Source organism: Arthrobacter sp. KN11-1C, from assembly GCF_052180225.1.
GTDB lineage: Bacteria > Actinomycetota > Actinomycetes > Actinomycetales > Micrococcaceae > Arthrobacter.
The window spans coordinates 1,191,538-1,422,223 of record NZ_CP197467.1 but is presented as its reverse complement, the minus strand read 5'-3'; the positions used below and the strand labels follow the sequence as shown (position 1 = coordinate 1,422,223).

Below are 230,686 nucleotides of genomic sequence, written 5' to 3'. Positions count from 1 at the left end.
CAAAGAAGAAGTCGTTCGGATCCACTGACGTCTTGCTGGCCATCGCCACGGACGACGGTAAGGTGAACATCACCCGCGGGCCCGGCAGCAAGATCACCGACTCCCAGCGTGACGACATCCTCAAGAACGCCGTCCTGGCGAACCTTGTCCAGGGCAAGAAAAACTACGACCAAGCCGTGATCGATGCCGCCAAGGCCATCGGAGACACCCAGAATTCCGGCGCGGGCACGGGCGTACTCGTGGGTGCCGCCGTGGTTGCGGCCGGAGGCGTAGGAACGTACTTGTACTTCCGCAACCGTCGCAAGAAGAGCCCGGCCTCCGCTGCGGGTTACGGACCGCAGGGAGAACAGCTCGATCCCCTGGCCTCCTTGAGCATCGCGGACCTGCGGCGCAAAGCCGGATCCCTGCTCATCGAAGCGGATGACACCATCAAGTCCAGCGAGCAGGAACTCGGATTCGCCCAGGCGCAATACGGCGATGCCGCCGTCGGGAACTTCACCAAGGCGTTGCTGGAAGCAAAGAACCACATGACCGAATCCTTCAAGCTGCAGCAACAGCTCGATGACCACATCCCGGACACCGAGGAGCAGCAGCGCAGTTGGCTTGGCGAAATCATCCGACGCTCCGAGGCTGCCCTCGAGTCGCTGCGCGAGCAGAAGGCCGATTTCGATTCCCTGCGCGAACTTGAGAAGAACGCGCCTCAGGCTTTGGCCACGGTTGCTGCCGGCGCCGACGACGCCGAGGCAAAGATCAGCAGCGCGGAGCAATCGCTCAACGGCTTGCGCGAGAAGTACGCAGACAGCGCGCTGGGGCACGTGAGCGACAACATCACCCAGGCCAAGGACCGGCTCGCCTTCGTACGGCACGCGACCACCACCGCACAGGAAAAGCTCGCCACAGGTGAGAGCAGCCTTGCCGCGGTAGCGGTCCGCGCCGCGGAAGAAGGCCTGCACCAGACCAACGTGCTGATCGACGCCATCGCCAAGGTTGCGGGCAGCCTCGACGAAGCCCGGAATTCGCTGGAAGGCGCCGTGGCGGACACCAGCCAGGACCTGGCCCAGGCCAAAGCGATGATCCAGTCCGGCGAACACCCGGAGCTGGCTGGCCCGGTGGCTGGAGTCGAAGCCGCGCTGGCGCAAGTCAAGATTGAAATCCAGGGCGGGAAGATTGATCCCATTGCCACCCTGGACCGAGTGGAGAAGGCGCACCAGGCCTTGGACCAGTCCCTGTCGGGCATCCGTGACCAGCAGGAACAGGCAAGGCGTGCACAGGCCGCGCTCCAGCAGACCATCATGGCTGCCCAGTCCCAGATCAGCGCAACCTCGGACTACATTGCGGCGCGACGCGGCGGGGTCGGCACGGAAGCCCGTACCCGCTTGGCCGAAGCCCAGCGGAATCTCGACTACGCCCTGTCCATTTCCCGCAATGACCCGGTGACGGCGCTGACGTACGCCCAGCAGGCCCAGGCACTGGCGGCACAAGCCGCTCAACTGGCCCAGTCCGACGTCGATCAGTTCGGCGGCTTCGCCAACCAAGGCTACGGCCGTGGCGGCATGTTCGGTGGCGGAGGCAACGGTGGCGGCCTCGGTGGAGCGATCCTCGGCGGCATCCTCATCAACTCCATCCTCCACGGCGGCGGAGGCGGCTGGGGCGGCGGAAACAACGACGGCGGTGGAGGCGGCGGAGGCTTCTTCGGCGGCGACGGCGGTGGAGGCGGCGGTTTCTTCGGCGGCGACGGCGGTGGAGGCGGCTGGGGCGGCGACTCCGGCGGTGACGGGAGCTTCTAGCTCGTGAAGACTAGGTGGGGGCCGGTCCCCCACGTAGAAGCGGTACAAGAACTGATCACTGGATTCAGTGGGCACCACTGAGCAGGACGAAAGGCAACACCATGGTTAAGCAGTCCATTTTCGGGCGGATCGCACAGCTCGCCAAGGCGAACATCAATGCCTTGCTCGACCAGGCTGAGGACCCCCAGAAGATGCTGGACCAGATGGTCCGCGACTACTCGAACAACATCGCCGAGGCCGAATCCGCCGTGGCGCAGACCATCGGCAACCTCCGCATGCTCCAGGCCGACTACAACGAGGACATCAAGAACTCCCAGGACTGGGGCAACAAGGCCCTCGCAGCCTCCCGCAAGGCGGACGAGTACCGTGCGGCCGGCAACGCTACCGACGCCGTGAAGTTCGACAACCTTGCCAAGGTGGCCATCCAGCGCCAGATGTCGGCCGAGAACGAGGCCAAAGCGGCTGAGCCCAACATCGCCTCCCAGTCGGAGGTCGTGGACAAGCTCAAGAGCGGCCTCGACCAGATGAAGGGCAAACTCAACGAGCTCACCAGCAAGCGCAACGAACTGGTTGCCCGCTCCAAGACGGTCGCTGCCCAAACCCAGGTGCACGACGCCCTGAAGAGCATCGACATCATGGATCCCACCAGCGAGGTGGGCCGCTTCGAAGAGAAGATCCGCCGCGAAGAGGCCAAGGTGCTCGGCCAGCAGGAGCTGGCGGCCTCCAGCCTGGACGCACAGTTCAACCAGCTTGAGGATCTCGGAGAGCAGACGGAGATCGAGGCCCGGTTGGCCGCTTTGAAGTCGGGTGGTTCAAAGGCCGCGATCGGCGCCGGCGCTGCTGCTCCGGAAGATGACACTGTGGACGAAGCAGACTTCGACAAGCTTTAGTCCAGCCAAACGAATGGCCGGGCCTCCAGTGTGTGAACTGGGGCCCGGCCATTCGTGCTTGTAGCGCTTTATGCTCCGACAGCGAGCCGTCCAACGATGAGTCGCATGATCTCGTTGCTGCCTTCCAGGATCTGGTGGACGCGCAGGTCCCTGGCGATCTTCTCAAGGCCGTATTCGGACAAGTAGCCGTAGCCGCCATGCAGCTGGATGGCCTTGTTGGCGACGTTGAAACCGGCGTCCGTAGCGACGCGCTTGGCCATGGCACACAACCTGACCGTGTCCGGAGCGCCGCGATCCAAGGCGTCAGCGGCCCGCAGGACCAAGGTTCTGGCGGTTTCAAGTTCCGTATCCATGTCGGCGATGTCAAACAGCAGGGATTGCTGGTTGATGAGCGGGCCGCCAAAAGCCGAGCGGGACTTGAGGTAGGCGATGGACTTCTCCAGGGCCGCCTGGCCACCTCCCAGGGAACAAGCGCCCATGTTGACCCGGCCTCCGTTGAGGCCTTTCATGGCTATGCCGAATCCGGTGCCTTCCTCGCCAAGCCTGTTCGCCACGGGGACGCGTACGTTTTCGAAGATGACCTGCCGGGTGGGCTGGGCGTTCCATCCCATTTTCTTTTCGTTCGGACCGAAGGACAGTCCCGGCGCATCCGCAGGCACGACGATAGCGGTGATGCCCTGGCTGCCCGTGTCCGCAGTCCGTGCCATGACCACGTAGACGCTGGAAACTCCTGCCCCCGAAATGAACTGTTTGGTGCCGTTGAGAACGTAGCTGTCGCCGTCGAGCACTGCTTTGGTGCTCAGCGCGGCGGCGTCCGAGCCGGCCCCCGGCTCCGTGAGGCAGTAACTGCCCAGCGCCTCCATGGACGCAAGCTGCGGCACCCATTGCGCCCGTTGCTCATCGTTGCCGAAGGCGTCGATCATCCACACCACCATGTTGTGGATCGAAATGTAGGCCGCGATGGTGGGGTCTGCCTTGGACAACTCCTCGAAGATCAGCGCCGCATCCGTGCGGGAAAGCCCCGAGCCGCCGAACTCTTCCCGCACATAGATGCCGCCCATGCCGAGTGTGCCCGCTTCACGCAGGACATCCACCGGGAAATGCTTGGTCTCGTCCCACTCCGCGGCGTGCGGGGCAATCGCCGTTGTGGCGAAATCGCGCACCATCTCGACCACCGCGTGCTGGTCCTCCGTGAGCTCAAACATTGGCACTCCTTTTCCCGGGTTGTCCGGTGTTTTTCTAGCTATTCGATGCTTTTACTTGCTGACTTTGCCCATCAGCGAAGCGACAGGGCGGAGGAAAAGCGGCCGCGCGAGGAACCACGCGCCCACAATCACCAGGAGGGATACGGCGAAAATGCCGAAACCAACCCAGTTGATATCGTCGCTCCCGCCGTACATGTGGTTCAGGTTGCGCAGTGCCCCGGTAGCGAGGACCAAGGTGACGTGCACGATGGTGAAGAGCACGAAGTACACCATCACCGGGAAATGCACCGCGCGGGCCAGCTCGATGGGATAGATCTTGTTGACCATGCCGGCTTTCTTGGGCCAGGCAGAGGAGGTGCGCAGGCCAGTGATGATGGCAAGCGGGGCGGCGATGAAGACCGTGACGAAGTAGGTCAGCAACTGCAGGGCGTTGTAGTTCACCCAGCCGTCCTCAGTGGGCCAGTTCAACGAAGCGTACTGAAGGGCGGCGGAGATGGCATTCGGGAAGACATCCCAGCTGGTGGGGATGATCCGCATCCACTGCCCGGTAGCAAAAATCACGATGATGAAGACGATGCCGTTCAGCACCCACAGGGCATCCAGGGTCAGGTGGAACCACAGGTCCAGGCTGATCTTGGTCGGCGCATTCTTGGTCCGGATGAATCCCTTGTTGTTGCGAGTCCATTGGGCAGGCGGCCTCTTGGCCGTGCGGACCTGCCAACCGGATCGAACGATGAGCACCATGAAGAAGACATTCAGGAAGTGCTGCCATCCGAGCCATGCCGGGAAACCCACAGGAGCGTTCTCGGGGAGGCTGGAGGCGCCCGGGAAGTCGTGCAAGAACGACTGCACACCCGACAGGCCCGTCAACCATTTGGCCAACAAGACGATGAGCAAAAGGACGAGCAGCACGCCTGGAACCACCCAGAGGGGTTGGGACCATTTGCTCTTGGCTGCTGTCGACTTTTTGGCGGGGGTGGACATCTTCTCAGACACCTCTCGGAAGAACTTCGCAATCAGGGACGCATCAAGCTAACAGGCTTTGGACCGAAGCGGCCAAAGCCTGTTACGCCGTCAGTTGGAACGGGCTTTGACGGCCTCGATGAGTTTCGGAACCACCGTGAAGATATCGCCCACGATTCCGAAGTCGGCCACCTCGAAAATGGGCGCGTCCTCGTCTTTATTGATGGCCACGATGGTCTTTGCAGTCTGCATGCCTGCGCGGTGCTGGATGGCCCCGGAAATTCCCAGGGCGATGTACAGCTGCGGGGACACGCTCACGCCGGTCTGGCCCACCTGGGCCGTCTGGGCTATGTACCCGGCGTCGACGGCGGCGCGTGACGCACCGACCGCCGCCCCCAGGGCGTCGGCGAGCTGTTCGACCAGCACAAAGTTCTCGGACGAGCCCAGGCCCCGTCCGCCGGAGACAACCGTGGCGGCGCTTCGCAGCTCGGGTCGGACGGAGACGGCGACGTCGTCGTTGAACTGGTCAATGACAGCGGCGGCGTCTGTCTTGGCTTCGAGGGGCACCGTGTCCACGTCTGCCGTGGCAGCGGGAGCCTCGCCTTCGATCGCCCCCTGCCGGATGGTGAGGACGGGCAGTCCGCCTTCCACCACGGACTCGACGGTGTAGGCCCCGCCAAACACGGAATGTTGGGCGACGACGGTTCCGTTGTCGCTGCGCACCCGCACGACGTCGGCCAGCACGCTTCCGCCGACCCGCACGGCAAGCCGTGCGGCTGCTTCGCGGCCGTCCACCGAGTTCGCGGTGAGGACGGCAGCCGGCCCATAGGCGTCGACGGCCCCGATCAGGGCGTCCACTGCGGGTGCCACCAGGACGGTGCCGGCGGCAGCGGTCACAGCCGAGTAGACCTTGACCGCGCCCAGTTCGCCGAGGCGCGCGACGTCGTCGTCCGCCAAGGGAGCAGACGAGACGACGACGGCGACCGGCGAGCCCAGCGTGGCTGCGGCGGCCAGCAGCCCGCGTGCGGAAGCAGCAATGCCGCCGCGGTGGGAAATTTCAATGAGTGCCAGGATGTTCGACATTTTCTTGTCCTCCCTCAGACCAGTCGGTTGGCGACGAGGAACTCGGCCAGTTCGCTGGCTGCGGTCCCGTCATCGATGAGTTTCCGTCCGGCTGCGCGCGGCGGGCGTTCTGCGGTGGAGATCACCACGCTGCGGCTGGGGCCCGTCGGGACGCCGAGTTCGGCGACGGACAAGGTGGTGACGGGTTTGCGCTTGGCCGTCAGGATCCCCTTGAAGTTGGGAAACCTGGCCTCCGGGAAACGTTCAGTCACGGTGAGGATGGCGGGCAGTCCGGCGCGGACATTGAGGGTCCCGCCCTCGCCTTGGCGAACGCCACGTACGCCGTCGTCGGCGATTTCCGCGGAGATCAGCGATCCCAGCAGCGGCAACTGGAGATGTTCGGCAATCATGGCGGGCACGACGCCGGCGCGGCCATCCGTTGATTCGTTCCCGGCCACCACCACGTCAAATCCCGTAGACCTCAACGCCGCAGCCAGGGTTGCGGCCGTTCTCCCGGTGTCGGCGCCCCTGAGGGAATCATCCACGATATGGACACCCGAATCGGCTCCCATGGAAAGGGCCTTGCGCAGGGACTGGGTGGCTTCATCGGGCCCCATGGTCATGGCCACCACTTCGGTGCCCTTGTTCGCATCTTTGATGCGCAACGCGGCTTCGAGGGCGCGCTCGTTGATCTCATCGACGACGGAGTCCGTGGCCTCACGGTCGAGCTGCCCGGTTGCCGGGTCGAGCTTCCGTTCCTCGGCCGTATCCGGCACTTGTTTGACGAGCACGACGATCTTCATTCAACAGCTCCCTCGATGCAAATGGCTGACGCTTGGAATCGAGAATACTAGGAACTCCTAGTATTTACCATGGAGCGAAGACAGGAATGCTTGGAACTCCTATTGATTCTGCCGCGAGCCCGGGTTTTCCGCATCGGACTTGGTATGCGCCCCAAGCGTCGTCCCCAAGCGTGGCGGCTCCAGGGGGCTGGATCGTCAGCGCGGAGCGGGAGCCTCAGCGTCCCGGCGTCGGGCGAACTGGATCATCCTGGCCAACATCGTCAAGACAACGACAACGGCGAATCCGGCAAACGTGGGCCGGGCTTCCAGGGCCAGCGCGCCGTTTTCACTTCCAGCGACGACCGCCAGGAATCCGGGCAAGCTGGCCGGCGAACCTGTCAAGATGGCGATCAAGCCGATCGCAATACACAGGATGAAAACCAGCGCGACGCCCGCAGCCGCTCCATCCGCCACCGCGCCAACGACCTTCAAAAGCTTCGTCATTGAAAGATCCTCCCCCGAGCGGGCCAATGGAGCGCCGCCTGTGGTTGTCCCCGGCGCTCCGCCTGGAACTCGCCGAGTTACGTTGCCGAGGGAACACTGCCTCAATCCCCGACCCAAAGAAACTAGCCCGTAAATTCGCCCCTCAGGGGTCGAAGTGGCCAAAATCCGTGCAAAATTGCCCAAAATCAGTGTGCTATCCGGCAATCTCAGTGTGGACCTCGACGCTTCTACGTGTGAAAAAACGTTTCACCCGGATTGGCCCGCATAGCCGTCCAAGACCGCTGCCAGGACCTCCTGGGAAGTAGCAGCGGTGTCTCCACTGCGCCTACTTCATGATCGACAAGGCTGCAAATAGGGGCTGGATGAAGGCACCGTCGGATTCTGCTGGATCATTCTCTTCGCCGACGTTGCCGGTCCCGTGATTCCGCAGGCCCGGAATTTGTCCATTCGAATGATTGCGCAGAATCCGACATCCGAGCCAGGACGATCCCGGGCCGGACATGACGCGCCCGGGATTTACGCACGTTTTGGGGTTATAGGACAAAACGTGTGTATGGATTGCGCCTGCTTCCCAGTGGCGGCGGGGAAAATCAGGGGTAGCTAAGCTTTGAAAGCTTAGTGTGGCTGGGGTGCTTGCATATCTCGGGAATGTTTGATTTGTGGCCGGCTGCTGGTTCGGAACGGGAAGACGGCTGCGGGCAAGCAGCGGTACCGGTGTCTGGATTGCGGGGCGAGCCGCTCGGGGGAACGCCCGGATGTGAGCCGGCGTGCGGAGCTGGATGCGTTTCTGGGCTGGCTGCTAGGTACCGGCAGCCAAGCGCTGGCTGACTCGTTCGGCACGGCCCGGTCGTTCCGGCGTCGCACGGCGTGGTGTTGGAATATCGCCCCCACCATTCCGGCCACGGGCGAGATCCATGACCAGGTCCAGATCGACGGGATCTATGTCGGCTCGTGGTGCTGCCTGATCGCGATCGCCGGAGAGCATGTGATCGGCTGGCAGTGGTGCGACACCGAGAAGAAGGCCGCGTGGGCCGCCCTGCTGGGACCGTTCCCGGCCCCGCGGGTCGTGATCACCGACGGTGGTTCCGGGATCGCCGCCGCGCTCTCTGACTGCTGGTCCGACACCGCCGTTCAGCGCTGCCTGGTCCATGTCCAGCGCAACGTGCGCACCTACCTGACCAGCAGGCCCAGGACCGAGGCCGGCAAAGCTCTCCTGCGCCTTGGCCGGGCCCTGACCCGGATCAGCACAGCCGCGCAGGCCGCGGCGTGGCTCGGCCACCTCAACGACTGGTACCGGAACCACGGGCAACTGGTCCGGGCCCGGACCTACCCCACCGCAGCCTCCCCGGCACCGGCGTGGGTGCGGGCGAATCAGGCCTGGTGGTTTACCCATGACCGGCTCCGGAAGGCCTACCGCCTCCTGGAGCGGCTCAGCCAGGCAGGGACACTGTTCACCTACTTGCGCACCGAGTTCACCGGACTCGATATCGCGGCCACGACAAACCGGATCGAAGGCGGCACGAACGCGCAACTGCGCCTGATTCTGCGGGCCCACCGCGGGATGAGCGAAGAACACCAGAAGCGCGCCATCGAGTGGTACCTCTACCTCCACAGCGAAACCCCGGACCAGCCCGCCCGGCTCATCCGCCCCGAACACTACACACCCACACGCCCGCAGACCCAAACCGCCGTCGAGCAGCCACATGGACCCGAGGAATACGGCAACACAGCCACCGCCGAGGAAGGCCTCTGGGCCCGCAAAGGCTGGGCAGGACGCACGTGACACACCCGGGATTTACACACGTTTTGTCCTATAACCCCCCGTTGTGTCCCATGACCCGGGAAGGTTGAAGAAACAGGAGTTAAACGAAAGAGTCCGCCCAGACGGGCGGACTCTTTTCGTTATTTGGTTGCGGGGACAGGATTTGAACCTGTGACCTCTGGGTTATGAGCCCAGCGAGCTACCGAACTGCTCCACCCCGCGTCGCAAGATCAACTCTACCGCACATTCGAGGACGCCCCTGACCACCCGGGTGTGGGCTGCGGCACGTTGGGACTCGGCGCCGTCCTGACCCTCTTTGATTCGGGAAAGCGCTTTCGACACGGCGAGTCGTGTCATTTGGGCGTCGAGACGGCTCAAAGAAGGTCAGGACGGCGCTAGCACAGCCGCACCGGGCACGTGCTCTACCCATTCCGCACTCCCCACCCACAAATCGGCGGAAAACAAAAGATCCGGCACAGTGTTTCCACTGTGCCGGATCTTTTCTCCAGTTGCGGGGACAGGATTTGAACCTGTGACCTCTGGGTTATGAGCCCAGCGAGCTACCGAACTGCTCCACCCCGCGTCGCAAGAACTACTTTACCTGCAGGTGAATGTCAGGCCAAATCCAAACGACGTGACCTCCGTCTCCCTCACACCCGCCTCCCGATCAAAAGAAGGACCGGGCCAACCCGCTATGGGCTGGCCCGGTCCTTCAAACCCCGGCCGTGGTGAAATCAGCCGGCTGGAGAATTGCCTACTTGCTCGGCGAAGCGGACGGCGTCGGCAACGGGCTCGCCGACGGGCTTGCACTCGGCAACGGGCTCGCCGACGGGCTTGCACTCGCCGACGGAGCCGGGGCGACGCCAAGCCGCGACTCGGCGTCGAGGGCTTTCTGAATTGCCGCGGACAGAAGGTTCTGCTGGGCGCCGTATCCCGCGAAGTCACCCTTGGCCAGTGCGGCCTGTCCATCCTGGATGGCCTTGTTTGCCTGATCCAACGCAGCCTTCAGCTGAGCCTGGGCATCCGCTGCGGCAGGGGGCGTAGTACTCCCTGGCGGAGTGGTGGTGGTCTGACCGTTGTTGGCCGAGTCTCCTGCCGAGGCACCGGAATCGCCGCCGAACAAAACCTTCAGCGCCGCATCCAAGGTGGACGCGAAACCTACTTTGTCACCAAAGGCTACGAGCACTCGCTGAAGCGTCGGGTAGGACGTTTCGCCAGTTGACTTCACGTAAACCGGCTGCACGTACAGCAAGCCACCACCCACCGGCAATGTCAGAAGGTTGCCGTTGAGCACATCGGAAGCTCCCTGCCTGAGCAGGTTAAGTTGCTGCGACACCTCAGGATCAGAGTTGAACTTGTTCTGGGCCTGGCCGGGACCTGGAACCTGGGTATCCGTGGGCAATTGGAGCAATCGCAGCTGGCCATACGAGTCCGCCTTCACCCCCTTCTGGTTACCGGCGTCGGAGTCGGCAGCCAGGAAGCCATACAGGATGTTCCGGGCGTTTCCGTTGACTACCTGTGGAATGAACGAGGAGGTCAGCTGGAACGCCGGCTTGGTCTGGCCGGGCATTTGCAGGGACAGGTAGTACGGAGGCTGCCGGACGGGATCAGTGACTGTGGGATCGTTCGGCACGCTCCACGCGTCGTTGTTCTGGTAGAAGCTGTCCGCGTTGGTCACGTGGTACCGGCCAAGCAGTTCCTGCTGGACTTTGAAGAGATCCTCCGGGTACCGCACGTGGCTCATCAGCTGTCCGGACATCTCCGAGATCGGTTTGATGGTGCTGGGGAAGATCTTCTGCCAGGACTTCAGGATGGGGTCCTGGTCATCCCAGGCATACAGCGTCACCGAGCCGTCATAGGCATCAACAGTCGCCTTGACCGAGTTCCTGATGTAGTTGACGGAGTTGTTCGGCAAGACCGCAGTGCGCCCGGAGGTCGTTTGCGAGTCAGCGGTAGCGGTTTGCAGTTGCTGCTGCTGCGAGTAGGGGAAGTACTGGCTGGTGGTGTAACCGTCCACAATCCACTTCACCCGGCCATCAATAACCGCGGGATAGGCGCTGCCATCCACGGTCAGGTACGGAGCGACCTTTTCAACTCGATCTCGTGGAGAGCGGTCGTAGAGGATCTGGGACTTCGCATTGACGCCGTCAGACAGCAGCAGATCCGAGGACTGGAACTTGATGGAGTACAGGAGGCGGTTGAACCAGTTGCCCACACTGGGGCCACCATTGCCGGTGAAGGTGTACTGCGTCTCGGTGGTGCTGTCCGTGGCGGCAGGACGGTCCTGCTCGCGCTGAGGAGCACCGTCCGGTGCGCCGACAACCGAGTAATCAGGCGAATCTTCGCCGAAGTAGATGCGGGGTTGGTAGCTCGTATCGCTGCCGAGGGTACCCATGGACGGAATCCCGGACAACAGGAAGTCCGGCTTGCCGTCCACGGTGACCGTGTTGCCCTTGGCCGCCACGACGCCGTAACCGTGCGTGTAGACGATGTGCCGGTTCACCCAGGTCTGCTGGCTTGCGTTGAGCCCGTCCTGGTTCAACTCACGGACAGCGATCACGGTGTCCTGGGTCTTGCCGTCCACGGTGTAACGGTCGACGTTCAGGGACTTGGGGAACTGGTAATACGGACGGTACTGCTCCAACTGGGAGAACGCAGAAGAGACAAGGTTCGGGTCCAAGAGCCGAATGTTGGCGGTGGTCTGCGCATCCTTGGCAAGCGCCCCGGTCTTGGCGTCCGTGGTGGCGTTGTACGGGGATACCTGGATCTTGTCCAAACCGTACGCGGACCGGGTCATCGAAATATTGCGATCGATGTACTTGTTTTCCAACGTCTGCTCAGAGGGGCGGACCTGGAACTGTTGGATGACCCAGGGGTAGACGCCGCCCGCGAGGATGGACGTGATGATCAGCATGGCCGTGCCGATGACCGGCAGGCGCCAACGCCCGATCACGGCGGCCACAATGAAGAGGATAGCCACCAGACCCGCGGCAACGGCCAGGATTGTCTGCGTGGGGATCACTGCGTTGACGTCGGTGTAAAGGGCACCAGCCCAGTGTCCGCCTTGGTTTTGAACGGTGTCGTAGACGTTGAGCCAGAAGTTGGCTCCAAGCAGCAGCAGGAAAACGGCTCCGGTCACGGCGAGGTGGATCTGGGCTGCACGGCTGGTGAAGATGCCGCGCTCCATGAGCCGGATGCTTCCGTAGAGATAGTGGGTGAGGATTCCGGCGATTCCTGCGATCACCACAACGCTCATGAGGAAGCCTGTGGCGAATCCGAGGAACGGCAAAGTCATGAGATAGAAACTGATGTCCAGGCCAAATTGCGGATCGCTCTGCCCGAATGGCATCTGGTTGAAGAACAAGAGCACCGCTTGCCACTGGCTCGCGGCCGCGCTGCCGGCGAAGAGGCCGAACAGCACGGGGATGCCGATCATGACCACGCGCCGCACAGGTTCGAGTTGAGCCTGGTACCGGTTCAGGTTGTCCCTGACCTCGGCGTCCGGCGCGTAGACAGGCCGTGCGTGATAAGCGACGCGGATTGCGTAGAAGATCGGCACGGCCATCAGGACGAAGCCCGCGAGGAAGATCAGGATCCGGGCAAGGTTCTCCCGGAAATAGACTTCGAAGAAGCCCAACTGCTGATACCACAGGACGTCTGTCCACACATTGGCGAAGAAAATGAATCCCACCACCACGACGGCGACGATGATCAAAGTTGGAGTGAGGGCACCCCGTCTCCGCTGCGGTCTTCCGGGCGGGCTGGTGCTGGCTGGACGGGACAAACTCGATACCTCATCGCTGGTCGTCAGTTAACGGTCATCAGTGCGTGTGTGTTCGTCGGCCCCGGTGCCGGGAGCTAATGGCGGAGGCCGTCATTAGTGCCACGAGTGGCAGTGGAGCTAAGTTCCATCATCAGTCTAGTTGTTGGAGCATGCCGGGAGGCGGGACATGTCCTGGCCCGAGGCGAGTCGTTCAACGGCTGATTTTGCGTCCGCCAGAGTGTCCACTTTGACTACCTGAAGCCCGTCCGGAATGTGCCCTACGACCTCGTCGCAGTTGGCGGCGGGCGCCAGGAAAAGGGTGGCGCCGCCATTGCGGGCCCCGCGCATCTTCTGGGCGATTCCACCAATCGGGCCCACGGTGCCGTCCGGCGAAATGGTGCCCGTGCCGGCAACATGCTTGCCACCCGTGAGGTCGCCGGGGGTGATGCTGTCGATGATGCCCAGTGCGAACATCATGCCGGCACTCGGTCCGCCCACCTGGTCCAGGGAGATCTTGACGTCGAACGGGAAGGTGAACTTGTACTGCAGCAGCACGCCCAAAATGTACTTGCCGTTTGAGCCCTTGCCCGGGGTGATGCTCACCGTGACGGGCTTGCCGTTCCGGTCGACGACGACGGCGGCCGGCGCCCCCGCGCCGTCGGCCAGTGCGGTTTGGACGACGTTCAGGGACGTGATCGCCTTGCCGTTGATCGACGTAAAGACATCCCCCGTTTGGAGTTTGCCCGCGGAGGCCGAGCCGTCGGACAATCCCGCCACTTCAAGCTTCTGCCCGTACGGAATGTTCTCCTCCTGGAGGGCCGAGGCAACGGCGTTCTCCTGGGAGGTGGTCATGGCGACCGCGCTTTCCTGTTCGGATTGCTGCTTGGTGGTGCCCTTGGGATAGAGAAGTTCTTCGGGATATACGGCCTTTGAACCGTCCAGCCACGCTTGGAACGCCTCGAAAATGTTGACGGGTCCGTTGGGGCCGCCGTTGATGTAGACGGTGGTCAGGTCCAGGTTGCCCTTGGCGGGATACGTCGCGTGTCCCGTAATGCTGATCACCGGTTTGTTGTGGTCGGTGCCCAGGGTGTTGAACGTGGGCCCGGGAGATTCCACGACGTAGGGAACAGGGAGAACGGCCGCGGCGATTCCCAACACGATGGTCAGCGCGCCGGAGACGAGCATCGCGATGTACCGCCCGTCCCGGCGACGTGGCGGTCGGGGCGGTTCCTGCCCTGGTTCCTGCGATTGTGCGGCCTCCCCCGCCGCGAAACGGGCGTCCGACGTCGGGACGCCCTGGGGGTTGGAGGGGCCGAGAGGCTGTCCCGGTTCCCCGGCAGCTCCGGGGCTCGGCAAACTAGTCAATGAAAGGCCTCTCCGCGCCGGGAACCATGTGCCCAACGCTACCGTTTCGACCCCTCATGATGGAGGCCGGTAAACATACCAACGATCCACCCTACTTGCTGTGCCTGCCAGACGTGCTTTGCCTAGAGCGAACGACGCGTTCCTGAGGCAGACAGCCCCCGGGCATCGCGGTACCTTGAAAGTGATCACCAGTCACACCGACGATCGGCGGCACCATGACTTCCAACCCCAATACCCCCTCCAATGGAGACGATTCACCCGTGGATCCCTTGGCAGAAATGCTGAAGAACCTGATGGGCGGGCAAGGCATGGGCAATATCGACCCCGCCGAATTGGCGAAGGCCGCGGGTCTGCCGAACGACCCCAATATGCTCCAGCAAATGTTCGCCCAGGTGCAGGCCATGATGAGCTCCACTTCCGAGGGCCCTGTCAATTGGCAGCTCGCCCACGAGAACGCCCGCCGCGTTGCCGCTGCCGGCACTGATCCCTCGGTGAACGCCGTGCAGGCGCGCGAGGTGGACGAAGCGCTCCGGCTCGCGGAACTCTGGTTGGATCCTGTCACCGACCTTCAAGCGACCGGGCTGATCGGCCGCGCTTGGTCCCGCGCGGAATGGGTCGAAGCCACCCTCGCTACCTGGAAGCGGCTGACGGAGCCGGTGGCCAACAGCATCGCGAATGCCCTGTCGGACGCGCTGACCCAGCAGATGCCGGAAGAAATGAAGGCCATGATGGGTGGTACCTCGTCCATGTTGCAGAACATGGGCGGAGCCATCTTCGGGATGCAACTGGGCCAGGCAATCGGCGCACTGTCCGCCGAGGTGGTCAGCTCCACCGACATCGGCGTTCCCCTCGCCGATCTCGAAATGGCGTTGCTGCCCGCCAACGTGGCGAAATTCGGCGAAGGCCTGAGCATCCCGGAGAACGACGTCCGGCTGTTCCTCGCCGTCCGGGAAGCCGCGCATGCCCGGCTCTTCGTGCAGGTTCCCTGGCTGCGAGGCCACCTCCTCGGAGCCATCGAAGCGTACGCCCGAGGCATCCACATCGATATTTCCCGCGTCGAGGACCTTGCCCGAGACCTGGACCCTGGTAACCCCGAGGGCATTCAAGAAGCCCTCTCCCAAGGAGTGTTCACCCCCGAACGCACTCCCGAACAATCGGCCGCCCTCGAGAAACTCGAAACGGCCCTGGCGCTGGTCGAGGGCTGGGTGGACGAACTCACCGCCGCCGCCACCGAGAACGTGCTGCCATCCGCCGTCGCACTCCGGGAGACCGTGCGCAGGCGCCGCGCCACGGGTGGACCCGCTGAACACGCGTTCTCCTCGCTGGTGGGACTTGAGCTGCGCCCGAAGCGCCTGCGCGAAGCCGCGACCCTCTGGGCCGCGTTGAAGGACGAACGTGGGATCGCCGGCCGCGACGCCATTTGGCAGCACCCCGACCTGCTCCCCACGGCACACGACCTCGACGACCCGGCGGGCTTCACGGAACGGCGCCGCCTGGCTGAAGCCAGCGACACCGAGGTGGACGATGCATTGCAGAAGCTCCTTGAAGGCGGCTACGACACTCCGAAGGATGAGGAGAACACAGAGGACAGCCCGGAGGCTCCGAAGCCTGAAGACGGAGATTCCCCCGACAACACGGGACCCGAAGAGCCCAAAGGGTAGCCACTCCTCAAACGCCTAGTCGGCGTCGGCGTCGCAGCCTGCTGGTGCGCCGGCGCCTTCTTCATCCGGTCCAAGCCCCCGCGACGTCGCAAAGGCGACGCCCTCCAGGAAGGCCTTCGCCCGCTGAGTTTCGGGGTACGCCTCCAGCAGGCGCCAAAACGCGGCATTGTGCCCGGCCACCAGCAGGTGCGCGAGTTCGTGAAGCAGCACGTAGTCGATCACCCATTGCGGCATGGCCCGGAGCTTGTCCGAAAGCCGGATGGTCCCGTCCGCCGGAGTAGCCGATCCCCACCGTGACTTCTGGTTGCTGACCCAGCGGACCGACGTCGGGGCCGCGCGCCCGCCGAGGTACCTGGACGACAGTTCCGCCGCGTGAGCGGCAAGTGCCGCGTCGCTCGCGGGCCGTCTCCTGCCAACCCCCTGGGCGCCCCGCTCCCCCTGCCGCTTGAGCTTGTCCAGCATCCGCCGGACCCATTCATTCTCCTGTGCCTTCGTGAAGTGGGCAGGGATCGCAATAACGGCGTTCCCGTCCTCCCAGAAGGCCGCCACGGTACGACGACGGCGGGCGGAGCGACGAACGACGACGGGCGTGCCGTCGTCGGTGGTCAGCGGCAAAGCCGGCTGGCGCGCGGCCGGAGGCATTAGGCCGACCCGTTCTCGACCAGAACCGCCAGCACGGCTTCGCCGTACTTTTCCAGCTTGGACGGTCCGACGCCGGCGAGTTTCGCAAGCTCCTCAAGCGAAGTGGGCCGGGCTTCGGCGATGGCCGTCAACGTCGCGTCCGTGAAGACCACGTAGGCGGGGACATCGTTGCTCAAGGCCTCTTCCTTGCGCCATTGCCGCAAGGCCTCGAAGGTCTGTTCTTCGTACGTGGGCGGGCACTGGCTGCAGCGACCCACCTTGCGTTCGGCGCCAGTGGCGAGCATCGTGCCACAGACCCTGCACGACGCCGGTGCGGCCGCCTTGCGCCGTGGCGTGGCGCGGCTGCGCGCGCTGGCTCCGAGCACCGAATCGGGACGGAGCCCGTCGAGGAAGCGCGAAGGCTTGCGGTTGGCACGACCGCCGGGCGTGCGGGCCGTGGACCAGGACAGGTTCAGGTGCTCGCGTGCCCGCGTGATCCCGACGTAGAGAAGGCGGCGTTCCTCGTCCACGCTCTCGGGAGTGTCGGCAAAGGAAATAGGCATGAGGCCCTCGCTCAAACCCACCAGGAACACGGCATCCCATTCGAGGCCCTTCGCGGCGTGCAGCGATGCGAGGGTGACGCCTTGGACCGTCGGCGCGTGCTGCGCAACCGAACGTTCCTGGAGTTCATTGACGAATTCCATCAACGTGAATTCCGGCCCGCGGCTGACAACAAGTTCATCCGCGAGTGCCACCAGTGCTGCCAGCGACTCCCAGCGTTCGCGGAGGGCACCGCCGCTATGTGGGGCGGCATCCGTGTAGCCGAGCGAAGCCACGATGTCGCGGACCAGTTGGCCGAGCGGCTCCTTGCCGGAATCCTCGGCAACGGCACGCGTGGCCGCCCGCAGCTGCAGGATGGCGTCGCGGACTTCCTTGCGGGCGAAGAAACGATCACCGCCCCGCAGCTGGTAGCCGATACCCGCAGAGGCAAGTGCTTGTTCGTACGCTTCCGATTGGCCGTTGGTGCGGAAAAGCACGGCAATCTCGCTCGCCTTGGTGCCGGCGTCGATCAGTTCCCGGATCCGGCCCGCGACCACCGCCGCCTCGGCCTCGTCGTCGGGGCATTCCATGAACCGGGGCTCCGGTCCGGCCGGGCGCTGGGCCACCAACTGCAGGGGTTTGGCCCAAGCGGCGTCGGCAACCGTCCCACCGCTGCGGCGGGACCCCAGGAGATCGTTGGCTAGCTTCACCACTTGCGGCGTGGAACGGTAGTCGCGAACGAGTTTGACGATCGTCGCGGAAGGGTAATGGCCCTTGAATCCGAGGAGATGCTTGGGAGAGGCGCCAGTGAAGGAGTAGATGGTCTGGCTGGAGTCACCCACGACGCAGAGTTCGTCGCGGCCGCCGAGCCACAGCTCCAGAAGCCTCTGCTGCAGCGGGGAAACGTCCTGGTACTCGTCAACCACAAAGTGCCGGTACTGCTCGCGGACCGTGGCTGCCACTTTCGGGTCTTCCTGGAGGATGCCCACCGTGATCAACAGGACGTCCTCGAAGTCGATCACATTGCGGTCCGTCTTCACGTCCTCGTAAGACTGGAAAACCCGTGCGACGGCGGTGAGGTCGAAGCCTCCCGGAGTGCCGCGGCCGTGCGCGTTCTCAAGGTAGTTGGCCGGCGTCAGCATGGAAACCTTGGCCCACTCGATCTCGGCAGCAAGGTCACGGATGGAAGCCCGATCGGTACTCAACCGGAGCCGCCGCGCCGCTTCGGCGATCATGTTCGCCTTGTGGTCCAGCAAGTTCGGCAGGACGCCGCCGATTGCCTGCGGCCAGAAGAACTGGAGCTGCCTCAGCGCCGCGGCGTGAAAGGTACGTGCCTGGACATTTCCGACCCCGAGATCCCGCAGCCGGCTGCGCATCTCGGCGGCGGCCCGGGAGGTGAAGGTGACAGCCAGGAGTCGCTGCGGACTGTAGACCCCGGAGTGCACCCCGTAGGCAATGCGGTGCGTAATGGCCCGGGTTTTTCCCGTACCCGCTCCGGCCAGGACGCACATCGGCCCGTTGAGGTTGCTGGCGACTTCCCGCTGCTCGGCGTCAAGGCCGCCGAGAATCCGGTCCTCGAGTGAAACGGTGTCGCTGAAAATGCCCTCGGTCACTGCAGGAGGTCCTCGATGACGCCGCCGTACCAGTGCTCGATCAGGGAACGCGCTATCGAAAGCCTCGTGGAGATCGTGATTTCACCGCTGAGCACGGCTGCCTGCAGTTCCGCCCGGCTGAACCAGCGCGCCCGGGTGACCTCGACGCCGTCGGGCCGGGCCTCGACGTCGTCCGTTGTTGCGGTGAACCCGAGCATAAGCGAGGCCGGAAACGGCCACGACTGCGAGCCGAGGTACTGGCAAGCGGTGACCCGAACGCCCACTTCTTCGCCGATTTCGCGGACCACGGCCTGCTCAAGCGATTCCCCCGGCTCCACGAAGCCGGCCAGCGTGGAGTAGTTCTTGGCGTCAAGCGGCCCTCCTCCACCCAGGAGCAGCCTGCCGTCGGAACCGACCACGGTGACGATGATGGCCGGATCGGTCCTCGGATAGTGTTCCGATTTGTCCCGCGGGCACCGCCGGACCCAGCCGCCGGCTTCGATTTCCGTCGGAGTTCCACACTGCGGGCAATGGGTGTGGGTGGCATGCCAATTGGATATGGCGCTGGCCTCAACAAACAAGGCCGTGTCCATGGCGCCTAGACGGGCAGCGACTTCCCGGAATCCTGCCCAGGAGCCGTCGGCTGGAAGGCCCGCGACTCCGGGCGAAAGCGGCTCAGCTGGCACAAAGAGGACGATGGGCGTTTTCTCGGGGACCGATGAAGCAGCGAGGGTCCGGCCGAGATAGATGGCAGTGAGCGGTCCGCCGGCCGCTTGAAGGGCCTCGAAGAGCGGCGCGGCGTCACCCAGCCACAGCTGGTCGCCCACTACGAGGGCTTGGCGCTGGGACAACACCATGGCCTTGGCCTCTCCCGAGGAGATCACTTCGTCCAGCATGCCTGGCTTCAGGCGTTCGGCAGATCCGCGGTCAACCATGGCAGGGCGCACCGGAAGAACGGTATCGATAAGGTGGTTTGCCGGCGCCTGGAACTCGGTGAAACTCATGTACCTACCGTACTGACTCGCACCGACAATTGACATTTGGATCTTTCAGCGATGCACGCCCTTGAATGCTGTTTTCCAGCGGATCTCAAGACTCGCCGCACTGCATCGCTGCCAGAGGCGCTTGTCAATCTACCGTGGAAGACGTGAGAAGAACACCGTTCGAACTGGCCGCTGTAGCTACTGCGGCGGTGCCCGGCCTGACGCCGATGGCTGCCGCCTCCGCCCCGGATGATGCTGCCGATTTCGATTCGGCGCTCCTGCTGGACTCGGAGGGCAAGCGTTGGCGCGTCCGGTCGCCGCGCCATCCGGAAGCCAGTGCCCGGTTGGAAACCGAATTCATGATTCTGCGGGCTTTCGCACCGGCAATCCGGGCCGAGCTGCCTTTTCTGATGCCCACTGTGGCAGGCACGGTGCGCCAAGGTGCGCTGAGCACCTTTGTCTACGCCCACTTGGCCGGGGCCACGCGCAGCATCGAAGAGCTGTCCACCTGCAGTGATGCCTTGGCCAAGGAGATCGGCGCAGCGCTGGCGGCCGTCCACGACCTCCCCCAATCGCTCGTGAACAACGCCGATCTCCCCAGCTACACGGCCAACGAATTCCGCCAGCGTAAGTTGAACGAGCTGGACCAGGCAGCCACCACCGGCAAGATTCCGCCCGCCCTGCTGCGTCGCTGGGAGCACGCACTCGAGGATGTGGCGTTGTGGCGTTTCAACCCGTGCGTCGTCCACGGCGATCTCCATGAAGACAATCTGCTGGTCGACGGCGACAACGTCACGGCCGTGACGGGATGGACCGATCTGCGCATCGGCGATCCCGCCGATGACTTTGCGTGGCTCGTGGCGTCAAACGAACAGAGATTCGTGGAATCCGTCATGCGGCACTACACGGAAGCCCGACGCGACACGCCTGACGGCCACCTGCTGCGCCGCTCGGCGCTCCTTGCCGAATTCGCCCTGGCCCAATATCTCGTCAAGGCCTTGGCAGCCGGCCACGGCGAAATGACGGCAGAAGCCGAAGCGATGCTCAAGTCCCTCGCCGACGACATCGAAGAGCAAAACGCGTTGGCTGCCGAGGAGGCCGAGACCGCCGCCGCGGAACTTGCAGCCGCTCACGCTCTTGCGGCACCCGCGGTTGTCATGGCTTCGGAAGCCACGGCCGCTGAGGGCGACTCAGCAAAGCCCACGGTGAGTGTCACGGCGATCCCGGAGCCTGTTCAAGGGCCTGCTCCCGAGGCCCGTCCGGAAACTGCCGCGGCAACGCGGTCGGTCACGGTTGCACCCCTTACGGATGCTGCCGCGGACGAAGCCGCCGAGGACGGTTCGGGAGAAGTGGCAAACGGGACAGCCCCGGCCCCCGAGGCGCCGTCCGAATCAGACGACACCTCGACGACGGCCCTCCAGGTAGTGGAGCCCGCACCGTTGCAGGACGCCAAGGACCATTAGTCCGTCCCGGCTTGGCTGCGGTGGTTTCGGCTGCCCAGCGGTGTTAGCTGCCAGTGGTTTCGGCTGCCCAGTGGTTTCAGTTGCCAGCGTTTTCAGTTGCCCAGTGCGGAAGCGATGATGTTCTCCAGTTCATCGGCGGTGCCCAGGTCGTGGGGCCTCACGACAGCGTCATCGGCAACGTAGTAGAACGCTGCGCTGACGTGCTCCAACGGCACATCCTTGAGGCGCGCCCATGCCAGCCGGTAGACGGCCAGTTGCACGGCGCGGGTCTTGAGTTGCCTGCCGGACGGACGCTTGCCCGTTTTCCAGTCCACCAGTTCCCACGTGCCGTCCGCCCCGCGGAACACAGCGTCAATCCGTCCGCGCACCACGACGTCCCCGATCCTCGTTTCCACGGGAACTTCGACGAAGGCCGGGGACCGGTGTGCCCATTCTGAATGACTGAACGTCGCCACCATCTCATCGAGACCATAGGCTTCGTCGATGTGGGAGTCAGAGCCGGGCGCTTCGTCGAGATCCAGCATTCCCGTGGTTCCGAAGTATTCCTCGACCCAGGAGTGGAAGGCTGTGCCTTTGCGTGCCGAGATCCCGGGTTGCCGGGGCACCGGACGCCGGAGCTGGGCAAGGACAGCGGCCGGATCGTCTCCCAGGTCGACGAACATGGATGCCGAGATGTGTCCGGGCAAATGGACGTCTTGGACCGGTTTCCGCCGCAGTTGCCGTTCCAACAACATCTCGGCTTCGGCTGCCCAACCGGCCGCCGCTCCGCGGAGCGGGGTCATCGAGGCATCCATGACCAGCGGCGAATCCGTCCGCATTGCGTCGACGGCGTTCCTCACCCTGGCCGCCGCCGCCTCCATGGCGGCCCGCCGGCCGGGTACCAGGCGGAGCCGTTCCCCCGTGCGAGGGTCGCTCGGGCCCTCGAGCGGATCATAGGGGAAGATCGCCACCTCGGTGCCGACAGTCAGGGGGCTCTCTGTGGGCAGCGCGTCTTCACTGAGGGACTGGGGGTGGATCGATGCGGCCGATGCTCCACCGGAATCGCTGCCTGCCTTGCCGGCAAGGCAGGCCAGCTCGGCAAGGAAGGGCGATGTCTCGGCAATGCCGGCCCGGGAACCATTCCACGCGGCGCTCGATGCCCACAGGACGAACTTTGCCCGGGTGTAGGCAACGTAGGCGAGTCTCCGCTCTTCGGCCTCGCCGTGGTGCTGGACTTCCGATTTGAAGTCCTTTTCGGCGTCCAGCCAGCCCTTTTGGTCCGGCTGGTCCAGATCCCATTGGGGGAGATCCGCCCGGTCGCCTCGGAGCGGCCATGGCAGGGCCGCGGTACCGCTGCTCCACCGGGAGTCCCGGTTGCTCGGGAAGGCTCCGGCGTTAAGGCCGGGAACAAAGACAACGTCCCATTCCAAACCTTTGGAGGCATGGACGGTCAGCAATTGCACGGCCTCGTGGTTCACCTCGGCGTCGGCGATGTCCAGTCCGCCTTCTTCTGTTGCGGCCGCTTCAAGCCACCCCAGGAAAGCCAACAGGTCCACGCGCTGAGAAGTCTGCAGGAAACCCGCCGCGGCATCATGGAATGCGTCCAGGTTCCGGCGGGCCTGATGGATGCTCGTCCCGGGCTTCGCAGCGACCTCAATGTCCAGCAGCATGGCGCGCTCCACCTCGCCGATCAACGTGGTCAGATCGTCTCCGATGAACCCCCGCAGGTTCCGAAGCTCCGCAGACAAGCGCCCAAGGCGGTCCAAGGCCACTGTGCTGAGGGAGCGCCCATGGCCGGAAGTCCATCCTGGACGCGGCAGGAAGTCCAGCGCCTCCACAAGGCTGGCCGCATCCGTAATGTCGCTTTCGACAACCGTCTCCATCGGGCTTTCGTCCGCACCTGACGCATCGTCCGCTGCGCTGTTTCCTTCGGCACCGCCGTCTCCCGCACCGCCGTGTGATCGCCGCCTGGCCAGGAACTGGGACCAGTCACGGAAAGCCATCAGATCCGCAGTTCCGATCCTCCACCGGGCGCCGGCCAGCAAACGCATGAGCGCATCTGAACGGCCGGGATCCGCGAGGACCCGGAGCGCAGCCACGAGATCCACCACTTCAGGGGTGTCGAGGAGCCCGCCGAGGCCGACTATTTCATACGGAATCCCTTGGACCTCGAATTCACGCCGCAAGCATTCCATCTGTGCCCGACGGCGGCAAAGTACTGCCATGGTGGGGGAAACCGGGATACCGTCGGCCGCGGTTTCAAAGACGGTGCGCCGGTAGCGGCGGACATCCCGCCCAATCGCTGCGGCTTCGTCTTCGTCCGTGCCAAAACGTCCGAGTACTACGTTGCCGTCCACGGCCGCCGGGCTCGGTTGCAGCGGTGGCACGGCCACAGCAGTGTCTTCGGTCCTGGAGCCGGGGGCTCCTTCAGTCGCGGCGGCTTTGTTGAGCGGCGCGGAGATGACATTGGCGGCGGCCAGGATGTTGCGCCCGTTCCGCCAGGCAGTGGTCAGGTACGAGGTGGGTGCCGTCGCAAGGGATGCCGTTCCAAAGCTGTCTTCCACCCGGACGGGAAATTCCTGGACAAAGTGGAATAGTTGGCCGGCCGAAGCACCCCTGAATCCGTAGATGGACTGGTTGGGATCCCCCACCGCCGTCACGGCATGCCCTTCCCCGAACAAGCGGGAGAACAGGACAAGTTGTGCGTGCGAGGTGTCCTGGAATTCATCCAGCAACACCACCTTGTAGCGGGCCCGCTCGGTGGCAGCTGCCAGTGGGATGTCCTGGGCAATCTTCGCAGCGAGCGCCACGAGGTCGCCGAAGTCGAGGACTCCGCGGTTCCTCTTGGCCTCTTGGTAACGCCCCACCATGTCCGCGACGCTGGCCCTGGTCCGCAACATGGCACCGAGATCGCCCGCAGCCTGGGACGGGTTCTTTTTCGCCGCGGACGTATAAGGCAACTGGACGAATTCTGACACGCGGTCCATCAACCAGCGCTGAACCTCGGCGGGTTCGCGCAAGTGTTCGGCGCATTCGCCGGCCAACTGCATCACGGCGTTGACCAACGTGGACTTGGCAGCGCTGAAGTGCTCATAGTCGCCGTCGTACGCTTCAACCACTTCGCTCGCAAGCTGCCAGGCCTGGGCGCCGCCGAGCAGCACCACATCGCGCTCGATACCCAGGCGCAAGCCGTAGTCGGACACGATCCCGCTGGCGTACGAGTGGTAGGTGGACACTTTGGGTTCAAGCTCATCGGAACCCGCGACTCCCTCCGGGAAACCGTACTGCCCGTTGTCCGACGACGCGATGCGTTGCAGGGTGGCCAACTTGGCGCGGATACGGCTGGCCAGCTCCCCCGCCGCTTTACGGGTGAAGGTGACACCGAGGACCTCTTCGGGGCGAACCCATCCGTTCGCCACGAGCCACACCACACGGTCTGCCATGGTTGCGGTTTTTCCGGATCCGGCGCCGGCGATGACCAACCGGGGAGTCAACGGTGACGCAATGATGGCAGATTGCTCTTCCGTGGGACGGTTCCGTTCGCCGAGGATATCGGCCAATTCGCCGGGCGAAAACCGGGGTTCCGGCAAGGCCGCGTCAGCTGCGGCGGACTCTTCCGCCCCGATTCCTGCAAGTGTGTGGACGCTCATTCAGTGACCTGCTTTCCCCTGGCGCACAACGGGCAAATATCGGGCAGCCGGCAGCCGTGGCCACCGTGGCTGCCTTTTGAGGGATCGTGACGTGCTTCGAAGCTTGCTCCGGCCATGAGCACGGCGGCCTCGCTGACCAGGTCCTGTGCCCAGTTATCTCCCGGATCCAAGGGCTCCTGCACCTGGACCGCAGGAGTCTTCGTCTTGGTCCCCAGCTGTGCGAGGACGGCACCGCCAGGAACGGATCCCGGAACAGTTTCCTGGAACGCCCCGTGCAACACCGCAGCTTGATACGCGCCCAACTGGGGGTGCCTGGCGAGTTCGGCTTTGCCCGGCTGCCGTTTGCCCGTCTTGAGGTCGACAATCACCAGCCTGCCCTCTGCGTCTATCTCCAGCCGGTCCACTTGTCCCCGGAGCACTGCGTTCCGGACAGCTTCCGGATCCTCTGCGGCGTGGCCCAAGCGCACCTCCTGCAGGGGAACTTCGAAGTCCGTTTCGACGCCCGCGAGGCTGCGGCCTTCGCTCCGCATGACCAGGACGTATTGGGCGAGTTTCTTGACCATCTGCTCTGCCCGTTGGAAGTCCAGCCTGCCCTCCCAGTTGTCCTTCATGCCCAGCGTCGGCCAGCGAAGCACCAGCTCCGCGACATACTCGGCGCCGGAAGCATCCGGCAGTTCCTGGGCAATTGCGTGGACCAAGGTGCCCAGGCTTCGGGCAAAGTCGGTGGCGGCTTCTCCCCCGGCCGCCTGGACGAACCAATCCAACGGCGATTTGTGCACCGTTTCCACCTTCGACGGAGAAACGAACACAGTACCCTCGGCCGGGACCACCGGTTCCTCGCTGCTGAGCGGCGCAAGTCCCCACCAGGAATCCGGATGCGCGCCCGGCACCGCGGGCTCCGCGGTGGCAAGGTGTGCCAGGACGCGCGCAGCTTCAGCGGCATCCTCGCCCACGCCCGGGCGGGCAAGCGCAACGTCGTCCGGCTGAACGCGCTGCCGCAGCTCGGCCACCAGGGCGCGCAGCGTCATGGGCCGGCCCACCGGCGTGTACTCACGTAAGTACTGTCCCGGTTCCAAAGGCGCCACGTAATCGAGGAAGGCAGATTGCTGCTCGTCTTCGGAAGAGACCGCCGTGCAGATGAGGACTTCCCGGGCACGTGAAACGGCTGTGGAGAAGCTACGCAGTTCGTCGTAGCGGATATCCCGAAGCCTGCTGAGGGGACCCCGTTGCAAGGCATGTTCAACCCCATGCTCCACCGCATCGGCAAACAAAGTGCTCGCGAGGAGTTCACCCCGGAGCCTGGTGTTGGGCCAAACGCCTTCCTGCAGGCCCGCCACGATGACCACGGCCCATTCCCGCCCGGCTGCGCTGGCCGGTGTCATGAGCTCCACCGCTTCCTCCACCTGCGCCCTGGCGGCAAGGGTGTCCATGGGGAGTTCCTGGCTGAGCAGATACTCCAGGAACTGTTCGGGACCGGAGCCGGGAAGCTGGTCGACATAGCGCTCGGCCGTGTGGAACAGGGCCATCATGGCGTCGAGGTCCCGGTCCGCGCGGGCGCCGGCCGCGCCGCCGTCGAGCGCCATTTCCGTCCAGCGCGAAGCCAACCCCGTGGCTTGCCACAAAGCCCACAACACCGTCTCCGCGTTGGCTCCGGGTTCGGCGGCCGCAGAACGTCCTGCCGCGATCATGCGGGCCAAACGCCGTGCCGAACTGCCCTCGATACCCAAGGACCCCAGCGCTCCGGGCTCCAGCAACGCTTCAACGAGGAGCGCATCGCTGGACCGACCGCCTCCGCCCAACAGCTCCTCCCGGCGCAAGGATTGCCGGAGGCGGCGCAACTCGATGGCTGTAGCCCCGCCGATCCTCGATGTGAGAAGGGAGACCGCGGACTCAGGCGTCAGCTTGGCGGTATCCAACACCACTCCGTACACCTCAAGCAGGGGGCGAACAGCCACTTCATCGCGGACCGCGGAATCCGCGACCGGGACGCGGACCGGGATTCCTTGGCCGCTCAAATAGCGTTGCAATTGCGCCAATTGCCCACCGTTGCGCACGATCACGGCGATGTCGCCGAACTCGTGGTTCTCGCGCAGCTGTGCTTCGAGGATGCGTTGAGCCACGTAGCGCAATTCGTGGACGGTGGAGGGAAGGACATGAGCTTCCACCCGGCCTGCGGCCCGCGCGCTGCCCGAAGGCGCCTCCTCCGCCGGTGCAGGCAGCGGATCCAGACGCCGGGCCAACTGGCCCCCGGCCCGCTGCGAGATACGCGCTGCCACGCCGGTCCACGCTTTCGCGACGTCGGGGAGGTGGCGGTGGGTGTGCCATAGCGGAAGCTCCCGCACGGCGCCCTCAAGGCCGCCGAGAAGCCGCGGCAGTTCGGACACAAGGTCGGGGCGCGCACCGCGGAACCCTTGGACCACGGTATCCGGAGAGGACGCCACCAAGACGTCCTTTCCTTCCGCGATGTCCGCGAGCAGTTCAAACACGGCGGGATTTGCCTCTTGCACGTCATCCACCAGGATCAACTGCAACCGTTCGCGCTCAGCCGCCAGGAATCCGGGCGAGTCCTGGAAGATCTGGCGCGCCGCGGTAATGATTCCGGCGGGGTCAAAGGCTTCCGGCATGCGCAGGTCCAGAACGTCGCGGTACTCCGAATAGAGGTCCGCTGCGGCAATCCAGTCCGGCCTGCCGCATTCGTAGGCAAGCGACGTCAGATCTTCCGCAGTGCGTCCGGATTCGATGATCCGGTCGAAGAGCTGCCGGATCTCCTGCCGGAAACCGCGCGTGGGCAGCGCGGCGGACAAGTCGTGCGGCCACGGGAGTTCAAAGCCCGGCCGGGCGTGCCCTTCCAACAGCTCCTTGATGATGAGGTCCTGTTCCGGTCCCGAGAGCAGTTTGGGGGGCCGCTGCAGCGGCAGTACGCCCTCGGCTTTGGCTCGCCGGATCAGGTCGAAAGCGTATGACGCCCAAGTGCGCGCCGGCGTCGTACTCAGGCTGCGGTCCAGCCGCCCCGTAAAGGTGTCCCGCAGCGCCGACGCCGCATGCCGGCCGGGTGCGAGAATCAGGATCCGTTCCGGATCCACGCCGTCACGCTGGACCCGCCGGACGGCCGTTTCCACCAGCACCGTGGACTTCCCGGTGCCCGGCGCCCCCGGCACCAGGACCGGCCCGGATCCGTGCGGGAGCCCGACGACGGCAGCTTGGTCGGCGGACAACTCCGGGGCTGCGTAGCGGACCTCGCGCGGGGGAAGCAGGCGCAAGCGGGCAGGCGCGTGCCGGGATTGTGCCTGCCGCGGCGATGTTGTTGCTTGCTGCGTTGCTGCGTGGGGTGTCGGTGTTGGACTCACACGGTCATTTCATCATCGGGCACCGACAATTTATGGAGCTGACGCTCGAGTTGGACTGAGATCGCATCGATACTGTCGAAGTCCCGGTCCGTCGGAGCCCACCGGGCACGCGCCAAGTCAACCCGCCAGCGGCCCTCGCCAGTCCGCAGGTATTCCGCGTAGGCGCCGTGTAGCGGTGTTCCCTCGTCCATGTAGTGGTGAAGCGCTTCGGACTCGAGCCCCGGAGGCGCCTCGCCGCTTGCACGCAGTACCCGCCACCAAGCCACCGCGCTCCCATGGTGGCTCATGACGGATCCGATCTGGCGGGGACCGCCTGAACCCAGGAGCTCGGCAACATCCCCGTACGACACGGCAACGCCGGGCGGCATGAGATCCACGACGGCCAGCACCGCCGTCACAAACTCCATCCGCATGCCACCAGCCTATCGGCATGGACCGCCGGATCGGCGCAGAAGGAGTGTCGGTCCGGTTCTTGTCGTAGGGCGCCGGTAGCGTTGAAGCATGAGCTCTTGGAACACCCTCCCCCGCGCCGCGTTCGACCTCGAGACCACGGGGCGGAATTCCCGTTCGGCCAGGATCGTCACCGCTTCGGTCACCGTAGTGGACGACGACGGCGGCGTCGTCAAGGAGCTCGAATGGTTGGCGGATCCCGGTGTGGAGATTCCCTTGGAGGCCAGCGAGATCCACGGGATCACCACGGAAAAGGCGAGGGCCGAAGGCCGTCCGGCGGCAGACGTGACGCGCGAAGTTGCTGCCGCGCTCCAGGAACTGTTCGACGACGGCGTGCCGGTCATTGCGTTCAATGCCAGCTATGACTTCACGGTCCTGGCCGCCGAATCAGCACGATACGGCGTGCCGCAATTGACCCGTTTCCCGGTCCTTGACCCCTACGTCATGAACAAGCAGGTTGACCGGTACCGCAAGGGCAAGCGGACCCTGACCGCGCTGTGCGAGGAGTACGGCGTGAACCTGGACAACGCCCACACTTCCGCCGCGGACGCCCTTGCCACCCTGCGTGTCCTTGACGCCATGGCCGGCAAGTTCCCGAAGCTGCACATGCCCGCTTCCAAGCTCCACCACCTGCAGGTTGATTGGGCCGCTGCCCAGGCCGCCGATTTCCAGAGCTACCTGCGCAAGACCAAACCGACAGCCGTCATCGAAGGCAATTGGCCGGTTCTCCCCCCGGAAGATGCCAGCCGAGGAGACTTCTAAAGCTTCCGGTCCACGGACCGGACGCTTTCCCGTCGTCCGCATGGTGGGATGCACGTCACACTGCACTTGCTGCCTGAAAGCCAGCTGGACGTCAGTCACGAATTCCCCCTCAATGCCGGAGGGTGCGGCACTTCAAAGGCAATCCGCATAGTGCGCTGAATTTAATTCGGATTTTCCGGGAATCACACGTCTTATCGCCGTCAATTTTCCGCTGAATAGGCGGATGACATAATTAAGTTTGGCGGGTCGAGTTCTGATATTGCGGCCCAAACCTGCTTTTGGCCGCGTTCCCCGCCCGTCTCGATACGAACGCGTGTTCCCCGATGAAAGTGATTTGCTTGATGAAAATCAAAGCCCTGAAGTGGTTCTCTGCTGTCCCCGTGGCTGCAGTTCTCGCCGTCTCGCTCGCCGCTTGCGGTGGCGGAGCCGGTAGCGCAGGCAGCGCCTCGCCGACCGACGCCCTCCAGGGCAGCGACCAGAAGACGCTGGACAAGTACACCACCAAGGACGTCACCCCGCTGGACAAGATCGACAAGTCCAAGCTGGGCCTGATCACCGACGGCACACTGCGCGTCGGCACGCTCTCGGACGCCCCGCCGAACATCTTCATCGATCCCTCGGGCAAGTTCACCGGGTACGACAACGAGCTGCTGCGTGCCGTTGGCGCCAAGCTTGGCCTCAAGGTCGAGTTCGCTTCCACTGACTTCTCCGCGCTGCTTTCCCAGGTCAAGAACAAGCAGTTCGACGTCGGCTCCTCCTCGATCTCCACCACGGACAAGCGCCGCGAAACGGTCGGATTCACCAATGGCTACGACTTCGGCTACATGGCCGTCGTGACCAAGACCGACTCCAAGGTCAAGGGCTTCGCGGACCTCAAGTCCGACGTCCGCATCGGCGTCGTCCAGGGCACCGTCCAGGACGACTACGTCACGAACACGCTCAAGCTTGAGCCCGTCCGTTTCCCCGACTACAACACGGTTTACGCGAACGTGAAGAGCGGCCAGGTCGATGCCTGGGTCGCCCCGTCGCAGCAGGCCACGGGCCAGGTGAAGGACGGCGACAACACGAAGATCGCCGAAAAGGTCGTCAACACCCAGAACTTCACCGCCTGGGCAGTGAACAAGGACAACCAGCCCCTGATCGACGCCCTCAACTCGGGCCTTGACGCTGTAATCGCGGACGGTACCTGGACCAAGCTGACGGCCGAGTGGTACAAGGACCGCCCGACCAAGGCGGAGCAGACTCCCCAGGGCTGGAAGCCGGGCAGCAAGGCCGTCCAGATCCCGGCCAAGTAACCCAAGGCTTCCATGGATATCTTCAAACTGCTCTCTGAGACCTTCCTCGACTGGAAGGCGATGGGCGAAGTCATCCCCAAGATGTTCGCCGTCGGCCTGCCGAACACGCTCGTCCTGGCCGTCACCTCCGGTGTCATCGGAACGGTGCTCGGCATGCTGCTCGCCCTCATGGGGATATCCCGGAATCCGGTGGCCCGGTGGATCGCCCGCGTCTATACGGATATCCTCCGCGGGCTGCCGCCCGTGCTCACCATCCTCGTGATCGGTCTCGGCTTCGGCCCGGTCATCCGCCAACTGACGGGGTCCACGAGCCCGTACCCCATGGCCATCGCGGCGCTGTCGCTGATGTCGGGGGCGTACATCGGCGAGATCTTCCGATCCGGTATCCAGAGCGTGGACAAGGGCCAGCTCGAGGCCACTCGTGCTTTGGGATTCGGCTACGGCCCTGCCATGCGGCTTGTGGTGGTTCCCCAGGGCGTCCGGCGGGTCTTGCCGGCGTTGGTCAACCAATTCATTGCGTTGATCAAGGAGTCGTCGCTGGTCTTCCTCCTGGGCCTGTTGGCCTCGGAGCGCGAGATCTTCCAGATCGGCAAGGATGCGGCCTCCACCAGCGGAAACCTGTCGCCCTATGTGGCGGCAGCCATCTTCTACCTGGCGCTGACCATTCCATTGACGCATTTCGTGAACTGGATTGACCGCCGGCTGCGTTCGGGCCGGCCGGAAAAGAAGGAACCGGACGAGGCAGCCGCCGTCGTCGGGAAGGGAGCCCAGGCATGAGCGAGTTCGCGTCAGGAACACTGACGGCAAAAAACATCCATTTGTCCTTCGGGTCCAACCATGTCCTGCGCGGCATCGACCTGCACGTCGAGAAGGGCACCACGGCTTCCGTGATCGGCCCTTCCGGCTCGGGTAAATCCACGCTCCTGCGCGTCATGAACCGGCTGATCGAACCCGAGCAGGGTGACATTCTGCTCGATGGCCGTTCGGTGCTCAAGGACAACCCGGACGAACTGCGCCGGAGAATCGGCATGGTCTTCCAGCAGTTCAACCTGTTTCCGCACAAGACCGTGGCGGAAAACATCTCCCTCGCCCTCCGGAAGCTTCGCGGAATGTCCAAGGAGCAGGCACGGGAAGATGCCTTGGCCCAACTGGACCTCGTGGGGCTCAAGCACAAAGCCGACGCCCGGCCAGCCAACCTCTCCGGTGGGCAGCAGCAGCGCGTTGCCATTGCGCGGGCTCTGGCCATGAAGCCCGAGGTCATGTTCTTCGACGAGGCAACGTCGGCCCTGGACCCTGAACTGGTCAAAGGCGTGCTCGCGCTCATGACCGATCTGGCCAAGGGAGGCATGACCATGGTGGTGGTAACCCACGAGATGGGCTTCTCGAAGAACGTGTCGGATACCGTCACGTTCATGGATGCAGGCGTCGTCGTGGAGTCCGGATCGCCGGAACAACTCTTCACCGAACCGCGGACCGATCGCCTGAAGGGCTTCCTTTCGGACGTGCTCTAGGACTGACCGGAGAATCCCCGGATTGCGGACTGGACACCCATAGTGGGGAGCCCGTCCGCAGCCGGGGATTTTTCGCGTCCGGCCTACTTCCCGGCCTTGACTTGAAGGACAGTCAAGGCCGCGGCATCCACTGATTTACGGAAGTCGGGATCTGCCTGCGCCCGCTGCAGGACCTGGGCATACATCGCCGGTACTGAAGCGGTATCCGCGCACAGGACCATGGTGCCGCCGGCGCTGATGAAATTCGTTGCCCTGTCCCCCACGCTCCAGGGCGACAGCTGCACGGCGTTGCACAAATCGTCGGAGACAATGATTCCGGTGAACCCTGCGTCCGTCCGCAACATGGTGCGCATGATCTCGGACGAAAACGGCGCCGCGTGATCGGGATCGATCTTGTCGTAGTAGGCGTTCGAAATCATGACCCACCGCAGTCCGCCGTCGATCGCAGCCTTGAACGGCATCAAGTAGGGATCCGTCCGGCTTGTTTCGGTGTCGTGCACGTTCGTGCTGACATCGGTGTTCAGGCTGACACGGCCCATTCCCGGAAAGTGCTTTGCCACTGGCGCCACCCCTGCGTCCCGCAATCCGGCCGCCATCGCGTTCCCATGTTCGGACACCCCGGCCGGGGTGAAGCCGTATTCGCGTTTGAACGCGCCAATGGGCTTATTCGAGGGCGCGAAGTCGGGGCTGGGTACCGTATCCAGCACGGGCGCCAGATCGACGTTCACTCCGGCCTGCAGGAGTTCCGACCCCCATTTCCGGGCGTCGGCGCGTAGCTGTTCGGGGCTTGAGTTGCCTTGGTCCAGGGCTGCCGGAAGAGGCGCGAATCCGGGTCCCCTGAGGACTTGAACAGAGCCGCCTTCCTGGTCCGTCGCGACGGACAGCGGCAACCCTCGGCTCGACGCGGGCGAAATGGCCGCCTTCAGCTTTGCCACCACAGATGCCGTAGCCGCAAGGCCTGCCTGGCTGCGTCCGGCCAAATACATGTTGCCCACGTGGTTGTTCAGGAGATCTGCCACGGTGCCCGCATCGCTGCCGTCCGCCTTGGCTGCCACCATGAAAAGCTGCCCAACCCTTTGCTCCAGGGTCAAGCCCGCGAGCCGCTGTTCCGGCGTCGGATGCGGAGGAAGCGGGGGCTCGGAAGGCCCGGCCGGCGTCGCAGGGGCCTGCGGCGATCCCCCTGGAGAGGTCAAAAACCCGGGCGTGGGGGCGGCCTGTGGAGTAGTTGGCGTCGGGGGCGGGTCTCCGACGGCCCTGACCCCCGGTTCAGGAGTGTCGGCGTGCGCTATTCCGGCAAACGCCCCGGCCATCAGCGCGAAGAGAATGAGCAGTGAAATTCTGGACGGTTTGAGCAGATGAATCATCGCCTTGTCGATTCGATCGTTGCCCACAGCCTGCTCCCGGCCGAGCATTACGGGCAAGGAGCAAGCTGCAAAACAAGGGAAAGCGCCGTTTACAAGGCAGTGGCTTCTGCGGCCGCCTTGGCTGCGGCCGGGAGGGCGTCGAAGATCCGGTTCATGGCGGTGTCGTCATGGGCAGCGGACAGGAACCACGCTTCGAAGACCGACGGCGGCAGGTAGACGCCGGAGTCCAGCATGGAGTGGAAGAACGGCGCGTAGCGGAAGACGTCCTGGGCCTGGGCGTCGGCGTAGTTGTGGACGCCGTTGGCCGAGGTGCCGAAGGCCACGGAGAAGAGGTTCCCGGCGCGCTGGATCGAGTGGTCCACGCCGGCGGTGTCCAGCGCCGATGAGAGTGCCGCGGAGAGTTCCAGCGAGCGGGCGTCCACGAAGTCGTAGACCTCCGGAGTCGCGTGTGTCAGGGTGGCGACGCCGGCGGCCATCGCCACCGGGTTCCCGGACAGCGTTCCTGCCTGGTACACCGGGCCAAGGGGCGCAAGGTAATCCATGACGTCGGCTCGCCCGCCGAGCGCCGCCGTCGGCATGCCGCCGCCAATGACCTTGCCGAAGGTCAGCAGGTCCGGCATCCAACCTTCTTGGCGGCCGGTGAGGCCCCAGTAACCCGCGTAGCCGGTGCGGAAACCGGTGAGCACCTCGTCCAGGATCAACAGTGCACCGTGCTCGCGGGTGATGCGCGACAGCCCCGCGTTGAAGCCTTCGCCCGGCGTCACGACGCCCATGTTGGCGGGAGCGGCTTCCGTGATGACGGCGGCGATGTTGTTGCCGTGCGCAGCGAAAGCGGCTTCCACCGCGCCGAGGTCGTTGTACGGCAGGACAAGGGTTTCAGCGGCGGCGGCTTCAGTGACGCCGGCCGAACCGGGCAACGCCATGGTCGCAAGGCCCGATCCGGCCGCTGCGAGCAGTCCATCGAGGTGGCCGTGGTAGCAGCCGGCGAACTTCACGATCAGGTTGCGGCCAGTGAAGCCACGGGCCAGGCGTACGGCCGTCATGGTGGCCTCGGTGCCCGTGGACACCATGCGGATGCGTTCGACGGCGGAGACGCGCTCCTTGACGATCGCGGCGAGGTTTGCCTCATCGGGCGTGGACGCGCCAAAGGACAAACCGCGGTCGACGGCGGCGTGGACGGCATCGAGGACGGCCGGGTGTGCGTGACCCAGCAGCGCCGGGCCCCACGAGCACACGAGGTCGACGTATTCGCGGCCATCAGCATCCGTCAGGTACGGACCCCGCGCGGAAACCATGAACTTCGGGGTGCCGCCGACGGATCCGAAGGCGCGCACCGGAGAGTTGACGCCGCCGGGCATCAAGGAGCGGGCGCGGTCGAACAGCTGGTCGGAGACAGGGGTGTTTGAAGTCATGGTGTCCATTCTTTCAGGGATGAGGGGCGGTTCAGGCGCCGGCAAGCTGCTCGGCCACCAGTGGGGCCACCACGGTGCCGAAAAGTTCGATGCAGCGCATCATGGATTCGTGGGGCAGCGTCCCGTTGCTGTATTTGAGGTCGAAACGGTCCACATCAAGGTTCTGCTTCAGCAAGACGATCTTCCGGGCAACCGTTTCCGGCGAGCCGACATACAGGGCGCCCTCGGGGCCGCACATGGCGTCGAACTCGCCCCTGCTCGCCGGTCCCCAGCCACGTTCGGCGCCGATGCGGTTGCGCTGGGCCAGCCAATGCGGGAACAACTCCTCCCGGGCTTCCTCGTCGGTCGGAGCCACATGGCCGGGCGAATGCGTCGCAATCTGCTGCATGGAGTGGCCATATTTCCCCATGGCCTCGCGGTACAAATTCACCAGCGGGGCAAAACGGCGCGGTTCCCCGCCGATGATGGCGAAAATGATCGGGTAGCCGTATTGGGCGCAGCGCAACACCGATTCAGGAGTACCGCCCACGCCGATCCACGTCGGCAACAAGTGGTGTTCCAGCGGCGGAAAGACGCTCATTCCACTCACGTTCGGCCGGGTGCGGCCTTCCCAATGCACCGGCTTCTGCGCCCGGACCTTGTCGAAAAGTTCCAGCTTCTCCTCGAACAGGACTTCGTAGTCGGCCAGGTCCAGGCCGAACAGCGGGAACGATTCCACGAACGAGCCGCGGCCCAGCATCACCTCCGCACGACCATTGGAGAGAGCGTCAACCGTGGAGAAGCGCTGGAAGACCCTGATGGGATCGTCGGAGCTGAGCACGGTGACGGCCGAGCCGAGCCTGATCTGCGATGTCCGGGCGGCTGCGGCGGCGAGGAACACTTCGGGCGCCGAGACAGCGAAGTCGCGCCGGTGGTGCTCCCCCACTCCGAAGGCATGAAGCCCGACGGCGTCCGCCAGTTCCGCTTCCGCCAGCAGCTCCCGCAAAACCCGGGCGTGCGGTTTCGGGTTGCCTTCGGCGTCCACCCCGGCGTCACCGAAAGTGTTCAGTCCGAGGAGGATTTCCGTGGCTCCGACCGGGGCCGTGGGAGTGGAAGCGGTATCGGTCATCAGGACTCCTTAAGCCAGCCGGCAAGCTCGGAGGCCCAGTACGTCAGCACCATGTCGGCGCCGGCCCGCTTGATGCCGAGCACGGATTCTGTGATGGCGCCGCGGCGATCGATCCAGCCGTTCGCGGCAGCCGCTTCGATCATGGCGTACTCACCGGAGATTTGGTAGGCCGCCACGGGAACCGGGCTCATGGCGGCGACGTCGGCGAGGATGTCGAGGTAGCTCATGGCCGGCTTGACCATCACCATGTCGGCGCCTTCTTCGAGGTCGAGTTCCACCTCGATGATGGCTTCCCGGCGGTTGGCGGCATCCATCTGGTAGGTTCTCCGGTCACCCTTGAGCTGCGAGTCCACGGCTTCGCGGAAGGGGCCGTAGAAGGCGGAGGCGTACTTCGCCGCGTAGGCCAGGAGCGCGGTGTTCTGGTGTCCGGCTTCTTCAAGGGCCTGGCGAATCACGGCGATCTGGCCATCCATCATTCCGGACGGCCCCAGGACGTGGGCACCGGCGTCGGCCTGTGCTACTGCCATTTGGGCATAGATTTCGAGGGTGGCGTCGTTGTCCACGTAGCCGTTGGCGTCCAGGACACCGCAGTGGCCGTGGTCGGTGAATTCGTCGAGGCACACGTCGCCCATGACCACCAGGTCATCGCCGACTTCTGCCCGGACGTCGCGGATGGCTTTGTTCAGCACGCCGTCGGGATCCAGGGACGCTGTGCCGCGGGCATCGCGGACGGCGGGAACACCGAACAGCATGATGCCGCTGACACCCAGTTCCACGGCCTCGGCAGCGGCCCGCTTGAGTGAGTCGGTGGTGTGCTGGACGACGCCGGGCATGGAGCTGATCGGAGCGGGTTCGCTGAGTCCTTCGCGGATGAAGGCGGGCAGGATCAGGTCCGCGGGCGCCAAGCGGTGTTCGGCGGTCATCCGGCGCATGGCGGGGGTGGTGCGGAGCCGGCGGGGCCGGTGGTTTGGAAAGCTCAACTTTCGTTCCCTTCGGTGTCGAATACGGTGCGTAGGGCGGCCACGATGCCGGCGGGTGTGGGTTCCTTGGCGGTTGCCGCCACCGGAATGCCGAGAGCGGCAGCCTCTGCCGCCGTCGAGCGCCCGATCGCAATGAAGCGGCAATCCCGGAGCGGTGCCAACGAGTCGTGGATACGGCGTGCCGCGCTGGGCGAAGCGGCGACGACGGCGTGGAGCCGGCCGCCTGAAAGTTCGGCTTTGGCGTCTTCGGGGGTGAGCTCCGGCGCCGGGGAGGCGTCTCCCGCGTGCCAGCCGTTCGCCGCCACCAAAGCGGCAGTCAGCCGGCGTTCCGGGGCCGCCGGGTAGTCCACGGTGTGGTAAGCCGTCACCGCCTGGACCGAGGCCCCCTTGGCTTCGATTCCCTCCGCCAACATCGCATCTGCGATGTCCGCCTGTGGCAACAGCACGTTGGCCGGGCCTGTCGGCCAGACGGAGACGAGTCCTGCGGCCGACTGGACGTCCTCCGGCGCGAGGTCCACGGGAAGGCCTTCCGCTTCGAGGACCCGCCGGCTCGACGGTCCAATCGTCGCGATCCGGACGAAATCCGGAATCAGCTCCTTCAGCTCCATGCGCCGCTCGGCCGCCTTTTCCTTCAGGGCACGCACCGTGGTGATGCTGCTGACCACCAACCAGCCGTACGCTCCGGCGCGGAGGGCGTCCAAAGCGACCTCGAGTGAGTGCTGGTCCCGGGCTCGTTCGAAGTCGATCAAGGGCAACAGGAGCGGCTCCGCGCCGGCCTCGCGCAGGGCGCTGACGAGGGGGGCGGCACGATCCGGGCTGCGCGTCACAAGGACCCGGGCGCCTTCAAGGACCCGGGCCTCCCCCGACTTCACTGCACTGTGCCGTCCCATGGTCTCCTGTTGGCTCCGGTTATCGGGAAGCTGCAAGATCTGTGATGTCCGCGGCGCCCGCGGCGAGCAGGAGTTCGGCGACTTCGATGCCCAGCAACGTGGCACCCACCTCAGTGAGACCGTCCGTGGCCTTTTTCTCGCGCACGGACGTGCTCCCGTCCACGGCGCAGACAACTGCCTCCAAGTACAGCATGCTGCCCTTGCGGTAAGCGTAGGCGCCCACGGGCGCAGCACAGCCGGCTTCGAGGCGGGCCAGGACGGCCCGCTCCGCGGTCACGGCGAGCATGGTGTCTTCATCATTGAGTGCGGCCAGGGCCTGTGCGAGTGCGCCTTGGGAACCTTCGGCGTTGCCGGGCTGTCCGGGCGCGTCGGCCGTGCGGCACTCGATCGCGAGCGAGCCTTGTCCGGGCGCTGGAAGCATGACGCCGGTCTCGAAGAACTCCGTCACGACGTCGAGCCTGCCGATCCGTTCCAGTCCCGCCGCGGCGAGGACGACGGCGTCGAGGTCGCCACTCTTTCCGGGAACCAGCGCGTCTTCGGCGTTGCCGGGGAGCCCCGGAACGCGGCCCAGCCGGGTGTCCACGTTGCCGCGGATGTCCACGACGTCGAGATCCGGGCGGGCGGCGCGGAGCTGGGCGGCGCGGCGCGGCGATCCGGTGCCGACCTTGGCGCCTGCCGGAAGGTCCGCCAGCTTGAGGCCGTCACGGGCGCACAAGGCGTCCCGGACATCGACGCGTTTGGGAGTTGCCGCGATGATGAGTCCCGGCGCCGCACCCGTCGGGAGATCCTTCAGGGAGTGGACAGCGACGTCGCATGCGTTCTCCAACAGCGCGTCGCGAAGCGCGGCGACGAACACTCCGGTGCCGCCCATCTGGGACAGGGACCCCGTCCGGACATCGCCTTCGGTCTTGATGCGCACCAGTTCCACGGGGAAGCCACCGACGGCGGCCAGCTGGTCCGCGGCCTGCTGGCTTTGGGTGAGCGCGAGCTTGCTCGCGCGGGTACCGATCCGAACGGTCATTTCGCGCTTTCTCCTGCGGGGTAGGCATCATGTCCCGTGCCGACAGTGGTGTCCGCACCCGCAATCGTGGGCTTCTCCCCACGGAAGTTGGCGCAGCAGCCCGGACGGCAGATGTCGTACCACGGCCCCAGCCCGGTCATCGCAGGGCGATCGCCGATGTTGTTGGCTACCGTCCGCTCGCAAATGAGGTCCACCAGGCCGGAAACGAACGTGCGATGGGTTCCCGGGGTGGGAACGCGGGTCGCGGCGATCCCGAGGTTCTTGCAGGTTTCCAAGGCCTCGGTGTCCAAGTCCCAGGCCACTTCCATGTGGTCGGAGACGAAGCCGAGGGGGACGATCACGACGCCCTTGATTCCCTGGCCGGCCAGTTCCTCGATGGCATCGTTGATGTCGGGCTCAAGCCACGGAACGCTCGGTGCGCCCGAACGGGACTGGTACACCAAGGACCACGGAGCGGTGAGACCGGATTCGGCCTCAACGCGACGAACCACCTCGGCGCCGGAGGCCAAGTGCTGGGCCACGTAGGCGGAGTCCTGCTCGAACTCGCGGGGCTCTGCGTCCGAACGCCCGGCGGCTTCGGCGTCACGGGTCGGAATGGAGTGCGTCGCAAACAGGATGTGCACCGGAGCGTCCTGGAGACCGGCCGCAGCCAGTTTCTCCTTGACCTCCGCAAGTCCTGCAGCCGTTCCTTCCACGAAGGGTTCGACGAAGCCCGGGTGGTCGAAGTACTGGCGTACCTTGTCCACTTCGAGTTTGCCGTCGAGGCCGGTCTCCGTCAGGGCAATGCCGATGTCCTCGCGGTACTGGCGGCAGCTGGAGTAACAGGAGTATGCGCTCGTGGTGACCATCAGCAGCTTGCGGTGGCCGGCGTCGTAGGCTTCCTGAAGGGTTTGCGGAATGTAAGGATCCCAGTTGCGGTTGCCCCACAGCACGGGCAGGCTGATGCCGCGTGAGGCCAACTCCGCTTCGAGGGCGGCCTTGAGGTTCCTGTTTTGCTGGTTGATGGGGCTGATCCCACCAAACGCGCGGTAGTGGTGCGAAACCTCTTCAAGGCGCTCATCCGGGATGCCGCGGCCGCGGGTCACATTGCGCAGGAAGGGAATGACGTCGTCCTGGCCTTCTGGCCCGCCGAAGGAGGCGAGGAGGACGGCGTCGTACTCTTTGGGACCCATGCGTCCGGCCTCGGTGACGTCATTGACCTCCGTGAGGCTGGCCGGGCCAGTGGAGTGGCGGCCGCTCACGCGAGGACCTCGGCGATCTCCGCGGCGGTGATGCGGCGGCCGGTGTAGAACGGGATTTCCTCGCGGACGTGGTTGCGGGCGTCGGTGGCACGCAGGTGGCGCATGAGGTCCACTAGGTCAACGAGTTCGGGTGCTTCGAGGCCCAGGATCCACTCCCAGTCGCCCAGGGCGAAGGAGGACACGGTGTTGGAGATGACCTGGGGGAAGTCGCGGCCGAGCATGCCGTGATCGCGCAGCATCTTTCCACGCTCGTCGGCCGGCAGGATGTACCACTCGTAGGAGCGGACGAACGGGTAAACGCATAGCCACGTGCTGGGCTCGACGCCGCGCGCATAGGCAGGAACGTGGTTCTTGGCGAATTCGGCTTCGCGGTGGACGCCCATGGCGGACCAGACGATCTCAGTGCCGGCGAACAGCGCGCTGCGGCGGATATCACGCACGGCCTGCTGCAGGGCCTCGGGCTTGGCGCCGTGGAGCCACACCATGATGTCGGCGTCGGAGCGCATGGCGGAGACGTCGTAGCTTCCGCGAAGGACCACGCCGTCCTCGGCGAGCTTGGCAGCCAGCTGCTCGAAATCCTGAACAGCGTCGGCGCTGCGCAGGACATCGCCCGACCGCTTGAAGACGGTCCACAGCGTAAAGAACTGCTCTTCGGATTCGGCAGTTTTAGTGACAGATTCGGCAGAAGTGTGGCTCATGGTACAAGTCTGCCCCGTGGATGCCGCTAAGTCGAAATGCACCACTTCTACAAGGCGTAGAAGTGGTGTATTTCACAAGACTGCGTCGATTTGTGCGGAAGTGTCGGCAACCACGGCGGCCAGGCCGTTTCCGGCGAGCCAGCCGCCCACTACGGACAAACCGTCGGCTTCGGCGCAGATGCGGCGCACCTCGGCAACGCGCTGTTTGTGACCGACTGCCGCGAACGGCAAAGCGCCCGCCCAACGGACAACATCCCAATCGAGCACGTCTTCCCGGACAATCGGCACGGTCAGCAAAGTCGAGGCGTCGCGGAGCGCAGCGTCGAGCAGAGCATCGTCATTGAGTGAGGCGACGGATTGTGCTGCCGCCGGTTCAGGGGCGTCCGCCCCCTCGCCGCGCCCATAGGACAGGCGCAGCACGTGCGTTCCGGGGCCTGCTTCTTCCGCCAGCCAGTCCCACTTTGCCGTGGCATGCGTGAGCGCTTTCGCCTCGATCCCCTCGGTCTGCGGAGCGACGAGAATGCCGGTGCCGCGCGGACGACGGTCCAGTTCGGGCACGTCCACCACCAAGGTCACCAAGCTCACCAACGGGCCAGCGGCGGGGCGCAGCGCGGACAATTCGGGAAGCGCCTTCTCCAGCAGCCCGACGGCGGCCGGACCGTCGAGCGCCACCACGAGCCGGCCGGCGTCGTACGTTGTGCCCGCAGCGGTAGCCTGCCAACCGCTTTCGGTGCGGGAGATCGAATCCACCCGGGCTCCGGAAACCAAGGCGACACCCTGAGCTTGAAGCTCCGCCACGAGGGCGGCAACCAGGGTGTTCATTCCGCCTTTCAAGCCGCCGACGGCGGATCCCGCCTTCGCCGCCCCGGTTCCGTGTTGCTTTGAACCGGCTGCGCGCTGGCTGGCCACCGCCGCGGCCAACGAACCGTGCTGGCGCAATGCCGCACGCAGGCCGGGAGCGACCATGTCGACGTCGAGCAGCCCGGGGTCGGCGGAGTGCACTCCCCCTACCACGGGTGCCACAAGCCGTTCGAGCACCCGCTTGCCCATCCGCGCCCGGACCAAGGAGGAGACACTCGTGACCTCGGCGGAGGTACCGACCGATGCGGGCAAGTAGCGGTCAAGCGAGGCCCGCAAGGAGCCGGCAAAGCCCAAGGAACGCCGGACTTCCGGGTCCCAGGGATTCGCCGGGATTCCGAGCACTCCGGTCTTGGGCAGTTCCTGCGGGCCGTCGGGCAACTGCACCCAGGCACCTCCAGGATGGGGCGCCACGATGTTGCCGCCGAGCCCGAGATCGCGGGCGAGATCGGCCACAGCGGTGGAGCGCGTGGCGAAGGACTCGGCGCCGCTGTCCAGCACAAGGCCGCCGACAGTGTGCCGTCCCACGCAACCGCCCCACGCCTCGCCCGCTTCGAGCACCGTGACGGTGATCCCGGCCTTGGCCAGGCCACGGGCGGCGAGCAGGCCGGATATTCCGCCGCCCACGACGACGGCGGTCAAGCCGGCTGCTGAATCTGCGGAAGGTGCGTGTCCGGGCTGTGTTTGTGCCCCGCGCATGCCCGCTACCCTGCCGGGATCGAGTGGATGAGTTCCACTACCCGGGTCAGGACGGCCGGATCTGTCTCCGGGGGCACGCCGTGGCCGAGGTTCAAGACGTGGCCCGGGGCTGCGGAGCCGGCGGCGATCACCTCGCGGACATGGGCTTCGAGGACCTCCCACGGCGCGGAAAGCAGCGCCGGGTCAATGTTGCCCTGCAAGGGCACCGTGCCGCCCAGTCGACGGTTTGCCTCGTCAAGCGGCAGCCGGTAGTCCACGCCGACGACATCCACGCCGACGTCGCGCATCGCGACGAGCAACTCGGACGTTCCCGTACCGAAGTGGACCAGCGGCGCGCCGAGGTGACGGACGTGGTCAAGGGCGCGGGTCGAAGCGGGAGCTACGTACTTGGCGTAGTCGGCGAGCCCAAGGGACCCGGCCCAGGAGTCGAACAGTTGACCTGCCGAGGCGCCGGCTTCCAGTTGCGCCCGCAGGAACATGCCGGAGGCGTCGGCCGCCCAATTGGCCAGGGCGGTCCAGGTCTCAGGATCGGCGTGCATCATGGTGCGCGGACCGAGGTGGTCGCGGGAGGGCTTGCCTTCCACCATGTACGCGGCAAGCGTGAACGGCGCGCCGGCGAAGCCGATCAGGGGTGTTGTGCCGAGCTCCGCGACCGTCAAGCGGACGGCCTCGCGGATCGGTTCGAGGGCTTCCCACGTCAGCTGCGGCAAGGCGGCGACGTCAGCTGCCGTGCGGACGGGCTTGTCCAGCACGGGCCCGACGCCGGGGACGATGTCCACGCCGACGCCGGCCAGCTTGAGGGGGATGACGATGTCGGAGAAGAAGATCGCCGCATCAACGTCGTGACGGCGTACCGGCTGCAAGGTGATCTCGGAGGCAAGCTCGGGGCGCAGGCAGGAGTCCAGCATTGCCACGCCTTCACGGACTTTGAGGTATTCCGGCAACGAGCGGCCGGCCTGCCGCATGAACCACACAGGACGGCGGGACGGCTTGCCTCCGCGGTAAGCCTGGATCAGCGGGGAGTCTGCGGTGCGGCCATCCATTAGCGGGTGGCTTGCATCAAGGCCTGAAGCGGCTGTGCCGGAAATGTCGGTGGCCGACACAGAATGAGGCAGTGCGGAACTGGAAGTCATGCCTTCGATTGTGCCGAAGATCGGGGTCAAAAGATAACGACAGCCTGTCCCGCACTTTGCGGGGTGACGGGCATCACTGCGGGCAGTGCGGAGAACCACTGGCGCGCGTTGTTCTACATGGCGCCGAAAAAGCTATGATTGCTTTGCTGTGGTTCTTTTCTCATTGGTGGCTACACACGCCGACATCGATCTTGAGACCGTCGCTCAGTTGAGCAACGGTTCATCCGAGGTTGCCTCGTCCGCTTTGGCCGATTCCCAACTTGTCTCCGGCGCCGTGGTCCTGGCCACCTGCAACCGCTACGAAATCTACGGCGAAACCCAGCACGTCGAGAACCTTGAAGCCGCCCGTTCGGCGCTCGTCACCCAAATCAGTGACTTGAGCGGACTCAATGAGCAACTCGTCTCGCGCGCCTTCAGCACCCGTACCGGCCCCGAGGTCAGCAGGCACCTCTTCGCCGTCAGCGCAGGGCTGGACTCCGCCGTCGTCGGCGAACGCGAAATCGCCGGCCAAGTGCGCCGCGCCCTCATCACTGCCCAGCACGAAGGAACAGCCAGTTCCGGGCTGGTCCGCTTGTTCCAGGCCGCTTCCAAGACGGCCAAGGACGTAGGGGCCCAGACCGCCCTCGGTTCGCGGGGCCTGTCCATCGTTTCAGTTGCTCTGGACCTTGCCACCGACCTCTCGGAGAACGCCGACTGGAGCTCCAAGAAGGTTGTTGTCTTCGGGACCGGGGCCTACGCCGGAGCCACCATGTCGCTGCTGCGCGACCGGGGCTGCACCGACGTCTCCGTGTACTCGTCTTCCGGCCGGGCCGGCACTTTCGTGGCGACCCGCGGCGGAACCGCGCTCGACGCCGAAACCCTCCCTGCCGCCGTCGCTGCCGCCGATGTCATGATCGGTTGCAGCGGATCGGACACCCGTGTGGAGGCCGCAGAGCTTGCCAAGGTCCGCGCCCAGTCCACCCAGACGCTCATCGCGATCGACCTCGCGCTCACCCACGACTTTGACCCCGCAGTGGGCGAGCTCGACGGCGTCGAGCTCCTGACGCTCGAATCCGTGCGGCTCGCGGCACCCCAGGAACAAGCAGAGTCGCTGGCGCAAGCGAGCACCATTGTGTCCGGGGCGGCCGAGGCCTTCGAGCAGGAACGTGAAGCCCGGTCCGTCGATTCGGCCATTGTGGCCCTGCGCCGGCACACCATGAATGTGCTGGACGCGGAGATGGAGAAAGTCCGGGCCCGGCATGGCTGCACTGCCGCGGCCGAAGAGGTGGAGTTCGCCCTCCGCCGCATGGTCAAGCAGTTGCTCCACATCCCCACCGTCCGTGCACGGGAACTCGCCGCCAACGGCCAGCAAGACGATTACGTGGCAGCCCTCGAGGCCTTGTACGGCATCCAGGTGGAACAGCCTGCCGCGTCACCTGCGCCCTCGTGCCCTGTCGACCACCAACAGGCATCCCAGCAGGCTGAAAGCGCCTAGCCCACGCGACCCCGCACGCCCTGGGCGCCCTGCTCGAGGCCACTCTGAGCATGCCCTCCCCTGATCGCCCACGCAGAGCATGCCCTCCCCTGATCACCAGGACCGGACATAACAGGAATATGTCCAGCTGCAATCACCAAAAATGAGCATGTCCCTTGGTGCTGGTTCGCAAAGCCCCGTGCAGCTTCAATCCACGCAGAGCATGCCCTCCCCCGATCACCCCCGCAGAGCATGCCCTCCCCTGATCACCAGCACTGGACATAACAGGAATATATCCAGCTGCAATCACCAAAAATGAGCATGTCCCTCGGTGCCGGTTCGCGAAGCGCTGCCCGGGTTGCCGCCCACGCAGAGCATGCCCTCCCCTGATCACCAGCACTGGACATAACAGGAATATGTCCAGCTGCAATCACCAAGAATGAGCATGTCCCTTGGTGCTGGTTCGCGAAGCGCTGCGCGGGTTGCACCAAATGCTGATCACCCACGCAGAGCATGCCCTCCGCTGATCACCAGCACTGGACATAACAGGAATATATCCAGCTGCAATCACCAAGAATGAGCATGTCCCTTGGTGCTGATTCGCGAATCTGGTGCTGGTTCAAAACCCCAGGCCCCTAGGCGAACGCGTTGACTCCCGTCATTTCCGCAGACACGGCCCACAGCCTCGTCGCGGCTTCCGGGTCCACTGCGTGTGCATCCACTCCTTGGTACCGCGCGAGCGGCGAGGCAGGGTCCGTGGGCTTGGCGATGTCGCAGTCCTCGCAATACACCCCGCCCATGCCTGCCAGTGCCGGCGACGTGGCTGCCCAAGTGGACGTGGCGGCTCCCTGCTCCGGAGTCTTGAAGCCCTCCCTGATGTTGCCCGCATCGTCCATCCAACCCGCCGCGACCATCTCTTCGCGGGGCAGGTAGCGCTGGAGCTCGGTCATGATGCCACCGGGATGAACCGCGAAGGCCCGAACCCCGGCGGAGCGGCCCAGGCGGTCAAGCTCCACGGCGAACAGCGCGTTGGCAGTCTTGGCCTGGCCGTAGGCCTTCCACTTGTCGTAGCCGTTCTCGAAGTTGATGTCCTCGAAACGGATGGGCGAGAGTTTGTGCCCTGTGGAGGACAAGGACACTACCCGGGCCGAAGGGGCAGCCGTCAGTGCGGGCCACAAAGTGTTGAGAAGCGTGAAGTGGCCCAAGTGGTTGGTCGCGAACTGGGATTCCCAGCCCGGACCCACGCGTTGCTCCGGGCTGGCCATGATGGCCGCGTTGTTGACCAGGATGTCCAGGGTTTCGTTCGATGAGAGGAAGCGTGCCCCGAAATCCTTCACAGCCTGCTGATCGGCAAGGTCCAAAGGCTCTACGTTCACTTGTGACAGGCCGGCGGCGGCGAGGACTTCCTTCGCGTGTTCCGGACGGCGGGCGGGAACGGTGACCGCGGCCCCGGCGGAGGACAAGGCCCGCACCGTTTCCAGGCCGAGCCCGGAATAGCCGCCCGTCACAATTGCGGTCTTGCCGCGGAGGTCCACTCCCGCCACAACGTCCGATGCCGTGGAGCCGTGGCCGAAACCCGATCCGATGGGGTGTTGCGGTGTGGTCATGGATTCCTCGCTCATATCGGGACCTTTCATGTTCACCAGCGCTTGTCGGTTCAGTAAACGGGTTTGCCGGGCTCGACGTCGTGCACCCAAGCGAGGATCCCGCCGTCGAGGTGGCTGACGCGGGTGTAGCCGGCGCGCTGCGCCGCCGCGAGCACCGCCGCGGAACGAGTGCCGCCCTTGCAGTGGAACACGATCTCTTTGTCCTGCGGCAGTTCCGTCCAGGCCTCCCCCGCCAGGATGCGTCCCTGCGGGATGAGCACCGAACCGTCGATGCTCACGATCTCGTGTTCACCGATCTCGCGGACATCCACCAGTTCGAAGTCGCGTTCCCCCGCCGCACGTGCCTCGAGCATCCCGGAAAGTTCGGTGGCCGTGACCGTCGGAACCGAATCGCCGGCGGGCGCCGGGGTGATGCCGCAGAAGGCTTCGTAGTCGGTCAATTCGGTGATCGGTTCGGCCTCCGGGTCTTTCGAAACCTTGATTTCGCGCCAGCTGCCGCCAAGGGCGTCAAAGAGCGCCACCCGTCCCAGCATGGAGCGCCCGACGCCGGTGATCAGCTTGACTGCCTCAGTCACCATGAGCGAGCCGACAGCAGCGCACAGCATGCCGAACACACCGCCCTCGCCGCAGGATGGGACCGAGCCGGCAGGAGGGGCCTCGGGGTAGAGATCGCGGTAGCTGGGCCCGTGCTTCTCCCAGAACACGCTGACCTGGCCGTCGAAGCGGAAAATCGATCCCCAGACGTACGGTTTGCCGAGAATCGCCGCGGCATCGTTGACCAGGTACCGGGTGGCGAAATTGTCCGCGCCGTCCAGGATGAGATCGTAGCCGGAGAAAATCTCCAAGGCATTGGAAGAGTCCAGGCGGACGTTGTGCAGTTGCACGTTGACGAGGGGATTGAGTTCCTTGATGGCGTCCCGCGCCGATTCGATCTTCGGCCGTCCCACATCGCCTACGCCGTGGATGATCTGGCGTTGCAGGTTGCTGAGGTCGACCTCGTCGTCGTCCACGATTCCGAGCGTCCCCACTCCGGCTGCGGCGAGGTACAGCAGCGCCGGGGAGCCCAGTCCACCGGCCCCGATCACGAGGACTTTCGCATTCTTGAGCCGACGCTGACCGGCCGCACCGATTTCGGGAATAATGAGGTGGCGCGAATACCGTTCCACCTCTTCGGTGGTCAGTTCCGCCGCCGGTTCCACGAGGGGCGGCAGTGTTGAAGAAGGAGAGGGCGGCAACGTTTGGGCAGCAAAAATAGTGGCCATACTCCAAAGTATGCCTGCCGCTGCCGCCCGGTCATATTACTGCGCAGTATTGTGGTCATAACTGCAAAGGAAAGGCGGCAGACAAGTGGCTGAGAGTGCACGTATCAAACAGGAGGCACAGGTCAGGCAGGATCGGACCGGTTCGCCACGTTCGGCCAGGTTGCCACGCGATGAGCGCCGGGCCCAGCTCTTGAACGCCGCCTTGGAAGTCTTCGTTGCCAACGGGTTCCATGGTGCTGCGATGGACGAAATCGCCGATACCGCCCATGTCAGCAAACCGGTGCTGTACCAACACTTCCCGTCCAAGCGGGAGCTCTACATGGCACTCCTCGACAGCCACCTGGCCATGCTCACGGACCAGATGCTCACGGCGCTGAATTCGACGTCGGACAACAAGGAACGCGTCCAGGCCGTCATGCGCGCTTACTACCGTTTCATCGCGGGCGATGACCAAGCGCACAGGCTCGTCTTCGAATCCGATCTCATCAATGACCCGGACGTCAGTTCCCGTTTGGAGACGTTCAACCGCACCTTCGCCGACGCCGTCGCCAAGGTTATCGCCGAAGACACCAAGCTGCCCCCGCTGGAAGCCCAGCTGCTCGGCCGGGGCCTGGCTGGAATGGCGCAGGTCAGTGCCCGGTATTGGCTCGAGACCGACGGCGATTTGGACCTCGATGTCGCCAGCGATTTGATCTACCGTTTAGCTTGGCGCGGAATCAGTCGCTTCCCCAAAGAGTCCTAGGCTACAAATAGAGGACTGAGTAAATTCTTGATTGGCTGGGAGGCCCTGCTGTGGAAGTAAAGATCGGCATTCAGAACGTTGGCCGTGAGATCGTGCTGGAGTCCGCTCTGGATGCCGAGGCTGTTGCCAAGATCGTGGGCGACGCCATTGCCAATGGAACGGACCTGCGCCTGACCGACGAAAAAGGCCGCCAGGTCATCGTTCCCGGCAACGTCCTCGGATACGTGGAAATCGGCGCCGAGGAAGTACGCCGGGTCGGCTTCGGCGCGCTCTAAGCTTTTACACAAGAACACCAGAACACCAGCGAGCCAGGAGTCCGCATGCTCTCACTTGTCATCGTGGCGCTAGCCACCATCGCCTCGGGCTTCGTTGTCTGGGGAACTGACAAACGCCGTGGCACGTACGGAATCACCCTGCCCGCCGGCGTTTCGGTGGCCGTCGCCATGCTGAGTTGGATGATCTTCATCCAACTTGGCTTTGGCTACCAGCCTGGCGTGACGTGGATCCCCTGGGTCCTGCCCATCATTCTGGGTACCGTGGCGGCAGCGGCGGCCTCGTACTTCCTGGGCCACCACCGGGCCCGGCACGACACCGCCCAGCTGACCGCGGCGCTGCGACTCTAACCGGCGCTGCCCAAACGGGCCGGCGACACTCAAAGAGAACGGCGACTCCCGTATCCGGGCGTCGCCGTTCTGTTTGCGTGTCGCGGACAAATGTGGCTCAGGGTAGAGCTTCAGGTTTGGCAACCGCCCCGGCTTCCTTGGCTGCTCCGCTGACGCTCTGAGCTGCCCGGACGTCGCGTTGCGTCACCTCGCTCCCGGCGTCGTGGGAGGTGTAGCGGATGGACACCCGGTTGTACCGCCAGTCAAGGTCCGGGTGGTGGTTCTGCTGCTCGGCGATGCGCCCGACGGCGGCAATCAGCTTGAGTGCGGCAGCCGACGTCGGGCATTTATAGACCGTGACGAGGCCGCCCAGGCGGTACCGCCAGTCCGGCAATTCCGCCAAGGCATCGTCGATCGCGGACTTGGTGAGGATGTCATCCTTGCCGGCCATGGGAGCTCCTTCGCTGACACTGGATTCACAGGAATCCGCCAATGGCCGGCAGAAACCCGCTAGAGGAACTCTGCCCGGCCCTCCATGGCCGAGGACGCCAGCGCATGTTCCCGGCGCGGGATCCGGCCCGCCTGCTTCGCCAGCCTACCGGCGATGACCGCGTGTTTGAAGGCCTCGCCCATCTGCACCGGGTTCTGCGCACGGGTCACCGCCGTGGCGAGCAGCACGGCGTCGCAACCGAGCTCCATCGCCAGGGCGGCGTCGGACGCAGTGCCGATGCCGGCGTCGAGCACTACCGGCACCGAAGCGCGGGACACAATCAACTCGATGTTGTGGGGATTCAGGATGCCCAAGCCGGTGCCGATAGGCGCGCCCAAGGGCATCACCGCTGTTGCTCCGAGGTTTTCCAGTCGGAGCGCCAGCACGGGGTCGTCGTTGGTGTAGGCGAAGACCTTGAAGCCGCGGTCCACGAGTTTCTCCGTTGCATCCACCAATTCCACGGCGTCGGGCAGCAGCGTCTGCTCGTCGGCGATGACCTCGAGCTTGACCCAATCCGTTTCCAAGGCCTCCCGGGCAAGTTCAGCTGTCATGACAGCATCCTTGGCGGTAAAACAACCGGCCGTGTTGGGCAGGACCCGGATACCGTGGTCCACGAGCAACTGGAACAGCGAACCTGTTTCCGTCGGTGAGTACCTCCGCATGGCAACGGTGGTGAGTTCCGTGCCGGAGGCCAGCAAGGCCGCGCCCAGGCCGTCCAGGCTCGGGGCTCCGCCGGTCCCCATGATGAGGCGCGAGCCGAACTCAACCCCGTCGATCACCAGGGCGTCTGTCCGGGTGCTTGCTGCTTGCGTGCTTGATGCGGTCATGGTTCAGCCTCCCTGTACTGCGGTAACGATTTCGAGTTCGTCGCCCTCTGCGAGCGCGGTGGCAGCCCATTGGCTGCGCGGCACCACTTCGGAATTGCGTGCGACGGCGACTCCGATCTTGCGTCCGTCGGCCGCCTGGCCGCTGGGGTCCACAAGCCGTCCGGTGATGTGGCTGACGAGTGTGGTCACGGACGCGCCGTCGCCCAGCGTGTGGTCTGTGCCGTTCAATTTGATGTTCATGCGTGGTCCTTCGGAAGGGGATTTGGGGTGTCGGCCGAGGGGCCGCCTGTGGATGCCCTCGCTGCTGAGAGCGGGCGGGAGAAGCGGTCCGGGCGGAATTTGTTCCACCGCGGATCGGCGTTGCCATCCATGAGTCCGACGCAGATTTTCGCCGCTGCCGGGGTGAGGAGCACGCCGTGCCGGAAAAAGCCGCTGGCCACGATGAGGCCCGGCACGGTTCCTTCGCGACCTTCGACGCGGCCCAGCAGCGGTGCGTTGTCCGGTGTGCCGGGGCGGGCACGGGCGGTCGCCTCGAGGAGTTCCAGTTCGGCAACAGCCGGAACCAGTACCTGGGCGTCGCGGAGCAATTGGTACACGCCGCCGGCTGACACCGGGTTGGATCCTCCCCCGGACGCCGACAAACCGTCTTCGCGTTGCGTTGCGCCGATCACCACGGTCCCGTCGCCGCGGGGAACGATATACACGGGCACTCCGCGCACCATCCCACGGACGGTGGCGGTGACAAGGGGTTGCAGGTGCTCCGGGACGCGCAGCCTCAGTATGTCGCCGTACACGGGACGCAGTGGCAGCGACAATCCATCCGGCAGGCCGTTCAAGCGGGCAGCATCCAGTCCGTTGGCCACCACTGTTTCGGCTGCGAGGATTTTGGCGCCCGAACCGAGCACCGCCCCGACGACGCGCCCTTCCTCCCATAGGAGGCCCGCCGCTGTGTCGTGGACCGCAAACCCGTCCCCGGCCCCCGCGATCCAGCTCGAATCGCCGGGCTGGTGGTCTGCCAAGGCACCGAGAATCGCGGCCGAGAGCCGGCGCGGATCCACTTGGTGATCGCCCGGGATATCGAAAGCACAGGAAATCTGCGGGCTCAAGAGCGGCTCGCGCTCCCGCGCCTCGCGCAACGGGACGGATTCCACCACCAGGCCATGGGCGAGCTGGACGTCACGAAGGTCGGCGAGCGCCCGGCGGTCCGCGGCGTCCGCACCGACGGCGAGGGTCGGCGTCGTGCGGTAACCCGTGCCGCGTCCGGCACTGGAGGCGGTCACATTGCGTTCGAAGTCCGGCCACAGCGCCGAGGATTCGAGCATGAGCTCCAGGAGGTCCTCTTCCTGGTAGTGGAGTTCACTGACGGGCGCCAACATGCCGGCCGCCGCAAAGGTGGCACCGCTCGCCGGTGCGGGATCGATCAGGGCAACCGAGCGGCCGGAGCTGCGGGCTTCCCACGCGATGCCCAGGCCGATGACGCCGCCCCCGATCACCGCCACATCCGCGTGCAGGGGCCCGTTCCGGGTGTTTGCTTTTTCCATGGAGTCCTTCCCTACGCCGGTACTAGCCGGATCAGGTCAAGCGGTCGGCGCTGAAGCCCTCTCAGCCGCGCGGCGATTGTGACCGCCGCCGCGGCTCCCGCGGTACCAGCCCAGTTTAGAGGAACTACTCTGTTTCCATGACCCAGCACGATGTCCACACCACCGCCCGCCTGTACCTCTGCACCGACGCCCGCAAGCAACAGGGTGATTTTGAGCAATTCGTCGATGCCGCGTTCGAGGGCGGCGTGGACATCATCCAGCTGCGTGACAAGACCATCGAAGCCGCCGAGGAACTGGAACTCCTGGAGATCCTGCAGGCCGTCGCGCACCGTCACGGCCGTCTCTGGGCAGTCAACGACCGCGCGGACATAGCTTCCCTCTCCGGCGCACCGGTGTTCCATATCGGCCAAAAGGACATCCCGCTGCGCTCGGCCCGGAAGCTGCTCCACGACCCCGCCATCATCGGCCTCTCCACGCACACTCCGGAACAGATTGACGCAGCCATCGCCGCGTCTCCCGGCCGCAGCGGACTGGACTACTTCTGCGTCGGGCCAGTGTGGGCCACTCCCACCAAGCCGGGACGCTCCGCCGTCGGGCTCGATTTGGTGAAGTATGCCGCCAACGCGGTGAAGCAGGCAGACGCCGAGACAGTCGGCGGCGTGGTGCTCCCCTGGTTCGCGATCGGGGGCATCGATCTGGGCAACGTCGAAGAGGTGGTGGAGGCCGGGGCAAGCCGCATCGTGGTGGTCCGCGCCATCACCGAGGCAGAGGATCCGACGGCGGCAGCCCAGGCACTCCTGGCCGCCCTCGACGCCGCGGCGGCCTAGCGAGACGCCGAAAGATTTTGGAGTTACCCTGACTTTCGTGTCACATCAGCGGATAGCCCCGAATGTCAGTGAAACGTCGAACCAGCTTGCGGAAGCACTGGCTGCGCTTCGGACTGAACTCGAGCTGCCTGCAGGCTATCCCGCTGAAGCGCTGCGCGACGCCGAAGCGGCGGTTTCCGGACACACCCTGCCGGTGCAGGACCTCACCGACGTTCCGTTCATCACGATCGACCCGGCCTCTTCCACGGATCTCGACCAGGCGCTCTTCATAGACCGCTCCGGCGATGGTTACAGGGTCCTCTACGCCATCTCCGATGTGCCCTCCTTCGTGCCCCCGGGAGGCGCGCTCGACGCCGAAACCCGCCACCGCGGTCAAACGTTCTATGCCCCGGACGGCCGCATACCGCTGCACCCCGAGATCATCAGCGAACACGCCGGAAGCCTGTTGGCCGGGCAGACGTGCGGCGCGTTCGTGTGGGACTTCGAACTCGACGCCGAAGCGGAGTTCCGTACCGTCTCCGTGCGTCGGGCAAGCGTACGCAGCCGCGCCAAGCTCAACTACAAGGGCGTGCAGGCGGAGATCGATTCCGGCGCGGCCGATCCCGTCCTCCAGCTCCTCAAGGAGGTCGGGCTCAAACGGGTGGAACTCGAACGCCGCCGCGGCGGAGCCAGCCTGAACATGCCTGAGCAGGAAATCGTGCAGCTGCCCGACGGCGAGGGGTACAGGATCGTCGCAGCGCCCTCGCTGCCGGTGGAGGACTGGAACGCCCAGATTTCGCTCATGACCGGGATGGCAGCCGCCCAGCTGATGCTCGACGGCAAAGTAGGAATCCTGCGGACCATGCCCGCCCCCGACGAGCGTTCGTTGCTCCATTTCAAACGGCAAACCGGGGCACTTGGCAAACCCTGGACCGAGGGGACCAGCTATGGCGAGTACCTGCGGAGCCTCGACGCCAAGGACCCCCGGCAACTGGCCATCCTCCATTCGGCGGGGCTGCTTTTCCGTGGTGCCGGCTACACGCCTTTCGACGGCGAGGTCCCGGACAGCGTGATGCAGTCCGCCATCGGCGCACCGTATGCCCACACCACCGCGCCGTTGCGCCGGCTGGTCGATCGGTTTGTCCTGGTCATCTGCGAAGCGCTCAGCAATGGAACCGAGATACCAGCATGGGCCCGGGATGCTTTGCCGAGCCTGCCCGAGATCATGGCGTCATCCGACCAGCTGGCCGCGAAGATGGAGCACTTGGCCTTGGACACGGTGGAGGCAGCGCTCCTGGTCAACCACATCGGACAGGAATTCGACGCCGTGGTGATTTCCGGATCGAAGCCCGCCAAAAACAACGGGAACGGCAACGGGAACAGCCACAACGGCAACAACGAGAACGGCAACGGGAACGGAGCCCAGCACGGCCCCTACGGCGTCGTGCAGATCGCCGAGCCCGCGGTCACCGCTCGTTGCGACGGCGAAATGGAGTCCGGAACGAAGGTCCGCGTGAAACTGCTCGACGCGGACATTGCCACCCGCCAAATCACCTTCGAGCTGCTCCCGTAGCGCACTTCGTCCGCGGGGCCGGGACCGTGATCCGGGGTTTATTGTCCCCAGACGCTAGACTGTGTAAGTAGTAATGGATGCCCGGTCGTTGATTCAGTTCATTTTTTGACATCAACAAGCCCGCCCCTACGCGATCTTGAGATACACCAGCTGGTCCCCAGTGCCAGTATTTAGATAGCCCGCGATCGGCTTCCACTGGATTTGCTTGCGCCCATCCGTGCTCCGGAACGGCCCTGCCACAACCGTTGAGCACGCAGCGCAGCCCAAATGAATAAGGAAACTCCACTGTGAGTGAATTGCACACCCATGAAGTTCTGACCGACGGAACCGAAACGATCGAACCCGAGGAAACCATTTCCTCGGACGAAACACCCCACGAGATCGCGGAAAAGACGTTCGCCGACTACAACGTCCGCGCCGACATCGTCGAATCCCTCGCCGACGCCGGAATCACCCACCCATTCCCCATCCAGGCCATGACCCTCCCGGTCGCCCTGGGCGGCCACGACATCATCGGCCAAGCCAAGACCGGTACCGGAAAGACCCTCGGCTTCGGCATTCCGGCGCTGCAGCGCGTCGTCGGACCGGGCGACGCCGGCCACGAGAAGCTCGCAGTCCCGGGTGCGCCCCAGGCCCTCGTGATTGTTCCCACCCGCGAACTCGCCGTCCAGGTGGCAAACGACCTCCAGACGGCATCCCGGAAACGAAACGCCCGCATCGCCACCATCTATGGCGGCCGCGCTTACGAGCCCCAGATCGAAGCCCTGCAAAAGGGCGTGGAGGTTGTTGTCGGCACTCCCGGCCGCCTGATCGACCTGTACAAGCAGAAGCACCTGAACCTGAAGAACGTTCGCATGGTGATTCTCGACGAAGCAGACGAGATGCTCGACCTCGGCTTCCTTCCCGACGTCGAGACCCTCATTGCCGGCACACCCGCGGTCCGCCAGACCCTCCTCTTCTCGGCCACCATGCCTGGCCCGGTCATCGCCATGGCCCGCCGCTACATGACGCAGCCCACGCACATCCGTGCCGCCGACCCGGACGACGAAGGCCTGACGAAGCGCGACATCCGGCAGCTCATCTACCGTGCCCACAGCATGGACAAGGTCGAGGTCGTCGCCCGCATCCTGCAGGCCCGCGGCCGCGGCCGGACCATCATCTTCACCAAGACCAAGCGCACCGCGGCCAAGGTTGCCGAGGAACTCGTGGACCGCGGCTTCGCGGCCGCCGCCATTCACGGTGACTTGGGCCAGGGCGCCCGCGAGCAGGCACTCCGCGCCTTCCGCAACAACAAAGTGGACGTCCTCGTAGCCACCGACGTCGCCGCCCGCGGCATCGACGTCGATGACGTCACGCACGTGATCAACTACCAGTGCGTCGAAGACGAAAAAATCTACTTGCACCGCGTTGGCCGCACCGGCCGCGCAGGCAACAAGGGCACGGCCGTGACGTTCGTCGATTGGGACGACATGCCTCGCTGGGGCCTGATCAACAAGGCGCTGGGACTGAGCTACCCGGAGCCCGTGGAAACCTACTCTTCGTCGCCGCACCTTTTCGAGGAACTGGACATCCCCGCGGGCACCAAGGGCCGCCTGCCCCGCGACAAGCGCACCCTCGCCGGGGTCGACGCCGAAGTCCTGGAAGACCTGGGCGAGACCGGCAAGAAGAACTCCCGTTCCGGCGGCGATTCCGGGCGTGGACGCTCCGGCCGCGACGGCGGGCGTGATGGTGGCCGTGAAGGTGCACGCCGCGGTCCCAAGTCCGGCGACGCTCCGGCCCGCGAAGGAGACGGTGAGGGCGGCCGCAACCGCACCCGCCGCCGTCGTACGTCCGAAGGCGAAGCAGCCCCCGCTGAGGCAACGGCCCAGTCTGCCGAGCCGCAGTCCGGCGAAGGCGCTGACAAGCCTGCCCGCGCACGCCGCTCCCGCACCCGCCGCCGCAACGGCGAAGTGGTCTCCGCTTCCGGTGCATCCGGCGAGAGCACCGAGGCTTAACGGCCTCAATGATTGACACTGTTTGGGCGCCGGACGGCAGCAACTTGGTGGTTCACGCGGACAACGCGGTTTTCCTCCCGACGTTGCCGGACGGCGCCTTCACACTGATTTACGTGGACCCGCCGTTCAACACGGGCCGGGTCCAGAGCCGCCAGGAAACCCGCATGGTCCGCAACGCCGACGGCGACGGCGACCGCGTAGGTTTCAAGGGCCGCTCCTATGACACCATCAAGGGCGCCCTTCACCGCTACGACGACGCCTTCAGCGACTACTGGTCCTTCCTGGAACCCCGGCTCGTGGAGGCCTGGCGTCTGCTCGCCGAGGACGGCACCCTGTACCTGCATCTGGACTACCGCGAGGTGCACTACGCCAAGGTCATGCTGGACTCGATCTTCGGCCGGGAGTGTTTCCTGAACGAGATCATCTGGGCCTACGACTACGGTGCACGCGCCAAGAACCGCTGGCCCACCAAGCACGACAACATCCTCGTGTACGTCAAGAACCCCGCCAAGTACCATTTCGACAACGCCGAGGTCGACCGTGAGCCGTACATGGCGCCGGGCCTCGTGACGCCGGCCAAGCGCGAACTGGGGAAGCTTCCTACGGACGTCTGGTGGCACACCATCGTTTCCCCGACCGGCAAGGAAAAGACCGGCTACCCGACGCAAAAGCCGGAGGGCCTCGTCCGGAGGATCGTCACCGCGTCCAGCCGGCCAGGAGACTGGTGCCTCGATTTCTTCGCCGGCTCAGGCACGCTCGGCTCGGTCGCGTCGAAGCTCGAGCGCAGGTTCGTGTGCGTGGACCAGAATGCCCCGGCTATCGACGTGATGCGGAAACGCCTGGACGGCAAGGCCACCTTCTACCCCGTCTAGCGGACCACTGAACTTCCCGTGCCGAGTTCCTCGATGCGGGCCAGGACGTCGGGGGACGTCAGGTTCTCCCCGAGCAGATTGGGTTTGCCGGTTCCGTGGTAGTCGGACGAACCGGTCATGAACAAGCCGTGTTCGGCAGCCAGGCGCCGCAGGAATACGCGGCCTTCCTCGGGATTGTCGCGGTGTTCCACTTCCAGCCCCAGGAGGCCGGCGTCGATCATTTCGCGGTAAGTCCGCTCCCCGACCACCCGGCCACGGGCCGAGGCCACCGGATGCGCGAAGACGGGAACTCCGCCCGCCGACCGGACGAGCTCGACGGCGAGCGCCGGGTCCGGTGCGTAGTGCTGCACGAAGTAGCGCGAGTGCGACGTCAGAATAGCGGTGAACGCCTCGGAGCGGCTCGCCACGGCACCGGCCGCCACGAGGGCGTCCGCGATGTGCGGCCGGCCCACAGTCGCACCAGGAGCCACATGGTGGATGACATCGTCCCAGCTCAAGGGGTAGTCTTCCGCCAGAAGCGTTACCATCCGCTTGGCGCGGGTGAGCCTCGCGTCTTTCGCCTTGGTGATTTCCTCGAGCAAGCCGGGGTGTGCGGGATCGTGGAGGTAGCTCAGCAGATGGACGCTGATCCCTTCCCGCGTACGGCACGAGACCTCCATCCCCGGCACGAAAGCCACCCCGAATTCGAGGGCCGCGACGGAGGCCTGGTCCCATCCGTCAGTCGAGTCGTGGTCGGTCAGGGCCACCACATCCAGACCCGCAGCAGACGCGGAAGCGATCACTCCCGCGGGAGCCTCGGTCCCGTCGGAAACATTGGAGTGCGCATGCAGGTCGATCTTCACTTTCCAAGCGTATTTGATTACGGACGGCTTGGACCGTTGCGCCGCTGGCCTAGTATCGGCCTTGATGGGACGATTGGACGGTGAACGATGCAGATAACACCCAAAACGGTGAAACCACAGCCTCCCAGCCCCTGGAGGAGCGCGTCAACAACCGCTCCCAGCGGCCCACATCCGATGCCTTCAAGGCGTTCATGGCCAGCAATTGGGCGCCCGCGCCGCAGGTGACCCCTGCGCGTGACGCCGTCGCAGACCACGCCGCCACGCGTCGTCGGGCGATCTCCGGCAAGTTCGCGGGCCTGCGCCTCGTCGTACCTGCCGGCCCGCTCAAGGTCCGCTCCAACGATACCGACTACCGCTTCCGCCCCCACTCCGGCTTTGCCCACCTCACGGGCCTGGGCCTGGACCACGAGCCGGACGCCGTGCTGGTCCTGGAACCTGTCGAGGAAGGAACCGGCGACGACGGCGGCAACCACCTCGCGACGCTTTACTTCCGTCCGCTGGCCGGCCGGGACACGGAACAGTTCTACGCCGACTCGCGTTCCGGTGAGTTCTGGATCGGCGCACGCCCGACGCTCGCCGAATTCGAAGCTCGCCTCGGACTCAGGACGGCGCATCTCGACGAACTCGAGATGGCCATCACCAAGAACGTGGGTGCCCCCGAAATCGGCGGCATCGCCATCCGCCTGGTCCGCAAAGTCGACGAGAACATCGATGCCCTCGTGGACACCGCGCGCTACAACACGGCCAAGGATCCGGAGAACCTGGACCTCGGCGAGCTCGATGCCCTGGACGAACTGCTCAGCGAGGCGCTCTCCGAGTTGCGCTTGCTCAAGGACTCCTGGGAAATCGAGCAGATGAAAATCGCCGTGGACGCGACCGTGGAGGGTTTCGCCGACGTCGTCCGCGCCCTCCCCCGCGCCATGACCCACCACCGCGGCGAACGCGTCATCGAAGGCGCTTTCTTCGCGCGTGCCCGCGAGGAAGGGAACGAGCTCGGCTACGACACCATCGCCGCCGCCGGAAACAACGCCACGGTGCTGCACTGGACCCGGAACACGGGCAAGGTCAACGCCGGGGAACTCGTGCTGCTGGATGCCGGCGTGGAGGCGGACTCGCTCTACACGGCCGACGTCACCCGCACCATTCCGGCCAACGGGAAGTTCTCGGACGTCCAGCGCAAAGTCTATGAAGCCGTTCTTGACGCAGCCGACGCCGGATTCGCCGCAGCCCAGCCGGGCGTGAAGTTCCGCGACATCCACACGGCCGCCACCACGGTCCTCGCAGAACGCCTTGCCGAGTGGGGCCTGCTGCCGGTCTCCGTCGAGGAAGCCATCAGCAACGAAGGCCAACAGCACCGCCGCTGGATGCCGCACGGTACCAGCCACCACCTCGGCCTGGACGTCCACGACTGCGCGCAGGCCAAGCGCGATCTCTACCTCGACGGCGTGCTCACCGAGGGCATGGTGTTCACCATCGAGCCCGGGCTCTACTTCAAGAACGAGGACCTCGCCATTCCGGAGGAATACCGTGGAATCGGCGTCCGGATCGAGGACGACATCCTGATGACGGCAGACGGTCCGGTCAACCTCAGCGCCGCGCTCCCCCGCAAAGCCGACGACGTCGAGTCCTGGATGGCGGGCATCTACCAGGACGCCGAAGCGTAACAACTGAGGCAAAACGCACGAGGAGGGCTACCGGATATCGATCCGGTAGCCCTCCTCTTTTGTTTTGGGGCGCTAGTAGTGGTGGCGGGCCGCGATGATGACGAGTTGTCTATTCGACCATCATCCGTCCAGCCGCTGCGCCCGCTCGATGCTGCGCAACCCTTTGGAGCGAGCGTGCCGCGTTTGCCGGGGTTCGCAGTAGATAGGCAGTCTCCTCCAAAGCTTCATACTCAGCGAAGGAAATCAGAACTGCGTTTCCCTTCTTGGACACTATTTCAATGGCTGTGCGGTCGGAATTGACCCGCTCAATGAGGGAAGTCAGATCCGCTTTGGCCCTCGAGGCAGTGATTGCCACGGCTTCCTCCTCGTCTACTAGTTTGAAAAGTTGTACGTGCGAGTCATCTGGTCATGCACTCAACACAGCACCGGAGAACATGCTGCCCCTCATCATGAGGAGCTCGACCAAACACGGAGACGCCGGCATCCGTCCACTTAATTTCGGGTTTTTTACACTGAGATTTGCGGTTTTGACCACTGAGATTGACGAAATCCACACGGAGACGCCCCTCGGCACTTGTACCTTTCTCCTAGGCGCAGCACTGATAGACGATCCCCCGTTTGGTGCTGTTGCCATGCTGCGAGGTGGCATTTCTTCATCTTCGAATCGGTCAAAGCGAGGAGGTGAACACGCATGGAGATGATCTCAGAAAACGTGCTGGAGGCAGGAGCAACCCTGGCCTGTAGCGGAGGGTGTATGTGCACCTGACCTAGCACGGCGCGGTTCGTTGGTGGCGAGGCTTGTGCTTCGCCACCAACGAACGAAGCGAGATAGCAACGATACGACCAACACTGAATTTGGGGGACAGCGTGCGCTTGCCACTCTTCAATATTTTCGACTTTCCAAAGCACCAGAATTTGTATGAGGCTATCCATGCTGCAGGGCCAGTTGGCGCGTGGAACCTTATGAAGGAGCTAGACGCCCTCGATCGGCCCATCTACCGGGCAAACCAACCAGACGTAGACAATTTCGAGGTCTTGAAGGGTCGGGCCCTGGATTTCATGAATACTGTCCCTGGGCTTGATGGCTTTGACAAGGAATTGCACGCCACGAGCTTTGCTGAGTACGGACCGAAGCTGCAGTTTGAATCGACTTACATCAATCTGTGGATGAAAGACACTGAGGCCCTGTTCCGCGACGTTGTGGACGTCGATGGACGCGAGCACCTTCACGAGGCGGCATCCAGTGGCCGAGGAGTAATCGCGCTCCCGCTACATCTTGGACCTTCATATGCAGCCATTCCCATGCTCGCTTATGAAATGCCGACGACGACGCTGTACAACCGGATGAATTTTGACGAGATCCATGCGGCGTCCTTTCCTGATTTGGACTTCCGCGGGATTCAGCTCGGGAGCACATCGGCGATGCGCTCTGGCCTGACGGCCCTGCGTGAGGGCAGGATCTTTTCCATGTTCCCTGAACTGGACCCTCGTGGAGTGGATGAACACCATGCCCGAATTCCCTTCTTGGAGACGACCATCATGGTTCCCACGGGTCCGATTATCCTGAGCCATGTTTCCGGCGCCCCCATGGTCCCCCTCACGCTCAGGGCGGTCGGAAACGGCCGCTTTCGACTCAAATACCATCCTGCTATTCCACCGCCGGAATCTTCCGATCAACGTCGCCGCTCCCTTCTGGCCGTTTGGGATGTCATTGAGACGGAGCTACTCGCCGGAGACGTCGGAGAATGGGAAATGTGGTTCGAATTTGACCGGATGCTCCCTCAAGTCGGGGCCGTCGAGACGTGACCGTTGTCGAGCTTCCCGTCATTTCCCTCAAAAGCGTTCGTCGCCACTATGACGACGGTGCCGGAAACGAGAAAACTGCGCTGGACATTGCTGAACTGGAGATCCAGCCAGGTGAACTGGTTGCCGTCATTGGCCCATCTGGATCCGGCAAGTCAACCCTGCTCCAATTGGTCGGGGGAATCGATTCTCCGACGGCAGGGAGTATCGACGTAGCAGGCCTCCGGGTCTCGGGCATGGACGAAAAACAGAAGACAATTTTCCGGCGAGAGAATGTTGGATTCATTTTCCAGGCATTTCATCTTGTTCCCAGCATGACGGTGGTGGAGAACGTCGCGTTGTCATCGATAGTTTCCGGTGAAAAGAGTTTTCGGTGGCGAGCAGATGCTCTGGTCCTGCTCGATCAGCTGGGACTGTTTGAATATGCCGATAGATTTCCCGACCAGTTGTCAGGCGGGCAACGCCAGCGGGTCGCCGTAGCTCGAGCGCTATTCGGGACTCCAAGCGTCATCCTCGCCGACGAGCCGACAGGAAGCCTCGACTCAAGGAATAGGGATGTTGTCCTCCGCCTGATTCGCGACGCGATTGGAGACGATCTTCGCACCAGCGGGCTGTTAGTCACCCATGACCTACATGCTGCGAGTTATGCCGACAGGATCATTGCGCTGCGCGACGGAAAAATCATTGATCACCTTGACCTGCCCCTCAACGGACCACATCAGGAGGGAGATTCTCACCATGATGAGCGCGTTCGGTCTTGGTTTGCGGCAACTTCGCTTTGATTTCCCCCGATATGGAGTCGCAGCGGTCGCGCTGACATTCGGCGTCGCGCTGATTTTCGGCACTCTGCTCACATCGAAAAGCATCAACGACCAGCTCTCGCAAGGCGTTGGCTCGCTTTCAGGCATAGGCGACGTCGCGGTGGTGCCTGCTATTCCCGGGACAACGGCTCCCGAGAGCGAAGTGAGCGCAATCGCGGATCTCCCTGGCGTCGCCACGACGATCCCTACTCTGGCGCGGAATTCGAGCGTCCGTCGCGCGGGAACCATTGGGACAGCCCACCCGCTGACGGTTACGGGTTACCCCACCACGTTGAACACAGAGCTTCAGCTCATGCGGCTGGAGCTTCGGGGCGGGCTCCCTGCCTTCAACAAGCCAGAGGCCCTAGTTCCGGCTGACGTCGCTTCGCGCTTAGGTGTTGACCTAGGCGATTCGCTGGTGGTCGCGTCGAGCGACGCGACCACGCAACTGCGCGTCGTAGGCGTGTTCAATGGCAGGGTTCTTGGTCCGTTGGCATACGACAACATTTTTGTCGATTTGTCCTATGCCCAGACGGTATTCAACCAACCGGGACAAGTATCTAGAGTTGACATCCAGCTGGGGGCCGGGAACGCCGCAGAACGCTGGCAGAGCGAGTATTCGTCCATCCTGCCTCCGCAGTTCAAAGTGCAGGACACTTCTGCCCTCAATTCGACCCTCGGTCCCCTCATCGCAATTGTTTCAGTCATCTTGATGATCGCTTCCGGCACCGTACTGGGCATCTCGATCCTGCTTTCATTGACGGCCTTCCAGTCCGTCGTGAATGCCCGCCGGCTAACTTATGGTCTCATGAGAGCTGTCGGCGCGCGCGGTTCCTGGCTGGCGGGCACCGTCTTGTGCGAGGCAATGATGCTCTCGTTCGCGTGCTCGGTGGTCGGGGTGGGGCTTGGGTTTGGCGTGAGCTGGATCCTGAACCAGGGCCTCTCTTCGATCGGCAACATACCCCCGGCACCCGTGGCGGTGGAACTTTGGCAAGGTCTGCTTGCCATCCTGAGTGGGGTCGCTGCGGGCTGCGCCGGGGCGACCCGGGCCATAATGAGGGTGCTACGCCAGGACCCTCTTACGGCCATCTCGCCTGACGGCGCGGATCGCAGGTCTTCAAGGAGATTCCGCGCCGCCCTCGGCATAATGCTCCTCGTATTGGGGCTCGGCAGCTACTGGATCGACTCCGTCGTAGCGAAGCTCGTTGGCTTCGTTGTATCGATGGCCGCCGCGGGCTTCCTTGCTCCGCTAATTCTCGTGGCCGCCACCAGGCTACAGATCTTCAAGGGGTGGACAGGCAAGGCTGCTGCTCAGCGTCTGCGCAAACACGCATCATTCGACTCTACGACGGCCATCATGGGCACTGTCGTCTGCCTAGGTGCGGCCCTTGTGATCGGTGTCGGCTCTGTACGGAGTGCCATGATGGAGCAGATTGGTCGTCAATTCGGGGCCGACATTCAAATATCGTCCACGACGCCCATCTCTGGAAAATTAGACGAACGCCTTGCGTCAATTCAAATGATCAACAGCGTTTCAGACACAGTCTGGGATCACGCAGCACTGCAGTTCCAAGGCACCACGAGCCAGGTTGCAATCCTGGCCGTCGATCCAAAAAGCTACTTCGACACAGCTCAACTTCCGTGGCGCCAGGGAAGTGACGGGTCTGCACCGCTTGCCTTGAAAAAGGGAGGCGCGGTCATCATTCCTGAAGCTCTCGCCGCTAGCCGGGGCGTTTCCCTGGGCGACACCGTCAGACTAAATCGGGCGGGCAAGTCCCTCTCGCTTCGCCTTGTCGGGACATACGCGTCCTTGGCAACAGGGAACCAGGTGGTGATGAGTCGCGACACGGCGGCCGAGATCGGAGTTACCGGATCCAACGGCTGGAATGTGGAAGCGAAGCCGGGCGTCGACGTCACAGCGCTCCGGGACGCGATCGCTGATTCAGTTGCCGACATCCCTGGGGTCTCGGTAATCACGGCCGCCAAAATGAAGGAGCGCGCAGAATCAGAGCTGGGTTCGTACGCCGGTGCCGCCTTCGGCATCGTGGTGCTTGCGCTCATTCTCGGCGCGGTCGGCGCCGCCGGCCTGCTCGCAGTCGGCGTCGCTCGTCGCGAGAAAGAGTTCGGGATGCTGCGCGCGATTGGTGCCACCCGCGGCGACATAACGAGGCTGGTTGTCGCTGACGCGATCTTGATCGGAATCGCGGCGTTAGCCGCGGGACTTCTCCTTGGCCAGCTGGCTGGGCGGGTATTAGCCCAGCTTGTCGCAGGGGCACTCGGCGTGACGCTGAGTCCCACTGTTTCCGTCTTGGCGTTCAGTGGAATCGCACTTGTCACCTTGACCGCGTTGTGCCTGGCCGCGATAGGACCGAGCCGTAGGGCGGGTCGAATAGAGCCGACAGCGGCGCTGAGGGCCGAGTAATGGCAGATAGAGAAGGAGCGAAGATGGGTTCCCGGTCATTGAGATTGCGAGACAGTGTGCTCGTATTCAACCGCGGTTGTCGACTGCAGTTCATTTGCACCATGGAACTCCGGGTCCTTGAATTCGACGTTTCCCCGTTTGTGATCGAATTGATCCCCTTGCTTGACGGGTCGAATTCCGTCGAAAGGATCGAATCGATCCTGGAAGGTAGTGCCGGATTCACTCGCACGTCGCTTGAAAACGTCCTGGCAATCATGGAAACCGAGCGATTCCTTGATCTATACCCGCAGCCGGAGCATTCAGAGACAAACAGATTCGAACGCCAAGAGAGGCTGTTTCAGGAGTTCGCATCCACGTTTTCCCTTGCCAACTCACCAACTCAACTGCAGGAGAAAATTCGTACTTCAAAAGTGGTGGTCGTGGGAGTCGGTGGGACCGGGACATGGCTATTGCAATCCCTCGTCGCCGCAGGGATAGGCAGAATTGAGATTTTCGATCCGGACATTGTAGAACTTACCAATTTGAACCGGCAGATCCTCTTTCAGCCGGGTGACCTAGGCATGGCTAAGGTGGACGCCGCCGCCGAACGGTTCAAGTCGATCGACGAGGACCTTCAGGTCATCACAAACCGTCGTCGAGTGGTTGCCGCAGCGGATCTCAAATCAGCCATAAGCGACGCCAGCTTGGTGGTCGGATGCGCCGATGAGCCGGATGTTGTGGTGATCTCAGACATCATCGCCGAAGCCGCGACCCAAGCGCGCGTTCCACATATCGTTGGTGGCGCGTATGGCGGGAACCTGGGCGTGCCAGGCACCAGCATCGTTCCCGGTCAGACAGTGTGCTGGCAATGCATCCGTTCACAGACCATGAACGATCACAACTGCGCCGACTTCCTTCCGCTCAAGGGACGAACGAGGAGCGGGGGAAGTACCGCAGCCATTTCGGGCTTGGTGGCGAATCTGGCCGCTTGGGAGGCCATGAGGATCCTGCTCGGGTTGCCTCTTGCCTTGTCCGGGCAGGTACGGGAACTCGACCTGTTCACTTTGGAATGGCGCGTCCGAAAGCTCCCACGCCTTCCAGATTGCAGCTGTGTGGCCCTGCCCTAACTACTGCTTGGCCGCATCCTCACCGTTGGCAGCCTGCTCGCCGTTTCCGGGTTCGTTCACCCGTACACCGTACTGAGGCCGGCCGTCGGGAAGGTCCGGGTAGCGAACGCCGGCGGTTGGCCGCGCGGCCGCGACCGGGGCATCTGCGACGGGCTGGGCTGGCTCGCCGGCCGTTCCCTGTCCGGCTTCGGGTCCACGCTGGCCGTAGGGGTCCTGCCAGGTCGCCGGGCGTTCGGGCGCCGGGCCCTGGGGTGCGCTTGGATGGACAGGAGGGTTCCGGTAGTCCTGCGGCGTGTAGGCCTGAGGTGGCCGGCCGAAAGCCGCCTCGGAAGGATTCATCGGCAACTGGTGCAGGAGACGGCGGGCTTCCTGCGATGCTTCCAAGGCGACAATGACGTCATAGTTCGTCGCCACTACCTGGCTGGTGGAGGTGAAGTCCCGCTTCCCGCGCTGCGCGGCGTAGGTGACGATCCCGAAGAGCATGAAGAACGCCGCACCCATGAGCACTGACGTCACAATCGAGAAGGGACCGCCGGCAGGGGTGAAGAACGAAAGCATGACGCCCACGAACAGGCCGAACCACATACCGCTCAACGCGCCGGACAAAGCGACGCGCGGGTAGCTGAGCCGTCCCGTTACCCGCTCCACCATTTTGAGGTCGTTTCCGACAATGGAGACATGCTGGACGGGGAACTGCTGGTCGGCAAGATAATCCACCGCCTTCTGGGCATCGAGATAGGAAGTGTAAGAGCCCACGGTGTCGCCCTTGGGGACGCTGCGGGATTCCTCCGTGGCCTTGGGGGCACCGAAAATGTTCGCCATACCCCCATTCTGTCCCATACACATGTGAACCGGCTGAAATTCAGCTAAAAGAGAGCAGACTCGGTAGCCTGTAAGGGTGAGCACAAATCCTTCACGCATCTTTGTTGCGCGTTTGCTCGGCCTCGACGTTTTCGACCCCCTGGGCGATCGCCTGGGCCGGCTGCGCGATGTCGTGGTGCTTTCGCGCGGCTTGCGCGGGGCCCCGCACGCAGTGGGTATCGTCGTCGAGGTTCCGGGCAAGAAGCGCGTCTTCGTTCCCATGACCAGGCTGACGTCGATGGACCAGGCCCAGATCATCTGCACCGGCTTGGTCAATCTCCGGCGCTTCCAGCAACGCGGTGCCGAGCAGTTGGTGGTCGGCGAGCTCTTTGACCGCAAGGTGACGCTCAAGGACGGCAGCGGCGACGCCATCATCGAAGACATCGCCATGGACCAGCAGCGCAACGGCGACTGGCTGGTCTCCAAGCTTTTCGTTCGACGCGGCACGTCTACCTCCAGGCTTCGGGGGCTGCGCCGCGGCCACACGCTGCTGGTGGACTGGGCGGAGACTCTGCAGGGCTCCGAGAACGATCCCCAGGGTGCCAGCCAGTTCGTTGCCACCCACGAGGACCTTAAGCCGGCCGACTTCGCCGACGCACTCCAGGAAATGTCGGACAAGCGACGGATCGAAGTGGCCAGCGAGTTGCAGGACGAACGCCTCGCCGACGTGCTCCAGGAATTGCCGGAAGAAGACCAGGTCACGCTCTTGTCCGCTTTGGACAGCGAACGCGCGGCCGACGTGCTGGAAGAAATGGACCCGGACGACGCAGCGGACCTGTTGGCGGACTTGCCTTCCGCGAAGGCCGAAGAACTGCTGCTCCTGATGGAGCCCGACGAGGCTGACGACGTCCGCAGGCTCCTGCAGTATGACGAAGACACTGCCGGCGGCCTCATGACCCCGGTGCCCGTGATCCTGCCCCCGGAAGCCACGGTCGCTGAAGCGTTGGCCCATGTGCGCAGCGAAGAGCTCTCCCCCGCTTTGGCTTCGGCCATCTTTATCTGCCGGCCGCCGCTGGAGACACCCACGGGACGATTCCTCGGCGTCGTGCATATCCAGCAATTGCTCCGCAGCGCCCCGCCCGAACAGCTGGGCAGCATCGTGGACAAGAATCTCGAGCCGGTTTCCGATCATGCCAGCGTCAGCGAGGTCAGCCACACCATGGCCTCCTACAACCTGAACTCCCTCCCGGTCGTGAACAGCGCCGGTCGCCTGGTAGGGGCGGTGACTGTTGATGACCTCTTGGACCATTTGCTCCCGGACGACTGGCGAACCCATGAAGACGGAGCCCCGATCAGGAAACTAGGAGGTCGAATTGGCTGAGAAGCCCACCAGCGGAGGACTGGACACCCCGCTCGAGCTGCGCTCCCGCATGCTGCCGAACTTCGGCAGCGATCCCGATGCCTTCGGCCGGTTCGCCGAGCGCTTCGCCCGCTACATGGGTACGGCGAACTTCCTGTTCTACATGACGATCTTCGTGGTCATCTGGATCGCGTTCAACGTTATTGGCTTGTTCGGCTTCCAATGGGATCCCTATCCGTTCATCCTCCTCAACCTTTTCTTCTCGACGCAGGCCTCCTACGCGGCGCCCCTGATCCTGTTGGCCCAGAACCGCCAGGACGACAGGGACCGCGTGACCATCGAGCAGGACCGCGCCCGGGACGAGCGCAACCTGGCTGATACCGAATACCTGACCCGTGAGGTCGCCGCCCTTCGCATCGCCCTGCGCGAGGTCGCTACCAGGGACTACGTGCGTGCCGAACTCCGCTCGCTGCTGTCCGATCTGCTCGAAGCGCAGGACGAGTTGGGACCGAACAGTTCCGGCGGCTCCAACAACGGCGAAAAGGCCAAGGACAAAATCAAGGACAAGCGCAACAAACAGCGCAATCCCCCCACGCAGCAGATCCCCAAGATCCACCCGGCGCACTCCAGCGCTGACCAGACCGCACCCGACCTGTCGTCCGTCGGCACCTCGCCGGCCAGGCAGTCAGGTCCTCCCGACCAGCCCGAAAGCTGAACATCCACTCCATGAGCACACCTTCTGTCGAGGCCCTCAACGCTGCCTTGGCAACCGTCATCGATCCAGAACTCCGCCGTCCCATTACTGAATTGGGGATGCTGGATTCGGTAGAGGCCAGTCCGGACGGAACCGTCCGGGTTGTGGTGCTGCTGACCATCGCCGGCTGCCCCCTGCGAGAGACCATCACGGCCGACGCCACCGCTGCCCTTGGCCGCGTTGCGGGAGTGACGGGCGTCGACGTCGAACTCAAGGTCATGACGCAGCCGCAACGGGACGCACTGAAGGAACGGCTGCGCGGCGCTGGCGGTCAACGCGGAATCCCCTTCAACGAACCAGGCTCCCTGACGAAGGTCTTCGCCGTCGCGAGCGGCAAGGGCGGTGTGGGGAAGTCCTCGGTGACGGTCAACCTTGCCTGCGCCCTTGCGGCGCAGGGGCTGCGCGTGGGAATCGTCGACGCCGATGTCCACGGCTTCTCCGTCCCGGCCCTCATGGGAATCACACAGCAGCCCACGCGCGTGGACGACATGATCCTCCCGCCCGTGGCCTTCGGCGTGAAGGTGATCTCGATCGGCATGTTTGTTTCCGGGAACAAGGCAGTCGCCTGGCGCGGGCCGATGCTGCACCGTGCCTTGGAGCAATTCCTCACGGACGTGTATTTCGGCGATCTGGATGCCCTGTTCCTGGATCTCCCGCCCGGCACGGGCGACATCGCCATCTCCGTGGCGCAGTTGCTTCCCAACGCCGAAATCCTCGTGGTGACCACCCCGCAGGCAGCAGCGGCGGATGTTGCCGAAAGGGCCGGAACCATCGCCACGCAGACAGGCCAGACGCTTGCCGGAGTCGTGGAGAACATGTCCTTCCTGGAGATGCCCGACGGCGGCCGGATGGAATTGTTCGGAAGCGGCGGCGGGCGGGTGCTGGCTGAGCGGCTGAGTGCCGCCGTCGGAAGCGACGTCCCGCTGTTGGGACAGATCCCCTTGGACATCCGCCTGCGCGAAGGCGGGGATGCGGGACGCCCCGTGGTGTTGGCGGCCCCGGAGACGGCTGCCGCGCAGGCGCTTCAGGGCATCGCGGGCAAGCTCAACGCCAAGCCGCGGGGCCTGGCCGGAATGTCCCTCGGGATCCAGCCGAAATAGTTTCTAGGTGGCCTCGGCGTCGAAAGGCGCCTTTTCACCGACGGAAAGCCGTTCGACAACCCGCTCGGGAGCTTTCGCCACGGCGTCCACAGCGACAGGCGCACCGTCGCTGACAGGCTTCGTGTCGTCGTCGAGCAGTGCTTCCTTGATGATCCGGCGCGGATCGTACTGGCGCGGGTCATACTTCTTCCAGTCGACGTCATCTATGTCGATGCCGACTTCTTCCTTGATCTGCTCACGGGCACCGGACGCCATGCGCCGCAGTTCCTTGACCAGATTCGTCAACTTCCGCGTGTATTCAGGCAAACGGCTGGGACCGATCACGATGACGCCGATGATCAGCAGGACGACGAACTCCGAGCCATTGATTCCAAACACGTATCGAAGGTTACCTTGTCCGTTGGTCCGCTCAGAAACCTGCGAGGCCCGCCAGGGCATGGAGGCCCCGCTGCAACCGTTCGTTCCAGGTCTCTGCACTGTTTTCGGCCGGCCGGGCGACCATGAGCGAGTCGCCAGCCTTCACAAGCTCCGGAACGGCTCCCGCAGCCTGGTTGGAAGGCATGTCGGACGAGTAACGCAGCACGGCCACCGGTGAGGAGTAGACGGCCTGCCACGGGGCGCCCTGGGCGATCGACAGTTGGGTTCCCGAAGCGCCGCTGCCCTCCAAGTGCTGCTCCACCAGGGTGGCGTGGTGGTCACCGTCGCTGAGGCGCAGCTCAACGGCGGGGTGCCCGTCCTGCATCAGGGCCCGGGCGGAAACCATGTGGTATCCCATGCTGGCCATCTCGGGGCATGCCCAGCCGTCTTTCCGCAGTTCGGACAATTGCTGCTCGTCCAGGCTCACCGTTCCTGCCACGCTGACGGGCAGACTCAGCTGCGAACCCGTCACGGGGAGTTCCTCTCCCGTACTTCCGGGCACGGTTGAACTGACAAGGGTCCGGACTTCCTGTTCTCCGCGGTTGGACGCCTGGGGCGCAACTTCACCGCCGAGCGCGTAGGCTGCGACCGCCAGGATTCCGGCGCTCACGGCGAGTCCGCCCGCCGCGGCGCTGGCAAGCCGGATACCGTGCCACACGCTCCGCTGCGGTTCAGGGCGCTCAGGAAAATCGGATTGCGCCAGCCGCTGGGTGTGTTCGATCAACCGGTTGGTGAAATCCTCGCTGGCTTCAGGGACAGCGGCACGGCGGAGCCGTTCGAGGTACTGGCGTTCCCGCAGGACCGCGGCATGGCATTCAGAGCATTCCTGCAGATGGCCGGGGGCGCGGCTGTGCCGGATAGTTCCCCGAGCCAAACTGCCGCGTCGTCCTTTCAGCAGACCCATCGGCGACTAAAGGAGGCCGGCGATGCGCGGCATCTTGAGCCGCGGCTTGCGGGCCTGGACCGGACGTGGATCCCGATGGGCGAGCTTTTCACGGAGCATTGTCCGTCCGCGGTGGATGCGGGACCTGACGGTCCCCAGCTTCACGTCAAGCGCTTCGGCAACCTCGTCGTAGGACAGGCCTTCAAGATCGCAAAGCACGACGGCGGCGCGGAAGTCCGGCGGGAGTTCTTCCAGGGCGCGCTGGACGTCCAGGTCGAGGTTGTTCAGCTCGAAGCTCTGCTCGGGACCGGGTTCACGCCCGGGCAACCGGGATTCGGCGTCTTCGGCCAAGGCATCGAAGCGAATGCGGCTCTTGCGACGGGCCTGGTCGAGGAAGAGGTTGGTGGTGATGCGGTGCAGCCAGCCGTCAAGGGTGCCTGGCTTGAAGTTTTCGAGCGAACGGAACACCCTGACGAAGACTTCCTGGGTGAGGTCCTCGGCGTCGAACTTGTTTCCAGTGAGCCGATAGGCAAGGCGGAAGACCTTGGCGGAGTGGTTCTCCACCACTTCCTCCCAGCTCGGCCTGACCCACTCCTCGGCCGGCGGGGCCGTGTCGGTGGAACCCAGGACTGCTGCCGTTGTCTGGACTGGCGCAGCACTTGATGCCCGCATCGTCCGCTCCCCTCAAACTGTTTGTCATCCTGCCGGTCACTCAGGAGTTCGTTGCCAGCCCTCGCTTGGATGGCTGGATATACATCATCCCAGTGTTGGCTGAGATTTTGCTGATCACTGGCATGCTTTTCCCGCAGAGCGAACATTGTCCGGAAGGCACTCCGAAGACACAGAATTGCGGGCAGCGGGCGTCCGGGCTGGGCGGCGCGTAGCCAGTAGTCTGGAAGCAATACCCCTCTGCCTGGAAAGCGAACCCCCATGAGTGCCGACAAGTCAACCAGCTGGTCCTATGCAGAAGATCTGCCTGCCGAGGACGACGTGTTGCTTCGCGCCCGTGAACGCTCCTACGATTTGGGCGTGACCCCGGTCAGCCCCGGAGTCGGGGCAGTCCTGACCGTCCTGGCCGCGGCATCGAAGGCGCAGACCGTTGTGGAGGTCGGATCCGGGGCAGGCGTCTCAGGCGTGTGCCTGCTGCGCGGCCTCAGCCCGCAGGCTGTCCTGACCACTATCGACGTCGACGTCGAGCACCTCAAGGCCGCCCGCGAGGCGTTCCTGGAATCCGGCAGTCCGGCGAACCGGACCCGGACCATCTCAGGCCGTGCCGCCGATGTCTTGCCGCGCCTGACGGACTCCGCGTACGACCTCGTGTTCATCGATGCGGACAAACCCAATTTTCCCGGTTACGTCGAGCAAGCAATCCGGCTCCTCAAGCCGGGCGGAACGCTGGTCATCAACGACGCGCTGGACAAGGACAAGGTTTCCAACCCGGCTGCCCGGGACAGCACCACCGTGGTGCTCCGCCAGATCGGCAAGGCCATCCGCGACGACGAGCGGCTCTCCTCGGCGATGCTTCCGACAGGTGACGGCTTGCTGGTCGCAGTCAAGAAGTAGCCGGCCGCCGTTCGCTTTCAGGCTTAAACATGAAAGCAGGGCGCCGGCTCTTACGCCGGGCCCTGCCCAGTGAATCTATTCGGTAACGCCTACGAGGCATTCCTTGAGGTTCGCCGCCTCTGCTGCGTTGAGCTCGACCACCAGCCGTCCTCCGCCTTCGAGCGGCACACGCATGATCAGGCTGCGGCCCTCTTTGGTTACTTCCATAGGGCCGTCGCCAGTACGTGGTTTCATAGCCGCCATTAGGAAAATCCCCTCCAGTTGTCCCAAATCCCGCCAACCCGGCCGGGCTGGCTCCGCGTGGAATATACGGCGCCGACATTCATGGCAGTTCAGTCGTCGTCGCCGAGCACCCGAGAGTGCCTTTGTCCTTGCTTGTGTCCATTATCTCGTAATTACCCGCCCGTAGCTAATTGATGGACTTTTCCCGGCGGGCCGTGATCGCGCTTGAACAGGGGAAAGACCGTCGCGGCATCACGGCGGGTAGTCGCCGCCGCCCGGCAGCGGGGCCCACGCCCACAGCCAGACGATCCAAACGATCTGGAGGAGGAAGAACATGACCACCACTGTGCCGCGGTAAGCCTTTGAACGGGACAACCAGGCCGCGCTGAGCGCCAAGGGGAACAAGGGCAAGAGCATCCGGAACGTACTCGTCTGGGGGTGCAGGAAGACCAGGAGGTACCCCATGTAGCACGTGCACCACAGCCTCAGCTCGGCGCCCAGCGCCCGGACGGGTTTGCTCACCATCAGCAAGGCAAAGAGCGCCACGAAGACAAACGGCGCCAGGATACCGAGTACTGGTCCGAAGAGCAATTGACCGGTCTCGAACCATGGCTTGAACGGAACGAGGTCGTCCCCGCGCCAAACCGTTTCAGTCTTGGTGTAGGCCAGGGGATCCCTCGTGACCGCCCAGGCAATGGCCGGCCACGCGAGAGCCCCTGCCACGCTGACGACTACAAGCGCCGCCAGCGATCCAAGTTCCTTGGACGTGGGAATGGCGGCCGCGGGCATGGTTCCTTGAACGGACCCCGCGCCTGGGCGGCGTCCAAACCTCTTCCACAAGTGGTGGAGCAGGAGCAGGCCCGCCATGGCCGCGAAGGGCACGCCGGTGGGCCGCGACAGGCACATGAGCAAGACCACCGGGATCGCAGCCAGGTATTTGCGGCGCACCAGAAGCAGAAGCGAACCCGCCAGCAAGAGTGTGTTGAGGGACTCCGCATAGGGGACCTGCAGGATGGCCGAGACCGGGAACATCGAGAAGAAGGTCACAGCCCAGAGCGCCGTGGTGCGCCCGGCGTATTCCCGGAACAGTTTGTAGACCAACAGGGCCGCGCCCAGCCCGGCCACCACGGCAATGACTGTCAGGGCGGGCAGCGCCGCCAGTCCGGTGACGGCACCGAGAGCCCTGGCAAGGTAGGGAAAAAGAGGATAGAAGGCCCAGGAATTTTCCGCGACGCCGCCGTTCGCATTGAGCGGCAAGACAGACGGATACCCGTTGTTCGCGGCTTCGGCGTACCAGCGCCCATCCCAGATCGTGATGAAATTCCAGTAGTCGGGCGCCGGCGGGAACCACGGATTGACACCTTGCTGCAATGCCGCAGCCATGAAGATGCAAGCACTGACAAGCCTCGATGCGATATAGACGAGGGCTACCTGGACCCACCAGGGCCAAGCGACGGCATGGGCTCCGACGAGGCGCAGCCTTCGGGCCAGGGATCCCTTCGGAGTCCCCACTTCGACTGGCTGGGTCACTCCTGTGGTTCTTCCTGGTCCCCGGCTGCTTCAAGGGCCAGTTTCAGTCGTTCGATTTCCCTCTCCTGGGACGTCAGCTGATCCCTCAGCTCATCGAGCACCTCATCCACCTGGTCCATGCGGTAGCCCCGCAGGCCGAGGGCGAAACGGACGCGATCGACGTCGGACGCCTTGGCTCCGGCCGGCAACAGGACCGGCGGCAGGTTCGGGACGGGTTCATCCAAGCCGGCGCCGGAGTCGCGGCTGGATCTCGCCATTCCGGCACCGAGGAACAAAACGGCACCGATAATGACAATCGCCAGAAAGACCAGAAAAAAGCTCACAACAACCATCGTGCCAGACTCAGCTGAGAGCTCAGTGCCGGCAATGCTACTCCGGGCGCTGGTCGCCGTTGGTCGAAGGCGGACGCGGGATTCCGTGCAGCACGCGGTGGACGGCGTCCCCGGGATCGTCCACAAGCTGGATGAGGTCCAGGTCCTTTGCGGAAACCATGCCTTCGGCAACCAGGGTCCCCTTGATCCATTCGATCATCGGGCTCCAGAAATCCACCCCCAGAAGGACGATCGGGAATGATGTCACCTTGCGGGTCTGCACCAGAACCATGGCTTCGAACAGTTCGTCGAGGGTACCCAGGCCGCCCGGCAGGACGATGAACCCTTGGGCGTACTTGACGAACATGGTCTTCCGGGCGAAGAAGTACCTGAAGTTGATACCGAGGTCCACCCACCGGTTGAGGCCTTGTTCGAAGGGCAGTTCGATTCCCAGTCCAACGGAGACGCCGTTGCCTTCGACAGCTCCCCTGTTGGCCGCTTCCATCGAACCCGGGCCACCCCCGGTGATGACGGCGACGCCGGCTTCGGCGAGATGGCGGCCGACCTGCACGCCCATATCGTAATAGCCGGTGCCCGGCTTGGTGCGGGCGGACCCGAAGACACTGACGGCGGGGCCGAGCTCAGCGAGCGCACCGAATCCTTCGACGAATTCGCTCTGGATCCGCAGGACCCGCCATGGGTCGGTGTGAATGAAGTGGTCCGCTCCCCTGGTGTCCAGGAGTCGCTGGTCCGACATCGGCATGGCGGCCTGTTTGCGCCGAAGCTCCAAGGGTCCTTTGTGCTTTGCTGGCGGCTCCGGGGCAACGGCGGGGGCTGACGGTGCTGATCCGTTGCTCATCGCCTTGCCATTGGCGTCTGGACTAGGAACTTGGGGCTGGCTCGTACTCATTGACCTAGGCTAGCGCGGATGCCGCCGGATACGCCGCAAACGTGGGTGTGGCCCGTGGGCTTGGTTCCGGAACCAAGCCCACGGGCCACACCCACGTTCACAAGCAAGAGTGAGGTCGCTCGACCTAGTCAGCCAGCCACGACCGCAGCGCGCGGAGGCACTCACGGATGGCATCGGCGTCGACGTGTTCGTTGTCTTTGTGCGCCAGAAGCGGATCGCCCGGCCCGAAGTTGACCGCCGGAACGCCCAGTTCGCTGAAGCGCGCGACGTCGGTCCAACCGTATTTGGGTTTGGGCTGGGCCCCGACGGCGGCAACGAAGGACGCCGCAGCCGGGTGATTGAGGCCGGGCCGCGCTCCAGCGGCGGCATCGGTGCGGACGACGTCGAAGCCCTCCAACAGTTCGCGCACATGGGCTTCGGCCTGGTCCGGGGTCTTGTCCGGCGCGAAGCGGTAGTTGATCTCCACGACGCAGCGGTCCGGGATCACGTTTCCCGCGGTGCCGCCGTTGATCTTCACGGCGTTGAGACTCTCCCTGTAGTCCAGCCCGTCCACGTTGACCGTGCGCGGTTCGTAGGCCGCCAAGCGGCTCAAGATGGGCGCGGCAGCGTGGATGGCATTGCTGCCCATCCATGCCCGGGCGGAATGCGCGGCTTCCCCGACCGTGGTGGCCTCAAAACGGCTGGTGCCGTTGCACCCGCCTTCCACTGTGCCGTCGGTGGGTTCGAGGAGGATCGCGAAGTCCCCCTCCAGGAGATGGCCGTGGTTCCGCACCAAGCGGCCGAGGCCGCTCTTGACCGCTTCGACTTCCTCGTGGTCGTAGAAGACGAAGGTGACGTCCTTGCCGGGCTCAGCGCCGCCGTCGAACATGGTTGCGGCCAGCGCAAGCTGCACCGCCACCCCGCCCTTCATGTCAGTGGCCCCGCGTCCGTACAGGTTTCCCGTCCCAGGGACTCCGGACTCCCACGTGGATGGCACGGTGCCGAGTGAACCTTCCACGGTGGGCAACGGCACGGTATCGAGGTGGCCGGCCAGGATCACGCGCTCCGGGCGTCCCAGCTCGGTCCGGGCAATGATGGCGTCGCCGTCCCGCACAATGCGCAGGCCAGGGATCGTCCGGAGGGCGGATTCAACGGCGTCTGCAAGCGCGGCTTCGTTGCCGGACACGCTGTTGATGTCCATCAGCGCGGCGGTCAGCAGCGCAACGTCTTGCCTGATGTCAAGAAGGATCGGAGTAGTTTCAACGGTCACCTCTCCACTGTATCCCTAGCGAATTGCGACCCCTTCGGTCCACACACGGTTTCAAGGGAAGCAGTGGCTCTCGATAGACTTGCGCCATGACTGAAACCGCTGCCTCTGCCGCTCTCGATAGCGCTTCTGACAACGACCGCACCGCCTACGGCTTTGGCCTGGCCACCATCGCCACCTCCGACGCCGGAGAAGCGACCGTGCTGGACGTATGGTTTCCGGCGCCGGCACTGGGCGAAGCGGCCGCATCCTTGCGGGCCGTGGAGCACGCCGACGAGTCGCTGACCGCACTCGCCGCTGACAGCCACGACGCCGACCGCCGGACCGAGCAGAAAGTGGTCTTTGCCCAGATCAACCTGGACGAAGCCCCCGCAGATACCGTTGACGCCTACCTGCGCCTGCACTTGCTTTCGCACCGGCTGGTCAAGCCCAACAGCATCAACCTGGACGGCGTCTTCGGCAAGCTCCCCAACGTTGTGTGGACGAACTTCGGCCCCGCCGCGGTGGATGGCTTCGAATTGACCCGCGCCCGGCTGCGCAAGCGCGGCGCCGTCACGGTCTACGGAGTGGACAAGTTCCCCCGCATGGTGGACTACGTCGTCCCCACCGGCGTCAGGATCGCCGACGCCGACCGGGTCCGCCTGGGCGCCTACCTCTCCGAAGGCACCACGGTCATGCACGAGGGCTTCGTGAACTTCAATGCCGGCACCCTCGGCACGTCCATGGTTGAAGGCCGCATCTCGGCAGGCGTTGTTGCCGGTGACGGCACCGACGTCGGTGGCGGAGCCTCCATCATGGGAACCCTTTCCGGTGGCGGCAAGGAAAAGATTTCCCTGGGTGAGCGCGTGCTCCTGGGCGCCAACTCCGGTGTGGGCATCAGCATCGGCGACGATTCCGTGGTTGAAGCCGGCCTTTACGTCACGGCTGGAACCCGGGTGCGTATCCCCGGCCCGAAGGACGCCAACGGCGAGGACACCAGCAGCATCATCAAGGCTGTTGAGCTCTCCGGCGTACCGAACCTGCTGTTCCGCCGCAACTCCACCACCGGTCAAGTCGAGGTCCTCCCCCGCAAGGGCCAGACGGTGGAACTCAACGAAGCCCTCCACGCCAACTAGCTGATATCCGGATGCGCCGCCTCCGACGCACCATCATCCTGTTGCTGGCGCTTGCCTTGGTGGCCGGTGCCATCTATGCCGTGGTGACTGTACTGCAGCGCTCCGAAACCTTGGTTACGGAGCGCTGCGTCGCCGTCGTCGGCTCGGACTCCTACGAGTTGGCGACGGACCAAGCGGCGAACGCCGCCCTCATCACCGCCATTGCGGTCCAGCGAGGGCTGCCTCCGCGTGCGGCCACCATCGCGGTGGCCACCGCAATGCAGGAATCCAAGCTTCGCAACATCGGCCACGGTGACGAGGTAGGCCCCGATTCGAGGGGACTCTTCCAGCAGCGCCCGTCCCAAGGGTGGGGCACCGAAGCCGAGGTCATGGATCCCGTCTACGCGACGAACGCGTTCTATGACCACTTGGTGAAAGTGCCCGGCTACGAAACCATGGCGATCACCGATGCCGCGCAAGCGGTCCAGCATTCCGCGTACCCCCAGGCCTACGCGCAGCAGGAAGCGATGGGCCGGGCCTACGCGTCGGCGCTGACCGGACATTCTGAAAGGGCCCTGGACTGTACCCTCCGCGCCGCGGACGCTGCCGGTGATCCGAATGCCGTTGCGGCAGCCATGACGACGGCGTTCGGCTCCCTGCCGGCCGTCGCCCAAGGCCGCACGGTCCAGTTGAACATCACTGGCGTGCAGGCATGGGCTGTGGCCCAGTGGGCAGTGGCGAATGCCAAGGACCTCTCCGTGACCCAGGTTGACGTGGCCGGCGCCAGCTGGAACCGGCAGGACCACAAGGGGTGGCAGGATTCAGCGGCAGCATCGGGATCCGTGACCATCACGGTTTCGGCTCCGAAGACGTAATGTGCGGGGCTGCTGGCCTCAGGCCAGCAGTTCGACCACCGGCTGCACGTAGCTGCGGAAGATGTCCGGTTCGGACAAGAGCCGGTGGCTCATGATCATCTTGTCCGGCTCAAGGTACCAGGCCCGTGGCTCGTTGAGGGGCAGCTCGATGATCGTCAGCTGGAAGTCCCGGGAGCTCCGGCCGACTTCGAGCAGCCGGTCCTCCACCATGTCGCCCAGAAGCAGCGTGGCGCCACTCGCTTCGCGTTCAGCCTCGAGTTTTTCGTACTCTTCAAGGCGTTCACGGGCCCACGTCAGGGCGGCACCGAAGTGTGCCTGAAGTACCCGGCGAAGGGCCGGCGAATTGCCGAAGGCGTTAAATCCCGGGGGTGAAAGCTCGGGCGCGGCATCCGGATACGCCCTCAGCAGCTGTTCCCACCAGGCCTCCCACTCCGTCTTGAGGGCCGGCACTCCGCCTACCTCGGCGGTGAGGTGCGTGTGGTCCGCGTGCCTTACTTTAGGTGTGGCGTGGGAAAGCGTCGGCGTCCCGGCTCCGTCCAATCCAGCAACGTCTCTCAGATACAAGGCAATGAGCATCGGTCCGGAAGTGTCCATTGTGATCCGCCACCCCTGACCGCCTGTGTCATGCATCCGATTGCCTCCCTTGGCAGGTGCCCGCTCAGAGTTCCAGTCTATTCCCGAAGAGGCGCGACGTTAACGGTTGGAAGGCACCGCAAGAAGACTGTCCACATGTGCGGTCAGAACGTCGCGGCAGACTTCGGCCGTCATCCATTCGGGCTGCAGCAAGGCGTGCATGCACAGGCCGTCGAGGGTAGCCAGGAGGCGCTCGGCCTCGGTCACAAGACGCTCCTGGCCGGATCCGCCGTCGGGCATCAGCCGCATCACCAAGCGGCCGACGACGGCGGCCACGGCACGGTGGCTGCGTGCGGCTTCCTGTTCGAGCACCGGCCGGATCCGGGCCGCGTGCCGGAATGCCATCCACACGCAGGCGTCGACGGCCAGTTCCTCGTCGAGCGGAAGGAATTGACCCAGCAGGGTTAACACGGCGTCGTCGTGCTCCGCCGAGCCGTTGTCCAGGGATTCGACGACGGCGAACGCCCCCTCGAGCCGCCCGGCGATCCTGTCGATGACCACGGCAAAGGAATGGACCAGCAATTCGTCGCTGCTGGCAAAGTAGTGGCGGACCGAACCAACGGCAAGCCCGGCTTCGTCGGCCACCTCCCGCAAGGAGGCTCGCTCGAGGCCATCCGAGGCGATGATCCTGAAGACGGCTTCGACTACTTCTTGGCGCCGGGCTTCGGCATCGACAATCTTGGGCACAAATCTTTTTAGCACAAACGTGCTTGAACCGTGCCGTCCGGCACACGGAACCGCGGGACTGTGGCCTACGCAACACTGAGCGGGCACGCACCAAGTTCGACTACCGTTGCTTGCATGAGAATTCTTGTCACGGGTGGCACCGGCTACATCGGATCGCACACCGTCCTGTCCCTGTTGGAAACCGGACACGAAGTGGTCGTGGTGGACAACCTCGTGAACTCGAGCGAAGAATCCCTGCGCCGCGTCAGTGAACTGGCGGGAAAGACCGCAGCATTCCATCAGGTGGACCTGGTGGACGAGGCCGCGCTTGAGGCCGTGTTCGACCAGCACAGCATCGACGCCGTCATCCACTTCGCGGGCCTCAAGGCGGTTGGCGAATCCGTGCAGGAACCCTTGAACTATTACTACAACAACATCGTGGGCACACTGAACCTGCTGCGCGCCATGGACAAGCACGGCGTCCGTTCGATCGTGTTCAGTTCCTCGGCAACGGTATACGGCGAGCACAACCCCATCCCCTACATCGAGAAGATGGAGATCGGGGCCAACAACCCCTATGGACGCACCAAGGAGCAGGTCGAGGACATCCTCACGGACCTGGGCGCCGCGGACGAACGCTGGCACATCGCCTTGTTGCGCTACTTCAACCCGGTGGGCGCGCACCCCTCCGGCCGGATCGGCGAGGATCCGCAGGGCATCCCCAACAACCTGGTTCCGTACATCGCCCAGGTTGCCGTCGGCCGCCGCGAAAAGCTCATGGTCTTCGGCGGCGACTACGACACCCCGGACGGCACCTGCCTGCGGGACTACATCCACGTCGTCGACCTCGCGGATGGCCACGTCGCCGCCCTCGACTACGTTGCGGAACGCCCCGGCGTGCACCGCTGGAACCTCGGCTCCGGCAAGGGTACATCCGTGCTGGAGATGCTTCACGCGTTCGAGCAGGCTGTGGGCCACCCGCTGCCGTACGAGATCACCGGCCGCCGAGCGGGAGACCTGCCCGCGTTCTGGGCCGATGCCTCCTCCGCCCTGGCCGACCTGAGCTGGTCCACCACGAAGACCGTGGACCAGATGTGCGAAGACCACTGGCGCTGGCAGAAGAACAACCCCCTCGGCTACAGCTCTTAAAAAGCAACGCGAGGTCACTTACGGCCCATGATGTCCCTTGGGACGGACCGTAAGTGACCCCGCGTTGGCCGGGCCGGACTAGATCGCCGGGTAGTCGCGCTCCGGCTCTCCTGTGTAGAGCTGCCGCGGACGGCCGATCTTCGTCTGGGGATCGTTGATCATTTCGCGCCACTGGGCGATCCAGCCGGGGAGCCGGCCGATCGCGAACAGCACGGTGAACATCTTCTCGGGGAAGCCCATGGCCTTGTAGATCAGGCCGGTGTAGAAGTCGACGTTCGGGTAGAGCTTGCGCTGGATGAAGTAATCATCGGCCAGCGCCTTCTCTTCGAGGCGCATCGCGATGTCCAGGAGCTCGTCGTTGCCGCCGAGCTTGCCCAGGATCTCGTGTGCGGTCGCCTTGATGATCTTCGCGCGGGGGTCGTAGTTCTTGTAGACCCGGTGCCCGAAGCCCATGAGGCGGACGCCGTCCTCCTTGTTCTTGACCTTCTCCATGTATTCCTCGGGCTTGATGCCGTCGGCCTGGATCTGGCGCAGCATCTTCAGCACGGCTTCGTTGGCGCCACCGTGGGCGGGGCCGAAGAGGGCGTTGATGCCTGCGGAAACGGAAGCGAACAGGTTCGCGTTCGAGGAGCCCACCAGGCGGACGGTCGACGTCGAGCAGTTCTGCTCGTGGTCGGCGTGCAGGATGAGCAGGAGGTCGAGCGCCTTGACGACGACGGGGTCCAACTCGTACTGCTCTGCCGGCAGGCCGAAGCTCAGGCGCAGGAAGTTCTCCACGAGGTTCATGGAGTTGTCCGGGTACAGCATCGGCTGGCCTATGGACTTCTTGTGTGCGTAGGCCGCGATGACCGGAAGCTTCGCCATGAGGCGGATAGTGGAAACTTCCACGTGCTCCGGGTTGAACGGGTCCAAGGAGTCCTGGTAGAACGTCGACAGCGCGGAGACGGCCGAGGAAAGCACCGGCATCGGGTGCGCGTCACGCGGGAAGCCGCCGAAGAAGCCCTTGAGTTCTTCGTGGAGCAGCGTGTGGTGGCGGATCCGCTGGTCGAACGCGTCCAGCTCGGTGGGTGTGGGAAGGTTGCCGTAGATCAGCAGGTAGGAAACTTCCAGGAAGCTTGAGTGCTGGGCAAGCTGCTCGATCGGGTAGCCGCGGTACCGCAGGATACCGGCGTCGCCATCGATGTAGGTGATCGCCGACGTGGTGGCGGCGGTGTTCATGAAGCCGGGGTCATAGGCGACGGCGCCCGTCTGCTTCAGCAGCTTGGAAACGTCGTATCCTTCGTTCCCTTCTACAACCTTGATCCGCGGGAGTTCGAGCTCTCCGCCGGCATGGCGCAGGGTAGCGCTGGTGGTCTCAGTCATGGAGTCCCCTTCATGAGGCTCTTGGCCTCGGTCGAAAGCTTGATCCAACCAACATCTGGTGACTCCAACCGGGGGCCTGCAAGTGCAGGCGCCATCGGCCGGACTGCCTTCATGGAGAAAGCCACCATTGATAGTCAGTTAAAAGCTACCGCCAGTAAGCGGGACAAACTAATTCACAAGCTACGGTTACTGGCGGATTGACGCGCCCTGTGCGGCAAGTCACAGCATTGTTACCGAGCAGTGTTCAAGCGTTCCACGGCCGCATCGATGCGTTCGTCGGTGCCTGTGAGCGCCACTCGGATGAAACCGTTGCCTGCGTCTCCGTAGAACACTCCGGGCCCGACGACGATCCCCAGGTCAGCGAAACGCTGGACCGTGTCCCACGTTGCCTCCCCCGCCGTGGACCACAAGTACAGGCCCGCCCTGGACTCGTGGATCTCCAGGCCGAAGTTCTGAAGTGCGGGCACGAGGCGTTCACGGCGTCCGCGGTAGAGATCTTTTTGGGCAAGCACGTGGCCGGCATCGCTGAGCGCGGCGCGCATTGCTTCCTGAACCGGGTAGGGCACGATCATGCCTGCGTGCTTGCGGCTGTTGACGAGATTTGCCACGATCGCCGAATCCCCGGCCACGAAAGCAGCGCGGTAGCCGGCGAGGTTCGACTGCTTGCTGAGGGAATAGACGCACAAGAGGCCGTCCGTGGATCCTCCCGTGACGCGCGGATCAAGGACGCTCGGAACGGCCTCGCCGCCACGCTGCGCATCCCATTCACCCCAGCCGAGTTCGGCATAGCATTCATCCGACGCCACGACTGCGCCGATCTCGCGTGCCTGGGCCACGATCTGCCTGAGGGATTCGACGTCACGGACGCTGCCCGTGGGATTGCCCGGAGAATTGATCCAGATGAGCCGGACCCTGGCGCGAGTGGCTGAATCCAGTTCGTCCAGGCTGTCGGCGGCGACTGCGGTGGCCCCTGCGAGCGTGGCGCCGATGTCGTAAGTCGGGTAAGCAACAGTGGGACGGACCACGACGTCACCCGCGCTGAGTCCCAGCAGGAACGGCAGCCAAGCCACCAATTCCTTGGAGCCGACCGTGGGCATGATGTCCCTCGGATCGATCCCGGGGACCCCGCGACGGCTGGCGAACCAGGCGGACACAGCCTCGCGGAGTGCCTCCGTGCCGTGGACTGTCGGGTACCCATGGGCATCCGCAGCCCCGGCGAGCGCCTCGCGAACCAGCTGCGGCGTAGGATCCACGGGGGTTCCGATGGAGAGATTGACCACCCCGCCCGGGTGTTCTGATGCCTTGGCCACATACGGCGCCATGGCTTCCCAAGGGTAGTCGGGCAGGTTGAGGCCGAAAGCGGGGGCCGCAGAAATCAAAGGAAGCAACCGTTCTTAGTGGTCTTGGTTCTGAGGAGGCAGCGCAGCGATGAAGGGGTGGTCCTTGCCGGTGTTGCCGATCTTGGCAGCGCCGCCCGGGGAACCAAGGTCATCGAAGAACTCGACATTGGCCTTGTAGTAGTCGGCCCATTCCTCCGGGGTGTCGTCCTCGTAGTAGATCGCTTCCACCGGGCACACGGGTTCGCAAGCTCCGCAGTCCACGCACTCATCCGGGTGGATATAGAGGGAACGTTCGCCTTCGTAGATGCAGTCAACAGGACACTCTTCAATACATGCCTTGTCCTTGACGTCCACACACGGCTGCGCGATTACGTAGGTCACGTCCCTTGCCTCTCCACAGTTGTCCCGGAAAGTTTCCGGGTAGTACCACCGGCCATATGGCCGGTACATCGAATTCTGAGCCTATTATCCCCCAGCCGGAACTCAGCAACCTAGCCGGGCGTCTTACTATGAACTGGTGAATCAGCCCCGGCCCCAGGATTTCCTGCTCTATACCGTATCCGGAACACGCGTCGTTGTCCGATACCGGCTGGACGACGGCTTCACCGATGCCCTCGGCTACCTGCTCTCCGTCGCCGATGGTGCGTGCACCATCCGTACCCGGCAGTCCGACGTCGAGATCCCCCTTGCCCTCGTAGTGGCCGCCAAGGAGGTCCCTCCCCCGCCTCCGCGCCTTGGTCCACGCACAGCCCCCGAGTAGTCCCGCGCTCCCCTGCCCGCGCTCCCCTGGCCGCCCACCTCAGCCCACCCCACCAACGCGGACATGCCCCCTGCTCGCTCGAACCATTGGACATAGTGGGAATATGCCCATTCCTGGCTCGCAGGGCTGGGCATGTCCCGCCGCAGCGCAAGCCGGGACAAGGCACATGTCCGTTCCTGGCTCGCAGGGCTGGGCATGTCCCCTTCGACAGGGCAGAAGGTGAGCTACGCGGAGATCACGCGGCCTGGTCGAGCGACCTCAGAGTGTCGCGGACCATCGCCACAAATTCCCGCGGCCGGTTCTTCAACATGGAATAGCTCACAACCAAGGTGGGAACACCCAGCCTGGTGGTGACATTCCACCGGCGGCGGTCCTCCTCGAAGCTCGGCTTGTCCATGTGGAAACCTGCTCCGTCGGTTTCGATCCCCAGCCGCCCGTCCACCATCAGGTCCAAATGCCCCATGCCCGGCACGTTCACTTGTGATTCCACATGGAAACCCGCTTCGCGCAGGAGGTATCTGGCGATGCACTCGATGATCGACTGTGACTGGGGAACGATTCGTGACACGAGCTCCCGCTCCCGCGCATCGTTCCGCCCACTCAGCCGCATCCTCATTCCCGAGAGGGGTAGCCTCCCCAGAACTACTGCAGATTCCGCAATGACCAGCCCGTCCAGGTCCGGCAGGCAACGGAGGGCCTGGACAACTGAATCCATGAGGGACGGCGGGGCTGCGGATCTATGGCAAACAAAACCTTGGTACCTTCGGCTGTGAGGGACCGCCACATGGGGAAATTCAGGGCGATCCAAGACCCACAACCCGGACAGTTCAGCCGCGGAAACGCAGGCCGGTTCAGCAGGAAGGGATCGGATGGCAACCAAGCCGGGATCGGCGTCGGGCACCGCATAAACCCCTCGGGCCACGCGGCGAATCCGCCCGCTCGCCAACGCGGATTTCAGTTGGAAATGCGACACCCCCGCCGCAGCGAGATGCTTGGCCCGCGCTACGCCGTCGTACGCTGAAATGACGTCACTGATGTTCACCATGTGCCCATCGTTCCGGCCAAATCATGGGTGCGGAAGCGCCAATATTCACTATGTGGAAAACCTCCAGTTCACTCCTGCGGCCAAGGGCTGGACATGTGCCTCAGTCACCGCAGAGCATGCGCCACGTGGAGACCAAGGAATGAGCATGTTGCCAATATGTCCATTGCTGCAGGCCAAGGAGGGGCATGTCCCAAGGAGGGTCAGGCGCCATGCACCTCGTCCGGAAGCCTGCGCATTCCCCACAGCGGAGAGAACAGCACTGGCGCAACAAAAACAATGCTTCCGGCCCAGCCGATCCAGAGTGTCGGGACGAGGCCAAGGTTCTCGGCCAGGAGACCCGAGGCGAGGGCTGCGATCGGCATGACTCCCCACACCACAAAGCGAATGGACGCATTCATGCGCCCCAGGAGCCTGGGAGGACACACCCGCTGCCTCATGCTCAACTGCATGATGTTGTACGCCAGGACTCCGAAGGCGAACCCGAACTCCGAGACGATGAGCATCACGAGGGACATCCATCGTTCGGGGGCAAGCACGGACAACGGGACCAGGAGGAGGAAAAGCGAGCTGATCATCGACGCCACGGGAATGACGGTCCCCTCGCCGATCCAGGCCGCGAACCGGGGCGCGGCAACGGCCCCGATCAGACCGCCCACAGCACCGACCGCCATGATGAGGCCCATGCCCTCCGGACCCAGCCCCAGTTCACGAAGCACGAGTACCGGCATCAAAGTAAAAGCAAGCGTGGTGAAGAAGTTGACCCCGCCCGTGCAGGCCACAATCCTGCTGATCAACGGATGCCTGACGACGAAGACCAGGCCTTCCTTGATTTCGCTTGCCAGCGGCTGCCGATCCTTCGCGGGCACGGGTACTTCCGCGTCGCGTGTTCTGAGCAGGAAGATGGCCGACAACAGGTAGCCCATCGCCTCCCCGACGAACAGCACCGGGGCGGACACGATCACCAGGAGCGCACCGCCCGCGGCAGGACCACCGATCCGGGCGATCTGGGAGGTAGCTTCCAGCTTGGAGTTGGCCTGCGGCACTTTCCCGGCGTCCACGAGCACGGGCACGTAGCTCTGGTAGGAAACGTCGAAGAAGACGGTCGCAGCCCCGACGACGGCGGCAACGGCGTACAGGTGCCAGATCTGCAGGATTCCGGCCCACCAGAGGATAGGTACGGTGGCCATCGCCGCGGTCCGTACCAGGTCAGCCACAATCATCGTGCGACGCTTGAGCCAGCGGTCAACCCAGGCTCCTGCCGGCAAACCGATCAGCAGGAAGGCCGCTAGGCCTGCGGCATTGAGTGCGCCCACTTCGAACTCGCTGGCGCCGAGCAAAGTCACTGCGAGGACGGGAAACGCCAATTGCCCAAGTTGCGCCCCGAGCTGGCTGACGGCCTGGCCCGACCAGAAGGTCATGAAGTTCCGGTCCCGCCAAAGCGAGGCGGCCTTCTGAGCCGGGGCAGCTTGACGAGCTGTGTCACTTTGGAGAGTCGCCTCAGATTGCAGAGCGTTGTCGCTCTGCTGAGCGTTGTCAGTGGTCCCGGCGTTCACCCGCTCAGTTTCCTGCAGTGATTGGTATATGTCAATCACTTATGGGTGGCTACACTGGCCTCCATGACGGAACACGCGCGGGAGGACAGCGACCTGGTCGCCAAGGGCCGCGCCCTGAGCTCGCCCCTGCGCCTGAGGATCCTCCGGCTCTGCCTGCACCACGCGCGCACCAACAAAGAGATTGCCGGGCTCTTGGACATCAACCCGGCGTCGAGCCTGCACCACGTCAGGACCCTGGTGCGCACCGGTTTTCTCGAACCTCAGGAAGGCCGGAAGGGGAAGAGGGGCGCGAAGGAGGTTCCATATATCGCCACACGCGCCTCCTGGAGCACGCCCGTCAACGATATTTCCCCGATCCTGATCGAAACATTCGTCCAGGAGACCCGCGGACTCGCACCCGACGACATAGAAGTCTGGCGGCTTGGCGTGAAGTTCAACGCAGCACGGCAGCAGGAAATGATGGGCAAGTTGCGGGCGGTCGTCGAAGAATACATGCGGCTTCCGGCAGACGACGACGGCGAGGCCACCTCGCTCTTGATCGCCCACCACCGGGACCCGAGCGCAGACTAGCTAACGGCGCGGCGGGCGCCTGTAGCGCAGGCACCACAGGAGCATCACGAGGGTCACACCCGCGCTCCCGTAGACCCACACATTGCCAGGGGCGTCGGCGACGATCAGCGCCTTGCCGGCTCCGCCCGCGGACAGAAAGCCTATGGTCGCGTAACAAACAATGCCGGCTATCGCCGTCGGGAGCAAAGACCGCGACCACGCGCCCAGCAGGAGCTGGAGCGAAGCGAGCAGGAGCAATGCCGCCGCGGTGCCCCAATAGACGTCGACGCCGGCAATGAGGAGCGTCTGCCGGTGCAGCGCGGTGCCTGCAACGGCAGCAAAAAGAGCCACCGGAACAGCCGCGGCAATGCCGCGTACCGTTCCGGTGGCTCCCTTATTCAATGCGTCAATCCATTCAGTGCGTCAGTCCGCAATCAGCGCAGGATCAGACCTTGGCGCGTGCGCGGGTGGCCTTGGCGCGCTCGTTGGCGTCCAGGATCACCTTGCGGATGCGGATGGAATCCGGGGTCACCTCAACGCACTCGTCTTCGCGAGCGAATTCGAGGGACTCTTCGAGGGTCAGGTCGCGCGGCGGCGTCAGGTTCTCGAAGGTGTCGGAGGAAGCAGCACGCATGTTGGTGAGCTTCTTTTCCTTGGTGATGTTGACGTCCATGTCATCGGCGCGCGAGTTCTCGCCGACGATCATGCCTTCGTAGACCTCGGACGTGGGCTTCACGAAGAAGGAGCCGCGTTCCTGCAGGTTGATCATCGCGAAGGGGGTGACGACGCCGGCGCGGTCGGCAACCATCGAACCGTTGGTGCGGTATTCGATGGGGCCGGCCCACGGCTCGTAGCCCTCGGAGATCGAGGAAGCGATACCGGCGCCACGGGTGTCCGTGAGGAACTTCGTGCGGAAGCCGATGAGGCCACGTGCCGGAACGATGAATTCCATGCGGCACCAGCCCGTACCGTGGTTGGCCATGTTGGTCATGCGGCCCTTGCGGGCGGCCATGAGCTGCGTGACGGCGCCGAGGTACTCCTCGGGCACGTCGATGGTCATGTGTTCCATCGGCTCGTGGATCTTGCCGTCGATGGTCCGCGTGACAACCTGCGGCTTGCCGACAGTGAGCTCGAAGCCTTCGCGTCGCATCTGCTCCACGAGGATGGCCAGCGCGAGCTCGCCACGGCCCTGGACTTCCCAGGCATCCGGACGCTCGGTCGGCAGGACCTTGATGGAGACGTTACCGATCAGTTCCTTGTCCAGGCGATCCTTCACCTGGCGTGCCGTGACCTTGGCGCCCTTGACCTTGCCGGCCAGCGGAGAGGTGTTGATACCGATGGTCATGGAGATCGCGGGGTCATCCACCGTGATGAGGGGCAGCGGCTGCGGGTTCTCGGCGTCGGTCAGGGTCTCGCCGATGGTGATTTCCTCGATGCCGGCAACAGCAACGATCTCGCCCGGGCCGGCGGACTCTGCCGGTACGCGGTCAAGGGCCTTGGTGGCCAGGAGCTCGGTGATCTTGACGTTCTTCAACTCGCCGTTGGCGCGCGCCCAAGCGACGGTCTGGCCCTTGCGGAGGGTGCCGTTGTAGATGCGCAGGAGTGCGAGGCGGCCGAGGAACGGGGAAGCGTCCAGGTTGGTGACGTGCGCCTGAAGGACACCGTTCGGGTTGTAGGTCGGCGCCGGGATGTGCTCGATGATCGCCTTGAAGAGGGGTTCGAGATCTTCGTTATCCGGGGCCGAGCCGTCAGCCGGCTGCTCGAGGGAGGCGCGGCCGACCTTCGCTGCGGCGTAGACCACGGGTACTTCGAGGATCTTGTCGAGGTCCAGGTCCGGAACTTCGTCCGCGAGGTCGGACGCCAGGCCAAGGAGCAGGTCCATGGACTCGTGGACAACCTCTTCGATGCGGGCGTCGGGGCGGTCGGTCTTGTTGACCAGCAGGATGACGGGCAAGTGCGCGGCAAGGGCCTTGCGGAGCACGAAGCGGGTCTGCGGCAGCGGACCTTCGGAAGCGTCAACCAAGAGGACCACGCCGTCAACCATGGACAGGCCGCGCTCCACCTCGCCACCGAAGTCGGCGTGGCCGGGGGTGTCGATCACGTTGATGGTGATGGTCTCGCCATTGGACGACGGGCCGTTGTAGGCAACCGTGGTGTTCTTGGCGAGGATGGTGATGCCCTTTTCGCGCTCCAAGTCACCGGAGTCCATGACGCGGTCTTCCAGGTGGTTGTGCTCGGCGAAGGAGTTGGTCTGCTTGAGCATGGCGTCGACCAGGGTGGTCTTGCCGTGGTCAACGTGGGCCACAATCGCGACGTTGCGCAGATCACTGCGCGATGCAGTGGCCGCGGCGGTGTTGGTGGTGGTTTCAGACATGCGTAATGGCTCGATTCAGTGGTGAAGTCAGCTGTTGTATCGCGACATTTCCAACCGGAACGCACGACGGATTAGCCCCTTTGACACAGGGCACCTTCCTAGAGTCTAAGCGCTGTGGTATTTATTGGCCTAAAAATCACCCTCCAGGCCGCCGAATTGTGCCCTTCATCACAATGGACGGCGAGCTCCGGGACGGGCCGGAGACAGCAAAAGAGCCGGGACCACTTCCCCCCACGGAAGTGGTACCGGCTCTTCTACCCGCCAAACTGGCGCTCAGCGGACGGGCGTCAAACCCGTCAGGCCACCACGGGCGGCAGCATGAGGCTGGCACCCGGGATCGCGTTAAGCAGGGCCTTGGTGTAGTCCTGCTGCGGCGAATCGAAGACGTCGTCAGTGCTGCCCGTCTCCACGAGCTTGCCCTTCTGCATCACGCAGACGTGGTCCGCGATCTGCCGCACGACGGCGAGGTCGTGCGTGATGAACAGGTACGTCAGTCCAAGGTTGGACTGCAGCTCGGCCAGGAGGTTCAGGACCTGGGCCTGCACCAAAACGTCGAGGGCGGAGACCGCCTCGTCGCAGATGATCACTTCGGGGTCGAGGGCCAGGGCGCGCGCAATAGCGACGCGCTGCCTTTGCCCGCCGGAGAGCTCGTTCGGGTACCGCTGCATCGTGGACTGCGGCAGCGCCACCTGGTCCAGGAGTTCCCGGACCTTTTTCTCGCGGCTGGCCTTGTCGCCGATCTTGTGGGTCCGGAGCGGTTCCTCGATGGTCCTGAAGATGTTGTACATCGGGTCGAGCGAACCGTACGGGTCCTGGAAGATCGGCTGGACGCGGCGCCGGAACTTGAAGATCTCCCGGCTGTTCAACGTGGAGGTGTCCACGCCGTCGAACACGATCCGGCCCGACGTCGGCGCGAGCAGGTTGAGGACCATCTGGGCCACGGTGGACTTGCCGGAACCCGACTCCCCCACGATCGCCGTCGTTGTCCCGCGTTTGACGTTGAACGAGACGTTGTCCACCGCTTTGAAGTCCGTTGCCTTGCCCACTCCGGAGCGCAGCTTGAAGACCTTGCTGAGGCTCTCGACCTTCAAGACGTCGTCAGACAACAGCTTTTCGGCCACGACGTCGGTGGGCGCCAGGAGTTCTTCGGTCTGGATTCCTTCGGCCTTGGCAGCCTGGATACGCCTGGAAGCGAGGGACGGCGCCGAGGCCACCAACCGCTGGGTGTAGGGGTGTTGCGGGTTGCGGAGCAATTCGAGGGAAGGACCGGCCTCCACCACGTTGCCGCGGTACATGACCACCACTTTGTCCGCGCGCTCGGCAGCGAGGCCAAGATCGTGGGTGATGAGCAAGACAGCCGTACCGAGTTCCGCCGTCATGGTTTCGAGGTGGTCCAGGATCTGCCGCTGTACGGTCACGTCCAGGGCCGACGTCGGCTCATCCGCGATCAGGAGCCGGGGCTGGCACGACAGGCCGATGGCGATCAGGGCGCGCTGGCGCATGCCGCCGGAGAATTCGTGCGGGTACTGCTTGGCGCGGCGAGCGGAGTCCGGCAAGCCGGCTTCCCCCAGCACGCGGGCGACGTCGGCAGGACCGCTGGGCTTGCCGTTGGCGCGCAGTGTTTCGCGTACCTGGTAGCCGATCTTCCAGACCGGGTTGAGGTTGGACATAGGATCCTGCGGAACCATGCCGATCGTGTTGCCACGCAGCTCGATCATGCGCCGTTCCGGTGCATGGGAGATGTCCTCGCCGTCGAGCAGGATCTGCCCGCCGGAAACCCTGCCGTTCTCCGGCAGGAGGCCGATGGCGGCAAGCGCCGTCGTCGACTTTCCCGAACCGGACTCCCCCACAATGGCGACGGTCTCGCCGGGCATGATGGTCAGGTGCGCGTTCTTGACGGCCTGGAATTCGCCGCTCGCCGTCTGGAAGGAGATGGCGAGGTCACGGATTTCCAGGAGCGGACGCTCTTCGGATCCGGCTTCGTCGATGGTGATGTTGGACGTTGACATGATTGCCTCCTTCATCGCTTGCGGCTCTTGGGATCAAGGGCGTCACGCAGCGCGTCGCCAAGCATGATGAAGCTCAGGACCGTGATGGACAGTGCGGTTGCGGGGAACATCAGCACCTCGGGGTTGGTGCGCAACGTGTCCTTCGCCGCGGAAATGTCGTTACCCCAGGACATGATGCTGCCAGGCAGGCCAATGCCGAGGAAGGACAGCGTTGCTTCCGTCACGATGAAGACGCCAAGCTCCATGGTGGCCAGGACGATGATCGGCGCAAGCGCGTTCGGTACGACGTGCCGGACCAGCGTGCCGATCTTGGAGACGCCGAGCGAGCGGGCGGCGGTGACGAAATCCGCGTTGCGGACCTCGATTACGGCGCCACGGGTGATGCGGGCCATTTGGGGCCAGCCGAGCATCACGATGACCATGACCACTGTGAAGACGCTCTTGTTCTCGCGGAAGAACGGGAGCTGGGTGACGACCAGTGCGCCGAGGACCAAAGGCAAGGCGAAGAAGATGTCGCCGATGCGGGCAATGACGGTGTCAACCCAGCCACCGAAGAAGCCGGCCAGAGCGCCGAGCGTCACTCCGATGATCAGGACGAAGATGACGGAGACGACGCCGACGGTCAAGGATGCCTGCGTGCCGTGGATGACGCGCGAGTAGATGTCGCAGCCCTGGAAGGTGAATCCCAGGGGATGGCCGGCCGAGGGACCCCCGAGGGAGTCTGCCAGCTGGCAGTTGTCGTTCGGGGCTGTCTGCGTGAACAGGCCCGGGAAGAACGCGACGACGAGGAGCAGGAGAATCATGAGCGCCGAGATGATGAAGAGCGGCCGACGGCGGAGCTTCCGCCAGGCATCCGCCCACAGGCTCAGGGGTGCTGCGTCGACCTTGAGGGTATCGGTCGCGAGCAGCGGTGTCTCGTCGATAGGGGCAACGTAGTGCTCGATCTGACGGTTACTTTTCATATCGGATCTACTTTTCATAGCGAATCCTGGGGTCAAGCCAGGCGTAGAGGAGGTCGACCAACAGGTTGGCGGCAACGAAGACGAGTACCAACACGCTGACAATGGCGACGACGGTGGGGCCTTCGCTGCGGATCACGGCTTGGTAGAGCTTCTGGCCGACGCCGGGCACGTTGAAGATGCCTTCGGTGACGATCGCCCCGCCCATCAAGCCACCCAGGTTCGCGCCCAGGTAGGTGACCACGGGAATCATGGAGTTTCGCAGGATGTGGGCCAGGACCACGCGGGGGCGGGAAAGGCCTTTTGCGGTTGCGGTGCGGACGTAGTCGGCGTTCATGTTTTCAATGACCGAGGCGCGGGTCAGGCGCAGCACGTAGGCAAAGGACACGAGGCCAAGAACCGTCGCCGGAAGGATCAGGGTGCCCCAATCCGCGTTGGATCCAACGGTCGGCTTGGCCCAGCCGAGCTGCACGCCAACGACGAGCTGAAGCACGAAGCCGAGGACGAACGTCGGGACGGCAATGACGACGAGGGAAGCGACCAGCACGGTGGAGTCGAAGATCTTCCCCTTGCGCAGGCCGGCAATCAGGCCGAAGGCCACGCCGAAGACGGCCTGGATGGCAAGGGCCTCGACGGCGAGCATAGCGGTGACCGGGAAAACGCGGCCAAGGGTGGCGGCGATTGGCTGGCCGGTGAAGTCCACCCCGAGGTTGAAGGTGAAGAGGTTCTTGAGGAACAGCCCGTACTGGACCCAGAAGGGCTGGTCGAGGTTGTATTGCTGGCGCAGCGCGGCAATGACGGACTCGCTGGGCGGTCGGTCGCCGAACAGGGCGCGGATGGGGTCGCCCGGGAGGGCAAAGACCATGAAGTACACGAGCAGGGTGGTTCCCAGGAACACGGGGATGACCTGCAGCAAACGCCGGAGGATGTACTGGGTCACAGCAACGGTTCCTGGACGCTCTTGGAAATATGGGGATTCATTTGGGACAGCTTTCGTGCCGAATCAAGGCATGGGGGCCCGGTTTGTGGCCGGACCCCCATACGCTAACGAGCTTGGAACAAGTCCAGAAGGACTACTTTGCGGTGATGTTGTAGTACAGCAGGACGCCGTTCCAGCCGGAGTCAACGTTGCTGACGTTCTGGCTCCATACAGCCTGGCGGGCCTGGTACCACAGGGGCAGGTTCGGAAGGTCCTTGAACAGGATCTCCTGTGCCTGGGTGAACTTCTTGTTGGCGTCGTCCGTGGACTTGGATGCAAGGCCCTCGGTCAGCAGCTTGTCGAAGTCAGGGTTGCTGTAACCCTCGTAGTTGGCGCTGGCACCGGTCTTCAGCAGCGGGCCGAGGAAGTTGTACAGCGACGGGTAGTCTGCCTGCCAGCCGGCGCGGGTGAAGCCCGGGAGGGTCTTCGCCGTGCGGAGGTTCAGGATCTCTGCGAACTTCGCAAACGGCTGGCCTTCTGCCTGGATGCCGAGGTTGTTCTTCAGGTTGTTGGCAACGGCGTCAATCCATTCCTTGTTGCCACCATCGGTGTTGTACGCGAGCTGGAGAACCTTGCCGGCGGGCCACGGGCTCATGGCGTTTGCCTTCGACCAGAGGTCCTTGGCCTTGGCGGCGTCGAACTTCAGGACGTCGGAACCGGCAACGTTGTCGTTGTAGCCGTCGATGGAGGGCGACGTGAAGTCCTTCGCCGGGATGCGGGTGCCGTTGAAGACGACCTTGGTGATCTCATCGCGGTTGATGGCCATGGAGATGGCCTGGCGACGCAGCTGGCCGGCGGGTCCCTGGAACTCAGGCAGGTAGTTCGGGATGTTCAGGGTCGCGTTGCCTGCGTAAGCCTTGTTCAGGTTGTGGTCCGGGAAGTCCGTGGTGTAGGTCTTCAAGGCGTTCGTCGGCAGGACGTCGGTCACGTCAAGGTTGTTGGCCTGGACGTCCGTGTAAGCCGGAGCCGGGTCGGTGTAGAACTTGAAGGTCACGCCGCCGTTCTTGGCCATACGGTTGCCCTGGTAGTCAGGGTTCTTGACGAGGGCGATCTGGCTGTCGTGCTGCCAGGCACCCTTCGCGGCCATCTTGTACGGGCCGTTGCCGATCGGGTTTTCGCCGAAGGCCTTCGGGTCCTTCAGGGCGTCAGCGGGAAGCGGCATGAAGGCGGAGTAGCCGAGGCGCTGCGGCCAGTCGGCTTCCGGCTGGGCGAGCTTGACCGTGATGGTCGAGTCGTCCTTCAGTACCAGGCCGGACATCGTCTGGGCGGTCGGTGCGGGAGTCGACGTTGACTTGCCGTCCGCGCCCTTGGTCTTCGTTACGGCGCTGACTGCGTCGTAGCCTTCGATGGATTCGAAGAAGCTGCTGCTGGCCTGGGCGTTGGTGCTCAGGGCTGCGAAGTTCCAAGCGTCAACAAAGCTCTTGGCAGTAACTGCCTCGCCGTTGGTGAACTTGGCCCCCTTCTTGACCTTGATGGTGTAGTTCTGGCCGTCAGTCGTGTCAATGGAATCCGCGAGTGCGTTCACGGACTTGCCATTGGCGTCGTAGCTGGTCAGGCCTTCGAACAGGAGGTCGACAACGCGGCCACCGTACACCTCGTTGGTGTTGGACGGGAGCAGGGGGTGCTGGGGTTCATTGCTGTATGCGGTGATGATTTTGTTCGGATCGCCGGCAGCGGTTGCGGCACTGCTTCCGGCGCCGGCGCTGCCGCATCCGGTGAGGGCAAGTGCGGCGACTGCCAGCAAGCCAAGAGCTTTGGAAGTGCGCGAAAAACGCATTCCGCCTCCTATGGATTCAGGGGGATGGGTCAGGGCAACTCATAGCTGCCCCCGGGGCCCGGCACAGAAATATCCTGTGACGCGGCCTACATGGATGTGTAATCCTAACCACAGCTTGTCCGAAATATGGAATCCCGTTGGCGTGAAGAACGAAGTGTGCAGTTGACAGTTTCAGTAATGAAGCAGTCATTTCACGTAATGGCGCTTTCCTTGCTACACTCGACATGCCTGATCCCTGTATTCCCCCGGAATCCAGGGCTTTTTCGGGCATCTCCAACGGAGTTCAACCGGCATTCCATCGCCCCACATAGCCACGAAAAAGAGCCCCCGCCGCCTATGTGAACTGGTCCCCGGAAGTTGGACTGGCTAAGTAAGAGCCTAGGCTGCGAGGGCCTGAGCACGGTATTGCACCGGGCTCAGGCCCTCTAGCTTTGTCGAGATTCTTTCGGTGTTGTACCAGCGGATGTACTCGTCCAGTGCTGTTTCCAGTGCGTCGGTGCTGATGAACTGGACGCGGTGGAAAAGCTCTTCCTTGAGGTGGCCGAAGAAGTTCTCCATTACGGCGTTGTCGTAGCAGTTGCCTTTGCGGGACATCGACTGGGTTGCACCGGCGCCCTCGAGGAGAGTCCGCCACGAGGTGTGCTCGTACTGGAAACCCTGGTCCGAGTGCACGAGCGGTTCTTGCCCGCGCTCGAGCGTTGCCAGCGCCTTACGGAGTGATGTGTTGGTGAGGTTCAGGTTCGGGGAGGGGCCGACCGCGTAAGAGATGATCTGCCGGTCGAAGAGGTCCATGACCGGTGAAAGATAGAGCTTCCGGTCGCCGACGCTGAACTCGGTCACATCCGTCACCCACTTCTCGTTCGGTGTTTTGGCGGCGAACTCGCGGTTCAGCACGTTGGGGGCAACCGTGCCCTGCCCGCCCCGGTAGGAGTTGTAGCGCTTCTTCCGCCTGACCTCGCAGACCAGCTTCAGGGAACGCATCAGCTTCAGCACGGTCTTCTTCGCGACCGCCCACCCCTGCTTGGCCAGCTCGGTGTGGATGCGCCGGTGCCCGTACCGGCCCTGATTCTTCTGGAAGATCTCCGCGACCGCGGCCTTCAGGGCTTCCTGCGGGTCACGGGCCTGAAGGCGCCCCTGGTGATAGAAGAATGTCGACCGGGCAAGCCCGGCCACCTGCAGCAGGACGGGCAGGGGAAAGCCGGCCTTGAGAGCGATGAGGGCCTGAACCTTCACCGTCGTTCCTGCGCCCTCAAGGCCCGCAATTTTCCCAGGTACGCCACTTCCGCCCGCAACCGTTCGTTCTCCCGCCGCAACCGCTCCAGTTCGGGCATCTCCGCGGACGGCGGGGCATCGGGTGCCTTGGGTCTGCCTTTAGGCTTCGGGCGCAATGCGTCGGCACCCTCGCGACGATACGCCCGTGCCCAGGTTTTCAGCAGCACCGGAGAGGACAAGCCCACCTCCGCCGCGAGGTCCGGGGCAGTCTCGCCCGCGATGAACCGTTCGACCAATGCGAGCTTGAATTCGAACGAGTACGCCTGTCTCGTCGGCTTGGCCACCAGCGCTCCTCGACCATGGATCTTCCACCGCCGATAGAGAAGCTTGACCGGTCCGCGAGACACGCCCAGAAACCTCGCCGCCGCACTATCCGCGATGCCTTTCTCAAACCACGCTACAGCGGCCTCGCGCTGATCCTCCGATAACGAACTACGTGCATGCATAAAACTGCTCCCCGGGAGTCGGAACTGAATTTCTCAGTCCAACTTCCGGGGAGCAGTTCAATGGCGACGGAGACTCTTTTGCGGTTGCGCCGGCCGGTTCGTGCCGCCGGGAACGCCCCCGGATTGCTACTCGATGCCCGCCGCCATGAGCTGCGCGCGCAGTTCCCGACGCTCGCGCTGCTTCTCGGGGTCCGGAAGCGGCACCGCGGCCAGCAGCCTCTGCGTGTAGGGCTCCTGCGGATTGCGGAGGATCTGCTCCCGGGTGCCCTGCTCCACGATCCGGCCCCGCTGCATCACGCAGATCCGGTCCGCGAGCACATCAACCACCGCGAGGTCGTGCGTGACGAACAAGCACGCGAATCCCAGCTCCCTCTGCAGGTTCTGGAAGAGTTCCAGGACCTTTGCCTGCACCGAAACGTCCAGCGCCGACGTCGGCTCATCCGCGACCATGAGCTTGGGCTGCAGAGACAGTGCCCGGGCAATGCCGACGCGCTGCTTCTGGCCGCCTGACAATTCATGCGGGTACCGGTTGCGGTAGCCGCGCGGCAGTTCCACCTGGTCCAGAAGGGTCTCAATCCGTTTCTGCAGATTGACGCCCTTCGCCACCCCCGCAAGGAACATCGGCTCGCCGATGCTTTCACCGATGGGCAGCCGCGGGTTCAACGACGACGACGGATCCTGGAAGACCATGCCGATGTCGCGCCGCACTTCGTGCAGCTGCTTTCCATTGCGCTTGGCGGCGGAAATGTCCTGCCCCACCACGCGCATGCTGCCTGCGGCAACAGGCAAGAGCCCGACGGCGGCGCGTCCAATGGTCGTTTTGCCCGAACCGGATTCCCCGACGAGGCCCACCACCTGGCCGGGGTAGATCACGAGGTTGGCCCCTTCGACAGCACGGAACGCCGGAACCCGGCCCTGCTTGGGGTACTCGATGGCCACGTCGACCAGCTCAAGCACCGGTTCGCCCTTGGGCTTGGACGCTTCTTCGGCCGCAGCCTTCAAAGCAGCCTGGTTCTCCCGCTCGCGGCGGACCAGCTCATCGTGATCGACCGATTCGAGCTCGGCGTGGGTTGCCGCGGCCAATGCCGCGGTAACGTCGACGTCGGTGCTGTCGGCCCCCTGTCCCAGGTGGGGAACAGCGGCCAGGAGAGCCTGCGTGTATTCGTGCTGCGGGTTGCTGAAGATCTGTTGCGCAGTGCCGCTCTCCACGATGACGCCCTTGCGCATCACTGCGATCCGGTCGGCGAGGTCGGCCACCACTCCCATGTCGTGCGTGATCAGGACGATGGCGCTGTCCAGCTTGTTGCGCAGGTTGCGCATCAGGTCCAGGATTTCGGCCTGGACCGTCACATCCAAGGCAGTGGTGGGTTCGTCTGCGATCAGGAGCTTGGGATCGCAGGACAACGACTGCGCGATCATGGCTCGTTGCCGTTGGCCGCCGGAGAGCTGGTGCGGATAGGACTTGAAAGCCTTCTCCGGGTCTGGAAGCTCCACCAGCTCGAGCATGCGCACGGCCCGCTGCCTTGCTTCATCAGGGGAGATCGAGTTGTGCAGCCGGAGCGTCTCCACGATCTGCGCACCCACGGTGTACACCGGGTTGAGCGCGGTCATGGGCTCCTGGAAGATCACGGCGACGTCCTTGCCCCGTACCTCCCGGATGTTGCCCGACTTTTCGCCGAGCAATTCCTTGCCCGAAAGCTTGACACTTCCCCGAACGCGGCTGTTGCTGGGCAGCAAGCCGAGCAGGGCCATGGAACTGGCACTCTTGCCGGAACCGGACTCACCGACGATGGCGAGGACCTCGCCGGCCCTGACCTCGTAGTTCAGTCCGATGGCGGCAGGAACCCATTTCTTGTCTACGCCGAAGTCGACGCTGAGATCGCGTACTTCCAGGACCATGGCCCCGCGCGCGCTCCTGTCCGACTCGGTCTCGAGCTGGGTAGCCTCCGGTTCGGGGCTGGCGTTGTCAGTCATGTTGGGTCTTCCCTTCCACCCGGGCCACCCTCCAAGGGGTGATTAGTGAAGTAGCCCGGAATCCTGAATTATTAGGGGCATGAGCAGAGAGCCGTATGCCGGAAATGTCGAAATCTTCAAGGCCCGCACCAGCAAGCTGTTTGCTTGGATCTGCTGGGCCGTTGCCGTTTTCGGAGTGGTGGTCACGCTTGTGGCAGGCGGGCCGCGTGCCCTTCCGGGAACCGCTCCCCTGCTCTTCGTAGCGTTCCTTGGCTGGTTGCTCTTCTGGCGCCCGGTGGTGGTTGTCCGGGATTCCGGCGTCGCGCTGGAGAATCCCTACCGGACCATCGATGTTCCGTGGGACGCGCTGGTGCAAGTTGATACCCGCTACGCCCTCACGCTGGTGACGCCGCGCAAGAAGTACCCGGCGTGGGCTGCTCCCGCACCGGGAATCTGGGGCGGGCGCAATGCCCGCCCCGAACACCTCAAAGGACTCCCGGGCACCACGTACGGCCCCGGCAGCTCGGTTCGCCCCGGGGACCTCAAGAACACCGATTCCGGTGCCGCTGCGGTCCTCGTGCGTACCCGCTGGCAGGACCTCGTGGAGGCCGGCCGCGTGGAACCCGGCCGGGCCGAGGACGCCTTGGTGACGGTCGCCGTCGGATGGTTCCGGATAGCGGCCACGGTAGTCCTGGCCGCGGCCAGTTACTGGGCGGTCTTCCTTTAGGAGGTTTTCCCGGACAGCTAACACTCAGCTGCCTTTCGAGGCATCGGCAACCGGCGCCGTCGTGCTGGAGTGGCTTGTGGTTTCGACGGCGCTCTTGGCTTTGAACTTCTTCTGCCGCGGGTCGAAGGCGTCACGCAGGCCGTCACCGATGAAGTTGATGCTCAGGCAGATGAGGATGATGAACAGGCCGGGGAACCAGAACAGCCACGGCCGGGTGGCGAAGGCTTCCTGGTTCTGGGCAACCAACAGGCCCAGCGAAGTGTCGGGAGCCTTCACGCCAAGGCCCAGGTAGCTGAGGGCGGTCTCCAGCAGGATCGCCGCGGACATCGTCAGCGTCACGTTCACGATCAGCACACCGACGGCGTTGGGCAGGATGTGCTTGAAGATGATCCTTGCGTTGGACGCGCCGGAGATCCTGGCGGCGTCCACGAACTCCCGCTCGCGCAGGGTCAGGAACTCTCCGCGGACCAGGCGGGCGAGGCCCACCCAGAGGACGAAGCCAAGGAAGATGCCGAGAATGACGACGCCGTTGTTGGAAGCAAAGCTTGCAATCCAGCTGCCTTCATCCCTGCGGTTGGCAATCTGGCCAACCACGGCCGCGAGGAGCAACACCGGGATGATGATGATGACGTCGGTGAGGCGCATCAGGATGGCTTCCACCCAGCCGCGGAAATAGCCGGCAAGGCCACCGACGATTGCGCCGACCGCTCCCGCGATGGCACCGATCAGGACCATGACGGTGATGGACTGCTGGGCGCCGCGCATGGTCATGGCAAACAGGTCGCGGCCAATCCGGTCCTGGCCGAACGGGTGCTCGCCCCAGGCAAGGGGCCACAACGACGACGTGGGGACGCCATCGTTGACGAGGGGCGAAACATCCGTGTGGTTGTACTTCCACCACCCGGGTATGCCGAAGGCACCCACGGAAGTGAAGGCGAGCAGGAAGATCGCGGCGAACACTGCGAGCCCGATCAGGGCTCCGGTGTGGCCAAAGAACCGTTTGCGGACAATCTGGCCTTGGCTGAGGCCGCCGGTTGTTTCGCTGCCGGCCTCGGCGCCTGCGGCTTCGGCAAGCGCCTGTTGTGCCAGAATTTCTTCCTCTTGGGTTGGCTGGCTCATGCTTTGATCCTTACGCGTGGGTCGAGGGCGGAGTACGCGAGGTCCGCTACGAGGTTGAAGACCATTGCGGTGATGGCGACGCACAGGAAGACACCCATAACCGGGTTCACGTCCGAGCGTTGCAGTCCGTCAATGAACAGGAAGCCCATGCCACGGACGGAAAACACCGATTCCGTGATGACTGCGCCACCGATCAACGCGCCGATGTCGAACGCTACGATCGTCGCGATGGGGATCAGGGCGTTCCTGAATGCGTGTCCCATGATCACGGATCGTTCGCTGAGTCCCTTTGCCCGCGCCGTCCGGATGTAGTCCATGTTCATGATTTCCAACATCGACGAGCGCGTGAATCGCGTGTAGCTGGCCAAAGAGACCAGGATGAGGGCGATGGTGGGCAATACGAGGTGGGTCAGCGTGTCGGTGGACATGATCCAGAAGTCACCCTGAATGTTCGGGGTTCCTGCGCCGATGGTGGCGATGGGGCGTCCGCGAACCCTGCTGTTACTGAAGTACGACGGCCACGCTTGCATGAAGCGGTCCATGACCACGAGCGCTCCGACCAGGAAGGCGGTGATCGCGGCGGCACGCATAGACTGCCCGCGGTCGTAGCCGCCCATGAAGTACCCGACGGCCAGTCCAACAAGGATGGTAGCGATGGCAAGCAGGAAAATCATGAGCCCGGTCGCGTCGTTGAGCAACGGTTGGACCGCGAAGTAGGCGATCACGCCGATGCCCACCACGATCAGGCTTGACTGGAGGGCCTTGCGGTTCTTGAGTCCTGAAACCAAGACGGTGACTCCGAAGGCAATTCCCACTCCAAGAATGGCAATGATGACGGGGCCCAAACCGGGATTGCGGAACCACTGCGTGAGGGAGAAGTAGAAAAGGATGAGGGAGACGGCCACAAAGACCGACCCTCCGACGATCAGCCGGCGTTTGGCCGCTCCGCCGACAACCACGGCGCCGATGATGCCAAGGACGGCACCGATCCCCAAAGCCACGGTTGGCGGTATTTCCGGATTTCGAAGGAAGTCGTTGAAGCCGATGGCGCCGAATTCCTTGAGCAGGACGGCAACCCAGAAGATCGGCAGCGAGAAGAAGAGGAACGCCATGAACGTCACGCCGTAGTCCAGCGCACTGTACTGGCGGAGTGCTGTGACGATGCCGAGTGAAATACCGATCAGGATGGCCAGGATCGTCGCACCCGTGACGAGTGTGAGCGTTTGAACCAGGGCAAAGCCGAGAGCTTCGGTAATGGGCTGCCCGGCGATGTTCTTGCCGAGGTTGCAGGCGTTTCCGAAAGGCACAATGCATTGGGCCGCACCACCAAGCCACTTGAAGTAGCGCAATGGCGGCGGCGTATTGAGGTCAAGCAGATCGATGCGGGCATCCATCAGCGCTTGCCGGTTCGGCGCGCTGCTGGCCCGGAACTCGGCCAGGGGATCTCCGGACGACGCTGTCAGGAGATACACCAGGAACGATGCTCCGAGAAGAATGAACGCGGCGGTAATCAACCGCCGGACTATATAGGTCAACATGGTGAGGAACCTCGAAATCCAGGCCCGGGTTCGCCGGCGCCCATCGCAGAATCGTGCCCGTTCCCTGGATGAGGTTGTGGGAAGCGGACAATATGCCGGTGCACCAACCAAGGCGCCGGGACCATGATACGTCGGTCCCGGCGCCTTGGCAGGTAATTTAGCTCAGCGAGCAAGGTTTACTTCTGAGCCCACTCCCAGAAGTTCCACCAAACACCCGTCTGGTTCGGCATGAGCTTCACGCCGGTGATGCGGTCGCTGTAGGCGTCCACGTTCACTGACTGGAAGAGCGGAACGCCGTAAGAGCTGTCCCAGATCTTCTTGTCGATCTGCTTCTGGAGGTCATCCTGCTTGCTGTGGTCGGTAGTGACCACGAGCTGCTCCATCAGCTTGTCGGCGTCGGTGTTGCTGAACTGGTTGAAGTTGTTTCCACCGTCGGTCTTGAAGATCTGCGGAACACCGGACACGCCGACACCCGGGTTGATCCAACCGAAGATGGTGGCGTCATAGCCGCCCTTGCCCAAGGCCTTGCCCCAGTCAGAGGCGCCCAGGCCGCCGTCGACGATCTTGAAGCCCGCCTTGGTGGCGGATTCGCGGATCAGCGAGAAGGCGTCAACACGGTTCGGGTTGTCCTTGTTGTACATGATGCGGATTTCCGGAGTAGCACCGTTCAGGAGCTTCTTGGCACCATCAATGTCCACGTCCTGGAAGGCCGAGGAGCCGTTGTTCTTGGCGGAATCAGCGTATGCAGCCTGCTGGGGAACGAAGATCTGGGAATCCAGCGGCTTCGCGTTCGGGTCAAGCTTGCCGATGATCTTGTTGACGATGTCCTTGCGGGGCACCGTCTTCATGAAGGCGGTACGCACGTTCTGGTCGGCCAACGGGCCCGAGAAGTTCAGGTCCAGGTGGTCGAAGGCCAGCTGGTTGCCCTGGTCGACGGTAACGCCCTGGCTGGAGAGAGCCTTCAGCTGGTCGAGAGTGTCGGCGGAAGCCTGCGGGGCAATGATGTCAGCCTCGCCGTTCTTAAGGGCCTGGACCTGTGCCGGTGCCGAACCGATGTACCGGACGGTGATTTCGTCAAGGTTCGGAGTCGGACCCCAGTTGTAGTCCTTGTTGCGGACCATGGTGAGGGACTGGTCCTGGTTCATGCTCTTCACGATGTATGGACCGTTGGAGAGGAAAAGGGTCGGGTCCGCGGGAAGCGTCTTCGTATCGAAGCCGGTGTTCCACATGTCCGACATTGCCTTCAGCTTCGGGTCCGTCGGAAGAGGTGCCTTGGAGTTTCCGCGCGGCTTGCTCTTGAAGAAGTCAATCAGGGCCTGGGTGTCCTTCAGGCCAGCCTTCTGGGCAAGGACGTGTGCAGGAACGTCAATGCCGGGACCACCAAGCACGATCTCCCAGTCAGCGAACGGCTTGGAGTACTTGAGCGTGAGGGTCTTGTTGTTGTTGCTGATCTCCGGGAAGTCCGTCAGGCTCAGGCCGGTGTTGTCACCAGCGTAAGAGAAGTAGGACGTACCCGTCTTGGCCTTGGTGTCGGCGTCGTCGTAGTAACCGGAGAAGGCTGCCCACTGGAGGAGGAGGTCAGCTGCGGAAACCGGGGTGCCGTCAGACCACTTCACGCCATCGTTAATGGTGTATTTGACGGTCAGCGGGTTGTCCGAAACCTTCTCCATCGTGCCGAACTTGTCGTTGTGAACGACGTTCAGCTTGTTGTCGATGTAGTAGAAGCCCGAGTGCGTTGCATAGCTGATCTTGGAGTTGATATCAGTATTGCCATCGGCTGTGTTGGGGTTGAACGTGTTGAAAGCGTTGACCTCGACCACAGTGGCCGTGCCACCCGTCTTGGCTGCTGCTCCGGTGGATGGGGTATTGCCACCGGAATTGCCGGCACAGGCGCTCAGTGCCATCACGGCGATTGCCGCAATACCCACTGCTTTGGAAGTACGTCCGAAACGCATTCCGCCTCCTATTTTTTTGAGTGGAAAAAGCCGGCGCTGTTGACTCCGGCAGACGGCCACAACCCCCTCAGCAGGCTTGTGGCTCGTCTCACATGAGCAGTAGCCTAGCGCCCGGAACGGATGTTTGGGTCGAAAGTTTCCCGGCGGTAACGTTTGTTATCGAGATGCAATCATTCAAGGACGTCCAAGTGGTTTCTTGATCCACGGCAACATGGCAAAAGCCCCGATTCAAGCCGAATCGGGGCTTATGTCAGTTAATTCTCCATCACTGAGCCCCTCCGGACGGGAACTGCGGCGTGGGTTCGCATGGGCCGCTGGCAGGTTGGAGGGGGTATCCATGCCTCGTCCCGGGGTCTACGTTGAAGTGTATGGGCGAGAAATTCACTTATGAGGGCGGTCCCCGCGACAAGGAACGCAGCGAGGGCGAGGTATCGGACTTCCCGGAGATTCACCCAGGCGGAGAGTACCAATGGTCCGGATTGGCGCACGGCCAACCGCTTGGCGATGAACCCGCCGGAGCGTCCGACGACGGCGAGCCCGCCACCGTAGTCTGGTTCCCGAAAACAACCGGTTAGACTCGCTTTCCTCCTTGTGCAGGCCTAGTCTTTTCTCAATTCACTGGTCCATTTGGGGGAATCATGGTCTCAACCCGTTCCATTCAGCGTGCCGTCATCGGCGCAATCGTCGGCTTGGCGCTGGCCGCGTGCGGCGCACCGGCGTCGGAAGTGCGCCACTTGCCAAGCGAAACAGCGGTGGCCACGGTTTCGGCGTCGCCAAGCGAAATCGCCAGTTCGGCATTTTCTTCATCGTCGCCTTCTCCTGAGGCCCCCACGACGGCGGCCGCTGCTCCGCCGTCGACGGCGCCGGTCGCCGTCGTACCAGCGCCGGCCGCACCAGCGCCCGCCGCACCAGCCCCGGCTGCACCGGCACCCGCAGCACAGGCGCCGGCGCCTGTTGTACCAGCCGCACCGGTAGCGCCCGCAAACCCTGTTCCCGCTGCCCAGCCGCCCGCAGCGTCGAACACGGTCCAAGGGATCATCCCCGGAGCCTTTTGCCCTAATGCCGACGTCGGCATGCAAGGCATTGCTGCAAATGGCCGGACTTACGTCTGCGGTGGCAAGGGCGCCGACAAGAACGGGCACTACCACTGGAACGTGTAAAGGGCTGCCGTGAGTCGTAGGGCTGGAACCGTTGTCACGCGGAACCCACCAACGACGCGCAGGGAAGGTGCCTATATGCGCCGTTTCAGCCCGACGTGTGCCGTCCGATACCCGAGCCGGGTGTAGAAGGCCCGGGCCCGTTCCCGTGCTTCGTCGGTGGTCACTTGTGCTAGTTGCGCGCCACGCGCACGGCCAAAATTGTGGGCCCACTCAAGCATCGCGGCGCCCAAGCCCTGTGAACGTTCCGCGGCCGCAACTCGCAGTCCTTCGATCTGTAGCCGGGAAGAACCACCCCGGGAAAGTCCTGGAATGACGGTCAGCTGCATCGTGGCAACAATGCGATCGGAATCATTGCGGACAACCCCCAGATAGTTGGAGCTGTCGCGAACAACCAGGTTGTAGGCCGCCTCGTATCGTTCGAGCTCGGCGCACTCCCGATCCTGACCGAACTGATCATCCGACAGCAGCGCGGCGATGGCCTTTACATCGTCGCGCCTCGCCCGTTCCAGCCTGAAGGTCTGGCCAGCCACCCGCAGAAGTCCTCGAACCGAGGATCGCGCATCCGACTGCAAACGAGCGACCAGCAGATCAAGCCATCCGCCGACGCTGACCCGGGCCTCGACGGTGTCGGGATAGCGGCACCTCAAATGCAGGCCGGTGTCGTCCAGGATGAACCACAGCATGACGCCGTCCGTGTCGATTGTCGCGCTCACATACTGGGCGTCGAGTCCGACGGAATCGATTCGCACCGGCAGCCTGCGCAGGTCCAGCCAGGAGATCGCGAACATCCCGGGAGCTACCGGCATGCCGCCCCATGGAGCCAGGACGTCCGCGAGCGGCCATGAGCCAAGCTGTACAGCCTCTTTCACCGCGGCCGCCGCAGCGAGCGGCTCGGCGACCGCAGACTCAAGTACCGAATTAGTAATGAACCATCCGACTGAGTCATGCCATTTGTCGTCGAAGCGGCTGTGCACGGGAAAAACGGCTCGCAGCGGGGTTCCCGCCAACTCGCGGGTCACCGCGGTCATCGCGGCAACGGCGAGCGCGAGCGTCGAGACACCGTCGCTGCGGGCTTGCGCCGCGAAGGCCGCACCGTCGTCGAGATCGAACACATCGCGAACTTCCACGCGCTCGCGCTGAGGATCGGGCGCACCCAGGGGCAGTGGGAATTGCGGCATTGCGCCGCCGCTGTCCCCGATGATTTGTTCCCAACGGTGGCGCACGTGGTCGGGCGCCGCTTTCCGGTCCAGCAGCGCCTGCGTGTGTTCAACAAAGGCCGGCGCTGGCTCGGGCAACAATTCACGGCCGTCGCTCCCGGCGTCGAGGGCTGACAGCAGGTCGCGCGCGATCACCAGCATCGACCACATGTCCACGTGTGCGTGGTCGGCCGCGATCACGACCGTGGTTCCAGCGGCAGTCTCCAAGACGCACAGCCGGTGTGAGGGGCGTTGGTATGGGGAGCAGGCCGCATCGAGGATGTCCCGCACCGCGTCATTGACGGCCTGGCCAGGAGATACCTCATGCTCCACCCAGGTTCCCGGACCAACATCAATTTCGTGAAGCTCCGGATCACCATCCGCACCGGGCACGAATGCCGTTCTCAGAGTTCCGTGACGGCCGACGACGGCCAGCCAGGCGTCGGCAATTGCCTCACGATCAGTTGGTGTGGGCAGCCGGAAAGACATTGCCATCCAGGAGCCGCGCCGGTCGCCGGCCCCGACGTGGAGCCGCTGGTCGAAGGACACTGGAAGACGCCGGCGGAGCGCAGACACGCTGACGTCGTAGCCCCAAAGTCGTCCGAATGGTAGGCGCAGGTGCGTGACGTTGGTCAGGCGCATGGCAGTATCGTATCGCCCCGGATAGCCTGAATGCTCAACGCGGCCGCTCCAACTGCCGCGGCCAGTGACGAAACGAGGAGCTTGATGCCCACCTTCGAGGTTCCCGGCGCTGAGCTTGCCGTTGCTTTGAGCGACGAAGGTGGACATCCGATCGTCCAACTGCATGGCCTCACCTCAAGCCGCTCGCACGATCGGGTCCTCAACCTCGACCTCGGCCGAGGTCTCAGTGGAACCCGGCTGCTGCGGTACGACGCACGCGGCCATGGCCGGTCGACAGGGCGGAAGGTCCCCGAGGACTACCAGTGGCAAAACCTTGCCGACGACCTCCTGCGGATGCTCGATCACTGGTTCCCCGGCGAACGTGTCCACGGAGTCGGTCCCTCCATGGGTGCCGGCACACTCCTGCACGCCGCTTCCCGCGAGCCGGACCGCTTTACCGGGCTCACTCTCATGGTGCCGCCCACTGCGTGGGAAACCCGAGCTGCGCAGGCTGCAAACTACCGGGTTGCCGCGGCGCTTATCGAATCTGCTGGTGTCGAGGCATTCCTCGCTACCGCCCGCGGAGCAACACCGCCGCCGGCAATGATTGGTGCGCCGGAGACGGTGCCCGACGTCCCCGATGCCCTCTTGCCCTCGGTGTTTCTGGGCGCGGCACTCAGCGATCTGCCTGCTCGTGAGGCCGTCCCGCGAATCGACGTCCCGACGACGATCCTGGCGTGGGTCGATGATCCGGGCCACCCGCTGACAACCGCGGAATCCCTTGCAGCGCTGCTCCCCCAAGCAACGCTGACGGTCGCCCGCACCCCGGAGGATGTAGAAACCTGGCCTAATATCCTGAGCCGGGATATCGCCCGTTGGGGCTGAGCGGGAGACTGGCGGCCCGGCGGACGATCGCCTACCAGGCGCCGTCCTGTGGCGAGCTGGCGGCGATAGCGGCCTGAATCGTCCGAATGATTGACCCAAGAAGGCCCGACGCGAGAATTCCGGGACCGAGCGGGCCGGCGGAATCCTCACCGACTGGCGGCAATTGCCGAAGCACGGCCCTTACTTGGGCATTCATGTGCTCGAGCTGCCAGGAGATCTCGTCCGAGATGGCCGTGGGCTGATCCGCGGCGGCCAGTCCGGCCGCTTTTGCGGAGTAGGCGGCTGCGCCGAGGGCGTGCGCGCCCATGTGAGCGACGCCAGAGGCTTGTCCAGCAGCTCGGGCGGCAGCCACAGCCGCAGGAGCGCTCACCGCATGCGCGGCCCGACCAGCAACGAAGCGCCGGCGAATCTCACCCGCGGCGTCAAGTTCACCGCGGGCAAACGCCCGAGTGCGAGCGATGGCATCACGCGGTCGGCCGTCGGCCGGGGCCTCCGTCTCGAAAAAAGCAAGGACCCGCTCAGCACAGTCAGCCGCCCACGCTGCGACGATGCGCCGATCGGCTTCGCTCAGTGACTGAGGGGACGGCATGTCAACATTTTCACACGCGGGGTCCGCTAACATTCTGGTCTCCGCGGATAAGCTGCTCCCACTTAGGGGATGTAACGGCAGCATGGAGGGGGACCAATGCGGGCATCGAAGTCTGGACAGGACCAACAGCAGAACGTGACGGCTACGGGCAGGCCCATGGGGGTTCGGCCAAGAAAAATCTATCGGGCGCCATCCGCCCGACCGCTGGCCGCAGCCCTGTGGCTGGGTGCCACCGGCCTTCTGGCCTGGATGCTGATTGCAGGACAGACCACCGCGGCCATGACCGCGGCACCTTGGCTGGTCTTCGTGTCCTGGATCGTCTACATCCTCCAGTGGAGGCCTTGCCTTCGTGTCAACGGCTCCGGGTTTGAAATCGTCAATGGCCTCCGTGACCACCGGATTCCCTTCGAGACCGTGGACGACGTCGAGGTCCGCCAGTCTGTTGTCGTCAGGGCAGGAGGCAGAAAGTATGTCAGTTGGGGTGCTCCCGGCACGCCCGGCGCCGCCGCTTCCGGCTACCAGAATGGCGGCGACCTACGGAACCTTCCCCTCAACGTCCTCCCTGACAACCAGCGATTGAGCCAGCCGGTGGCAGTAGGCGGCCGCGACGAAATCGCGAAGGCGTGGCAGGATGCCCGCGCCCTGGGCTTTCCTTCGCCGGAAGCAAGCGTCATATCCAAGTGGAACCGGCCCACGATAGCCATTGGAATCCTCGCCGTCCTCTGGGCGGTCACGGCAACGCTGCTCTAAACCCACCTGAAGCGGCTCCGTGCCCCGGGCCCAGGCCTGGATTCTCTTTTATTCAGCCGTGATTCTGACTCCGGCGACCGCTCCTGTCCAAGGACCACTCGGGTCGTGTCGCATCAGCGAAGCCACGACGCCTCCCTCCGGCAACTCGACAACCTGCGACGAGACACCGGCGCAATCAAGATCGAGCGACCTCAGCTGAGTAGAACCTGCGACGGAGATGAGTATCTGTGCGTTCGGGAGCCCTACGCAGGCAGCCGCGACGGCGTACCGGCCGGCGGTCGCCACTTTTACGGTTTTGCTGAAACCAACGCCTGGTCCGTCGGCAGGGCCGGAGTCCTCAAGAACCACGGAACCCTGGGCCGTTCCAAGGCGCTTCTCCAATTCGGCGTAGTTGCGCTTTTCGGCATCCAGGATCTCCGGGCCCTTCGTGGGGACGGAAGGCGCCGGGCGGCTGCTGTGCTCGGCAGTGGCTGTCTGCACCGGATCGCCGGCATCCTCGTAGGTGCATGCTGCCAGGCCACCGGACACCAGTAGCCCCAGCACCACCGCCGTAGCAGCATTGCGGATTGGTCCCGTTCCCCCATGACCTGACATGGGCCGCGTCTACGGTCCCCCCGCCCAAAGGCAAGTCACACCCAGCACGCCATCCTGGAAACACTGAGCATCGAGGAGCGGATGGATAGGCTGGGTGGATGGCGACAGTTATTCTCGTGCGGCACGGCCGCACCACAGCCAATGCCACTGGCCTGCTGGCCGGTCGGGCCGTCGGCGTCGGCCTGGACGACATCGGGCGCGATCAGGCGGCTCTGACGGGAAACCGTCTCGCGGCCGTGCCCTTGGTCGCGGTGGTGTCGAGCCCGCTGGAGCGTTGCCAGCAGACCGCCCGTCTCATCCTCGATCGCCAGGCTGGCACGCCTTACGCGCCGGTCGATCCCGATCTCACCGAGTGCGATTACGGCCAGTGGCAGGGCCGCACGCTCAGTGATCTCGCAAGCGAGGATCTGTGGCCGGTTGTGCAGTCCCAACCGTCCGCCGTCGTCTTTCCCGGCGGTGAATCCATGGCCGCGATGCAGGCTCGGTCGGTGGCAGCGATTCGACGCCACGATGCGGTCTTCGAAGCCGAGCACGGGCCCGGAGCCGTGTGGGTTGCGGTGAGTCACGGTGACATCATCAAGTCAATCCTCGCCGACGCGCTCGGCATGCACCTCGACCTGTTCCAGCGTATTACCGTGGGACCCGGCTCCGTCTCAATCGTGCGCTACGGCGGTAGTCGGCCGAGCGTCTACGCGACCAATACCGACGCGGGTGACCTGTCGTGGCTGTCAAATGGCGTCCACTCTGGCGATGCGCCGGTGGGCGGCGGTGCAGGACAGCAGGCGCCATGAACCCCATGCGCCTAGAATACTGACATGCCTACACGTGTTCACGAGTTTGCCTGGCCTGATCGGGTCGTCGTCGGCACCATTGGCCTTCCAGGGGCGCGCACGTTTTACCTGCAGGTGCGCGCAGGGACGCAGATCGTAAGTATTGCCTTGGAGAAGCAGCAATCGGCTCTGCTCGCGGAGAAGATCGACGAGATTCTCGACCAGCTCCTCACCGTGGAGGGCAACCCCTTCAGCGTTCCCACGAGCACTCCCATCGAACTTGTCGACAATGATCAGCTCGAGGCCGTTCAGGAGCAGTTTCGCACCGGCGTCATGAGCTTGGGCTGGGACCCGACCACGGCCCAGGTAGTACTAGAGGCCTACCCCATCGCCGATGTCGATGATGATGACAACGACCCATCGCTTGATGAGGACGGCGCTGACGAGACCGAAATGCTGCTGGTGCGCATGCCGGTCGGCACCGCCCGCGCATTCGCCAAACGCACCCGTGAGATCGTGGGCGCCGGTCGTCCGACCTGCCCGCTCTGCGGTTACCCGATAGACCCCGACGGGCACGTCTGTACCCTCCCCGAGGCCTGATGCCAGCGCCGGACCTAGTGACCGCCGAGCTGACGCTCACCGGCCGCATCACGACGGCTTCAAACGCTACGTTTCTGGGCAGCATCGGCGACGTGGTGGTCGTCTATAAGCCGATAGCAGGCGAAAATCCGCTGTGGGATTTTCCCCACGGCACCCTGGCTCACCGCGAGGTGGCCGCCTACCTGGTCTCGCAGGCTTTCGGATGGGACATCGTGCCGCACACCTGGCTGCGCGATGGTCCGATGGGCGAAGGAATGGTGCAGCTCTGGCAGGACCAAGACCCCGCACAAAATGCCGTGAACCTTGTCGAGACGGACCACGTGCCGGAGACGGGCTGGAAACCCGTTCTTGAGGGCCGAGACGAGAACGGACGGATGGTCACTCTCGTTCACGAAGACTCGCCAGCGCTCAGGCGCATGGCGGTGTTCGACGCGGTCGTCAACAACGCCGACCGCAAAGGCGACCACATTCTTGCCATGACGGGCGGACACCGGCACGGCGTGGACCATGGGCTCACCTTTCATCGAGACCACAAACTGCGCACGGTGCTGTGGGGATGGTTGGGAGACCCGCTGACCGCCGAGGAACTGGATGGCATCGATCGTGTCAGCGAAGGACTGAACGGTGGGCTGGGCCGAAACCTGGCGGACTTGCTCAGCGCCGAGGAAATCGCCTCACTCGCCGCGCGCTGCGCCGGGTTGCGCTTGGCAGGGCGGTTTCCGGCTCCGAGCGGTGAGATGTCGGCGGTGCCCTGGCCGCTGTTCTAAGGGATGCCAGCGAATTCTTGCCCGAATGCCGTCACCTTTCGAAGCCCTTCAGCGATTACAGAGATGGAACTGGATCGGACCCGGTCCCCCATCTCGGTCCGATCCGGCATCCTTGTCCGATGCAGTCGGGCTGGAGCCTGCCCCCACAACGCTCCAGCCCGACTTGCACGATGACCGAGAAGTGGCAGGCAGGTGTTTCGACAATCCTCGCAACCCACCTCGACGTCCTGGCCCTCCCTGGGACCACCGCGGGTGATACACGGCCGTGAGGTAGCGTTCTAACCACATCGTTGGAGTTGGATAGGGGCATAATGACAAACACCGACTGCCTTCCCGCAGAGGTTTGTTCACCCGAGCCGGGTTCAGTTGCGCTGGTGACCGGAGGCAACAGCGGCATCGGATTCGAGACGGCGCGACAATTGCTCGACCACGGCGTGACCGTGTGGATCGGGGTACGCGACCTCGACAAGGGACAGCAGGCCGCGAAAGAACTTGGCCCCGCTGCGCGGGTCGTGCAACTCGACGTCACGGATCCGCCGTCGATCGCCGCGGCGGTGCAGCAGATCGGCGAGCTGGACATCCTGGTCAACAACGCGGGAGTAAACCCCGGTGGCGAAGACATCAACGGCGCCACTCTCGAGCAGTTGCGGGTCGCGTTTGAGACAAACGTCTTCGGCCTCATTTCCGTCACCCAGGGGTTCCTTCCTGCGTTACTGAGGTCGGCGCACCCCCGCATCGTCAACGTGTCCAGCGGAACCGGATCACTCACCTGGAGCGGCAGCCCGAACCCGCAGTTCGATTGGGAACGAGCAAAAGGGGGTGGCTTGGCTTATCGGGGCTCGAAGACCGCGGTCAACGCCGTCACGTTGCTGACGGCTCAGGCCCTCGGTGAGGGGGTCAAGGTGAACGCCTTGGCACCAGGTCTGCGCCGTACCAATCTCATTGCGGGCATGACTGTTGGCGGCGACCCGGCCGAGGCCGCCACCGGCGTCGTTCGCCTCGCGCTCATCCCCGACGACGGCCCCACCGGGGCCCTCTGGTCTTGGGACGGCACACGCGTTCCTTGGTAGGAAAAGGGTTCTGAGTAGGAACTGAACGGCGGTCAGGGCGAGCAGCTGCTCGCTGAGGTCCCAAAGCCGTCGCGCGTCTTCGGGGTTGAGCATGGCCGAGTTCGCGTCAGCCGGGATGCTGTCCGGGGTTAGCGGCCGCTCTTCGTCGTCGAGCACGGCCACGTCGCTGTCTTTGAGATACACGCCGCCGATCCCGTCGAGCAGCGGGCCGGCTGCGCCGAACACGAGGGTGGCCGCGCCCTGCTGGACGCTCTTCTTCCCAGCTTGGGGGTCGATGATCGCGTCACCCTGCTCGTCTACGAGGCCCTGCGCCCGGAGGGAATCGAGGCGCTGCGGGGTGTACGGGCCGGGTCCGACGACGACCCCGGGGTGCGCGGCGAACGCGCGGATGCCGTCCCCGGCGAACCGTCGGTCCAGTTCGACGGTGAAGAGGACGTTGGCACGCTTGGATTGTGCGTAGGCAGCGACGGGGTTGTAGTCGGTGGCGAAGTCGAGGTCGTCCCAGTGGATGTCGCCGAACCGGGCCGCGCCCGAGGTCACGTTGACCACGCGGGCACCGTGCGCCGCGCGGAGTGCCGGAAGGAGTGCCCGGGTGAGCTGGAAGTGACCGAGATGGGAGGTCGAGAACGCCAGTTCATGGCCACGTGCGTCAAGACGCCGCTCCGGGCCGAACAAGACAGCGGCGCTGTTGACCAGGATGTGCAGCGGGCGTCCGGAGTCGAGCCAGCGCGCAGCAAAGGCGTCGATGGACTCGGGGTCTATGAGGTCAAGCTGCTCGACGCGAACGCCGTCGATCCCGCCGAGCAATTCAGCCGCTCGCCCGGCGTCGCGCGATGCGACCGTCACGGAAGCGCCGGCGGCCGCAAGAGCGCGGGTGACCTCCCTGCCAAGCCGGCTGTGCCCGCCGGTGACGATCGCCTCACGCCCGCTCAGATCGACGCCCTCGAGGACGTCGGCGGCGGTGTCAGCTGCGGTGAATGGTGTGTGGAGAGGAGTCTGTTCCGATGTCATGAGTCCAGTGTCATCCACGGCGCGCGGACGAGGAATATTTGGTCAGTGCACTTTTTATGGGCCGGGGTACGCAACTGGCCACGAAAGCTATCCAGCCGGCTAATACGTTGATAAGCAAGCATTAGAGTATTGACACTATTACTTTGACAAGAAAGTATTAGTGCATGTTAACGACGACCATGACCACCCGCGAGGCAGCGGAACGTCTTGGGATCACCCAGCAATCAGTGCGCCAGCTCATCAACAACGGCCAACTGAAGGTTGAGGGCACAGCCGGTAGGGCAAAGCTGGTAAGCCGATCATCCGTGGAGCGTCTCGCGGCAGCCGGAACCCGCCGGGGTCGCCCCTGGACCGCCAAAGTCGCCTGGGCCGCTCTGGCGCTGCTCTCCGGCCGCAACCCGAACTGGATCTCCTCTTCGGAGAAATCCCGACTGAAAAGCAGGCTGAATGAGATGGACGCGGACACCGTTCGCATCCTGGCCCGGAACAAAGACAGGACCCTGCGGTTCAGGGTCAGCCCCGACGGGATCACCATCCTGAGCGACCATCTGATCGTCAGCGGAGCGGCGGCCATGCAGGACCAGGACATGGCCGAGACCTTCGGGATGTCCGGCGGAGGAGGAATCGCCGAAGGCTATGTCATGGCCGGAGACGCCCGAGCCCTCGCAGACGCACTCGGCATGGTCGAGGACCCCGACGGCAACGCCATTATCCACGAGGTTGATTTCAACCCCTTCGAAGAAGGGAAGGCGCCGGTCGCCGCGATTGCCTTGGACCTGATGAATTCCCTCGCCACGCGGGAACGTAGCGCCGGCCGGCGCGTCATCGACGGGTTGCTCCATGCCTGAGTCCGCAGAAAAAGCCGACGATGGCCACCGCGAGGTGTGGGATGTCCCCGTCCCTCCAGGTGGCTGGGGTACGCCTTGGCCGCAATGCGTCGAGCTCGCCAGGGCATTGCCGTCCAGAAGTCCATTGCGGACGACGCTCCGGCGCATCGGTTCGTCCGCGGCAAGCAGCAGATCGACGTCATGGTCGCCGACCACCTGGCCCCGGCGAAGCTTCCCACGATCGGAGGCCGTAAACCGTTCCAGATCGCCGGCGGCACCCAGACACTCCAACGCACCGTCAACTGCCGCATGATCGCTGACGATGGCGGCCCCGTATTCATCAGTGTCCCGAACGCCCTCGGCGCGCTCGTGCTCAAAGGTGCCGCCTATCGGGAAGACTCCCGCGACAAAGGCCGGCACCTCGATGACGCCGTAGTCCTGTGCGCGACCACAAAAGCCCCACTGGCCACGGCCGCCCAGATGAAGGGTAGCGACAAGTCCCGCATCCTGACCCTGCACAAGGTCCTCGCCGATCCCGGCCACCGCTCATGGCAGTTGCTGGACCCGGCAGACCGGACACCGGCGATGGATACACTCCGAATCCTGGCGTCGAACCACAGCCTCCCGCCGGCGAACCGGCTCAAGCGCGGCTGACCACCGACGCCACGGCCGCGGCACCACGTACCCAGCTTGCGTCCAGTGTGGACGAATAAGGTAGTGGGGCTTACATGTCTGCGTATGAACCAGCAGACACGAACCGCATGTGGAAGGACACCGAATGGCAAAGCCCACAACGAAGTCACTGAAAACCCGTATCGGAATCGGAGCGGCCGCCGTAGTAGCTGCCGGCGCAATGGCCACCGTCGGCATTGGAGTAGCATCGGCCTCACCATCCGCCCCGGCGCCGTCCGCAACCGCAAGCCCATCGGCCGGACCCAAAACCGGCGCCCACGAAGGCGCCGGTAACCTTGGCGCGTTCCTGAGGCTCAACGCGAACAGCCCGCAGGCTGCCGGGGATCGCGCCGCGAAGGCGGCCACCGCGCTGGTGAACCACCCCAAGGTTTTCTCCAAGCTTCCGGCCGCCTTGCAGACGGACCTGACAGCCCTCAAGAACGCCGCCCCGGCTGACCGAGTAAAGGACGCCGTCAAGATCAAGACCACCGCGCTCTCCGGCGGATACGGCCCCGACATCCAGAAGCGCGCAGAGAATCTGCAGAAGACCGCGACCGGGGCCGCCGGGCTGCGGCAGGAGCTGCGCACCGCCCTGACTTCAGCCAACCCGGGCGCCGGCATGCAGAAGATCGCCGACCAACTCATCAGCCACCCGAAGCTCTTCGCCAAGCTCCCGGCTAACCTGCAGTCGGACCTGAAGACCCTCAAGGCCGCCGCACCGGCTGATCTGGACACCCAGGCCAACAAGATCAAGGACACCGCGCTGAACGGCGGATACGGTCCCAAGATCCAGAAGGCAGTCCAGTCGCTCGAGAAGAAGGCCTCCGCCGCGGCACCCGCAGCCTAACGGGCCGGGCCATTTTCCGGTAGAGGGCCGCGCGCCTGATTCCCCCGACAACCCCAAAGGGTCCCGGCATCAGCGGGGACCCTTTGCCGTATGGCACCGCACACGGCGGAATCGACATCCACCGGCCGGAACCCCAGCCGGTGAGTGACGATCACTTCTTAGGCTAGACGTTGAAGCGGAACTCCACCGCGTTCCGTCACGAAATAACCTCTAATTCAGTGCGTTTTCACGTATGCTCGTGCTTCAAGCAGGAGCCGGTGAAGCTCGCCCGGGACGACGTCCGCAGGCTCAGCGGCGCAACGATTCTAGCCCGACGCCTTTGCTGGACTGGGTTTGAATAAGTCGTGCCCCCCCACCAGCGATGTTGCGATCGGCTGTCAGCCCTGCGTTGGGCCGCGTCCAGATGGTTCTCGAGTGCCGCGTCGAAGGCCGACCGACTGAGGAAACTCAGCGTTGCACGGCTCAACCGCCGTCCTTCCGACAGATCGCTGATCGCTCCCGTGATCTCGCACATCCCCGAGTACCGTTCACGGACCGCTTGAGCTGTTCACCCTGCTCTGTGAGCCGCATCTCCCAGGATGAGTCGACCTCAGCGAAGCTTGAACCGGCCAGGATCGCTATAGCCGTCTCTACCCCGCCCCGTGAAGGAACGTCGGCCTGCAGCGTGTCCCACCCCGGCAGCAGCGCCCTGAGCGACGAGGAGCCCTTTCATCATGGAGCAGGGTCACGAGCATTTGCAGCGTCATCCATATCTATGCGGTCCACGCCATTCAGGCTAGCGAACTTCGAGCCGCCACCAACCCGGTGAAAATCATGTGTCTGTTTGTGCTTCCGTCACATCAGAAAGTAGGAGAGCACACTCAGCGAGTCGCGAATATCAGCTTGCTCGCGGCGATTAATGAGTATTTGAGGCCTTGAGCGCCGCCCAATCGTGCGGTTGAGCGCCACCGATCGTGCGAGAGAGCGCCAGCAGCGGTGTGGCATGGTGCCGCTGACGCCCTCCATCGGATTTAGGCGCTGGCCAGGGCGGTGTGCTCTCGCATGTTGTAGGTGCCGGTCTCGACCCAGATCGTGTTGTGTATGATCCGGTCCATGATGGCGTCAGCGTGAACACCGGAACCAAGCCGCTGGTGCCAGTCCTTCTGCTGATACTGGGTGCAGAACACCGTTGACGTTGCGCCGTAGCGGCGTTCCATCAACTCCAGCAGCATGCCGCGCATCGATTCCGTGGGCCGGTCCAGCAGCCACTCGTCAATGACCAGCAGGGTGAAGGCAGCGTATTTGCGCAGGCTTCCTCGAGGTCGGGCATGCGGACGTAATGGGCGCGGATCCGGTGTTCGCAGGCGCGTTTGGCGATCGCGCATCCCAGATACGACTTCCCCGACCCGGTGAACCCCTGGAAGACAACGTTCTGCTGCCGGTCCACGAACGAGCAGGCGCCGAGCTGGGTCAGCAGCTGGCGGTTCAGACCGCGCTCATCGAGAAGATCGATGCGGCGCAGATCAGCGTTCGGGTAACGCAGTCCCGCGCGTCGGATCAAGCCGGAGACCTTGGAATGCGTGAACGTCGAATAGGCGTCATCGACGACCAACCGGACCCGATCCTCGAACGACAGACTGATCGAGAGGGTCTCGTCCTGAGTGTCGATCGCCTCCAGCAGTTCGCCCGCGTTCATCTCGCGCAGCTTGCGTTTGGTTTCTCCATCCAGCCGGCTCATCGGACCCCTCCGGCGTAGTAGGCGCCGCCGCGCACATATCCTCCATCGTCGCCCGCCGGCTCAGGAACGTGTCCGGTTTTGTCCTGCCCGGTGTCGAGGATCGGCCGCAGGTGCGCGTAACGGGGTGACCGTATCGGCCCGCGCAGCGCAAGCTCGCAGGCGGCCTCCACCCGCGCCGGAGAGAACCGTCGGGACAGGCGCAACACCGCCAGCGCAGGGTCCAAGCCTGCCTCTTCGATAGACGCGGACTGGAAGATCTTGCCGATCACCGACACCGTTGCCGGGCCCATCCGCGATGCCCAGTCCTCGATCCGGGCCCGGTCCCAGGCCTGGAAGCTGCGGCCCTCGGGAAGGTCGGCCTCGTTCGTCTGATACTGGTTCGTTGTCGTGCCCGGCAACAGCAGGTGGCTGGTCAGTCGCTCGTCGCCGCGGTAGATCTCCAGCATGGTGTCCGTGGCGCGAAGGTCAACGAGAGATCCGATGTGGCTAAAGGGGACGGAGTAGAAATTCTTCGCCCAGACCACGTGCCCGTTCTTGCCCACTTTGCGCCGATAGGTCCAGGTGCTGATCTCGAACGGAACCGCCGGCAGCGGTTGCATCACCGGCTTCTCCTCCGTGGTGAACACGCTCAACCGGGAGCCCTGCCGCTTCTGGAACGGCTGCCGGTTGTAGGCATCAATCTGCTCATAAATCCGCGTTCGCAACTGCGGAAGGGAGGTGAACTGCTCCGCTCTCAGGGAAGCGATGACCCAGGTCGCGACATGGGAGATCGTATTTTCGACGCTCGCCTTGTCTTTCGGGTGGCGGACCCGGCCCGGCAACACCGCTGCCGAATAATGCGCCGCCATCTCCCGGTACGCATCGTTGAGAACGACTTCGCCCTCACGAGGATGTGCGATCACCCCGGTCTTCAGGTTGTCGGGCACAAGGCGCGGGACCGTGCCGCCAAAGAAGGCGAACATCGCCGCGTGGGCGCGCAACCACGACTCCTGCCGCATATCCAGGCAGGCCTCAACGAACGCATATCGGCTGAACGGCAGGCATGCGACGAACAAAAACACCTTCGAGATCTCTCCCGTTGTCGGATCAAGAAGCTGCATCGTCGGCCCGGACCAGTCGACTTCGATGCTGCGGCCGGCCTTGTGGCCGACCCGGGACGAGGCACCGGTGACGGTCGCGTAGTCCCCATATAGCCGGCAGAACCGGTCGTAACTCATCACCGCCTGTCCCGCCCGACCGCTCGCGTCGACATACTCCTGGTGCAGCAGCTTCAACGTCACCCCGACCCGCGCCAGCTCCCGGTGCACCCGGGGCCAGTCCGGCTGCGCAAACACGCTCTCGCGGACCCCGCGGCCGGGAAACAGAGCCGAATACACCTCGCCCTCGGACATCTCCGCAACGTCGTCCCAGCCCAGACCTGCCCGATCCGCAGCATCGTGCACTGCCTGAATGCTGTGCCTCGACATGCCTTGAGCGGACGAGATCGCCCTGCCCGACAGTCCCTGGCTGCGCAACTGCAAGACAAGTTTCGCCTTGATCTTCCGTACCATTACCGGTACTCCTTCCACCAAGTGGCCCTCACATGGTGGAAGGAGCCTATTCAGGTGGCGCCGACCCACCCCAACGGGGGCGCTCAACCACACCAATAGTGCTACCGGGCAATGGCCCCCACCCGCACCACCGGTGGACCCCACAAAGGCGAATATTCAATTAATGCCCGGCACTTCAGTGCCGATTTCCGGGACGGCTAGGTCTTGATTGCCGTGTTCCAACCAATGCCAGGTCACCGGCGGGTTGCTCAGAACCTTCAGCAAGGAGGCGAAGGGGGTACTTCCTATCCGTACTTTGGGCGCGAGACCCGGGACTTCGCTTGGGACATCACGACAATGGAGCACCCGCTCTGGCGCAGTCCGATCCGGTGTCCACGAGGTCTGTTTCTTGGAAGTGAATGGCGACCCATCCTTCAGCCGCGCACCACCGGTAAACAGTCACGGCTTCGTTTATGAAGTGTCGGCCGATCCAGACCTCATCGACAGGTCCTGCGTTCGAAACACTTCCGCCAAGGACGTTATTGTCCAATAAACGTATGATGTCGAAGTGGCTCTGCGCATCTAGCCATAGGAAAAGCACACGGCGATCCGCGGTCGCCTTGTGAAGTTTCTGCACGTCCGATGTGGGTAAGCCCTTGAGCTGGTCTGACACAAACGTCGTAACGTACTCGTAGTCCGAGGGGTCATATTCGAATCCGTCGTCAACTTTGAGAAACATGCACTGCCCGGCAGGGAGAGGGTGACGCACCTCTGCGTATATCACCCCAGCCGCTTGCATGGCCTGTAGCGTGTCGAACCACGCAGGACGATGCGCTTCACTACTAAATGCGTGCTCTTGCCATCGCTCCGTCTGGGCCGAAAAGATGTTCAGGCGCTAAAGTTCCGCGACCCAAATCCCCAACTGATGACGTATTTATCGTACGTTTCCTCCACCGGCAACCATAACCAACCACCCCTTTCCGACGCCCTCAAGCTCGACGGCAAGGTCTGGAAAGCTGCGATTCCACACCGCGTTGTCATGGAGTGTGTCTGTCTTTGCGATCGTCGTAACCTCAACAGCAACGGTCGTCGTTCCGTCGAAAAGGTCGAAGTCGTGAGTTGCAGGAGGTGCACCGACGATATCCCTCGGAATAATTTGCCGCGTTTCGGCGCCAAAGACGGCACGCACTACTTGGGCAGCACGAAGTTCGCGATCGTCGAGAGACGAGTTTCCTTTGGCCATACCGAAATTTAGCAGATTTGCCTCAAACCATGGGCAATTACTACTCCTCGTTCCTACTTGCAACCGTCACCATTACATAACAATGCAACGATCGTGGACGTGCCGGTGAGAGTACGGGTACAGGAAAGGGGCGGACGCACACTCGCCGTGCGTCCACCCCTCAGAAGACCTGAGAGCTGGAGCTCGCGCCCCAGCCGCCAACTCGACCCCGCCATGATATTGAGGCGGACCCAGGAGTCGCGTGCCCAAATGGCATTTGACAGCGCCTCGGGCTGATCGCATATAGGATCGGGGCTGAGACTATCGCGATCGACAGGAGTTTGCAATGACTTCACTTGTTGCATGGGTTGCCGGTCACACCAAAGGGCAAGCATCACTCAACATTGCAACGGATAACAGAATTTCGTGGAGCACGACACACAACGGCAAAGTGTCCGTACTTGACACCTGGGACCAGGGCCGAAAGGTGTTCGCCTCGAAGCGCTATCCCATCATTATTGGATACTGTGGCGACGTACTATTCCCCGTTATCGCAATACCGGCCCTACTTGATCGCGTCGACGTCGGCGGCACACCTGAGAATTACGTCCGATCGGAAGAAATTTCACGCGTTGTAAATGCCTTGATTGGTCGCTTGAAGTCTGGCTGGAAGGCTTATCCCAGGAAAGCACTCCTCACGGTCTACATCGGGTATCGAGAAGACCGATCGATACCAGCGCCCGGGAAGAAGGAGGATCCAGCCTTCCATTTGCTGCGATTATCCACCTCTGAGTCACGTAGTTGGACTTGGAACATCAAGCAAATACAACTTCCCAACAACTCGCACCTGTTGGCTTCCGACGGGTCGGGAGGGAATGCAGTCAAGGCCCACATAGAAGCGTGGAACGCGACGACTTCAGGTCACACCAGCAGGGCCATCTACTCGGGCTTTGTCGACGCGATCCTATCCGGCATCGATCCGCTCTCGGGTGGGGCACCACAACTGGCCAGTCTCTACCGGAAGGGCTCGGGCAGGTTGTTGGGAATCATCCACAAGAACACTGCCTACTACGCGGGCCTGCCCGTGGACGGCCGAGACGACTTGTCGTCTGTTGAGTTCCGGAATGCAACATTTGAGCGAGTCGACAGCAGTGGCCGTTTGCTTAAGGGAGCACAAAAGCAAGAACGCCCAGACCACGTTCCGCCCGCGTTGACGATAAGCAGCTAATCAGGCAGCAGGCTTCTCGTCTTCCAAACGGGTCTTACCGCGAGAAGCAGGTCGAAAATCAATTGTTTGGCCATTCACAAAGGTCCCGATAGCGCGTGGCCTACAGATCGAGTGTCCATTCCACCACGTTCCGCAGCTGATTAACCTGTTAGTTTTCCTCGTCGTGCGAAGTACATCCTGATGAACGCCCATCCCAACCCTAGAGCGCTAAGTTTGACCCAGCACCACTGAGGCCTTACGTGCGGCGGACCGCAGCAGTCCCGAACATGACGAGGAAGGGCCCCTCCCCCGGTCTCGGCGTCCAGTTCACCCTCCGGTCGGATCGACAGGGAGCCAAGGATCGACTCGAAGCATCCTGGCCGACCATGCGTTTTTGGCATCTCTGCGAGAATGCTGTCGTGGATGCAGTAAATAGGAAGTCACCGACGCAGCTCATCAGCGTCACGAATCTATCGAGCCGAGCGCTGGTGCCCTCGCAAATATACGACGAGGGCATGGAGGAATGGGGTAAGGCGTCAGGGAACCACATCTACCTAGTCGCGATCGGCCCGCGGGTGAACGTAGTCTCAGCGACAGTGGACGCCGATGGCTGGAGGATCGAAACGGAGTATTACAAGGACGGCTGGCGACCGCGTGCCATTCGCCTCCCGGCGTCCATGTTCCGATCCGCTGACGCGTCCGTCGCGGACGGAGTGCTGGTCCATCGCGGCGACGACGGCGAGTCGCGCTACACGGCGGTACAGCTGGCGCGGAAAGCCCTCGATCTAGCACGCACGGACGAGTCTCTTCGTGCGCGCAGCTGGAAGAAGCACACGATTAGCAAGTTCTTCGACTACTCGGTCCACTACATCGGCCAAGCATATGGCAGGAAAGTCCGCAAGTCGGCCGCCAAGCGCCTCGCTGACGGGCACGAGGACCTCCAGAAGGTGCTCGCCGAGGTCAACGACTACCACCGCAACGCTGACGTTGGGGTGATCATGATGGACTCGCAGGTCCAGGGCCGGGAGCTCTTCGGCTCGATCGGGCCCGCAGGAAACGAGGAGCTGGGCCGGTTCGCCGCGAATCTTATTGCATCTCCGGACGGACCGCTGGAGGACAAGGGTCTCCTGATCGACGCCGCCGAGGCCATGCTAATCCGCTACATCCAGCCGAAGATGAACGAGAAACTCATGGAATTCCCGCTGAAAGACCGACCGGGCCTCGTGAAGTCCCTGCTTGACGAGGGGATCACTCATCTTGGCATCCAGATCGACCTGGGGGCCAGTTATGCGATCCTTCACGACCCTGCAGCCGGGACGTCGAAGAGCCAGCATCGATTCGCGGTCAACCTCTCAACCGGCGAGCGAGAAGTGGCAGGCGACGCCCCTCTGGCGTGGCAGATGTAGTTGGCTCTCCTCGTCGATCTGGCCGGCACGGTCCAGGGATGCGCCGATTGACTCGGCAGTCCAACGTGGACTTTGGCTGGGCAGCGGGGATCTGTCGCGGAGGCCAGTCGAAAGTGATTGAGGAAGCATCCTAGAGAAGAACTATTCGGCCCGCATTGGAGCGCCCGTTAGCCCGTCCCCACCGCGACACCCCTTGCCCGCTCCCTTGTGAAATTCGGCGCTTCGTGGTGGCATTCTTTGAGCCGTAGACGCCGCGAGTGTCGGCGACAGATGCCCTCTTGCATGACATGGGTTATGCCGCAGGTAAGTTATCGGCGAGCTAGCCGACGTCCTGCTGCATTATGTCCCAGACTTCCTGGCGCGCTGCAGGGAAGTCGAATTTACTACCGGACATCTGAGCCGTAACTCGCTCAAGAGGCCACTCGGTCAGCACGCCGTAGCGAGCCGAGAAGATACCCAGCCGGTCGATGTTGTACTGGTTTGAGTAGTCCAGCAGCGCATAGGCGAGAAGCTGATACACATTATTGGGTTCAACACGTCAGGGCGAAGTCCCGCCTTGTTCTTTGGAGCAAGAGTGGTCTTAACGTCGATTAGCAATCCACCCGCGACGAGGTCAGCTTCCGCGGCGATGCGTCGAGTAGGGCCGAGCTTCGAGAGATCGAAGGTGGGGCCAAGGCTAAAGGGACCTGTGAGCGTCGGAATAAGGCGTTCTTCGGAGAGATCTCTCAATGCGACTAGCTCAGCGACAGCGGCATCATCGGCTTGCTCAAGCATCGTGTCAACGGTGAAGTCGCCGCTATAGACCAGATCGGGTACAAGAGGAGCCCAGGCTGCGCCTGCCCGGTGGGCGCTGACGCAGAGGGCGAGAGCCCAGGCTGCCCGAGCGGCTAGTTCGCGATCGCCCGACCGGCCGACCAGGCCAGCGAGTTCGTGGACAACCTGGTGGTAGGTCGTGTTGAACGGATAGAGGATGAGCGCCGACATCGGGGTCTCGTCAGGCTCAAGGATTAGACGGATGATCAAATCGACAGCAGTTCCGACGTTGCTGGCGTTTGCCCCCATTGAGTCGATGACTAGGTCGCCTGCAAGTGCCTTATATTCAGCCTGAAGCGGCTTCATATTGGGAAAATTGGTACGGACATATTGGCCGATAGAGGTCTTCGGGTCTGTGACGTCCTTGCTGAGGAACCCTGTGGTGTTGAACATATTTTGACAATAGCTCGGAGAACCGACAGAGCCCGCCTGAATCAATGCCTACGTATCGCCATTCAGGGGTGTCCCCCTCCCTTAGAGTCAGAATGGCAATGATCAGGCGTCGCAGCTGAAACTTTCGGCACGGGTCGCTATCGTTTTCTAAGGTGGCCCACACTGCGACCGCTGCATACCGAGACATGCATCCTTTCTTTTTTCCTTAACACTTGTTGAAACGGACAGTGGCGTCGGCCGTTGGCGGTGCCGGTTGTGGCATGCTCCAAACTATGGACAAGACCGACGCAACATCTGAATTCATGGACGACCCGCAGGATTGGGAAACACTTCGTGAAGCCCATACCGCTTACAAGGCCGCCACCTCTCCGGCATACGATGAGGTTCTCCATGAAGTTGCGCTCCGTATCCGCGCCACCGGGAGCATCGGCAAAGCGGATATCGGCGCTCTTCTGTTCTGGAAACGGCTCCGTGCCGACACAACCTGGGTCCGCGGTCTAATGACCATGACCGACCAGGAAATACGAGAAGTAACGAAGAAGGCCGTGTCCGCAGTAAGCGACGATTCACTGCCAGTGCCTGCGGCGGCAGCCAGCGGCCGCAGTGCTCTGTCGCCGCTCCCAGGATTCGTTAGAGGAGACGCGCTGGCTTCGGCCCTGCTGCTGGCCGCAGCACCCGAGCGTATGGCGGTCTACGATCGACGGGCCCAAACCGGATTGGAAATCTTGGGCCACACCCTCTCCCCCGCGCCGGGCCGCTATTCACGCTATATGGATCTTGTAGAACGCCTCCGATCGATGGCCAACCGGCACGGAAACAATTGGTCAGCCAGAGATGTCGACGTAGCACTTTACTGGCTCGGCGGTTAGGGCCGAAGCCCGGAGCCGTTGTGGGATGCTCGTTTTATCTTGGCCGACGAGATTCCGTTTACGACCACTGCATTCCGACTTGTGATGGGCCGTTACCCTTCCGTTTACGGATCCTCGAGAGCAGAACCGGCGTCAAGCGATTCACGTCGAGTAGGCGGACAGGTCATATCCTTTCGATGGCAACAAACGGGCGAATGTACGTGTCCTCGAGGATTCGTTGGGTAAGGACAGCGTGGTCTACGCCGAGCTCGCTTGCAATCCAAGCCCGGAATAGCAGCACGCATTCACGCCAACCATTGGCAATGTCGACCGGTTGGGGAGCGGCCCGGTTGACGTGCTTGAGGGCGTTGTATGCGTCGGCGATATCTTGGGACCAGTTGGCGTTGGCCTCTACGAAGGGAAGAACTCCATCCAGGTCTTGAACAATCCGATCAAGCCGCGTTCTGAAATTCATTCGGTTGGCCGTGGACTCGGATATCCCGTCATCCCGAACAGCGATCAGATATCCCAGGGCTTCCAGACCAATTGCCACCTGTGACAGGCGTACCTCTGTGGATAGATTCGCCAAATAGAGACTTGAAACGGCGGGGTCAAAAGCGCGGGAGAAGTCCTCTCTGAGCTGGATCCAGCGGGAGATCCCGTCCGGTCCCAGCTCCGCGTATTCAATGAGGTGCGCAGTTCTTGACGTATCTTCTTTGGGTAATGATGAAGTGTTGTCTATAACGTCCAACCATTGCTCGCGCGTTCCGACGCTGCCGGTGAGTCCCTGCACTGGGTCATCGGAGCGCATCACTCGCTCCGCGATCAAGGATTCTGAACGCCAGCGCGATACGGCTAGAAGGTCACGAAGGGCTCGCAGTGCGCCGAAGTGGGTGTGCCAAGTCGCTTCGTTTTCTGTTCTATGCTCCAAACGGACTGAATCTCCGATTTCTAGCGAATGCAGCGTCCTTGACTTCGTATATGTGGGGCGGAGCGTAAGGCCAGAATCGGGAATGGTGATTGGCTCGGGGGGAAGGAGCTTGATGCTTATCTGCTGCATTCCAGTTTCGTCGTCGAACGAGTGCGTCTGACGGATGCTCGTTGTTCCGAGCCAGAAACGCAGGCCCGACACTTCACACTGCAGACCGTTTATTTTTGCGTAAGACAGGCTTGAGGCCCCGAGGATTGCAGCCCCGACAGAGATCCGCCCGGTGCCGATGAACAGGTTGGTGTCATAACCGTCAGAGCGGCATCCGAGCAGGGTAATCGGCCCATGCGAGTCACGGAAGATAAGTTCGGACGGACACTCAGGTTCGGGCAGGGTCTGGTCGGGGTCTTGGTCTGGGTAGAAGGCGTCGTTGGTGAACCATCGGCCATACTCGGGATTCTTCCCTGAATCCCAGTGCATCGAGACATAGATCCCATCTTCCGAGCGTTCGACAGTTGCGCTGATGTCCGGAGTGTCTGGGTTTTCGTCAAAGAGGCCGCCATGCCGACGGTCACCGATTTTAAGTTCGTTGGTCATACGGAAATTGTCCGCTACTGACTCCGTAATTTTGGGATCACCCCCCAACTGGGCGGCCCGTCGTCTGGGTTGCTTGACGTCGAGGACTTTCCAGGCCTTATGCATGGCCGTCAATAACTCCGACGCCGTACCACGCCTCGCGCGACTCAAGCACACTGTGAGGGAACTATTCCAATGTTGGCAGCTCCATCTGGGCCAATCGCTTCACGGCTTCGGGGGTCACCCGACCCCGTTCCTTGTCCAAAGCCACCCTTAACTGCGCGGCGAGAATGTTGCGGCGCACGTGCAGAGCCATTTCTTTCCGTGACGCTGGATCTGTCCGCAGCTTCCCTTCCGGAGTCCTCAAAGTGTCGAATGGTGATGGAAGCTTCGGGGGCGTTAGCTGCGCAAGTCGGACTACCGCCTCCGGCGTCTGTCGTCCCCGGACCTCGTCCAAGGCAACTCGGAGTTGGGCCGCAAGGATATCGCCGTGTATCCGTCGAATGGCTTCCTCCCTGGAGGCTCTGGCCTCCAGGTCCGCATTAGACATTGCCTCACCCCTCTCAGTCCGATGGGTTCATCATCTCCGAAAGCTCCGTAACAGCCAAGGGATTCGCGTCACCGGAGACGCGCCCTCTGCGGGATGCGCATCTGGATGGAAGCCCGCAGCGGGCGCGTCGGAGGACTGCACGGGGCTACAAACCAAACTCTCAGCACAGGGTTTCGGAGGGTCAAGACCACCGATATGCCGAGTTATAGAAAGTTATAGGCGGTTATGGGGATTTTCATATAGCCGCCTATAACTTTCTATAACTGCCAGATGTCACGTCCGTACGCGCAATTGTCTGATCGGAAGGGTGGCATGAACACTGGCCAAGGTGCTACTCCCCGGTGTTCTACACGGCGGCTGTATCCGGGAAGGGCTGCTTGAGACGGTGATGCAGGGCAGCTGGGGGTTCAGGCGGCTTTGACAAGGGGCAGTTCGTCCCAGTGAGTGGTGTACCTGGGTGAGAGCATGTCTCGTTTCATGGTCCAGTCCGGGCCGCCCTTGATGCCGGCGTGCCCGAGCCCGATGGAGCCGCGGCCGTATTTGCCAGCCACTTGTTCCAGGAGTGGGCCGATGCCGCGTTCCTCGTGGACGTTTTCGAACAACTCCAACGGTTTTTGGTTCCCGCTGGGGCGCAGGTCGGTGACCATGATTCCGGCGCGGACGTATTTCACGCCGTCGTTGATCCGGGGGATGAGGGCGTGGGCGGCTTTGGTGAGGATTACCGGGTCTGCGGTGGGCATGGGCAGTGCGACGCACGCGGAGGGGTAGGACGTGTCGCCGGGGCTGTAGTAGGAGGTGCCGGCGAAGGCGGTGAGCACTTTGGCTTGAAGGTCGTGTTTGGCCAGGCGGGCGCTGGCCTGTTGCGCGTACACGCTCATGACCTGGCGCAGGTCGGCAGCGGTCGTGATTGGTTTGGAGAAGGACCGGGGGAAGATCAGCTGGTCCCGGCCTATCCGTTCTTCTTCCATGGGAATGCAGGGGGTGCCCTGCAGCTCGAGGACGGTGCGCATCATCACCACCGAGAACTTGTCCCGGATCGCCACGGGGTTTGCCTTGGAAAGGTCAAGGATCGAGTAGATCCCCATCCCTGCCAGGCGTTTCGTGAGCCTGGTGGCCACGCCCCAGATCTCACTCACGGATAGGCGGGACATGAGCGCTTCGCGCTCGGCCGCCGGCACGGATTCCCACCGGCACACCCCCTCGAAAACGGGGTTGTGTTTGGCCCATTTGTTGCTGAGCTTAGCCAGGGTCTTCGTGGGGGCGATGCCCACGCAGACGGGCACCCCGATGTGGGTCCGGCAGGCGTCCTTCATGGCTCGTCCCAGGGCCAGCAGATCCTCTCCGGAGCCTTTGACGCCCAGAAAGCACTCATCGATGCTGTAGACCTCCTGCCAGGCAGAGTACCGGGCCAGGAGCTCCATCACCCTGGCGGAAATGCTGCCATAGAGCTCGTAGTTGCTGGACCTCGCCACGAGCCCCCATTCCTTGGCCCGGGGGGCGAGCTTGAACCACGGCTCACCCAGCACGATCCCGAGCTTCTTGGCCTCGTCGGAGCGTGTCACGGCGCAGCCGTCGTTGTTGGACAGGACGATCAGCGGTTTGCCTTCGAGGGAAGGATCGAAGATCCGCTCTGCCGAGGCGTAGAAGCAGTTGACATCGATGTGGGCGATTTCCTGCATGCGGCGCATCACCGCGGGCTTATGTCGGTAAGTGGCGTTATTCATATTGGCGCTATTCCTCGCGATCAAGCCCGAAGGCGCGCGCAGCTCGCCACTTGCCCGCGGCATCGTCGCATATACCATGCGACTTCCAACCTGGCCCGCGCACAACACGCTCTTTTCGAATATATATTCGATTTCTAAGTTTAGCGCCGAGCACCGACAGCGCGCCTTCACCACCATGTTGCATCCTCCGCGCATCGCGGATCCCTTGCCGTCCTATACCCGCCGTGGTGAACAATGGGAACGCTCTTGGCCGCACGTAAGGTTCGATATAAAGGGCCGCACTCCAAGAACGCCCCCCATTCCTGGTCCGGATCAGGGAAAAGCTACAAGGTATGAACCCGCGCAGTAGCGTGCACAGTCCGGGCAGTCTGCCACACCTACGCTTATTGACAACCGAACAGCCGACGAGTCCACTTAGCGCATGGCATCTAAAGAGACGGACGCGACACTCCGGATCGCGGGTGGCCTGGTGATCATCGCTCTCGCCGCCACATCGCTGTTCCTTTATTGGTATCCAGCGACTAGCGACCGGGACCCGACGCTCGGAAATCCTTTCGATCCTCGCGGCCGTCGGACAGCTTGCTTTGGCGATCGTGGTCATGGTCGGGAGGACCAAAGCGGGGCGCCTTGTGCTGACCCGCCGGCGGTGGAAATATTTCACGCTCGTCGGGCTCGTCTTAGTGACAATCATCCTGAGCATGGTCGCGCAACCCGGTCTTGACCGTCCGGGGGGCCACCCGGACCTGGCGATATTCCCAGTCCTGGTTAGTGGGTTCGTTGCCCAGCTATATGAACCGGAAAGCACCGCTCAATCCAAGCTATCGGACCTCACCGATCGTGATGGCAGGGCCTGGAGAAGAAGGTCCCTTGTGCTGGTCCTCATCGGAGTCGTTGTCGGAACCATCGCCGGAATAGGGGCAGCGGTCGGCAACATCTTCGCGCTGCCGCTGCTTATGCCGATTGCAGTCCTTTCCCTCGTCTTCGCCGCTGGCATCTGGTTGATGCTCAGGACAAGGAATCGGCAGCTGAAGGCGAAATCGTAGGGTCATCGCATGATGCTAGCTCGCCGGGGCCGCCGCCGAGAGGGAACTCTTCGCAGCCACGCACTCCCGGATAGCCGCAAGCTGCGGCGCCGCATCGCACGTCACCTACCCAAACTTGGGAGGCCCTTATGTCCAAAAGCACTTCGACCGCAAGCGGACGTTAGCTTGCCAATGACCTCACTGATGCAACCTCAGGTTTACTGCTTGTCACCATGCTTGTTGCGATCTGCCGCGGTTGCCGACGCCTATGACGGAGGCTATTTGGAGGAAAGCTACACGGAGGTCCACCAATAGACTCAGCCAACTCCAGACGTATGCGGCTACCGAGTGAGCCGAATCACAGGCGGAGAGAATCTGCGAGGATCCCCGCCATCAGGACCGCCGGCACACGGTGCCTCCGCAGCCGGTCGAATCCGGAAGCCCGCAGGCTCCCCCTCAGTCAGATCCTGCCTGGCCGGGGCCAAACTCCGCGTTTTATGCGGTCTGCACCCCAGGGGATGGGTCATTCAAGGCAGTCAGTTCCTCGTTCTGCGCGTCGGGGACCATTCCCAGGGCCATGTAGCCGTAGGTGCAATCGGAACTCGAATCCGCAAGTGCCCGAAATCTCAGTCCCGCTCCCGAGAGTGGGGTTTCTTCGGGTACAAGAAAAACCCACGAGATGTCCAAGCTGAAGCCTGGTTGCCACTGGGTGTCCAGCGACGGGTTTCCCGCAACCCGTTCGAGACGTTTTATCGGATCGAAGTTTCTTTGCTCGGAATCTTGCAGGGTGATCTCGATGGGGTAGCCATCGGAAAAGTACAGCGAACTCTTGCCGGTATTCTTCACAGCCGAGCGAACGATAATGAACTTTCCACCACGTATCGATTGAAGTTCCGCGTCCTCGCTTTCGTCGGAAGCGGACAATGCCACAGAGCGGCTTTCGGAAACATGAGGGCTCTGGATTAGGAAGCCTGTTTCCTGGATGTGGGCCGCTGCTTGTCCAAAACTTCGCTCAAAAACCTTACCTACGATGGCCGCCTTTTCAGCTCCCAGGGGTCGCTCAAGTACATCGCGAGCTTTTATCCCCTCGCTCGGACCAACTACCGCGCAGGCTTCAAGCCATGTCATTATAAGCTCTGCCTTCGAGCGGTCTACGCGCAGCTTCCGCTGGACCATAGACGAAGATCCAAATTGGGTATCAATCACCAGTTCAGCGGCTTCAACAAGCTGGGCCCGGAAGGATTCGAAGGCATTGTCGCCACCGTCCGACCCGTCGGCAGCAAGGAACGTCTTGGTAAGCTCCACAGCCTCATCGATAGATGGGGGAGCATAGTTGGCATCTTCGACAACTTGACGAGGGCGGTCAACTAGGTTGTTCGGTCTGGAAGAGATGGGGGCGGGGGCCGGAGCCACCGACGGGCCGGCTTCCTGTTGGAAAATTGCGTTCTGTTCGCGAATGAGTTTGTTCTGTTCGCGCATCGCGTTGGCTGTCAGACGGGTGTTCCGGGCGATCTTTTCCTTATTCGACCGGAATCCGATTAGACCGCCGGTGAACGCAATGCTTACTGATTTGCGGATGATGCCCATCGACGGATGTCCCTTTCGAAAACGTTCGGCCACGGTCGCAACCGACACAAATATATCTTCCCTAAACACGATTCGGGCCGACCGAGACCGCTGTCGAATGGCGCCTTACTCTGCCAAGTAGGTCATGCGAGTCGTGTTTAGCGCCTGCTCATCAAGCATCCGCTCGTCACGGACATAGCATCCCTTGATGCAGTGAAAGTTCCCGCTAAACGCAGTTCCGAACATTATGTTGGTAAGAAGCGTTATTCATTTCGGTGGTATTCCTTGGGATCAGGGCAGCGGCGTCCCCGCAGGTAACACCCGGCCCTTGGTGCCGACCTTTACCATGCGACCCTCAGCCTGACTGTGTGCGACACGCCTTCTTCGAATATATGTTCGATTCTTAACTCTAGCTCCGGGCACCGACAGGACACGGACTCCACCATGGTGCATCTGATGCAGGATCAACGTCGCACAGCAGCCCCACGTCCCCGTTTTCGAGAACCGCGGAGTCGTCCTTGGCTTACGAGTGGCCTCCCGTTCTAGCCCTGCGGCTATTTCCGATAGCCGCAGGGCTAGGAAATCTTGAATCCGGGGCGGTCCTCGCCGCGGGCGGGATAGCGTGGATTTATGAGGATTCTTCGGGGGTTTGCACGCCAGTGGGGTGCGCTAGTTGTGGCGGCAGCCTACCTTGCGTACTGGTATTTGTACCTCACGCCCAGTTACGGGGGTTTCTGGGGCTGGCCGGTAGCCCACACGCTGATCATCTTCACGGCGGCAATCGCGGTCTCTGCCCGCTACCCTGTGCTGTCGCTGGCGGCAGTGGGAGGGTTCCTCTTGGCGCAGGGCATGCATTGGGTGAATCCGGTGTTTTCCGAATTTTGGACGATGAATCTCGCTGTCCCGTTCGCCGTGTTCTTCGTCGCCTATAACGGTGACCGGTGGGTCCGCTGGGCCGGGCTCGGGCTGTCGCCGGTTTATGCCGGTGTGATGTCGTTCCTGTTGCTCTCCCGGCAATACACGGGGTATTCGGCCGGTCAGGGTTTCGTGATGATCAACAATTGGGCGGGCCCGAACGCAATGGTCAATTATTGGGCAGCCGGCGCTTCACTTTTGCTGGTGATCATGCTGGTCTGCTGGCTGGCCGGCTATTTGATCCGTAATTTCGAGGAACGGGCTCTCCTGGCCAAAGAACGCACGGCCGCCCAGGCCAGCCTCCATGCCGCCGAGGTGGACCTCATTGTCGAGCAGGAACGCAGCCGCATCTCCCGGGACCTGCATGATGTCCTGGCCCATTCCCTCGCCGTGATCGTGGCCCAGGCGGACGGCTCCCGGTATGTCAGCCGCGAGTTGCAGCCTCCCGTCCGGTTAGCTCTGGAACACATTTCCAACTCGGCCCGGAAGGCTCTGGTGGAGGCCCAGCGGGTCATCGACGGCGGCGTGCGCGACGGCCTTACCGCGCCCCAGCCCGGCCTGGGCGATGTGGGCGCACTGGTGCACGGAATGGCTGGCCAACTTGCGCTTTCCCGGACCGTCTCCGGCACCCCTGTTGAACTGGGGGCGGGCCAGCAACTGGCCGTCTACAGGATTGTGCAGGAATCCCTCACCAACGCCCTCAAACATGGTGAACTTGGGGCAGCCGTCAGGGTTCATTTCGATTGGAGCGGCCCGGGGCTGGCCATTCAGGTCATTAGTTCCACCGCCGCAGACCGGGAGCGCCAGGACGCCTCTACCATTCCCGGGATGGGTCGGGGGCTCCCTGGAATGCGTGAGCGAGCCCGCCTGGCCGGCGGCTGGCTGACGGCCGAGCCCGACGACGGAGAGTTCCTGGTCAACGCTTTCATCCCCTACGGCCCGCCTGTACTGTCCAGTGCCGCAGGGCCCGGCGAAGAAGAAGCTGCTTCCGTCCCGGCCGAACTCGCCGGACTGGGCGGTGACACCCATGAATGATTTCGACGGCGATGCCCGCATCCGGGTTGCCCTGGTCGATGACCAGGTCCTCTTCAGGGCCGGCCTCGAGATGATGGTTGAATCCCAGCCGGACATGATCTTTTGCGGGAGCGCCCGCGACGGGCAGGAAGCGGTCGCCATTGCAGGCTCCTTGGCGCCGGACGTGATGCTCATGGATCTTCGGATGCCCGTCATGGGCGGGGTGGAGGCAACACAGCGGATTGTCACCTCGGCACGCGCTGGAGGGGCCGGGAAGCCAAAGATTATTGCACTCACCACCTTCAACCGCGATGAGGCAGTGGTGGAGGCCATCCGTGCCGGTGCTAGCGGATTCCTGCTCAAGAGCGCCGAACCGGAATTCCTTCTCGCGGCCATCAGAACGGTGCATTCCGGCCACGCCGTCATCGCCCCGGGCGCGGCCCACGATCTCTTCGCGCACGCCGCGGCCCCGGCACCGGCGGCCGGACCGGATCTTGAATCCATCGCGGAACTCACCGCCCGCGAGAAGAACGTGTTCCTCCTGGTGGCCAAGGGCCTGAGCAACGCCGAGATCGCGGCCAATGTTTTCGCCTCGGAAGCCACCGTGAAGTCCCATGTGCGCAGCATCCTGGCCAAGCTCGGTGTCCGCACGAGGATCCAGCTGGTGGCCTTCGCCTACGAGCACCGGTTGTTGGGCTGATGCCCATCATGCCGGGTTCCTCAACTCGACCGGCTTAGTGCCGTGTAATGCCGGGCGGACCCAGCCTATTCAGGGCTGCCCAAAGGGCGATGCCACCGAAATAGGGCTCGTTCGTCATCAACCACATCCCCGGGGTGCTCCGGTTGATGTGTGCTGCCCGAAAACAGGCAAGTCGTAAAGCCATACCAGGGGGAATTGCTCGTGTCAGTGGACATCGTGAAGGCAAGCAGGAATACGGCCGGCCCATCCCGGCACCGGAATAATCCCCTGAGACCGGAAGGTCTCCTGCGCAGGATTTACTTTCTGTTTGGCCCGGACCTGCGATGGGTGGCAGCCCTGGCCTTGGTCGCCGCCGTGCTCTACTCCACTTTCTCTTTCCAACGGTTCGCCCGGTTCCAGTCGGCCGGTTACGATTTGGGCATCTTTGACCAAGTGGTGCGCCAGTACTCCCGCTTTGCCCCGCCCTACAGCCAGATCAAGGGCACCGGCGTCAACATCTTGGGCGACCACTTCCACCCGATCATCGCTGTGCTCGCGCCGCTGTATTGGCTGTGGGATGACCCCCGAATGCTGGGGATCGCCATGGCAGTACTGCTGGCTGCCTCAGTGTTCCCTGTCTACCTCTTCACGCGCTCCCGGCTGGGACGGGTGCCGGGATTTCTGGTGGGCGCTGGTTACCTGTTTTGGTGGCCCTTCCAAGGCCTGGTTGCCTTCGACTTCCACGAAATCGCCTTTGGCGTGCCATTGGTGGCATGGATCATCCACGCACTGGACCAACGGAAATATCGCACGGTGACGGCGCTCTGTCTGGTGCTCCTGATGGTCCGCGAAGACATGGGTTTCGTGGTCATCGCCGTGGCCCTGGTTGTCCTGCTCCGCCGGCGGTGGCGGCTGGGAACGGGCCTGTTTGCATTGGGACTCGGTGCCTATTTGGTGGTGACGGGTGTCGTCATTCCGAACTTCAACGCCCACCACACATTTGGATACTGGCAATACTCCGATCTAGGACCCACCCTGGGGGCCGCCGTCGCCTTCCTTTTGAGCCACCCCCTCAAGATGGTGGTCCTGCTGTTCAACAACGAATCAAAACAGCTCCTGTGGGGCACCCTGTTTGTCCCGCTCGGCCTGCTGCCGATGGGATCGGCCTACACACTGCTGGCGGCGCCCATTCTGCTCAGCCGACTCCTCAGCGACAGACCGGGTACCTGGAGTACAGCGTTCCAATACAACGCAGTGCTGGGTCCGATCCTGATAATGGCCGCAGTCGATTTGCTCGCCAAACTCATCCGCCACGGCAAGCCCCTTGCCTGGCTGCGCACCTTGGCACCTGCCGTGTTCTTGGCCGGAGTCCTAGCCGGAACCGCGTTGGCCTTGACCCTGTTTCCCGTCCGCCAGCTGTTCACGACCGAGGCCTGGACTGCCACCCCGCATATGGAGGCCCAGCGACGGATCGTAGACATGGTGCCCGACGGCGTGCTCGTGGAAGCGGACGACCGGCTGGTGCCGCACCTGACCAATCGCACATCCGTAGGGATGATCGGACGCCAGTCCGATACCGCCTCGTGGGCGATTGTGGATTTGACACAAAACAACTCCGGCGGCGGCGGGGACGGGAACTACACCCCTGACACGGCACTGAAATTCCTCACCTCAAAAGGATTCAGGGAAATCTACAGGGAGGACAACATCCTGCTGCTCCAAAGAACACCGAGCACCCCGGCCACCGAGTCCCGGAGACCGGGACTCGGCGACCAAGGCAGGAGCATGTCGGAAACAGGGACTAAATGAACAGCCGAGGGACCCGTTTCCGACAGTGGCTTCCCACCTGCAAAGGTGTCCTCGTCGTGATGCTTGCGGGCATTCTGGGCTTTTACTTCGGCTCCAGATTCTGACGCCTAGCACAATGACCCCAGGTCGTCTTTGGCGTTCCGATGGCTAAGGTTGAGGTATTAACCGGAGTTGCTGTCCTGTACTCCCATATGACACTCCAGCACGCCGTCAACTTTCGGTGGGCGCCGGTATCAATCGAGAGCCATGCCCGATCACCTTTCCGATGCCCGCCATGACGGTGGCTATTTGGAGGAAACCTACACGGAGGTCCGCCAACAGAGTCCACCATGTTGTATCTGACGCGAGGCTGGCTGGGCGGTGCTTCCCACCCACAGGCTGGCCGTGGCCGCTCACGTCATTACTGGCCTACTTTACGTCCGAGCCCGGGGTCAGGTCGGCCGTCCCGTAGGCAACGCCCGTCCGCGAGTCCATGATCGTGACGCTTCGGATTCTGAAGGGCGGGGACGGGGGCAAGTTGAGTGTTTGGGAGCCGGGCCCGGGTTGCAACTTGCCACCGATGTCCAAGAACTTCGGGTCTTCGACCACCATGTCCCCCGAGGTGTATTTGGATAAGGCTCCTTCGTTGAGGATGACCTTCAAGTCCGGATTCGGGGCTATTGAAAAGTTCTCCAGCGTGAGGGTGGCACCTGCCTCTGTTTCCGCGATGTGCACGACCCCCACGGTCCGAGTGCCTTGGCTAATGAACCGGCCCGTCAACGGGGCATCCCACGAGGCGGCCACCGATGTCGGGGCTGCTTGGGGGCTCGACGCTCCGGACACCGCATTGGTTGAAGTGCCGGACGCGTTTTCCGGTGCGACATAAGTGCAGCCGGCTGCCGTGACGGTAACAGCGGCGGCCATGAGGATTCGTCCGATGAGGTTGGCGGTGTCTGGCCGGTAGTCCCGTTTCACCATCGTTTCCCCCTTAGAACCGCGCGGCCGGAACGACGGCGGGGACCGGCCGGATACGCAGCGCCATGATGGCCCGAATGATCATGAGCAAGTTCAGCCCGAGGCTGCCGTATTGCGGTGCATGGTTCCCCGCCGGGGACGTCACCAGCCCCAACAGCAGAAGGACCACGGCAACGCCGGCCACCGCGGCTGCGGTAATCAGCGGGGCCTTTGACGTCGTCTTACGGGTGAAGAGCAGCCAGATGCCGGTTCCGAGGTAGGCAGCGGCACCGACCGCGTACACTGCGGCAGACGCAGCGAAGAGCATGTCAGTGGCGCCGCTGAAACGACCCAGCAAGGACACGTCTAGGCCTGCATAGAACACGGCCCCCGCGGTGAGGATGAGGCACGAGACCCCAGCCGTCGTCCGCAGCGACCGTGAGCGTTTCATCTCCAGAGAAGAGAGCGACACCATCGGCCCGTACGATTGCGGCAGGTCATTGTTCTGCGGGTAGTAACCACTCATCAGGCGGGTAGTAACCACTCATCAGGGAAGTCCGTTTCAGCGCGCGGGAGCACCCACTGCGCCCCAATGCCGACAACCTACCAGTTAGTAAACCGAAAGTGTCATGGAAGATTGCCGAACCCCGGGAATTAACGATCCATATGGCCGAAGTCGGGCACCGGTGGTCTTGAGGGGGCGCGGCGTGCACCGCCCGGCCCCGGCACCCGTGGAATAGACTTCCCGTGGTTCTACGAGAGGTGGGGGAATGAAGGATCGACAAGGGGATGATGTGCGGGTCGAGCACGTCGGCGAGGACGTGCCCTCGGCGCCACGCGAAGTAGTCGGGGGCGACGGGGAGTCCTGGTCTGTGGCCCTGCCTGACGGTCTGCGCCTGAAGGCCAGTCCGTACCTGGCGCACCAGCCGCCGGCTTGGCCGGGCAGTTCCTTGCGGCGAAGGATGCTGCTCACCGCGACGGCTTTCGCCGTTGCCCTGACCGCTGTGGTGATCGCCGCAGGGTTCGGACTCGGCGTAGCACTGGCGCCGTTCACAGCCGGGTCCGTCCGAACAGGCGGCGCCGTGACCAGCCAGCAGCCCCACACTGACAAGAACCACGACTACTGCACACTCGGCGTCGCCTACACCCTGGGCGGTCAACAGCGGCACGCCACCGTCGAATCCGGCCAAGCCTGCAAGGCATCTCTCCAACCCGGCACGCAGGTCCAGCTCGCGCTCAACCCCGACAACCCAGGTGACATCGCCGTCCTCGGGCACGGGTATCCCCGGGAGAACGCATGGAAGGGCATAGCCATCATCGCCCCCATCATGGCCGTGATGCTGGGCCTGTTCCTCCTGTTTTGGGCATTTTCCTATCGCAGCACAAAGCGACTGTTCTCCCAGGAGACGCGATGGTACAACATCATCGCCACGGTCCGGGGTCGGACGGAGTCCAGGAGCGGCACGACGTTGTACCTGGAAGCCCAGGACGTCACGGGGAATGACCGCATCTTCACCATGCTCTTCAATGACCGAGGTCCACGGCCGAAGCCAAAGCCCGGCGATAAGCTCGACTTTGCCCTCCTCGGAGACGGAGCGGCCCGGGCTGCCGCCTCCGTCAAAGGCGAGAATCGGCTCCACCTCGTAACCTTCTCGGTTCCCAACGACTTCCAACTACGCGCCCTCGGCCTATAAGGCCCAGTCCTGCGCACCCTCGTTGGCAGCGCCGCCCCGTGACGTTTGCCACTTTACGACAGCTTCAGGAGCGCCGGACATCCGAAGGATCGGACTGCATGAAAGCTGAGCACGGTGAATTAGATGCAATTCCGCGTATTAGACATAGTGAAGGCACCTGACCGCAACACCCCAGATCCGAAGATCCGAAAGTTCGGGGACACGGATCGGCGGGTATTTGGGGTTGTCCGCTTGCAGGATCACCCCCGCCGTGGTGATCCGCAGCCGTTTGATCGTCAGTTCTCCGTCGAGGATCGCGACGACGACGGAGCCGTCCTTGGGCGTGAGTGCCTTATTCACGATGAGTTCGTCACCGTCACTGATGCCGCCCGGCTCCATGGAATCCCCGGCCACCCTGACGATGAAGGTGCTGGTCTTGTCCTGAATCAAGTGTTCGTTCAGGTCAAGCTCAGAGGAAAAATAGTCCTGGCTCGGGGAAGGGTAGCCTGCCGGTACGGCTACCGGTGCCACCGGAACGTGCCCCGGAGGCGCCCCCGCGTCTATCATGCGAGGGTCCAAAGCAAGACTCATGACACACCTTTATTCGAAAATATGTTCGAATAAAGTCTAGCCGCTCACTCTGACATTCGGGACGGACATCAGCCCTGTCGGGCGGAGAGGACCTCACTCACCCGTTTCAGATAGCTGCGAGCGTGAGACTCCCACCAACTCTGTGGATCATGGGCAAACTTGTCGCCAGCCTTGAGTTCGATGACCATTCCTATTGTCAGGGCGCATCCTGTTGGCGTGGGTTCGAGCGTGTAGCTGGTCCGGGTGTTGGCCTTGCCGGGTGCGAGGGGCCGTGTTGTGGCCCACTTTGGACTTTCCTCACCGATGACTTCGATGATTGACGCGGTACCGTCGCGTCCGATCAAGCATTGCTGCTCTCCTACCCCGGCTGGGGTTCCCGGGACGGTGAAGGCTCGTTGGGCGTCTGTGAGCAGGACAGCGCTTTGGACGGGACGGATCAACGACCAGACCGTTTGGGCATCGTAGTCAAACGCCTCGGTGGCCTGCACACTGTATGTCGTGGGTGGAGTGGCGGCGTTAGCGCGCTGAGTTTCTTGCGCAGCCTTGACTGCCCGCTTGTGCCGGGTGTTCACAATGCCGGCAGCCACCGCCTGCATCAATGCAAGGACAGAGGCCACCACTATGATGCTCAGCCCTACTTCCGGTTTGCCGAAGTAACTAATCGTAGAAGCGAGCACGGCGATGGCGAGAAAGCCGGCAACAAAGAGGATATTGGTGAGGACCTTCGCGAACATGATCACGTGGCCATTATGACCGGCGGACCGGTGCATTCGGGGTGTAGCCGCGCATGACTGCCATGTTCGCCAGCCGGGGCGGGTGGTTCCTGCTCCAACTTGGAGCAGGAACCACCCGGACTTCGAGGATCTGACGTGGATCAATGGCTTGGCGGTGTCGGTCTTCGGCGGTCTTGGCGGCGGGCCGGTGGTCGCCGGAGCGCATCGGCTCGCCGGTGCCGGTACACCGCTGCGGGGCCACAGTGTTCCCTCGGGCCGCCAATCCAGGGCGTGCAGGATGTCCGCGACTGTCCGGCCGGCCAGAATGAAGTCCCGGCAAGAGCTGGCAATGTCTTTGGGCGTCATGCAACGCAGGGCGAAGCTCCGGTAGCGGATCTCGGACGCTGCGGTCTTGGAACCAGACCGGGGCGCGCGAGGCTATTCCGGTGTGGTGGTCGTCCGCAACTCGGGAGTCGGCATTTCGTCGTTGCCGAGGTAGATCACGGTAGTTTGGCCCAGGCTCGTCAGAGATGCCCGGTAACCCGGCATATGGAGGGTGACGGCGTCGTGGGTCTGGCCATTGATGAGCACTTGCACGGCGGCGGGCGTCGCCAGTGCGACTCGTTGTTCCTGCTGGAGGGTGATCTGCAGACCAAGTGGCCGGTCCGGGTCAGCGGCGGTGGCGCCGGCTGCCAGCTCGGCGTAGGTGCTGAATTCGATCAATGCGCTGCGCAGCAGGTCGCGAGGAGGGTGGTGGGCAGGCGGCGGGATTAATTCGCCGATAGTGCGGACCCGCGCTGCGAGCTGGTGGTTGACACGGTAATCAATGTCAATGCACGTGACCCGGTCATCGACCCCTGCGCCGCTGATGCCCAGTGTGGCGCCGGGCACCGGGGTCGCGAGCACGCCCACAGGTTGTCCGAACCGGGCAAGCATTTCGGCACGGCTGGGGACCCGCCGTCGTGGCGTATCCCCAGCGTTGGCGAACTCCATGTGGTTAGAGTACACGCATCAGTTAGGCGACGGATTCTTCCAACGCCTCTGGAACCGGCAACCGATTCAGCCATTCCCTGGCTTCCTCGACGGACGTGAAGTACGCGTGCGGACACTTCTGCTCACGCAACAGGGCCGCAGCCATCACCCGGTCGACCACCGTCGCCCCGACCAGCGCCACAGCGGACACAAACCGCGCCCCCTGCAGCGTCACTCTGGACTCGAGACTCAAACACACGTCCACGACCTCGACGAGGATCGGTTGCAACCGGCCTCCAGTCACGCCCCGGACGGCAGCGACGACCGCGTGAACATCGGCGGCCGACACAGACGAGCCCGGCGCCCACCGCACATGGAAGGTACCCTCCGCATCCACATTCAGGCGATTTTCGTGCATCCATCGGGGACCTCTCCAAGCCAACGCAGTGGCAAGATGACACCCATCATGGACAAGCGGTTCCGGCGCGCCCCTGACTCGGAATGGGTGTTGATGTACCGGCTCGGGCTGAACCGCAAACGCGTCGCTGACTTCGTTGGCGCCGAGCCCGCCTCCGTCGGATATCACCTCGTCATCGGCCGCCGCCGGGACCCGGAGCTTGAGGCGGTACACCTGGCCGCGGCCAGCAACGAACCGGGGCTCTCCCCCTTGAGTCTTGCCCGCATGGACGAGATCATCGCCTGGATTGAAGCCAACGGCAGACTCCCCCGCGAACGCTCGGAAGACAAGGAGGAGCGATCAATGGCGCGGTGGCTCTCGGACCGCCGGCGCGAGGCAGCGCAAGGCAGGCTTCACCCAGCCTATGGCGAGGGCGTTGCCCGAGTCCTCGGATGCGGCTGGAACCCCAGAACAGCGGCCGAGGAAGCCAGGTGGCACCTTCGGCTGGCCCAGCTCGTGGACTTCCGCGAACAAGGCAACGATTGGCCCCGCCACAAGAAGTGCGATTCTGAGCCAGAGCGCACTCTCGGCGTGTGGATGCATGCGCAGCGGCAGAAGCACCGTCGCGGCGAGCTCGAAGCTGAAAAGGTCAAACTTCTGGACACCGCCATTCCCGGTTTGCAGGCCGGAAGGACCAGGGGCCGCCCTCCTCGGCGCTGACGAACTGTGAACAGGTGGTTACGTTGCTTGCCGCTACAGGTTCTGCTCACCTGATCTGCTACCGCGAAGAGCCCCCGGGTAGTGCCGACCTCTCAAAAACACGATCCCTATCGACAGTCCGACTTACGGTATTCGTCAGACCCATCAGATACTCTCAAAACTGCTTGCAGAATCTGTCTCTCACTTGGGGTTACATTTTGCCAGATACTGCCGCAGGATCAGCAGCGGTCAGGAAGAGTGCCCGACAAATGCCGCATATCGGCTATGCGAGGAGAGGGAACCCCGCAGCCGGTAGCCACAACCGAAAGAAGTCAAAGTGAATCTCGAAGCCCGCGTCTCAGAAGCAGTTGCAGCAGTCGCCAACGTCTACGCCGAATCCCCCGCCGACTTCCTTGCCCTTTATGAAGCGGCCGCAGCCGAGCAGGCCAAATACGGCGTCGGCTCTGAAGATAACAACGGCGCCCGCCAGGACTGGAACGACGCCCACGTAGATCTCTCCGGGAAGATTGGAACGGCTCTGGCACCTTTCGGAATCGACGCCGGCAACTGCGTGGACTACGGCGTCTACAGCATCAACGGGGAGGACATCTACATCGAAAGCGAGCTGGGCGGTGTCCGAGCCGATTACGAAGAGCAGATCTCCGGCCTCATCCAAGCGGCCCTCGAAACCCAGAACGGCTAACCAGCAGGGACAGCACTTTTCCTCGCTCGCGCGGGGGTTCCACCCTTGGTGTTCCCTTCCGCCCAGCCAAGACCTACCCAGAGTAGGCTCCAGCCGGGCCTTCGGGCGGTGACGACGCCGGTGGCACAAACCGTGCCGTAGGAGTAGCGGTCCAGGGCACGTCCGGGAATTCAGTCCGCCAACCCCAATCGCGCTTAGTGAAGACCACTTACTCGACGTCCTCTCCGTTCCACACATAGTCCTCGGCTCCACGATCCGCCGCGGCGTGGTCTCAACATCGTGAAGCGCCGTACTCATCTGGTCGATCAGCTCACAGCGAGCTCCAAAACGGCTTTGACAAGATGCACGGTCTCTCACCGGCGACCTTGGACGTGGAAATCTTCGGCAGCGACGACAGCGTGCAACTGTTTCACAAATACGACGAGCTGAGCCTGCAATTCCAATACCAGGCTGATGACCCCAATGGCCCCGCGCTATCATCCACCTGCGCAGCGAGATGACGTCGATCAGGGAGAATTTCATCCTCCTCAGCTGCCGAGAAATCTCCGCCCAGCCCCGGGCCAGCTGCACTACGCAGACGGGAAAATAACGCGGGTGGCATCAACTAGAGTCCGCTGTTAGCCTTCCACTCCTCCGCCGCCACCCGCTTAGTGCTGCCTGAGTGCGCCCAGCCGAGGTGATACTTCCCGGACACATCCAGCCACTCGATCAGCCCGTAGCTGCGCGACCAGGCCACGGCCTTGCCGTAGATGTCGCCAACCTGGACGAGGGGCGGCCGTACTTGGGGAAGTCCCGAATCGGCGAGGTGTCATCCATCGGCCGGTTCTTGTCGGCGTCCAAGCGCGCCATCATCCGGTCCATGCCCTCGGGAGAGCCTGCCTTGATCACGCCTCAATTTTAGGGCGGATCCTGGACGTTTATCGAACACACGTTTTCCACATACTTGTCTACATGTGAACAAGTATTCGATAGCCCCCCACTCCAACTCTTAATATGGGGGGCCGAAAATCAGGCTCCCTGACACCGTCCTGCTTGGCGGCGACATCGGCGCGGAACCAGCTACTCCTGATCCCCGGTTTCGCCATCGTCGCTGATCTCGCCTGCGGCAATTCGTTCAGCGGTGCGCCGGTACGCCTCGGCGATGTAGTCCTCGACGTCCTGCCGGCCGATGCGCCATATGTCTTTGCGTAGTTTTTCGTGGCGGCCGCATCGGCGGCAGTCCAGGAAGAATGCCGGGTTCTTGCGGTTGCAGTAGTCGCAGAAGGCTGCGCCGCCATGCCGGGCAACGACTGTCCGGGTGCGGCCGCAGTCGGTGCAGGGCTCTTTTGCCCGCCCGCACGCCTTGCAGAGGGCTTTACCTGCGCTGGTTCTGTAGCCGATGATGCGGTCTTTGCCGCATAGGCTGCAGCGTTCTTTTCGCCTGCGGACACGACCGAAAAGACCCTTGTCCAGCTGACGTAAACAACGATACGATTGGAGTGTAAAAGACGTCATGAATCTACGAGAGCGAGGCGTGACGATGACCACAGCTGAGCACCCAACCCCGGCGCAGATGCGGCTGCTGAAAGAACTGGACGAGCTCCACCTCCCACCGGAAGATCTTCTCGACCAGCTGCAGACCTATGCAGCCGTTGCGGCCCACCTCCGGGTCCCGGATTTCAAGATAACCCCTTTGTTCACAGACGCCATCGGACTCGATGCCCTGTGGAGCAATGTCCGGGCAGGCGTCCATGCCCTCGGTGCCGCAATGGCGACGAGCCCGGTGGCGGTCTCCCCGCAGACCGCCCGGAGCCTGCAGGCCGCCGAGAACATCTGGCGGAGCATCGAGCGGGAATTCGGCATGCTTTCCAGCATGGAGGTTGCTGAGCTTCTGGGCTCCAGGAAGCCCAACCGTTCGTTGGCGTCCGGGCTGCGCAACGACGGGACCATCGTTGGCATCATGCGGGGGAACGCCTATCGCTTCCCCGGGTTCCAGTTCGACGCCGACAAGGGCGCCGTGGTGCCGGCGATGCCGAAGCTCATTGCCCTAGCCAGGGAGGACGGGCGGTCCGACGAGGGGCTGGTGTACTGGCTGACGTCCCCGAGCAGTTTGTTCCACGAGCAGGACCGGCCGGTTGACCACCTGCATGAGGAAGAGCAGGTGCTGGCCGCTGCCCGCGACCAGTTCGAGGGCACTTGGTAACGGCCGGCGGCCCGGTGACACCGGACCCGCCGGTCCCCTTCGAGGCCCGGACCATCGTCATGCGTGCCATGACGGGCATGTACCGCCTGCATGACAATCGCTTCCGGACACCGGAATTCAACCCCGGACCCAGGGGCCCGGGACGGTTCCACTTCTTCGGCACACCGCACATTCCGGTGCTGTACACGGCCGCGACGGAGAAGGGTGCCGTGGCTGAAACCCTCCTCCGGAACATCCCTGTCACTGGGGGCGCCATCGCCTACGAGGATTACGAGACCAAAGTCATGGCCGCCCTGGAAATCAAGCGCGAGGTCCGCCTGGCGTCGTTCCTGGGCACCGATCTGCGGGCGTTGAAGGTGGCTCCCGAGCAGCTGACGACCACACCGTTGGATAACTACCCGCAGACCCGCAAATGGGCTGAGGCGGCACACGGTGCAGGCTTCGACGGGGTTGCGTGGATGTCGCGGCAGGACAATAGCGATCGCGCCTACATGTTCTTCGGCGACCGGGTCACGGAGGACGACTTCACGGTGGTCCCCGGAAGCGGCAGAATCCTCGCCGTGGAGCCTGACAAGGATTGGCTGGCCGATCTCTGCGCCACGATGCACATCGAGGTGTTGCCAGACCCGACCCTGACAGCCTGAGAAATACCCGCACCACCTAAGATGCCCCACCGGTTCGCTGAACTGCTCCCCGGAAGTTGGACTGAGAAATTCAGTTCCGACTCCCGGGGAGCAGTTTTATGCATGCACGTAGTTCGTTATCGGAGGATCAGCGCGAGGCCGCTGTAGCGTGGTTTGAGAAAGGCATCGCGGATAGTGCGGCGGCGAGGTTTCTGGGCGTGTCTCGCGGACCGGTCAAGCTTCTCTATCGGCGGTGGAAGATCCATGGTCGAGGAGCGCTGGTGGCCAAGCCGACGAGACAGGCGTACTCGTTCGAATTCAAGCTCGCATTGGTCGAACGGTTCATCGCGGGCGAGACTGCCCCGGACCTCGCGGCGGAGGTGGGCTTGTCCTCTCCGGTGCTGCTGAAAACCTGGGCACGGGCGTATCGTCGCGAGGGTGCCGACGCATTGCGCCCGAAGCCTAAAGGCAGACCCAAGGCACCCGATGCCCCGCCGTCCGCGGAGATGCCCGAACTGGAGCGGTTGCGGCGGGAGAACGAACGGTTGCGGGCGGAAGTGGCGTACCTGGGAAAATTGCGGGCCTTGAGGGCGCAGGAACGACGGTGAAGGTTCAGGCCCTCATCGCTCTCAAGGCCGGCTTTCCCCTGCCCGTCCTGCTGCAGGTGGCCGGGCTTGCCCGGTCGACATTCTTCTATCACCAGGGGCGCCTTCAGGCCCGTGACCCGCAGGAAGCCCTGAAGGCCGCGGTCGCGGAGATCTTCCGGAAGAATCAGGGCCGGTACGGGCACCGGCGCATCCACACCGAGCTGGCCAAGCAGGGGTGGGCGGTCGCGAAGAAGACCGTGCTGAAGCTGATGCGTTCCCTGAAGCTGGTCTGCGAGGTCAGGCGGAAGAAGCGCTACAACTCCTACCGGGGCGGGCAGGGCACGGTTGCCCCCAACGTGCTGAACCGCGAGTTCGCCGCCAAAACACCGAACGAGAAGTGGGTGACGGATGTGACCGAGTTCAGCGTCGGCGACCGGAAGCTCTATCTTTCACCGGTCATGGACCTCTTCGACCGGCAGATCATCTCTTACGCGGTCGGCCCCTCCCCGAACCTGAACCTCACCAACACATCACTCCGTAAGGCGCTGGCAACGCTCGAGCGCGGGCAAGAACCGCTCGTGCACTCGGACCAGGGTTTCCAGTACCAGCACACCTCGTGGCGGACTCTCCTCGAGGGCGCCGGTGCAACCCAGTCGATGTCCCGCAAAGGCAACTGCTACGACAACGCCGTAATGGAGAACTTCTTCGGCCACCTCAAGGAAGAGCTTTTCCACCGCGTCCAGTTCATCAGCACCGACGCACTGGAAACAGCACTGGACGAGTACATCCGCTGGTACAACACCGAAAGAATCTCGACAAAGCTAGAGGGCCTGAGCCCGGTGCAATACCGTGCTCAGGCCCTCGCAGCCTAGGCTCTTACTTAGCCAGTCCAACTTCCGGGGAGCAGTTCATTCGCCGGCGGGGCTTTCTCTTTTGCCAGGCAAGAGCTAAGGCCCCAGCGAAGCTGTGGCCGGGATTTTCAGTGACAAGAACATCCACCGCCTGCACAGAAAGCCGAGGGTCATCATGACTACCGCCACTCTCTCCAACGACACCATGACCCAGACACTGCCATTCGACTTCGACTTCACTGCTGCCGCTTCCAAGGCAGCCTCCGATGCACGGATGGCGGACAACCGATCACCATCTGAGCCACCCCTCGTTATCTTCTGCGCGGCCGGCTTGTTGTTGGTGATAGGTGGGCTGATCGCTGGGAATTTTGGATACTTCTTTTGGCTAGGACTGGTGACTCTGTCGGCGCCGATTCCGGTTTTCGTGATCATGCGAAGGCGCAGAAACAGGTAATGCAGGGGGTGGATCCAACACCACCAGCGCCGGAACCAGGCAGCCCCGAGGATAGCAAGTCGTCCTTGGAATGCGTCCCCACGTGGAGACAACTCGCGGTCCCGTTCTCCGTCGATAAACTTGAAGGACTAGCAGAACCAGAGGGCGGAGGCCGCCATGGATGATATCGGCAAACGTAGAGTGCCGAAAGCGACGGCCGCCGAACCAACTGACCGTGTCCTGACCCCGGAGCAGAAACGCGAACTCACCATCGACACGATGGCCAGCTGGGCCCTGGACGGCCTGAGACCTGACCGTCAGACCGTCGAAGAGATCAATGCATTCCTGCAGAGCGGACTCTCCGCGGGTGAGTACCTGCTGAAGTTGAAGGAGGGCGTGACCCCGGCGGAGGCTCCCGCAAAAAAGTCAGCCGAAGAGCGCCTCAGTTCAGAAGACTGAAACGTCGCCGGATCTTGTCGGCGAGTTCATCCTCCCAAGACCAACGGAACGTGTTCTGAAGTGCGGGCGGCCGACCGAAAATGCGCCGAAGCGTCACGGATTTCATCGGCAACATAACGGTCATTATGTTGCTGTTCGCCTCCGCGAGCGTCGGCACTGAGCTACTCACCTTTCAGGAACGCCTTGCCCGCCACAAGATAGCCGAAGCCTTCTGGATCGCGCCGGGCGTAGCGGAGCACCTGCCCGGTGAGGCTTCGCGGTATCCGGTGAAAGGCCGGCTAACGGGCACCAAGAGCTCCTGTTGGCAAATCATCTTGCCGTTGTTATAACATCCCCATTTTGAAGGCAGAGTCCGGTCCAAATCGCTTTCCGGAACTACGGTGACCACGGCAAGACCGTCCCAAACGCCACTAGAGCTTCTTATCCAGAAACTCGGATAGCGCTTCGTCGATCGCGTGGGTGTCGAAGTTTCCGACACTGAGGCCTCCCCGGACACGTACGGCGTTCTTTCCAAGGAGACCTTGCGTGATCGGCGCCCAACGTTCGCCCTGTGCTTTGTACTCATCAGCCAGGGCCTTGTCCGGGCCGTTGTGCATGTATCGCGGCTTCCAGGTATAGCGGCCGTCCCACTTGCCGATACCGTAGTGACCGGCCTCTTCGGCTTCGACTTTGGCCACACACGCTTTCAATGCGAGGAGTGCCTCTGCCCGGTCGAACCGCTCGTCGTAGTCTTCGTCATCGGGGATGAGTTCGATGAACAGCGGCCTCAGGACCTTGAAAAGGTAGGTAGGTACAGGGGTAAACCGAGCCCCCTGCTGCCGGGTTCTGAAGCCTTCGATTACCGCAGGCGTCACCGGCTGTCCCTCTGCCTTCATGGTGACGGCAGTGGGCACCCATACCTCGGTGTGGTTGAACATGTAGTGCGGATGTGTCAGCGTGATCACCGGCTCCGGCCCTCGATGGGTGCGGATAGGTGTGTCCAGAAGCGCTTCCAAGCTGTAAAAATTCGATTTGTCTGTGGATGCAATCGCCGACACATATGACAAGTACATGGGAACAAATTGCTGAAGGGCCACCAGCCTGGCATGCCCGCTGTCAGAGTGGGCGTTGAGAATGAGCTTTGCCGCCCTCCGCCAGAGTTCTGCGTGCTTTTCCTCTCCCCAGGCTCCGGCCACGACGAGGATCTTAGCGAACGGTTCCAGCACGTTCTGGTAGGCAGCCAGACGATCCACGATCTGCTCGACGACACCCAGGCTGTCGGGCTCAGATCCGCCTAGAGCCACGGAGAACTGTGGATCATCGGCGAGCTGACTCCTGATCTTCGACGCGACCCCCATTACGAAGTCGTCCAGGTCGATGTCACGGCTCGGGTCACGGAGCATTCCTTTGACCACCCGCCCCGGATCCTCCTCGGGCGATGCACTCCTTGTGTCGGCACCTGAGTTCAGGGGTTGGGAGTTGTCGGCCTGAGGGCCCAGCAACTTGGCAACGGCGTTCGCTAACTTCACAAGCTCAGCCACGTGTTGGGGGCCGAAGTAGTCGGTTCTGTGGATGTCGTCGAGAGTCTTGCCGGCTCCCAAGGTGTAGTCCGGCAAGGAGACGTCGTCGAACCTAACAGGAAAAAGCCATGACTTGGCTGGCGGACGTAGACGGTACTGCTCGACGGCAAGAACCAACTCTTCGAACTGATACGAGATCTCACGAGCTGCACTCGCCTCTGAGAAGCACGCGATGAAAGCCAGGCTCCCTTGAGTGATCGCTTTGCGAATCTCAGTTCTCCAGTCGCTTCCGGGGGGCAGGTCTTTCTTGTCTCGCCAGACTTTCACCCCGAATGCTTCCAGGACTCGCTGCAATTGATCGACTCGCTCTGAATCCTCGCGCACATACGAGATGAAGGCATGCTTCTCGGTCTGCGCACTTGCTGCGCTGTCGAATGTCATGTGCTTAGTATCCCGTCTGGATCTCCTCGGAATTTCTCAGAAACGCGCCAGGCTCGCCCCAGCCTCCGATGGAATGAGCCAAAACATCCCTTCAACACTGGCCGTCACCAGGAATACCATGAGGAAAAGGCGCGCACCAGGTCAAGCCCGTGTCAGGCCATGCCTCCACGGAACAACATTCGAAGATAAAGGCCACGGTATCCATTCACCGGCCACAGATGCGCACCGGCTTGGCCACCGGATCCGGGAAATCCGGAAGGAAATTCACCACCGGTACCCGGGATCTGACCGGTATCGGGTCGCGGATCCTTAGGGAAAGCAGCCTGGATAGCCGCTCTTGATATTGGCGATCTCCGCGCTGTCTAAGGTTCCGTCCTGGAGAAATCCGATCTGCGCGTACCCGCAGGATGTATGACTGCCATCGGTGGTGCTGCCTCCGTTGCTCGACACGCACAAATCTCCGAAGAGGTTCTCTCGTACGTTACCGCCGATCGTTCCGCAGGCCTTCTGTTCCACCGCCAGGTGTACCGCTTTGTCCTGAAAAGCCTGCGCTGAAGCCTGGGCCTCCACAGCTGCTTGGGAGGCCTTTGCGCTTGCAGACGCTGCGGCCGACGCTTGGGCGGCCTCCTGCTGCGAGAGGTTCGCGTCGCACTGTTGGATCTGTTGATCTGCAACGGCGCGGGCCTGTGGGAGATCAACGCCGACGTACTTGGACAGTAAGACATCAAGCTGCGGGTCGCCGCCGTTGTCCCCTGTGGCAAGGTAGCGCATGACCTTGTTTCCAACGTCGCAACTCGGGTGCAAGGCCCTGACCAGACCATTCCCTGCGGCGCTCACTACGGCCGCTGGAGTCGAGGAGACACCAGTCTGCGACGGCGAGGCCGGGGCTGACGTGGGTGTTGTGGAGCAGGAGGTCAGAAACGCGACGGTCAGTATCGCGGAGGCCAGAAGCGGTGGAGTCTTGGCTCGGAAACGAGTTGACACCCTCATGTCATGGCCCCCTTGTGAAATAGTCATTGCCAGCTTAGCTGGACGACCGGACCCGGACATCAAAGCCTGTTCTCGCACCCTAGATGGTTGTGCTGCCGCGAAGCGGCATACTGGCGACGAATTTACCCTGGGCAGCGCAGCCAGGACTCGGTCGAGCGGTCCTGATCCACGACCACCGGACAATGCCAGCCCTTCAGTCTCCGCCGTTAGGTAAATGCGGAAACTGTCAACAGGTTGACAGTTATTGACAGAACTTTAAATGCCCGTCACGGATGCCGGATTTAGTTTCCTGCAGTCCACTACGACGGGTAGCCGGATCAGGTCAGCCTTCGGCAGGATTTCTAGCTTGACATGGGGAAATGTCGAAGTCTATGGCCCGGCCGGCCCGGCAATGCTTCAGTGACGGTTTTGTCACATCGGCGATGTCCAGACCAGCAGAAACAACACTGCCTCCCGTCGGCCAGGAAAATTTCCGACAGTCGACTCTTGATTTCCGCGATTAGTAAGCATGATGATCATTCCGTGCTCACTGGGGGCGCATAATTTGCTCACTGGGGAGCATGAACATTCGGGGGCGCAGCATGGCTGCTTTACGGTCTCTTCTGTCAGGCGTCGCAATTTCTGCAGTTATTCTCACGGGGCTAGCTGTGCCCTCGCAGGCCGCGCCTGCGGCCGCGCAGGCACCGGCAACGGTCCGGCCACCAGGACAAACCGTCTCGGCCGCAAAAGCACTAACCACCAGGTACACGCCGCCCGCAGTCGTCCCGAGGCAAGGTCTCGCGCCGATGGTCCTGCCACCGGCGTCCGGGACCAACGGGATCGCATCCGGGAACCGGGGCGCCGCGGCTATGGTCACGCGCCACCTGACGGACATGACCGCCATGTCGTGGAATCCGACCAACGGCAACGTGGTTCTGACTGGGCAGCTGCTGCACGTCAAGGGCGCGGGCCGGGATTTGGGCATCGGCTGGCGGTACAACTCCCTCAATGACACCCGCCCGACCCTCTCGGTCGGTGGGACGGAAGCTGCGGTCACCGTAGGAGGCGACAACTCGGTGGTCTACACTGCACCGGACGGCGGCACCTACACCTTCGCACCGGCGGGGACCGGGGCCTGGGCGATGCCTCCCGGATTGAACGCAACCATCACAACGTTCACATCCACAGCGGTCACGATCCGCTTCAACGACACCGGCTACAGCAACGAGTACACCAAAGTCGGTTCGGTCTTCCAGCTCACATCCCAGGACGACCAGAACGCGACTGCGCCTAACAAGATCACCTTCACCTACAACACTGCCGGGCTGTTGACCACGATCAATGACACCATCGGTGGCCGGCCCGTCACGTTCTCCTACAACGATCCGAACAACGCCGGGCAGCCCTCACAGATCCACGACGACGCCCTGTCCCGGGACATCTATCTGGAATACTCGGGACCCAACGGGGCCATGTCGAAGGTCACGGATGCGACGGGGGCGGTCATGAGCTTCGGCTACGGCGGCTCGAACAACCAGATCACGACCATCACCGACGATGCCGGGACCGTCACGACACTGGCCTACGATGCCTCCACACGGCTGAGCCAGGCCACCTATGCCACCGGAAAGCCGATCCAGAGCGTGTGGCAGTACACCTACGCCTCCTATCCCGTCGATGGGTTCTTCGCTTACGTGAAAGACCCGAACCTGAAAACGACCTATTTCCGGTCGATCACCCAGAACCAGGTCGTTCAGACCCAGGATCCCTTGGGAGACCAGGCACAGTTCACGGTTGACGGTCACGACAATGTCACTTCAACGCAAGCGACCCTGGGTAACACCACCACTTACACGTTCAACGCTAACAACTCGCTGACAAAGGTCACCAACCCCGCAGGTGGTACCGCTGGGGCCGAGACAACGTTTGCCTACCCGTCCAACACCGGCAACCCGCTATCGAACTACCAGCCCACATCCTCGGTCAGCAGCGAAAACCAGACCACGAGCTACAGCTACGACGCGAACACCAACAACCGGTACCAGACCACCACGCCAGGAGCCGGAGGCGGGGCAGGCGGCACGCCGAAGCTGAACTACCAGGGCGACGCGGCCGGAACCACCTGCGGAGCCAAGAAGGGCCAGGTCTGCAAGTCCACGGACGGCAACGGCAACGTCACCACATATGCCTACGGGGCACTGGGCATGCCCACCACGGTCACCCCGCCGTCCCCACTCGGGGCAGTCACGAACGTCTACGATGCCGCGTCGCGGTTGACAAAGTCCACCGATGGCAAAGGCCAGGTCACCCTGTATGACTACGACGACAACGACCGGCTGATCCAGATCGACAAGGGCGTCAACTGCGCCTCGAACTGCGTCTCCTATACCTACGACACACGAGGGAATCTCACCCAAAGCCAGGACGACACCGGTAACACCAATTTCACCTGGGATGCCCAGAACCGGCCTACGTCCAAGTCGTTCTCCGGGACAACGACGTCGGTCACCTACGACGGGGCCTCGAACGTGGTCAGCTTCACCGACCCGACCGGGACCGTGAACTACGCCTACGACGCCGCGAACAGGCTGCTCACCCTCGCTGAACCCGGCGGCTCATGTCCGGCAACACCGGCTTTCCCGAACAGCACCAAGTGCACCGGATTCAGCTACGACAACAACAATCGCCGCACTGCGACCAAGTACCCCAACGGGGTTACGAATACCACGGTCTACGACGGCGCCTCCCGGGTCACGTCCATCACTGCAACCAACAGCAGCAACGCAGTTCTGGCTAAGCGGGCCTACACCTTCACAGTCAACGGCACCAAGGACGGGGCCTTGCGCAAAACGGTGACTACCGAGACCGGGGCCGTCACCACCTACGGTTACGACGAGATCAACCGGCTCACCTCCGCGGTCACCGGGTCCACCACCGAGACCTGGACCTATGACAAGGACGGCAACCGGACGGTGGACACCAAGACCGGCACCGCAAACGTCTACTCGGCCTACAACGGCGCCGACCAGCTCTGCTGGTCCGGGGCCAGCGCCGGGAGCTGCGCGACCCCGCCGGGAGGTGCCACCAGCTACAGCTACGACGCGAACGGCAACACCACCGCTTCCGGGTCCACCACCCAGACCTACAACATCTTCGACCAGTTCACCTCGAATACCAGTGGCAGCACCGCCACGAACTACACCTACAACGGGCCGCGTAACGACAGCCGGCTCACCGCAGGAGCAACCGCTTTCCTGAACGGGTCCCTGGGTATTACGCAGCAGACCACCGCAGGCGCTACCACTTCCTTCATCAGGGACCCGAGCGGTAACCTCATCAGCATGCGCACCAGCACGGGGGCGAGCTTCTACTACACGATGGACGGGCTCGGCTCGACTATCCTGCTCACCGACAGCGCCCAGGCCGCAGCCGCCACGTACTCCTACGACTCCTGGGGCAACACCACCAGCTCCGGCGCCCAGGCAGCCACCAATCCGTGGACGTATGCAGGCGGCTACAACGACACCACCAACAACCGCATCAAATTCGGGGCCCGCTACTACAACCCGTTCCGCGGCCGCTTTACCCAGGTGGATCCCTCCGGGCAGGAAAGCAACCGTTACGCCTACGTCGGCTGTAACCCCATCAACGCTAAAGACCCCACAGGCCTCGATTTCGGTAGTTGCCTTCGTGATTCAATCATCTCGGCCACCCTGTGGGGCATCGGAACCGAAGCAGCGATCGGCGCCGTCGGCGGATTCATCCTCGGCCTGGAAACTGGCCCTGGAGCGGTGGCTACTGCAGCCGGAGGAGCAGTGATCGGTGCGGTGGGCGGCGCTCTTACTGGGGCCTGGAGCGGTCTCTGGCAAGGAAGCATTGTCTGTGGCATCGCCGCGCTTCTTGGGCAGTGAGTTCTGTCGGCCAGAGCGGACGCGGCTAATTGAGTTAGAACTCTTGTTCCGGGGCCTCGCCGTCTTCTATGCTTTCGGAGCCAGGCCGACATGGGCTTCGGTTTCTTGACGATCAGGGCTGCAAAGGTCACGCGAACAGAATGGAGGAGGTTCAGATGCCGAACGGCCACGCTGTCTTACTACCCAAGGCGAAGCGATTTGCCATCGTTTCGAGCATTATGTTTGTCGTAACGACAGCTATGTCCACCGTCATCATTACCTTCTTCCAACCGTGGCCGGGCGTGCTGATCCCCGCAACGATTTTCCTTGCAGTTGAGATCCCTCTTGCTTGGACAGCGATTCGAGAGCAACAGGAAATCGTCGCCAAAAGACGCACGAACCGGCCGGACTAGTCACTCCCGACAAAATCCTCAAGGCCTGAACGTGACTCGGTGGGGTGGGGTCCCCAGGAAAGCCGACATCCGGTTACGCGTGCGAACGTTTGCCCCGGCAACACCACCGCCTCCGGCGCCACCACCCAGACCTACAACATCTTCGACCAGTTCACCTCCAACACCAGCGGCGGCACCACGACGAACTACACCTACAACGGACCGCGGAACGACAGCCGGCTCACCGCCGGAGCAACAGCGTTCCTGAACGGGTCCCTGGGCATCACCCAGCAGACCACTGCAGGCGCGACCACTTCCTTCATCAGGGATCCGAACGGTAACCCCATCAGCATGCGCACCAGCACCGGGGCGAGCTTTTACTACACGATGGACGGGCTTGGCTCGACTATCCTGCTCACCGACAGCGCCCAGGCCGCGGCAGCCGCGTACTCCTACGACTCCTGGGGCAACACCACCAGCTCCGGCGCCCAGGCAGCGGCGAACCCCTGGACGTACGCCGGCGGGTACAACGACACCACCAACAACCGCATCAAATTCGGCGCCCGGTACTACAACCCCTTCCGTGGCCGCTTCACCCAGGCAGATCCGAGCGGTCAGGAACCAAACCCATACCAATACGTGGGTGATAATCCTCTCAACGCGACCGACGAATCCGGACTCCTTGCCGCTGGTTGCTATCAAACGGACTACGGGATCCAGTGCCCACTTCCCTCCCAGGGAAATTTCGGTACATATGGACCATCGGATCAAAATTCGACGAAATGCCGCGTGAGCCTTGGTTTCTCGTTCCTAGGCGTCTTTTTGCCAGGCATAGATCTCTTTGCATTTGCCGGTGTCTTTGTTGCGGCTGCGACATGCTGACTAAATTCACCCACCCCACGAACAAGGAGGACGCTCGATGAAGTTCTTCGAGTTACCACGCGCTGCTCTAATCTGGCTGGGAATGGGAACTGTTTTCTGGTTCGTCATTGGGATCATCACACTCAATGGGCAGGAACCTGCATGGAAGGGCATTCTCCTGTTTGCTTTGGCAGCCGCATGTCTCGTAGGCGTCGTACTTGGAACAATCGCCAGGAAACGCAACGTTCGCGATTAACGGTCATCACGCCCCGCGAAAGTCGATTCGCAACGGACTCGGCAGGGTCATTCGGTGACATTGTCGGTGTGACCGTGGGAGGTTCGGCTGAGACGGCTCTCGATCCCTTCCTTTCTCCAAAGGTCGGGGGCGCCACCACCCAGAGTCCCTGGGTATTACGCAGCAGACCACCGGCGGTGCGACCACCTCGTTCATCCGTGATCCGCAAGGTAACCTGATCAGCATGCGCACCGGCACCGGGGCGAGCTTCTACTACACGGCGGACGGGCTTGGCTCGACTATCCTGCTCACCGACAGCGCCCAGGCCGCAGCCGCCACCTACTCCTACGGCTCCGGCGCAGGGTTGCCTGGCGAGAGGTGTCCTCCTCGGGACCACCGCGGGGCTACGCCCCGTCGTAAAACTGCTGAATTGGAGGGTGACGGGTGGGATGAGTAGCCATAGAACTGACCGCATGGTCTTTTGGTTCAAATTTCTAGTCACGATGGTGGCGATGGGTGGGGCTTTCTTCTGCGTCAGTGTCGGCATATCGTTCGCGGTCACTGGAGCGCCAACCTGGCAAACCACGGGCACCTACCATATCGTGGCGCTTTTTGCAGGAGCAATTGCGCTTTTCGTTGTTCTCATCCCGCTTCTAATTTGGATTCGAAAAAGCACTCCAAAATCTGCTTATCGAAAATCTCAGCGACCGAGGGAATAGTACGACGTAGACCCATTGATCCAGACCTGGCGCAAGAAACGGCGGGCGCATTGGTCGACATGACTGCGCTACGAATGAACGTTAGGCATGGCCCCTGTATCGACCTCTACAGCGTGCAGCCAAGAACGTTCCGAAAGTTACCAGGGCAGTACGGTCACGGGGTGCTCTTTACCCGAAGCCTCATGACTCCGACGACGATGAAAACAACACCGAAGAAGACCGTCGACGGGCCAGGCATCACCTTTCCCGAGGACCAGATCTGGCCGACTCCACTGAGGATCCCGATGATTGAAAGAAGGATGAACCCGTATCCGAGGATCGTGTTCTGTCGCGAACGGTTTAGTTGGTTGATTCATCGGTGCCTCATCTTCCGCATCGCCTAACTTTACGGATTTTCAGACCGGCCCAACGAGTGGGGCCGAAAAACCCGTCCTCCCGGGGCCAGAATTCGTTGACATAGTCAGGCGGCGCCTTCTTCCTGATCATTCCCATCCTGGCAACAGTCGGAACGCTCCTGGCCGCACGATATAAGGACCGGGTCCAGAAACATACGCCACCTAGAAGGCAGGGCGGCCGTAGGCGATGTATTGGTGTGCGCTCTTGAGTGTTTGTGCTGATTCTTGGCCGGCCCTAGGTTCCCAATAAGTCCGGATGCTGCGGTAGAGAAGACCGATGGACGAGGTCATGCGAAGCGCGAACCCGGCGAGTCGAATCTTCACAATAGCTTGGCCCTGGTCTGTCTGAGTATGATCAGCGCATCCGTGGTAGACGGATACTGGGGGCGGATCGTTTAGCCGCGGTGCAACTTGGGGGATCTCTAATGCGCTTTTCGTTCTGGAGGGGCTCGTTCAAGGGCTGTGGCGCGTTGCTCCTGGCTCTCGTGCTCTTGTTCGGCTTGCTGCCCCCCGATACCGCGATGGCCGCACCCTCTGGGTCCACGGCAGGGGCCATGCCCGGCTTTAGTCCGTCCCCGACCCCTGCCGCCGGTTTCACGGTGGCGCAGTCGGCAGCAGTCCAAGCTCCGTCGTTCGCTGATGTGGACTCGTCGAACCCTTTTTACGCCGAGATTAGCTGGTTGGCCAGCACAGCGGTGTCCACCGGCTACGCCGACGACACCTACCGGCCAGTGGTTCCCGTGAACCGCGACGCGATGGCGGCCTTCATGTACCGGCTAGCGGGCAAGCCGGATTTCACCGCTCCAGCGGTCTCGCCGTTCACGGACGTCACACCTGCCACGCCGTTCTACAAGGAAATCACCTGGCTCGCGGACCAGGGAGTTTCCACCGGTTGGACAGAGGCGAACGGGGCGCGCACCTACCGCCCCATCCAGCCCGTCAACCGCGATGCCATGGCGGCCTTCATGTATCGGCTCGCGGGCAAGCCGGCTTTCATTCCCCCCGCGATCAGTGCCTTCACGGACGCACCGGTCGGCTCGAAGTTCTACAGCGAAATCAGTTGGCTAGCCAGTGCGGGCATTTCGACCGGCTATGCGGACCACACGTACCGCCCCGTGGTTCCGGTAAACCGTGACGCGATGGCTGCATTCATGTACCGCTTCGTCGGACGCGACCAGGACGTTGCCACCACCGGCAACACCATCAATGTGGGACCCGCCGGCGCCGGCCATGCCTCTGCTTTGATTCGTCTCAGCACCACGGCTCCCACCCTGGACAGCGTCATCTCCGCGGCTGGAACACCGGCCCTTGTCGCCCGGGCCGGGACCGCAGCCTCCACCACGGTCCTTGTGCCCGTGGCTGGCGAAACAGCCCAAGTTTCGGCGACCGCCGCGGTGGCCGTCAAAGTGGAACTTCTGGCCACTTTCGACGGCACTCCGGCGGTTCCAGGCTCCACGATTGTCCTTCCCCGGCCCGTCACGCGGGCGGATACCGCCAACGGCCTGGGCGGGAGCCAGCTCTCCACTACCCCGATCACCATCGGGGTAACCGGCTCGGGCGGGGTCCCGTCCACCGGAGTGAGAGCCGTTTATTCCACCGCGACTGTACAGGCATCCGTGCCCACAACCCTGGTCATCGGCGCGCAGTCGCTGCCCATACCGGCCGGCAGCAGCACCGTCACCACTGTGCTGACCCCTGACGAGGGGGGCAACATCAGCGCGGCTCTCGGCGCCGGAAGCGGCTCCCTCCGCCTCGACGTGCGCGGCTACATCCCGGACGCCGTCCAGGATGCCGGCAGCGTCAACGTCCCCGGAAGCTTCGTCCCCGCCGTCGCTCCGGTCCCATCCGATCTCCCGATCGCCTCCGGGGCGCCGACACCCGTCAACGTGCCCGGTCTCGCCGACCGCTCGTACACGCTGGCACTGGTCACAGCCACCGGATCCCGCTCGACCGCCCGGCTGGCTATCGGGACGGACAACGGTGCCACAACCCGCGGGCAGGGAATCCTTGTCGACGCCGCCGCCGGAGCAGGACCCCAACTCGTCCTCATTCCCGAGAGCAGCCAGCCTGCCGCCTCGCTTGCAGCAGGGAACACGACGGTCACGATGGAACCCGTCGGTGACATCCTTTCCGGTACCCCCACCGCCACTAGTCCCGTCAAAGTGCAAATCACCGCCCCCGCCGACGGGTCCACCGTGGACTTGTCCGCCACAGGAACAATCGAGTTGAAAGGAACCCTCACCAACACTACTGTCGCGACGAAATCCGTGACGATCTCCACGGCAGGGTTGGTAATCGGATCCGCGGTCGTCAAGCAAACCGCGGCCGGCACTTCCTGGTCATACCGCACAGGGATTCCACAGTCCGGCACCACATCTTTCACGGTCAATGCAACGGACCGCACCGGAAGCACCGGCACCGCCACGGTAACCGTCAACGCGGTCCTCCCGTCTGCGAGCACCGCCCTTACCGCGCCGGAGGCAGTCGTCCTCGACAACACCAGACCCAGCCAGCAGCTCACCATGGTCACCGCAGATTTGGTTGCTTTCGCCCAAGCCCCTGACGTCCGTCCAGGGCAGGTTATCGTCTCCGCCCCAACGAGTGCCGCCCCTGCGGGCATCCTGCGCACAGTCACCGCAATAAACAAAACCTCAACCGGATGGGTCGCCGATACCGCACCGGCGGCGCTCACCGATGCCATCCACCAAGCAAGCATCGATCAGACCGTCCCCCTGACCAGCCTCGACCCCACCGCCATCAGCACAAACACCCCACCAGCCCCCGACGACACACCGGATGTCACCGTCGCCGGAACCGGACCTGCCGTGACCACGGCAACAGGCGCAGCCGTTGACCTCGCCCCGCTCCCAAGCCCCGGCAGCCCCCAGACCCTCCCCGCGGCAATGAGCGCGTTCACAACCCCACCCAAAGTGACAGCGAACAGCGTAGGGGTCGACAACAGCTACACCACCACACTATCCATCGCCGCGAAATTCGCCTTCGACACCAACGGGCACAAAACCGACTACTCCAGCGCCGATGATGCCTCCACAACAACGACCAAAGCCTCCATAAGGGCCTCCGGTGGCGTAACGGCCGAAGCGAAATCCCAAATCGGGATCGGAATCCACTTCCGTCTCATGATCAGCATGCACTTCAACTGGGGCATCCCATCGGTCAAAGTCGACGATTTTTCCGTGATCCTCTCCACCAACGCCAAGACCGGCATCACAGCGGATGCCTACCTCAAAGTCCAAACCGCCGAGGAGATTAAAAAGACCATCGCGTTGATCCACCTGCCGCCCCTTAATTTCCCGGCCGGTCCCGTGCCGGTCATCGTGCTCAATACCGCGACCATCACCTTCAATACTGAACTCACCGCCGAAACCGCCATACACGTCGAGTCCAACGTCCAACGGACCCAGGACTACGGTTTCCACTACAGCACCGACCATGGCATCCACAACGCCACCACCGCACCCGTCACGACCCTGTCCAACCCGCTCTTCGGACCGGACAGCGGAGCATCAATCACGGGAAAGATCGACGCATCAATGGGGCCGACCATCGATCTGACATCCAAGATCTACGACGTCGCCGGCCCCGTCTTCACTATCGGCGCCAAGGTCGGCGCGACAGGAGAAGCCACAATCGGACCAGCCGGACCCGAGTTCAAAATCACCGCATTCCTCGAAGGAACCATCAGCGTCGGCGTCAAACTCACCGCTCCTGTCATCGACAAAGTCCTCCTCGATGCCACCCTGATCAACTTGACGGCAAGATGGAGCCTCGGGTCCTGGACCTTGGACTACGCCACCGAATTCCCCGGACTACCGCTGCCGCCCTCCCCGACCCCCACACCGCCGACAATCACGACGACCAGCCTCCCGCCGGCCACGGCCGGCGCGTTCTATAGTTCGGCGCTATCCGCTGCAGGAGGCACCGCACCGTATCTTTGGCGGATTAGCGGGGCACTTCCCGCCGGACTCATCCTGGAACAAAGCACCGGGGCCATCACCGGTATCCCGACCGGGCCGGGCAGCAGCGACCTCACCGTTGCCGTGACCGACAGTTCCGGCTCGACGGTCACAGGGACAGTCCACCTCGACATCCAAGCGGCTCCATCGGGTCTGACGGGGGCCAAGAGCGTCACATCCAGCAGTTCCTCTGTGTACTCGGTCTTTGCAGTGAAGACAGACGGAACCGTTTGGGGTTGGGGTTACAACGGCTCTGGACAGTTGGGGAACGGCACCACGTCCGATTCGGCTATGCCCGTTCAGGCCCACGGCCTGAACGGGGTCCAAACGGTCTTCACTGGCAACAACTCCACCTATGCGCTCAAGACCGATGGAACAGTCTGGGCCTGGGGCTCCAATAGCTCGGGACAGCTAGGAGATGGCACCAACACCAGTTCCAACGTTCCGGTCCCAGTCGCTGCCCTGTCCGGCGTCCAGAGCATTGCCAGCAACGGTTCGAGCGTCCTAGCAGTCAAGACCGACGGGACGGTATGGGCCTGGGGGTGGAATGCCGACGGTCAACTCGGCAATGGAACCACTACCAGTTCCTCGGTGCCCGTTCAGGTGCCTGGCCTGACCGGCGTCCAGAGCCTCGTCAGCAACGGATCAAGTGTCCTGGCGGTCAAGTCCGACGGAACAGTCTGGGCCTGGGGAGCCAACGTTGCAGGCCAACTCGGCATTGGAACAACTGCCAGCTCTGCTGTTCCGGTTCGCGTGACGGGCATGTCCAGCACCGCAAGCATCTCGATCAATGGCTCCAGCGCGTTCGCGGTAAAGACCGATGGAACCGCTTGGGCATGGGGATGGAATGCATATGGGCAACTGGGAAATGGAAGCACGGTAAACTCATCGGTCCCTGTTCAAGTGGCAGGCTTGTCCGACGTACGTTCCATGTCCAGTAGCGGTACCTGGGCGACCGCCCTAAAAGGTGACGGAACAGTGTGGGCCTGGGGCGACAACTTATACGGACAACTCGGAAACGGCACCGCCGCGGGCGCAAATGCGCCAGTCCAGGTCTCCGGGCTCGCCGGGATCCAAAGCGTCACCACCCTAGGTTCCGCCGCGACCGCCCTGAAGTCCGATGGGAGCGTCTGGGTTTGGGGCAACAACGGCAACTCCCTCCAATTTGGAGCCGGCACCATCAACTCGGCCGCGCCAACGCAACTCACTGCGCTAAGCAACATACAAGCCCTGAGTGCAAGTGCTGTTTCCGGGTACGCATTGAGGGCCGACTCCAGCGTTTGGGCCTGGGGCAACAATCACTACGGCCAACTCGGGAACGGCACCACCACCGATTCAGCCGCTCCTGTCCAGGTCGGAACGGCAGGTTCCCGATAGGTTATCCGGAACCGGGCACGGACTCGGCACCAGGTGCATGTCACCCGCATCCGGCATTCGAGATGTGAATGATCCAATTCCACAGCATGCAGTTTTCCTACAAACGCAGAGACACCCACCTTCGGTGAGGTCGGGCGGTCAAGCTGTTCATCGAGAGTGACTTTCAGCAGAGCTGCAAGGATTTCTCACCGAAGCTTCGCGACGACCTCTTTGCTGTTCGTCAGGGCGTAGGTCAGGGCGATGAGACATGATCTTCCTTCTGGTTACTCCCCGCTCCCATCATGGCCCGGGTACCAGCCGATCGTCGACGGCGGCGTAACTATAGGACTCCGAGGGCGTTTCCATAATCACGTCCTCGCTCGGCGTCATATTCTATGCATGCAGCCACTGCGAGTCCTCCGCACAGGTTCTCCCAGGGGGCAAGACCCCAGTTTTATCGAGTTATAGGGATTTTCCTAGAACGCGCTAGAACTTGGTAGAACTTGGTAGAACTGCCAGATTTCACGTCTGCCTCTGTTGTAAACAACGACCACCGATGAAGCCCCACGCAATCGGACGGCGAGCCATTCGCCCAAGCGTTCCGACTTTCGCCCGGGTGAGAAACCAGGACCATGAGCGACTCCGATTCCGAGCAGACGGCTACCGCTGTCTTCATGTGCCCATCGGGACGACCCGTGTTCGATAAACTTGAAGGACCCGCAGCAGAACCAGAAGAGGAGGTCGTCATGGGTAACAGCGGCAAACATCGAGTGCCTAAAGCGACGGCCGCCGAACCAACTGACCGCGTCCTAACACCGGAGCAGAAACGCGAACTCACCATCGACACGATGGCCAGCTGGGCCCTGGACGGCTTGCACCCCACCCGCGAGACCGTCGAGAACATCAACGCGTTCCTGGCCAGCGGGCTCACGGCGAGTGAATACATCCAGACGTTGAAAGAGAAGTGGCCCCCGGCGGAGGGTGCCTAGTCGTTCATCGGTCCCCGCATCTCATGGTCCCGATACGCCCTGGCTGGTGGGGAATTGGAAGGTTGCGCTTGCCGCCGGTTAGCGGGACACGTCGGCATACTTCCCGGTGCCACCAAGTGCGGCATAAAGAGTCTGCCGCGACACTCCCAGATCGCGGGCCACTTTCGCCTTTGGCACGTCGTGTGCAATCCGCTGGCGCGCCAGCTCGATTTGGTCGTGAGTCAGCTTCGGCGCGCGGTCGTAGACGCCGTTTCTCTTGGCGATGGCAATGCCCTCCGCCTGCCGTTCTCGGATGGTCTTGCGCTCCAGCTGTGCTATAGCAGCCAGAACCGTGAGCATAAACTCGCCCTGCGCCGTGTCGGTGTTGAGGGCTGAGTTGTCTGTGAATTCCAGGGCGACACCTTTGGCCTTGAGTTGCTCGACTATGGCGAGAAGATCTGTCGTGGAACGAGCTAGACGATCCGGTGATTTCACGCGGACTGTGTCGCCGTGACGGACATAGACGAGCATCTCCTGGAGTTGCGCCCGGTTATCTGCGTTCTTGCCGCTCACTTTCTCGGAGAACAGCCTGTCAACAGTACCCAGTGCTTTGAGCTGTCGCCCCTCGTTCTGATCGGCAGCACTCACGCGCACGTAGCCGATCAACTGACCCTTGTGTCTAGTCACCTCTAGAACCTCCTACAGTTATGTCCAATCGTATCCGAACACTACCATGTTTGACGGTCTTTTCGAAGGATTCCAGACTGTTCACCCGGGTACACCGTGATGGACACCTGACATCTGCGGATACGTTCCCGGTGGGGCCCCACCGGGAACGGATCCACCTCCAGGAAGTGGAACCGGAAACTGTGTAGCCTTTAGGGCACCTTCACCGTGCATATCATCGTGCGGGGTAAACGTGCGCAGGGAGGCTAGCAACGATGCCGAGGGAAGAAACTTGCCTGGCTGCGCGCTCGGCCACCGGTTAACGGGCGGCCAGTTCGTAGAATCGCTTCCGCCTGCGATCGGCGACAATGTCTTCAGGTCTGCTGAGTGGGAAATTGTCAGTTGCGCGCGCCGCCGTTGGCCTGGTTGCCGAACTTAAATACATTTGTGCCATGACATTGCCCTTTGTTGGAGATGACATAGTCCATCTCGGGTCCGGTACCTTTATGTGGGTCCAGCTGACGCATTTCCTAATTGACCCGGACCAGGACGACCAATCCATTCTTGAGAGCCTGATCGAGAGCCCCGAGTACCAGCACGACTATGCTTCCCCCTTTCCCTCCAGGGGCGGCAGTGAGCCCCGCGCATGGGGAATCCACGGCCGGTGGAGGATTGATGCCATCCACCCGGGTCTGTTCGAGCCATCGACCATCGAGGCGGCCAAAGCCGAGATCAATGTCTGGGCCAATGACCAAGACTGGACGGACCCGGAATACTTCCAGCCCGCCGATGCCATTCAACGGCTGGAAACCATATATACACTCTTGAGCTCAGGCCCTGTCCTGAAGATACGCAATCCCCCACGGGAAGCCGAACATGACTACGGCTTCGTAACGGGAGACCTGGGCTTCCACGAGTTCATTGTCATTGATCGGATTCTCCGCACGCTTCACGTCATTGTCGCTTCAGATGACTGAAATTTGGCCGACCACACGTCCTGCTGCGCAAAGACCGACCCACAGTGAAATGGACGCGGGCCGCACGTAAGGGATCGGTTAACGGGACGACTTTAACGCCTCCGCAGTCGAGGCCTGACGCAGAGAACCACCGTCAATCCCGAACGACGGCGATGGGAGTGCGGTGCTGTCGCTCAAGGCTTTCAAGCTTGAAACAGAAAGCCGAACCCGCCCACGACGAAAAATATGCCCATGAGCATGTACATAAACCCCATACCTCTAATCGTCGGCACGTCGGCAAACGTAAAACCTTCAGGTCTGATTCCACGGCTCTCCCTGTAGATTCTGGACCAGATGCTTGCTGTGCCATTGATGTCCCGGAAGACGTGCCATCCAAACAGGAACAAGAACACGCCCGATCCGCTGATTCCGAGAAAAACCCAGTTCACCCGGGTCACGACGCCGAGAAGAAAGGTCGCCAAGAAAAGTGCGATGGAGAACCAGTAGAAAGTCCTGGCTGGTTGGGGCAGTTCCGTAAAGAGCCGTTTGATCGCCCGGACAGTTTTCACGACGCTCCCTCCACTGACTGGTCGAGCCAATAAGAACTTATTCTCCAGCAGACTGCCTGCGTAATCCTCCCCTCCGCGTTCACCTCCACGAATCGTTCGGGAAGGGATCCTCCACCGGGACGGGGGACTGATCGCTTCGGTGACGGCGCCGCGCGTGCTCGACTAGTCGCCAGTGTCCACTCGTGGCGCGAACCGCTTCGAATCAAGCCACTCCTCGTCATTCCAGAGGACAGGTGTGGCGCCGACTGGATCAAAACTAATCCTGGGATCATTGCTCTGCGCAAGGCAGATCATCCTGTGCCCGAATAGAGCCGCTTCGCGGGAGCGCTGGGCGATGATATCCAGAAGGGTCTGCGCCGTCCGGGGACAAGCCAATGCGAAGGCGTCGTATCCGAGGAACGCCAGCACGAAGTCATGCGAGATGACATCCCGAAGGCAGTCATTCAGGGCGTCTAAGTTATGGCCGTAGTAGCTCGGGAAATCAAGCGTCTCGGAGATCGCCCCGTGCATTTCCGCCTCGCTTGACCACGATGATGCGTCCAAAATAGTGACCTGGTAGCCTTGTTCGGCCAGCCATGTGGTTGTCTCATCGAACACATGCCGCCGATAGAACAACAAGACCGCCGTATTAATCAATAGGCGGAAGTCTAGATCGTGCTCAAGATCTGCCTCGGAGTCGAAAGCATTCATGCAGAGATCTTACGGTCCTTCGCCTGATGGCCAGCCTCGAGGAATTGGAGACGACCCCGGCCGAGTGGGGAGACACAGGATCGGCACCGACCGAGTCATAAAATGGCCAAGTCCGCCCGGTAGCCGATCCCTAAACGGACGCCTGAGCGTACGGTGATGCACCGGCTTGCGGGCGGGTTCTGGAAGCCGGATGAGTAAGACCTCCGCGCCGCAAATTAACGACCATCCGGCAACCGGACGGCGTGAGCCTCGGGTACTGGGCCACGTTTATCTGACTCTGGCGTTTGCCGGGCACGTCAGTTTCATGTGCCTTACCCAAGTAGAATCCTCCATGGAAAGAGCGGGGGCGGCCTCCGTCGCCAGAAAGGGCACGGACTACATGAGCCAAGAACCGCAGCGGCTGACCGAGGAGACATCCGAGCGGCCCGACCTGCCACCACGAGCAACTCGAACCTTTGCCTTTTCTTGGGATAAAGCAATGAGATCACGGCATTGGCGCTTTTGGATGGGACTTTTCGAGGCGGTATCTGGATTGTTCATGGGAGGGGTTATAGTGCTCGCTTCCATCCCGGTCATCGGGCAAATACAGAACCTAAGGGTTTCAGAAGTGCAACGGCAGGCAGGATGGGTTGCGTCCATCATCGCCATAATCGTGGCCTTCAGCGTGGTGGCCATTGCTGGCGTGATCATCGGAGTCTGGAATCTCGTAACCATAAGGAGTACGGCAAGATCACCGTTGGTCGCGGCGATTTTAGTTTCCGCAGCGTCAATCGTGCTGCTGATGTTCTTCTGGGGCGAACCGTTCGATCCAATAAAAATCTCATTCGTCCTCTTGCACGTGCTGTTAAGCGTTTGGACCGTCGGAATCCTTCGGCTAACGAAGGACCTCGTTCCGTAACGCTGACAGGCCCGACCAGACCCGGCTCTCGTCCAGTCGATGTGATATGTCCGGCAAGGGATCCCGCTTCGGGCATCCCTCTGCTACGTTCGAAACATGCTCGTCGTCCTGCGTGGAAACTCCGGTTCCGGTAAGAGCACCATCGCTGCGGTCCTACAACAAGCGCTGGGCTGGCCGACTGCCATCCTCAGTCAAGATCATTTCCGGCGGATCGTGTACCGGGAGCGGGAACAGGAGAGCCTCGCGCACGCGGACCTTCTCGAAGTCGCGGCAGTTCACTGCCTCTGCGTCGGGCATCACGTCATCCTCGAAGGGATATTCAACGCGGAGCGGTATTCGGCGATGCTCGAAAGGGTCGCCGCCCAGAGCAATGACGCGAGGTTTTTTACCTTCGACCTTACGTTTGATGAAACTGTACGCAGGCACGCTATGCGGCCACAAGCGACAGACTTCAGCGAAGACGAGATGCGGGCCTGGTACCACAGCTGGCAGCCGTTATCTTTCGTAGAAGAAGAGCGCATCAATGCATCGGAATCGCCAAGCCGAATCGTGGCGCGCATACTCGGCGCGGACGCCCGATAGCCGATCCATCATCGTGCTCTGAAGCGCACGGTCGTTCACCGGTTTACGGGCACCTCCCGCCGGCCACAGGATGCCCCCGGAGACATATAATCCCGTTGCTTGCTCTTGTGGCAGTCCCAGTGGGTATCAGTGGTAAACGCATCTCATACGGACATCAAACGCTTCCGGAAATCCGGCGGTCAGAGCATACTACGGTGAAAACGGTACAGAGAGAGGACCAGGGATAATGTACTGGCCGCTGATTCCCGCCATTCTAGGGCTCGCTATTTTGGGTTTTTCAATGCTTTACGTAAAACGCAATAGGCGCGGAGGTGATGGTACTCCGTTTCGAGGACGCTCTATGATGATGGCCCTAACCGTCGCCTCGTTGGGTCTTTTCATCTATGCCCTCGTGGGAGTTCTTACAACAAAATCGGGATGACCCGTTTGGCATCTCGGACCCCCTTGGCAAGCTCGAGACGAGACCATGCACGACAGCTGGGCGGAAAGCTTCCCCGCCCGGCGAGGGATCCCCTATAGGGCGCCACGGCGTCCGCTGAACCACCGGCTAACGGACTCCTTATGGCGGACTCACCCGCCGCCGTCCTCCCGGGAGTTCTGCCAAAGTACGGGGCGGGCTCGGGCCCTTCTCCCGACGACAAGCGGGTGGCTAGGATGGGCATCGGTTCTGTGGCCCAAGGCTGCGACGAGACGAACAAGAGAGGCCTGACTGTGAGCGTTAATCGAATTGAGTGCCCTGACTGCAAGCGCGTTGGCGAAGTGACCATGCAGTGGACCCGACCAGGTGTAGCTTCTGGTCCCATCATGGAAGGCCTCGACCCGGAGAACTGTGACGGGTGCCATGCAGCCCTCGCTAAGCACGGATACGCGACCGTGAGGATCTGGCAGAACGGCGACGGAACGGGCGTGATCACGACAGCCTAACGACAAAGCATCCGCAGGGCATCGCATCCGGGACGAAACTACTCACCTTGCATGTCGACTCTCCAGATGGGACACCTTCGAGTTGCACATCACGGGCTCCTGCAGAATCAGCGCCCAGAAAGGCACCCGTCCCGCGCAGCAGCGAACGACTGAATGTCCACAACCTCGCCCGGGCCGACCTGCTTCAACCGCGCGTCCGCGGCGTACAGCGCGGACGGATCGCCCGTCCTGATCTCTGTCAGAATCGCATCCTGCTCGATAAGGCTGTCGTTGTTCGCCTCCTTCAACGCCTTGTCCCCAGCCGTGACTGCGGTCCGGCACGTCTGGAGCGCGGCGGCAGTGACTGGGTCCGGCGCAGTGACAGTCTCCGCCGGCTGTGCGACGGTCACTGTCCGCTCTGGGCTAGGGACCGTGACAGTCGGCCCGGGAACCATTGCGGTAGCTGCAGTGGTCACAGCCACCGCCGGGGCCGGCTGTGCGGACTTGACTTCGGAAATGACCCCGGCGGCGACTGCCACGGACGCCAGCAGCGTAACCGTCGCAGACACAGCGGCACCCCTCCAAAACGCGCCTCGTAGGCCGGTGAGTGTGGTCATGGTACCCCCCATATTCCGTGGCTCTGAGAGTGTGCTTCTCGGCTGGAGGCCGACAGGTCACGAGAGACTTAATAGCACTTATAGCGGCCCCGTCGCTAGGGCCACACCCTCGGCTTGGTCCGGCAGAGGCGACCATTCTCGGGACCGATCAAGCGTCCGGTGAAGGATCCCTGAGCGGACATCACCCGCTCTGACCGGCTCGTCTTTCCCGGCGAGGCTTCCCGTAGAGCCACTGGTGTGAGTCACTGTTGCTATGGACTGGGAAAGAGCAGGCAGGATTGCCGACCAGAAATTGTGGAGAGCAATGTTCTCGATTGGCGTGATACTGCTTATCGGCGCGGTGGTGAACGTCGCTTTCATCCTTTCCGACCCACCGCGAAATTGGTGGCTCTACGTGTCACCGGCTTTCAACGTTTTGGTCGGCGTTGCCATGATTATTTATTGCCGCCGCAGGTATCGCTCCTGATCCAGAACGCGACTAGGCTTGCCTGGCGTCCGTGGAAGGATCGTCTCCCGGGCATTTTTTTGGCCCTTTGCTTACTGCTTAGTGATCTGGTGTTGACCGGGTGAGACACCGTTCATTCAGGAACGCTACGCTTGTGCGGCTGGCGGCCAACTGGAGTGTGGTGCTATTTGACCTCATTGTTATGACTACCCCTCCAGGAAAGACAGTCCAGGGGGCTTTTACAGGCTCTCCAACGGCCGTAGGAGACAAGTAAATTTCCATGGGCCCGGCGAGAGGCCCGTTTTCGCTGGCGCCCAGTTGGAAAATCAGTCGGTTTGGCTCTGCTCTCGCATAACCCCGTGCCCATCTACTCCGAAGTCCCGATCCGGGCTCTCTGTGGGCACATTCGAAAAGGCCTCGTTCCGCGTCCCGAACAGCTCGCTTCTTTCGCAATGGAGCAATGACAACGAGCTGGATGACAGTGATAACGACAATCCCAGTCGTAGTAACGATGGTGAATGCAGGCCACCAGCCCAGGTGGGACTGCAAAGGGACGAGGAGGACGGCCGCCAAGACGAACAGAGGCAAGGAACCGAAGGCGTCGTATGCCCGTTCCAACCGACTTCTCGATGTTGGTTCCAAGTCCGGTTCGCGCATATAACCCTGCTTCCTGTGATGTCGGGAGTCTAATCACGGGATCTTCTTTTGATAAGGCCGATCGTGATGGGAAGCCAGCGGAGTCGAAAGACGCCTATCAGGCGGCCTGTCACCCGGTGGATCACAGGACGCTCTGGCGTCCGTTCAGGGATCACTCAGCGGGCGCCCCGCAGGTCACGGTGCTCATCGCCGGATCATTTCCTAGGTTGTCCTTCTGCCCGGCGGAGCCAGCCAATAAGAAACATGATGCCCAGCACCAGGTAGAGAATCCCAAGTGCAATACGCCAAGGGCCCGCCGGTTCATTTAGACCTGTCAATGAGGCAATCAACCAAGCAATACCAAGGGCGAGCCACCCCAAGCCCAATAAGGGAAAAAGCCTCCGTCTCGGTCGCGGAGCAACGCTTTCGGAGGCACTTCGGCCTGCGTCCTCATCAAATCGGTCCTCTGGCATGCGCGAACTCTACCGACGATGCCACGCCGCAGTCTAGGCGTTGTTCATATGGAGGGAGGGTCTGCGAGTTCTTCAACAAGAACCGACTGGAGCACTGGTTCTTTGTGAACTGTCCGCTGCGATCTTGCCCGTAAGACGATCCCTTAACGGGTGCGCATGGTCGGGTCTCGGCGCCGGCAGGCTAGCGCCGGACAGCCCGTTGAATCACTATCATGGGCGCAAGGCCATGGCATTGTGAGATGCCATGGTACCGAGCTGTTAGGGGCTGATATTGCATGTCGGGGAGCAGGGCCAAGCGTGAACGCAAGCAACAGGCTGGCCTAGTTGGGTCGCCCCGGGGGGCCGTCATCGCACCCCCGGTCTTTCTTCCTCATCCAAATTCTCGCGCCATCACTTTCTTCTTCGTCCTGCCGGAGGCGCTGAGGACCAAGCCCGATATGGAGGTCCAGCTCCTGTTCGCCAAAGCGAGTGACGACACGGCCCCAGCCGAGCACATCATGACGCAGGGTGGTGTGGATCTCTACTGCACATACACGATGACGTTCCGACACTTTGATCGCACAGTGACTGACTCCGACATTGCCCTGGCGGCCAGGGCAATGATTCGGAAGCTTCCACCGCGGCCCCAAATGCGCAACGCAGCGTTCCCAATGAAGTGCCGCACGACCCTGGTCGAGGTGCGCTGTTTAATTGACTATTCAACCGGACACTCGCCAGAGCAAGCCCTCGAACAAGCGCTCAAGATTGTGACCGATTTCCAGCAGGCCTATCATCTGGCAACTAAGGAGACCATCTCGCTCGTAACTAGGGAGACGCTGCCCCTCATGCTTTCCGTCGTCACCGAGCTAAAGAATGGAGAGCTTAGATGGGGTTCGATAATCGCTAGGCCACAGGGGAATAGGGGCCCAGCTGGACGTCAGTCCGGAACGCTCGAGACGTCGACGGAACAGCTCACCCCAGAAGAGGAAGCGACGCTCCGTAGCGCTCTTGCAATGTTGCAGACCGGTGTGTTCGGCGAGTTCATCGACGTCCAGCGCGAAGGATACGCGGCCTACCGGTCCGGAAACACGATCCTGGCAAGCATTCTGCTCGGCGGGGCTGCCGAACTCCTTGTTAAGGAAACGGTGGGGATGCTGCTCTGGGAGGGCGGCGTTGAACTCGGTGAGGCTAAAAGAGTGCTCAAGGTTCTGCGTTCGAGCCAGTATCTGAGCGAGGCGAAGGCTCGGCTCAAAGACGCGTTGGCCGACGCGTGGACAGAGGCCATGGAGAACGCATATCAAGGATGGCGTAGGGACGTGTCCAAACTCCGTAACGACTCCATTCACGATGGGCTCCGTCCCACTCAAGATCAAATGAAGAAGGCAAGTACTTCCTACGTTCGTTTCCACAAGGCTCTGGTCACGGCCTTCGCTGCAAAGCACGAAGAGTATCCGGTCACCGCGTCGCTCATGGGCGCCTATAACATCGTTACGCCAGCGTCAGCGGCCGAGCTGCGATTCAAGCTTGACCGGTGGAAGTTTGAGATCGCCCGACATGGACAGGAGCGGGCGGGAGACATCAGGGATTCGGTCCTGCACCTGCTCATCCATGATGCCAACAACCTTTCCTGGTTCGCCGTTGATGAGCACCGCAGTCTCGCAGCACAGCTGCCTGACCAAGAGCCTCCCGAGAACATTGCGGACATGTTCGCGGACATGGCTGCGACTGGGCGCAAGCCGCCGTTCCGGGTGCTGATGCAGGACGAGGAACTACCCGAAGGGATCGACGGATCATCGCTTTCGTGGGTGCCTCACTTCCAAGCATTTCCAGAGACCAGCCCCTTAAACTTCCGGGGAGTAGGCAGACGGCAGGCCTGAGAACCGTCAAATCGCAGAACTCAGCACCTCTCTCAGAAAGAGGCCACCGCGGGCATGAATCCATGGAAAACACCTCATCAAGCCGTTCGAGAGGTCATATGGAGGCGCTAGTCGTTAACTGTTGTGATCACACCCGTTCCGTCGCCGTTCTGCCAGATCCTCACGGTCGCGTATCCATGCTCAGCGAGGGCCGCGCGGCACCCGTCGCACTCTCGGGGTCGAGGCCTTCCATAATCGAACCAGAAGCTACGCCCGGTCGTGACCACTGCATGGTCACCTCGCCAACGCGTTTGCAGTCAGGGCACTCAATTTGACTAACGCTCACGGTCAGGCCTCCAATTGTTCGTCTCGCCGCAGCCGTCGGCAGCAGAACCAATGCAGATCCTAGCCTTCGCTCGTCGTCGAGAGAATGGCCCTCCCCCTTCCCTTACTGGCAGAACTCTCGGATCCACGGCCCGAGGGCGAGTCATGTATGAACTGTCCGTAAGCCGGTCCCGCACCGGCCACCCGGATGCCAGTGCGCACTGATTCCGGAACCACGTGGGAGCGGGGATGGCTCGGGGGCCGTCGCTTTCGGCACTCCACGTTTGTCGGTGTTACCCATGGCGACCTCCTCCCGATGACTACAAGCCCGGCGAGGCAATCCTCCTTGAACCATTGCTAGCGGCCCATGGACGCTGGACACTCCGCTCCATCCCAGGGTCTGAGTTGCGCAGAACAGCACCCGCTATCGGGCGGGAGCCGCCCAGACGGCTGTGTAGCGCCAGAACAGGCCGCGGCGCACGATGACGCCGGGAAGCTCTCTCCGCGCAACATCGGCGATCTCGCTGAATGTCTCGTGGGGATCGGCCGTTGGGGCACTCATGCAGGCAGGGACGGTCCATGCGCCCCATGGGTGGCGGATGGCTCCGATGATCGGGTTCAGTCGTCCCGGGTCTCGCGGCTCAGCACAATTACCAACCGACCGCCGGGGCGCACAGCGGTGCTTGCCTTTCGAAGCGTCTCGGCTAGCGGAAGATGATGGACGACGGCTACGAATGTCACCAAGTCGCAACTGCTGGCGGGGATGTCATCGGCGTGGTGATCGTCGTCGTCATCACGCAAAGGGCGTGCCGTGAAGATCGATATCCAAAGCCGTAGAGCGCGTCCCGGAGGGTGCCGTCGGATCGTCATCCGTGTACGAACCGGCTGACGCAGAGGGCCTGCACATGGGCCCGACGGGCGGCGACTGAAACACGCAAAAGGGTTACGCACAACGGTTCCGTGCGCTCCCCCGACGGCGTGTCGCACCATGAGCGCGAAGCTCCAGGAACCCTCCGTTTTCCGTCATCTAGCTTCATTACAGTCTGACGAACCCGGTTCGGGGATTCCGGGTAGGTTCAGTGGGGTTGGGGCTAGTGGGGAATCCGCATCAGTCCACTTATCTGGCATGTACGCCCGAAAGTATCCTCCGTCGGTGGGAACGAATTTGAGTTTCGTCCCCTTCGCGGTTTTTTTGGCCAGCATTCTTTTGATCGATGCAGCATTCTCAAGGCGAACGCTTGGATGGAAGACAATAACCGTCCCGAGCTTAAGGACTCGGTGCCCCAACGAGACGGAAAAATCTTCGTAGTCGAACCGAATCATGAAGGCGTCCTGCTTAAGCATCCCTTCCAATTCTGGGGAACCATCCACGGATAAGGTGGCCGTGGTGACTGCCGCGCCTGGGTAGATGCAGCATTTACCTCCGAGGAGGAGGCTCGCGACACGCAATCCCACTCGGTCCTCGGCTGTCATCTCGTTGGGGATCGGAAATCTCGTTTTGGTGTGGTGCTGGATCTGGGCCAGATCTTCAGCAATAAGCCGAGCCGCCTGGAGTTCCTCTTCTTCGACATATGGCTCGTCGTTACCAAGTCGGAACTGTGCCAGCTCGGACCCGTTTACGTATATCCCTGCCCGAAGGCAGGTCCTGAGCTGCGAGTTGAGCTCAAGGATGGCGAAGGCATCCATCGGCTGGATGCCTCTCACATTGAAGGAATAGCTGAGATCACACCCTGCGGTTTGATCATGCGGCAGGAGGATGGTCATCTTCATCTGTCGGTAAAAGCTGACCTCCAACGAAAACCCTTCGATGGCGCCCCCAACATGGTCGGCGGATCCTTCATGTGAGCCAACGATCGATCCGTCGGCATCCAGGAAGCGGATTTCCACAGATGCTCCCTTAAGAGGCGATTCGCCCGCGGGCATCCACATGACCTCTGCAGTATCGGTCTGCGTCCTGATCCATTCTGGTCCATCGACCTTGAAGCTGCTGACCAGATCGGCGGATAGCTTGATGGTTTCACTTGTTCCGAACCCTAGCGATCGCCTGATGCCTGCGAGCAGCTCACTCTGATCGCCAAGGGTGCTCTGGATGGAGACGGTGATCGGTGAGTCCCTGGCAGCGAGTGGATGTTTTGCGGTCAAAGCCAGTACCACTTCCCCCTGAGACATCGAGGGTTCCACCGTCCAGTCAGGATCGAGGGTATCGGCAGTTTCCTTCAGTCTCAGCATTCGCTGCGCCAGGTCAGGCAAGCCGTTCGTCAACGTCGCCGTCTCAGCGTGAAAATCTCTCACGGCCTCCCGAAGATGGTCGCGTTGGAAATACCTGTCGAGATCGGGAAAAGTGGCCATACGCTCATTCAGATCGCCACGATCTAGCCACCGAATCTTGACTGGGCGACCTTCACCCAGGTTCTTGATAAATTCAACCTCCCCAGGAGTCAAATTTGCCGGAACAACGAGGACCCACTCGTAAGGGTTATGGTCCATCGCTTTCTTGAAGGAATTGATGATTTGCCGACGCCGCGATCTGTTTTCCGCGGGAAATCCCTCAGGAAAATACTTCAACTGGAAAATGCGCTTACGGTTGCCTTGGGTTACGACGATATCGCGGCCACCATCTCCGCCACGGCCATCAACCGGCCATATTTCGTCAGCCCCAGCGTAGATACGTTTGATGAGGGCTTCAACGATTTCGTCAAAGCGAGGTTGCCCGAGGTGCTTCCACTCAATCACTGTGCTCCTTTTGCCTACGGCTGCCGACACTCGGCCAGGCGGGCGAGAGCTGCTTGTTGGGCAATGGCTTGCTCTGGATCAGCTTCTCGAAGTCGGCACGGCAGGCTGACCGGAGAGAGGTTCCCGCAATCGGTGTGCCGCTTACGGCCAGAAGGAAGCCTGCATCGACGTAGCTTGCGCGCTGGGACACCATGGCCCGATGATACCCGCCGGATCTCCGCAAGCCGGTGAGCTGGCGAAGGACCTCAAGGTCTGCGACCGGTTACTGACTCTTAACACCCTCACGTGGCGGACCGCCGGCGCAGTCGAGGGCGGCGCCATGGGATTCCTGGCTCTAGTTCCTGTCGTCGGCATCCCAATCGCGATGACGGCGGACATCCTCGTCATCCAGGTACTGAGCGCGTCGATCGCAGCGCGCATAGGGTACGCGTACGGCTACGACGCCAAGGACCCCGATGAACAGATCTTCATCCAACGCCTGGTCCGCCGGTCCTTCATGGCACAGGCAGCCAAAGCAGAGCCTTTGCGTGACGTCGCTCGCGCAGCCGACGAGATCAAGGGACGCGTGCGGTTGTCCGACAAGCTCCGCGCAGACCATCGCCTCCTGGCTGCTCTGGAGAAGTTGATGCAGCAGCTAGGTCCAGCCGGCTCCACGGTTCCCGTAAAAACGTAGCCAAGGTCGTCCCGTTTCTGGGGGTCCTCATTGGTGGCATGAACTCCACGATCCTCGGAAATGTGGCCTCTGATGCCCAACGGTACTGCCAGATCCGATTCCTGTCCGAAAAGTATGGGTTGCCGTTACCAGTCGCACTGACTACCGACCCGGACGACCGCCGGACCGACACCGCAGAAGGCGATCAATAATCCAGCGCTTCTCCACCGGTGATCCCTCTCCGGTAAACTGTCCCGACTTGCGGCTTCTCCGCATCATGGACCCAGTGACTGTTGCCATTGTTGGACCGGTAAGTGTCGCCCGAGCATCTCGCCGATGCCGCCTTCGCGGCCTAATAAGCCGTTCGAATCGAGACATCGATGCGGCCCCGTTTCGGGTTCGAAGGGCTGGGTTGAAATGACACGGATCCTTATGATGCTTGAGCAATGACATCCCCGTGAAGCCAACTCCGATGTTGTTAATTCAGACTAATGGCCGTCGATGCCGGACACAGGGACATCCATCTGCTTGTCGATATACCGCTCCTAACGGAACAGTATGGGTTCGAAGGGAATCGTGACGCGAAACTCCCAGGAATTTATATAGGGTGTTGGCATGACTGCTGGGGGTGCGGCTGTTGAGCCGTTGGTGCACATCAAAGATTTCAGGATGGACTTCGGGGAAACCCGGGTCATCAAGGACCTGTCCTTCGATGTGAGGGCCGGGGAGACGTTCGGTTTCCTGGGCAGCAACGGCTCTGGCAAGACGACGACTCTTCGGGCGCTGCTGGGCATCTACCAGCCGACCGCCGGGACCCTGCACATCGGTGGGAAGACCTTCGATCCCCGCGACGGGATCCGGCTCGGGTACCTTCCGGAGGAACGCGGCCTGTACAAGAAGGAACAGGTCCTGGACGTCATGGCGTACTTCGGCAGGCTCAAGGGCCTCGGCAAAGCGCAGGCCCGCGCCTGGTCCCTCGAGTATCTGGAGCGAGTAGAGCTTGCAGACAAAGCCGGGACCAGGCTGGACAAGCTCTCCGGCGGGGAGCAGCAGAAGATCCAGCTGGGCGTGACCATCATGAACGAGCCCGAGCTGTTGATCCTTGACGAACCCACCAAGGGCTTCGACCCGGTGAACCGGCGCATGTTGATGGACATCATCGAAGAACAGAAACTCGCAGGTTCCACGGTCATCATGGTCACCCACCAGATGGAGGAAGTTGAACGCCTCTGCGACCGGGTGATCCTGCTCAAGGATGGAATATCCCGCGCTTACGGCACCGTCTCGGAGGTCCAGGAGCAATTCGGCGGCACCGTCTACCGGATCGCCTTTTCCGGGGTCATCCCAACATCGGAGCTATACGAGGTCACGGCCAGCGGCGAGGGTAGCGCCGACCTGGCCCCGCAGCTCGGCGCCGATGAGACCGCGGTGCTTCGGGAGCTCATCAACGCCGGCGTGGCCGTCCGCAGCTTCACCGCCGAGCGGGTCTCCCTGGAGGAAATCTTCATCCGCGTCTACGGCAGCAAAGAAACGGCGGTGGCCTGACATGACTGCAACCTCTACCAAGTCTTCGTTCCTGGGCCGGCACAACCTCGGGACGGTCGTCAGCTTTGAGTTCATCCGCACGATCAAGAAACGCCGGTTCTGGATCGCGACCCTCGCGATCCCGGTGGTCATGGCCATCATCTTCGGCTTGGTATTCGCCAGCAACTCCTCCACCCGGGCCACCGCCGAGGCGCAAAAGAACACCGCGCTCACCTTCACCTACACGGACGCGTCAGGGATCATCCCCGACAAGGCCGCCTCCATCATGGGCGGCACGAAAGCAGCCGACCCGGGCACCGCGCTGGACGACGTGAAAGCCGGCCGCATCGACGCCTACTTCGCCTACCCGGCGAACCCCGCCAAAGAACCCGTGAAGGTCTACGGCGCCGACAAAGGCATCTTCGCGAACAACACCTACGAAGCCGTCGCGAAGCAGCTGCTCACCCTCTCGGCACAATCTAGGATCGCTTCCCCGGAGCTGAGCGCCGCCGTCGGGGGAAACGTCACCGTCACCACAGAGACTTTCCGCAACGGGGCCGTCTCCGGCGGACTCGGCACGGCCATCCCGCCGCTGATGTTCCTGCTCGTCTTCTACGTCAGCCTCATCCTGCTCTCCAGCCAGATGCTCAACAGCACCTTGGAAGAGAAGGAAAACCGGGTCACCGAAATGATCCTCACCACCTTGAACCCGACAACCCTGATCGTCGGGAAAATCATCTCGCTCTTCCTCGTCGGGCTTGTGCAGATCGGGGTGTTCCTCACCCCGATCATCATCGGCTACACCTTCTTCCGGGACCGGCTCGCCCTGCCCGAGGTCGACCTGAGCTCTCTGGTCTTCGAACCCGGCCCCCTGATCACCGGGGCCCTGCTCCTGCTGGGCGGGTTCACCCTGTTCACCGCCGTGCTCGTCGCCATCGGCGCTGTCATGCCCACCGCCAAGGAAGCCGGAGTCGTGTTCGGACCGCTCATGGCCCTGATTTTCGTCCCGTTCTACGCGATCAGCCTCATCCTGTCCGCCCCGCACTCCCCCGCCGTGCAGGCCTTCACCTACTTCCCGCTCTCGGCACCGGTGACCGCCATGCTCCGCAACGGGTTCGGAACACTCTCCACGCCTGAAGCGATCATCGTCATCGCGGAGCTGTTCATCCTGGGCATCCTCGTCCTGCGCCTGGCCGTCCACCTTTTCCGGTATGGCTCCATCCAGTACTCCAGCAAACTCTCCATCACCAAAACCCTCCGCCACCGGCCACCGGAACTGGCCGGGAAATAGGCTGAAAATCCGAAATGGGCCACTGCTGCGGATGTTGTCCGCTTTGCCGCCAGACGAATCGGGAGGGCCGCTGACGTGACCCGGAAAGCGCACGGGCCGACGACCAGCAGGAACACGTGGCAAGCCGTCTACTCGATGTTCGGTCCGATGGCTGTCTCCAACTTCACATTGCTCCTCGTCATCGTCGTGCTCGTGGTGTTCCAACCCAAGGCCAGCGACCCGAGCACATATTGGGCTATCGCATTGATGGCAGCTTTGATGCTTGTGGCGGGGGCCCTGAAGGTGAAGGGATTGCTTCGACTCAGGCTGGTCCGCAAAGAGCACAAGGAGGACCAGCGACGCGTCGCCGCGGGTCTTCCGTTGGAACCCGACCACGACGATAACTGAAGCGAGATCCTGCGATCGTTTGGCAGCGGTGAGGCTAGGATGTCTAGAACACCCTGGGGGCGGCCGCAAGCTGTGGGAGGGTCGATGCTGAAGAAGTGGCAGGACTGGTTAGGAAAGCGATCATGGTGGACGCTGGCGACCATCTTGGCTGTGTTCTGGACGCTAGGTTGGTTCGGAATTCAAGCTGCCATTCGTCCAAGTGGAGCCAGTTGGGGCTTGCTGGTAGGTGCCGTGGTCGGGGGGATTTTTTACGGCGGATTCATGGCTCTAATTTTCCGTCGCCAGCAGGCGAAATACGGCGGTCCGAGCACCTCAAGGGCCATAGAGATGGCCGTAAGGGAGGGCAGGCTGCCGGAGGGTGCCGAGCCCGAGATCTGGCTTCCATTGCTTGATCGCAAGAAACGCACCGAGCGGCGCATGGTATGGGTAGGCCCTATCGAATTTGCACTCTTCACGGCCCTCTGCGTCTTCCTGATCGTAACGGAACCGTCGGTTTGGTCCTGGTGGGTTGCGACGGTTCTATTCGTCGGTCTGGGGATCTGGGTGCCGCTCTGGTCGATTCGTCGTGCCCATAGGATTGACGCCTTGATCGCCGAACTGAAGGCTCAGGAAACCGACCGGTCATCCTTCTGATCTCTGTTTCCGGTCCGCCGTTTCGGGACCGCCAGAGCAATCAAAATGATCCGTCCAAGGGATTGCGACGGATAGACGCCAATCCGAAGAGGGCCCGATGGAACACGTCTGGATTCGGGACCCGCCGCCTTGGTCAGGCGATCAATCGGACGGTCGCGAAATACTCTTCATAGGAGCCGTCGAGCTGCTCAGTCCGTGATCCTGCGAGAATGGGGAACCAGGTGCGCCGATGCTCGTCCACGGTGGAACGTCCTTGATGGCCACTCCTAGAAACTCCGCCGCAAGCCGCGCAGCGAGCGCATTCTTCCGCCGGCCGATCAGCAGGAGCACGGCAACGACGGAACCTTGAACAATCGCAGGAAGCGTCCAGACGGGTTTTCCAAGGGACACACCCATGAGGCCGAAAATCAACGCCGGGCCCCCACCGCCGGCAGTCAGGAGGCCCACGAACGTGTACTTCCGGGCGTCCGCGCGCATATTCCCGGCGGCAGCACCGAATCTGTTGACGAGTCGGGCACGGGTTGATTTCGCCCTCACCAGATCCAGGTTTGCCTCATTGATTCTTCTGGCCGTCGAGGCCGCCTCGGCTGCGTCGTGTCGGGACATCCGGTCCGGACGGGGGTGTCGGGCGCGGGAAGCGGCCCAGCGCTGGGTGAGCTCCGACTGAGCAAGCTTCGGTTCCCCGGCGGCCCTGACTTGCACGCCGGAATGCGGGTCGAGTTGAGGGAGCGTCCGGTAGTACATGCCATATTTGGAAAAGCTCTGCAGGGTCGTGTAGCCGTGCCGGTACTCCCTGCGCGCCTTGTAAGTAGAGGCCGCACCCGACACGGCCGCGGTCAATCCTGCGAGCACGAAGATCCCGTAAAACACGAGGGCGACGTTCTTGACCCCGCCGTCATTGTTGCTGGCGATCGCAACACCAACCATGAGGACGACTGCGCCTACGAGCGTCAGGAAACTCATTATGGAGGTCCGCTGCCAGGCTGCGGCGCTGAAACCGTGGAGCATGGGGTACCGGACCGCCGGATCCCATGGCGCGGTGGGGACCTCGCCGCCGCCCTGGTCCTTAATGGTGTGAAGCACGTGTGCCTCCCGGGGATTCCGCTGCACCGAGTCGGCTCTCGGACTTCGTGAGCTCGTTCATCTGCGGCCTGGCCCTAGTGCGGCGCTTCTTTCTGGCCACGTTTTGTAGCCGAATTTCCGCTCGGCGTAGTAGGGGCGGATCGCGAGGACGGCGATCACCACGCCCACGGCGCACAGCGCGATGGCAAGCCAGAGGGGCACCAAAGGTATCCACGTCGGGAAGGCATAGCCGGTCGCGGCGTCGATCAGTGCCAGGGGTGCTCCAACCCCCAACGCTGCCAGGATCACCTTGATGAAAGGAACGGCCCGGATCAGCCACTTCCCCGCCGGCGGCTGGACAGCCAGCGGGTCCCATTGGCTATGTGGAACGAACTTCACCTCGGCCATTCAAACCCTCCCCACAGGCAACCGGACGCATCACCGTCACTGGATGTCATGCTACACAGAAACAGCCCATTCCTTGCCTGACCAGCCAGGAATCGGTTAGAGGCAGTGAATGTCAGCCAGGCGAAACCCGTCACCTTGGCCCGTAGCGTCATCGAGTTTCACGATGGCGTCCTTGCCTTGGGCCAGCGGAGCGGTGATGCTGTTTGCGAGGCCCAACGACGAGGAACCGTGCTCAATGCTGGCTGCCACATACAGCCCGCCGGGGCAGCCAGCGGCCGCCATGGTGGTCACATGTACGACGGAGCACTTCAGGTAGCTGCAGGTGTACTCGGTCTTGGCCGCGAACTGGTAGTAATAAGGACCGGAGAAACGGGTCCAGCCCTGGGCTTCCATCTGGGTCCGGATTGATTCGGAGGTCCCGGCCTGTTGAGCCGCCTGGTCGGCGGCTTGGGAAGCATTGAAGGCCGCGGCATCACTGCGCTGCTTGTCGTAAAGCTTGGTGTTGTCGGCCTGGACCTTCGCCCAGAACGCGTCTGCGTCTTCCTTTTTCTTTTTGGCGGCTGCATCCTTGGACGCCTGCTCAGACGCCCGGGCATCCGAAGCCTGGGCAGCGGGAAGCCCGGCACTGAACCACCATGCGGCCCCGGAGCCAGCCACCAACACCAAGGCCAGGGCAAGAATCAGGAAGATGCGCTTCCTCCTGCGCGCTGCCGGCTGAGGATCGTTTGCCACAGGCTCGCCTTCGAGATGATCCGTCATCGTACTTCCCCAATATTCACCGTTGGCCGCAAGTTCGGCGCATTCACATCATATTGGCTTGTCAAAGCAGGGCCGGGCTAGTTGCCGGGCCCTGCTCGGGACAGATCCGGCTACTTGGCCGGATAGTCCCATTCCCATCCGCCACTGGTCATGCCGGCGCCGTCGTAGGCGATTGTGCCGGTCGGTGTCGTGACTTCAAGGATCACGATGCCGGCGACCTTTTCGCCTCTACCGATGGTGTCCGGCAGGAGCCGGCTCTGGTCCGCTACACAACTCTGGACCGCAGGGGTGTCTACTTTGTTCATGCGGGTTCCGTTGGAGGCATAGCCCTTCCAGTAGGCAGCCATAAAGCTGGTCAGCCCGGACTCGCTATTCATAGTCACGCCACCCTTGAAATTGGGGGTGGTTTCGACCTCGATCGCCACGGCCAAAGCTGTTCCGGCCGGCCGGGTCGAGTACGGGGCATCACAGCTGATTGGCTCGATCGACGTGACCTTGAACTTCAGACTGTCGTTCGCGAACGTTGTCCCTCCTGCCCCGGCAAGCTCTCCGACTTTCTTGACAGCGTTGCCGTGGGAATTTATCACAAGACTGGCGCTGGGAGAGGGCGTGGGCGAAGCAGTCTGGGCTGGTGCCACGGAGAACGAAGGTGCGGCTGTCTGGGGCGGTGTGGGTTGGGATACGGCCTGGGCACTGCTGGAGCAGCCGGAGAGAATGAGCGCTGAAGCTGTGAACAGCGCAAGAGCATAGCTGATTTTCATGGATCCCCAAATGGTGATTGCGAAGAGCTGACCTCCAATCCTAAAGTTGAGCGGGCAGTTGGTCCCTCCCGACATCCCAGGCAATTCTTGAAAATTCGAAGCCGCCCTCATCCACTCCCCCATAGACTCCGGTTGAACCAGCAGCGACACTTTTTCCGAGGAGCCTGCCTTGCCAGTAATTGACCCGCAGTATCTGTTCTTCAGCTCCGAACTCGAATACCGGGGCGCCGCCCGGCGCCGGTCATGGTTCTGAGGACCGGACAATATGCGGGCTGAACGCGCATCGGCAGGCTCTGGCCACCGGGGTGGGTCTATTCTGCTTGCACAGGAATGCAGCGCATCGGCAAACTGTCGGGATCTGGGGGCGTCATGAAAACTATGCGGTTGACCAAGCGCGTCGTCACTGAGATGCCACAGCCCGCTCGCGCATTGTCGTGGCTGATCCCTTCATTCTTCATCGCAGGCCTGGTGTTCTATGTGCTTACGAGGCAGTTTTGGCCATCTCGTATCGCTTTTGGCGCGGCGGTGTGTCCCTTTTTGCTTTCGGATTTTGCATCTTCCGAGACATCAACGGCGCGGCAAGTTCATGGCCCCGCATGTACAAGGAAAGCCGGGGCCTCTCCCCAGAGCACTTCACCTTTGCCGACGTACCAACGCTCAAAGGCGTGGGATTCATGTACATGGTCATGGCAGTCCTTTGGCTTTGCATGGCTATCTTTGCAATGTAGCCAGCCCAAGCCGGACCAGATTTCATCAGGATTCCCTGAAGGGCGCCTCGTCACCTTGTGGCGCTTCAGCTCGGGATACTGCTGTTCTCAGGACATTGGAAACACCGTGAATCCAACCTTGGAGCGGCTTACGCCCCAAAGCAAGACGGCCCCGTCAGGCCTTCGGACAGCGATGGATCGTTCGACCCTCAAGATGTCCACGTCCTGCGGATAGTCGTACCCGGTGTGTGCTGTGAACTCTTCTGCGAATCTGCGGTTGATGACAAGGGCAAGCCCCTTCCACTTCCGTCTCTCATACATGGTCAACCCGAAGGCGAGGACCAACGCGAGTCCCGCGACGATGAACACTGGCCACTTAGGAAGTTCCGCTGTCCCGAACAAGGCGACACCCGACTGGAACCAGACCAGGAGGAAGCAAACCCCCGAGATGATCCTGACAACCCTGAATTTCCTCGCCTCGGGAAACGCAACAATGAAGACCGTGCGATCTCCATCCATCGTGTTGCCCCGATCCGTATTGCAAAGTGCCGTCCAGATAACCAAGACTACTGAACGTCTCCCACTGCGTCCGTCAGGGTGGGACTAATTCTGAAAACCTCAGGAGCCGTCCGTCGTACCCGGCAGTTCCGGGTGCTTGGGGTCCTTGCCGCGCTCCCGCCAGTACTCATCGCGCTGCCACAACGTAAACCGGGTCACCTGAACGCAGAGTAGCGTCACCGCGATCGCCAGGATGATCGTTCGAATCCAGAGCCACGGCTCGGAGTCGATGCCCATGAGGCTCAGGATGCTCGCAACGAATTCGAAGGCCACTATAGGAAGGGCCCAGTAGCTGATGCGCTGGAACCTGAGGCGAACTTCCTCGTTCGTAGCCACGCGTCCTCCCGTGCGCTCGTGCAATCAGTTCCGTTCTTGTCAGTGAACCAACAATGTCGGCCCGATGATAGAACGGAGCCAAGGCGATCACGACGAAGCGAGGTTGACTGTCTTCCCGCGGGACGTTGTGCGAGTAGTTCGTCGTGGTGCCGCTTCTGGGGTTTGAGGTGAACTGAACCACACCATCCGGAGGTATTCACACGGAGCGGTGCATAAACTTTCCCGGAGGTATTGCCGCGCGACGTCCCTCTCCAGGTCGCGGCGGACGAAGCACTTGGGGCAGACCGCAAGCTCCAAAGCCATGCATTGTCGAACTTCGCCCGCCGGCTTGTCGCTTGGCAATGGAGAACCGAGCCCCAGACTTGTCGTACGAGGATGGCGAGACGTCATTGCGTCGGCGTTCCACTGAGGAGCGGAATGCTTTGCGGAACACGCTTCGGAAGGTTTCCGCATCCAGGTCGACAAAGTTCCGCAATGGACTTCCGCGGCCCTTCTGCCCCGAAATAACGGGTGGCTTCTCCGAATAATGCGGAACTGCGGATGGAACCCCACCACTTCTCTTTTGTTACCCAAGAGGGAAATAAGTCGTGTAGAGGATATCCGAGAGGCAGTGGGATAAGTTCCGCAGTTCCGCCGGGCCCGCACGCCCCTTTTCATCCGACTGATGACGGCATGCGCCGCTCGTGTCGAACCGATGCCTGAGGGATCACTGCGGACGCGACTCTTCAAGCTCGGCGATCAGACGGCGGATTGCCGCCATCGACTCCTGTGCCTGCTGAAGTTCCGCCTCGGCCTGGCTCGCCCGCCACTGCTCCAGACTGAGGTCGCGTTGAAGTTCGGCCACCTGCTCATCAACGGTCTCACTGTCGCGAAGCATTGCCGGCAATGGCAGGTCAAGCAGTTCCGCGATGACCACCGCCTCGTCGAGCCTGACCGCACGCTCGTGCTTTTCGATACGGGTGACTGCGCTCGTGTCAACTTTCTGGTCGAGCAGTTCACTGAGCCGTTCGGCCAGTGCCGCCTGACTGAGGCCGGCACGGATTCTCTCCTCCCGAAGACGACGGGCGAACGTCTGGCCTGGTGATGTGGTCATGCGATTTCCTCCAGATCCCCAATCGATTCAATGCGATAAGTACATCACTGATCCAAGTAATTGCATATATCGCACTAAATCGCTATGCTGGGCACACGATCACGAACGATCGTCCCGTTGCACGACCGGTAGCTCGGCGGCAGCTGGGTGACATGACCCAGTGCTGGCCACGATTGCGATGTCGGGGGCCCAAGCGCACGACCGATGGCTGGCCGGCGTGGGTGACAAACGTGCCGCTGCGGAGCTGAGACGCCCGCAGCCGTGCCCAAGGCGTGAAGAGCGCCGCCCTGGGCCACGCGTAAAGCGCACCGCACGACCTTTCGAGGTGTCACCCATAATGTCTGCCATTTCCACTAAGTCCGTCGAGCCGGAGCTGCTTGAAGTTAGCAATGTTTCTGCACTTGGCTACGGCGCCGCCCAGACCATACGCGCCCGTATTCACCGGGGCGAGGTACCCGCCGTGCTGATCGGCAATCGTTTCAAGATCCGACGCGAAGATCTCCACTTACTGACCAAGCCGGCCGTCCCGGCAGTCCGGTCGGCTGAAGACGATCTCGACGCTCTCGTCAAGCGGATCGTCGATGACTTCCCTCCCCTGACCGCCGCGCAAAAAGCCGAACTCGGCCAGTTGCTGGCCTCCGCCTGCCAATAGGAAAAGCCCCGGCTTACCGGGGCTTCTCAAAGATTCTCAACATCTGACCTTACGAGTTGCAGCTCGTATCTAGTTCGATAGGACCACGCTAAGCATGTCAAAAAACAAGACCGAATTACAAGCCCCACCGAAAGCCGCCGCAAATTCCAAAAGAGATTCAGCTGCCCAGCAGCTCGTCGAACTGGCCCTAGACTGCTACGACCTTGGAATCGACACTGACGGCAAGCCGTTCGGCGTCCGCAAACGTGGCCACATCGCCCAGCCTTTGACCGGCAGCAAGTCCTCTATCCGACAAGAATTAGGTGGCCTTTTCTGCGAGGTCACAGGTCGGCCGGCGTCGCAGAACGCTCTGACCGAGGCCATGGGGGTGCTGGAATTCAAGGCGCAGAAACAAGGAAACCCTGTGGCGCTCGCACTCCGGATCGCCCGTGTCAACGACGCCGAGTTCTACGTCGATATGGGCGACATCACCGAGCGGGTCATCCGAGTTACGCCCGCGAGCTGGGAGATTCTCGACGGCGACGCCGACATTCCGGTGTTGTTCCGACGAACCAACCTCACGGCACCCCTGCCGACACCGGTAGCGGGGGGCGACCTCGGCCAGTTGTGGAAGTTCGTCAACATGCCCGGGGCAGCCGACCGGCAGCTCATGATCGGCTGGCTGGTGTCGGCATATGTGCTGGTGGGGCTGCCGTGTCCGATCCTAGCCATTTTGGGCGAGCAAGGCACCGCGAAGACGAGCAGCGCAAGATGGATGTTTTCTCTCTTCGATCCGTCCGCAGCGCCCGTTCGCCGTCCACCGAATGACGCCGACCGTCTCCTGCACGCGGTCCACCACTCCCGCGCCACAATCTTCGATAATGTGTCCTCCATTGCGCGTTGGATGTCGGACGCCCTGTGCCGCTGTGTGACCGGCGAGTCCGATGTCGACAGGGCCCTCTACACCGACGCAGACGCACGCGTCATTCGTGTTCAGGCTGTCTTGGGATTTACCGGTATCGATGTCGGTTCTCTCGCCGGCGATTTGGCCGAGCGCTGTGTTTGGGGTGACCTTGGGGTCATCCCGGCATCGGAACGTCGCTCGGAGCGGGACCTGAATGCCGCTTGGAACGACGCATACCCCTCAATGGTTGGCGGCCTCCTCGACCTCGTCGTGATGACGTTGAGCGAACTTCCCAACGTGAACCTGGCCGAGAAGCCACGCATGGCTGATTTCGCGGAGGTACTTGCCGCGCTCGACCTCGCCACCGGCTCGCGGGCGCTGGAACACTACACGCGCGCCCAGGAATCCATCGCCGAGGAGATCGTGGACACCGACCGGTTTCTCGGCGCGATCACGACGACGATCACCAAACGCTGGGTGGGCACGGGCAAGGAGCTGCACAGACTTCTTCCGCGTCCTGCCGACGATAAATACTGGCCCGAGGCCCGAGGCATCAGCGGAAAGCTGCGGCGGTGCGCGCCCGACCTCCGCAAATCAGGGTGGACGGTTGAGGAGATCAAGCCTGATCCTGCCAGCAAACGCCCCAAGACATGGGTGCTTGTGCCGCCCGAGGCTCAGATCACCGATGCCGACATCGCGACCGTTCAGCTTGTCCAAGAGATGCAGGCTCTTGACGTAGAAGCGTGGACGGCACGGGTCCGCGCCGACGGAGCCACCCCGGGCTGCGAGCACGACCATGTCTCGCTCCTCCGCATGGGATCCAATACCGCCTGCCCCAACGCCCACTGCAGCGCTCCTGCGTGGAAGCGAGAATACGTCCCGCTCTTCGAGCGTTCCAGGGCTATCGATACGAGGCTCCTCGACGAGCTCAACCGTCTGGGGCTCACTTTTGCCGAATTCGACGTGCTGATCGCTGACCGACTCGCCGCCACCCAGGAGCAACACTGATGAGCATGACGATGGATCCTCGAGCCTGTTTCCCGCACTTTTACACGAATCCGGCCGTCCGTCTACTGGAAACCTTCCCAAGGTGGACGGTCTCTGGTCGTCTGGGTGATGACACCGACGCGAAAGCCAAGGCGCCGATCGACACCAGGGCACTGCTTGAAAGCGGCCGTGTTCGTGGGGCTTGGGCGGTCGATGAGAACTGCCTGGTCACGCTCGGTGAGCTGACCCAGCTACTGCCTGCGGCGGCGAACGCAGCCTTCTACCTGAGAGCCCCCACCGATGGACTCCTGGTCATCGACATTGAGGCCAGTTGCCCCGCAGAGATCTCCGCCAACCTGCTGGCACTACCCGGCATCCTTTACGCCGAGACGTCTATGTCCGGACGCGGGTACCACATCGTCACCGGACTGCCGGAGAACTTCTACGAACACGGTGTGGCTGCCAGTAAGAGAGTCCTGAGAGAATCCCACGGCTGGTACGAGATACTGCTTGACCATTGGGTAACCTTCACCCGCGAGCCCATCAGCGAGGAGATCATGGTCCGGGCACGGAACACAGACCTGGCTTCCGCGCCTTTCGGCTCGGTCGATGACCTGTACTCCTCGCTGGCCGAGACAGCAAGGGCCGCCACCGCCACGTCGGCGGAGGTGAACACCTCCGCCACGGTCCCTGACATTACCGGCAGCCAAGAGATCGTCGGACGGACTCTTGCCGGGGCCGCGGCCCGGTTCAAGACGCTGGAGCAGTTCGGTGGCGACAACTCCCGCTTCGAGTTCTCCGTCCTCGGCGTGCTCTATCGCGAGATGCGCAGTCATCTGGTTCGGTACGGCTTCATAAATCGGGTGACCTACTCCCCCGATGACCAGGCATGGATGCTCTACCAGGCGGCGCTCCAAGCACTACCGAGTCGTCCAAAGCACAATGAGCTGCGCAACGGCCGCCCGTTCCTGCTCGACCGGGCAGCAGCGATGATTGCAACGGCTTAGGCGGCACACCGGGCGCTTCGTCCAGCAGGTCACCGACCTCGGGGGCGCGGAAATCCGCGTCGTCCGAGGGTCGCACCTCCGTATCGGCTGTGTAACATTCCAGGTTTCGTCCGGGAAAAGCAATCTCGGACGAATCCCACTCGGAAACCAGCAGATCACTGTCGTGAAGGTGGCGCTGAACCCACTGCGCGGCTCCGCACTTACGCGGCAACAACGCCTGATATATGCGGACAAGAGTGCAGGCGGTGCTTGTTGTCCGCGGCAGCGTCACATTCGCCCCTCGAGATTCTCCTCGCGCTAGTTTTCCGAGATGCGGTCTCGAAAATCGTCATCAATAAGGGTAATTCGCCGAGTTTTCCAACCCGTACGTGAACCGAAGCAGCAGCCAACCGGTGTAAAGCCGCGATGGGTAGCACGGAACGAGTCGAGCCAACTAATTCGCACCTACGAGCGGCTGGCTGAAAGAACGGGGCCGGTTCCCCAGTCCAAGACTGGCCAATTGCTCCGGTCGAACGAACCGTTCCCTGCGTGCCTGCCGGTTACGTCCCCCTTGTCGGGCGGCGCTCTCGGGAACAGGCCCAGCGGCGGGCGAGCGGAACCTCTGAATGCGCCGTTCCCAGTTCCGGTCTCAGAGAAGTTCCCAGAAGGCTGGGCTCTAAACCGCGACCTCGAGGTCGACGACCAGGTCTTCACTCCGAGCGGAGGAACGACGCACCTTACCGCTTTCTCGGAGGTCGTTAACGGCAACATGTATGAACTAGTGTTCAGCGACGGGCAAACCGTGCGGGCCGACGCCGGTCATCTCTGGGCTGTCTCGTCTCGCAGCACCCGCAAGCGCGACGGCTCCGTTACTCATATCGGGAAGATGGCTGACGTCGACCGCCGGGCCTCCGCGGAGGCTAAGCGGCTTCGCGGCATTGCCGCCGCCATATCTTCGGGCACCATGGGAACTGGTAACTACATGTCCCGCATCAGCGGCGTTCGCGCCCCGGTTCTGCTCCGGTTCGTCCGCGCGGCCGGAATGGTGTCTGTTCAGCTGGACGTTGCTGTGCGCCCTGCCGGAACGGCATCCGTGCCTCGCCGACGCGTGAGGTTCGATTCGGCTGCCGCTCGGAGAGCTCTGCACGAGTTGGCCGCCACAAAGAACGATGCCTTCACCGAACGAATGGATCTCGGGGCGTTCGATGCAGTCGGGGCTTCCCTAATGACCGCCCGGGACCTTGTCTTCGCCTGCGGACTAGGTGTGCCTGCGTCCCAAGACGTTAAGGCCATGGTGCGGAGGCTGACCAAGGCCGGCGTCCGCAGCGTCCGCGACACCCACACCGTGATCCTGTTTAGCAAAGAAAATGTCAGGACCGTGGAGGCATTCCCTGTCCGGGAGGTTCTGATCCGCTATGCCGACCATGTCGAAGCTGGCAAGGACCGTGCACCCCGCGTCCAACTCAAGACGACTGCAGAGCTAGCAGCAGCCGTGCGGGTGTCTGCCGAGAACGCAGTCAACTGGGCAGTCGACTTATCAGCGCCCATTGCCGGTGATGACATTGAGGCCATCATTGACCCGTACGTCCTCGGCGCCTGGCTCGGCGACGGACACACCAGCAGCCCGACCCTCACCTGCTTCGACCAGCCGATTCTCGACGAAATTTTGGCCGCCGGCTACAAAATCCGCGCACGCACGGCAACAGGGCACTACGGAATCATCGGCGTGATTGACAAGTTTCGTGCCCTGAACCTGCTTGGCAATAAGCACATTCCCAGCCAGTACCTCCGCGCGTCCTTCAACCAGCGGCTCGGTATTCTGCAGGGACTCATGGACACCGACGGCACCGTAACGGCCCAGGGAACCTGCGAGCTCAGCCTCTGCCACGTTCGGCTTGCGGCTGACGCCCTCGAGCTGATCCGTTCCCTTGGCATCAAGTGCACGAGCACTCCATCCAATGCCAGCTACGTCGACAAGAACGGGAACAGGAAAGTCACCGGCACACGCCACCGGATGAGTTTCACCACGTCCATGCCCGTCTTCCGGCTGCCGCGCAAACTCAAGCGTCTGCCAACGGCCACTCGGCCGACACAGGGACTGCTGTACATCACCTCAGTCACGAAAGTTGAATCCGAGAAAGTGCGCTGCATCTCCGTAGAAGCGGCTGACGGAATGTACCTGACCCATGCCTTCATTCCGACACATACTTCGCCGTTCACCCGCAACCCAGTCGCTTCCCTCTAGTTAGCCCGTCCGTCCGGGCCCCCTGCGTTGGCACGACGCAAAGGGTCCTGCGGGCAAGGCGAACCTTTTCTGGCACCTCCTACCGGTGCCGGAAGCCTACGTACGCGTCGGCAGCTTTCGTTGGGCCAACCTCTTCACTGCTTCGGGGGTGGGTCGGCCCCGCTGCTCGTCCAGGGCAACTCTCAACTGCGCGGCCCGAATTCCACCGCGCAGGATGCGAGCTATTTGTCTCTGCGACGTCGGATCCGTACGCAGCTTCCCTTTCGGTGCTGTGAAGACTTCCAAGGGGGACGGGAGTGGCGGTAGCGTCCGCTGCGCCAATCGCACCACCGCCGGAGGGGTCGGTCGTCCTCGGGGATCGTCCAGAGCGACGCGCAACTGGGCCGCCCGGATACCCTGCCGTATCCGCCGAATGGATTCTTCCCTTGCGGACTTGGCTTCCTCGTCACCGGCGAACATGGGCTCACCCCTCTCTTTCCGTACGTCCATAGTTGCAAAGAGTTTCCTTGTTCACCAAGGACCTCCATAAGCACTGCTCTCTCCATGGGACGCTCGCGGGTCTGTCATGGCAGTGTCGTAAAAGTCGCCGGGACGGAGACGCAGCGTAGGCATGCAAGACGGCCGATGACTTGGCCCCAATGCATTTGAACAGCTCACGTTAGCCGGACAGACCGGTTGTCAGCTGAATGACGGTCTTCCGTCTTCCATGGGTTCCCGGACGCCCGGAATCGAGGAATGCCTCTCGATCACCGACTGAACCCGCTCACTGCGTTTTGCCTGATTGGCGGGCGCTGACAGCTCATACAGCTGCCGCAATGTCCTGCCGCCGGGAGCAGGGGTGTCCAAAAACCGGTCAAAGTCAGCCGGGAGTCTCTTCAAGCGCAGCATCTCGGCTTGGAGTTCTTCCTTGGCCGCCTCCCAAGCGATCTCAGCCATCCGCCCCCGCGCAATCGCTTTGCCGGCCTCCTCCAGCTTTTGAGCAAGCACGGCACGCTCCGCTGCGAGCTGGACACCCATTTCGGCACGGGCCTCAGCGACGGCTTCGACTTTCCCCTCGCGGAAAGCTTTACGGCGCAGTTCAGGAAGCCGCTGTTTCTCGGCGTCCAACGTCTTCGCCCTTTCCTCCAAGTACTCATTCATCTTGATCGACCAGGCACGGAATGCATCTTTTGACTTACGCGTTCTGGCCGCATGCACATTCAACTCCTCAGCCTGCTCCTGTAAGTACGCCAGTTCCTCATCAGCCTTGACGCTCTTCCGCTCGACGGCTTCTTCACGCTCCATCAGCTCCACGTAGTCAGCTTTGGACTCCTTCCGGTCGCTACGCACCGGATGCGCGTCGATCTCCACGTCGAAGCCTGCGGAAACCATCCGTTCTCGGAACTCTTTCTGGTAGCGGCGCATCTTTTGGAATCTCGTTTCCTGATGCCCGTCGCTAGTGACCACGTCCGGGTGGGACCCCCACATTTTCGACGCGGCCACCCGGAGCTTTCCTTCGTGCTTCGAATCCTCCTCGAAGGTGTCCGCCATGATCTGGATGTGCGGTGTGGTTTCATCGAGGTTCAGGTCGTAGCCATGGATCGCATCGTGACCGCCGGTGAGCACCTTGGTGCTTAGCTGATGGAGCGCGACGTCGAAGTAGCGCAACATCTCAGCACGATCCTTGGCCACCCAACGCGTGCGGTACATTCCATCGCTGCGTGTGTAGTGGACGGCTTCGCACATGGACTTTGGAAGATGCACCACCATCGTTGTCGTGGTATAGCTGTCCACACGGATTTTACGAAATACCTTCTCCGCCCTGGTGTCTCCATAGGACAACACTTCGGCAACTGACCCGGCCCGCTTGAACCCGCCAGCACAGTTGTTGACGTAAGCCAGGTTAGTCGGGGTCAGGACCCCAACTATGTTGGGATTGTGCTTGACGAAGTAAGCCAAAGTTTGCGCATTGCCGAGCTCACGCATCGACTCTCTGAGGGTGCGTGCTCGGCGGGCAGAATTGCCATCAACGCCGTGCCGCATGTGGCTTACATCAAAGCCAGCCCGACCAACTGCATCACTCATACGCTGGAGCTCCGTCCCGTTATCATGAACCTCCTTTACGCCCTACCAACAACAATTCGTCGGAAACTGATTTCGATGCGCAACCCTCGATACTGAACCAATAATAGCAAATTATCTTTAGGCGCCATAAAGAAAATCTGAGCGATTCCGGAAGAAATTCTCCGGCAGCTCCCAGGGGTTCCCCTCTGAGAGCAGGCAAAACGTCTTTCAACTCGCGCCCGGGTGGGCTTTTCAGACGAAACAATGCGCATATCCAAGACCGAATTTCCCGCACACACTGGGGTCGGCCCGGCTACGACTGGCGGGACTCCTGCTCTTTGCTTGCGACGTCGCTGACGGATTCGAGAGCCGCCAGGAGGCGGTCGGCACGCTTGGGTGAGCGAAGGAGATAACTCGTTTCCATCAACGCGTCGTCCTCCGTCTTAGGTATCAAAACCGCGGATCCTCGCCACGACGTGATCTCAACGGCGGTGTGGTCGCGGTTGACCTGGTCAATGAGATGGGCAAGTTTGCGGCGAGCTTCGCTAGCGCTTGCGGCCATGCTGCCTCCTGGCCAGTGGAGACATGTTAACACCTCCTGTTCGCCGCGACGAGGTTCGATGGTCAGACATGGAGTTAGCCAAAGATGGCCCAATTACGGCCCGAAAATGGGCCAAAGTTGGCCCAATTCACGAGCCAGTTCGCGCGTGGTTTGAATTTGTCCATTTTTGGCCAGAATGAGGCCTATTTTTGGTCAATATCTGGCCAATTATGGCCACAGCGTGCACCCCGAGTAGGGCACGTTTGTTTTTGACCAGAATTGGCCGGGTTCTGACCAAATTTGGTCAATTTCTGCCCGAATTTGGCCCCCACGGAATCGGCGCGTTAGAGGGTCGGCTGCGGCTCCTGTGAACCCCTAGGGGCCCGGCGCAGAGCTTTTCCATGGCCGTCAAGCCGTGCCTTCGGCGATGCGGTTGAAAGTGCCGCGGACCGTACCGTGCCTTGGAAGCTCTCCTCCATGGCACGGCTGGATGTCCTATCCCGGTGTACGACGAGCGTCCCAGCGCATGGTTCGTCTCGGATGCTTCGTGTCACTTGGGCCCACCCCAGCGTCTTTATCTCGCGCCGGCTTTCAGGTGCGAGATAGCTCTACAAGTGGACGGCAATTAGTCCGCGGCAATCGTAGTTGCTACGGCGCCCTCTGAGTCAGCGGACCGATCGTCCCGGTGGAGCTGCGCCTCTTCGGTTCCACTTTCACGGTCGACGGGTCGAACGCTTTTCTGCCCCGAGGGTGGGGGAACAGACTCACCGTAAAGAAGTAGTCGATGATCCGCCTCTTGATCGCGACATCCGCGCCATCGAAGGCTACCAACGGGTCTTCCGCACCGAGTATGACCTTGAGGTCACTTCCTCCGACCAACCGGAGGCGTTCGACTTCCAGGTCGGCTATTGCGGCGTTTTCCCGGGCCCGGATCCTCTTGAGGTCCATACCCTCAATGATCTCAGCGTCGTAGTCATGCTGGGCGCGTTTGATGCGGCCTTGGTGTTCAAGAATCCGGAGTTGAATGTCCCTTAGCCGGGGCTCATCCGCCAGTGGGACCGCGTCCAGCAAATCGAGCCTGGAAAGCCTCTCGCGAGCAATGCGCAACACGAACCCATCAACCTGAGAGCGGGAACGGATCAGATGGCCGGCGCACCGATAACCGCGGGTGTGCGCCCGGACGGGCTCGTCGCAGATTCCGCACAGGTAGAGGCTGGAGCCAAGGTGCTTACGGGCTGTGCTCCCGGTGCGGTTGGTCACCCGCGACTGGTCATCAAGACGTTCCTGCACGACATGCCATGTGTATCCTTCAACGATTGCATCCCACTGACCCATCACCGGTTGGCCGCTGTCATCCCGGAGAACCTGCGAGAACCAAGTGCGGCGCTTGTTCTTGTTGATCCGGTTTTTCTTATCGGTGTAGACCGAATACCCGGCGTACCGGGGGTTACGGAGAATGCCCAGTACCGTGCTCGATCCCCACGGTCCGTCGTCGGGCACCGGCCTGGGATCCAGCCCTTCAATCTGCCTTCGCTCGTTGCGCTCCATCATGAGTGTGCGGGTGTGCTTGGGCAAATGCGGAAGCGACTTGGGAATGTGATCACCGGTTTTACCCGACAGCCCGGCGGCCAGAGCAGCGATGGAGGGGCCATTCTGGATCGCGAACAGACGGAAGATTTCACGAACGGCCTTGGCCTCGTTTGGGATGACGTCGCCGTTGGTAGCGTAGCCCAAGGGTCGTACACCCTTGGGGGCTCTCCCCTGCCTGGCGCGCTGGTTTTGCGCTGCCGACTGTCGGGCGGACTTTCTGTCGACCTCGCCTCGCGCGACGGCCGCCTTGATGCGGGCATACATGCGTCCTCCGTCGGTCGCCAGGTCGGCCTCGCCGTTGGCAGTCACAAGCTGAAGCCCACGGTCTTCCGCGGCGTCAATCCAGTCTTCGAGCTGCCTGGGCTGCCTCGTTAGCCGGTCCAGATCCCAACATATGATGGCGTCGAAACGATCCGCTTTGAAGTCGGCCACCATGCGATCGTACGCCGGGCGTTTCTTCGTTTTGTCCGTCGCCGATTTGGACTGGTCGACGTAGTAACTGTCCTCGTCGACTTTCCAGCCGCGGTTGCCCGCGATCTTCTCGCAAGCTTCGCGCTGCCGGTCGATGGCCAAGCCGTCCATTTCGCGGTCCAGGGAGATACGGAGGTAAATGGCGGCGCGCTTGGTCTCTTGAATCACAAGGGTGAGCCTAATTCCAAGGGGTTCTTTAATGCCGGAACGCGAACGCGTCCGCGGGCGGGTGTCCCGGGATGCGTCCGGCAGCGGTGTCATGTCCAAGAGGCTTGTGGACAAGATCGCTGCCGCGAAAGTCTACGAAGCGGCCATGAAGGAGGCCTGCGGGGAGCTCCCCGCGTCGGTACGGAGGTTGGCCCGACGGGACCATTGACGAGCGCTAGCCGCCGTGGCCTTGCACGCGGGACAGGTACCAATCCGGCAGAATGCAGGTATGCCCGAAAATCACTTCGACACCGACGCAGAGGCTCGGGTCACGACATCACGGCCGGCACCTGACATGGCGATCGCTAGCGAGGCCGGTGAGGTGATCGCGCACATGCTCGGCGACGGACGGTCTGTAATCGACCCGACGGCGACAATCTGGACTGCCGAGGCGGCCGAGGACCTGCGCTCGAGGATCGGGGACAATCCAATCCTCGGGGCCGATCAGCGCCAGTGGGACAAGTTCGACCAGCAGCTTGAGGGCGCGTCCCGGGAGGTGGTGCTCCTCGCAGCCGAGCTCGTGTTCCTGCGCGAGCATCCGCTATTCTCGGCCCGGCCCCAGACCCGGCGCGCCCACGTCGAGGGGGCGCTGGCCCACCTCCGCTCCCCCGTTACGATCCCGGAGCCGATGTCGGCCTGGCTGGCCCGCCCCGCCGGGACTGCAGGGTTCGAAGGGGGTATGGGGTACAACGGGGCGCTGTGGCGGCACATCATCTGGGCCGCGACCTTCGTGCGCCACTGGAACGGGCTGGCAGAGGCGGAGCGCGAGGCTGCACGCGCCGATCCGTGGGAGCTGCAACGGGTCATGCTCGCTTCCGGCAGCGACCGGTCCGACATTCGCAACGCGCTGCAGTTTCTCGCCCGCCCGGACACATTCGAACCGATCTCATCGGCCCCGATGAAGTCGAGGATCCGCAACGGCCTGGCCGATCGGGTTGGCGGGGCGACGGGCAACGATCCTGCCTCGATCGACCGTGACCTGCTGGCGATCCGCGCTGCCTTGGGCTCCGAGGTCGAGGGACCGTTTCACTTCTGGACGGCGGCGGTGGCGCAGCTCTGGGACCCATCTCGCACCGAGCCTGCCTCTGCGGATGAGGGGACTGCTGAGCTGGGCGATCCCCGTCCACGGCACTACTGGCTCTGCTCCCCCGGCGCGCAGGCGTCGGAATGGGAGAGGTTCTCATCCGAAGGCATCATGGCGATCGGCTGGGACGAGCTCGACGACCTCAACAGCTACCCGAGCCGTGAGGCGATCCGCCAAGCGCTCGACCCCGAGGGGACCGGCGGGTCGCTGAGGAACGACGTCCTCGCGGTGTGGCAGTTCCAGCATGATATCGCCGTGGGTGACATCGTCTTCGCAAAGCGCGGACGAAAGGAGATCCTGGGGCGCGGCGAGGTCACCTCCGCCGCCCGTTTCGAGCCCGACCGTGGCTCGTACATTCATGTCCGTTCTGTGGAGTGGACGCACACGGGGTCCTGGGAGCACCCGGGAAACGCCGCTCTCAAGACGCTCACCGACATCACTCCTGATCAGGACTATGTCGAGCAGCTCGAAACGCTCGTCACCGGCGAGGACGAGCCCGCCCTGCCCGCCACGACGGCGCCGCTGCCGCCCTACGACCGGGCCGCATTCCTAAGGGAGGTCTATCTGCCCGAGGAACGGTACGAGCGTCTCCTCTCCCTGCTGGCGCGCAAGAAGAACGTCATCCTCGCGGGCCCGCCGGGCGTCGGGAAGACCTTCGCCGCCAAGAGATTGGCGTATTCGATCATGGGCGAGAAGGACCCGAGCCGCGTCCAGATGGTCCAGTTCCACCAAAGCTACTCGTACGAGGACTTCATGATGGGGTACCGCCCCACAGAGACGGGCGGCTTCGTCCTCGCCGAAGGACCGTTCTACCGGTTCTGCGAAGAAGCCCGCGCCGACGACGCCGACCGGCCGTACTTCTTTATCGTCGACGAGATCAATCGCGGCAACATCTCCAAGATCTTCGGTGAGCTGCTTATGCTCATCGAAGCCGACAAGCGCGGGCACGACCTCCGCCTCCTGTACAAGAACGAAACATTCTCCGTGCCCTCCAACGTGCACATCATCGGCATGATGAACACCGCCGACCGCGGCCTCGCCGTACTTGACTACGCGCTGCGCCGTCGTTTCGGCTTTTTCGGGATGGGGCCGGGCTTCGACTCGGAGGGGTTCACCCGCTGGCAGCAGGACGCGGGCAGCCCTTCGCTCGACAGCGTCGTCGCGGCGGTCGTCGACCTCAACAAGGCGATCGCCGCCGACCCCGCACTCGGCCAGGGCTTCGCGATCGGGCACAGCTACCTCTCCAGACCCCCGGCCGGCGACAGCGAGGATACCTGGCTCCACTCGGTCGTCGAGGACGAACTCATCCCCCTCCTCGACGAGTACTGGTTCGACGAACCGGCCACGGCCGAGGAGTGGGCAGTCAGGCTCCGGGCCGCGCTCACATGACCGACCGCTCGATCGCCATCCGCAATGTGTACGTGATGATGGCTTACGCCTTCCGGGCGATCCGAAGCGACGGCAGCGACCGGATCGCAGCCGAGACCTTCGACCACCTCCACGACTTGCTCGCGGAGATTCTCGTGCGCGGCGTCGGCGCACAGGTCAAACGCGGCCTCCACCGCGACTACCTGCGGCGCAGCGACGACTTAGCCACCGTGCGCGGCCGCATCGACGTCGCCCGGACCGTGGCCACCCGCTCCAAGGTCCGGGGCAGGCTGGTGTGCGAGTTCGACGAGTACGAACCCGACACGCCCTACAACCAGGCACTGAAGTCGGTCATGGTCCTCCTCATCCGCCACGGGGAAGTCTCCACACCGCGCAGGGACGCGCTGCGCCGGCTCCTGCCATACCTGGACGCGGTGACGCTGGTCCCACCGACTTCGATCCGCTGGGGCGGGCTCACCTACCACCGTGCGAACTACTCGTACCGGCTGCTGCTCGGTGTCTGTGAGCTGGTCGTGCGCGGGCTCCTGCCCACCCAGGCCGCCGGTGCAGCAAAGCTCGCTTCATGGGTGTCGGACGACGCGATGAGCAGCCTGTACGAGCGCTTCCTGCGCGGCTACTACGCCGCCCACCACCCCGAGTTCTCCCCCGCCGCGTCCAACGTTGCCTGGGACTTCGATGAGGCGAGGGCGCTCGGAGCCGAACAGCTCCCGGCAATGCGCACCGATGTCACGCTCCGGCGTGGGCGACGGACGCTTATCATCGATGCAAAGTACTACAGCCGATCGGTGCAGGTCGGCATGTGGGGCAAGGCGACCATACACTCGGCGAACCTCTACCAGGTGCTGACCTATGTGAAGAACGCCGACGTGAACCGCGACGGATCGGTCAGCGGCCTGCTGCTATACGCACGTACCGACGCTCCTAAACAGCCAGACCTGGATGTCATGATTCAGGGCAACCGGATCGGCGCTCGGACGCTCGACCTCGACCAACCGTGGGTCGATCTCAGAGCCCAGCTCGAAGATACAGCCAGATGGCTTGAGAACTGACCTCAGCGTCCGTCGCTGACACGCCCGGCCTTTTAGCAAGAGCAGTCGGTAATCGTTCGGCCATCGCGCAGGCCCGTCCGCCGAAAAATTGGCCGCCATTCTCAGGAACCCCGTATATGTGACCGCCGCTGTGAGACAGGATTAGGAGACGACATCAGCGGCTGAGCCTCGGTGAACTCGCCCCGTCTCGGGAAGGGGATGTCTGCGAGACGAAACTCCAGCATGTGTTCAGCGGACACGACGAGCCCGTCCCGCGTCTTCTGAAGGACAGGTGGCCGATTTGCCGTGCCACCCGGTTCAGACCGTCCGCGCGTCTTCGTCCCACTCCTCGTGCCCGAGCGGGGCTTCGTTCAGCTCGTCGCGACGAGCTCGCCAGTCGGGCAGGAACTGGTCCATTAGAGCCACGAACTTCTCGCCGTGCCCGCGCTCCAGGAGGTGCGTCAACTCGTGGACGACGATGTACTCCAGGCATCGTGGGTCCTTCTTTGCCAACTCGGGGTTGAGCCAGATCGCCCCTGACGTGGTGACGCAAGTGCCCCACTTGGTCTTCATTCGGCGCACGACGATCCTGTCAGCCTCGACCCCGAGGATCGGCTGCCACTTCTCCATGAGAGCCGGCAAGGCGGCCTTCAGCTCACGCCGATACCAACGATCGAGTGCCCCGAACCGCCCGGCGGCGTCGGTTCCGGTCGGGGTGATCAGCCAGAGCGTACTGCCCTTTGTCTCGACACCGTACGCACCGCTCGATTTGGAGACGTCAAGGAGATACCGCTGTCCCCACACGTAGTGGGTCTCCCCCGAGACCATTTTGCGTTCTGTCTGCCTGTCCGCGTTCCGGAGCCGCTCCTGCTGTCGCTTGATCCAAGAGAGGCGTTGAACGACCGCCAGCCGGATCGCGTCCTCAGTCGTCCGTTGTGGCGCAGCGACCCGCACCCGGCCCACCGGAGGGTAGACCGAGATGTGCAGGTTCTTGATGTTCTTGTAGACGACATCAACACCAAGTCCCGCGACGGTCAGATAGCCGCTAGCGGTACTCATCGTTGTTTTTCAACAGCTCCATGAACTCCGTCAGGCAGTCATCTTCGATGCCGGGGAGTTCCATGCGCAGCTCACGAGCGAGTGCCCGTTCCTTCATCTTGCCGGCACCGGTGTCGGCCCAGCCGTGTTCCTTGCTCGTCTGGATCCGGTGATGCAGCGCCTCGTGGTCGACGACGAGATCGACCGGCCGCCACACGAAATCGACAATCGCCCGGCGTGCGGGCGTGCTCGCCCATTCCGGGTAGCTTTTGCCGTCGGCTGCTTCTCGGGTGCCGACCTTCTTTGTCAGCTCGATGAGGTTGCGGAGGTAATCCGCGTAGTCCTCGGCGTCTTCCTTCTGCTTCTCAATGAGTGCGTCCAGGAGTTCGGACATGTGGTCGTAGTAGCGCGGGTTCATCGCATGCTCATCAACGATGGTCTTACGGACGTTGTTGATGATGGTTTCCGCGGTGGCCGCGCTACTGCCCTTGATTCCAGGTGGCAGCGTGTGGATCGCGTCGGGCCCGCGCTCGACGATCAGCTGGACCAGGGTCTTCTCCAGGTCGGCGACCTGTTCGACGGGTTTGGCGTTGATGTAGGTGTCGAGCAGTTGGCGCATCCCGGCCTCGTACTGCTTCATGTCGATGTTCTCGCCGGCTCCGGCCTCGACCTCGCTCTTGACGGCGGCGTAGTGGGCGACCTCGTCCTTGATCGACGCCATCTCAGTGGCCGTGTAGCCGGCGGCTTCCATGTCGCTGGCTACGGCTCCGAAGGCGCGTACGAGGGTGGCAACGGATTTGTAGAGCAGGACGCGTTTGGGTTCGTTATCCTTGATCTGGTCGGCATCTCCGGGCGTAGACGCAACGAAGTAGTGCTGGTATTCGAGTGTGCTTTTGGGCGGGGCGACCGGCTCGCACAGAGCACGGACGGCGTCGAGAGCCTCCTCGAGATCTTTGCGGTCCTGCTCATTGCGGTCGCTGATCAGTCCGTCGACGTCATCGGCCTCGTACTCGCCGAAGGCTTCGGAGGTGTAGTCGGTGACGGTCTTGTCGAGCGACTTGAACAGGTCACGGTAGTCGACGATGTACCCGTAGGTCTTATCGTCGCCGTCGAGACGGTTGACGCGGCAGATCGCTTGGAAGAGGCCGTGGTCGCGCATTCCCTTGTCGATGTACAGGTACGTCGCACTCGGCGCGTCGAAACCGGTCAGGAGTTTGTCGACCACGATGAGCAGCCGCATCTGGCCGGGCTCGTTGACGAACTTCTTCTTGGCATCAGTCTCGAACTCTTCGACCCGGCCGATGGCCTTGTCGGGGTGCTCGCCGAAGTAGTCGGCGAGCATCTGCCGGTAGATCTCGTACTTTCGGAGCTCTTCCGTGTCGCCGTCGCCCGCGTCTTCCTTGGAGATGGCGGTCGGGTTGGGCTTGTAGCTGGTGACGATCGCGACCTTGCCTCTGAAGCCGCTCTTCACGAAGGCCTCGTAGAAGGTGCAGGCCTGATAGACCGAATCGCTCACCAACATGGCGTTGCCCCGGCCGCTGATCAACCGTGGCTGGGTCTCCATGTCCATGAGGATGTCCTGGACGATCTGCGCCGAGCGGGGTGCAGAGGAGAAGACCTTCTGGATCGTGCCCCACTTCTGCTTCAGCCGCGCCTTCGACAGGTCGGTGAGGTTGCGGGTCTTGGCGTCGAACCACTTGTCGACCGCCGCGGATCCCTGGAGCTCTTGCTCGACCTTGCGGGCCTCGTACTTCAGGTCGAGTACGACACCGTCACGGACGGCCTCGTCGAACTTGTAGGTGTGGATGAACGACCCGAAGGTTTCGATGCTGGTTTTCTTGTCGCTCTTCAGCAGTGGCGTGCCGGTGAATCCGATGAACATCGCCCCCGGCAGCAGGTCTTTCATGATGCGGTGCATTTTGCCACTCTGGGTGCGGTGGGCCTCGTCGACGAACACGAAGATGTTGCCCTTGGCCCTGAAGCCGTCGGGGATCTTCGTTTTGAGTTCCTTCGCGAAGTCCTCGGCGTCCTTGTCGCGAACCTCGTCGTCGCTGCCGCGGAACTTGTGCACCAGGGAGCACATGAGTCGAGGGTTCGAGGTGTTGAGCATCGTGAGCATGTCCGCGCCCGACTGGGTGCGGATGATCTTCTCCCCGACCCCGGAGAAGCCGCCCTCGATCTGCTCGTCCAGCTCGGTGCGGTCGGTGATCACGAGGACTCGGGCATCATGCTGGGTCTCCAGGAGCCACTTGGCCAACCACACCATTGTCAGGCTCTTGCCCGACCCCTGGGTGTGCCAGATGATGCCGCCCTCGCGCTTGGCGACGCGAGCCTGAGAGGCCTTGACGCCGAAGTACTGGTTGTGGCGTGGGGACTTCTTCACGCCGGCGTCGTAGACGATGAAGTCGTGGATGATCTCCAGGAAGCGCTCTTTGGAACACATCTGGGTGATCGCGAGGTCGAGGGCAGCGTTTTCGCCTGCTTCTTTCCACCGCAGCCAGTACTTCTCCGGGGTCTCGATCACCCCGTAGTGCAGCCCCTCGACATCGTTACCCGCGAACAGCAGCTGGACCGTGGTGAAGAACGGGCGGACAAAGTCGTGGCGCTGGTTGCCGATGTTTTGACGGATGCCGCTGGCGACGCTCACCGTCGAGCGCTTCAACTCCACCACACCGAGCGCGATCCCGTTCACATAGAGGACGAGGTCCGGTCGCTTCGTGTGCTGGCCCTTGACGGTGACTTCTTCGGCCACGACGAAGTCGTTCTTCGCCGGATTGGTCCAGTCGATCAGGTGGACCGACTGGGTGGTCTGGTCGACGTCCGTCTTGACCTTCGCGCCGTATCTGAGCAGCTCATAGACTTTGCGGTTCTGGTCGTACAACGAAGAACCGCCGCCGAACGCTGCAGCGGTTAGGAGTTGATGTACCGCTCGAGAGATCAGAGCCTCGTCGTATCCTCGACGGAGCAGGTAGGCGCGGAGCTTGTCTTCATCGACGTTGCGGTTGTCCTGATCCTTCAGGTTCCCGCCGTAGATGTACTCAAGTTCGTCTTGGAAGAGCTTGACCACCCGCTCCTGGGTCTCGCGCTCCTTTTGCCCGACCGCGCTCATACTTCCTCCGTCACTGGCAGGCGGGTCCGCCCCGTCAACAGCTCCTGCATCATCCCGACCTTCACGGCACGCGCCGACTCCAAACGACGCTCCAAGGCCACGATTTCAACATCAGCATCCGTCAAGATTCGGGAAATCGCTGCTTGCTCTTCGAGCATGGGCGGAACCAAGAGTTCAAGGGTAACCAGATCTCGCTGATACAGGTGGGTGATCGTCGAGCCCGCGCTGAGACCAGCAACGAACTCTTCGAATACGCGAGACCGCAGCATCCAGAAAATAAAACCTGAATCGTAGGCATCACGCTTCGGGCGCAGAACGAATACGCCGCTGTTCAGCGTTGACGGGCCTGGCATCGAATCAACAATTGCCACTTTCCCAATGGTGCCGTCCTTGGTTATGAGGACATCACCGTCCACGAGCTGAATGTTTTTGTCCTGATCGAATCGCCACTGGTCCACGAACGCGGTGGATTCCCAATTGACGTGGCCGTTCTTGAAGTCCGTGCCACCGACGAGTCGATACTCACCAGAAGTCAAGTACTCGCCGGTAGTGAGCCCCTGCCAGCCGATACGGGCTCTAAGATGCGAGTTGTCCGCCACCGGGAGCAGCTTCCACTCGCCGGTGAAGCCGGGGAGGCGAGAGCGGCCGGTGAGGAGTTCCTGCATCATGCCCTGTCTGACATCACGCTTCTTCGCGATTATCCGGACAAGCTTCGTGATTAGGTCGTCTCCGTCAGCGAGAACTTCAGCGATCGCCTCCTGCTCGGGCACAGGGGGAAAGGGAACCTCGATGTCCTTGATAAGCGATGTGTTCAGATTTGGCTGTCCGTTTCCAGGTGCCACAACGTCGCGGAGGTACTCAGTTCGCGTGTTGAGGTATTGGCAGATGAATTCCCGGTTCCCAGCGTGTTGGTCGATCAATGCTGCAATACCGTCGTTTGCGCAGCATTGGAGATCCAATATCTTTGCGACGCCAAGGGTCGCGCCGCTGTTAGCAAGTACCAATGTGTTCGGTAGCAGCGTCCGACTTCGTTTCGCTCCCTCTTCCGTCAGGCACCCCGCTGTCTCGCTGACCCGGATTTGGCTGGCCGGGATAGCTGTGAGGGAGGCGACCGTCAACCAAGGGATGAACGATCCATTGAAGTAACGAGGGTCACCTGCTGGCCGAGGCGAGCCACCCCGAACGACGCGACCCAGGTCGCCAAGCGGCCTTGTCTGCCAACCGGTGGACAGCTCGTACATGGCAGTGGTCATCCTTTGAATCCCATCACGGCCAGGTGCGCAGCGACCTTGGCGCTCAACGCTTCTACCTCGGCCTCGAGTTCACCGGCAGTCGACTCATAGCGACTGCCAAGGACACGTAGGCGAGCGATTAGCGCCTGCCCAAGCGCAGTCACCTCCGCCCCGATGTGGCGGCGGATCGTACCGCCCCACTTGTCATCGATTACCAGCGACTGGATGTCGTCTGTCGTGAGCTTCTCGTACTGTGCAAGGGCTACTTGCTCGATCTTCTCGGTAGCGTCCTTGACCGCCTTCTTCGCAGCCGCCTCCGCCTCGTAGAGCTTGATCACCTGCTGCAGCGCCTCGATCTCATCGGCCTCAGTATCCTCCCGCCTCGCCTCGCGGAGCCGTGCTGCCGCAAGCGCCTTGGTGATCTTGTTGTCCTCGACCGCCTCCCAGAGCAGGCCTTCTTCGACTGCGTGTTCCTCTGTGTATTCCTCGGCTGCCTGGCTAGCGGCCTCACGTTCGAGGGTGAGACCATCGAGCTCCGCCTTCTCCTCTGGGAAGAACCGAGCGATGACGTACTCGGGTGGGATTAGGTCCATGACCCAGCGCTTCGCGGTGGCGCGAGCACCCGTAACGATGTGGGCGTCCTCGTACTTGGGCTTGTTGTTCTTGTCCTTCCAGGTGCGAGCCAGTCGCGGCCTCGCAGAGCCCTCCCAGCCGTCGCTGCCGATGAGGGCGACGTCGTCGTGCATCGAGGCATTCCAGTAGCTCATCAGCTGCTCGTACACGCCGTACTCGTCGATCACCGGGCGTGGACGGAAGGCCTCGAGCAGCGCCTCGGAGGCGTCGTGGATCAGATCGTTGGCGCGGGTCGATGGTGTGATGTCGGCGAGCACCTTGCGCTTGTCGGCCCACCAGGCGTCGACGGTGTCGGAGATGCCCTTCGCGAAGGCCCGGTACTCTGGTGACTGGGTGACCGCCGCCTGGATGTTCGTCTTGTCGACGGCGAGCTCCGAGTAGCCGTCACGCAGCGGTGGGAAGAGATCACCGCGGAGGTTCGGGAACGCATCCCAATAGGGCTGGAGGGCATCAATGTCGCGGTTGGGGATGCCGCCGAGCATGTGGGCGCGGAGGTCCTGGATGTCCTCGGGCTCCGAAGAGTCGATGTAACGCGGGATGTTGAGGTTGTAGTCGTTCTTCGGATCCGCAATCTCACTGATCGGCACCATCCGGGAGTACCGGAAGATTTCCTTGCCGCTGGTAAAGGCGTCGACGATCTTGTGCATGTCGCGCGGACGCAGCCGATTCTTGGGGCCGTCCTTGGCGAAGCCTTTGCTCGCGTCGATCATGAAGATGCCGGTGCGCGCCTGGGCGTCTTTCTTGTCGAGCACGATCAGGCAGGCGGGGATGCCGGTACCGTAGAAGAGGTTGGCCGGCAGACCGATGATCGCCTTGATGTAGCCACGCTTGATCAGCTCTGTGCGGATCCTCGCCTCTGAGTTTCCGCGGAAAAGCACACCATGCGGAAGGACGACGACGCCCTTGCCTCGCGGCCGCAACGACTTGACCATGTGCAGGAGGAACGCGTAGTCGCCGTTCTTGTCGGGCGGGGTGTCGAATCCGTCGAATCGGCCGTAGGAGAAGTCAAAGCCGTTCCGCCAACTCTTGACCGAGAATGGCGGGTTGGCGACGAGGTAGTCAAATGTCTGGAGGTTGCCGTTGTAGGTGAACTTCGGGTTGGCCAGTGTGTTGCCCTGGCGCAGGTCGTGGGTCTCGTTGCCGTGGAGGATCATGTTCATCCGGGCGAGCGCCCAGGTGGCATTGTCGTTCTCCTGGCCGTAGATTGTCAGCCCGTTCGCGGCGGCGTCGGCGACCTTGATCAGCAGCGATCCGGAGCCGCAGGTTGGGTCGTACACGGTGGTGGACTTCGGGGTGTTTGCAGGGATCTGGAGCAGCTGCGCCATCACGCGGGAGACCTCGGCCGGAGTGTAGAACTGGCCTTTACTCTTACCCGACTGGGTGGCGAAGTGCCGCATCAAGTACTCATATGCATCACCCAGAAGGTCGTCTCCCTCGGCTTTGGAGCCGGTGAAGTCCATGTCCTGGAAAATGCCGATCAGGTTCGAGACCTTATCCTGCAACTCCTTCCCGGAGCCCAGCTTGGCGGGGTCATCGAAGTTGGCGTTGTTGATGACGCCCAGCAGGTCGTTCTCTTCGGCGAGACGCCGGATCGCGACGTTAACCTTCTCGCCGACGTCGGGCTTTCCTTTGAGCGAGATCAGGTAGTCGAAGGAGCCGTCGTCGGGGACGCAGATCAGCGCCGACTTGTCGGCCTTCGCCTTGTCGGAAACGTACTTAACGAACAGGAGGGTGAGGACGTAGTCCTTGTACTGGCTAGCATCCATCGATCCGCGCAGTTCATCAGCGCTGCTCCACAGCGAGGAGTACAGGTCAGATTTTTTCAGCGCCACAGTTCACTCTTTCTACGTTCATGCATGTATCTGGGCCAGCAGCAGGCCTCCCGGGCCCGCCAACACTGCTCAGGGTCTTCCACTGCCATCGCCATCGTCCGAGATCGCGGCCCCGCCGCCGCGGACCCAGGCGTCTACCTCGCTGGTCTGGAACTTCCAGAGCCTGCCGACCTTGTGGGCCGGCAAGGAACGTTCGGCGATCCAGGTGTAGACAGTCTCCTTGGTAACGCCGAGGTGGGCTGCGATCGCGTCGGCAGAAAGCCACGGTTCGCTCAATACTGCACTCCTCGGGACAGACGGCGGCCGCCTGGGCCGCGGTCTGTCCCGATCTTACTCGATCTGACTGGGTTTGGATCGGATTCACCCTAGGATGTACCTCGTCTCGACGACAAGCGGGACCCGGGCGACCTTCGAAACGAGTCAGAGAACCGAGCGGCCTGTATCTGGCCACTCGGGCACTGGACCACACAGGCGGAGGCGGAGGATATAGAATCCATGCCCACGAGCGCCAGTTCCTCCATAGTGCAGGTTCTCGGCAATGCCACGCTCAACCATGCGGTAACCCCCGGCGGCGCTTCAACGCCGCCGAAATCTGCTCCAGATCGCCTGTGGGGTATATATCCCCTTGTCCCTGGGTTCGTAATAGCTCCGCAGCGATTCCATCGACGTCAATCCATGCTTGCTTCTTTACCGCCCGGACAGAATACTGCGTACATCCCGCAGCCGGGGTACTTTGGGCAGTGGTGCATCCAAGAGTCCTCGAAGTTCGTGTACCGTCGTCGAAAACCTTTTACCGCTTTATCGCTGTTGTAGAACCGGACAAAATCCACACGGTGGGAGCACGCCGTATCGGAACCTTTATCGAAGAGGTCGAACTTTCCGGATCTGCCGCGCTTACGGTGAAATACTTGTTCGCCCGGCTCAAGGGCCCGCGGTTCGAAGGCGGAGGCCTCCGCCTCATCCTCAATATTTGCCAGCGCCAAGGCGATCTGATGAAACATGTCTGCATAGGCGGTGGAACGGGCATCAATCTTAGTCTGTTCGATTTCTTCCCCGTGGCTTGTTCTCGGCTCCTCGCCGGAGTACGGCTCAAAGCGAACAACGTGGGTGACTTTGTCGCTCACCGTATCTGCGAACTTTGGACCACGATGAAATCCGACGTCTGCATCAAACGCCCGACAAAGCTCCTTGAGTTCTTCGCGCCATTTCTTCGGAGCGTTCAGGCTGCCCAACGCAAGTGGATCGCCCAGGAACACGATCAAGCGCGTAAGAGTACGGGCTGAGGTCAGAGGGCCGAATTCGGCGACCATGTCGATGTAGGTGCGCATTACGTCGCCAATTTGCGCGTCATCCTCCATGTCGAAGATCGTGCAGTGCAGCTCTTCTCGTTCCACCTCAGCCGGAACCAGCTGCTTGGTCGCAGCGGAGGCATGCCGTGCCTTTACCCATACGTCCACACGCACCAGCAGTTCAAAGGGAAGGCCCGCCTCTTCGTTACGTTGCACGATAACGGCATGACAGACGCGAGTCAGTCCACCATCGTTCCGAGACCCTGAGAATCCGGGATCCGCGAGAACCTCAGGAAGCACCCTTGAGCTCAGCGCGCCCTCAATCCCTTCGGCAACGAACCATCCCGCCATGCCCCCGTCGAGCCGGGCTATGAATTCGTAGTCGGACTTAATCTCAAGAGCTGGCTTGAGGAGCCCGCGTGGGCGCTTCTCTGCGGCCCAGTCAACTAGAAAATCCTCACGAGCTTCCCGCAGCTCACGCAAATTGAGAAAGCTGCGCGCCCCCCTCGTGGGCTGCGCATTGTGTCTTGCCATCCGGGCTAACGCTCCAGCAGGTACGCGGCCGGAATCGGAATAGCAGAAAGCTCGGCGAGACTCATATCGTTGATGATCTGGCACAAACGGGAGCGGAGCTTCTCAACCTCAGTGCTTGATGCCACAAGGGGCTCAGGCTCGGAGGTCGTCGGTACCTTCTTTTGAGCGCGCTCACGTTTCTCCACGATGGACGTCAGGGGAACCTGATTCTTTGCAGCCCAGCTCGCAGAGTGCTCCATCACTCGCCGCTGCAGAAGTGCTCGCCAAGCCCCACTGAGTCCAAGCTCGTCGAGCGCATTTCTGAAGGCACGCGTGCGGGGATCTTTAAGCGCCGCTTCGAGCTTCTCGCGATTAGGATCGCTCTGGCTGTCAGCGAAGGACTTCATCCACCCCAGCTGCTCCTGCATCGAAATCGCATCGATCTTAACGAAGTCATCGGGAGAACTCACCCAGGACGGCGTGCCTTCATCATCTGTCGGCAGGAAAATAGCGCGACGGTGCTTCCGGTCCCAGTAGCGCTCACCTGTTTCCCAGGTGATGAGGGTACTCCAAACGTCTGCCTTGAGACGGACCTGGTCTGCACCACTGCGGGGCAGTACGAGATTCTTGCTGTGGCCCGGAAGCGTGATGCGAGGGTGTCCATCTATAATTTCCAGACCAAACCGGCCGGCATCGTCACCCGCGCGGAGCAGATCGATGAACTTTTTGAAGCCGAACAATTGTTCCGTAAAACCGTGAAACCGCTGTGTCAGCTGTTTCTTCGCCTGGGCTCCGTAAAGGAGCCCACCATTTGCAGCCGCGGTTTCTGCTGCCTCTCGCAGTGTGTCGAAGATGTCGTCCAGAGTTGGCGTTGAAGTAGCGTCAGTCGTCAATTAGATCTCCAAGGATAAATGGTAATAGCCCCCGCTAACCGCGAAGGCTATTACAAAATTAAGGAGATCGTCTGCGAATAGCGTCATTGACCCCACCCTTCGTCGCAAGCTCCGAAGGATCCCCGTAGGTTTGCGGGAGAAGATTCACCTAGTACTTTGGGGTTCATCTGCTCCCGGCGAGAGGATGCCGACTGGATTCGCTTCCAATCAGTGCGACTCGCCTGAGGTGTATCAAGCCCTTACGGGCCGACGATCAGTATTATTTTTTTGGCGAAGACATTATGTGTTCGCCTCGTAAGAGGATATTTTACGTCTTGCCTCCCAGTCAAGTTGCGGGGTTGAGTCAAACGAAGGCGATCCGCCCTCGTCCTCCTCATTTTCCGCGTCTTCACCGTCCGGATTGAACTTCTTGACCGACCATTCAAGGTCTTCATGCGGTAGAGCACGGAAGCCTGCCCGCTGCAAGCGACCAAACGAAGCGCGTCCTTGCCATTCCCGCTGCCGTCCGCTTTCCAGGTCCCCCGGGTAACGAACTTCACCTCAACGGTCGTTGGAACTAGCTTGTGCGGCCGATTGGCCGATAGCTTTCGGAGGGCGCATCAGCCCCGATCCGCTACTCCCCCTTAATATCACGTTGGGCCTTGTCGCCAGCCCAGACCATGAAGTTAGGGAAGAACCAGACAGTCTGACCGAGATCCACAAGCGATATCTTGTATCCGGTCTGAGAACTATTCCGAGCCCACACAAGCCAGGTCTCTATGGCGTCAGCGAAGCGCTTCTCCAGGCTATTCAGTCCGTCATATCCTTCATGCAGCGCGTTCGTGTAGCATCGGACCTCGCCCATGCGTACGAGTGTGCCGCCCATTCGTAGGGGTTCGGCATGAGCCTCGAATAATTTCAATCAGCTGCTCAACAGGCAGCGATCCTAGTGCCCTCGTGGTATGCCGTCACCCCCGGTGCAGGGCTAGATGTGATGCGGTCCTCGAACGCGCCGATCAATAGGAGCGAGAGGACACCCTCCGGGTCGTATGGGAGGACGCCCGGGACCTGTTCGTCAGGGTCACCCGGCAGCCACCACAGGCCAGCCCATTCGCCAGCCTCGTCGAGGTTCAGCGGGTCATTCGTCGCCATGCCTGCGCTTCTCCGCCCAGGTCTCAAACCAGGTTCCCGACCTTCCTTCCGCGGATGAGCTTCGGAACGATCTCAATCCTCCCGGCGGCTTCGAGGCGCTTGAACAGCGTCTCGTTCGACGATCCTCCGGGGAGGTCGAACTCTATCCCGGGACCTGCCGACAGCTCGTCGTAGGGCAGGCCGAGCGACACGAGGATGCCCGAGAGATCGGCCGGGTCGGTGTCTTTAGCATAAGTCAGCTGACGCAGGACCACGTCCGGGTCCTGTGTGACACGAGCGATACGGCGGATTTCCCCGAGGGGCAGCCAGATCTGGTTGGCGATCGCGAACTGTCCAGCGGCGCGTAGAGCTTTCTTGTCGTCGCCGGGCACATAGTCGCCAAGGCGCTCGACCACCATCCGACGCAGCTCGTCGGGAATCCATGAACTCTCCACGAACTCGCCGACGAAACCAGCCAAGAGCGCCGGCGTCATGAACTCCGATGCATTCTCCGACACCGCGAAGGCCTCGGAGAGCGATTCCCACCCGCCCTTCGCAAAATGAGCGAAGGTGTCGAAGGTATCCGGCAGCAGCTTCGCCTCCAGGGCCCTGGCGAGCAGCTGGTCGGGGCTCGGAGTCACCTCAACGAGCTCAATCGCGGACCCGAGACTCAGCTGCTTGACGAGCTGGACCCGGCTCTGCGCCGTCAGATGCGCCGAAGCATTCAGCACGCGGACCGCGAGGACGCCTCGGTCCTGGTCCGCAACCTCCTCAACGTCCTGCAGTTCGACCGGATCGGCTCCATCCGGGACGAGAAGGCCGGACAGCTGTTCGTCGACCCCATGAGCCAGTGCGTAAGCGGACACGTTGGCGACCGTCGGAGCCATGAGGCCCGCCTCCACGATCAAGGGCCAGGTCGGCTCCGGGACGTCCTCGATCTCATGGATTGTGGCGGAAGCGGAGCTCCGCTTGACGACGTCGCGCAGCTGGTCCTTTGTCCAGGAGCCGTGCTGCTCATTGATGACCTCGACCAGTACGGACTCCATGAGCACGATCGGCCGGGCCGATCCGTCGGCCTCCATCGCGGCGATGTAGTCGTCGATGCGTGTTTTGCAGAACTCCCACACGCTCTGCTTTTTGCGTACCTCGTCGAGCGTCGGGGCTTCGTCGACCCCGAGTGCCAGTTGTAGGTTTGGCGCGCTGACCTCGTACCTGTGCGCCGCCACGATGCGGTGCCGGAGCGGGGCGCTTAGGTCGCCAAGGTCCGTGATCAGCAGCTCCACCGCCTCGAGGATTTCGAAGACCCGCTCAGTCTGCGGTGCGGTCAGGCTCTCGCGGACGGCGGTGAGCCGTGGATAGGAAGACTCGAGCAGCGCCCGGGAGGACTCGCCGATCTCGTAGGCGTCGGGATGCAGCGCGTTCATGAGGGCCGCGTCGAACAGCTTCAGCCGCGTCTCTTCGTCCGGAATGCCGGGGTGGTTCGCGACGTACTCGAAGATGTCCTGCCACGGGTGTTTCGTCAGCTGTTGGACGAGGAGCTCGCGCGGGGCATTAGGTGCGTTGAGGAAGGCATCCAGGAATGTCTGGACGTCCTTGCCCTCATGCGTGACGACGTACGCGACAAGTTGCTTCGCGTCTTCGGGCTTTTCTTTGAGCAAGTATGAGGCGACTTGCAGGTTCAGTGCGCTCACGCTGCTCGTAAAGTCGGCCGGGACCTGTTCGAGCAGATTGCTTAAGGCATTTTCAGAGGTGAACTCGTGGTCGAGGTACATCTCGTTCGGCTGGACACTGTGGTTGTAGAAGAAGGCGACATCGACTCCGACGAAGCTGCCGTAGAAGATCGCGGAGTATTCGGCGTAGTTGCGCGTGATGAAACCCCGCCGGACGAGATCGCGTGCCAGCTCCGACTCCAGCACGTCGGCGATGAGCTGGTCGAACCCGATTCGCCCCTTCGGTACGCGTTCATAGCGGGCCAGTCCGGCGAAGTCAGCTCCTCGCAACATCGAGATGTCCTGGTCGTACCGCTGGATCAGGCGGGCAAGCTCAACGGGATCAGGATCCGACCATTGCGCAGAATTCATGACCTCTGGGAAGATGCGGCTGATCTGTTCCGCAGAGGGCGTCACGGCGGTTGAGTTATGCCTCTGGACGATGGAGAAGGACTTCGACTTGGCGACGTACTCCCAGAACCCCACCGTGTCGACCGAGTCGAACGCGTAATTCTGGTCGTCAACCTTGACTGAAATGTACGGCCAGCCGTTTGACGGAGGGAAGAAGTCCTTGATCTCGCGGAGCCGACTTCCCAGCTTCGCAGCGATCTCCTTTTTCTGCTCGCGCTGTTCCTCGGTCCTCATCCGCTTGCGCCGCTGCTCCTGCAGACCCTCGATCAGGGTCCTGACCTCGTCGCGATGGAGCCGTTCGAGCTCATCGAGCGTGCTGGTTCGCTGCGAGATGGCTTCAAAGTCGGCGAGGTGGAAGTTCTTGTACGCGACGAGGGCGAAGAGATGGTCCGCCGTCATGCCCGGCGCGGGAGTCTTCGTCCACAGAAGGTGCTCGGCGAACACCACGAACTCGTTGCAGATGTTCTTCATCAGGCGCATGTCGGTGGTGTGCCGTGCGATCAGGTCCAGGAGAGGACGTGACACGACGTTCTCGGCAAGACCGAGTTTCACCAGCTCCCCGGCGAGGAGGTCACGGGCGTTGCGGCGCGAGATGAACGGCACCATAGGAACGACGATTTCGAAAAACTTGGTCCGGTTCGCCCGCCGGACGGCCTCTGCAGCAATGTCGAGCCGGGGCTTCGCGCTGGCCGTGGGGCTGTCCTGGCCGTCACTGGCTTTAGCCTCGCCGTCCTTGGATTCCGGCTCCTTTCCGAGCTGCTCGAACAGGCTGTCCTTGATGGCATAGATGAACCGCAGAGGCTCGTCACTGTCCTGCCAGTTCGCGGAAGCATTGATGAGGGTGTTCAGTTCCCGGAGCGAGTCGAAGATCTGCGGATCCTCGAAGCGGTCCAGATCTTCGAAGATCACGAACTTCGGCCTGACGGTGTCAAAGAAGGCAACGATCTCGTCGAGAAAGCTGTCAAAGTAGGTGGTCGGACCTTCGCCCAGGGCGATTTTCGTGCCGGCAGTCGTGACCTCCGAAACGATCCGGTCGCCGATGATCCATCGGACCGCCCACAGGGGAGCCAGAACAAGACTGAAAAGCATTCCAGCACGCACGAGGTACCAGGGCAAGTCAGCTGCGGCGTCAGGCCAGCCGGGTCCGGAACGCACCCCCAGCACCCACAGGAGCCCCAGGCCCACCACACCGATAAAGAGGGCATGAAGGAACGCACGCCGCTTGGTCACGGGTTTGGGTCGGGCGAACCGGGATCGACGGATCTTCCCTGGTGTCAGCCGGTAGACGAGTTGCTTGACCAGTTCCTTCTGGATCCGGTTGGTCAGGTCCTCGTTGTCTTTATCCGGGCCAAGGGTGTTGATACTGATGCGGACAGTGTCTTTGTCGTGCTTTTCCTGAAAGTCATCCAGCACGCTGGACTTGCCGGTCCCGTAGCGGCCGGTGAGGGCGATGCTGCGGTTCCTCTTGTCGAGGACCGCCTCTTCAAGGTGGCGCACATAGATCTCGTGCTGGCCGCTCTCGAATTCAGGAGCGAGGCTGCGCAGCTTAATCTGCTGCCGCGGTGCCTCCGGCTGGCTCGGACGTTCCTCGGCCACGGTTCCTCTTCCCCCAAAAAAGCCTTCGACGTGATCAGTGTCCAGCTTCAGAGGCGCGGTCGGGCGCGCCTCTAAAGCTGGATATACAGTGGGTCCTGATCTACTTTTTCCCTTGGTTGGAAGAGGTTATTCCGTGACGGAACTCCACCACGTCGCCGTCGGCCATGACGTATTCCTTGCCTTCAATACGGACCTTGCCGCGGGACTTGGCCTCGGCCATGGACCCGGCGTCGATAAGGTCGTCGTAGGAGACAACTTCGGCCTTGATGAATCCACGCTGGAAATCCGTGTGGATGACTCCTGCAGCCTGCGGCGCGGTGTCGCCCCGGTGGATGGTCCAGGCGCGGGCCTCCTTGGGACCGGCAGTGAGGTACGTCTGCAGTCCCAGTGTGTGGAAACCGACCCGTGCCAGCTGGTCGAGGCCGGATTCGTCCTGGCCATTCATTTCGAGCATCTCGCGGGCTTCTTCCTCGTCGAGTTCGACGAGATCGGATTCCAGCTTGGCGTCAAGGAAGATGCAGTCCGCCGGCGCCACCATGGCGCGCAGCTCGTCTTGCTTTTCCTGGTTGCCGAGGATTCCTTCGTCCGAGTTGAAGACGTAGATGAAGGGCTTGGCCGTGAGGAGGCTGAGCTCCTTGAGGTGCTCCATCTCGAGCTTGTCGCTCTTGATGGAGGAGAAGATCGTGTCGCCACGTTCCAACACGGACTGGGCTGCCAGGATCGCCGCGAGTTCGGCAGCTTCCCGCTTCTTGATCTTGACTTCTTTTTCGATCCGGGGAATGGCCTTTTCGATCGTTTGGAGATCGGCCAGGATCAGTTCGGTGTTGATCGTCTCAATGTCAGAGCGGGGATCGACCTTGCCGTCGACGTGGACAACGTCGGGGTCGTCGAAGACGCGGATGACCTGGGCGATGGCTTCTGCTTCGCGGATGTTCGCCAGGAACTTGTTGCCCAGGCCTTCGCCTTCGGAGGCGCCCTTGACGATTCCGGCGATGTCGACGAACGAGACGACGGCGGGCAGGAGGCGCTGCGATCCGAAGACCTCGGCCAACTTCTGCAGGCGCGGGTCCGGGAGGTTGACGACGCCGACGTTTGGCTCGATGGTGGCGAACGGGTAGTTCGCGGCCAGCACCTGGTTACGGGTCAGTGCGTTGAAAAGAGTTGATTTGCCGACGTTGGGCAGTCCGACGATGCCAATAGTAAGAGCCACGAGCATTGATTCTACCCGTTGAGTGCCCCAGTCCGCTTTGCGGGAAGAACCCGAGACCCGACGCCCCGGTGCCGCGACCCGGCTTCGCTAAATTGTCCTACCCCTATGCCAAGGTTGGAAGCATGGATGGTTTCGCAGTAATTCTCGCTTTGTTCATGCTTCTTCTCGGAGCGGCCACCGGTGTGGTGGCCGGCTTCCTCCTGTTCCGGCGCCGCAATGCGGCGCTCGAAGAAGATTTCGACGGCGTCTCGGCCCGGCTTGCCTCGGTGAACGCCCAGTTTGCCGCGGCCGACGCCGAGCGGCGCCTTCTGCTGTCGCAGAACCGTGAACTGAGCGAGTCCAGGAACCAGGATGGCAGTGTATTGCGTGCCCTCGCCCCTGTCGCAGAGAAGCTGACGGCCGTCCAGCAACAGGTCTCCCTTCTGGAACGGGATCGTTTGGAGCAGTACGGACAGCTTGCCCAGCAACTCCAGGAAGCCCGGCTGTCCGATGAACAACTGCTGCGCTCAACGCATGCCCTTGCCTCCGCCCTCCGGTCCAATAGCGCGAGGGGCCAGTGGGGTGAAGTCCAGCTGCGCCGGGTAGTGGAAGCCGCCGGCATGCTGCGCCACGTTGATTTCCACGAGCAGGTGCACTCTGCTTCCGCCGACAATGCCATCCGGCCGGATCTTGTGGTCCAGTTGCCGGGTGGAAAGCAGCTGGTGGTGGACGCAAAGGTTCCGCTGGCGTCCTACCTCGCTGCCCAAGAACAAGGCAGCACAAGGCATGGCGACACGAAGCACTCCGCGGAGAACGGCATCCTATCAGCGGGCAATAGCACTGATGCCCTGCTGACTGCGCATGCGAAAGCGCTCAAGTCCCACGTGGATGCCCTCGGATCGAAGAAGTACTGGGACATCCCCGGCAACTCACCCGAGCTGGTGATCTGCTTCCTGCCCGCAGAATCCATCCTGGCCGCGGCCCTCGAAGCGGACCCCGCACTGTTGGATCACGCCTTGTCCAGGAACGTGGTGCTCGCGTCCCCCGGCACCCTGTTGGCAGTTCTCAAGTCCGTTGCCTTCACGTGGCGCCAGGACGTCTTGACGGACAATGCCCGGGAACTCTTCGAGCTCGCCCGGCAACTGTACGAACGGATGGGCACTCTCGGTGACAACGTGGGCAAATTGGGTTCGTCGTTGAAGACCTCGGTGGATCGCTACAACGCACTCGTCGGAACGCTCGAAGCACGCGTCTTGCCGACGGCACGGAAACTCAATTCCATGGACACCGACGGGTTGGTGTCACCGCCGGCGGTGGAAGCAGTGCCGCGGACGCTCGCCGCACCCGAGCTGCTTGAGCAAGACCCGGCGGCCTGATCGCACCCGGTAAGGACCTGGGCACCCGGAACAACGGGGGCGCGGGTCGTTACCGGGTGCGTCAACGCGGATCCCCAAAACTACGAGTTTGGCCGGTTCCCGCGTCCGCCCAGGGCGCGTGTGACGTCTCCGGCTTCCTTGAGGGTCGCGCGCAGTTCCTTCGGCAGGGAGAACAGCAGGTCTTCCTCCGCCGTCACCACCTCTTCGACCGCACCGTAGCCGTAGTCGGCCAGCAAACGGAGAACGTCCTGGACCAGGACCTCGGGAACGGAAGCACCGGAAGTGACGCCCACGGTGGCGACGCCTTCGAACCAGCTCTCGTCCACCTCGTTCGCGAAATCGACCCGATAGGAGGCTTTGGCGCCATATTCAAGCGCCACTTCGACGAGCCGCACGGAGTTGGAAGAGTTCGCGGATCCCACCACGATGACGAGGTCGGCTTGCGGGGCAATCTTTTTGATGGCCACTTGGCGGTTGGTGGTGGCATAGCAAATGTCGTCGCTCGGCGGATCCTGCAACGTGGGGAACCGCTCCTTGAGCATCCGGACGGTTTCCATCGTCTCGTCGACGCTCAGGGTGGTTTGCGAAAGCCAGATGGTCTTCTCCGGATTGCGGACAGTGACCTTGTCCACTTCGTGCGGACCGTTGATGATCTGGATGTGGTCCGGGGCTTCGCCCGCCGTTCCTTCCACTTCCTCGTGACCGTCGTGGCCGATGAGGAGAATGTCGTAGTCTTCCTTGGCGAAGCGGACGGCTTCGCGGTGCACCTTCGTGACAAGCGGGCACGTGGCATCGATGGTGCGCAGGCCGCGGTCTTCGGCGGACTGCACGACCGCCGGGGACACGCCATGGGCGGAGAAGATCACCAGGGCGCCTTCGGGTACCTCGTCCGTCTCCTCCACGAAGATGGCACCCTTCTCCTCCAGCGACGTGACCACGTGCACGTTATGCACGATCTGCTTACGCACGTAGACGGGCGGACCGTAGTGTTCCAGTGCCTTCTCCACTGCGATGACTGCGCGGTCGACGCCGGCGCAATATCCGCGGGGTGCCGCGAGCAGGACTCGTTTGGGGCCGGAAACCGGAGCGGCGGCCAGCACCTCTTCCGGCGTCCGACGCCTACGCGGGACAGAGGGCATCGGAATGGAAACTGCTGAGCTGGTCATCCCTCCATGCTACCGGCAGCGTTCGCCCGCACGCTCGGCCTTGCTTTGCGGGAGAAGATCACGCCGAGCAGGCCGAGGAGCACAAGCACTCCCGCGGCAATCCACGCGGTGGTGATCCAGCCGGTGAAATTGTCGACCGACGCCGCCACCAACTCCCGCGCGAAAAGCCCGCCCGTGGCGGTTCCGCCCAGCCCTGCATCGCCTGCGCCCTTCAGTACGGTCGTCGCCACTTGCCACAGCGCCGCGACGGCGGCCAAGCCCAGTCCGGCGAACAGGAGGACCACGCCCCTGCGCTTAGCGGCAAGCAGCCCCAGGGCAAACAGCAGGACGGCGCCGAGGCCGGGGATCCACCACATCGGCGCGTACGCGGCGATGGCGTCTACCTGTTGCCGCTGGGCGGGTCCCCCGATGTTGATCACGGTGGAGTCCGGCGTCGAAATCGGGAGGCCGGTCGCCGCGTGCAGCCGGTCCGCGGCGATCTTGACCAAGGGCCCGACGTCGAGCACGAGGGACGTCCCCGAGCTCGAGTTCCCGGGGCCTCCGTTGCCCGTGAAATTCAGTTGGTGGCTCCGGCGGACGGTTTCATTCCACGCTTGCGGGTATTCGGGCCACGTGGTCATTGCCGTGGCCGCGTCCTTGAGGAATGAAGCACCAAGTTGTTCCACGGGCGCCGGGAGATTGACTTTTGATTCAAGGCTTGCGACGGCGGTGGCGGCCAGGCGGGCCTGGAACGCCTGGTCCTTCCCGATCGGCGCGGTGAGCGCCACAAACCCGTCTTCCCGGACGATATTGGCGTCCGTCCATGCCATAGGGACGGCGATTCCTGTGAGCAAAAGGGCAAAGATCACTGCGATTGCAGAGACGAACGTACGCAATGGATTCCTCAAGATTGGAGTGCAGCAGTTCCAGGCGGAGCGACGACGGGTAAATGTCGGTGATGCGTGCTACAAGGTATGGATAGAGTTGGAAGCCTGCCGCCGGCTTTCCGGTAGCGATTTTCAGTAGCACTGGTAGCAGCAGTGCTTCCGGCACCCCTTAGCAAAGTACCAGCGAGGACGGAACCATGCACAAGCCACCCGCAGGAGGCTACCCGCGTGTCCCATGATGCCCTACCCGGCGGCGCGCCGCGGGCGTTGCCGATTTCGGGGCTTCCCGACGCCGGAGCCCAGGAAGAGGCGTCCTCCGGGGAAGAATCCACGAAGGCAGAGTCGACCCTGCCCGCGACGGCGTCGGAGACTACTCCCGACAATCCTTGGCCGCTTCAGCTGCTGTCCCGCAAGCTCAAGACCCACATAGAACGCGCCCCGGCAGCGTGGATCGAGGGCCAGGTCATCGAACTCAACCGTCGCGGAAGCAGCGCTTTCGTGACGCTGCGGGACACCGACGCCGAAATCTCCTTGCCGGCGTCCCTGTGGTCCAACGTCCTGGACCGCCAGAAGATGCCCCTTGAGCGAGGCTCGCGCGTCGTGGCCTTGGTGAAACCCGAATTCTGGCTCAAGACCGGTCGGCTCAACATGTCCATCAAGGACATCCGCCCGGTCGGCCTCGGCGATCTCCTCGCGAGGATCGAGCGCTTGCGCCAAGCCCTTGGCGCCGAAGGGCTGTTTTCGGACTCGAGGAAGAAACGGCTGCCCCTCCTCCCCCATCGGATCGGGCTTATCACGGGCCGCGATTCGGACGCGAAGAAGGACGTTCTACGCAACGCGGCCCTTCGCTGGCCCGCCGTCGAATTCGCCGTCCGGGAGGTCGCAGTCCAGGGCGTGACCGCGGTCAACCAGATCCTGGCTGCGCTCAAGGAACTCGACGCCGACCCGCACGTGGATGTGATCGTGATCGCCCGCGGCGGCGGAGCCCTGGAAGATCTGCTTCCATTCAGCAACGAGGAACTCGTCCGGGCAGTATCCGCGGCCACCACTCCGGTGGTCAGCGCTATTGGCCACGAAGCAGACCACCCCATCCTGGACGATGTTGCCGACCTTCGCGCTTCCACGCCCACCGACGCCGCGAAGAGGATCGTCCCTGACGTCGTCGAGGAATTGGCGACGGTACGTCAGGCCCGCGAGCAGCTACGCCGCGGCGTCGGCCGCCTGGTGGACCGCGAAACGGATCGACTCCACGCGTTGAGATCGCGACCTGTGCTGGCGTCACCCGAGGGAATGGTCACGGCACGGGAAGAGGACATCGAACGCCTCCGGAAACATGCCCACACCGCGGTGAGCTCCGCGGTTGTGCGCGCCCTTGACCAAGTGCATCACCTCCGCGCCCAGGTAAGGGCGTTGTCCCCCCAAAAGACGCTCGACCGCGGGTACGCCGTCGTCCAGGTTGCCGGGGCGGACGGGGTGGGCCACGACGTCGTCCGGAGCCCGGACCAAGCCCCCGAAGGCACTGGACTGACCCTCCGTCTGGCGGAAGGCCGCCTTGCCGCCGTATCTTCCGGATCCGCCGAATCGTCCGGAACTGCCGGACACCCGAGCAAGCACCAGCAAAATGAGGACTAAGAAATGACAGCAGAAAACACCTCCCCTGCGGCCAAGGCTCCCGCTGACAACCTCGACGCCCTCAGCTACGAGGAAGCCCGTGAGCAGCTCATGGCCGTGGTGGGCCGCCTTGAAGCCGGCGGAGCGAGCCTTGAGGAATCACTGGCCCTCTGGGAACGCGGCGAGGCGCTCGCGAAGCGCTGCGAGGAGTGGTTGGAGGGCGCCCGCAGAAGGCTGGCCGCGGCCCGGAGCAAGGGCGAGGACAGCCCGACCGCCGGCTAGGACCGGACGGCCAGGGCCCGTTCCGCCGATACGTCGAAGTCGGCAGCGGGCCATGCCAGGTCCAGCTTTTCGAGCGCCTCCAGGAGGAGTTCCTGGACAGCGATCCTGGCAAACCATTTCTTGTTCGCCGGAACCACATACCAAGGTGCCACGTCGGTTGAGGTTTTCTCGAAGACGAGTTGGTAGGCGTCCATGTAGGAGTCCCAGAACGCGCGTTCCTTGAGGTCGCCGGTGCTGTACTTCCAGTGCTTGGAGGGGTCGTCCAAGCGTGCAAGCAGGCGTTCCTTCTGTTCATCGCGGCTGATGTTGAGCATGACCTTGACGATCGCCGTGCCTTGTTCGGCGAGGCGTGCCTCGAACTCGTTGATGGCGGCATAGCGCCGTTCCAGTTCGGCCTCATTGGCCCAACCGTGCACCCGGTGAATCAGCACATCCTCATAGTGCGAGCGGTCAAAGACCCCGACGAATCCGGCGTCAGGAAGGGACCTCTCGACCCTCCAGAGGAAATCGTGGGCTTTCTCCTCGTCCGTTGGAGCCTTGAACGGAGCAACCTTCACTCCCTGGGGATCCATGGACCCCACGACGTGCTCGACAATCCCGCCCTTGCCGGCAGTATCCATGGCTTGGAGGATCAGCAGCACCCGTTTGGACGATCCGAACTTTCCCTCCGCAAAGAGCATCTCCTGCAGTTCGTCCAAGCGCTCGTCCTGGGCGGCAAGCAACGCGACACCGTCAGACTTCTTCCCTTTGTAGCCCGGCGTCGATTCCGGGTCCACTTCGGACAGCAAGAAGCCCGGCCCGGCCTTCAGTTCCTTTGACGGACTGTGCTTGAAACGCACTGCAGCGGCCATGTCGGCTTCTCCTCTGGTCTGGCCGCATTCGTCGCGGCGTGCACAACAGGCTAGTTCCCTTGGTACCGCCCCAGGAAGTCCGCCATGCGGCCGATCGCTTCTTCAATATCCTTGACGTTTGGCAGGGTCACCATGCGGAAGTGGTCCGGACGCACCCAATTGAAGGCCCGTCCGTGGGAGACGAGGATCTTCTGTTCCCTGAGAAGGTCGAGGACGAATTTCTCGTCGTCGCGGATGTGATAGACCTCAGGGTCCAACTTCGGGAACAGGTAGAGGGCTCCCCTGGCCTGTTGTGTGCTCACGCCGGGGATGGCATTGAGCAGGTCGTAGGCCTTGTTCCGCTGTTCAAGGAGCCTGCCGCCGGGCAGGATGAGATCGTTGATGCTTTGGTGGCCGCCGAGGGCGGTCTGGATGGCATGCTGTGCTGGCACGTTGGCGCACAAACGCATGTTGGCGAGCAGGTTGATGCCCTCGAGGTAGTCTGCTGCGTCCTTCTTGGGACCGGAGATAGCCATCCAGCCGGCACGGTAGCCGCACACCCGGTAGGCCTTGGACAATCCGCTGAACGTCAGGCAGAGGACGTCGTCGCCGGTGAGCGCGGCAAGGTTCACATGGACAGCGTCTTCGTAGAGGATCTTCTCGTAGATCTCGTCGGCGAACACCACCAGGCCGTGCTTTTCGGCCAGGGCCACGATCTTCTTAAGGGTCTCCTCCGGATACACCGCACCCGTGGGGTTGTTGGGGTTGATGACCACGATGCCCTTGGTTTGCGGCGTGATCTTGGATTCCATGTCCTCAAGGTCCGGCTGCCAGCCCGATTCTTCGTCACACAGATAGTGGACCGGACGGCCACCGGCGAGTGCTACCGAGGCGGTCCAGAGCGGGTAGTCGGGAGTGGGAATGAGGATCTCATCCCCCACTTCCAGCAAGGCCATGAGCGACATGGTGATCAGCTCGCTGACGCCATTGCCAAGGTAGATGTCGTCAACGTGGATGTTTTGGATGCCACGGGTCTGGTAATACTGCGAGACGGCGGTACGGGCCGAGAAAATTCCGCGCGAATCGCTGTAACCCTGGGCATGGGGCAGATGGCGGATCATGTCCACCAAAATCGCGTCCGGCGCTTCAAATCCGAACGGTGCCGGGTTTCCGATATTCAGTTTGAGGATGCGGTGACCCTCTGCCTCCATCTGCTGGGCGGCCTGAAGAATCGGTCCACGGATGTCGTAAAGGACATTATGAAGCTTGGTGGACTGCTTGAATTCTGCCATTCATCAAATATGCCACACCGGGGATGTACTTCCGTTGAGACATCACTCACATTGACGACGACGGCGGCGAGGCCCCCACAAGGGTTCCTCGCCGCCGTCGTCCTTAGCCGTGGCCTCCGCCGCCGGGCACTGCTTGGGAAAGTTACTTCACGATCCCCTTGTCCTTGAGCCAAGCGGCTGCAGCATCCTTGGGATTCTGCTTCTGGTTGCCGCTCACGGCGCGGTTGAGGTTGATGAGGTCGTCCGTGGTCAGGATTTTGGACACGTTGTTGAGCGCTGCCTTCGCCTTGTCCGTCATCTTGGCCATGTTGTACAGCGGGAGGACCTGCTGGGCCTTGAAGTTGTTCTTGGGGTCATCCAGGACCACCAGCGCGTTGTCCTGGATGGACGGCGTGGTGGTATAGATGTCGGCAACCTGGACGTCGTTGGACAGCAGCGCCTGCAGTGTCAGGTTGCCGCCTCCGTCGCTGAACGGCTTCAGGCCTTTGAGAACGCAGTTGTAGTTGGCCTTGAGGCCCGGGAGCCCGTAGGCGCGGGTCTCAAAGGTTGCCGGTGCCGCAATCGTGAAGTCCCCACAGTTCTTGGCGAGGTCTTCGATGGACTTGAGCTGGTACTTCTCCGCCGTGGCCTTCGTGACAACCATGGCGTCCTTGTCTTCGGCCTTGGCGGGGTCGAGTACTCCCAGGCCCTGCGGAAGCTTGCCGGGAAGCGCCTTGTAGACGTCATCGGCCGAGACCTGCGAGGCATTGGTGTCCAGGTAGGACAGGAGGTTGCCCGAATAGTCGGGGGCGAGGTCGATTGAACCGTCCTGGACAGCCTTGAAGTAGATCTCGCGGGATCCGATATTGGGCTTCGTCGTGGCGGTGACGCCGGCGGCGTTCAGTGCTCCGGCGTAGATTTCGGCGATGACCTGGCTCTCGGGGAAATCTGCCGAGCCCACGACCAGCGAGCCACCGGCCCCGGAGGGAGCGTTGGTGGACGGGCTGGACAGCGGGCTGCCGCCACATGCGCTCAATGCGAGCGCAATGCCGACTCCGGCCGCCAGGCCGCCGAGCCCGCGGCGGGTCAGGGTGACGGGTTGCTTCATGCGGTACCTCCTTGAACGGCAGCCCCCGCTGGTGCGGTGGCTGCGAGATCTCCGGCGGCCTTGTGGCCGCCGTTGGAATCGATGGAAAGTCCGGGCGGGAGGAGGATCCTCTGCGCCAAGGCCAGAACGAGGTCGACGGCGATTGCCAGCGCCGCGATGAGCAGTGACCCGCCGAGCATGCGGGGGAAGTCCTGAAGGACCAATCCGTCAAAAAGATAACGCCCCAGGCCGCCCAGCGGAAGATATGCCACCACGGAAACCGTTGCGATAACCTGCAGGACCGCCGTGCGGATGCCGCCGAACATGACTTGAAGTCCGTTGGGCAGCTCCACACGGAACAGGATCTGGAGTTCTGTCATGCCCATGGCACGGGCACCGTCAACCACCGTCGGATCCACGCTGGAAATCCCTGCGTAGGTCCCGGCCAGGAGGGGCGGTACCGTCAGGATGACCAGGGCCCAGACGGGTGGCATCAGACCGCTCCCGGCCAACAGGGCGAAGAGTACGAGCAGGCCAAGGGTGGGAAGGGCCCGCAAAGCGCCGGCGAACGCCACGGCAACGACGCGCCCGTGTCCGGTGTGGCCGATGAAGAGACCCACCGGCACGGCGATCGCCGCGGCAATCACCAGGACCAGCCCCGAGTACTGCAGGTGTTCCAGGAGCCTCGTGGCGATTCCGTCGCTTCCCGACCAGTGGGCCGGATCCGTGAGCCACGCGATGGTGTCAACGAAGATGTTGCTCATCGGCCTGCCTCCGCGTGGACCGGGGCATCAGCGATGAACTGCACTGTTTTGCCATCCTGCTTGGCGGTGACCGCACCGGCGCGCGTCCAGGGCGTCAGCAGTTTCTCCAGAAGGACCAGGACGGTGTCCATGACGAGGGCCAGCAGGAGGATCGCGATGATGCCGACCACCACCTCTGTGACGAACGCCCGCTGCAGCCCGTCGGTGAACAACATTCCCAGGTTCCCGACCCCCAGGAGCGCGGCGACACTCACAAGGGAGATATTGCTGACGGACACCACGCGAAGGCCCGCAAACAGCACTGGCAGGGACAGCGGAAGGTCGATCTGCAGGAATCGTGCGGTCGGCTTGAATCCCATGGACACAGCCGCCATGCGGAGGTCGTCGTCCACGGAATCGAAGGCGTCCATGGCGGCCCGCACCAGCAGGGCAACGGCATAGAGGGTGAGGGCGACCACCACATTGAGCGGATCCAGGATCCGGGTTCCCAGGATCGGCGGCAGGATGATGAAAAGCGCCAAGGAAGGAATGGTGTAAAGCAGCGAACTTCCCGTGGTGACCACTGCCCTGAGGGTACGGTTCCGCCGGGCCAGCTGCCCCAAGGGCACCGCGATGAGCAGTCCCAAAACCATGGGAATCAAAGCCAGGATGAGGTGCTCTCCGGCCCGTTCGAAGACCATGCCGCTGTTCGCCAGGAACCATTCCATCAGGGGGCGTCCTCCCGGTTGTGCCGGGTCACTTCGATCAGGGCCAGCACTTCATCGGCTTTGAGGACGCCGACGAGCCTGCCGTCGTCGTCAACCACCACGCCAAGGCCGGAAGGCGAGGACAAGGCGGCATCCAGCGCCCGGCGGAGCGTATCCCCGCGCCGGAACAGGGAGCCTCCGGGAATCAGCCCGGCACCGTCGCGTGGCGAGGCCCAACCCGTGGGCCGGGAGTCGCCGTCGAGCACCAAGGCCCATTCGGTGCTCCCCGCGGCAACCTGCGGGACCTCCACCGTCTTGACCGGATGGACCGGAACAGCTTCGGCGCCGTTGAAGGCAAGGTGCCGGAATCCCCTGTCGCGGCCCACGAACGAGGCGACGAAGTCATTGGCAGGGGCCCGGAGGATCTCTTCCGGTGCCGCGTATTGCGCCAGTTTGCCCCCGACGGCGAAGACGGCCACTTTGTCGCCGAGCACGGTGGCCTCGTCGATGTCGTGGGTCACGAAAACAATGGTCTTGGCCAGTTCGCGCTGCAGCCGGAGGAGTTCCTGCTGGAGTTCGTCGCGGACCACGGGGTCCACCGCGCTGAAAGGCTCATCCATGAGCAGCACGGGCGGGTCCGCTGCGAGCGCACGGGCTACCCCGACGCGCTGCTGCTGGCCGCCGGACAACTGGGACGGGTACCGCTTGCCGAGGACCGAAGCCAGCCCGACGACGTCGAGCAGCTCTTCCGCGCGTTTGCGGGCTGCAGCCCTGGAAACGCCGTTGAGCCGCGGAACGGTGGCAATGTTGTCCAGGACCGAACGGTGCGGCATGAGTCCCGAAGACTGCATGACGTAGCCCATGGAGCGGCGCAACTGGGCGGCCGGTTCGTTCGAAACATCCTTGCCGTCCACGGTGATGGTGCCCGAGGTGGGATCCACCATGCGGTTGATCATCCGCAGGGACGTGGTCTTTCCGCAACCCGAAGGCCCGACGAAAACGGTGATGGCACCTTTGTCGATGGACATGCTCAATCCATCCACGGCGGGTTGCCCACCCTGATACTGCTTGGTGACGCTCTGGAACTCAATCATGGCTTCAGCCATTCCGGGGCTTACCTAACTTTTCGGGCCGCAAATATCAACGATGGAAGTCAATCAACAGTGAACTGATGTTCTACAGCCTAACCAGCACCACCGACGATGTCAGCGCAGGCGCGAAGACCGTAATGAATCGGCAATGCTCAGGGCGACTGCAGTTTTCCGTTGAGGGGCCGCTCGCTATGGAGGCGGAGGCCGATGTCCACCAGGGATACCCGGTTCAATCCGGGAACCTTGCCCAGCGGAACCCATGCGGCGTGGGTGGTGCTGCCGTCTATTTCGTGGGTCAATTCCCCGCCCGTGATGCTCGCCTCGTAGACCAGCCGGATGGCCTGGAAATCACGGTCGGATCCGTCCATCCGCTCTTCACCCGGCCAGTGGCCGACGTCGATTCCGAGCATCGGCCCGATATCGGCGTCGTATCCGGTTTCCTCCTGGATCTCGCGGCGACAGCCGTCCACGGGATGTTCCCCCAGGTCCAGGCCTCCCCCGGGAAGGGTCCAGCCTTCCTTGCCGTCTTGCTTCCAATAGGCGAGGAGGATCGCTCCGTCGCGGATGACCACTCCGTACGCGGCCGGGCGGGTGTCGAACTGGATGCTCATGGAGCCAGCCTAGGCCTAAGCTGGAGGGAACACCGTTCAGCACAGGGAGTTGTATTGTGACCAACTTGGAAACGGCCCCGTCGCAGGAAGTCTGCCCGGCCGGACATCCCGGGCAAGGACCCTTTGTGCAGCTCTGGCCGGCCCGCGAGGTTCCCCTCGGCGGCGTCCGGGCCATGAATGTCTCCCGCACCCTCCCCCAACGCGGCATGCCGACGGTAGGAGCATGGTGTTTCCTCGACAGCTTCGGCCCGGATCGCGTCGCGATGAGCGTTCTTCCGCACCCGCACATGGGATTGCAGACGGTCACGTGGCCCCTCGACGGCGAGGTGCGGCACCGCGACAGCGTCGGAAGCGACGTCGTGGTCCGTCCCGGGCAGTTGAACATCATGACGGCCGGCCGCGGCATTTCGCATTCCGAGTTCGGCGTCCTGCCGCCTGGACTCGACCCGGACGCGCCCGACGGCGGCGCTCTCCTGCCGCTGTCCCGGGGCCTGCAGTTGTGGGTCGCTTTGCCCGACGCCGTCCGGCACCGGGCGCCGTCGTTCCAGCAGATCGTCGAGCTGCCGGTGGTCGCCGTGGACAGTTTCACGGCGATTGTGCTCGTGGGTGAATTCGCCGGGCAACGCTCCCCCGCCGTCATGTACAGCCCGATAGTCGGCGTCGAAATCTCGGCATCTGGCCCCGTCGAGCTGCCGCTGAACCCCGATTTCGAGCATGCGGTCCTGGTCTTGGACGGCTCCGCGGTGATCGACGGCCAGGAAGTTGACCCCGGTCCCCTGGCCTTCCTCGGCATGGGCCGGGAATCGCTCCGGCTCGAGGCAGCTCCGGGAACCCGCTTCATGCTCCTGGGCGGCGAACCCTTCGAGGAGGACATCCTGATGTGGTGGAACTTCGTGGGCCGGACGCATGAGGAAGTGGAGCAGGCCCGCGAAGACTGGGAGGCCCAGGCGCTCCTGGACGACGAGGACGCCCGCAATGCCCGTTTCGGTTGGATCCACGGCCACGGGCCCGACGCCGGAGCTGAAGCCGGGCGCATCGCCGCACCACCCATGCCGGGGGTCCAGCTCAAGCCGAGGTCCCGGAACAGGGCTACTGGCTAGGGTTCACGACACCC

Annotated in this window: 200 protein-coding genes, 2 tRNA genes, 2 pseudogenes and 1 riboswitch (1 of these 205 cut by a window edge); of the genes and pseudogenes, 84 read left to right on the top strand and 120 right to left on the bottom strand. The window is 62.7% G+C overall.

Annotated elements, in window-relative coordinates; all coding sequences use genetic code 11:
- Together ACSBOX_RS06680 and ACSBOX_RS06675 are read left to right on the top strand one after the other, a co-directional pair.
- Positions 1-1,787, top strand: the 3' portion of a protein-coding gene (locus ACSBOX_RS06680; protein ID WP_442545342.1) for a TPM domain-containing protein. It extends 265 nt beyond the left edge of the window; 1,787 of the gene's 2,052 nt are visible here — the last part of the coding sequence; the start codon falls outside the window, past its left edge; it ends in the stop codon at positions 1,785-1,787.
- Between the two features lie 101 nt (positions 1,788-1,888).
- A complete protein-coding gene (locus ACSBOX_RS06675) occupies positions 1,889-2,677 on the top strand; it encodes a PspA/IM30 family protein (protein WP_442545341.1) in 789 nt (262 codons plus the stop codon).
- 68 nt (positions 2,678-2,745) lie between these two features.
- Here the strand turns inward: ACSBOX_RS06675 and ACSBOX_RS06670 are convergent, their stop codons facing one another.
- The 5 genes from ACSBOX_RS06670 to ACSBOX_RS06650 form a co-directional block, all read right to left on the bottom strand.
- A complete protein-coding gene (locus ACSBOX_RS06670; RefSeq protein WP_442545340.1) occupies positions 2,746-3,882 on the bottom strand; it encodes an acyl-CoA dehydrogenase family protein in 1,137 nt (378 codons plus the stop codon).
- Between the two features lie 51 nt (positions 3,883-3,933).
- Positions 3,934-4,866 (bottom strand): cytochrome b/b6 domain-containing protein, encoded by a 933-nt coding sequence (locus ACSBOX_RS06665; protein ID WP_442545339.1) that lies wholly within the window; start codon positions 4,864-4,866, stop codon positions 3,934-3,936.
- A gap of 90 nt (positions 4,867-4,956) precedes the next feature.
- Positions 4,957-5,928, bottom strand: coding sequence for an electron transfer flavoprotein subunit alpha/FixB family protein (locus ACSBOX_RS06660; RefSeq protein ID WP_442545338.1), 972 nt, complete (start codon positions 5,926-5,928; stop codon positions 4,957-4,959).
- Between the two features lie 14 nt (positions 5,929-5,942).
- Positions 5,943-6,710, bottom strand: coding sequence for an electron transfer flavoprotein subunit beta/FixA family protein (locus tag ACSBOX_RS06655; protein ID WP_442545337.1), 768 nt, complete (start codon positions 6,708-6,710; stop codon positions 5,943-5,945).
- 195 nt (positions 6,711-6,905) lie between these two features.
- Positions 6,906-7,193 carry a hypothetical protein gene (locus ACSBOX_RS06650; protein ID WP_442545336.1) on the bottom strand — a complete coding sequence of 96 codons (288 nt, stop codon included), beginning with the start codon at positions 7,191-7,193 and terminating at the stop codon, positions 6,906-6,908.
- Between the two features lie 652 nt (positions 7,194-7,845).
- On the opposite strand from ACSBOX_RS06650, the gene ACSBOX_RS06645 reads away from it, so the two are divergent.
- Positions 7,846-8,976 (top strand): IS1249 family transposase, encoded by a 1,131-nt coding sequence (locus ACSBOX_RS06645; RefSeq protein WP_442545335.1) that lies wholly within the window; start codon positions 7,846-7,848, stop codon positions 8,974-8,976.
- 124 nt (positions 8,977-9,100) lie between these two features.
- Here ACSBOX_RS06645 and ACSBOX_RS06640 read toward each other — a convergent pair.
- From ACSBOX_RS06640 to ACSBOX_RS06625, 4 genes are all read right to left on the bottom strand, one after another.
- Positions 9,101-9,177, bottom strand: a tRNA-Met gene (locus ACSBOX_RS06640).
- Positions 9,178-9,464: 287 nt separating this feature from the next.
- Positions 9,465-9,538, bottom strand: a tRNA-Met gene (locus ACSBOX_RS06635).
- Positions 9,539-9,709: 171 nt separating this feature from the next.
- Complete coding sequence (locus tag ACSBOX_RS06630) at positions 9,710-12,739, bottom strand: UPF0182 family membrane protein (protein WP_442545334.1); 3,030 nt, start codon at positions 12,737-12,739, stop codon at positions 9,710-9,712.
- A gap of 135 nt (positions 12,740-12,874) precedes the next feature.
- Positions 12,875-13,903 carry a YlbL family protein gene (locus tag ACSBOX_RS06625; protein ID WP_442545973.1) on the bottom strand — a complete coding sequence of 343 codons (1,029 nt, stop codon included), beginning with the start codon at positions 13,901-13,903 and terminating at the stop codon, positions 12,875-12,877.
- A gap of 395 nt (positions 13,904-14,298) precedes the next feature.
- Here ACSBOX_RS06625 and ACSBOX_RS06620 point away from each other — a divergent pair, with 395 nt between their 5' ends.
- A complete protein-coding gene (locus tag ACSBOX_RS06620) occupies positions 14,299-15,744 on the top strand; it encodes a zinc-dependent metalloprotease (RefSeq protein ID WP_442545333.1) in 1,446 nt (481 codons plus the stop codon).
- A gap of 15 nt (positions 15,745-15,759) precedes the next feature.
- On the opposite strand, the gene ACSBOX_RS06615 is transcribed toward ACSBOX_RS06620, so the two are convergent.
- From ACSBOX_RS06615 to nudC, 3 genes are read right to left on the bottom strand one after another with little or no spacing between them, the layout of a single operon-like run.
- Positions 15,760-16,386 (bottom strand): M48 metallopeptidase family protein, encoded by a 627-nt coding sequence (locus tag ACSBOX_RS06615; RefSeq protein WP_442545332.1) that lies wholly within the window; start codon positions 16,384-16,386, stop codon positions 15,760-15,762.
- Positions 16,386-18,518 (bottom strand): ATP-dependent DNA helicase UvrD2, encoded by a 2,133-nt coding sequence (locus ACSBOX_RS06610; protein WP_442545331.1) that lies wholly within the window; start codon positions 18,516-18,518, stop codon positions 16,386-16,388. The genes ACSBOX_RS06615 and ACSBOX_RS06610 overlap by 1 nt, the downstream gene beginning before the upstream one ends.
- On the bottom strand, positions 18,515-19,501 hold the full coding sequence (gene nudC, locus ACSBOX_RS06605) for an NAD(+) diphosphatase (protein WP_442545330.1): 987 nt from the start codon (positions 19,499-19,501) through the stop codon (positions 18,515-18,517). The genes ACSBOX_RS06610 and nudC overlap by 4 nt, the downstream gene beginning before the upstream one ends.
- Before the next feature lie 143 nt (positions 19,502-19,644).
- Here nudC and ACSBOX_RS06600 point away from each other — a divergent pair, with 143 nt between their 5' ends.
- Positions 19,645-20,943, top strand: coding sequence for a macrolide 2'-phosphotransferase (locus ACSBOX_RS06600; protein WP_442545329.1), 1,299 nt, complete (start codon positions 19,645-19,647; stop codon positions 20,941-20,943).
- Positions 20,944-21,035: 92 nt separating this feature from the next.
- On the opposite strand, the gene ACSBOX_RS06595 is transcribed toward ACSBOX_RS06600, so the two are convergent.
- The 3 genes from ACSBOX_RS06595 to ACSBOX_RS06585 all read right to left on the bottom strand — a co-directional run bounded on the left by ACSBOX_RS06595 (position 21,036) and on the right by ACSBOX_RS06585 (position 28,332).
- Positions 21,036-24,572 (bottom strand): ATP-dependent helicase, encoded by a 3,537-nt coding sequence (locus tag ACSBOX_RS06595; protein ID WP_442545328.1) that lies wholly within the window; start codon positions 24,570-24,572, stop codon positions 21,036-21,038.
- Positions 24,569-27,832 (bottom strand): ATP-dependent helicase, encoded by a 3,264-nt coding sequence (locus ACSBOX_RS06590; protein WP_442545972.1) that lies wholly within the window; start codon positions 27,830-27,832, stop codon positions 24,569-24,571. Before ACSBOX_RS06590 ends, ACSBOX_RS06595 begins: the two co-directional genes overlap by 4 nt.
- Positions 27,833-27,915: 83 nt before the next feature.
- Complete coding sequence (locus tag ACSBOX_RS06585) at positions 27,916-28,332, bottom strand: MGMT family protein (protein ID WP_442545327.1); 417 nt, start codon at positions 28,330-28,332, stop codon at positions 27,916-27,918.
- A gap of 88 nt (positions 28,333-28,420) precedes the next feature.
- Here ACSBOX_RS06585 and ACSBOX_RS06580 point away from each other — a divergent pair, with 88 nt between their 5' ends.
- The 4 genes from ACSBOX_RS06580 (at position 28,421) to ACSBOX_RS06565 (ending at position 31,937) form a co-directional block, all read left to right on the top strand.
- Positions 28,421-29,131, top strand: a complete 711-nt coding sequence (locus tag ACSBOX_RS06580; protein ID WP_442545326.1) for a 3'-5' exonuclease — start codon at positions 28,421-28,423, stop codon at positions 29,129-29,131.
- Positions 29,132-29,472: 341 nt separating this feature from the next.
- The gene (locus ACSBOX_RS06575; protein ID WP_442545325.1) at positions 29,473-30,426 is read left to right on the top strand and encodes an ABC transporter substrate-binding protein; all 954 of its coding nucleotides are present in this window, start codon (positions 29,473-29,475) and stop codon (positions 30,424-30,426) included.
- Between the two features lie 12 nt (positions 30,427-30,438).
- Positions 30,439-31,203, top strand: a complete 765-nt coding sequence (locus ACSBOX_RS06570; RefSeq protein ID WP_442545324.1) for an amino acid ABC transporter permease — start codon at positions 30,439-30,441, stop codon at positions 31,201-31,203.
- Positions 31,200-31,937: an amino acid ABC transporter ATP-binding protein gene (locus tag ACSBOX_RS06565; protein ID WP_442545323.1), complete on the top strand. Its 738-nt coding sequence runs from the start codon at positions 31,200-31,202 to the stop codon at positions 31,935-31,937. Before ACSBOX_RS06570 ends, ACSBOX_RS06565 begins: the two co-directional genes overlap by 4 nt.
- 83 nt (positions 31,938-32,020) lie before the next feature.
- Here ACSBOX_RS06565 and ACSBOX_RS06560 read toward each other — a convergent pair whose 3' ends face one another.
- From ACSBOX_RS06560 to hemE, 10 genes are all read right to left on the bottom strand, one after another.
- On the bottom strand, positions 32,021-33,328 hold the full coding sequence (locus ACSBOX_RS06560) for a glycoside hydrolase family 3 N-terminal domain-containing protein (protein WP_442545322.1): 1,308 nt from the start codon (positions 33,326-33,328) through the stop codon (positions 32,021-32,023).
- 62 nt (positions 33,329-33,390) lie between these two features.
- Positions 33,391-34,713 (bottom strand): glutamate-1-semialdehyde 2,1-aminomutase, encoded by a 1,323-nt coding sequence (gene hemL / locus ACSBOX_RS06555; RefSeq protein WP_442545321.1) that lies wholly within the window; start codon positions 34,711-34,713, stop codon positions 33,391-33,393.
- A 31-nt stretch (positions 34,714-34,744) separates the two neighbouring features.
- The gene (locus tag ACSBOX_RS06550; RefSeq protein WP_442545320.1) at positions 34,745-35,821 is read right to left on the bottom strand and encodes an LLM class flavin-dependent oxidoreductase; all 1,077 of its coding nucleotides are present in this window, start codon (positions 35,819-35,821) and stop codon (positions 34,745-34,747) included.
- Positions 35,821-36,801: a porphobilinogen synthase gene (gene hemB / locus ACSBOX_RS06545; protein ID WP_284751590.1), complete on the bottom strand. Its 981-nt coding sequence runs from the start codon at positions 36,799-36,801 to the stop codon at positions 35,821-35,823. Before hemB ends, ACSBOX_RS06550 begins: the two co-directional genes overlap by 1 nt.
- Complete coding sequence (locus ACSBOX_RS06540) at positions 36,798-37,691, bottom strand: uroporphyrinogen-III synthase (protein WP_442545319.1); 894 nt, start codon at positions 37,689-37,691, stop codon at positions 36,798-36,800. Before ACSBOX_RS06540 ends, hemB begins: the two co-directional genes overlap by 4 nt.
- Before the next feature lie 19 nt (positions 37,692-37,710).
- Positions 37,711-38,712 (bottom strand): hydroxymethylbilane synthase, encoded by a 1,002-nt coding sequence (gene hemC, locus ACSBOX_RS06535; RefSeq protein ID WP_442545318.1) that lies wholly within the window; start codon positions 38,710-38,712, stop codon positions 37,711-37,713.
- Positions 38,709-39,884, bottom strand: a complete 1,176-nt coding sequence (locus tag ACSBOX_RS06530) for a ferrochelatase (RefSeq protein ID WP_442545971.1) — start codon at positions 39,882-39,884, stop codon at positions 38,709-38,711. Before ACSBOX_RS06530 ends, hemC begins: the two co-directional genes overlap by 4 nt.
- Before the next feature lie 65 nt (positions 39,885-39,949).
- Positions 39,950-40,651, bottom strand: coding sequence for a hydrogen peroxide-dependent heme synthase (gene hemQ, locus ACSBOX_RS06525; RefSeq protein ID WP_264636657.1), 702 nt, complete (start codon positions 40,649-40,651; stop codon positions 39,950-39,952).
- Between the two features lie 72 nt (positions 40,652-40,723).
- Complete coding sequence (gene hemG, locus ACSBOX_RS06520) at positions 40,724-42,208, bottom strand: protoporphyrinogen oxidase (RefSeq protein WP_442545317.1); 1,485 nt, start codon at positions 42,206-42,208, stop codon at positions 40,724-40,726.
- A gap of 5 nt (positions 42,209-42,213) precedes the next feature.
- Positions 42,214-43,341: a uroporphyrinogen decarboxylase gene (gene hemE / locus ACSBOX_RS06515; protein WP_078108533.1), complete on the bottom strand. Its 1,128-nt coding sequence runs from the start codon at positions 43,339-43,341 to the stop codon at positions 42,214-42,216.
- Between the two features lie 148 nt (positions 43,342-43,489).
- On the opposite strand from hemE, the gene ACSBOX_RS06510 reads away from it, so the two are divergent.
- Entirely contained in the window at positions 43,490-44,815 is a 1,326-nt protein-coding gene (locus tag ACSBOX_RS06510) for a glutamyl-tRNA reductase (RefSeq protein ID WP_442545316.1), read from the top strand.
- A gap of 614 nt (positions 44,816-45,429) precedes the next feature.
- Here the strand turns inward: ACSBOX_RS06510 and ACSBOX_RS06505 are convergent.
- Both ACSBOX_RS06505 and moeB read right to left on the bottom strand, forming a co-directional pair.
- Positions 45,430-46,416 (bottom strand): SDR family NAD(P)-dependent oxidoreductase, encoded by a 987-nt coding sequence (locus ACSBOX_RS06505; RefSeq protein WP_442545315.1) that lies wholly within the window; start codon positions 46,414-46,416, stop codon positions 45,430-45,432.
- Between the two features lie 35 nt (positions 46,417-46,451).
- Positions 46,452-47,663: a molybdopterin-synthase adenylyltransferase MoeB gene (gene moeB / locus ACSBOX_RS06500; RefSeq protein ID WP_442545314.1), complete on the bottom strand. Its 1,212-nt coding sequence runs from the start codon at positions 47,661-47,663 to the stop codon at positions 46,452-46,454.
- An 85-nt stretch (positions 47,664-47,748) separates the two neighbouring features.
- Between moeB and ACSBOX_RS06495 the strand changes: the two genes are divergently transcribed.
- From ACSBOX_RS06495 to ACSBOX_RS06485, 3 genes are read left to right on the top strand one after another with little or no spacing between them, the layout of a single operon-like run.
- On the top strand, positions 47,749-48,405 hold the full coding sequence (locus ACSBOX_RS06495) for a TetR/AcrR family transcriptional regulator (RefSeq protein WP_442545313.1): 657 nt from the start codon (positions 47,749-47,751) through the stop codon (positions 48,403-48,405).
- Between the two features lie 50 nt (positions 48,406-48,455).
- On the top strand, positions 48,456-48,680 hold the full coding sequence (locus ACSBOX_RS06490) for a DUF3107 domain-containing protein (RefSeq protein ID WP_268021085.1): 225 nt from the start codon (positions 48,456-48,458) through the stop codon (positions 48,678-48,680).
- A 45-nt stretch (positions 48,681-48,725) separates the two neighbouring features.
- Positions 48,726-49,028 (top strand): hypothetical protein, encoded by a 303-nt coding sequence (locus ACSBOX_RS06485; protein ID WP_442545312.1) that lies wholly within the window; start codon positions 48,726-48,728, stop codon positions 49,026-49,028.
- Positions 49,029-49,125: 97 nt separating this feature from the next.
- On the opposite strand, the gene ACSBOX_RS06480 is transcribed toward ACSBOX_RS06485, so the two are convergent.
- From ACSBOX_RS06480 to thiO, 4 genes are all read right to left on the bottom strand, one after another.
- Entirely contained in the window at positions 49,126-49,458 is a 333-nt protein-coding gene (locus ACSBOX_RS06480) for a 4a-hydroxytetrahydrobiopterin dehydratase (protein ID WP_442545311.1), read from the bottom strand.
- A 59-nt stretch (positions 49,459-49,517) separates the two neighbouring features.
- Entirely contained in the window at positions 49,518-50,324 is an 807-nt protein-coding gene (locus ACSBOX_RS06475) for a thiazole synthase (RefSeq protein WP_442545310.1), read from the bottom strand.
- 3 nt (positions 50,325-50,327) lie between these two features.
- Positions 50,328-50,564, bottom strand: a complete 237-nt coding sequence (gene thiS, locus ACSBOX_RS06470; protein ID WP_442545309.1) for a sulfur carrier protein ThiS — start codon at positions 50,562-50,564, stop codon at positions 50,328-50,330.
- Positions 50,561-51,865 carry a glycine oxidase ThiO gene (gene thiO, locus ACSBOX_RS06465; protein ID WP_442545308.1) on the bottom strand — a complete coding sequence of 435 codons (1,305 nt, stop codon included), beginning with the start codon at positions 51,863-51,865 and terminating at the stop codon, positions 50,561-50,563. The genes thiS and thiO overlap by 4 nt, the downstream gene beginning before the upstream one ends.
- Positions 51,857-51,976: riboswitch (TPP riboswitch) on the bottom strand. (Overlaps the previous gene by 9 nt.)
- 26 nt (positions 51,977-52,002) lie before the next feature.
- Here thiO and thiE point away from each other — a divergent pair.
- From thiE to ACSBOX_RS06445, 4 genes are all read left to right on the top strand, one after another.
- The gene (gene thiE, locus ACSBOX_RS06460; RefSeq protein WP_442545307.1) at positions 52,003-52,692 is read left to right on the top strand and encodes a thiamine phosphate synthase; all 690 of its coding nucleotides are present in this window, start codon (positions 52,003-52,005) and stop codon (positions 52,690-52,692) included.
- 37 nt (positions 52,693-52,729) lie between these two features.
- Positions 52,730-54,244, top strand: a complete 1,515-nt coding sequence (locus ACSBOX_RS06455; protein WP_442545306.1) for an RNB domain-containing ribonuclease — start codon at positions 52,730-52,732, stop codon at positions 54,242-54,244.
- A 287-nt stretch (positions 54,245-54,531) separates the two neighbouring features.
- A complete protein-coding gene (locus ACSBOX_RS06450; protein WP_442545305.1) occupies positions 54,532-56,238 on the top strand; it encodes a DEAD/DEAH box helicase in 1,707 nt (568 codons plus the stop codon).
- 8 nt (positions 56,239-56,246) lie between these two features.
- Complete coding sequence (locus ACSBOX_RS06445; protein WP_442545304.1) at positions 56,247-57,110, top strand: DNA-methyltransferase; 864 nt, start codon at positions 56,247-56,249, stop codon at positions 57,108-57,110.
- Here the strand turns inward: ACSBOX_RS06445 and ACSBOX_RS06440 are convergent.
- The gene (locus ACSBOX_RS06440; RefSeq protein WP_442545303.1) at positions 57,107-57,952 is read right to left on the bottom strand and encodes a PHP domain-containing protein; all 846 of its coding nucleotides are present in this window, start codon (positions 57,950-57,952) and stop codon (positions 57,107-57,109) included. The two genes, ACSBOX_RS06445 and ACSBOX_RS06440, sit on opposite strands and share 4 nt — an antisense overlap.
- A gap of 80 nt (positions 57,953-58,032) precedes the next feature.
- Here ACSBOX_RS06440 and ACSBOX_RS06435 point away from each other — a divergent pair, with 80 nt between their 5' ends.
- On the top strand, positions 58,033-59,616 hold the full coding sequence (locus tag ACSBOX_RS06435; RefSeq protein ID WP_442545302.1) for an aminopeptidase P family protein: 1,584 nt from the start codon (positions 58,033-58,035) through the stop codon (positions 59,614-59,616).
- A 109-nt stretch (positions 59,617-59,725) separates the two neighbouring features.
- Here the strand turns inward: ACSBOX_RS06435 and ACSBOX_RS06430 are convergent, their stop codons facing one another.
- A complete protein-coding gene (locus tag ACSBOX_RS06430) occupies positions 59,726-59,971 on the bottom strand; it encodes a type II toxin-antitoxin system Phd/YefM family antitoxin (protein ID WP_442545301.1) in 246 nt (81 codons plus the stop codon).
- A 512-nt stretch (positions 59,972-60,483) separates the two neighbouring features.
- Between ACSBOX_RS06430 and ACSBOX_RS06425 the strand changes: the two genes are divergently transcribed.
- The 4 genes from ACSBOX_RS06425 (at position 60,484) to ACSBOX_RS06410 (ending at position 65,747) form a co-directional block, all read left to right on the top strand.
- Complete coding sequence (locus ACSBOX_RS06425) at positions 60,484-61,422, top strand: lysophospholipid acyltransferase family protein (protein ID WP_442545300.1); 939 nt, start codon at positions 60,484-60,486, stop codon at positions 61,420-61,422.
- The gene (locus tag ACSBOX_RS06420; RefSeq protein ID WP_442545299.1) at positions 61,419-62,201 is read left to right on the top strand and encodes an ABC transporter ATP-binding protein; all 783 of its coding nucleotides are present in this window, start codon (positions 61,419-61,421) and stop codon (positions 62,199-62,201) included. Before ACSBOX_RS06425 ends, ACSBOX_RS06420 begins: the two co-directional genes overlap by 4 nt.
- Positions 62,158-64,641, top strand: coding sequence for an FtsX-like permease family protein (locus tag ACSBOX_RS06415; RefSeq protein WP_442545298.1), 2,484 nt, complete (start codon positions 62,158-62,160; stop codon positions 64,639-64,641). Before ACSBOX_RS06420 ends, ACSBOX_RS06415 begins: the two co-directional genes overlap by 44 nt.
- Before the next feature lie 101 nt (positions 64,642-64,742).
- Entirely contained in the window at positions 64,743-65,747 is a 1,005-nt protein-coding gene (locus tag ACSBOX_RS06410) for a HesA/MoeB/ThiF family protein (RefSeq protein WP_442545297.1), read from the top strand.
- Here ACSBOX_RS06410 and ACSBOX_RS06405 read toward each other — a convergent pair whose 3' ends face one another.
- On the bottom strand, positions 65,748-66,569 hold the full coding sequence (locus ACSBOX_RS06405; protein WP_442545296.1) for a general stress protein: 822 nt from the start codon (positions 66,567-66,569) through the stop codon (positions 65,748-65,750). It abuts the gene before it with no gap.
- A gap of 76 nt (positions 66,570-66,645) precedes the next feature.
- Here ACSBOX_RS06405 and ACSBOX_RS06400 point away from each other — a divergent pair, with 76 nt between their 5' ends.
- The 3 genes from ACSBOX_RS06400 to ACSBOX_RS06390 are packed head-to-tail and all read left to right on the top strand — an operon-like array spanning position 66,646 to position 69,762.
- Positions 66,646-67,929: a magnesium transporter MgtE N-terminal domain-containing protein gene (locus ACSBOX_RS06400; protein ID WP_442545295.1), complete on the top strand. Its 1,284-nt coding sequence runs from the start codon at positions 66,646-66,648 to the stop codon at positions 67,927-67,929.
- A gap of 49 nt (positions 67,930-67,978) precedes the next feature.
- The gene (locus ACSBOX_RS06395; RefSeq protein WP_442545970.1) at positions 67,979-68,623 is read left to right on the top strand and encodes a DUF1003 domain-containing protein; all 645 of its coding nucleotides are present in this window, start codon (positions 67,979-67,981) and stop codon (positions 68,621-68,623) included.
- An 11-nt stretch (positions 68,624-68,634) separates the two neighbouring features.
- Positions 68,635-69,762 (top strand): Mrp/NBP35 family ATP-binding protein, encoded by a 1,128-nt coding sequence (locus tag ACSBOX_RS06390; protein WP_442545294.1) that lies wholly within the window; start codon positions 68,635-68,637, stop codon positions 69,760-69,762.
- Positions 69,763-69,765: 3 nt separating this feature from the next.
- Here ACSBOX_RS06390 and ACSBOX_RS06385 read toward each other — a convergent pair whose 3' ends face one another.
- The 3 genes from ACSBOX_RS06385 to sigE are packed head-to-tail and all read right to left on the bottom strand — an operon-like array spanning position 69,766 to position 71,734.
- Positions 69,766-70,140: a twin-arginine translocase TatA/TatE family subunit gene (locus ACSBOX_RS06385; RefSeq protein ID WP_442545293.1), complete on the bottom strand. Its 375-nt coding sequence runs from the start codon at positions 70,138-70,140 to the stop codon at positions 69,766-69,768.
- A gap of 31 nt (positions 70,141-70,171) precedes the next feature.
- Positions 70,172-71,053: a hypothetical protein gene (locus ACSBOX_RS06380; protein WP_442545292.1), complete on the bottom strand. Its 882-nt coding sequence runs from the start codon at positions 71,051-71,053 to the stop codon at positions 70,172-70,174.
- A 36-nt stretch (positions 71,054-71,089) separates the two neighbouring features.
- Positions 71,090-71,734, bottom strand: coding sequence for an RNA polymerase sigma factor SigE (sigE, locus tag ACSBOX_RS06375; RefSeq protein ID WP_078108311.1), 645 nt, complete (start codon positions 71,732-71,734; stop codon positions 71,090-71,092).
- Positions 71,735-71,992: 258 nt separating this feature from the next.
- Between sigE and ACSBOX_RS06370 the strand changes: the two genes are divergently transcribed.
- A complete protein-coding gene (locus ACSBOX_RS06370; RefSeq protein ID WP_442545291.1) occupies positions 71,993-72,625 on the top strand; it encodes an O-methyltransferase in 633 nt (210 codons plus the stop codon).
- A 75-nt stretch (positions 72,626-72,700) separates the two neighbouring features.
- Here the strand turns inward: ACSBOX_RS06370 and ACSBOX_RS06365 are convergent, their stop codons facing one another.
- From ACSBOX_RS06365 to dapE, 5 genes are all read right to left on the bottom strand, one after another.
- A complete protein-coding gene (locus ACSBOX_RS06365) occupies positions 72,701-72,868 on the bottom strand; it encodes a DUF3117 domain-containing protein (protein ID WP_009357720.1) in 168 nt (55 codons plus the stop codon).
- Positions 72,869-73,099: 231 nt separating this feature from the next.
- The gene (locus tag ACSBOX_RS06360) at positions 73,100-74,338 is read right to left on the bottom strand and encodes a hypothetical protein (RefSeq protein WP_442545969.1); all 1,239 of its coding nucleotides are present in this window, start codon (positions 74,336-74,338) and stop codon (positions 73,100-73,102) included.
- 35 nt (positions 74,339-74,373) lie between these two features.
- On the bottom strand, positions 74,374-74,709 hold the full coding sequence (locus tag ACSBOX_RS06355) for a DivIVA domain-containing protein (RefSeq protein ID WP_442545290.1): 336 nt from the start codon (positions 74,707-74,709) through the stop codon (positions 74,374-74,376).
- Positions 74,710-74,746: 37 nt separating this feature from the next.
- On the bottom strand, positions 74,747-75,547 hold the full coding sequence (locus ACSBOX_RS06350) for a TIGR00730 family Rossman fold protein (protein ID WP_442545289.1): 801 nt from the start codon (positions 75,545-75,547) through the stop codon (positions 74,747-74,749).
- Positions 75,548-75,722: 175 nt separating this feature from the next.
- On the bottom strand, positions 75,723-76,847 hold the full coding sequence (gene dapE, locus ACSBOX_RS06345; protein WP_442545288.1) for a succinyl-diaminopimelate desuccinylase: 1,125 nt from the start codon (positions 76,845-76,847) through the stop codon (positions 75,723-75,725).
- Positions 76,848-76,933: 86 nt separating this feature from the next.
- Here dapE and dapD point away from each other — a divergent pair, with 86 nt between their 5' ends.
- Positions 76,934-77,959: a 2,3,4,5-tetrahydropyridine-2,6-dicarboxylate N-succinyltransferase gene (dapD, locus tag ACSBOX_RS06340; RefSeq protein ID WP_442545287.1), complete on the top strand. Its 1,026-nt coding sequence runs from the start codon at positions 76,934-76,936 to the stop codon at positions 77,957-77,959.
- 11 nt (positions 77,960-77,970) lie between these two features.
- Complete coding sequence (locus ACSBOX_RS06335; protein ID WP_442545286.1) at positions 77,971-78,813, top strand: hypothetical protein; 843 nt, start codon at positions 77,971-77,973, stop codon at positions 78,811-78,813.
- Positions 78,814-78,831: 18 nt separating this feature from the next.
- On the opposite strand, the gene ACSBOX_RS06330 is transcribed toward ACSBOX_RS06335, so the two are convergent.
- Complete coding sequence (locus ACSBOX_RS06330) at positions 78,832-79,443, bottom strand: hypothetical protein (protein WP_442545285.1); 612 nt, start codon at positions 79,441-79,443, stop codon at positions 78,832-78,834.
- A 63-nt stretch (positions 79,444-79,506) separates the two neighbouring features.
- On the bottom strand, positions 79,507-80,133 hold the full coding sequence (locus ACSBOX_RS06325) for a TetR/AcrR family transcriptional regulator (protein WP_442545284.1): 627 nt from the start codon (positions 80,131-80,133) through the stop codon (positions 79,507-79,509).
- A gap of 114 nt (positions 80,134-80,247) precedes the next feature.
- Here ACSBOX_RS06325 and galE point away from each other — a divergent pair, with 114 nt between their 5' ends.
- Positions 80,248-81,261 (top strand): UDP-glucose 4-epimerase GalE, encoded by a 1,014-nt coding sequence (gene galE, locus ACSBOX_RS06320; RefSeq protein ID WP_442545283.1) that lies wholly within the window; start codon positions 80,248-80,250, stop codon positions 81,259-81,261.
- Positions 81,262-81,339: 78 nt separating this feature from the next.
- Here galE and ACSBOX_RS06315 read toward each other — a convergent pair whose 3' ends face one another.
- The 3 genes from ACSBOX_RS06315 to fdxA all read right to left on the bottom strand — a co-directional run bounded on the left by ACSBOX_RS06315 (position 81,340) and on the right by fdxA (position 84,344).
- Positions 81,340-82,623: a citrate synthase gene (locus tag ACSBOX_RS06315; protein ID WP_234748347.1), complete on the bottom strand. Its 1,284-nt coding sequence runs from the start codon at positions 82,621-82,623 to the stop codon at positions 81,340-81,342.
- 230 nt (positions 82,624-82,853) lie between these two features.
- A complete protein-coding gene (gene dapC / locus ACSBOX_RS06310; RefSeq protein ID WP_442545282.1) occupies positions 82,854-84,002 on the bottom strand; it encodes a succinyldiaminopimelate transaminase in 1,149 nt (382 codons plus the stop codon).
- 15 nt (positions 84,003-84,017) lie between these two features.
- Positions 84,018-84,344, bottom strand: coding sequence for a ferredoxin (gene fdxA / locus ACSBOX_RS06305; protein WP_018776555.1), 327 nt, complete (start codon positions 84,342-84,344; stop codon positions 84,018-84,020).
- 136 nt (positions 84,345-84,480) lie between these two features.
- Between fdxA and ACSBOX_RS06300 the strand changes: the two genes are divergently transcribed.
- Positions 84,481-84,723: a putative acetyltransferase gene (locus ACSBOX_RS06300; RefSeq protein ID WP_442545281.1), complete on the top strand. Its 243-nt coding sequence runs from the start codon at positions 84,481-84,483 to the stop codon at positions 84,721-84,723.
- Positions 84,724-84,958: 235 nt separating this feature from the next.
- Here the strand turns inward: ACSBOX_RS06300 and ACSBOX_RS06295 are convergent, their stop codons facing one another.
- Positions 84,959-85,768: a type IV toxin-antitoxin system AbiEi family antitoxin domain-containing protein gene (locus ACSBOX_RS06295; protein WP_442545280.1), complete on the bottom strand. Its 810-nt coding sequence runs from the start codon at positions 85,766-85,768 to the stop codon at positions 84,959-84,961.
- A 200-nt stretch (positions 85,769-85,968) separates the two neighbouring features.
- On the bottom strand, positions 85,969-87,186 hold the full coding sequence (locus ACSBOX_RS06290; RefSeq protein WP_442545279.1) for an MFS transporter: 1,218 nt from the start codon (positions 87,184-87,186) through the stop codon (positions 85,969-85,971).
- Between the two features lie 198 nt (positions 87,187-87,384).
- Between ACSBOX_RS06290 and ACSBOX_RS06285 the strand changes: the two genes are divergently transcribed.
- The gene (locus tag ACSBOX_RS06285; RefSeq protein WP_442545278.1) at positions 87,385-87,891 is read left to right on the top strand and encodes an ArsR family transcriptional regulator; all 507 of its coding nucleotides are present in this window, start codon (positions 87,385-87,387) and stop codon (positions 87,889-87,891) included.
- Here the strand turns inward: ACSBOX_RS06285 and ACSBOX_RS06280 are convergent, their stop codons facing one another.
- The 9 genes from ACSBOX_RS06280 to ACSBOX_RS06240 form a co-directional block, all read right to left on the bottom strand.
- The gene (locus tag ACSBOX_RS06280; RefSeq protein ID WP_442545277.1) at positions 87,892-88,272 is read right to left on the bottom strand and encodes a hypothetical protein; all 381 of its coding nucleotides are present in this window, start codon (positions 88,270-88,272) and stop codon (positions 87,892-87,894) included.
- A 43-nt stretch (positions 88,273-88,315) separates the two neighbouring features.
- Positions 88,316-90,244: a translational GTPase TypA gene (gene typA / locus ACSBOX_RS06275; RefSeq protein WP_442545276.1), complete on the bottom strand. Its 1,929-nt coding sequence runs from the start codon at positions 90,242-90,244 to the stop codon at positions 88,316-88,318.
- A gap of 296 nt (positions 90,245-90,540) precedes the next feature.
- Positions 90,541-92,253 (bottom strand): ABC transporter ATP-binding protein, encoded by a 1,713-nt coding sequence (locus tag ACSBOX_RS06270; RefSeq protein ID WP_442545275.1) that lies wholly within the window; start codon positions 92,251-92,253, stop codon positions 90,541-90,543.
- A gap of 11 nt (positions 92,254-92,264) precedes the next feature.
- Positions 92,265-93,215, bottom strand: coding sequence for an ABC transporter permease (locus ACSBOX_RS06265; protein ID WP_078108285.1), 951 nt, complete (start codon positions 93,213-93,215; stop codon positions 92,265-92,267).
- Between the two features lie 7 nt (positions 93,216-93,222).
- Entirely contained in the window at positions 93,223-94,152 is a 930-nt protein-coding gene (locus ACSBOX_RS06260; RefSeq protein ID WP_059387472.1) for an ABC transporter permease, read from the bottom strand.
- Between the two features lie 133 nt (positions 94,153-94,285).
- Positions 94,286-95,968 carry a peptide ABC transporter substrate-binding protein gene (locus ACSBOX_RS06255; protein WP_442545274.1) on the bottom strand — a complete coding sequence of 561 codons (1,683 nt, stop codon included), beginning with the start codon at positions 95,966-95,968 and terminating at the stop codon, positions 94,286-94,288.
- Positions 95,969-96,346: 378 nt separating this feature from the next.
- Positions 96,347-97,201 (bottom strand): IS3 family transposase, encoded by an 855-nt coding sequence (locus ACSBOX_RS06250; protein ID WP_442545273.1) that lies wholly within the window; start codon positions 97,199-97,201, stop codon positions 96,347-96,349.
- Positions 97,198-97,686, bottom strand: coding sequence for a helix-turn-helix domain-containing protein (locus ACSBOX_RS06245; protein ID WP_442545228.1), 489 nt, complete (start codon positions 97,684-97,686; stop codon positions 97,198-97,200). The genes ACSBOX_RS06250 and ACSBOX_RS06245 overlap by 4 nt, the downstream gene beginning before the upstream one ends.
- 126 nt (positions 97,687-97,812) lie before the next feature.
- Entirely contained in the window at positions 97,813-99,660 is a 1,848-nt protein-coding gene (locus ACSBOX_RS06240) for an ABC transporter ATP-binding protein (protein ID WP_442545272.1), read from the bottom strand.
- 79 nt (positions 99,661-99,739) lie between these two features.
- Here ACSBOX_RS06240 and ACSBOX_RS06235 point away from each other — a divergent pair, with 79 nt between their 5' ends.
- Complete coding sequence (locus tag ACSBOX_RS06235; RefSeq protein WP_078108282.1) at positions 99,740-100,366, top strand: PH domain-containing protein; 627 nt, start codon at positions 99,740-99,742, stop codon at positions 100,364-100,366.
- Between the two features lie 24 nt (positions 100,367-100,390).
- Here ACSBOX_RS06235 and ACSBOX_RS06230 read toward each other — a convergent pair whose 3' ends face one another.
- The 3 genes from ACSBOX_RS06230 to ACSBOX_RS06220 all read right to left on the bottom strand — a co-directional run bounded on the left by ACSBOX_RS06230 (position 100,391) and on the right by ACSBOX_RS06220 (position 104,978).
- Positions 100,391-101,485, bottom strand: a complete 1,095-nt coding sequence (locus ACSBOX_RS06230) for an ABC transporter permease (protein WP_442545271.1) — start codon at positions 101,483-101,485, stop codon at positions 100,391-100,393.
- A complete protein-coding gene (locus ACSBOX_RS06225; protein ID WP_442545270.1) occupies positions 101,482-103,023 on the bottom strand; it encodes an ABC transporter permease in 1,542 nt (513 codons plus the stop codon). Before ACSBOX_RS06225 ends, ACSBOX_RS06230 begins: the two co-directional genes overlap by 4 nt.
- Before the next feature lie 176 nt (positions 103,024-103,199).
- The gene (locus ACSBOX_RS06220) at positions 103,200-104,978 is read right to left on the bottom strand and encodes an ABC transporter family substrate-binding protein (protein WP_442545269.1); all 1,779 of its coding nucleotides are present in this window, start codon (positions 104,976-104,978) and stop codon (positions 103,200-103,202) included.
- A gap of 368 nt (positions 104,979-105,346) precedes the next feature.
- Here ACSBOX_RS06220 and ACSBOX_RS06215 point away from each other — a divergent pair, with 368 nt between their 5' ends.
- Positions 105,347-105,553: a hypothetical protein gene (locus ACSBOX_RS06215; protein ID WP_442545268.1), complete on the top strand. Its 207-nt coding sequence runs from the start codon at positions 105,347-105,349 to the stop codon at positions 105,551-105,553.
- A gap of 83 nt (positions 105,554-105,636) precedes the next feature.
- Here the strand turns inward: ACSBOX_RS06215 and ACSBOX_RS06210 are convergent, their stop codons facing one another.
- Both ACSBOX_RS06210 and ACSBOX_RS06205 read right to left on the bottom strand, forming a co-directional pair.
- Positions 105,637-106,017 (bottom strand): hypothetical protein, encoded by a 381-nt coding sequence (locus ACSBOX_RS06210; RefSeq protein WP_442545267.1) that lies wholly within the window; start codon positions 106,015-106,017, stop codon positions 105,637-105,639.
- A 192-nt stretch (positions 106,018-106,209) separates the two neighbouring features.
- On the bottom strand, positions 106,210-107,976 hold the full coding sequence (locus ACSBOX_RS06205) for a GNAT family N-acetyltransferase (protein ID WP_442545266.1): 1,767 nt from the start codon (positions 107,974-107,976) through the stop codon (positions 106,210-106,212).
- Between the two features lie 84 nt (positions 107,977-108,060).
- On the opposite strand from ACSBOX_RS06205, the gene ACSBOX_RS06200 reads away from it, so the two are divergent.
- The gene (locus ACSBOX_RS06200) at positions 108,061-108,840 is read left to right on the top strand and encodes an alpha/beta fold hydrolase (protein ID WP_442545265.1); all 780 of its coding nucleotides are present in this window, start codon (positions 108,061-108,063) and stop codon (positions 108,838-108,840) included.
- 31 nt (positions 108,841-108,871) lie between these two features.
- On the opposite strand, the gene ACSBOX_RS06195 is transcribed toward ACSBOX_RS06200, so the two are convergent.
- Positions 108,872-109,429: a putative immunity protein gene (locus ACSBOX_RS06195; protein WP_442545264.1), complete on the bottom strand. Its 558-nt coding sequence runs from the start codon at positions 109,427-109,429 to the stop codon at positions 108,872-108,874.
- A gap of 96 nt (positions 109,430-109,525) precedes the next feature.
- On the opposite strand from ACSBOX_RS06195, the gene ACSBOX_RS06190 reads away from it, so the two are divergent.
- Positions 109,526-110,179, top strand: a complete 654-nt coding sequence (locus tag ACSBOX_RS06190; RefSeq protein WP_442545263.1) for a hypothetical protein — start codon at positions 109,526-109,528, stop codon at positions 110,177-110,179.
- A gap of 48 nt (positions 110,180-110,227) precedes the next feature.
- Here the strand turns inward: ACSBOX_RS06190 and ACSBOX_RS06185 are convergent, their stop codons facing one another.
- Positions 110,228-110,773: a hypothetical protein gene (locus ACSBOX_RS06185; RefSeq protein ID WP_442545262.1), complete on the bottom strand. Its 546-nt coding sequence runs from the start codon at positions 110,771-110,773 to the stop codon at positions 110,228-110,230.
- Positions 110,774-110,871: 98 nt separating this feature from the next.
- On the opposite strand from ACSBOX_RS06185, the gene ACSBOX_RS06180 reads away from it, so the two are divergent.
- The 4 genes from ACSBOX_RS06180 to ACSBOX_RS06165 all read left to right on the top strand — a co-directional run bounded on the left by ACSBOX_RS06180 (position 110,872) and on the right by ACSBOX_RS06165 (position 113,980).
- Entirely contained in the window at positions 110,872-111,564 is a 693-nt protein-coding gene (locus tag ACSBOX_RS06180) for a histidine phosphatase family protein (protein ID WP_442545261.1), read from the top strand.
- Positions 111,565-111,588: 24 nt separating this feature from the next.
- Positions 111,589-112,143, top strand: coding sequence for a DUF3090 domain-containing protein (locus tag ACSBOX_RS06175; RefSeq protein ID WP_442545260.1), 555 nt, complete (start codon positions 111,589-111,591; stop codon positions 112,141-112,143).
- Positions 112,143-112,910 (top strand): SCO1664 family protein, encoded by a 768-nt coding sequence (locus tag ACSBOX_RS06170; RefSeq protein ID WP_442545259.1) that lies wholly within the window; start codon positions 112,143-112,145, stop codon positions 112,908-112,910. Before ACSBOX_RS06175 ends, ACSBOX_RS06170 begins: the two co-directional genes overlap by 1 nt.
- Positions 112,911-113,221: 311 nt before the next feature.
- Entirely contained in the window at positions 113,222-113,980 is a 759-nt protein-coding gene (locus ACSBOX_RS06165; RefSeq protein ID WP_442545258.1) for an SDR family NAD(P)-dependent oxidoreductase, read from the top strand.
- A 393-nt stretch (positions 113,981-114,373) separates the two neighbouring features.
- On the opposite strand, the pseudogene ACSBOX_RS06160 reads toward ACSBOX_RS06165, so the two are convergent.
- Positions 114,374-114,991 (bottom strand): annotated as a pseudogene (locus tag ACSBOX_RS06160) (SDR family NAD(P)-dependent oxidoreductase); the annotation flags it as partial.
- Between the two features lie 164 nt (positions 114,992-115,155).
- Here ACSBOX_RS06160 and ACSBOX_RS06155 point away from each other — a divergent pair.
- The 3 genes from ACSBOX_RS06155 to ACSBOX_RS06145 all read left to right on the top strand — a co-directional run bounded on the left by ACSBOX_RS06155 (position 115,156) and on the right by ACSBOX_RS06145 (position 117,337).
- Entirely contained in the window at positions 115,156-115,839 is a 684-nt protein-coding gene (locus ACSBOX_RS06155; RefSeq protein WP_442545257.1) for a helix-turn-helix domain-containing protein, read from the top strand.
- 84 nt (positions 115,840-115,923) lie between these two features.
- Positions 115,924-116,472, top strand: a complete 549-nt coding sequence (locus ACSBOX_RS06150) for a hypothetical protein (RefSeq protein WP_442545256.1) — start codon at positions 115,924-115,926, stop codon at positions 116,470-116,472.
- Between the two features lie 124 nt (positions 116,473-116,596).
- Positions 116,597-117,337: a hypothetical protein gene (locus ACSBOX_RS06145; protein WP_442545255.1), complete on the top strand. Its 741-nt coding sequence runs from the start codon at positions 116,597-116,599 to the stop codon at positions 117,335-117,337.
- Between the two features lie 1,010 nt (positions 117,338-118,347).
- On the opposite strand, the pseudogene ACSBOX_RS06140 reads toward ACSBOX_RS06145, so the two are convergent.
- From ACSBOX_RS06140 to ACSBOX_RS06130, 3 genes and pseudogenes are all read right to left on the bottom strand, one after another.
- A pseudogene (locus ACSBOX_RS06140) lies at positions 118,348-119,054 on the bottom strand (ATP-binding protein).
- Entirely contained in the window at positions 119,051-120,604 is a 1,554-nt protein-coding gene (gene istA, locus ACSBOX_RS06135) for an IS21 family transposase (protein WP_442545254.1), read from the bottom strand. Before istA ends, ACSBOX_RS06140 begins: the two are co-directional and overlap by 4 nt.
- Before the next feature lie 913 nt (positions 120,605-121,517).
- The gene (locus ACSBOX_RS06130; protein ID WP_442545253.1) at positions 121,518-121,826 is read right to left on the bottom strand and encodes a hypothetical protein; all 309 of its coding nucleotides are present in this window, start codon (positions 121,824-121,826) and stop codon (positions 121,518-121,520) included.
- Positions 121,827-122,151: 325 nt separating this feature from the next.
- Between ACSBOX_RS06130 and ACSBOX_RS06125 the strand changes: the two genes are divergently transcribed.
- On the top strand, positions 122,152-123,033 hold the full coding sequence (locus ACSBOX_RS06125) for a hypothetical protein (RefSeq protein ID WP_442545252.1): 882 nt from the start codon (positions 122,152-122,154) through the stop codon (positions 123,031-123,033).
- 398 nt (positions 123,034-123,431) lie between these two features.
- Positions 123,432-124,418 (top strand): hypothetical protein, encoded by a 987-nt coding sequence (locus ACSBOX_RS06120; RefSeq protein ID WP_442545251.1) that lies wholly within the window; start codon positions 123,432-123,434, stop codon positions 124,416-124,418.
- A 426-nt stretch (positions 124,419-124,844) separates the two neighbouring features.
- On the opposite strand, the gene ACSBOX_RS06115 is transcribed toward ACSBOX_RS06120, so the two are convergent.
- On the bottom strand, positions 124,845-125,624 hold the full coding sequence (locus ACSBOX_RS06115) for a hypothetical protein (protein ID WP_442545250.1): 780 nt from the start codon (positions 125,622-125,624) through the stop codon (positions 124,845-124,847).
- Between the two features lie 272 nt (positions 125,625-125,896).
- Here ACSBOX_RS06115 and ACSBOX_RS06110 point away from each other — a divergent pair, with 272 nt between their 5' ends.
- Positions 125,897-126,493 carry a hypothetical protein gene (locus ACSBOX_RS06110; RefSeq protein WP_442545249.1) on the top strand — a complete coding sequence of 199 codons (597 nt, stop codon included), beginning with the start codon at positions 125,897-125,899 and terminating at the stop codon, positions 126,491-126,493.
- A gap of 163 nt (positions 126,494-126,656) precedes the next feature.
- On the opposite strand, the gene ACSBOX_RS06105 is transcribed toward ACSBOX_RS06110, so the two are convergent.
- Positions 126,657-127,997 carry a HEPN domain-containing protein gene (locus tag ACSBOX_RS06105; protein ID WP_442545248.1) on the bottom strand — a complete coding sequence of 447 codons (1,341 nt, stop codon included), beginning with the start codon at positions 127,995-127,997 and terminating at the stop codon, positions 126,657-126,659.
- Positions 127,998-128,933: 936 nt separating this feature from the next.
- Complete coding sequence (locus ACSBOX_RS06100) at positions 128,934-130,214, bottom strand: Y-family DNA polymerase (RefSeq protein WP_442545968.1); 1,281 nt, start codon at positions 130,212-130,214, stop codon at positions 128,934-128,936.
- 905 nt (positions 130,215-131,119) lie between these two features.
- Between ACSBOX_RS06100 and ACSBOX_RS06095 the strand changes: the two genes are divergently transcribed.
- On the top strand, positions 131,120-131,293 hold the full coding sequence (locus tag ACSBOX_RS06095) for a hypothetical protein (RefSeq protein WP_442545247.1): 174 nt from the start codon (positions 131,120-131,122) through the stop codon (positions 131,291-131,293).
- A gap of 474 nt (positions 131,294-131,767) precedes the next feature.
- On the opposite strand, the gene ACSBOX_RS06090 is transcribed toward ACSBOX_RS06095, so the two are convergent.
- Entirely contained in the window at positions 131,768-132,907 is a 1,140-nt protein-coding gene (locus ACSBOX_RS06090; protein ID WP_442545246.1) for a DNA translocase FtsK, read from the bottom strand.
- Between the two features lie 561 nt (positions 132,908-133,468).
- Here ACSBOX_RS06090 and ACSBOX_RS06085 point away from each other — a divergent pair.
- The 3 genes from ACSBOX_RS06085 to ACSBOX_RS06075 all read left to right on the top strand — a co-directional run bounded on the left by ACSBOX_RS06085 (position 133,469) and on the right by ACSBOX_RS06075 (position 137,255).
- The gene (locus tag ACSBOX_RS06085; RefSeq protein ID WP_442545245.1) at positions 133,469-134,788 is read left to right on the top strand and encodes a sensor histidine kinase; all 1,320 of its coding nucleotides are present in this window, start codon (positions 133,469-133,471) and stop codon (positions 134,786-134,788) included.
- The gene (locus ACSBOX_RS06080) at positions 134,781-135,467 is read left to right on the top strand and encodes a response regulator (protein WP_442545244.1); all 687 of its coding nucleotides are present in this window, start codon (positions 134,781-134,783) and stop codon (positions 135,465-135,467) included. Before ACSBOX_RS06085 ends, ACSBOX_RS06080 begins: the two co-directional genes overlap by 8 nt.
- Positions 135,468-135,668: 201 nt before the next feature.
- A complete protein-coding gene (locus tag ACSBOX_RS06075) occupies positions 135,669-137,255 on the top strand; it encodes a DUF2079 domain-containing protein (protein ID WP_442545243.1) in 1,587 nt (528 codons plus the stop codon).
- A 408-nt stretch (positions 137,256-137,663) separates the two neighbouring features.
- Here the strand turns inward: ACSBOX_RS06075 and ACSBOX_RS06070 are convergent, their stop codons facing one another.
- Positions 137,664-138,212 (bottom strand): DM13 domain-containing protein, encoded by a 549-nt coding sequence (locus ACSBOX_RS06070; protein ID WP_442545242.1) that lies wholly within the window; start codon positions 138,210-138,212, stop codon positions 137,664-137,666.
- Between the two features lie 10 nt (positions 138,213-138,222).
- On the bottom strand, positions 138,223-138,714 hold the full coding sequence (locus ACSBOX_RS06065) for a hypothetical protein (protein ID WP_442545241.1): 492 nt from the start codon (positions 138,712-138,714) through the stop codon (positions 138,223-138,225).
- A gap of 244 nt (positions 138,715-138,958) precedes the next feature.
- Here ACSBOX_RS06065 and ACSBOX_RS06060 point away from each other — a divergent pair, with 244 nt between their 5' ends.
- Positions 138,959-139,882: a hypothetical protein gene (locus ACSBOX_RS06060; RefSeq protein WP_442545240.1), complete on the top strand. Its 924-nt coding sequence runs from the start codon at positions 138,959-138,961 to the stop codon at positions 139,880-139,882.
- Positions 139,883-140,020: 138 nt separating this feature from the next.
- Here the strand turns inward: ACSBOX_RS06060 and ACSBOX_RS06055 are convergent, their stop codons facing one another.
- From ACSBOX_RS06055 to ACSBOX_RS06035, 5 genes are all read right to left on the bottom strand, one after another.
- Complete coding sequence (locus ACSBOX_RS06055; RefSeq protein ID WP_442545239.1) at positions 140,021-140,452, bottom strand: LexA family protein; 432 nt, start codon at positions 140,450-140,452, stop codon at positions 140,021-140,023.
- A 68-nt stretch (positions 140,453-140,520) separates the two neighbouring features.
- Positions 140,521-141,192, bottom strand: a complete 672-nt coding sequence (locus tag ACSBOX_RS06050; RefSeq protein ID WP_442545238.1) for a hypothetical protein — start codon at positions 141,190-141,192, stop codon at positions 140,521-140,523.
- 7 nt (positions 141,193-141,199) lie between these two features.
- Complete coding sequence (locus tag ACSBOX_RS06045; protein ID WP_442545237.1) at positions 141,200-141,427, bottom strand: hypothetical protein; 228 nt, start codon at positions 141,425-141,427, stop codon at positions 141,200-141,202.
- A 176-nt stretch (positions 141,428-141,603) separates the two neighbouring features.
- Complete coding sequence (locus tag ACSBOX_RS06040) at positions 141,604-142,158, bottom strand: hypothetical protein (RefSeq protein ID WP_442545236.1); 555 nt, start codon at positions 142,156-142,158, stop codon at positions 141,604-141,606.
- A gap of 22 nt (positions 142,159-142,180) precedes the next feature.
- Positions 142,181-142,555, bottom strand: a complete 375-nt coding sequence (locus ACSBOX_RS06035) for a DUF7793 family protein (RefSeq protein ID WP_442545235.1) — start codon at positions 142,553-142,555, stop codon at positions 142,181-142,183.
- A gap of 36 nt (positions 142,556-142,591) precedes the next feature.
- Between ACSBOX_RS06035 and ACSBOX_RS06030 the strand changes: the two genes are divergently transcribed.
- Together ACSBOX_RS06030 and ACSBOX_RS06025 are read left to right on the top strand one after the other, a co-directional pair.
- Positions 142,592-143,254: a helicase associated domain-containing protein gene (locus tag ACSBOX_RS06030; protein ID WP_442545234.1), complete on the top strand. Its 663-nt coding sequence runs from the start codon at positions 142,592-142,594 to the stop codon at positions 143,252-143,254.
- A 316-nt stretch (positions 143,255-143,570) separates the two neighbouring features.
- Positions 143,571-143,936 (top strand): hypothetical protein, encoded by a 366-nt coding sequence (locus ACSBOX_RS06025; protein WP_442545233.1) that lies wholly within the window; start codon positions 143,571-143,573, stop codon positions 143,934-143,936.
- Between the two features lie 708 nt (positions 143,937-144,644).
- Here the strand turns inward: ACSBOX_RS06025 and ACSBOX_RS06020 are convergent.
- Together ACSBOX_RS06020 and ACSBOX_RS06015 are read right to left on the bottom strand one after the other, a co-directional pair.
- Entirely contained in the window at positions 144,645-144,824 is a 180-nt protein-coding gene (locus ACSBOX_RS06020; protein ID WP_442545232.1) for a hypothetical protein, read from the bottom strand.
- Between the two features lie 171 nt (positions 144,825-144,995).
- Entirely contained in the window at positions 144,996-145,430 is a 435-nt protein-coding gene (locus ACSBOX_RS06015) for a hypothetical protein (RefSeq protein ID WP_442545231.1), read from the bottom strand.
- A gap of 25 nt (positions 145,431-145,455) precedes the next feature.
- On the opposite strand from ACSBOX_RS06015, the gene ACSBOX_RS06010 reads away from it, so the two are divergent.
- The 5 genes from ACSBOX_RS06010 (at position 145,456) to ACSBOX_RS05990 (ending at position 149,071) form a co-directional block, all read left to right on the top strand.
- Positions 145,456-146,118: a hypothetical protein gene (locus tag ACSBOX_RS06010; protein WP_442545230.1), complete on the top strand. Its 663-nt coding sequence runs from the start codon at positions 145,456-145,458 to the stop codon at positions 146,116-146,118.
- A 14-nt stretch (positions 146,119-146,132) separates the two neighbouring features.
- Complete coding sequence (locus tag ACSBOX_RS06005) at positions 146,133-146,762, top strand: RES family NAD+ phosphorylase (protein ID WP_442545229.1); 630 nt, start codon at positions 146,133-146,135, stop codon at positions 146,760-146,762.
- 98 nt (positions 146,763-146,860) lie between these two features.
- Positions 146,861-147,349 (top strand): helix-turn-helix domain-containing protein, encoded by a 489-nt coding sequence (locus tag ACSBOX_RS06000; protein ID WP_442545228.1) that lies wholly within the window; start codon positions 146,861-146,863, stop codon positions 147,347-147,349.
- A complete protein-coding gene (locus tag ACSBOX_RS05995) occupies positions 147,346-148,200 on the top strand; it encodes an IS3 family transposase (protein WP_442545227.1) in 855 nt (284 codons plus the stop codon). The genes ACSBOX_RS06000 and ACSBOX_RS05995 overlap by 4 nt, the downstream gene beginning before the upstream one ends.
- A gap of 589 nt (positions 148,201-148,789) precedes the next feature.
- Entirely contained in the window at positions 148,790-149,071 is a 282-nt protein-coding gene (locus tag ACSBOX_RS05990) for a hypothetical protein (RefSeq protein WP_442545226.1), read from the top strand.
- Between the two features lie 410 nt (positions 149,072-149,481).
- On the opposite strand, the gene ACSBOX_RS05985 is transcribed toward ACSBOX_RS05990, so the two are convergent.
- Together ACSBOX_RS05985 and ACSBOX_RS05980 are read right to left on the bottom strand one after the other, a co-directional pair.
- The gene (locus tag ACSBOX_RS05985) at positions 149,482-151,011 is read right to left on the bottom strand and encodes a toll/interleukin-1 receptor domain-containing protein (protein ID WP_442545225.1); all 1,530 of its coding nucleotides are present in this window, start codon (positions 151,009-151,011) and stop codon (positions 149,482-149,484) included.
- Positions 151,012-151,320: 309 nt separating this feature from the next.
- Positions 151,321-151,782, bottom strand: coding sequence for a hypothetical protein (locus tag ACSBOX_RS05980; RefSeq protein WP_442545224.1), 462 nt, complete (start codon positions 151,780-151,782; stop codon positions 151,321-151,323).
- 1,004 nt (positions 151,783-152,786) lie between these two features.
- On the opposite strand from ACSBOX_RS05980, the gene ACSBOX_RS05975 reads away from it, so the two are divergent.
- The 7 genes from ACSBOX_RS05975 to ACSBOX_RS05945 all read left to right on the top strand — a co-directional run bounded on the left by ACSBOX_RS05975 (position 152,787) and on the right by ACSBOX_RS05945 (position 164,794).
- Entirely contained in the window at positions 152,787-155,891 is a 3,105-nt protein-coding gene (locus tag ACSBOX_RS05975) for an RHS repeat domain-containing protein (RefSeq protein ID WP_442545223.1), read from the top strand.
- Between the two features lie 155 nt (positions 155,892-156,046).
- Entirely contained in the window at positions 156,047-156,283 is a 237-nt protein-coding gene (locus tag ACSBOX_RS05970) for a hypothetical protein (protein ID WP_442545222.1), read from the top strand.
- 39 nt (positions 156,284-156,322) lie between these two features.
- The gene (locus ACSBOX_RS05965) at positions 156,323-157,144 is read left to right on the top strand and encodes an RHS repeat-associated core domain-containing protein (RefSeq protein WP_442545221.1); all 822 of its coding nucleotides are present in this window, start codon (positions 156,323-156,325) and stop codon (positions 157,142-157,144) included.
- A gap of 37 nt (positions 157,145-157,181) precedes the next feature.
- Positions 157,182-157,379, top strand: a complete 198-nt coding sequence (locus tag ACSBOX_RS05960) for a hypothetical protein (RefSeq protein WP_442545220.1) — start codon at positions 157,182-157,184, stop codon at positions 157,377-157,379.
- A 223-nt stretch (positions 157,380-157,602) separates the two neighbouring features.
- On the top strand, positions 157,603-157,815 hold the full coding sequence (locus tag ACSBOX_RS05955) for a hypothetical protein (RefSeq protein ID WP_442545219.1): 213 nt from the start codon (positions 157,603-157,605) through the stop codon (positions 157,813-157,815).
- A gap of 1,082 nt (positions 157,816-158,897) precedes the next feature.
- Positions 158,898-163,826, top strand: a complete 4,929-nt coding sequence (locus ACSBOX_RS05950) for an RCC1 domain-containing protein (protein WP_442545218.1) — start codon at positions 158,898-158,900, stop codon at positions 163,824-163,826.
- A 611-nt stretch (positions 163,827-164,437) separates the two neighbouring features.
- Entirely contained in the window at positions 164,438-164,794 is a 357-nt protein-coding gene (locus tag ACSBOX_RS05945) for an antitoxin VbhA family protein (RefSeq protein ID WP_442545217.1), read from the top strand.
- Positions 164,795-164,872: 78 nt separating this feature from the next.
- Here ACSBOX_RS05945 and ACSBOX_RS05940 read toward each other — a convergent pair whose 3' ends face one another.
- A complete protein-coding gene (locus ACSBOX_RS05940; RefSeq protein ID WP_442545216.1) occupies positions 164,873-165,460 on the bottom strand; it encodes a recombinase family protein in 588 nt (195 codons plus the stop codon).
- A gap of 431 nt (positions 165,461-165,891) precedes the next feature.
- On the opposite strand from ACSBOX_RS05940, the gene ACSBOX_RS05935 reads away from it, so the two are divergent.
- Entirely contained in the window at positions 165,892-166,416 is a 525-nt protein-coding gene (locus ACSBOX_RS05935; RefSeq protein ID WP_442545215.1) for a hypothetical protein, read from the top strand.
- 182 nt (positions 166,417-166,598) lie between these two features.
- Here ACSBOX_RS05935 and ACSBOX_RS05930 read toward each other — a convergent pair whose 3' ends face one another.
- Together ACSBOX_RS05930 and ACSBOX_RS05925 are read right to left on the bottom strand one after the other, a co-directional pair.
- The gene (locus tag ACSBOX_RS05930; protein ID WP_442545214.1) at positions 166,599-166,964 is read right to left on the bottom strand and encodes a hypothetical protein; all 366 of its coding nucleotides are present in this window, start codon (positions 166,962-166,964) and stop codon (positions 166,599-166,601) included.
- A gap of 162 nt (positions 166,965-167,126) precedes the next feature.
- Positions 167,127-167,654 (bottom strand): barstar family protein, encoded by a 528-nt coding sequence (locus tag ACSBOX_RS05925; RefSeq protein ID WP_442545213.1) that lies wholly within the window; start codon positions 167,652-167,654, stop codon positions 167,127-167,129.
- Positions 167,655-167,844: 190 nt separating this feature from the next.
- Here ACSBOX_RS05925 and ACSBOX_RS05920 point away from each other — a divergent pair, with 190 nt between their 5' ends.
- Entirely contained in the window at positions 167,845-168,552 is a 708-nt protein-coding gene (locus tag ACSBOX_RS05920) for a hypothetical protein (protein WP_442545212.1), read from the top strand.
- Positions 168,553-168,648: 96 nt separating this feature from the next.
- Complete coding sequence (locus tag ACSBOX_RS05915; RefSeq protein ID WP_442545211.1) at positions 168,649-169,134, top strand: AAA family ATPase; 486 nt, start codon at positions 168,649-168,651, stop codon at positions 169,132-169,134.
- A 1,031-nt stretch (positions 169,135-170,165) separates the two neighbouring features.
- Here ACSBOX_RS05915 and ACSBOX_RS05910 read toward each other — a convergent pair.
- A complete protein-coding gene (locus ACSBOX_RS05910; protein ID WP_442545210.1) occupies positions 170,166-170,654 on the bottom strand; it encodes a hypothetical protein in 489 nt (162 codons plus the stop codon).
- 1,991 nt (positions 170,655-172,645) lie between these two features.
- Between ACSBOX_RS05910 and ACSBOX_RS05905 the strand changes: the two genes are divergently transcribed.
- Positions 172,646-174,064 carry a hypothetical protein gene (locus tag ACSBOX_RS05905; protein ID WP_442545209.1) on the top strand — a complete coding sequence of 473 codons (1,419 nt, stop codon included), beginning with the start codon at positions 172,646-172,648 and terminating at the stop codon, positions 174,062-174,064.
- 727 nt (positions 174,065-174,791) lie between these two features.
- Here ACSBOX_RS05905 and ACSBOX_RS05900 read toward each other — a convergent pair.
- The 3 genes from ACSBOX_RS05900 to ACSBOX_RS05890 form a co-directional block, all read right to left on the bottom strand.
- Positions 174,792-174,929 (bottom strand): hypothetical protein, encoded by a 138-nt coding sequence (locus tag ACSBOX_RS05900; RefSeq protein WP_442545208.1) that lies wholly within the window; start codon positions 174,927-174,929, stop codon positions 174,792-174,794.
- A 56-nt stretch (positions 174,930-174,985) separates the two neighbouring features.
- A complete protein-coding gene (locus ACSBOX_RS05895) occupies positions 174,986-175,237 on the bottom strand; it encodes a methyltransferase domain-containing protein (protein WP_442545207.1) in 252 nt (83 codons plus the stop codon).
- A 153-nt stretch (positions 175,238-175,390) separates the two neighbouring features.
- A complete protein-coding gene (locus ACSBOX_RS05890; protein ID WP_442545206.1) occupies positions 175,391-177,100 on the bottom strand; it encodes a hypothetical protein in 1,710 nt (569 codons plus the stop codon).
- Positions 177,101-177,299: 199 nt separating this feature from the next.
- Here ACSBOX_RS05890 and ACSBOX_RS05885 point away from each other — a divergent pair, with 199 nt between their 5' ends.
- From ACSBOX_RS05885 to ACSBOX_RS05865, 5 genes are all read left to right on the top strand, one after another.
- Positions 177,300-177,773 carry an EcsC family protein gene (locus ACSBOX_RS05885; RefSeq protein WP_442545205.1) on the top strand — a complete coding sequence of 158 codons (474 nt, stop codon included), beginning with the start codon at positions 177,300-177,302 and terminating at the stop codon, positions 177,771-177,773.
- Between the two features lie 594 nt (positions 177,774-178,367).
- Positions 178,368-179,297, top strand: a complete 930-nt coding sequence (locus ACSBOX_RS05880) for an ABC transporter ATP-binding protein (RefSeq protein ID WP_442545204.1) — start codon at positions 178,368-178,370, stop codon at positions 179,295-179,297.
- Between the two features lies 1 nt (position 179,298).
- Positions 179,299-180,567 (top strand): ABC transporter permease, encoded by a 1,269-nt coding sequence (locus ACSBOX_RS05875; RefSeq protein WP_442545203.1) that lies wholly within the window; start codon positions 179,299-179,301, stop codon positions 180,565-180,567.
- Positions 180,568-180,642: 75 nt separating this feature from the next.
- Positions 180,643-180,954, top strand: coding sequence for a hypothetical protein (locus ACSBOX_RS05870; RefSeq protein WP_442545202.1), 312 nt, complete (start codon positions 180,643-180,645; stop codon positions 180,952-180,954).
- Between the two features lie 84 nt (positions 180,955-181,038).
- Positions 181,039-181,587: a hypothetical protein gene (locus ACSBOX_RS05865; RefSeq protein WP_442545201.1), complete on the top strand. Its 549-nt coding sequence runs from the start codon at positions 181,039-181,041 to the stop codon at positions 181,585-181,587.
- Positions 181,588-181,728: 141 nt separating this feature from the next.
- On the opposite strand, the gene ACSBOX_RS05860 is transcribed toward ACSBOX_RS05865, so the two are convergent.
- The 7 genes from ACSBOX_RS05860 to ACSBOX_RS05830 all read right to left on the bottom strand — a co-directional run bounded on the left by ACSBOX_RS05860 (position 181,729) and on the right by ACSBOX_RS05830 (position 187,271).
- A complete protein-coding gene (locus ACSBOX_RS05860) occupies positions 181,729-182,670 on the bottom strand; it encodes a hypothetical protein (RefSeq protein WP_442545200.1) in 942 nt (313 codons plus the stop codon).
- Between the two features lie 57 nt (positions 182,671-182,727).
- Complete coding sequence (locus tag ACSBOX_RS05855) at positions 182,728-183,057, bottom strand: hypothetical protein (protein WP_442545199.1); 330 nt, start codon at positions 183,055-183,057, stop codon at positions 182,728-182,730.
- A gap of 96 nt (positions 183,058-183,153) precedes the next feature.
- Complete coding sequence (locus ACSBOX_RS05850; RefSeq protein WP_442545198.1) at positions 183,154-183,789, bottom strand: hypothetical protein; 636 nt, start codon at positions 183,787-183,789, stop codon at positions 183,154-183,156.
- A gap of 137 nt (positions 183,790-183,926) precedes the next feature.
- On the bottom strand, positions 183,927-184,577 hold the full coding sequence (locus ACSBOX_RS05845) for a hypothetical protein (protein ID WP_442545197.1): 651 nt from the start codon (positions 184,575-184,577) through the stop codon (positions 183,927-183,929).
- Positions 184,578-185,392: 815 nt separating this feature from the next.
- The gene (locus tag ACSBOX_RS05840; RefSeq protein WP_442545196.1) at positions 185,393-185,803 is read right to left on the bottom strand and encodes a hypothetical protein; all 411 of its coding nucleotides are present in this window, start codon (positions 185,801-185,803) and stop codon (positions 185,393-185,395) included.
- A 99-nt stretch (positions 185,804-185,902) separates the two neighbouring features.
- On the bottom strand, positions 185,903-186,178 hold the full coding sequence (locus ACSBOX_RS05835) for a hypothetical protein (RefSeq protein ID WP_442545195.1): 276 nt from the start codon (positions 186,176-186,178) through the stop codon (positions 185,903-185,905).
- A 706-nt stretch (positions 186,179-186,884) separates the two neighbouring features.
- Entirely contained in the window at positions 186,885-187,271 is a 387-nt protein-coding gene (locus tag ACSBOX_RS05830) for a helix-turn-helix transcriptional regulator (protein WP_442545194.1), read from the bottom strand.
- Between the two features lie 337 nt (positions 187,272-187,608).
- On the opposite strand from ACSBOX_RS05830, the gene ACSBOX_RS05825 reads away from it, so the two are divergent.
- From ACSBOX_RS05825 to ACSBOX_RS05810, 4 genes are all read left to right on the top strand, one after another.
- Entirely contained in the window at positions 187,609-187,923 is a 315-nt protein-coding gene (locus ACSBOX_RS05825) for a hypothetical protein (RefSeq protein ID WP_442545193.1), read from the top strand.
- 94 nt (positions 187,924-188,017) lie between these two features.
- Positions 188,018-189,814, top strand: a complete 1,797-nt coding sequence (locus tag ACSBOX_RS05820) for a hypothetical protein (protein WP_442545192.1) — start codon at positions 188,018-188,020, stop codon at positions 189,812-189,814.
- A complete protein-coding gene (locus ACSBOX_RS05815) occupies positions 189,814-190,800 on the top strand; it encodes a hypothetical protein (protein ID WP_442545191.1) in 987 nt (328 codons plus the stop codon). The genes ACSBOX_RS05820 and ACSBOX_RS05815 overlap by 1 nt, the downstream gene beginning before the upstream one ends.
- 748 nt (positions 190,801-191,548) lie before the next feature.
- Positions 191,549-193,024 (top strand): hypothetical protein, encoded by a 1,476-nt coding sequence (locus ACSBOX_RS05810; RefSeq protein WP_442545190.1) that lies wholly within the window; start codon positions 191,549-191,551, stop codon positions 193,022-193,024.
- A 678-nt stretch (positions 193,025-193,702) separates the two neighbouring features.
- Here ACSBOX_RS05810 and ACSBOX_RS05805 read toward each other — a convergent pair.
- From ACSBOX_RS05805 to ACSBOX_RS05795, 3 genes are all read right to left on the bottom strand, one after another.
- The gene (locus tag ACSBOX_RS05805; protein WP_442545189.1) at positions 193,703-195,088 is read right to left on the bottom strand and encodes a hypothetical protein; all 1,386 of its coding nucleotides are present in this window, start codon (positions 195,086-195,088) and stop codon (positions 193,703-193,705) included.
- Positions 195,089-195,380: 292 nt separating this feature from the next.
- A complete protein-coding gene (locus ACSBOX_RS05800) occupies positions 195,381-195,629 on the bottom strand; it encodes a type II toxin-antitoxin system Phd/YefM family antitoxin (RefSeq protein ID WP_442545188.1) in 249 nt (82 codons plus the stop codon).
- Between the two features lie 627 nt (positions 195,630-196,256).
- On the bottom strand, positions 196,257-197,780 hold the full coding sequence (locus tag ACSBOX_RS05795) for a recombinase family protein (RefSeq protein ID WP_442545187.1): 1,524 nt from the start codon (positions 197,778-197,780) through the stop codon (positions 196,257-196,259).
- A gap of 88 nt (positions 197,781-197,868) precedes the next feature.
- Here ACSBOX_RS05795 and ACSBOX_RS05790 point away from each other — a divergent pair, with 88 nt between their 5' ends.
- Genes ACSBOX_RS05790 through mcrC form a run of 3 tightly spaced genes read left to right on the top strand, consistent with a single transcriptional unit; the run spans position 197,869 to position 201,398 of the window.
- Positions 197,869-198,045, top strand: a complete 177-nt coding sequence (locus tag ACSBOX_RS05790) for a hypothetical protein (protein ID WP_442545186.1) — start codon at positions 197,869-197,871, stop codon at positions 198,043-198,045.
- A gap of 60 nt (positions 198,046-198,105) precedes the next feature.
- Positions 198,106-200,349, top strand: coding sequence for an AAA family ATPase (locus ACSBOX_RS05785; RefSeq protein WP_442545185.1), 2,244 nt, complete (start codon positions 198,106-198,108; stop codon positions 200,347-200,349).
- Positions 200,346-201,398 carry a 5-methylcytosine-specific restriction endonuclease system specificity protein McrC gene (gene mcrC, locus ACSBOX_RS05780; RefSeq protein ID WP_442545184.1) on the top strand — a complete coding sequence of 351 codons (1,053 nt, stop codon included), beginning with the start codon at positions 200,346-200,348 and terminating at the stop codon, positions 201,396-201,398. Before ACSBOX_RS05785 ends, mcrC begins: the two co-directional genes overlap by 4 nt.
- 297 nt (positions 201,399-201,695) lie before the next feature.
- Here the strand turns inward: mcrC and ACSBOX_RS05775 are convergent, their stop codons facing one another.
- The 10 genes from ACSBOX_RS05775 to ychF all read right to left on the bottom strand — a co-directional run bounded on the left by ACSBOX_RS05775 (position 201,696) and on the right by ychF (position 217,952).
- Positions 201,696-202,436, bottom strand: a complete 741-nt coding sequence (locus ACSBOX_RS05775) for a M48 family metallopeptidase (RefSeq protein WP_442545183.1) — start codon at positions 202,434-202,436, stop codon at positions 201,696-201,698.
- Entirely contained in the window at positions 202,423-205,524 is a 3,102-nt protein-coding gene (locus ACSBOX_RS05770) for a type I restriction endonuclease subunit R (protein WP_442545182.1), read from the bottom strand. Before ACSBOX_RS05770 ends, ACSBOX_RS05775 begins: the two co-directional genes overlap by 14 nt.
- Positions 205,521-206,777, bottom strand: coding sequence for a restriction endonuclease subunit S (locus ACSBOX_RS05765; protein ID WP_442545181.1), 1,257 nt, complete (start codon positions 206,775-206,777; stop codon positions 205,521-205,523). Before ACSBOX_RS05765 ends, ACSBOX_RS05770 begins: the two co-directional genes overlap by 4 nt.
- Positions 206,774-209,221, bottom strand: a complete 2,448-nt coding sequence (locus ACSBOX_RS05760) for an N-6 DNA methylase (RefSeq protein WP_442545180.1) — start codon at positions 209,219-209,221, stop codon at positions 206,774-206,776. The genes ACSBOX_RS05765 and ACSBOX_RS05760 overlap by 4 nt, the downstream gene beginning before the upstream one ends.
- Positions 209,222-209,290: 69 nt before the next feature.
- Complete coding sequence (locus ACSBOX_RS05755; RefSeq protein ID WP_442545179.1) at positions 209,291-209,497, bottom strand: helix-turn-helix domain-containing protein; 207 nt, start codon at positions 209,495-209,497, stop codon at positions 209,291-209,293.
- Between the two features lie 392 nt (positions 209,498-209,889).
- A complete protein-coding gene (locus ACSBOX_RS05750) occupies positions 209,890-211,044 on the bottom strand; it encodes a hypothetical protein (RefSeq protein WP_442545178.1) in 1,155 nt (384 codons plus the stop codon).
- 5 nt (positions 211,045-211,049) lie between these two features.
- Entirely contained in the window at positions 211,050-211,916 is an 867-nt protein-coding gene (locus tag ACSBOX_RS05745; RefSeq protein ID WP_442545177.1) for a hypothetical protein, read from the bottom strand.
- Between the two features lie 909 nt (positions 211,917-212,825).
- Complete coding sequence (locus tag ACSBOX_RS05740; protein ID WP_442545176.1) at positions 212,826-213,047, bottom strand: hypothetical protein; 222 nt, start codon at positions 213,045-213,047, stop codon at positions 212,826-212,828.
- Positions 213,048-213,070: 23 nt separating this feature from the next.
- Positions 213,071-216,742 (bottom strand): YobI family P-loop NTPase, encoded by a 3,672-nt coding sequence (locus ACSBOX_RS05735; RefSeq protein ID WP_442545175.1) that lies wholly within the window; start codon positions 216,740-216,742, stop codon positions 213,071-213,073.
- 100 nt (positions 216,743-216,842) lie between these two features.
- Positions 216,843-217,952 (bottom strand): redox-regulated ATPase YchF, encoded by a 1,110-nt coding sequence (ychF, locus tag ACSBOX_RS05730; protein ID WP_442545174.1) that lies wholly within the window; start codon positions 217,950-217,952, stop codon positions 216,843-216,845.
- Between the two features lie 122 nt (positions 217,953-218,074).
- Here ychF and ACSBOX_RS05725 point away from each other — a divergent pair, with 122 nt between their 5' ends.
- Positions 218,075-219,307 (top strand): DNA recombination protein RmuC, encoded by a 1,233-nt coding sequence (locus ACSBOX_RS05725; protein ID WP_442545173.1) that lies wholly within the window; start codon positions 218,075-218,077, stop codon positions 219,305-219,307.
- Between the two features lie 80 nt (positions 219,308-219,387).
- Here ACSBOX_RS05725 and ACSBOX_RS05720 read toward each other — a convergent pair whose 3' ends face one another.
- Both ACSBOX_RS05720 and ACSBOX_RS05715 read right to left on the bottom strand, forming a co-directional pair.
- A complete protein-coding gene (locus tag ACSBOX_RS05720; RefSeq protein WP_241710584.1) occupies positions 219,388-220,473 on the bottom strand; it encodes a 4-hydroxy-3-methylbut-2-enyl diphosphate reductase in 1,086 nt (361 codons plus the stop codon).
- Entirely contained in the window at positions 220,470-221,348 is an 879-nt protein-coding gene (locus tag ACSBOX_RS05715; protein ID WP_442545172.1) for a hypothetical protein, read from the bottom strand. The genes ACSBOX_RS05720 and ACSBOX_RS05715 overlap by 4 nt, the downstream gene beginning before the upstream one ends.
- A 339-nt stretch (positions 221,349-221,687) precedes the next feature.
- Between ACSBOX_RS05715 and xseA the strand changes: the two genes are divergently transcribed.
- Positions 221,688-222,971, top strand: a complete 1,284-nt coding sequence (gene xseA / locus ACSBOX_RS05710; RefSeq protein WP_442545967.1) for an exodeoxyribonuclease VII large subunit — start codon at positions 221,688-221,690, stop codon at positions 222,969-222,971.
- 3 nt (positions 222,972-222,974) lie between these two features.
- Entirely contained in the window at positions 222,975-223,232 is a 258-nt protein-coding gene (locus tag ACSBOX_RS05705) for an exodeoxyribonuclease VII small subunit (RefSeq protein ID WP_442545171.1), read from the top strand.
- Here the strand turns inward: ACSBOX_RS05705 and ACSBOX_RS05700 are convergent.
- The 7 genes from ACSBOX_RS05700 to ACSBOX_RS05670 all read right to left on the bottom strand — a co-directional run bounded on the left by ACSBOX_RS05700 (position 223,229) and on the right by ACSBOX_RS05670 (position 229,572).
- Positions 223,229-224,083, bottom strand: a complete 855-nt coding sequence (locus ACSBOX_RS05700; protein WP_442545170.1) for a PPK2 family polyphosphate kinase — start codon at positions 224,081-224,083, stop codon at positions 223,229-223,231. The two genes, ACSBOX_RS05705 and ACSBOX_RS05700, sit on opposite strands and share 4 nt — an antisense overlap.
- Before the next feature lie 50 nt (positions 224,084-224,133).
- On the bottom strand, positions 224,134-225,354 hold the full coding sequence (locus ACSBOX_RS05695) for a pyridoxal phosphate-dependent aminotransferase (protein ID WP_442545169.1): 1,221 nt from the start codon (positions 225,352-225,354) through the stop codon (positions 224,134-224,136).
- Between the two features lie 142 nt (positions 225,355-225,496).
- Positions 225,497-226,441: an ABC transporter substrate-binding protein gene (locus tag ACSBOX_RS05690; protein ID WP_442545168.1), complete on the bottom strand. Its 945-nt coding sequence runs from the start codon at positions 226,439-226,441 to the stop codon at positions 225,497-225,499.
- Complete coding sequence (locus ACSBOX_RS05685; protein WP_442545167.1) at positions 226,438-227,184, bottom strand: ABC transporter permease; 747 nt, start codon at positions 227,182-227,184, stop codon at positions 226,438-226,440. The genes ACSBOX_RS05690 and ACSBOX_RS05685 overlap by 4 nt, the downstream gene beginning before the upstream one ends.
- On the bottom strand, positions 227,181-227,891 hold the full coding sequence (locus ACSBOX_RS05680) for an ABC transporter permease (RefSeq protein ID WP_442545166.1): 711 nt from the start codon (positions 227,889-227,891) through the stop codon (positions 227,181-227,183). The genes ACSBOX_RS05685 and ACSBOX_RS05680 overlap by 4 nt, the downstream gene beginning before the upstream one ends.
- On the bottom strand, positions 227,891-228,976 hold the full coding sequence (locus ACSBOX_RS05675) for an ABC transporter ATP-binding protein (protein WP_442545165.1): 1,086 nt from the start codon (positions 228,974-228,976) through the stop codon (positions 227,891-227,893). The genes ACSBOX_RS05680 and ACSBOX_RS05675 overlap by 1 nt, the downstream gene beginning before the upstream one ends.
- 137 nt (positions 228,977-229,113) lie before the next feature.
- Positions 229,114-229,572, bottom strand: coding sequence for an NUDIX hydrolase (locus tag ACSBOX_RS05670; RefSeq protein ID WP_078108257.1), 459 nt, complete (start codon positions 229,570-229,572; stop codon positions 229,114-229,116).
- 56 nt (positions 229,573-229,628) lie between these two features.
- Here ACSBOX_RS05670 and ACSBOX_RS05665 point away from each other — a divergent pair, with 56 nt between their 5' ends.
- Entirely contained in the window at positions 229,629-230,672 is a 1,044-nt protein-coding gene (locus ACSBOX_RS05665; RefSeq protein ID WP_442545164.1) for a pirin family protein, read from the top strand.
- Positions 230,673-230,686: the final 14 nt, after the last annotated feature.

Coding starts and splice junctions, on each gene's coding strand:
- hemQ (WP_264636657.1), bottom strand. CDS start 40,651: ATGAGCCACACTTCTGCCGAATCTGTCACTAAAACTGCCGAATCCGAA.
- ACSBOX_RS05875 (WP_442545203.1), top strand. CDS start 179,299: ATGACTGCAACCTCTACCAAGTCTTCGTTCCTGGGCCGGCACAACCTC.
- ACSBOX_RS06395 (WP_442545970.1), top strand. CDS start 67,979: ATGCTGCCGAACTTCGGCAGCGATCCCGATGCCTTCGGCCGGTTCGCC.
- ACSBOX_RS06220 (WP_442545269.1), bottom strand. CDS start 104,978: ATGCGTTTCGGACGTACTTCCAAAGCAGTGGGTATTGCGGCAATCGCC.
- hemE (WP_078108533.1), bottom strand. CDS start 43,341: ATGACTTCCAGTTCCGCACTGCCTCATTCTGTGTCGGCCACCGACATT.
- ACSBOX_RS06285 (WP_442545278.1), top strand. CDS start 87,385: ATGACGGAACACGCGCGGGAGGACAGCGACCTGGTCGCCAAGGGCCGC.
- ACSBOX_RS05900 (WP_442545208.1), bottom strand. CDS start 174,929: ATGAGTGCCCCAACGGCCGATCCCCACGAGACATTCAGCGAGATCGCC.
- ACSBOX_RS05960 (WP_442545220.1), top strand. CDS start 157,182: ATGAAGTTCTTCGAGTTACCACGCGCTGCTCTAATCTGGCTGGGAATG.
- ACSBOX_RS05905 (WP_442545209.1), top strand. CDS start 172,646: ATGGAGGTCCAGCTCCTGTTCGCCAAAGCGAGTGACGACACGGCCCCA.
- ACSBOX_RS06175 (WP_442545260.1), top strand. CDS start 111,589: ATGCCTACACGTGTTCACGAGTTTGCCTGGCCTGATCGGGTCGTCGTC.
- ACSBOX_RS05750 (WP_442545178.1), bottom strand. CDS start 211,044: ATGGCAAGACACAATGCGCAGCCCACGAGGGGGGCGCGCAGCTTTCTC.
- ACSBOX_RS06265 (WP_078108285.1), bottom strand. CDS start 93,215: ATGAAAAGTAACCGTCAGATCGAGCACTACGTTGCCCCTATCGACGAG.
- ACSBOX_RS06655 (WP_442545337.1), bottom strand. CDS start 6,710: ATGAAGATCGTCGTGCTCGTCAAACAAGTGCCGGATACGGCCGAGGAA.
- ACSBOX_RS06150 (WP_442545256.1), top strand. CDS start 115,924: ATGCGTCGAGCTCGCCAGGGCATTGCCGTCCAGAAGTCCATTGCGGAC.
- ACSBOX_RS05810 (WP_442545190.1), top strand. CDS start 191,549: ATGTATGAACTAGTGTTCAGCGACGGGCAAACCGTGCGGGCCGACGCC.
- ACSBOX_RS05695 (WP_442545169.1), bottom strand. CDS start 225,354: ATGGCAGAATTCAAGCAGTCCACCAAGCTTCATAATGTCCTTTACGAC.
- ACSBOX_RS05805 (WP_442545189.1), bottom strand. CDS start 195,088: ATGAGTGATGCAGTTGGTCGGGCTGGCTTTGATGTAAGCCACATGCGG.
- ACSBOX_RS06665 (WP_442545339.1), bottom strand. CDS start 4,866: ATGTCCACCCCCGCCAAAAAGTCGACAGCAGCCAAGAGCAAATGGTCC.
- ACSBOX_RS05895 (WP_442545207.1), bottom strand. CDS start 175,237: ATGACGATCCGACGGCACCCTCCGGGACGCGCTCTACGGCTTTGGATA.
- ACSBOX_RS06390 (WP_442545294.1), top strand. CDS start 68,635: ATGAGCACACCTTCTGTCGAGGCCCTCAACGCTGCCTTGGCAACCGTC.
- ACSBOX_RS06580 (WP_442545326.1), top strand. CDS start 28,421: ATGAGCTCTTGGAACACCCTCCCCCGCGCCGCGTTCGACCTCGAGACC.
- ACSBOX_RS06475 (WP_442545310.1), bottom strand. CDS start 50,324: ATGACCGCATCAAGCACGCAAGCAGCAAGCACCCGGACAGACGCCCTG.
- hemG (WP_442545317.1), bottom strand. CDS start 42,208: ATGCGCGGGGCACAAACACAGCCCGGACACGCACCTTCCGCAGATTCA.
- thiE (WP_442545307.1), top strand. CDS start 52,003: ATGACCCAGCACGATGTCCACACCACCGCCCGCCTGTACCTCTGCACC.
- ACSBOX_RS06670 (WP_442545340.1), bottom strand. CDS start 3,882: ATGTTTGAGCTCACGGAGGACCAGCACGCGGTGGTCGAGATGGTGCGC.
- ACSBOX_RS05990 (WP_442545226.1), top strand. CDS start 148,790: ATGGATGATATCGGCAAACGTAGAGTGCCGAAAGCGACGGCCGCCGAA.
- hemC (WP_442545318.1), bottom strand. CDS start 38,712: ATGACCGTTCGGATCGGTACCCGCGCGAGCAAGCTCGCGCTCACCCAA.
- ACSBOX_RS06565 (WP_442545323.1), top strand. CDS start 31,200: ATGAGCGAGTTCGCGTCAGGAACACTGACGGCAAAAAACATCCATTTG.
- ACSBOX_RS05885 (WP_442545205.1), top strand. CDS start 177,300: ATGATACCCGCCGGATCTCCGCAAGCCGGTGAGCTGGCGAAGGACCTC.
- ACSBOX_RS05800 (WP_442545188.1), bottom strand. CDS start 195,629: ATGGCCGCAAGCGCTAGCGAAGCTCGCCGCAAACTTGCCCATCTCATT.
- ACSBOX_RS05680 (WP_442545166.1), bottom strand. CDS start 227,891: ATGGAATGGTTCCTGGCGAACAGCGGCATGGTCTTCGAACGGGCCGGA.
- ACSBOX_RS06010 (WP_442545230.1), top strand. CDS start 145,456: ATGACCACAGCTGAGCACCCAACCCCGGCGCAGATGCGGCTGCTGAAA.
- ACSBOX_RS05935 (WP_442545215.1), top strand. CDS start 165,892: ATGACATTGCCCTTTGTTGGAGATGACATAGTCCATCTCGGGTCCGGT.
- ACSBOX_RS06080 (WP_442545244.1), top strand. CDS start 134,781: ATGAATGATTTCGACGGCGATGCCCGCATCCGGGTTGCCCTGGTCGAT.
- ACSBOX_RS06575 (WP_442545325.1), top strand. CDS start 29,473: ATGAAAATCAAAGCCCTGAAGTGGTTCTCTGCTGTCCCCGTGGCTGCA.
- ACSBOX_RS06235 (WP_078108282.1), top strand. CDS start 99,740: ATGAGCAGAGAGCCGTATGCCGGAAATGTCGAAATCTTCAAGGCCCGC.
- ACSBOX_RS05855 (WP_442545199.1), bottom strand. CDS start 183,057: ATGGCCGAGGTGAAGTTCGTTCCACATAGCCAATGGGACCCGCTGGCT.
- ACSBOX_RS06040 (WP_442545236.1), bottom strand. CDS start 142,158: ATGGAGTTCGCCAACGCTGGGGATACGCCACGACGGCGGGTCCCCAGC.
- ACSBOX_RS05975 (WP_442545223.1), top strand. CDS start 152,787: ATGGTCCTGCCACCGGCGTCCGGGACCAACGGGATCGCATCCGGGAAC.
- ACSBOX_RS06295 (WP_442545280.1), bottom strand. CDS start 85,768: ATGGTGAACATCAGTGACGTCATTTCAGCGTACGACGGCGTAGCGCGG.
- ACSBOX_RS06070 (WP_442545242.1), bottom strand. CDS start 138,212: ATGGTGAAACGGGACTACCGGCCAGACACCGCCAACCTCATCGGACGA.
- ACSBOX_RS05790 (WP_442545186.1), top strand. CDS start 197,869: ATGCCGGAACGCGAACGCGTCCGCGGGCGGGTGTCCCGGGATGCGTCC.
- ACSBOX_RS06415 (WP_442545298.1), top strand. CDS start 62,158: ATGATGAGCGCGTTCGGTCTTGGTTTGCGGCAACTTCGCTTTGATTTC.
- ACSBOX_RS06660 (WP_442545338.1), bottom strand. CDS start 5,928: ATGTCGAACATCCTGGCACTCATTGAAATTTCCCACCGCGGCGGCATT.
- ACSBOX_RS06210 (WP_442545267.1), bottom strand. CDS start 106,017: ATGATCCCTTGGACCGTGTTCGACGCTGCGGGCGGCTGGGCAGCGGGA.
- ACSBOX_RS06445 (WP_442545304.1), top strand. CDS start 56,247: ATGATTGACACTGTTTGGGCGCCGGACGGCAGCAACTTGGTGGTTCAC.
- ACSBOX_RS06110 (WP_442545249.1), top strand. CDS start 125,897: ATGGACAAGACCGACGCAACATCTGAATTCATGGACGACCCGCAGGAT.
- ACSBOX_RS06195 (WP_442545264.1), bottom strand. CDS start 109,429: ATGCCGTCCCCTCAGTCACTGAGCGAAGCCGATCGGCGCATCGTCGCA.
- ACSBOX_RS05985 (WP_442545225.1), bottom strand. CDS start 151,011: ATGACATTCGACAGCGCAGCAAGTGCGCAGACCGAGAAGCATGCCTTC.
- ACSBOX_RS06225 (WP_442545270.1), bottom strand. CDS start 103,023: ATGTTGACCTATATAGTCCGGCGGTTGATTACCGCCGCGTTCATTCTT.
- mcrC (WP_442545184.1), top strand. CDS start 200,346: ATGACCGACCGCTCGATCGCCATCCGCAATGTGTACGTGATGATGGCT.
- ACSBOX_RS05690 (WP_442545168.1), bottom strand. CDS start 226,441: ATGAAGCAACCCGTCACCCTGACCCGCCGCGGGCTCGGCGGCCTGGCG.
- hemL (WP_442545321.1), bottom strand. CDS start 34,713: ATGACTTCAAACACCCCTGTCTCCGACCAGCTGTTCGACCGCGCCCGC.
- ACSBOX_RS06370 (WP_442545291.1), top strand. CDS start 71,993: ATGAGTGCCGACAAGTCAACCAGCTGGTCCTATGCAGAAGATCTGCCT.
- ACSBOX_RS05740 (WP_442545176.1), bottom strand. CDS start 213,047: ATGGCGACGAATGACCCGCTGAACCTCGACGAGGCTGGCGAATGGGCT.
- ACSBOX_RS06595 (WP_442545328.1), bottom strand. CDS start 24,572: ATGAGCGTCCACACACTTGCAGGAATCGGGGCGGAAGAGTCCGCCGCA.
- ACSBOX_RS06060 (WP_442545240.1), top strand. CDS start 138,959: ATGAAGGATCGACAAGGGGATGATGTGCGGGTCGAGCACGTCGGCGAG.
- thiS (WP_442545309.1), bottom strand. CDS start 50,564: ATGAACATCAAATTGAACGGCACAGACCACACGCTGGGCGACGGCGCG.
- ACSBOX_RS06530 (WP_442545971.1), bottom strand. CDS start 39,884: ATGGGTCCCAAAGAGTACGACGCCGTCCTCCTCGCCTCCTTCGGCGGG.
- ACSBOX_RS05700 (WP_442545170.1), bottom strand. CDS start 224,083: ATGGCCGCTGCAGTGCGTTTCAAGCACAGTCCGTCAAAGGAACTGAAG.
- ACSBOX_RS05825 (WP_442545193.1), top strand. CDS start 187,609: ATGTCTGCCATTTCCACTAAGTCCGTCGAGCCGGAGCTGCTTGAAGTT.
- ACSBOX_RS06540 (WP_442545319.1), bottom strand. CDS start 37,691: ATGGGACGGCACAGTGCAGTGAAGTCGGGGGAGGCCCGGGTCCTTGAA.
- ACSBOX_RS06675 (WP_442545341.1), top strand. CDS start 1,889: ATGGTTAAGCAGTCCATTTTCGGGCGGATCGCACAGCTCGCCAAGGCG.
- sigE (WP_078108311.1), bottom strand. CDS start 71,734: ATGCGGGCATCAAGTGCTGCGCCAGTCCAGACAACGGCAGCAGTCCTG.
- ACSBOX_RS05950 (WP_442545218.1), top strand. CDS start 158,898: ATGCGCTTTTCGTTCTGGAGGGGCTCGTTCAAGGGCTGTGGCGCGTTG.
- ACSBOX_RS06550 (WP_442545320.1), bottom strand. CDS start 35,821: ATGACCGATACCGCTTCCACTCCCACGGCCCCGGTCGGAGCCACGGAA.
- istA (WP_442545254.1), bottom strand. CDS start 120,604: ATGGTACGGAAGATCAAGGCGAAACTTGTCTTGCAGTTGCGCAGCCAG.
- ACSBOX_RS06100 (WP_442545968.1), bottom strand. CDS start 130,214: ATGCGCCGCATGCAGGAAATCGCCCACATCGATGTCAACTGCTTCTAC.
- ACSBOX_RS05775 (WP_442545183.1), bottom strand. CDS start 202,436: ATGAGTACCGCTAGCGGCTATCTGACCGTCGCGGGACTTGGTGTTGAT.
- ACSBOX_RS05765 (WP_442545181.1), bottom strand. CDS start 206,777: ATGACCACTGCCATGTACGAGCTGTCCACCGGTTGGCAGACAAGGCCG.
- ACSBOX_RS06570 (WP_442545324.1), top strand. CDS start 30,439: ATGGATATCTTCAAACTGCTCTCTGAGACCTTCCTCGACTGGAAGGCG.
- ACSBOX_RS06215 (WP_442545268.1), top strand. CDS start 105,347: ATGGGCGAGAAATTCACTTATGAGGGCGGTCCCCGCGACAAGGAACGC.
- ACSBOX_RS06000 (WP_442545228.1), top strand. CDS start 146,861: ATGCATGCACGTAGTTCGTTATCGGAGGATCAGCGCGAGGCCGCTGTA.
- ACSBOX_RS06410 (WP_442545297.1), top strand. CDS start 64,743: ATGGAACTCCGGGTCCTTGAATTCGACGTTTCCCCGTTTGTGATCGAA.
- ACSBOX_RS06270 (WP_442545275.1), bottom strand. CDS start 92,253: ATGTCAACGTCCAACATCACCATCGACGAAGCCGGATCCGAAGAGCGT.
- ACSBOX_RS06155 (WP_442545257.1), top strand. CDS start 115,156: ATGTTAACGACGACCATGACCACCCGCGAGGCAGCGGAACGTCTTGGG.
- ACSBOX_RS05865 (WP_442545201.1), top strand. CDS start 181,039: ATGCTGAAGAAGTGGCAGGACTGGTTAGGAAAGCGATCATGGTGGACG.
- thiO (WP_442545308.1), bottom strand. CDS start 51,865: ATGGAAAAAGCAAACACCCGGAACGGGCCCCTGCACGCGGATGTGGCG.
- ACSBOX_RS05770 (WP_442545182.1), bottom strand. CDS start 205,524: ATGAGCGCGGTCGGGCAAAAGGAGCGCGAGACCCAGGAGCGGGTGGTC.
- ACSBOX_RS06315 (WP_234748347.1), bottom strand. CDS start 82,623: ATGACTGAGACCACCAGCGCTACCCTGCGCCATGCCGGCGGAGAGCTC.
- ACSBOX_RS06485 (WP_442545312.1), top strand. CDS start 48,726: ATGCTCTCACTTGTCATCGTGGCGCTAGCCACCATCGCCTCGGGCTTC.
- ACSBOX_RS05685 (WP_442545167.1), bottom strand. CDS start 227,184: ATGAGCAACATCTTCGTTGACACCATCGCGTGGCTCACGGATCCGGCC.
- ACSBOX_RS06350 (WP_442545289.1), bottom strand. CDS start 75,547: ATGAGCAACGGATCAGCACCGTCAGCCCCCGCCGTTGCCCCGGAGCCG.
- ACSBOX_RS05720 (WP_241710584.1), bottom strand. CDS start 220,473: ATGACCAGCTCAGCAGTTTCCATTCCGATGCCCTCTGTCCCGCGTAGG.
- ACSBOX_RS06650 (WP_442545336.1), bottom strand. CDS start 7,193: ATGACGAAGCTTTTGAAGGTCGTTGGCGCGGTGGCGGATGGAGCGGCT.
- nudC (WP_442545330.1), bottom strand. CDS start 19,501: ATGAGTTTCACCGAGTTCCAGGCGCCGGCAAACCACCTTATCGATACC.
- ACSBOX_RS05880 (WP_442545204.1), top strand. CDS start 178,368: ATGACTGCTGGGGGTGCGGCTGTTGAGCCGTTGGTGCACATCAAAGAT.
- ACSBOX_RS05675 (WP_442545165.1), bottom strand. CDS start 228,976: ATGGCTGAAGCCATGATTGAGTTCCAGAGCGTCACCAAGCAGTATCAG.
- ACSBOX_RS05945 (WP_442545217.1), top strand. CDS start 164,438: ATGAGCGACTCCGATTCCGAGCAGACGGCTACCGCTGTCTTCATGTGC.
- ACSBOX_RS06065 (WP_442545241.1), bottom strand. CDS start 138,714: ATGAGTGGTTACTACCCGCAGAACAATGACCTGCCGCAATCGTACGGG.
- ACSBOX_RS06480 (WP_442545311.1), bottom strand. CDS start 49,458: ATGGCCGGCAAGGATGACATCCTCACCAAGTCCGCGATCGACGATGCC.
- ACSBOX_RS06620 (WP_442545333.1), top strand. CDS start 14,299: ATGACTTCCAACCCCAATACCCCCTCCAATGGAGACGATTCACCCGTG.
- ACSBOX_RS06085 (WP_442545245.1), top strand. CDS start 133,469: ATGAGGATTCTTCGGGGGTTTGCACGCCAGTGGGGTGCGCTAGTTGTG.
- ACSBOX_RS06130 (WP_442545253.1), bottom strand. CDS start 121,826: ATGGCCAAAGGAAACTCGTCTCTCGACGATCGCGAACTTCGTGCTGCC.
- ACSBOX_RS05830 (WP_442545194.1), bottom strand. CDS start 187,271: ATGACCACATCACCAGGCCAGACGTTCGCCCGTCGTCTTCGGGAGGAG.
- dapD (WP_442545287.1), top strand. CDS start 76,934: ATGACTGAAACCGCTGCCTCTGCCGCTCTCGATAGCGCTTCTGACAAC.
- ACSBOX_RS05920 (WP_442545212.1), top strand. CDS start 167,845: ATGAGTAAGACCTCCGCGCCGCAAATTAACGACCATCCGGCAACCGGA.
- ACSBOX_RS05725 (WP_442545173.1), top strand. CDS start 218,075: ATGGATGGTTTCGCAGTAATTCTCGCTTTGTTCATGCTTCTTCTCGGA.
- ACSBOX_RS06015 (WP_442545231.1), bottom strand. CDS start 145,430: ATGACGTCTTTTACACTCCAATCGTATCGTTGTTTACGTCAGCTGGAC.
- ACSBOX_RS06405 (WP_442545296.1), bottom strand. CDS start 66,569: ATGGCGAACATTTTCGGTGCCCCCAAGGCCACGGAGGAATCCCGCAGC.
- ACSBOX_RS06625 (WP_442545973.1), bottom strand. CDS start 13,903: ATGCTCGTCTCCGGCGCGCTGACCATCGTGTTGGGAATCGCCGCGGCC.
- ACSBOX_RS06205 (WP_442545266.1), bottom strand. CDS start 107,976: ATGCGCCTGACCAACGTCACGCACCTGCGCCTACCATTCGGACGACTT.
- ACSBOX_RS06365 (WP_009357720.1), bottom strand. CDS start 72,868: ATGGCGGCTATGAAACCACGTACTGGCGACGGCCCTATGGAAGTAACC.
- ACSBOX_RS06035 (WP_442545235.1), bottom strand. CDS start 142,555: ATGCACGAAAATCGCCTGAATGTGGATGCGGAGGGTACCTTCCATGTG.
- ACSBOX_RS06255 (WP_442545274.1), bottom strand. CDS start 95,968: ATGCGTTTTTCGCGCACTTCCAAAGCTCTTGGCTTGCTGGCAGTCGCC.
- ACSBOX_RS05925 (WP_442545213.1), bottom strand. CDS start 167,654: ATGAATGCTTTCGACTCCGAGGCAGATCTTGAGCACGATCTAGACTTC.
- ACSBOX_RS05915 (WP_442545211.1), top strand. CDS start 168,649: ATGCTCGTCGTCCTGCGTGGAAACTCCGGTTCCGGTAAGAGCACCATC.
- ACSBOX_RS05705 (WP_442545171.1), top strand. CDS start 222,975: ATGACAGCAGAAAACACCTCCCCTGCGGCCAAGGCTCCCGCTGACAAC.
- ACSBOX_RS06245 (WP_442545228.1), bottom strand. CDS start 97,686: ATGCATGCACGTAGTTCGTTATCGGAGGATCAGCGCGAGGCCGCTGTA.
- ACSBOX_RS06125 (WP_442545252.1), top strand. CDS start 122,152: ATGACTTCACTTGTTGCATGGGTTGCCGGTCACACCAAAGGGCAAGCA.
- ACSBOX_RS06330 (WP_442545285.1), bottom strand. CDS start 79,443: ATGCATGACACAGGCGGTCAGGGGTGGCGGATCACAATGGACACTTCC.
- ACSBOX_RS06030 (WP_442545234.1), top strand. CDS start 142,592: ATGACACCCATCATGGACAAGCGGTTCCGGCGCGCCCCTGACTCGGAA.
- ACSBOX_RS06165 (WP_442545258.1), top strand. CDS start 113,222: ATGACAAACACCGACTGCCTTCCCGCAGAGGTTTGTTCACCCGAGCCG.
- ACSBOX_RS05955 (WP_442545219.1), top strand. CDS start 157,603: ATGCGCACCGGCACCGGGGCGAGCTTCTACTACACGGCGGACGGGCTT.
- ACSBOX_RS05815 (WP_442545191.1), top strand. CDS start 189,814: ATGAGCATGACGATGGATCCTCGAGCCTGTTTCCCGCACTTTTACACG.
- ACSBOX_RS05785 (WP_442545185.1), top strand. CDS start 198,106: ATGCCCGAAAATCACTTCGACACCGACGCAGAGGCTCGGGTCACGACA.
- galE (WP_442545283.1), top strand. CDS start 80,248: ATGAGAATTCTTGTCACGGGTGGCACCGGCTACATCGGATCGCACACC.
- typA (WP_442545276.1), bottom strand. CDS start 90,244: ATGTCTGAAACCACCACCAACACCGCCGCGGCCACTGCATCGCGCAGT.
- ACSBOX_RS06185 (WP_442545262.1), bottom strand. CDS start 110,773: ATGTCAGGTCATGGGGGAACGGGACCAATCCGCAATGCTGCTACGGCG.
- ACSBOX_RS06180 (WP_442545261.1), top strand. CDS start 110,872: ATGGCGACAGTTATTCTCGTGCGGCACGGCCGCACCACAGCCAATGCC.
- ACSBOX_RS06105 (WP_442545248.1), bottom strand. CDS start 127,997: ATGACCAACGAACTTAAAATCGGTGACCGTCGGCATGGCGGCCTCTTT.
- ACSBOX_RS05845 (WP_442545197.1), bottom strand. CDS start 184,577: ATGAAAATCAGCTATGCTCTTGCGCTGTTCACAGCTTCAGCGCTCATT.
- ACSBOX_RS05910 (WP_442545210.1), bottom strand. CDS start 170,654: ATGACCACACTCACCGGCCTACGAGGCGCGTTTTGGAGGGGTGCCGCT.
- ACSBOX_RS06230 (WP_442545271.1), bottom strand. CDS start 101,485: ATGAGCCAGCCAACCCAAGAGGAAGAAATTCTGGCACAACAGGCGCTT.
- ACSBOX_RS06145 (WP_442545255.1), top strand. CDS start 116,597: ATGGCAAAGCCCACAACGAAGTCACTGAAAACCCGTATCGGAATCGGA.
- ACSBOX_RS06200 (WP_442545265.1), top strand. CDS start 108,061: ATGCCCACCTTCGAGGTTCCCGGCGCTGAGCTTGCCGTTGCTTTGAGC.
- ACSBOX_RS06190 (WP_442545263.1), top strand. CDS start 109,526: ATGCGGGCATCGAAGTCTGGACAGGACCAACAGCAGAACGTGACGGCT.
- ACSBOX_RS06335 (WP_442545286.1), top strand. CDS start 77,971: ATGCGCCGCCTCCGACGCACCATCATCCTGTTGCTGGCGCTTGCCTTG.
- ACSBOX_RS06115 (WP_442545250.1), bottom strand. CDS start 125,624: ATGTTCAACACCACAGGGTTCCTCAGCAAGGACGTCACAGACCCGAAG.
- moeB (WP_442545314.1), bottom strand. CDS start 47,663: ATGGCCACTATTTTTGCTGCCCAAACGTTGCCGCCCTCTCCTTCTTCA.
- ACSBOX_RS06615 (WP_442545332.1), bottom strand. CDS start 16,386: ATGCCTCCGGCCGCGCGCCAGCCGGCTTTGCCGCTGACCACCGACGAC.
- ACSBOX_RS06355 (WP_442545290.1), bottom strand. CDS start 74,709: ATGGTTGTTGTGAGCTTTTTTCTGGTCTTTCTGGCGATTGTCATTATC.
- ACSBOX_RS05980 (WP_442545224.1), bottom strand. CDS start 151,782: ATGCGCTACCTTGCCACAGGGGACAACGGCGGCGACCCGCAGCTTGAT.
- ACSBOX_RS06290 (WP_442545279.1), bottom strand. CDS start 87,186: ATGACCTTCTGGTCGGGCCAGGCCGTCAGCCAGCTCGGGGCGCAACTT.
- ACSBOX_RS05820 (WP_442545192.1), top strand. CDS start 188,018: ATGTCAAAAAACAAGACCGAATTACAAGCCCCACCGAAAGCCGCCGCA.
- ACSBOX_RS05795 (WP_442545187.1), bottom strand. CDS start 197,780: ATGGACGGCTTGGCCATCGACCGGCAGCGCGAAGCTTGCGAGAAGATC.
- ACSBOX_RS05670 (WP_078108257.1), bottom strand. CDS start 229,572: ATGAGCATCCAGTTCGACACCCGCCCGGCCGCGTACGGAGTGGTCATC.
- ACSBOX_RS06505 (WP_442545315.1), bottom strand. CDS start 46,416: ATGAGCGAGGAATCCATGACCACACCGCAACACCCCATCGGATCGGGT.
- ACSBOX_RS06170 (WP_442545259.1), top strand. CDS start 112,143: ATGCCAGCGCCGGACCTAGTGACCGCCGAGCTGACGCTCACCGGCCGC.
- ACSBOX_RS06585 (WP_442545327.1), bottom strand. CDS start 28,332: ATGCGGATGGAGTTTGTGACGGCGGTGCTGGCCGTCGTGGATCTCATG.
- ACSBOX_RS05970 (WP_442545222.1), top strand. CDS start 156,047: ATGCCGAACGGCCACGCTGTCTTACTACCCAAGGCGAAGCGATTTGCC.
- ACSBOX_RS06055 (WP_442545239.1), bottom strand. CDS start 140,452: ATGAGTCTTGCTTTGGACCCTCGCATGATAGACGCGGGGGCGCCTCCG.
- ACSBOX_RS05840 (WP_442545196.1), bottom strand. CDS start 185,803: ATGGATGGAGATCGCACGGTCTTCATTGTTGCGTTTCCCGAGGCGAGG.
- ACSBOX_RS06240 (WP_442545272.1), bottom strand. CDS start 99,660: ATGACTGACAACGCCAGCCCCGAACCGGAGGCTACCCAGCTCGAGACC.